Raw genomic sequence first — 230,686 nt, forward strand, 5'->3', positions numbered from 1 at the left:
TTCGAGCCGACTTTCGTACCGTCCTTCGTAATGCCCTGGCCGCCGGCTTCCAGATTGGCCGCGATCAGCAGCGGGATTGGGGCGGAAGACTGCAGCGTGGAAACCGCAGCCATCACGCTGTCCTTATCCATCGAACGGCACATCAGCCCGCCGACGCCGATTTCCCCGGCCAGTCTTTTTAAGAACGGCTCGTCCTGTTGATAACCAACCATAAAAAACAACTGACCGATTTTCTCATCCGTCGTCAACCCGGCTAAGGTTGATTTCACCCACTCCAAATCCTCATTACTCAGATGAAACGGCTTCTCTCTCAGCACATTGAAGTTCATCCTATATGTTTCTCCCCTCTCCCCAAGTTCGCTCTTCTATGCGCTCGCCTTGCTCCCGGCTTTGGCCCGGCCCAGGAATGACCGAATCCGTTCCTGATTTGTGGTAAAGGCCATGAATCCGACAATAAACACCCCGATCACGACGCTTTGCAGGGAACTGTTGATCCCCAGCACGACCATCCCATAGGACAGGGCATTCATCCCGAGCGCTCCGGCAAAGATGCCCAGGGACAAGTTCGTGAACTGCGCCAAATACAACCCCATCAACACAGGCGCCATGGAGGAAAACATCAAGGCGGTGGAGCTCAGATTGCCGGCAGGCGAGACCAACACGGTGGAAGCATTAAGAACGGCAGCGATGCCCAGGAGTACGCCGACCACCAAGTAGGTCAACAAGATATTTTTCTTCTCCTTCACGCCCATGTTCACCGCAAGTTTAGGATGGGCCGACAAGGATCTCGTATCGTAGCCGAATCGGGTATGGCTCAGCAAGAAGTAAAAGGCCACCATAATCAGCGCAAGCAAGATATAGATCAAAGGAGGTCTGGCGAAGATCGTCAGATTGGCATGCATGAACAACTGGGATCCCGAACCCCCGTAGACGAGGCCGGATACGGCCTCGTACATCATCACTACGCCGAGGGACACGATGAGGGTTGGCACCCGAATCCACAGATAGAGGAGCCCTTCCACCAGACTGAGCAGCACCGCTACACCGACGGTAATCGCCAGCAACATCACCGGCCCCAGACCCAGATCAATCGTCAAATTGCTGCCGATAATGCCGGCAAGCATGATGATAATGCCGGGGGCGAAATCCCATCTTCCGCCGGACAGGGGCAGCGCAATGGCATAGGCCGTAATTGTCGTCAGCACGCTGCCTCTCACAATCCGGTCGAAGGCGCCGGAAGAGACGCAACCCATTTTGCCCATGAGAAGCGTCACGATCAATATAACGACATACACCGCGATCGGAAAAATGAAGGTTTTCAGCAGGTTCACTGCTTGTTTCTTAATCATGACTTGCATAGTTTCACTCCATTATCCGCTTGCCCGTCAGACTTCTTCCCCAAGCAAGCATGGTTTAATTTCTGGCTGCCTTAATCTCGGCCAGCGTCCGGCTCGTCAGCTCCTGCAGCGAAGCCCAAGTGGCTTCGTCGTTGTACGTCAACATGACGTTCTTCAGCTCGTCGGCGGTCACCGGACCGTTTGCTTTATCCTCCGGAATGATATAGTTTTTGAAGTCTTGGGCCTCTTCGATCGACGTCAAGGTTACATAATTGACGTAACCGTTCGGTTTCCAATCCGCGTAGGTTTTGCCGTTCAGCCGATCGTAAATTTGCGCGAACGCATTGGCGATGACCTGACCGTAGTTGTTCGTCCCGGCCATCAAGACTTTGCCGCTTTCCAGCCCCTCTTCCGTCGTGTCGTTATAGCCAAGCGCCAACAGCGGCGTCCCCGGCTTGGTGCTGTTCAGGATCGCCGGATATACGTAATCCATGCCGGAACCCATCCCGAAAATCGCATCCACCTCGGGGTGATCGGATATCACCTTGGTAACGGCATCCACCGCATTTTCCGGAGCAAACGAGTGGAATTCGGTCGGGTAAACTGTAACCTCTCCCTGGGGATCGAGTTCTTTCATCTTATCGTTAAATCCCTTGATAATGGCAGGAGCATCAACGAAGGCGAATTCCAGGAACGACGTGATTCCGATATGTTTCGCGCCGGCAGCGTACGCCCGTTCCGCATACTTGGCCCCGAGCTCCTCCGGGTTCTCGCCGAATTGCTTGATGCCGCCCACAAAATAATCGCTGGATACCTGTTCATCAACCTCGGCAAGCGCAACCGCATAATATACGCCGGCTTCTTCGGCGAGGCTGACGCTCTGCTCCAGGGCGGTGTCATAGCCGCTGATCACAGCATCGACCCCCGAAGCGAGCAGGTTCTCCAGGCCGCTGATATGCCCTTCTTCGCTGGTTCCCACTGTGGCATAATTAAATTTGACATTGAAGTGGTTCTCCAGATAGGTGCAATAGGCTTTAATCTGCTGGCCTTGGAAATCCGTATAATTGTACAGCATGATTCCGATGGTATATTCCTTTTGGCTTCCGCCCTCATTCCCCTTGGCTCCGTTGCCGTTCGCTCCATTGCCCTTCCCCCCGCAGCCGGACAGAACGACGCCGACCAGCAGCATCATGGCGATCAATGCAAATCCCCACTTTTTGTAATTCATCGATTTTACCCCTTTTCTTTATTTGGATTGGTTTATCTGGGCATAACCTCGCCGGCGGGCCTCCGCAGAAGCAAAAACACAACGATGAGGAAAATCATCCCCTTAACCAGTGAAACTACTTCGGGCGGCACGCCCACCATAACCAAACCGTTATTCAACAGCACCAACGTAATGCTGCCGACAAACGCGGAACTCATTCGGGAACGGCTCCCTCCGTTTAACGCCATTCCCCCGAGAATGAGCGCGACGATGACGTCCATCTCCAGGCCCATCCCCGTATTCTCGCTGATAACCGCCGAGCGGGACAAGGAGAGAACCGAGGCGAGCCCGACCAGAACGCCCGCGAACAGATAGGCGATCACCTTGATCCGCTTCACCCGCACGCCGCTCTGCGAAGCGGCCAGCGGATTATCGCCGATCGCTTTGTTTTGTTTGCCGACAGGCGTCAAGTGAAACAGCACATAGCCGACCGCCCCCACCAGCACCATAATCGCAACGAGCAGCGGCACGTTCCTCCCCAACTCTCTTAAGGGGCCGGCGTCGGCCAAAGCAACTTTGGTCACCGAGGTCGACACCTGATAAGTCACGATCCCCCTGCCTGCGATCATCACCGCAAGCGAAGCGATCGCAGCCATCAGACCGAATTGGTTGGCGATCAGCACATTTAGCCCATAACAGACGACGGAGACCAAGATCGCCACAAGAATTCCAACCGCCAATGGGGCTCCCGCATTCATCGTGTAAATGGCGGCCATCGAGCTTAACGCGAGAACTGCCCCTACCGAAACGTCCATTCCGCCATGCGAGAAAATGAAGATGATGCCGACCGATATCGTGAACAAAATGACGAGCTGCTTAAGGATCGTGCGCAGGTTGAATTCGGACAACAAGGCACCGTCCGTCATCAACGCGAACACCAGCAGCACCAGCACCAGCCCGGCATATTGGATCAGCGCGCTCTGATGGTTCCTAATAAATGATTTCATTTCTTTCTCACCGCCTTGCCTAAATCATGTAGTCGATCAGCATGGATTCGCTCAAATTTTCTTCGCGCTGGAATTCCTTATTGATCTTTCCGTCTTTCATGATCAGAATCCGGTCGCTCATTCCGATCAATTCCGGGAGTTCCTCCGAAATGATCAAAATGGCGTATCCCTGCTGTTTGAGCGTATAGAGCAGCTGGTACATCGTCGTCTTCACGCCGACGTCGACGCCGCGGGTCGGACTGTCGAGGATCAGGATTTTAGAATCGTTTCCGATCCATTTTCCGAAGGAAACCTTCTGCTTGTTCCCTCCCGACAATTCCCCGACCCGTTGATTCATTCCGCTTGCCTTGATGTTCAATTCCTCGATTTGCTTCCGGGCGAATTTCTTCTCCGCTCCAGGCAAGACAAGACCGAACCGGGTCAGCTTGCCGAGGGCGGAGAGCACGAGATTCTCCTTGATCGAAGCTTCCATGATCAGCGTTTCCCGGTCCCGATCCTTGGATACGTAGCCAACCCGATGGGCGATCGCCGTTTGTACGTCTCTCACCGCATGCGGCAGAAAGATCCCGTCATCGTTCTCCCCATAGACGTTGACTTCCCCCTGCTCCGGCTTCATCTCGCCGAAGATCACCTTGCCTACCTCGTGCATCCCGCTGCCCGATAAACCGCCGATACCTAAGATTTCCCCTTGGTACAGCTCGAGACAGATGTCATGAAGCGTATCGGTATGGACGCCGTTCATGCGAACCATCACCTGCTCCCCGCGCGAGGAATCGGTATCACTTCGATAGTAGTTTCCTTCAATCACCCGGCCGACCATCGACTGTTTGATATGGTTTTCCTCGAAATCGGACCGCTCGATCGTCGTGATCAAATCGCCGTCCCGCATCACGGTCAACGCATCGCAAACCTCCATCAACTCGGGAAGATCATGAGAGATGAACAGAACCGCCTTATTCCGGTCGCGCAGCTTGCGCATCAAGCGATGGATCAGCATTCTTCCGTCATGCGACAATGCGGTTGTCGTCTCGTCGACAATGAACAACTCCGGGTCGTGATACAAGGCTCTGGCGATCTCGACCAGCTTCCGCTGCTCGAAGCTTAGCATTGATGCCGGCTGCGAGACGTCCACCTCGCCGAATTCGACAAGCGCGAGCGCTTTCTCCGCCTCCTGACGCATCCGCTTGCGATCGACGAACCCGTTCCGGACGAACCGGCTCTCGTCTCCCAGAAAAATATTTTCCGCAATCGACAACGGGCCGATGGTTCCGGTCTCCTGCACGATCATGGAGATCTTTCTGGCCCGGGCATCCAGCGGGTTTCTGGGAGCATACGGCTCCCCTTCGACATAAATGTTCCCCTCCGTCTTCGGAAGCAGACCGCTGATCATGGCGGAGATGGTTGATTTTCCCGAGCCGTTCTCACCGATCAGCCCGCGGATTTCGCCGCGATAAATTTTCATGCTGACCCGATTCACGGCAACGACCTCATTAAATCTCTTCACGATGTTTCTGGTTTCTAAATAAACGGGTTTGTCCATGTTTACCTTCCTTTAAGTGCGTGTTCAAAAGTGCATGTTAAAAAAGTCAACCTCTATTCCTTGATATCGCTTTCTTCCCGCAGCCCCAGTGTAACATGATTCAAGGATGGGCTATAACTGATCCATTTATCTTCATTAGGGCAAATATTTAACCAATCTTCTGCGCCAAACCTTCTGAATCAAAGCAGAAAGTTAAATAATCCACCTTGGAACAAGCCGTGAAAAACAAAAAAACACGGCGTAAAATCACGTTCATCTCGTTGCAGCCCGTGCCCCTCGCGTATTCGGGACAAATCATTTTAGCATAGAGAAGGACAAATAATAACTATAGTTTTTATCCTGAATAGAGCAAAATTTTAACCTAAACATTGATTTTCCAACATTTCACTCTTTAGTATTGTGGATTACATTAATATTTAGTACACTCTGGAAAAAGCAATAAATTAAAAAAACACCCATCAAGGAGTGCTTGACCTTGGAGTTCCGTCATGAAATCATCAACTTTCCCAAGAAACTGCCCATCAAATTTTTCCTGCACCGGATCGGCAACGTCAGCCGGCATTGGCATCAATCCTTGGAGCTGATCGTGGCCATGAAAGGCCAGGTCGACATTAATGTGGGCAACGCTGCTTATCGATTGGGCGCGGGTGACCTCATTCTCATCAATTCCAACGAGGTACATGAGCTGCACTCCGAAGACGCCACCATGGTCGCCCTGCAGATCAAGCTTGAGCTGTTGAAGGAAGTTGTCGTCGATATCAAAAAAATGTACTTCGACTGCAACACCGCCAACACAAATGACCCCGAAGCCTTCAAAAACATCAAACGGATCGTCGCCCAAATCTTGCAGCACAACATCAATGCTTCCGAGTTCGTTGATCTCAAGAACGCCTCTCTCGTGTATGAATTGATCTACGAACTCTGTGCCCATTTCAGCAGCGACGAACCGGAAGCGGCCCTCCAGCCGAAGGAAGGTCTGGACCGGCTGCGGCGGATTCTCGACTACGTCAACAGCCATTACGGGGAACCGATTTCCCTTCAGGAGGTGGCGAAGCAGGAGTTCCTGTCCGTACCTTACCTGTCCAAATATTTCAAGAAGAAATTGGGCCTGTCCTTCAGCGAATATCTAAAGGACCTCCGCCTGCATTACGCAGTGAACGATTTGCTGAACGAATCGCTGACGATCGACAAAATCGCCGCCAAAAACGGCTTCCCCAACGTGCGTTCGTTCGTGACGGCTTTCAGCGAGAAATACGGGGAGCTTCCCAGCGTGTGGCGCAAGAAACATGCGGAAGAGGTATCGGGCAGCATCGAGGCGACGAAGGAAAAGTCGGTCAACTACTATCAGGATGAGCCGCATTCCTATCACGAGGAGATCTCCCGGTTTATCGAATCCAATCTGGGGGAGCCTTCCGTCTATGCTCCGCGGGAGAGAATTTTGCGCAGTCTCACTTCAACGATTCAAATCGACTTGTCGGGCCCGGCCGACCGGCTGAACCATCATTTCAAGAATTTCATCGGGGTCAGCCGCGTCAAAGAAGTTCTCTATGCCGTTGTTCAGGAAGCACTGCGTACCGCGCAGCGGGAAATCGGATTTAAATACATCAAGATGCACGGCTTGCTGGACGACGATCTTATGGTTTACGACGAGGATGCGGAAGGAAAACCTCTGTTCAATTTCCGGCTGATCGATAAAGCGTTCGATTTCCTGCTTTCGGTCGGCCTGAAGCCGCTTGTGCAATTTTCGTTCATGCCGGCGAAGCTGGCGAGCGACTTGTCGAAAACTGTTTTCTACGCCAATATGAACACCAGCCCGCCCAAAGACATGGAGAAATGGAACCGGCTGGTCGAGGCGTTAACTCTGCACCTGATCGGCCGATACGGCACGGAAGAGGTGCGCAGCTGGCTGTTCTGCGTATGGAACGAACCCAGCTCGTCCAACCTGCTGTTTGGCTTCAAGCAGGACGAAACGTTCTTCTTGCTGTACCAAAACACGTACGAGACGGTAAAAAACATCGATCCCGCGCTCCCTTTCGGCGGCCCGGCCGCTTTCTCGACCTATAACAAAAGCGAGGATTGGCTGTTTTCGTTCCTTGCATTCAGTCAAAGCAGCGGCTGCCTGCCTGATTTTATCACGGTTCATTATTACGACATTGATCTGATCTCCCATGACAATCATCTCAGCATGGACAAGCAGCTCAATCTGAGTCCGGTCACCGATTCGTTCAAGCAGTTTATCGATCGGCTCCAGGATCGGCTGCGGGAAGCCAAATTGGCTGATTTGCCGGTGTATATGACCGAATGGAATTCGACGGTTTCGCACAAAGATTTGATGAGCGACACCTGTTTCAAGTCTTCTTACGTGATCAAGAATATTGCGGAAAATTACGACCGTTTGGACTCGTTCGGTTACTGGCTCCTGACCGATCTGCACGAAGAGAACCGGCTGCCCCGCCAAGTGTTTCATGGCGGCCTCGGATTGTTTACTTTCAACAACATCAAGAAACCCGCTTACCACGCCTTTTGCTTTTTGAATAAACTGGGGGATTTCCTTGTGGAGCGGGGAGACGGATACTTCGTAACGAAACAGGCGGACCGTTACCAGATACTCCTATACAACTATCATCATTACGACGATATTTACGCGAACGGGATCTCGATCAGCATCTCGCACAAGGAACGTTACGCGCATTTCCCGAACAAAACGAATCGCGAATTCCGGCTGGAGCTCTCCCCGCTGGCCGGCGATTTCGAAATCAAACATTCCGTTGTGAACCGCACTTACGGCAGCGCCTACGACAACGCCTTGAATCTCGGGCAAACGGAAGAACTCTCCCGCGACGACATCGAATACCTTCGGCGGATATCGATTCCGAAGATCGAGAAGGAGCGGATTTCCTGCTCGGAAGGACTGACGATTCACGCCGTGCTGGAGCCTTTTGAAATTCGGTTGATCGAAGTATCGAAAATCTATGAACCCGGCCGCAGCCGATCGTTGCAGCAGGCCAATTCGAACGTGGAGGAAATCAAATGATAAAATGGTTTAGAGATCTGAAAGTCATCGTCAAATTCATCGCCTTGTCTTCCGTTATCCTGGTGGCCGCCTTCTCGGTTCTGATCGGCTGGAACCTGAAGGTGCTCGAGAAAATAAGCCTCGATCGGGGGATGCTGGAGGCCGAGAGTACCGGACAAACCTATGCCGATGCAAACGCCAAACTGGTTCAGAAAACGGTGGCCTCGCTGGACTCGCTGCGCTCCATCTTTCTCGATGAGCTTTCGCAGGGAGACCTGGAACGCGGGCGGTTGATCCGCAATCTCGCGAACCTGCTGAACGACAACGCTTCCGCCAGCTCGATGTTTACGGTTTGGGAGCCGGATGCATACGGACGGGACGCCGATTATGCCAAGGATCCGCTCTTTGCCGAGAATGGAGGCCGGCTGGCGACCTTGGCCATCCGCTTCGACAACGGCCAAATCATGCCGGTGCCGTTTGGCGGCCTGGATACCTTCACCGCCTACGAACAGGCCAAAGCGAAGAAACGGGCGATCGTAATGGAACCTTACAATGCTTCGACCGATAACGGGGAGTCGGAACTGTTGACCATGATTTTGCTCCCGATCTTGGATCAGAACGAGCAATTTCTCGGGGTCATCGGCAGTGCGTTCCTCCTGGATACCTTTCAGCAGTCCGCTGAGAAGGAGCATCCGCTCGGCGGCAACGTCTCCCTGCTGTCCCAAGGCGGTTTATACATAGCTAACGGCGAGAATCCCGAGGAGATCGGCCATTCCTTTCTCGCTGACGATAGCCATCGGCGGGTGTTTGAAGAAGTGCAACAGGGCAAGCTGTCCCACGAAAGCGCGGATTCCGGCGGAGAAGCTGTCGTTCGCGCATTTAAGCCGATCCCGATTGTCGACGATGAGGTATGGTACGTACAGACGGTTATTCCGAAAAGCGAGATTTTCAAAACATATACGCAAAACCGCAACCAATCCCTGGTGATCGGGCTCGCCGCCCTGCTCCTTCTCGGCCTTGGCGTCTGGGTGTTGGCGCGCATGATCGTCATCAACAATATCGGCCGAATGGTCTCCTCCTTGCGGTTTATGGCGGACGGCGATCTAACCCGCTCCGCGCCGGTCCGGTCGAAGGACGAATTCGGGAAGATGACGGAACATCTGAATGAAACCGCGGCAAGTTTACGGGGAATGCTGCGGCATACCTCCGACATCGCCCTTACCGTCAGCGCCACTTCGGAGGAATTGAAGGCTAGCGCCGGGCAAACATCGCTGGCCGCACAATCGATTTCCGCCTCCGTGGAAAATGTGGCGGACGGTCTGAAGAAGCAGAATGCCGAAGCGGAAAAAGCCGCCGAGATGATGCGGGAAATGGCCGAAAGCGTCCGGCGCGTGGCCGCCTCGTCCGAAGCGGTGTCCGGATCGGCCGATGAGGTCATCGGGCAGACCCGGCAAGGGGATCGAGTCGTGCGGCAGGCAGTCGGTCAAATGAACGCGATCTCCGAGTCCATGAACGAATCAAACGAAGCGATCCTTCGGCTTAGCGAACGGTCCGGGGAGATCGGAAAACTGATCGGACTGATCTCCGGCATTTCGAATCAAACCAATATTTTGGCGCTGAACGCTTCCGTCGAGGCGGCCCGGGCCGGCGAACAGGGCAAGGGATTTGCCGTCGTTGCCTCAGAAATCCGCAAGCTGGCGGAGCAAACGAAGCATGCGGTAGACCAGGTGCAAGCCGGCATCGCGGAGATTGCTACGGACACCGAGCAGGCCGTACGACTGATCGGCAACACGGCGATCGAGGTGGATAAAGGCCTGGAAAGCGTGACGGAGAGCGGACAGTTGTTCGCATCGATTATGAAGGAAATGAGCGAGGTGGGGAACCGGGCGCAGGAAGTTTCGGCCGAGGTTCAGGAAATGGCTGAAGGGGCCGCCCGCGTCGCGGAAGCGGTCCGCCTCGTGTCGGGCATCACGTTGACTTCGACGGACGAAGCTGCGCAGGTGGCGGCCGCCACCGAAGAGCAATTGGCCACGATGCAGGAAATCGCGGCCGCAGCTAGCCACCTGAGCCGTCTCGTGCAGGAGCTCACGGATCAAATGGCTCATTTTAGAATTTGAGCCAACCTTGATGGATGTTCCCATTTACAAAGCCACATCCTAGAAGCACAAAAAGTTGGACGGAAAATGCAGCTTTTTCCATCCAACTTTTTTGTGTTCTGGGAGTTAATGCGCAAGCCTTTCCATTTCCCCATCTTATCGGCTTGGAACCCTTTATTCCGGGCTTTAGACCGCCTTATGACCCGCCGCATCGATTCTAACCTGCGAGGCATTCGAGCATTTCTTGCAGACTTTAAGCTGTTGTCCCGTGCTCGTGTTTTTGGTATACAGCAGCTTGATTCGCGTGCTCCCGCACACCGGACACGTCCCGCGGCCGCGCGAAGGCAGGTTCCAGATCGATTTTCCACGTTTATTTTTGGCCATAACCTATCACCTTCAACGATAGAATAAGTTCATTACAGGAATTAGAAGAACTTTTTATGCTCCCGATCCTCTTTCAGGATCTCCACCGCTTCGCGGAACCGCAAGCTGTGCACGATCTCCCGCTCGCGCAGGAACTTTAAGCTGTCCTGGATATCGACGTCGTCGGTCATGTCGATGAGCCACTGGTATGTAGCCCGCGCTTTTTCCTCGGCCGCGATGTCCTCGTACAGGTCGGCGATCGGATCGCCTTTGGCCTGGATGTACGTCGCCGTCCAAGGCACCCCTGCCGCGTTCTCGTAGAAGAGAGCCTTATCGTGGTTCACGTAATAAGGATCCATTCCGGCCGCCTTCAGCATCTCCGGCGTCGCGTCTTTGGTGAGCTTGTAGACCATCGTTGCAATCATTTCGAGATGTGCGAATTCCTCCGTCCCAATGTCGTTCAGGAGCCCGATCACCTTGTCGGGGATCGTATATCTCTGATTCAAATAACGCAGCGCCGCCGCCAGCTCGCCGTCCGCGCCGCCGTACTGCTCGATCAGCAGTTTGGCCATCCGCGGATCACATTTGCTGACGCGAACCGGGTATTGCAGCTTTTTCTCATACACCCACATATCGCCTGATTAACCTCCTTTAGCTTCCCATCACGGATTGAAGGCAGGTTGCTAAACCTGCCAAGGCCAAGGGCTTTTCGACCATTCCCAAGGGAATTTCGAATAGGCTCGCCCGAAGTTTTGCAGCGGGCCGTACAGCTGCTGAAAATGGTTTGCATGCTGCGTCCGTTCCTGGGTCAGCTGATTAAACTGCTGAATCGCCGCCAGATCATCCGGGTGCGTGTCGAGGTACAAATTCAGCTCCACCAGCGCAAAGTCCAGCGCCTGCAGCTTCTCAAGCTTTTCATAATACTCCTGGTCGAACGGTTGATTGTTGGGATTCGTATTCATGAGATCACCGTCCTTTTCCCCATTTGGATTCATAAGGACTGTACAACGCCGGCCATAATGTGCCGTGTTTCAGGGCATCCATCGGGCTAAACTGCGGCAAATTCGGGGGCTGAAAGTGGATAAACAGCTGCGGAGGGGTGCTGTAGGTTTTGTGCGTGATCGGCGGACATGGGTCGAATGGGCCTATAAAAGGGGTCCACACACGTTCCTGAGGATGGCTCAAAGAAACTTCCTCCTTCTTTAAACATGGTCATGCAGGCGCAATCGCCAAATTTTCCCTGCATCCTACCACTAACATATGACAATCGCCCAAATAATGAACCGGAGGAGCCGCAATTTCACAAAAAAATAACGCCGTACCCCCTTAGCTAGGAGGTGCGGCGTTATGTAACCGGACGGAGCTTGTCCGCCTTATTCCTCTTCGATTTCCTCATCCGGCTCCTCGACGACGAGGCGGATGACCTTCACGCACGTGATGCGCAATCGGCTGCCCTAAGACGGGGGACAATGGTCAAGACCAGAGAGTATACAGCCCTTTAATCTGAAACTCTTTCCCAAACTCCTCAAATGAAAATGATATGTACAATGACACCAATTTAACTAATTAGTGGAAAATATAATTATACCCAAAATAAAATAATTATCATATGAAATTCGTAATGTTTTTTTATTTTTTTAGTTTATTATCATTGGATTTGTAACAAATACCTTATCTTAGGAGATGATGAGCTATGAAAAAATCTTTTCGTCTATTCACGTTTGCATCAGCTGTAGTTTTATTATTTACTATTGCTTCTCCGGCTTATGCGGACGGTTTGGAGGAATCGACTAGTAGTATTCACGGGCATTTGAATACGATAGTACAGTTTGCTGATAGGACACCAGAAGTTGTTGAAAAGTTGTATGACCAAATCGGAATTGATTTGAATGAAGCAATAAACTCATCCATTGCTCAAATAAACAACAATACGGTAGAAATAATAACTAGCCTTCCAGAAACCACTTTACAGATTGATGGTAGTAATGTAAATCTATCTAATGGGGAATTTTACCTTGATGGATTGACATCTGGTCTCCATAAAATTAGTGTTTACAGCGTAAACAACTTAATTCATGAACAAGAAGTTATCCTTGATAATGGATTGAATCATATTCCAGTAGATGCAAGAATTAACTTTGGTGATTTGGTTGCCAGTTCGGAAAGTAAGATGGATCCTGATTTCTCCAAATCATCAGCAACTAATTCTTCTGAAATTACTCCTCTTTCAGATCCTGATTCATGGAATGGAATTGGTGTAGGAGCAATTTTAGGGGAAGGTAAAGGTAAGATGTTGTTACTAACTAATGAAGGACACGTAAGTTGTAATAAATCAGATTGGGATAATGGAGCTAACTTCCCTGCAAATAATTCTGATTGTGCATTAGCAATTGCTGGTGGAGTTATGTATAGTAGTAACCCATTATTATTCCAGGCATACGCCCAAGGTAGATATTGTTTACAAGAGAGTATGAATACAGTAGAGAGTCCGAGCACCGCCAATGTTTATTGTAATCAAAAACAAAAGGCGTCTGGATATTATACCGGATACCGGAACAAGGGGTACAATTGCTCAAGTTTTATTTTTTTAGGCGGTGATGAACGCCTTAATAAATATGACCTGTAAAATAAATTTCTTGGAGGGCCAAATCGGGTAAATGAAGAATAGAAAGATGGTCATTATTATTGGAATAGTCTTACTGTCTATTGTTATCTTTCTCTATTTTAGCACCAGTAAGATTATGGACTATCTAAATAGTAATACCAGAGGATCTAATAACTATGTAATTAGTATGGGTTATAATCTTAATGATGAAACTTTCACTTTCACTGATCGTAGTTCGGAATTCATTAACCGAAACGGAATAAAGATTCTCATTGAATTTCCAGAAATGAGCAAAGGTACCCATCACGGAAGGCTCCTTGTTAAGGAACTTGCAACATCGGATACTGTAATGGAACAACATGTTCACATTACCAAGGGCATGTCTGGGCAGGTAGTTCAATTAACTTCTGCGGGTTGGTCCACAGGTAAATATAAATGTATTTTTGAAATAGACAACAATCAGTTGGCTTCAAAAGAATTTATTTTAAAGTAATACATTAGGGCTATCTTTATGTCGACTTCAACGACCTAAAGGACCCCTTAATTCAATTTTCTATACGATAATCACTCACCATCCTTATTCTACTGGATTCATAAGAGCTGAATAACACATACGTTCCTCAGGATGGCTCAAAGAACCGGCCTCTTTCTTAAAAAATAACGCCGTACCCCCTTAGCTAGGAGGTGCGGCGTTATGTAACCGGACGGAGCTTGTCCGCCTTATTCCTCTTCGATTTCCTCATCCGGCTCCTCGACGACGAGGCGGATGACCTTCACGCGCGTGATGCGCAATCGGCTGGCTTCCTCAACCTCGAACAAGAAGCGGTCGACCTGCTTTCTTTTCCCTTTGGCCGGGGTACCTTCGAGTTCCTTAAACAACCAGCCGCCGATCGAATCGACTTCCTCGTCTTCGATTTCGCTGCCGACCAGGTCGTTCACCTCTTCGATCAGCAAACGGCCGTCCACCGAATAGACGTCATCCGACAACTTCTCGATGTCCGAGCGTTCGTCCTCGAATTCGTCATGCAGATCGCCGACGATCTCTTCGAGAATCTCCTCGGCGGTCAGAAGGCCCGCCGTTCCGCCATATTCGTCGACGACCAGCGTTACCTGGGAGTGCTTCTTCTGCATCAAGCGAAGCACCTGGCTGATTTCCATCGACTCCGGCACATTCAAGATCGGTCGAACCAATTCCTCCAGGTGGAGCGGCTTCTCCGGATCGGGCAGCAGCAGATCGGTAATATGAACGAACCCGATGATCTGATCCTTATCCTCGACGGCGACAGGGTAACGGGAGTGCTTCGTGCCCGCCACGATCTTCATGTTGTCCTCCCAGCTCAGGTTCGTATACAAACAGTCCATATCCGTCCGCGGCAGCATCACTTCCCGGGCCAGCATATCGGAGAAATCAAAAATATTGTCTACCAGCTTCATCTCGTCCTTATCGATGACGCCGCTTTTAGCGCTTTGATCCATCAGGATGCGGATCTCCTCTTCGGAATGCGCCGCCTCGCCTTCGCCCGCGGGTTCGATGCCGATAAGCCGGAGCGCGCTGTTCGCCGCCGTATTCAACAGCCAGATGACCGGAAGGAACAAACGGTAAAACATCAAAAGCGGCCATGACAGCCATAAGGACGCTTCCTCCGACTTTTGGATCGCCAGTGATTTCGGAGCCAGCTCCCCCATCACGATATGTAAAAAGGTAATGATCGCAAAGCCAACCGCCACCGAGATCGTTGAGATCAGCGTTGGATCCGTAGCCCCGATTTTATGCATCAGCGGTTCAATTAACAGCTCAGACACCGCCGGTTCCCCGACCCACCCGAGTCCCAGCGAAGCAAGGGTGATGCCCAGCTGCGTCGCCGACAGGTAGGTGTCCAGCCGCTTGTTGACCTTCAGCGCATAATTCGCCCGCCGGTTGCCTTCCCGCGCCAGTTGAGTAAGCCGGGATTGACGTACCTTGACGAGCGAAAACTCCGCAGCCACGAAGAACCCGTTTAAAAAGACGAGAATAAGGACGAGCAGCAGATTCCAAAATAGCTTGCCTATTTCAAATTCGGTATGACCATCGGGTGACACAGGCATGCAATACGCCTCTTTCCTATATTAGTTCTACCTTTATAAAGTAGCGGCTTTACGCGTTTTAAAATCCGTATCTCGGTAATACATGTCGGCGACCAGCAGATTCGGGCCGCAGCAGCCGGCAGCGTCGCAGTGGCAATTGACTTTCTGGTTCAATGGATGCTCCGTCAGCCAGCGGCCGAAAATATCGTCCAACCGGCCGTCCCGCACATTGCCGAAGGCCGGGATTGCGGCAAAATCCGTTACGTATACATCCCCGGTGAACATATTCACATTGACGCGATTGCGTCCGTCCGGGTCGTTGCGAACCGTCACATTCGGCTCCCTCCGCAAGCGGCGCAGGAGTTGCAAATCTTCCTCGTTCTCGTTGCAGGCGAAGAACGGCAGCGTTCCGAACAGCATCCAAACCGCCGGATCCCGTGTGTCCAGCAGCGAGTGGATCGCCGCCCGCATATCGCTTAGCGCCAACACCGGCAACCCTTCGGCAAAATCGGCCGCATACATCGGATGGACCTCATGCCTTTGGCAGCCCATCTCTACGATCATCCGGTGAATGTCCGCAAGCTTCCGGTGCGTGCGGTAATTAATCATCGACTCGGCGGAGATGAACATCCCCGCTTCGCTAAGCCTGCGCGTATTCTCGATCATCGTATCGTACATTTTGTAGGCGACCTCCGGCTTGACCGGATGCCCGCTGCGGGCAAATCCGATCTCATGGAAATCGCGCTCGCTCGTATAGTTGAACGAGATATGCATGACATCCAAATAAGGAAGCAGCTTCTCGTAACGTTCATAATCCAATGTCAGATTGGAATTGATTTGCGAGCGGATCCCCCGCGCCTTAGCATATTTCAGCAGCGGGATAATTTTCTCCTCTACGGTTTGGCGCCGAAACGTAGGTTCCCCGCCGGTAATACTGATCGTCTGCAGATGCTCGACTTCATCAAGCGCTTTTAAAATCAGCGGCAGCGGCAGTTGCTCAGGCTCCTTCAGCACAAGGCTGTCGCCAACCGCACAGTGCTCGCACCGCATATTGCACAGATTCGTTACCGTCAATTCCACGCTGGTTAACACGTGGCGACCGTATTCGCGAAGCGACCGAATCGGGTCCCAAGGATCATAGCTTGGGCTGATTGGACTTCCTACCCTATCCATCGTTTTGATCTGTTTCTTCATCATTCTCCTACCACCATTTCCATTCCGTCCACTTCCGCAATCACGATGGAAAGCTGGGTGGACAAATCTACTTCATAAGGCGACCGGATTTCCTCTCCCCGTGGGTCCTTCAAAATCCGAACAACCGGCCGCTGCGGCATATGACCGGGAATCCTCGATACCACGCCGGTTTCGCCAGAACTCAATTTAACCGTCATCCCGATTGGATAAATAGCAACCCGCTCGCGGAACAGCTCCAGCTTCGATTTCTCATACCAATGCCCGCAGCCGGTATACAGCACTTCCAACGCCAAATGCGGCAGCATCGCCTTGCGGTAAACCCGGTGAGTCGTCATGGCGTCGTAGGCATCCGTGATTGCGATCCAGCGGGCGTACTCGTGGATTTCGCTGCCGCGGATCCCGCGGGGATACCCGCTGCCATCCATTTTCTCATGATGCTGATAAGCACAGTGCGCCGATAACAACGGGATTCCCGGTTCATCCTTCAGCATTTTAAAGCCGAGGTCGGGATGCTGTTTAATCAATTCAAACTCCTCGTTCGTGAGCCGTGACGGCTTGGTCAGCATCTCCAGAGGGAGCTTCGTTTTGCCGATATCGTGCAGCAGGGCGCCTAATCCCAGCACGGTCAGCTCATCTTTCGTGTACCCATGGAGCTGGCCGAGCAGCAGTGTATACACGCAGACGTTCAACGAATGACGGTACAAGTAATGATCCATGCTGTTCATATTCATCATCATGATCATGGCGTCGTCGCGGGCACTAAGGTCGTCCAAGATCGATTCAATCAAGCCGGAGAAGGCTTTGCCCAAATAAGGATAAGTCACGTTCTTTACACTCGGCGTAGCCCATTTGCGGAAATTCGTCCGAATTTCCCCAAGCGCGCGGCGCCGCGTTTCTTCCTCTATCATTTCCGGAATCACCAAATCGTCCGTACGAGGATCAGCCACGTACAAGAAATCCAGGCCATGGGCCTGTAGCCTGCGGATGATCGCATCGGTCAATTCTGCATTTTCGGACAACAGAATGATCCCGTCCTCATTATAAATCTTTTTCCCTAATTTCATTCCAGCCTGCAGCGAGGCGACTGGGATTAACCGCATGACTTCCACTTCCGTCTCTGTTCAAGGTTTCTATATGTATCTGGAATCAGCGGTTGATACCGAACACCACTTCCCTTTGAAGCGGGTCAACGCATAATGAAGATCCAGAACAACGCAGCCAAAATAAACCGATAATACGCAAAATGGCGAAGCTGCACCCTTTGGATAAGCTTGAGAAACGCCAGGACGACCACATAGGCCACCACAAAAGCAACCACAAACCCAATCAGGAAATACCCGATCGTATCGGACGTCAAGTAGCGGTAAGAATCCAACATTTCATACCCCGAAACCGCACACATAATCGGGATGGCGATCAGGAACGAGAAATCGGCGGCCGCTTTATAGCTAGCCCCGCTGAGCATCCCTCCGGCAATCGTCGAACCGGATCGGGAAAATCCAGGCCAGAGCACGGAGATACATTGATATAAACCGATCAACAATGCCTGTTTATAGGTAAGCTGATCCATTTCCGGAGCGGTAATCGTCGCTTTCTTCTTATTAAACCATTCGGCGAAAATCATAAATATGCCGCCAACCACAAGTGCCCACAACACCGTTTGGGAACTGAACAGACTTTTGATAAAATCACGGAAGACATAACCGACGCCCAGCGCCGGGACAATCCCCAATAGAATATGAATCAGATTCAACCGGCCTTTGGGGGCATTACGGTCCACCACGGTCACTTTTTTGCTTAAGCCAAGCAAGTTTAGGATCCGTTCCCGGTACACCCAGGCCATAGCCAGGATCGCACCTAACTGAATGACGATTTCAAAGGTTTTCATTTCCGGCGACTGATCGTCGTATCCCATCAGCTTGGCCGTCAATATCATATGTCCCGTCGACGAAACCGGAATAAACTCCGTTAAACCTTCCACAATGGCTAAAATAATCGAGACAATAAGACTCATGTGTTCCTCCTGATCGAGTGTGACTTTGCGCTATAGCTATTCTACTTTTTTCCACCGGGATTGAAAACAACGATCCACCGCACCGGCGGTTTGCAGCTCAAGGCGCAGCAGGTCGCGTAGAAATTCAGGGAGCATATAGCGCTTCTCCGTTCCCTGCTTTAACCGCTCGTAACCAACGCCAAACGTGAACATGTCCAGCGTGCCGACAAGATAGGTTTGGTCTTCCCGAAGCGGTACGCCGGCCACGCTTGCCCGGATAATCCGCTCGTAGGGAGGCGCACCGGGGTCGTATTCGATTTCCAGGCCGTCGACGCAAATGCCGCCAAGCACCTTGCCCCGAAAACCAAACCCCATGATGGCCTTGCCCATCTTCTCCTCCAGCAGCGATTCTTCCAAGCTGGCCAAAATATCCTCGCCAGTTACCTGCATCGTGCAGGGGTTAATGGGCGAAGGGCAGCGTTCATGCAGCATGCCTTCGCTGATTTCGCCAGCTGGCAAGCCCGACAGCAGTTGGCCGCTGTTGACCAGAGAGAACTCGCTGCCGGTATGACGGCGAACCGCCTGAGCTAGCAGATTACCAAACGGTGATTCTGCTTCATACGACACCGGCAGCTCCCGTTCCGTCATGGCGACAGTCCGGTTCAAACGAAGCTTTGCAGCGTCCCGCTGCAAGGCGATGGCCGTCTCCACCTGCTCCAGCTTTGGCCCCTCCACAACAGGTAAACAAACCCCGTCCAGCATAAACCGTCCGGTATCGGAAATCTGACGAACGACGACCTTTCCCAAGAAGTTGCCGAATTTCCCCGCCGCCGTAACCATCGTCGATCCGATACGCAGCGGCTCCTCCAGCAAGTGATGCGTGTGACCGCCGATAATCAAGTCGATGCCCGGTACCGTCTCGGCCAACTGCCGATCCATCGGCAGCCCCAAATGGGACATCACGATGACGAGATCCACCTTGTCTCTCAGTTGTCCAACATCGCTTGCTATCGTGTCCAGCGGGTTTAAGGACTCCAGGCCCAACAGCTCATAGAACTCGGCGAATGCAGCCGTCGCCGCCACCAGCCCGATCTTGAGGCCAGCCTTGTGCACCACCTTCCGACGTTGCATCCAAGCCGGCGGTTGTCCGGTTTGCAGCTCTACAATATTGCCGCAAATCACCGTGCTATGCAAACCTGCGTAAGCCTGGCGCAGCATTTCCGGCGTAAAGGTTAGCCCTTCATTATTACCGATCGTGACGGCATCGTATCCCGTCAGGTTAAGCACGTCCACATTCGCCTGTCCTAAGGTGCCCTCGGTTTCGATCGCGGCCCGGTCCATATGGTCGCCGATATCGAGCAGGAGCGTGGAAGCCGGCGCCTCAGCCCGCAATTCATGAATCATCGCCGCAATGCGCCCCATCGTTTCGAAGTGGCTGTGAATATCGTTGGTGTATAAGATCGTTAACGTTTGCTGGTTCGTCTCCGGCATCAAGAACTGCCCCCTTGCTCTCTCAATCTATTCGGCCTATTCTAAATTTTAGAGTTCATTGTGTATTATATACCTTAAAATTGATCGTTGTCTTGTTATAATGTATATTACTTACAAACCATTCCGAGGAGACTTCTATGAATATACAAATTGCCCTTTTTGCGGGGTTGGCGGACCAAATAGGGACGTCCAGCCTCAGCTTTGCCTTCCCGCATCCGGGACGGCCGATCACTGCTGCCTCTTTAAAGGAAGCGTTGGCGGAAGCCTATCCTTCGGCAGCGAATCTAATTGCCGCTTCCTTTGTCGCTGTAAATCAGGAGTATGCCGCTGGCGATACGCCGATCACTGCGGAGGATGAGGTCGCGCTTATCCCGCCGGTATCCGGCGGGGAAGCAACCTCAGGCTTCCGATCGGACCTGACGGACGATGAACGGTTTATCATTACAGAGGAGCCGCTTTCTGTGGAGGAGATCACCGCCAAAGTGATCGCTCCCGACCACGGAGCGGCATTAACCTTTACCGGGACGACCCGGGAATGGACGCAGGGACAGCGAACCGTACATCTAGAGTACGAAGCCTACGTACCGATGGCTTTAGCTAAACTGCGCCAAATCGGTACCGAAATCGCCGAGCGTTGGCCGGGGACGCGCTGCGCCATCAGCCACCGGATCGGCCACGTGGATATCGCTGAAATCAGCGTTGTCATCGCTGTCTCCGCACCTCACCGGGCCGGATGCTACGATGCTAGCCGTTATGCGATCGAACGTCTGAAGCAAATCGTGCCGATTTGGAAGAAGGAGATCTGGGAAGACGGCTCCGAGTGGAAGGGCCATGGGCTTGGGCCATGGGACCCCCGCGTTCCGGGAGAACACCTCCTTTCGGGTGATTGACAAGCAACAAAATTCATTGTCAGTCCAATTATTTCCTGATATGATTAAGGAAAATTGGAAGATTATGAGGTGTCATCGTCCTTGAAAGTACATATTATGGAACTCAGTCCAGGCGACCGTCTCCAACACGACGTATTTAATCATTTCGGCGTTTTTGTTTTGCAGAAAGGCTGCGAGCTGAGCAGTGATGCCATTGTCAAATTGATGCAGCACGGCATCGACTATGTGGATATCGAGCCGCAAACCTTAGACGCCGAATTTCCTAAAGACCCTGCCTACCGGGCCAAGCCTTATATGAATGAGGCAGTGGACGGGTTTGAAGAGCTCTTTTTGGAAGCGCTAACCAGCGGCAGTATCGACGAAGCGAAAGTAGATCAGCTCCTCGAGCCCATGATCTCAGAATTGGATAACCAGAAGGATGTTGTCTCCCTGCTGCTGATGATCGGCGAAGAAGACAACTATACCTACCATCATTCCATGCAAGTTGGCATGCTTTGCTATTATATCGCTTCCTGGATGGGGTATACCAAAGAAGAAGCTTATAAGGCCGGGAAAGCGGGCTATTTGATCGATATCGGCAAATGCAAGGTCCCGCAGAGCATCCTGACCAAACCCGGCAAGCTGACGCCGGAAGAGTATGAGGAAGTGAAGCGCCACACCGAATACGGTCATGAGATCATCCTGAGTTCGACTGGGGACGAGCTTTCCGCACTGGTGGCGCTGCAGCATCACGAACGGGAAGACGGCAGCGGTTATCCGCATGGTTTGCGCGAGAAGGAAATCCATCCGTTTGCCAAAATCGCCGCCGTTGCGGACGTGTACTCGGCGATGACCTCGAACCGGGTATACCGCTCGAAACAAGAGCTGCTCTCGGTGCTGCGCGAGCTCAACAGCCTCAGCTTCGGCAAGCTGAGCCCGGAACCAACCCAAGTGCTGATCCGCCACCTACTGCCGAATTTTATCGGTAAGAAAGTGATGCTGAGCTCCGGCGAGATCGGTTCCATCGTGATGACCAACCAAGCGGATTTCTTCCGGCCGCTGGTCAAGACCGATACCCGTTTCGTTGACCTGTCCAAAGAACGTGAAATCTCGATCGAAGAGGTTTATCTATAATACGACATCATTCCCTCCGGGTCCGATCAGGCCCGGTTTTTTTATGCCGCTGATTTGCCCGTATCGTCTCAACATGAATCCTTTCGGCGTTCGCCCAACCAACTCATGCCTATTCGTCATACACTAGCAAAAACGACGGAGGTCAGCGCAAATTATGCCTAATTACCGCATCATCGTGGATTTATCGGATCGGATGCTGTATTTGCTGGACAATAACATCGTTGTCCGCGGATTTCCGGTAGGCATCGGAAAAATGCTCACGCAAACCCCCGAAGGAATGTTTACGATCGTCAACAAGGCCCCGAATCCCGGCGGGCCGTTTGGCGCCTATTGGATGGGTTTGTCCAAGCCGCACTACGGAATTCATGGGACCAATGATCCTTCATCGATCGGGAAGGAGGTATCCCACGGCTGCATCCGAATGTACAACCCGGATGTGATCGAACTAGCCCGCATCGTGCCGATCGGGACAAGCGTGACGATTCGGAAGTAAACCGGTTCTAAGTTATACGGAGAAGAGCTTTGGGAGAAGCTATATCCGGTGGTGATCCGAATGCTCATCAACTCTCTCCTTTTGTTTATTATTCCATGGATCTTTGGAGCTTACCTCTTCAATACAGATAGGGAGCTATTACTATCTATTGGACCTTTTTCATCTCTCATTGCCTTTATTTTTAATGAATGGGGAACCCATATAGGATGGTGGTCCTTTCAGCCTGAGCGGTTTGAATTCTTGTCGATCTTCCTTTCAAACCTCGGTATCTATTTAGTTGTCCCTTGCCTGATGGTACGTTTTATACGGAAAAGAGCATTAAATTCGATCGCAGCAGTAATCATCTTCTCGGGATTACTTACTCTTCTAGAGTTTATTATGTTCACCGCAGAAAGAATCAAATATGATTTGGGATGGAATATGGGCTGGACCGCTGTATCCTACCTCTTGAGCAACTCATTAATTACTGTTTATTTCTCGATTTGGAAAAAGGTACGAAAAACATAAAAGCTCGCCAACCCCAAGGGGTGGCGAGCTTTTGCAATGCATTGGAGTTCGATTGAAGGTTACCCAATACTGCCTTCCATCTCGAACTTAATCAACCGGTTCATCTCCACCGCGTATTCCATCGGCAGCTCTTTCGTGAACGGCTCGATAAAGCCCATGACGATCATCTGCGTTGCTTCTTCTTCGGTGAGACCGCGGCTCATCAGATAGAAGAGCTGCTCCTCCGACACCTTCGATACGGTCGCTTCATGCTCTAACGTGATGTTGTCGTTCATGATTTCGTTGTACGGAATCGTATCGGACGTGGACTCGTTATCGAGAATCAGCGTATCGCATTTGATGTTCGATTTCGCGCCTTCCGCCTGACGGCCGAAGGAAGCGAGACCCCGGTAGGTTACCTTACCGCCATGTTTGGAGATCGACTTCGACACGATCGTCGACGTCGTATCCGGCGCCAGGTGGATCATTTTCGCTCCGGCGTCTTGAAGCTGGCCTTTGCCGGCAACGGCGATGGACAACACGCTGCCTTTTGCGCCGCGGCCTTTCAGGATAACGGCCGGGTATTTCATCGTCAGCTTGGAGCCGATGTTGCCGTCCACCCATTCCATGTTGGCGTTCTCTTCGGCTACCGCACGTTTGGTTACCAGGTTATAGATGTTTGGAGCCCAGTTTTGGATCGTCGTGTAACGAACGCGAGCGTCCTTCTTCACGATGATTTCCACGACTGCACTATGCAGCGAGTTCGTGCTGTAGATCGGCGCCGTACAGCCTTCGGTGTAGTGCACGAAGCTGCCTTCGTCGGCGATGATCAGCGTACGTTCGAATTGCCCCATGTTCTCCGAGTTGATCCGGAAATAAGCCTGCAGCGGCACTTCGCACTTCACGCCTGGCGGCACGTAGATGAAGCTGCCCCCGGACCATACAGCGCTGTTCAGGGCCGCAAATTTGTTATCGGCCGCAGGAACCACCGTTCCGAAATACTCCTTAAACAGTTCCGGATATTCACGCAAAGCGGAATCCGTATCCATGAAGATAACGCCTTGATCCTCGAGGTCCTTCTGGATGCTGTGATATACGACCTCCGATTCGTATTGCGCGGAGACGCCGGCCAGGAACTTCTGCTCGGCTTCTGGAATCCCCAGCTTATCAAAGGTTTCCTTGATTTCCGCAGGGACTTCTTCCCACGTCTTACCTTGCTTCTCGGATGGTCTTACATAATATTGAATATCGTTAAAATCAAGCTCACTCAAGTCGCCGCCCCAACGCGGCATCGGCATTTTCTCGAACTGCTCGAGCGATTTCAGGCGGAACTCCAGCATCCATTCCGGCTCGCCTTTAATGCGGGAGATCTCCGTCACGATTTCACGTGTCAAACCTTTACCCGATTGAAAAATCGCCTTATGTTCATCCCGGAAGCCGTATTTGTACTCTTCCAATTCCGGTGCTTTTTTGGCCATGTTCGGCTACCTCCTTAGGGGATTAGTCTTCCGCTTGGATTCCTTTTTTTAGCGCGTTCCAAGCTAACGTAGCGCATTTGATACGGGCAGGAAATTTATTAACGCCAGATAAGGCCTCAAGATCTTCATAATCGTCAAAATCCACCGATTCCCCCATCATCTGACGGGAGAACCGTCCGGCGAGATCCATCGCTTCATCGAAGGTCCGACCCTTGACGGCCTCCGTCATCATCGAAGCCGATGACATGCTGATGGAGCAGCCTTCGCCGGTAAACCGGGCGTCCTTGACGATATCGTCTTCCACGATCAACTGCAAGGAAATGCGGTCGCCGCAGGTCGGGTTGTTCAGATCAACCGTCAAGGCACCTTCTTCAAACTTCCCGCGGTTCCGCGGGTTTTTATAATGATCCATAATGACACGGCGGTACAGATCGTCCAGTTGCATCACCCAAAATACTCCTTTGTTTGGATTAAAGCTTCCGCCAGTCGGTCGATATCCTGTTCCGTATTGTACAAATACAGGCTGGCTCTGGCCGTTGCGCTCGCTTCAAGCCAGCGCATGAGCGGTTGACAGCAATGATGTCCCGCCCGGATGGCGATGCCGGAAGCATCAAGCACGGTCGCTACATCATGCGGATGAACATCCTGCAGGTTGAAGGTGAGCAGGCCCACTTCGCGCTCGCGGGGTCCATACAAAGTCAGCCCTTCAATTTCCGCCAAGCGTTTCATCGCATAAGCGGCGAGTTTCGCCTCGTGCCGGTGAATCTCCTCAAGTCCGATGCCTTCCAGGAAATCGATGGCAGCAGCCAGCCCCACCGCACCCGCGATGATCGGCGTACCACCTTCAAATTTCCAAGGGAGCTCCTTCCAGTTTGATTCATACAGCCCGACGTCGTCGATCATCTCTCCGCCGTATTCGATCGGCTCCATGGATTCCAGCAGTTGCTTCTTCCCATATAGTACCCCAATTCCGGTTGGCGCGCACATCTTGTGGCCGGAAAAAGCATAAAAATCCGCGTCCAGCTCCTGTACGTTAACCTTCATATGCGGGGTGCTTTGAGCGCCGTCGACGACCATCACAGCCCCGTTGCGGTGGGCGATGGCCGCGAGCTCCTTCACAGGGTTCACAACGCCAAGGACGTTAGACACGTAGGCTGTTGCCACGATTTTCGTCTTGGCGGTGATCGTCTTCTCCGCATCCGCCAGATCGATATGGCCGTCCGGTTGAAGCGGAATGTACTTGAGCACGGCTTTCTTCTTCAAGGCCAATTGCTGCCAAGGAATCAGATTGCTGTGGTGTTCCATCGGAGTAATGACGATTTCGTCCCCTTCTCCGACATTCGCCGGTCCGTAAGAGGAAGCAACCAAATTCAGCGCCGTGGTGGTGCCTCGGGTAAAGATGATTTCCTCCCGGCGCGCCGCGCCGATAAAGCGGGCGACCTTCTCGCGAGCGTTCTCGTAAGCGTCGGTTGCCCGGCTGCCCAGCGTGTGGACACCGCGGTGTACATTCGCGTTGTCCCATTCGTAATAATGCTTTAACGCTTCTATAACAACGGCCGGCTTCTGCGAAGAAGCCGCGCTGTCGAGATAAACGAGCGGATGCCCGTTGATGTCTTGCTGTAATATCGGGAATTGTTTCTTGAGCTCTTCGGCGTGGATGCTCATTGCCCCAACTTCCTTTCCACCAGACCTTGCAATTGCTTCTGCAACGGCTCCAGCGGGATATCGGATACGACGGGCGCCAAGAAGCCGTAGATAACTAAGCGCTCCGCATCCGCACGGGTAATCCCGCGGGACATCAGGTAGTAGATTTGTTCCGGATTCACTTGCCCTACGGAAGCCGCGTGTCCTGCCGTAACGTCATCCTCGTCAATCAACAGAATTGGGTTCGCGTCCCCGCGAGCTTTCGGGCTCAGCATCAGCACCTTCTCGGTTTGCTGGCCGTCCGCTTTGGTGGCGCCCTTCTCAATCTTCGTAATCCCGTTGATGATCGCGGTCGCCTCTTCCCGCATGACCGCGCGGGTAATCATTTGGCTGGCCGAGCTCTTGCCGTAGTGGACGGCTTTCGTCGTATAGTTCAAGCGTTGTTTGCCGGCACCCACCGCGATCACCTTTGCATCGGAAGTCGAGCCGTTCCCTTTCAGAATCGACAGCGTTTCACTTGCCGAATCGCCGCTGTTCATTTCGCCGATGATCCACTCGATGCTGCCGTCGTTCTCAACTACGGCGCGGCGATACGTCAGATCCGTTGCTTGCTCCCCTAAATGGTGAACCGTAGCAAATTGAACTTTAGCACCTGGCTTAACGATGACTTCGGCTGCACCGTTATGCACGATATTGCCGTTTAAGTTAACCGAAATATAGTTATCAACGTAAGTGACTTGGCTGTTCGTCTCCGCCACAATCAAGACATGCGGTGCAAATGCGGATCCCGCATCGTCCAACAGGAAGATGCTTTGCAGCGGCGTATCGATCACGACATTCTTCGGAACATACAGGAAAACCCCGCCGTTCCACAAGGCTGCATGCAATGCGGACATTCGATTTTCGTCCGGTTTCACCACGCTGTGAAGATGGGCCTTCACGAGATCGCCATGCTCCCGCACCGCGGTTTCCAAATCGGTGAAGATGACGCCTTGGCTAGCCAGCTCCGGAGCCAGTCGGGTAAAGATCGTGTCAGCATTCCGCTGAACCAGCAAATTGCTTTGCTCAGTTAAATCAACCAGCGATTGAACGCTCTCGGGAAGCTGCTGCAGCTTCTCCGCGCGGGTTTCGCCAAGCGTTCCATAATTGTTGAGGTTCCAGCGATCCAAACGTGTTTTTTCCAATTTAGGCAGTTCCAGTTCTGCCGCCAGCTGCAGCGCCTTCGTCCGGCTGTCCGTCAGCCAGTCCGGTTCGCCGCGCTTCGCGGACAGTTGTTTCAGTTGCTCCGCTTCTACCGGAAGTACGGTTTGTGTCGTCATTCTCTACTCCTCCTTCCGATTAGGCTTCTTGACCAACCGTCTCGTCCACGATGCCCAGCTCTTCCTTGACCCAATCATAACCTTCGGCTTCCAGGCGTTCGGCCAGCTCAGGACCTCCGGATTTTACGATGCGGCCTTGCATCATCACGTGGACGAAGTCCGGTTTGATATAGTTTAACAGGCGTTGGTAGTGGGTAATAATCAAGAATCCACGGTCTTCGTTGCGCATGGAATTCACACCATTCGCCACGATCCGCAGGGCGTCGATGTCGAGGCCGGAGTCGATTTCGTCCAGGATCACGATCTTCGGATCAAGCAGCAGCATTTGCAGAATTTCGTTCCGCTTCTTCTCCCCGCCGGAGAAGCCTTCGTTCAGATAACGGTGCGCGAACTCCGGATTCATTTCCAGCACTTTCATTTGCTCTTCCATTTGACGAATGAATTTAATCAGGGAAATTTCGTTCCCTTCGCCACGGCGGGCATTGATGGCGCTGCGCAGGAAGTCCGAGTTGGTTACACCCGCGATTTCGCTAGGATATTGCATCGCCAGGAACAAACCGGCGCGAGCGCGCTCGTCAACGGCCATCTCCAACACGTCTTCGCCGTTCAGCGTCGCTTTGCCGTCCGTCACCTCATACTTCGGATGGCCCATCAACGCGGAAGCCAGCGTACTTTTCCCGGTCCCGTTAGGACCCATGATGGCGTGGATTTCCCCGCCTTTTATCTCAAGATTGATCCCTTTCAGGATCTCCTTCTCCTCGATTGTCGCTTTAAGTCCTTCAACTACAAAATGCGTTGCCATTTGACTGCTCCTTCCATCCAGAAAAATTAACGTTATTTGCCCAGGGACGCCGCCCTTGTTCTTGCCATTATATCATAACAATTATCACATTAGAATGATTCTAAGTGATTCTCACTGATTCTCACTTCATTCTAACCTACTTTATTAGCATAAGCAACGTATGCCTGCGGATATAAGCCTTGGTGCTATACCGTTTGTCACAGACAAGTCAGAATTTCCAGGTTCCCCCAAACAAAAGGACCCGGCCCTTGCTTGCGGCCAAGTCCTTCTAGTGTGCGATGCTTTATTTTTTTCCTTCGCATCCAATCAATCCAAAAAGGCCCGGAGCATCCACATGTGTTTCTCCAGACTTCCAACGTATCCGGTCAGCAGATCGCTGGTGGCAGGATCCTCCGCCTGATCGGCCAGTGTAATGCCTTCCTGATAAGCCTCGGTCAAGGTTGCCAAGTCCTCAAGCACGTGCTGTACCATTGCTTGCGGTTCTTCCTTCCCGACAGCTTCCTGAATGGTGGCCAGCTCCAAGTATTCCTTAAGCGTTGCCGACGGATTCCATTTCAGAGTCAGCATGCGCTCGGCGATGGCGTCCATTTGCTCAGAAACTTCATTATATAGCTCCTCAAATTTGACATGCAGCCGGAAGAAGTTACTTCCTTTCACATACCAGTGATAATTGTGCAGCTTCACATAAAGCACGTTCAAGTTGGCGACCTGTTCGTTCAACAGCTGCTCCAGGCTCGACTTCTTGGTTTTCCCCGTAGATTTCGCTTCCGAATTGGCCATCCTTATCCCCTGCTTTCTATAAAATAAGATGTCCATATCTTACCCCAATTCATGTGCCGTGAAACACAAAGTCGGGTCCGCACCAAGCTTCGTATTTTTTTCTTAAATTTAGACTATGATTGTTGTATTAGTGGTGCTATGATTATTTGGGTATTTTCAACAGAAAGGATCGCCTTCTCTGCCTTAACACGTTATTTTTGGGGGAATTATGGACAATCAGACTGGTCAACATCATGAGGAAGAATTGGGCTATTTGTTCAACGTCGAAATTCTGATCAAGGGCTCTACGAACCCGCTGGCTTTACAAGCGTTGCTGAAGCTGCTGAACGAAGGCCCAGACATCATAGATTACCGCATCAACTCCGGAATCGAATTGGGACGCATCATTGAGTCGACCCTGGCTTCCCGCAAGCAGTCCCGCATCGATAAAGCCAGAGCGGCCACGGCAAAGGACAGCACAAAAGAAACCGCAAAGGACAGCGGGAAGGAAGCCCCAAAACCTTCGGCTGCCGCCGAGAAGAAAAAGAGCGAACCCGCCGCTTCGGCCCCGGGGAACTTCAAGGATATTGCGGCGAGCGAGGAATTTCAGGCCTGGATCCAAAGCTACATTACCGCGAACAAGCTGGTCCGGCTCTACGTGAACCGAAACGGCAAGCGGACGAGTATTCCATGCCGGATTTTGAACTTCCTGCCGGAAACTTACGCGCTGAACGTGTACCACGTTGACGAGAAGCAAGTATACACGTTAAAACTGAGCGAGGTCATCGACTTTTTGGATACCTAAAAAGCGATGGCTCCATATCCGCATCATAGCAAAGGGCTGACGTTCCTGCTCATCAGGTTCGCCAGCCCTTCTTTATTTCCCAGCTCGTGCTGTGCTGTTCCAGGCTTCCAGCGCGAGCAGCAGCCAACCTCCCAGAAAAGCTACGCCCCCCAGCGGCGTCACCGGACCAAGCCATCGCCAGTCTAATGCGGCAAGTCCGTATAAGCTGCCCGAAAATAAAATCACGCCGATCAGGAACAGCCGTCCGCCCCACAACAGGCGACGGGATTCTCCCCATTTGCCCGCAAAGAGCGCGGCCAGCAGCATCGCGATGCCGTGGATCATTTGATAGTGAACCCCCGTCTCGAAAGTTCCGATCGCAGACTCCCCGATCTTCTCCTTCAGGATATGAGCGCCAAACGCGCCTAGCGCCACGGCCAGCAGCATCACGATGGCCCCGATTCCTGCATATTTTCGCTGCACGATATCTTTCGCCCCTCTCTCGTTTGTTCCACAAGCTTCACGTCCATCATACCGCAGGGCTTCTCTTGATTTCCACCGTAACTCCAGCCAAAAATATCCTTGCAATTTTCGGAAGGATATTTAAAGATGATCTTGAGTAGGTTTTTATACCAAGATTAAAGGAGTTTTAGGATGGATTATCGCCAATCGGAGCAAGACCCCGTTTCACCTTACCAGGCACCGTTTGAGCCTGCTTATCGGAAGAAATTCTCCGGACCCGGCATCGCTTCCTTCGTGCTGAGCTTGCTTGCCGTGATCGGCTATATCGCTTCGCTGACGCTGATTACGTCCACTGTACTGGACCTCGTGGACCAACCCGCGAACGTGATTGCCGAGGACTTGATGCAGCGAACCGGCGCTTTGCTTGGCATTTTGCTATTCCTCGTGTCCGGCTTGCTGGACTTGATCGCATTGATTCTGGGCATCATCGGCCTGGCGATCAAAAACAGACGCAAAGTATTTGCGATATTGGGTACGATTTTTTCGGCGTTGTCCCTGCTCCTGCTTGTGATGTTATTCATTATGGGCAGCCTTGTCGCCTCGTAACAAGCGGTGTGGGCGACTCTTGCGCCAACCGGGCTGCCCTTAGCGGGCAGCCGTCTCAAGCCCCAAGCCCTGCGGGTTTCGATGACGCAGTCTTGGGGCTTTTCCTTGTCTCATTGTTTTTGATAAAATAATGAGAAGTTGTTTTTTTCTATCATTTGATTATTTCGTATCAACTACCAAGGAGACTGCTTATGTCTAATGTGAAAATTTTCGCGGATAGTACCTCAGATCTTCCCGCCGACTGGATCGGGCGGCATGAGATTGGCCTGGTTCCGCTTTACGTCGTATTCGGTGATGAGACGTTCCGGGACGGCATCGACATTACCCCGCTCGACATCTATCGCCGGGTGGAGGCTGAGGGAAATCTGCCCAAGACAACGGCCCCGTCCCCGAAAGACTTTATGGATGCCTTTGACCCTTATATTAAACAAGGTCGGGATATCGTATATATCAGCTTGTCTTCCATGCTTTCGTCCACCTACCAGAACGCGCAAATCGCGGCTGCGGAATATCCAGAGGGCCGGGTCCATGTCGTGGATTCCTTGACCCTGTGCAGCGGCATCGGCTTACTCGTTATGAAAGCGGTGCATCTCGCCGAGCAAGGACTTAGTGCCGCCGATATTGCTGGACAAGTTGCCGCGATGCGCCCCCAGGTGGAGACGCAATTCGTCATTGATACGCTGGAATATTTGTATAAAGGCGGACGCTGTTCCGGTATGCAAAATTTTATCGGCAGCCTGCTGCAAATTCGGCCGGTGCTCAAGCTCGTGGACGGGAACATCATCCCGGCTTACAAGGTGCGAGGCCGCAAGGAGAAAGCCGTCCAGCAGATGCTGGACAACGCCATGGCCGACAAGGACAACATGGACCAGGACCTAGTCATCGTCGCGCATACGCTTGCAGAGGACGAGGCGAGGCGGCTCGCTGTCATTTTGCGGGAGCAGACCGGGGCGCGCAAAGTTGCCATAGCGGAAGCCGGCTGCGTGATTTCCAGTCACTGCGGCCCCCACACGGTCGCCATCATGTATACGAGAAAACAACCGGTCCTATAAGTCCCATAGATAACCAATGATCGTTTAGGAGGATTCATATGGGTTCCATCAAAATTTTTGCAGACAGCACTTGCGATCTCCCCACCGAGTGGATCGCACAGTATGACATCGGCATCGTGCCGCTGTACGTTACGTTTTCGGAACAAACTTACAAGGATGGCGTCGATCTGACAGTGCCCGAGCTATATCAAAAGGTTGACGAGACCGGCAAGCTGCCCAAGACGGCGGCGCCGTCACCGGCCGACTTTATTCAAGCGTTTACGCCCCATGTTCAAGAAGGACGGAAGATCCTATACATCAGCTTGTCCTCGGAGCTGTCCTCGACTTACCAGAACGCTTTGATTGCTGCGGATGAATTTGCCGAAGGTATGGTGACGGTGTTTGATTCCCTGAACCTGTCCACCGGCATCGGTCTCCAGGTGATGAAAGCTGTCGGCGCTGTCGCAGAGGGAAAAAGCGTAGAGGAAATCGTCGAGCTGCTGGCGGCCGTACGCGGGCAGGTGGAGACCGAATTCGTCATCGATTCGCTGGATTACCTTTATAAGGGGGGCCGCTGCTCCGGCATGCAAAACATCGTTGGCAGCCTGCTGAGAATTCGTCCCGTCATTAAGGTTGAGGACGGAAAGATGACCCCGGCATACAAGATCCGCGGCAGCCGCGAAAAAGCGCTCGACCAGTTGCTGAACAACGCGCTCAACCGTCTGCCCGACATGGATAACGATCTGATCTTCGTCACGCATTCCTTGGCGGACGAGGACGCAAAGATGTTAAAGGCCGCGCTGGAGACCAAGACAAACGCCCGTCTGGTAGCGGTATCCAATGCGGGCTGCGTCATTTCCAGCCACTGCGGCGCCAAAACGATCGGGATTTTGTACACGAAGAAACTCGCCTAGCGGACTTCATGGAAAAGGGAAGGCCTGGGAGATATCCCACTGGCCTTCCCTTTTTTTGTGATGCCCGGACAGATAGCCGCTGCCGTTATCGCATTATCTCCGCTTGTAACTCACCCGCGAACGGTACTGCTGCGGGGCGCGTGCCGGATAACGCACCGGCAGCGAAAACATATGCACCAGCTTCGTGAAGGGAATCGAAGCAAACAGCAGGAAGGCGGAGAGCACATGCAGTTGGAAGATCAACGGCACGGTATCCATCAGATGATAGTCCGGCCGGAATGCAAGCAAACTGCGGAACCAAGGGCCAATCGTTGTACGGTATTCATAAGCCACTACGGTCGTGTTGTAAACGATCGTCATATAGGTGCCATTGGCGGCAACGATCAGCAGCAGAATTACCGCGAAGTAATCGGCGAAGCCGGCATGAGCGCGAACGCGCCGATTCAGAAGCTTGCGGATGAGCAGCAGGACAAGCCCCAGCACAACCATAAGTCCCGCCAGGCCGCCGCCGACAATCGCGAAAAGATGATACGTTTCGTCGTGAACGCCGAGCGCGTGATAGAAACTCCGCGGGATCAGCATGCCCATCACATGGCCGATAAAAGCGAACACGATGCCGTAATGAAACACCGTTGATCCGACCTGCAGCCATTTTTTCTCGAAAATTTCCGTTGAGGGAGCCGCCCAGCTCGTCTGCCGGAAAGCAAAGCGGTACAGCAAGCCGAGAATCAACACCGTCAAGGCGATGTAGGGGTAGATGACCCACCAGAATAAACCGGTCATTGCGGTTTTCCTCCAATCGTTCAGTTGCACATTTTGAATTGAGCAGGATCGGTCCCCGTGCGGGCGGTTCCATCCATCCCGTATAGGATCGGGTAAGGAAGCTCGTCCAGGTCGGCTTGCTCCCGCTTCGCTTCCAATCGGCGGATATCCTCCTCCGACGGTTCGCCAAACACGTTCTCCATGAGGTACGCGAACAGCTCGCGGTAAGGGCTGTCCTCCGGCAAATGAGCGGCGACGCGTTTTGTCGCCACGGCCAGCCGCAGCTCAAGCGCCCGCACGTGAACATGGTCCGGACGGATCGCCAGCAGCTCGTACAACAGCGGCATATAGTCGGCTAGTTCGCCGGCCGCCGCCGCAAACCCGGCATCGCCGATGATGTGCTGCAGCAGGATCAATGCGGCTCCCCGATCCCGGCTGTCTCCGAGCTCATGCGCGGTCAGATAAAGGCCGGTTTTCTCCTTCCAATCGAAAGTCCAAACGTACTGCTCCCGCAGCTCCCGAAGAGGGAGGGACTGGAGCGGCCGAACCGCCGCTTCCAGCCGTTGCCTTAGCGCGTGGTCGTCCACAGCCGACACCCCCTCAGCCGTCTCCTTCAGCACCCCCGAGAAACCATCGTCAGGGTAACCGAGCAGCCGAGCGGCGACGGCCAGTCCGATGCGTTTTGCTTCCATCCCATCCACCATATCGATCTATTCCTCCTTGACAAAAAACTGCGACATAAAACCTTCCTCCGGCGCGATCCCTTCCAGGCTACAAGCGCCCTGGCGATAATGGAGGCCGGACTCCCCGATCATTTCCCGCCGCGCGGTCGGAATGACGAACCGCTCCTGATGTTTGGCGACGGCAAACAGCCGGACCATCTCCTCAATCTCCTCCACGGAGGTTCCCGCTTCCTCCAGCAGTCGGCTGCGTCTTAGCTCGTCCAGCCCGCCAACGGCACGGTCTCGCATCATCACGCGCATGGCCGACATTTTGAGCAGTACCTTGCGGATCACCTTCGTATCCCCCGCCGTCATCAGGGAAGCCAAATATTCCATCGGAATCCGCATTTGATCCACCGCCGGGATATACATGTCCGTCTGCAGCTCGTCCTCTTCAATGTGATTCATGATCGGGCTGAGCGGCGGTACGTACCATACCATCGGCAGCGTGCGGTATTCGGGATGCAGCGGCAGCGCGACCTTCCACTTCATCGCCATTTTGTAGATCGGCGAACGTTGGGCAGCGTCGATCCACGCATCGGTGATCCCCGTTCTTCTCGCTTCCTTAATCACCTCGGGATCGTTTGGATCGAGGAAAACACCAAGCTGCGCTTCATACAGCTCCTGCGGATCCTCTACGGACGCCGCGGCTTTCACCCGGTCCGCATCGTACATCACAACGCCGATGTAACGGATGCGCCCGACACAAGTCTCGGAGCAGATCGTCGAAAGTCCGGCCTCGGTGCGCGGATAGCAAAAATTGCATTTTTCCGCCTTATGCGTGTTCCAGTTGTAATACACCTTGTGGTAAGGGCAGCCGTTCATGCAGAACCGCCAGCCGCGGCAGGCTTCCTGGTCCACCAGCACGATGCCGTCCTCGTCCCGCTTGTATAGGGCGCCGGACGGGCAGGAAGCGACGCAAGACGGGTTGAGGCAATGCTCGCAGATCCGCGGCAGGTACATCATAAACGTCTTTTCATATTCCAAGGCGATGTGCTCCTGCAGCTTCTTGACGTTGGGATCCATCGGTACGATTTCACTGCCGCCAGCTAAATCATCGTCCCAGTTAGGGCCCCAGGTCGGCTTGTCCATGTATTCACCCGTTATCATCGACACCGGACGACCAACCGGCAGGTTCTTACGTTTCGGGCTGTGGAGCAGGCTGTCGTAATCGTAAGTCCAGGGCTCGTAGAAGCTGTCTAAATCGGCCATATCCGGGTTATAAAAAATATTCGCCAACTTCGCGATCGGCCCGCCAGCCCGCAGCGATAGCTTGCCGCCGCGCAGCACCCAGCCGCCCTTGTATTTGCGCTCGTCCTCCCACTCCTTCGGATACCCCGGTCCGGGCCGGGTCTCCACGTTGTTGTACCACATGTATTCCGTGCCCGGGCGGTTGGTCCAGGTGTTCTTACAGGTAACCGAGCAGGTGTGGCAGCCGATGCACTTGTCGAGATTCATCACCATAGCGACCTGCGTTTTAATCCTCAAGCCAATCTACCTCCTTCAGCGGGCGGATGATCGTCATCGTATCCCGTTGATTTCCCGTCGGGCCGTAATAATTAAATCCGTAGCTGAGCTGCGCATAGCCGCCGATCATGTGCGTTGGCTTGAGCGTAATGCGGGTCACGCTGTTATGCGTGCCGCCCCGCTGCTTGTTGATCGACGTGCCGGGCACGCCAAGCGTGCGGTCCTGGGCATGGTACATGTAGGCGATCCCCTCGGGAATCCGGTACGTCAGCACCGCCCGTGCCGCCACCACGCCGTTGCGGTTGTACACCTCGATCCAGTCGTTGTCCTTGATACCGATCGACGCCCCGTCCTTCTCGTTCAGCCACACGACCTGCCAGCCGCGGAACAACGTCGACATCTGGTTCGTGTCCGTAAACATCGTATGGATACCCCATTTTTGGTGCGGCGTCAAATATCGGATCGTCAGCGATTTCCCGTTGTTTGGCACCTCCCTTTCTCCTTTGAGAAAAGGAACATGCTGGAGCGGCGGCAAATACAGCGGTAACGCTTCGCCAAAATCGAGGATCATCTCATGGTCGAGATAGAAGCTCTGCCGCCCGGTCAACGTCCGCCAAGGGATGCTGTATTCCGTATTCAACGTAAACGGTGAATACCGGCGATTGTCCTTCTCCAGCCCGCTCCAGACGGGCGCGGATATCGCCTGGCGCGGCTGGGCGGTGATGTCGAACAACGTGAAGGCTTCCTCTTCGCGGGGCTTGGCGATTTCCGCCAGTTGCTTCCCGGTTTTCTTCTCCATATCATGCCAGCCTTCTACCGCACGTTCCCCGTTTGTCGCCCCCGACATTAACAGGATCGCTTCGATCGCCTGGCGATCATCGTACAGATCCGGTTGGCCTTTGCCGATGCCCTCCCGCTTGGAAAGGCCCAGCCGTTCCTTGAGCTGCTTGTACACCCGCTCGCCCGGGATTTTGACCGCTTTGGAGCCATACCCCTTCTCGATGTTCGGGCCCAGCGTAATCATCTTTCCGTATACGTTTGGATAGTCGCGTTTGACGATCAGGAAATGCGGCATGCTTTGGCCGGGGACGGCTTCCACCTCACCTTTGCGCCAATCCTTGATTTTCCCATGCACCTGGGCGACCTCGTCCGGGCTGTCGTGGCCCAGCGGCGTCATCATCACGTCCTCGCAGGCCGGAAGATGCTTCTCGGCCAGCTCCGAGAACGTCTTGGCGATTTCCCGGAACGCGTCCCAGTCGCTTTTGCTTTGCCAAGGCGGGGAGATCGCCGGGTTAAACGGATGGATAAACGGATGCATATCCGTGCTGCTGAGATCGTGCTTCTCATACCACGTAGCCGCTGGCAGCACGATGTCCGAGAACAGCCCGGAGCTGGTCATGCGGAAGTCCATGCTGACGAACAGATCGGTTTTGCCTTCCGGCGGCATGTCGTCGGTATGCACGTCCTTGGGCCGCCAGGATTGGGTTGGGTCGGTGAGGACCTGGTTATCCGCACCGATCAGATGCTTGGCGAAATACTCGTGGCCTTTGCCGCTGTCGCCAAGCAGGTTGGAGCGCCAGTTGAAGAACACGCGCGGGAAGTTACGCGGGTCGTTGGGATGCTCGATGGCAAAATCCAGCTCGCCGTCCTTCACCATCCGGGCAACCTCCTGAACCGCCTCCTTGTCGTCCGTGAGGCCTTTGTCGCGCAGCTCCTTCGCCACGTCCAGCGAGTTTTGGCTGAACTGCGGGAACGATGGTAACCAGCCCAGCCTTACGGACATCGCGTTAACATCGGCTGGATGCTGCTTGCTGTAACGACCGCCCCAGGGTGTCTCCTGCTCCTCGTTAACCGGAGCCTCGTAACGGAATTGCTCCGTGGCGAAATAGAAGAACGACGTGCCGTTCTGCAGCCGCGGCGGACGGATCCAATCACCGGCAAAAGCGACTTGCTGCCAGCCTTCCAACGGGCGTACTTTCTCCTGCCCGACGTAATGCGCCCAGCCGCCGCCGTTAACCCCCTGGGAACCGGTCAACAGCACCAGGTTCAGGATCGCGCGGTAGATCTGGTCGCTATGGTACCAGTGATTGGTTCCGCCGCCCATCGCGATCATCGAACGTCCGCCCGTCTTGGCGGCATTGTCTGCGAATTCGCGGGCCACCTGGATGCAATGCGACTTCTTCACCCCAGTGATCGCCTCCTGCCAGGCCGGCGTATACGGCTTCATATCGTCATAATCCACCGGATAGTCGCCGGGCAGCCCGCGCGGCACGCCGACATGGGCCATCATCAGGTCGTATACGGTCGCTACCTTCAGCGTCTCGCCGGACGGAGTCTGCAGATGTTTGACCGGTACACCGCGCTGGACGGTTTGCCCTTCTTGTTCCGCAAAATAAGGAAAATCCACGAGCGCCACCTCATCGGCGCCATCAAGAAAGCTTAGCTGCGGATCGATTCGCGTGCCGTCCGGCTTGTCCAGGTCCAGGTTCCACTGGCTGCCCTGATCCCAGCGGAAGCCCTGGCTGCCGTTCGGCACCTCCGGTTTTCCTGTGGCGGCGTCCCAGAGTACCGTTTTCCATTCGGCCAGCTCCTGCTCATCGCCCAGATCGGACGTACGAAGAAACCGGTCCGAGCGAAGGCTACCGTTCTCCTCTTTCATCATGACGAGGAACGGCAGGTCGGTAAACTTCTTCACATAATCTCGGAAATACGGGATTTCCTGATCCACGTAAAATTCCTTCAAGATGACATGCGTCATGGCCATGGCCAGCGCGGCGTCCGTGCCGACCCGGGCCGGCAGCCAGATGTCGGCGAACTTCTCGTATTCGGAGTAGTCTGGGCTCACACCCACCACCTTGGTCCCGTTATAGCGGGCTTCCACCATGAAATGAGCGTCAGGGGAGCGGGTTTGCGGGATATTGGTACCCCAAATGATAAAATACTTCGTATTGTACCAATCCCCGCTCTCCGGTACATCGGTCTGCTCGCCCCACACCTGCGGCGAAGCCGGCGGAAGATCGGCATACCAGTCGTAGAAGCTGAGAATCGTCCCGCCGATCAGCGAGAGGAAGCGGGTTCCCGCCGCGTAACTGACCATCGACATCGCCGGGATCGGGCTGAAGCCCACGACGCGGTCGGGCCCGTACTGGCGGATCGTATGGATTGTGGCGGCGGCAATCATTTGGCAGGCGGCATCCCAGTCGGCGCGAACGAAACCGCCTTTCCCCCGCGCTTTGACGTAACGGGCGCGTTTCTTCGGATCGTCCACGATGTTCTGCCAGGCAACGACCGGGTCCTTGACAGCCGCCATCTCTTCACGCCACATCTCGTAAAGATCCCCGCGGATATACGGATACTTCACCCGCAACGGGCTGTAGGTGTACCAGGAGAAGCTGGCGCCCCGCGGACAACCCCGCGGCTCGTATTCCGGGAAGTCCGCACCGGTTGTCGGGTAATCGGTCTTCTGCGTCTCCCACGTAATGATGCCGTCCTTCACGAACACGTTCCAGCTGCAGGAGCCAGTACAGTTCACGCCATGTGTGGAGCGGACGACCTTGTCGTGCTGCCAGCGGCCCCGATACAGGCTCTCCCAGTCCCGGCCGCGGGGACTCTCCTCGGTCCAGTCGTCGTTAATGCGTTCTCCGCGCCGCAAATATTTCAGCGATTCGAACAGCTTGTTCTGCTTATCACCCACTCTAGAAATCTCCCTTCTGGTTAGATCCCGCCGGCGATAGCGGGTTAAACCGTTCACCGGTCAGCTTGAACGCGCCACCGCCGGCTTGCAGCTCCTCGGCGAACACGCTCCAAGCAGGAGCGTTGCATGCTGCCAGGATCAAGCGCTGCAGCTCGTCCAGCTGATCGATCGATGCGATCCTCGCCTTCACGTCGTCGCCCAGTTCTCCAAACCGCATCTCCAGTACCGCAAGCAAATCCTCCCGGTCCTGCTTGGCGAACAGCTCAAGCTCATGTGCTTCCACTCCCATCAACCCCTCTTGTAATAGTCAGCGATTAACGCCTGCTTCGCCCGCTCGGCGGCTTCCCGCAGGAATCCCCCGATCCGTTCATCGTCATGCTCGATCCAATCCCAAGGGATCATGTGGCTTTCCAGCCGTTCGAACCGCTCGCCGTAACGCACGTGAACGGCAACGCCGCGTTCATGGACCTGTGCGCCCGCCTTCACGTCATAGGGGTGCAGCCCCAAGCGGGTGAGCTCGTCCGTCAATCGGGCATATAGCCGTGGTTCCGCCGCACGCAGTGGCTTATCCGGCAGCAAATCCGTCAGTTTCAGGGTTGGAAGATGCGTCATGACGTAGTGCCTCCATTTCTTTTTCCACCATGTCTTCTTCATACCGGTTGTGCAGCTGGTCGACCAAAATTAACGCCTGAAGGCGCTGCAGCACTCCCTCCCCCGTCTTGCCCTGTTCCAAACGATCCTTAATTTCCGCCACCAGTTCTCGCAGCAGTTGATGGTCCCGGGTCAAGGCTACAATCACATCCTTCAACTGCGGCTTGAGCTCCAGCGCCTCAACGTACAGCCCTTCCTCCTCGCTTTGCGCATGCTGCAAGGTCCGCGATTCCCAGTGTTCCACGGCGATCCAAGCGATCTCCAGCGCCTTCTCCTGTTCGCCCCGGCTCAGACAGCGCGCAAGCAGCTCCGTGAGTTCCTTGGCCTCCTCCAGCACCGCTTCATGAATTAAGGCATGGCTGTCTACGTTTCTTAAAGAGGGTCCCGATCTCATGCACACTCCTCCTTTTATTGGTTAATTTTTACTAGGGTTCACTCCGCATTTCCGATTTATTCCTTTACTGGGGCAAAAAAAGACCGGGATTCCCAGCAACTACGCTGGAAACCCCGGCAATCATCCTGCACTTATTTAGTTATAACAGCTTGCCTCCCACCGATTGCTGGAACTCCTCAATCGCCGGCAGCTGCGGTTCGACGCGACTGATCAGTCCAAACCTGGCGATCACCGATGCCAGCTCGTCCAGCAAGTTCGAATGACGGGCCACCAGCCGTGTCGGGATAACCCGATGCGTCTCAATCAGCGTCAGCAGCCCTTCCGCGAGGTTCTCGGTCGCTTCGGAACGTTGGGTTAGCCCGTAATGCAGGAGCTGCCCGGTCTCTTGATCCGCAATCACATTCATCGTTGGATAAAAGGGACGTTCTTCCTCAATCGGCATCGGAATAAAAAAGCTGTCTACCTCCCACACGCCCGCATCGCCGTTGACCGCACGCTGGGCTTTGAGCATCCGCAACTCATCCACCACCACCGCTCGCCCGGACGGCTCCAACGGTCGATCCGCCGGATCGGGCTGGAGCCATTCGCTGGTCCATTCGGTTCCCCCTGTTCCTTCTCCGGTGACCGGAATCCGCACGAGAAACCGTTCCCCGTTGCCTTCCAATAAAGCATCGGGATCCTGCCGATAAGAGAGGCTCACTTCGATCGCTTGGTTAATGATCTCCGTCAAGAAGACGATATCATCCCGGTTGGTCAGCGGCCAAGGGACATAACCCGGTTCATAGAGCCGAAAGGACGGCCAAGCGCGCTTGCCATTCAGGGATAAGTCAAGCTTTTTCACACGTTCGTATTCCTCCGGATACAGCTCGTCCCGGCTACCGAAAGACAGCATATAACAATGTTGAGCAAACAACGGATCGCCCGAGAATTCTCCGTTCAGCAGATCCAGCACCGTCTGCAAGCCCTCGGTCCCCAGATAGACGGCCAGACCATACACCTCTTTGCCGCTCCCCATCACGCAGCAATAGCCGGTGAGTTGATCCCAGGGGCAGCGGACCCCAAACAAATGGATGTTCGAAAGCCATTCCCATGGCTTCAGCTTTTGAAATTTCCCCGCCGCTTCATATAATTCCAGCCATTCCTGGCGCATTGGCTCCAAGTCGGCACCTCCTTCGCAAACCCAACTTTCCTCTATTCAGCTTAACGTTAGGCTCCGCCTTTTTCCAGCCTTATTGTTTCCAAACCGGCGCAAGCTCCCTCACATATCGCCCCTCCCCGTGAATATACTTTATTTACATCCACAAATATAGCGTTCCGGGAAATCCCGATATGGAGGTGTTCATCTATGCCAACGCCTGATCGATATAACTTTGTCGTCTCCAAAGAGGACTGGTCGCTGCATCGGAAAGGATACCAGGATCAACAGCGCCACCAGGAGAAAGTGCGGGAGGTCATCAAGCAGAATCTGCCTGACCTCGTCACCGAGGAAAATATCATTATGTCGGACGGCAAGCAAATCATTAAGGTTCCCCTCCGCAATTTGGAAGAGTACCGCTTCATCCATAACTACCAGAAACATAAACATGTCGGCCAAGGTGACGGAAGCAGCGAGGTGGGAGACGTGCTTGGCCAGGACAGTCCCAAGGATAGCGGAAAAGGCGGGAAAGGCGGGAAGGCCGGCGATCAGCCGGGCTACGACTACGTGGAGGCCGAGGTCAGCATCGAGGAGCTGGAGGATATGCTGTTCGAGGAGATGGAGCTGCCCTATATCCAGGAGAAAGACAAGGAAGAAATGGAAACCGAGTCGATTCGCTTCAACGATATCCGCAAAAAAGGTCTGATGTCCAACATCGATAAGAAACGCACCATTCTGGAGAACCTGCGCCGTAACGCCACCGCCGGCACCCCCGGCATCCACGGCATTTCGCCGGATGATCTTCGCTACAAAACGTGGGAGGAGATTGTTGTCCCCCGCTCTAATGCGGTCATCCTGGCGATGATGGATACGTCGGGTTCGATGGGCGCTTTCGAGAAATACTGCGCGCGCAGCTTTTTCTTCTGGATGACCCGATTCTTGCGTCGGCAGTATGAAAAGGTCGAGATCGTGTTTCTGGCCCATCATACCGAGGCGAAGGAGGTCAGCGAGGAGGAATTTTTCACCCGTGGGGAAAGCGGCGGCACCATCTGCTCTTCGGTGTATCAAAAAGCGCTGGAAATCATCGACTCCCGCTACCCTCCATCCAGCTACAACATCTATCCGTTCCACTTCTCTGACGGCGACAATCTGACCTCGGACAACGAGCGCTGCGTGAAGTTAATCGGCGAGCTGATGAAGCGCAGCAACCTGTTCGGGTACGGGGAGGTCAATCAGTACAACCGCGGCAGCACCCTGATGTCTGCCTATCGGACGATCAAGCAGGAGAAATTTATGTATTACGTCATTAAGGAGAAAGGCGAGGTTTACAACGCGTTAAAACGGTTCTTCCACAAGCGCGAAGGGGGTGCGGCAAGTTGAGCAGCGAAATGGAACAGCTTGAATACGCCATCGCGGAAATTATGGAAATCGCCGACTCGTTTGGGCTTGACTATTATCCGATGCGCTATGAAATTTGCCCTGCCGATATCATTTATACGTTTGGCGCCTACGGCATGCCCACCCGCTTCTCGCACTGGAGCTTCGGAAAAACCTTTAATAAGATGAAGATGCAATATGATTTTGGACTCAGCAAAATCTACGAGCTGGTCATCAACTCGAATCCGTGTTATGCCTTTTTGCTGGAGGGCAATTCACTGATCCAAAACAAACTGATCGTCGCTCACGTCCTGGCGCACTGCGATTTCTTCAAAAACAACGTGCGCTTCTCCGCCACCAACCGGGACATGGTGGAGAGCATGTCCGCCACCGCCGAGCGAATCAGCCGGTATGAGCTGGCTTACGGGGCGGAAACGGTGGAAAGCTTCATCGACGCCGTCCTTGCGATCCAGGAGCATGTCGACCCGCAGTTGATCAAGCCGATGCGGTACGACAAGCGCCGGCAAATGGAGGAGAAGCTGCGCCGGGCTAAGGAAGGGCGCTATGGTTCAGTGAAAGCGGGGGAATATGACGACCTGTGGACACTGGACGGAATCTCGGGAGGACGCGCCGCAGCGGAAGCCAGGGAGAACGCCATCCAATTTCCGCCTGAGCCGGAGAAGGACATCGTCTGGTTTATCCAGGAATACTCGGAGGCCCTGGAGGATTGGCAGCGGGACATCATGAGCATGCTGCGCGAGGAAATGCTGTATTTCTGGCCGCAGATGGAGACGAAGATCATGAACGAGGGATGGGCTTCCTACTGGCATCAACGCATCATCCGTGAGCTCGACCTCACCAGCGACGAAACGGTGGAATTCGCCAAGCTGAACGCCTCGGTTGTCCAGCCGTCGCGGCAAAGCTTGAACCCGTATTACCTCGGGCTCAAGATCTTCGAGGATATCGAGCGCCGCTGGGATCACCCCACCGAAGAGGAGCGCCGCCGCTTTGGCCGCGAGCCGGGGCAAGGCCGGGAGAAAATTTTTGAAGTCCGCGAGCTCGACTCCGATATTTCTTTCCTCCGCAGCTATTTGACCAAAGAGCTCGTCCGCGATCTGGACTTATACATCTTCGAGAAGCAAGGGCCGGAGTGGAAAATCACCGATAAAACCTGGGAGCACATCCGCGACCAACTGGTCGCCTCCCGCGTGAACGGAGGTTCCCCGTATATCGTTGTCCAGGACGGCGACTACCTGCGGTCCGGCGAGCTGCTGCTGAAGCACCAGTACGAGGGGATCGAGCTGGACTTAAAATACCTGGAGCACACGCTCCCCCACGTCTACAAGTTATGGGGCCGTCCCGTACACCTAGAGACAGTGGTGGAGGAGAAACGCGCCCTGTTCTCTTACGACGGGCAGAAGCATATCCGGAAGATGATTTGAGTATCACCGTAAGAAGAGCCGCCTGGGTCCAAGGATCCAGCGGCTCTTGTTCTGCCTGGAGAATCGGTCAATCAGGACAGCAAAGCGATGACCAGCAGCTCGTAGAGCACCAGCGTCAAAATCGTCTCATCGCTGGGACTAGGTCCCCAGAAGGGAGCGCCAAAGGCACGCTGGCCCCCGTATCGCGGAACCGCCAAATGCACCAGCCCGCCTTGGCAGCTCACAATCCGGCCAATGTGCACATGGCCTTCCATCGTTTCGATGCGTACTCTTTGATTCGCATGCTGCCGGCAGATGCCTTGCACCCGCTCGCGGATCGACCGCAAATGCTGGGCGGATTGCGGGTCCGCCTGATAAATAATACGTTGCTGAGGAACCCCCCAAGGTTGAACACTCATCTGTTAATCGCCTCCAAAGTTTCTTTCAAGTTCAAAATATCGTATGCGAATACCTAGAGGGCGGTGAGGCGGGAATGACACGGAATTAGAGGTGCTTTTTCCAGTTAAATTGCCGAAATGGCCCTTCCAACGTGAAATTAACGGTAGAAAATCCAGTTCGTTGGGCCGTTTTCGGCCCGGTAGTTACATGGAAATGTAAGCCCACCGGGCCGCCAACAGGTCGCAAAAAAAGGCGGAGGGCTTCCCCTCCACCTTATCCATCCCACTCGAGTTACCGGTTCAACAAACTCCCCACATAACGCAGCAGCTCGTTGGCGCACACCGGGCAGTAGCCGTGCTCGTCGATCAGCCGCTTGCTGACCTCGTTGATGCGTTTAAGCTGGTTTTCGTCCGGCGTTTTGGTCGAGGTCGTGATCTTCACGATGTCCTTGAGGTCGGCGAACAGCTTCTTCTCGATCGCTTCCCGCAGCCGGTCGTGGTGGTTATATTCGAATTTCCGCCCTTTGCGCGAATACGCGGAGATGCGGATGAGAATTTCCTCTCTAAACGCCTTCTTGGCGTTTTCCGAGATGCCGATTTGCTCTTCGATCGAGCGCATCAGCCGCTCGTCGGGATCCATCTCCTCATCGGTGAGCGGATCGCGGATTTTCGTCCAGTTGCAGAACGCCTCGATGTTGTCGAGGTAGTTCTCAAACAAGGTGCGTGCCGACTCCTCAAACGAGTAGACGAACGCTTTTTGCACTTCTTTTTTGGCGAGCTCGTCGTATTCCTTGCGGGCGATGCTGATGAAGTTCAGATACCGCTCGCGCTCCTCCTTCGTAATCGAAGCATGCTGGTCCAGGCCGTCCTTGATGGCCCGCAAAATATCCAAAGCCCCCATGCAATGCAAATCCTGCTTGATCAACGCGCTGGAAATCCGGTTGATGACATAACGCGGATCGACGCCGGACATGCCCTCCTCCAGGTACTCGTTTTGCAGCTCCTTCAAATCGGCGTCCTTGTAACCTTCAACTTCTTCGCCGTCGTAGAGGCGCATTTTTTTCACCAGATCAACGCCTTGCTTCTTCGTTTCCTTCAACCGGGTCAAGATGGAGAAGATCGCCGCCGACCTCAGGGCATGCGGAGCAATATGAATGTGGCTCATATCGCTTTGGCTGATCAGCTTACCGTAAATCTTCTCCTCCTGCGACACCTTGAGGTTATAAGGGATCGGCATCACGATCATCCGCGACTGCAACGCTTCATTTTTCTTATTAGCGATAAACGATTTGTACTCCGCCTCGTTCGTGTGCGCGATAATCAGCTCATCGGCCGAGATCAACGCGAACCGCCCTGCCTTGAAATTCCCCTCCTGTGTCAGAGACAGCAGGTTCCACAAAAACTTCTCATCGCATTTCAGCATTTCCTGGAACTCCATCAGGCCGCGGTTGGCCTTGTTTAGCTCGCCATCAAAACGGTAGGCCCGAGGATCGGATTCCGAGCCATACTCCGTGATCGTGGAAAAATCGATGCTGCCGGTCAAATCGGCGATATCCTGCGACTTCGGATCCGACGGACTAAACGTGCCGATACCGACGCGTTCATCCTCGGACAAGAGCACCCGCTCGACCTTTACGTTTTCGATGTCGCCGCCGTATTCCGTCTTTAGTCTCATCTGGCAGACGGGGCATAAGTTGCCCTCAATCCGGACGCCAAGCGATTTCTCCACTTCCGGCCGGAGTTCATGCGGAACGAGGTGAAGCGGGTCCTCATGCATCGGGCAACCGGCAATGGCGTACACGGCCCCTTTGTCTGTGCGGGAAAACTTCTCCAGCCCGCGCTTCAGCAGCGTGACGAGCGTCGATTTGCCCCCGCTGACAGGTCCCATAAGTAACAAAATCCGCTTGCGAACATCCAGCCGGCGAGCGGCGGAGTGAAAATACTCCTCCACCAGCTTTTCGATGGCCCGATCGAGCCCGAAGATTTCCTGCTCAAAAAATTTATACCTTTTCCGGCCGTCTTCCTCTTCGATGCCATAGGATCTAATCATTTCATAAACCCGGGCATGGGCGGTCATCGCCGGTGAAGGGTCTTGGGCCAACAGTTCGACATAATCTTTAAATGTGCCGCTCCACGACAAGGAGTCGCTTTCCGCCCGGTAAGCCGCTAAACGCTCAAAAATGTCCATGTTAGGTACCTCCTGTACTCCCGCTTTAGGGGTTCTCCCGCGTCCCCGATCTTTAGAACTTACGTGACCAGAATATGGAGCTTCCACGATAAAAAGTGTATTACATACCTATGCGCAGGGACGGGAGAAGTTGACCTTTTTTCCGATGAAAATATTCAGATGGAAAAAGTAGGAATTCAGCTTTGTGATATAATTTGGATCATGATCATGGGAAGGAAAAGGGGATCGTCATGGCAGTACAGCATGAGACGGAATTGTACGCTCCGCTGAAGGCTTTTTTTGAGGAGCGGGGGTATGAGATCAAAAGCGAGGTACGGCATTGCGACCTGGTTGGCGTTCGTCCCGGCAGCGACGAGCCGCTGATCGTGGAAATGAAAAAGACGTTTAATCTCCCTTTGCTGCTGCAGGGTTTGGAGCGCCAGCGCCTGAGCTCCGAGGTGTATCTCGCCGTAGAGCGGAACCGCGCCAAAAAAGGGGCGCATAACCAACGGTGGAGCGAAATTACGCTGCTTTGCCGCCGGCTGGGACTAGGGCTAATCGCAGTGACCCGATACAAGACAAAACCCGCGTTCGTGGAGATTCTGTGCTCGCCGGGGAACGAGGCCTTGTACATCCCGGGGCCGAAGGTGGTCAAACGCCGGGCGGAGAAGCTGCTGCACGAGTTCCATGAACGCAGCGGCGATTACAACGTGGGCGGCAGCACCGGCACCAAGCTGGTGACGGCCTACCGCGAACGGGCGCTGCGCATTGCGCTCGCCATCGAGGAGGGCGGCGGTGAGATGTCGCCGAAGGACGCGCGCGACCGCAGCGGTGTCGGCAGCGCCGCCGCAATTCTGCAGCGCGACTACTATGGGTGGTTCCGCCGCGTCGTCCGCGGGCGTTACGCCTTGACCCCGGCCGGTGCGGAGGGGCTGCGCCAGTACGCCCACGTCGTCGACGGATGGCGGCGAGCGGCGGCGACTGCGGAAAGGGAACCGGAAGGGCCCCTTTCTTAGTTGGGGGATCTGTAAATAAGCTCAGGCACATGGCCTGAGCTTATTTATTTTATGCTGGCTCGAGCGAGGACGGCAGACTTCTGGAGTCTTGAACAGCCTATTAAGATTTTAACTTTGATCTTTGTCGCTTGGCTCTTTGGGGTCCGGGATTTGGTTAAGTCCTCGCATGAACAACAGATACACATAGATGGCCAACCCTACGCCTGCAATCAAAAGAACGAATTTTCCAATTGCCCACAACGTCTCCATGGTTGATTCTCCTTTGGTCGGATTCGGGTAGCCCGGTTCTGGTCTAGTCCGCGGAGCGCACCGTAAATTCGGCGAGGGCGGCGGTAAGGCGCGCCAGCCCTTCGCGCAGCCGCGCGGGTTCGTGCGCGGCCACGGTCAGCCGGATGTAGCGATCATCCGGCTCTTTGGCGTAGCACAGCGTTCCCGGCAGGAACGCTGTGCCTTCCAGCAGCGAAGCGCGCAGCAGCGCTTCGCTGGAGACCCCGGCGGGCAGGCGGAGCCAGAGGAACAGCCCGCCGCCGGGGTCTTCCACGCAGGCGCCGCGCCAAGCGGGCGCCTGCAGCAGCTCCAGCGCAAGGGCGGCGCATCAGCTCCAGCGCCTCCGGCGCGGCCGGTGTCTCGACGAGCACCGTGCCGCCGCCGGGGACCAATACCCGCAGCAGCAGGTCAAGCGCCCCATCGGCGCTTTCCGCCAGCAGCCATTGCTGCGGGTCCGTCCTAATGCCTTCGGCTTCTTCGTATGCCGAAGCCAGCCAATCCCGCAGCGTGCCAGCCCCGCTGCGACCCGCCGGCTCTCCGGCTTGAGCGCCGCCGTCCGCGCCCGGGCGCACGTTGCTCCCATTCCCTTTCGGCCCTGCCAACGAAATCAGGTTGCCCTCGCGCACCCCCTCCTCAATTTCCCGGGCAAAAGCCGGCGGCAGCCGACGCTTCAGCAATTCCAAACCCGTATCCACCAAGTACACCCCGCTTCCATTCACCTGTATTTGTGATTGTACCGCAGGACAAATTTTCCAGACAACGGGGAGCCGACCCAACGCCATGGATGATTTTGGCGAATATTTACCAAATCTATCATTTTTGCGAACCTAGTGTCGACATGATAGAATGGGAACTGCATCAACCCTACTTACTAATAATTGTTTGAGGTGAAGTACCATGCCTTACTCTACGGAACCTGCAACCGTCACCGAAACGAGTCGCAGCACAAAGAAACGGCGGCCTTCCGTAGCCATAATTCTATTGATTTGGGTCCTATTGATCGGCGCCGGAGTCACCGCGGCCTACATGTATAGCAATCATTTGAAGCAGTCGATGATCGACCAACTGGACGCCAAATGGCAAAGTGAAGCCGTGCAAATGAAGGCGGATTATACCGCCCAGCTCACCGCTTTGTCCGGCGAGGTCAAGGATTTGCAAAGCAAAGTGGAAGCGTTCAACGAATTGCTCGAATTCACGAAGGACAACAGCAGCGAAAAAACGGATAACAGCAATAAATTGTATTCGCAATTGAGTGAGGTTAAGCAGCAGCTAGCCGCGCTCCAGAAGAAAATGGACTTGCTGAAATGATTACGCCGGTTAAACAAATCAACCGTTTTTTTCTGCTGACCACCGGGCCTTTAATTGGTATGCTTATCGCTCTATTTATCAGCGGGGCTGCCATCGAATGGAATCGGGCTCCTCACCCCATTACGCCGGAAGCCGATGTGTTCCAGACCACCGCAGCGATTTCGGAAGGATTAACCCAAGCGGAGAAGGATGCCAAAACCACCATCTCCTCCATCCGTCAAACGGCCGAGTTGTACCAGAAAACCACCCAAACGATGAGCACCATCGTCAAAACGGCACAAACCGCAGCCGCCCGGCCTGAGTCCATTTACAATCGGCGGATTACGTCGAAGTTAGGCGTCCCTTTCGAGACGATCCAAAGCGATCGCATTCGTATCGAATTGTACAAGATCAACCCCGGCACTTATCGCGGATATGCGATGAAGATTCGACTCAAGTCACCGGATGCCATGAAAATGACGCTCGGCAAGGATCGACTGGGGGGAGCAGAAACGACAAAGCAAGCGGTGCAGCGTTACGGTGCGGTTGCCGGCATCAACGCCGGCGGATTCGCCGATTCCCGCGGGGAACGTTATCCCTTAAGCACCACGATCTTAAATGGGCAATACCTGAACGGCTTTGAGCCTACGTATAAGGATTTATTTTTCGTCGGATTAAATAAGTCAGGACAGCTGATCGGCGGGAAGTTTCAAAATAAGGAAAGTCTGGACAAGCTACAGCCGAAGTTTGGCGCTTCCTTTGTTCCGATATTGCTGCAAAACGGCGTCAAACTCCCCATCCCGCAAAAGTGGAAAACGTCCCCGCTGCGCGCACCGCGTACGGTAATCGGGAACTATAAGGATGATCAGTTGCTTGTGCTGGTCGTGGACGGCGATAACGAGAAGGGCCGTTCCGGGGCTACGCTGGAGGAATTGCAGAACAAGCTGTCGAAAATGGGCGTACAGGACGCCTATAATTTGGATGGCGGAGGCTCCTCCTCCCTGGTCGTGAATGGCCGGGTCGTCAACAATCCGTCTGACGGCGCGCTTCGTCCGGTGCCAACACATTTCTTGTTTTTTAAATAATCAGCTGTTCACCTTCACTTGGCCACATTTCTCTGTCTATGAAATAATTCACATTTTGGATTTATTTTTAGGCGATCGCCGGGTATAATAGGGGTAGGAGTACAACGTGGAGGTGTTCGGCTTTGTCATTCTCTTTAACGTTCTGGATTATTACTATCGTTCTGGCTATGTTTTTGTGCGGGATTTTGACGGCATCCTATAACGACGATAAAACCAAAGGCCTTTAAGAGGTAAACTCCAAAAGGCGTCTTTCCATCACGTAGCAAACCAATGAAGAAGGCTCGGCTTTGAATCTTGCATTCAGCCGGGCCTTCGCTCGTTATCATCAAAATAACTGCAAAAATGCAGTTATTTTCTCATCTCCTCATCGTAAACAGCTCAATAGCTGCATAAGTGCAGTTATTTTCTGAGATATCCAAGAAATTCGGCCTTTTCCGCAGAAATAACTGCATTTTTGCAGCTATTTCCGGAAAAATCGAAGAATGGGCGAAAATAACTGCACTATTGCAGTTATTTTATTGTCTCTTGGTTGCCTTATCGCCTGGCCCCTCGCCCCCTCGGCGTCTCGTTCACTTATCCCCTCGTCTTCCCATCCCACACTCCCCTTCATCCATTCCTCCCCTCATTTTTTCATCCCCCCTTCATCCTTTCCTCCCCTCATTTTTTCATCCCCCCTTCATCCTTTCCTCCCCTCTTCTTCTCATCCCACACTCCCCTTTGACCTTTCATCCCCTCGTCTCGTCTTCCCTTCTCCTCATCCATCACTGGTCTCCTCGTCCACTCACCCACTCCAACCGTTACCACTCCCCCATCTCCCACTCCCCTCTCCCTCCGCCACCTCAGCCCAAGCACAACCTCCATCACCACACACACCCGCCTTGACAAAAACCAGCGCAAATCGACAAAATCATAACCACCCGTCCAACGGGTGGTTTGCTCTTGGGGTATAACCCCCTGTTACCAAACTGCGCCTAAAGACGCCAGCCTGACAACATGGTTGTTCAGGCTCAATGTAATTTGTCACCTTCACTCACCCGTTAAACGGGTTTATTTCTTTTTGCTGCTATTACTGCTAAACGGATCTTCGTATTCTTTTACACTCAATTTATCTATGGCTTGGTCGTGTGCTTCTTGTTCACGAATGTATTTGGCTACTGTGGCTTCATTTAGGCCTACTGTACTCACATAATAGCCCTCTGCCCAAAATTTTCGATTCCCATATTTGTACTTCAGTTGGGCATGCTTTTCAAAGACCATCAGCGAGCTTTTCCCCTTTAGGTATCCCATGAACGATGCTACCGATATCTTTGGTGGAATCGCGACCAGCATGTGCACATGATCTGGCATCATGTGACCTTCTAAAATTTCCACCCCCTTGTATTTACATAGACGTTTGAATATTTCGATCAAATCTTTTCTCACTTGATTGTAGATCTCTTTCCGTCTATACTTCGGGGTGAACACAATGTGGTATTTACACATCCACTTTGTGTGAGCTAGACTGTAATTCTTGTTTGCCATCTAAGACCATTCCTTTCATTTTGAGCCTGAACATCTCAATTTTATCGGAATGGTCTTGTTGGTCAAACCCTAGGTCCCTCCACCCGCATAGCGGGTGGTTTTTTGTTTCGCACGCTTCGCGAGCTCAACCGGCTAAAGCCGCAAATAAATAAGCTTCCCTCGCGGGAAGCTTATTTGGGGTTGTGTTTGTGCCCGGGTGCGGCTAAACCTATCAAACGTCCTATTTGGAAGTTAGGACAGTTGGCTCATTTCGACCAGGCATTGATTACAAATGGAGCGTTCCTTGAAATCGCTCACGCTTTCCATCGATCCACAGAAGACACATTTCGGCCGGTAACGCTCCAAAATGATGTGATCCCCTTGCACCAAAATCTCGACGGGATCCCCTTCGTTCATTTGATATCTCTTGCGAAGCGACTTCGGCAACACGATTCTCCCGAGTTGATCCACTTTACGGACCACACCAGCAGGTTTCATAAATTTGTACACCTCTCCTGAAAAAATAGTTATGTAAAAATAGAACCAAATACCTAATCTATTATATTTCGCTATTTTTTTCAGGATTCCTGCTAAGCTTCCACGTTTTTAATTATTTTCGCAGGATTGCCCCCAACGACGGCTCCTTTAGGCACATCCTTCGTCACTACCGCCCCGGCTGCAATAACCGCGTTATCGCCGATGGTTACGCCGGGAACGATCACCGCCCGGCCCCCAATCCACACGTTATTCCCGATGTTCACGGGTTTGCCATATTCCGCTCCCGAGTTGCGCGCAGCCGGATCCAGTGGATGCGTTGCCGTGTAGATGTGCACCCCTGGCGCCATAAAGCAATATTCCCCGATCCGCACTTCGCAGACATCCAGGATGACGCAGTCGAAGTTGGCATAAAAATGATTGCCTACATAAATGTTTGATCCATAATCGCAGCGGAACGTGGGTTCAATGTAAATATCGTCGCCGCAGACGCCTAGCAGCTCATGGAGTAAGGCCGTTCTTTGCTCCCGCTCATCCTCCCGGGTGGCGTTGTATTCCCGAGTCAGGCGGCGGGCTCGAAGCCGTGCGGCCACCAGTTCCGCATCCCCGGCGTTATACCATTCCCCGGCAAGCATTTTTTCCTTTTCCGTTTGTCCTGGATTCATGAAGTCATCTCGCTTTCTGCGCTTGAAAAATTACTCCATCCCCGGAAAGTCAAGCTGCCGCAGCGCCTCATACACAATAATCGCCGCAGAGTTCGACAAATTCAGGGAACGGACCTTGTCCGTCATCGGCATACGCATCACCGTATCGGGATGGGCGGCCAAAATTTCCGGCGGCAAGCCTTTCGTCTCCTTGCCAAAGACGAAGAAATCGCCGTCCTGGAACGTGAAATCCGTGTACCGTTTCTTAGCTTTGGTTGTAGCAAAGAAGAACCGGCTCCCCGCATACTTCTCCTCCACTTCCTGGAAAGAATCGTGATATTCGAGATTTACCGCATACCAATAATCTAAGCCAGCCCGCTTCAGCGTCGCATCATCCGTGCGAAAACCAAGCGGACGCACCAGGTGCAGATGGATGCCCGTTGCCGCGCATGTTCTGGCGATATTTCCTGTATTGGCCGGGATTTCCGGCTCTACTAGTACAATATGTAAGGCCATGATGATCGTACTCCTCGTCCTAAAAAATAAAATCGGCCCATTTCAGACCGTACTTGATCCATTATAACAAATTTTGTCCGCAAAAAACCTCCAACCCACCTAAGAACAGATGGATTGGAGGTTGCATCACAACGAGGCGTTCCGGCGGAAGCCCCGTCGCGAACTTATCCGTGCGTTTTTTGGAATTGGCTCATAAAATCAACAAGAGCCTGGATGCTGGCTTTAGGAACCGCATTGTAGATTGATGCGCGCAAACCGCCAACACTACGATGGCCTTTGAGCCCAACGAACCCTTCCTTCTCCGATTCCTTCACGAACAGCTTCTCCAGCTCCTCGTTTGCGAGACGGAACGTGACGTTCATCGTCGACCGGCTTTCCGGACGAACGCACCCATGGTAGAATCCGCCGCTGGCATCAATCGCTTGATACAGCAAGTTTGCTTTGTCCTGGTTCTTCTTCTCGATGCCCTCAAGCGCCCCCTGCTCTTCGATCCATTTCAGCACTTCGTTGACCATATAAATCGAGAAGGATGGCGGTGTATTATACAGCGAGTTATTCTCCGCATGCGTATCATAGCGGAACATCGTTGGCAGATGCTTCGGCGACTCGCGCAACAGCTCCTCGCGGGCAATCACCACGGTCACGCCGGACGGACCCAAGTTCTTCTGCGCGCCGGCATAAACCATGCCGAACTGGGTCAAGTCAAACGGACGGCACAAAATATCGCTGGACATGTCTGCGATCAACGGAACGCTGCCGGTATCCGGGAACTCGCGGAACTGCGTTCCTTCGATCGTTTCGTTGGAGGTCAGGTGCAGATACGCTGTGTTCTCCGGCAGGTTGAGGTTGCTGACGTCCGGAAGGGACATATATTTATCTTCCTCCGAGGATGCCGCAACAAACGTTTCGCCGATGAGCTTGGCTTCTTTTAACGCTTTTGTAGCCCAGCTGCCCGTCTTCACATAACCGGCCGTCTTGCCTTCCGTCAGCAGGTTCATCGGCAGCATGGCGAATTGAGTGGAGGCCCCGCCTTGCAGGAACAACACCTGGTAACCCGAAGGATTGCCCAGCAGCTTCAGCAGCCGGCTCGCCGCTTCGTTATGGACCGCTTCATAAACAGCCCCCCGGTGAGACATCTCCATAATCGACATGCCTGTCCCTTGAAAATCCACGAACTGGGCTTGGGCCCGTTCCAAGACCTCCAGCGGCAATGCAGCCGGGCCCGCGTTAAAGTTATAAGCTCTGTTACTCATTTCTCCCCATCCTTCCCTTTACAATCCATGTCTGGTTTCGAATATAATTAACGATTATCATAGCAACTATTCGATCTCCCAGCAAGCTGTTATTTCGCAAAAATTCACTATTTTGCAGAATTGACACATTAACGCTTCATCAAGGGAAAGGGATGGCGAATTTTATTCAGCGCTATTTTCATGAAACTTGTTAAATTCATAGCTCCGGGTCCAGCTTTGCTCTTCACCCGGCGCAATATGAACCGCTACGAACATTTCCGGGGAAATGACATGGCCGTGTCCCCAAACGGCGGCCGAGCTTAACGGTAGCTTGCTCACCTCGCGTACGGTCAGGCCGCTCGGGCGATGCCGCAGCTCCCATAACCAAGGGGTTTCCCGCCCGTCAAAGGCGTCCATCCGGAAATAGAAGTCTTTCTCCGGACGGCGCTCCCAAGTTACTTGATCCCCCTCGAATACCAAGCCCTCCAGCGTCGCTGGATCATCGCTCCAAGTCCTCGGAGCAAACGGCAGCTTCAGCACGTAATCCGGCCCCACCTCATCCCCGTCAAACCCGAGAAAATTATGACTGTATTCGTCGGTCGTAAGAATCCGGCTTCCGATATTCTCCACCGTATAGGTGACGGACAGCGTATTGCCCGAAATCTCAATGTTTTTTTGCACGCGCGCAGCATAACCCCGGCATTCCGCCGGCAGGGTCGTAAAACAAATCTGCTGCTCGCCCTTTTGCTCCACCCGCGTCTCAAACCGCTGGCAGGCATAATCCCTGTAAAATTGGTATTCCGCCTCATCCGGCCGAGTCAGTAAGCCAACGCCTAGCTTCGGAAAAAGCTCGCCAATCCGAGTGTCCTCATATCCGATCGCTTCCTTAATTCCAAATTCGCTGCAAATGCCGATCCCGCCAGTGCCGGCCCCCGGCGTCAAGCTTTCAGGCACGCAAAACTGATGTCGTCCGTTCAACTCGACACCGGTGATAAATCCGGCCCCATCGAACCGGGTCCCTTGGTACGCTTCACCGAGCTCGGCAATTTCAACGCGCAATTGCTCGTTTTTTAACTGATAAGCCATCGCTGCTTCCCTTCCTATCCGTTACGCATTTAGCGTAATTTCTATGCGGTGAACGGCTCCTTCCGGCAACGTCTCGATCGCCTGTCGCGGAATAAGGCAGCCCTCCTCATTAGAGGTGGGTTCCACCACAACGCCATTTAGGGTAACCTGACCAATTTGATACTTCCCGTAATCGGCACGCTGCAAGTTGCGATAAACGATCTGCAGCTTACGCCCGGCGAAGCTGGTGATTACGGACACTTCTCCCGCCGCATCAAATTGCTTTGCAGTCAGTTTCGGATCCAGATGCAGATCGCCGAAATTACCTTTTACCCCATAGACCTCCGTCAACAGCGTCAACAGCAGCCAGCTGGCCGATCCCGTTAAATAAGTATACATGCCGCGGCCCCGTTCGTTAATATATTCCGGAACCCCGGGATACATCCGGCTGCGTTCGAAATCAGCGGACAGCTGATAGACGGAATCCAGCACCTGCTTGCCGGCTTGGACAAACCCGCGTTTGTACAGGGCATTCGCGTACATCACCGTCATGTGGCTGAACATCGCTCCGTTTTCTTTATGGCCAAATGCAAATCCAAACGCCCGCCCCAGGTTCTGTTGAATTTCGCAAAACCGTGAATTAAGACGGTAACCGATTTGCTCATCCTTGAGGTACCGATCCACCGCTGCCGTAATTTTGCCGACCTGTTCCTCGGTCGCAATGCCGCCCATAATCGTAAACACTTGGCCGGTTAACGTCATGCGCACCCCGTTTGGATGATCCCCTTCCACCCGCACGGCATCGTTGTTGTAATATCCATTAAACCACTCGAACCCTTCCGCACTGCGAATCCATTCCTGCTTCCGTAAATGTTCAAACATCCAATTTGCTTTGCGCCGAAGATCCTCGGACACCTGCCGAACACTTAACTTCCGCTTCCGCCCGCTGACGGCCGGGACAACGGAATCGAAATAACGGGCCAACAGCTCCTGTTTGGCCGGGATGCTGTCATAGTTGAGCGGCGTGTCCAAGCTATCGAGCAGTACGGCGATTTCTTCAGCGATTTCAAGGGTATCCGTTCCGCCGTCTGCTTGCTCCAATCGGGTGATCAACTCGGAGAGCTCCAGCAAATTGCTGGCATAAAACGCCGTAAAAGCGACGCTCTCCCCGCGCCCCGGTGCCAAGTCCAATCCGTCGTTCCAGTCCGCACCTTCCAACTGAATATTGCCATTTTCCCCTACGTTAAAGAACGGCACGATATTTTGCAGCAAAATATGCTCCAATATCGTCCCCTCGTAAATGCGCCCGTCCTGCGACAACAGCTTGTTCCCCTGCTCCGGCGTCCAGGCCAGATCCCGTTCCTTGCATCGTTTGGTGAAAATATCGCGGAAATAGGTCTGCGGCTTCAGCAAAAATCCAAGATCCCCGCTTTGGTGGATATACAGCAGCGTTGTCAACAGCGGCCAAGCCCCATGGTCCATCCATACCCGCGGGATATTGTTGCGGTCGGCGATAAATTCACCCGGCTTCGCACCGATAATCGTTGCATTACTGCCGTCAATCCGAACACCGGCATAGTTATTGTAGAGCAAATGCCCCACCTCGTCCGGCTCCATCACCAGCAAAGCCAGGCAATCCTGCCATAAATCGCGCCAGCCCCGTCCGCCGCGCCCGTAGTCATGATACGGGAGGAACGAGTTGCCGTACATGCGGCGCAAAATCGGCTGCAGCGTAACCCATTTCATCCAGAGATCATGTTGCTCATCTCCAGAGTGAAAAGAGAGGGTATCCAGCTTCCCCTTCCAATAGGTTTGATTTTGCTCCAGCAGTTCATCGAATCGCGGTTCCGACAAATACTCGGCGGCAATGCGTTGGGTATCGATACGATCGTCGGATATAATCATCGCGATCACGTAGGACACCGAAGCTCCCGGCGCCAGCCCGAGCGTGGCGAACCGCAGCGCCCCAACCGCTTCGTATCCCTCTGCATCGGCATCCGCTTTGACGTCCGGCCGGTGGTTGGCAACCACGGCCTGCGGCCAGTCCAAGGCCCCGCCTTCGCCGATAAAGTCCTCGGTGACCGGGAAGAATCCAACGGGAGCCGTTCCGTCCTGCGCCGCCCCAAATACGCCGTAGGCCGTCTTGTTGACGCGATGCCCACGCTCGTCGAACGACAACGACGGTTGAACCTCCACGCCGTGGACGGAGGTATAAATCCGGTGGAGTAAGGACGTGACATGCCGGTGATCGCGCAGATCGTCGGCAGAACGCGCATACAGCGGAATCGCCGCGGTTGGCGTAATCGTTAGCTCCGTGTTCCCTGTATTGGTCAGGCGAATCTTCATCAGCTCGATTTTATCGTTTGTCATAGGAACAAAACTGGTCGTTTCCGCTCTCAGGTTCAAGCGGCCGTTTTCCCGGATGATCTTATGCCACAAAAAGCCTGCCTCCAACGTTGTCTTCTCCTTCTCCCCCGAAAACAACGCTGCATTTTGCCGCGCGGAATTCCCGGTCGCGGACCACGCCCCCTCCCCTTCGAGGTAGACCCAGAAGTTCCGCGATGCTTTGGAGTTGTGCAAGCTCTCCACCGAGATCGGCTCCAGCAAGAACGAGTTATGCCCAGCAGTTGATTGCCCATGCAGGTTTGGGGACACCGAGGACATCATTCCCGCTTCATTGACCAAAGGAAAATACAAATAACTGCTCAACTCGGGCTGCTCAAGCCGAAATATGCCCTCTTTGCCCTGAAATCTCCAACCTGTTATCGCCATTTCGCCTCTTCCTTTCCATGTTGGTGTAAGTTTTTTTCCGAAAATTTTTCGGAATTTCAACCCATTAAAGTGATCAAACCTCATTTCAGAACACAAGATCCGAAACCGGTTTCGGTAGTTCCATTATCCTTGCTATGATTCAGTTTGTAAAGGGTTTCAGCTCCTGGTTTTCAGCGAGTTCTTGACGATGCCGTGAAAGATCGGTATGCTGATTCTACGAAACTTTTTTCGGTAAAGCAAATGGAAGGCTGAAGCTTATGAATTTGAAAAAGATCGCGGAGTTAGCCGGTGTTTCCCTGGCTACCGTGTCCAAGGTCATCCACAATTACAGCGATATTTCAGAGGAAACTCGGACCAAGGTGCTTGAAGTCATGCGGCAAAACGGTTATGTTCCCGCCCATACGGCCAAGGCGCTGGTGCAGAAGCAATCGCCGATCATCGGGATCGTCTTTGCCGGCAAACGGCATGCGGACTTTGCCCATCCTTTTTTTGCCGAGGTATTAAACGCATTTCAGAAGCAGGTGGGGTTGTTGGGTTACGACTTGCTGTTTCTTAATCCCGACCATGAGAGCAACGGACAAGCCGATTATTTATCCCGTTGCCGCGAGCACCAAATTGCCGGATGCTTTATCGTTAGCGGGCAAGAGGTCGGCACCGAAATCCAGGCGCTGGATCAGAGCGAAATCCCCTGTATCGGCATCGATCTCCCGTTGTACGGACGGAGCTCCGGGTACCTGATGTCCGATCACGCCAGCATGTCAGCCAAGGCGGTTGAGCATTTCTACCTGCTAGGTTATCGAGAGCTGGGATATATCGGCAGTACGTTGGAGTCCGAAATCTCCAGCCAGCGCGAGCGGGGATATCGTAGTGCCCTGGAGAGTTACGGACTCCCCCTTCGGGAGGAATGGTTCATCAGCGGCGACAGTTTCTATGAAGCCAGCGGTTACGAGGCCATGATACAGTTGCTCCAGGCCGGCTCGTTGCCAAGGGCAATCTTCGCTGCCTCAGATTTGCTTGCCATCGGCGCGATGCGGGCGCTGAGGGAATACGGGCAACACGTCCCGGAGGAGGTTGCTATCATCGGCTGCGACGATATTGAAGCCTGTCGATACGTCAGTCCGCCCCTCACGACCCTTCGCCAAAATAAGGAGAAGCTGGGCCGTCTGGCCGCTTCCCTGCTCTTTGATTTGATTCATAATCAGTCCGAAGCCAGCTCCGTGGTTGTGGAGCCAGAGCTCGTTGTACGCGCTTCTTGCGGCAGCAGGGACGTATAAATAAAGTTAGAACCTAAAAACTCCCCATCCAAAGGATGGGGAGTTTGTCGTATGATGGCTCTTTCGGCTTACAGATCGTAATAAAGGCCAAATTCGTAAGGATGTACGCGAACCGCAACGGCTCTAGCTTCAGCGCGTTTCATTTCCACGAAGTTGTCGATGAAGGATTTCGTGAATACGCCGCCTTGAGTCAGGAACTCATAGTCGTTTTCCAGAGCGCTCAACGCTTCGTCCAGGGAACCCGGAACGCTGCGGATCGTCGCTTTCTCTTCATCGGACAGTTCATAGATGTTCTTGTCGAACGGTCCATAACCCAGTTTAACCGGATCGATTTTGTTCTTGATGCCGTCGAGGCCGGCCATCAGCATCGCGGAAAAGGCCAGGTATGGGTTCGCCGTGGAGTCCGGCGTACGGAACTCGATACGGCAGCCCTTCGGCGTTACGGCAGCCACCGGAATCCGGACAGCAGCCGAGCGGTTCCCCTTGGAGTAAACCAGGTTTACCGGAGCTTCAAAGCCAGGTACCAAGCGTTTAAACGAGTTGGTGCTTGGGTTCGTGAAGGCGATGATCGCCGGCGCATGATACAGAATACCGCCGATATAGTTCAGGGCCGTTTCACTCAGGTTCGCGTAGGCGCCCTTTTCGTAGAACAGCGGAGTATCGCCATTAAAGATCGATTGGTGGACGTGCATCCCGCTGCCGTTGTCGCCAAACAGCGGTTTTGGCATAAACGTCGCCGTTTTGCCGAACTGAGCGGCGGTGTTGTGCACGATGTATTTGTAAACCATCAGGTTATCGGCCGTTTTTAGCAGCGTGTCGAAACGGAAGTTGATTTCCGCTTGACCGGAAGTCGCTACTTCGTGGTGGTGACGTTCCACGCGAATGCCGGCTTCTTCAAGCAAACGGCACATTTCACTGCGGATGTCCTGCTGCTTGTCGGTTGGTGCAACCGGTACATAACCGCCTTTGACCGGCACTTTGTAACCCAGGTTGCCGCCTTCTTCTGTGCGGCCCGTGTTCCAGATCGCTTCCTCGGAATCTACCGAGTAGAACGTTTTATTCATCCCGCTCTCAAAGCGAACGTCGTCGAAAATAAAAAATTCGGATTCCGGTGCGAAGAATGCCGCCGTACCCACGCCGCTTTGCTTCAGGTATTCTTCCGCACGTACGGCTACGCTGCGCGGATCACGTTCATAACGGTCACCATCCGGCGTATAAATATCGCAAAATACGTTTAACGTCGGATGCGCGGTAAACGGATCAACAAATACGGATCCGTGGTCCGGCATCATGACCATGTCGGATTCTTCGATACCGCGGAACCCGGGGATTGAAGATCCGTCGAAAGCAACGCCGTTTACGAAAGTGTCCTCATTCACTTCTTTTGCTGGAAGTGTAATATGATGTGCCCGTCCCGATAGATCAACAAAGCGGAAATCTACCCATTCGATTTGTTTTTCCTTGATTGTTTTTAAAACGATCTCTGCTGACATACTCTTTCCTCCCCAAATCACGAACATTAAATCTAATTATTGCGATTAACGTTCATCTCTTAGTATGATTATGTCGTCATTATAGGACTACGGAGGCAAAGTCGTCAATACTTATGTAAGGTATTTTTACATCGGATATAAGGTATTATTACGCATAGTACAAATTAATCGACAAATAGTATAAAAGCCCACTCGCCGCATGGCGAATAGGCTTTGGAGATTTGTCAAATTTGTGAAAGCGCTACATATGTCGGCCTATCTCACACGTGAAGTCCGGCTTTTGGGGTGTCAAATCGTTTTCCTACCAATGGTGCCAATTTCTCTAAATCTTGCAGCAAAGCGGCAAATTGGTCCGGGAACAAGGACTGTACGCCGTCACCGGTCATCGAGTTATCCGGATCGGTGTGCATTTCGATGATCAGACCGTCCGCACCGGCCGCCACGGAGGCTTTCGTCATCGGCTCCACGAGTTCACGACGTCCCGTGCCATGGCTCGGGTCGGAAATCACCGGCAGATGGCTTAAGCCCTGCAGCACTGGAATGGCCGACAGGTCCAGCGTATTGCGGGTGTATGTCTCAAACGTACGGATCCCGCGTTCGCACAACATGACGTTCGGGTTCCCCCCTGCCAGGATGTATTCCGCTGCATTCAGGAACTCGTCATACGTGGCGCTAAAGCCGCGTTTGAGCAGCACTGGCTTGTTGCAGGTCCCCAGCTTGCGCAGCAAATCGAAGTTCTGCATGTTGCGCGTCCCTACCTGCAAAATATCCGCGTATTCGGCGCACACATCCACGTATTCCGGCGTCATGACCTCCGTAATGGTCAACAGGCCGTGCTTCTTGCCCGCCTCCGCCATCATGACGAGACCTTCCACGCCAACGCCCTGGAAGCTGTACGGACCGGTACGCGGCTTAAATGCACCGCCCCGCAACACTTGCCCGCCAGCCGCCTTCACCAAGCGGGCGATTTCGTCGATTTGCTCCGGCGATTCCACGGCACAAGGGCCGCCCATCACCACCAGCTCGCCGCCGCCAATCTTGACGTCGCCGATGGAAATGACCGTATCCTCCGGATGAAAATCCCGGCTGGCCAATTTGTAGGACTTCGAAATTTTGATGACATTCTCAACGTCCTTCATTTGGCGAAGATGCTCAGCAAGCTTTGGTTCGATCGAACCGATTAATCCGATGACGGTTCGATCCTTCCCGCGCGATACATGGGTCTGCAGTCCTTCCTTTTCAATCACGGCGATAATTTCCTGCACGCGTTCCTCAGGGGTTTGATTTGAAGTAATAACGATCATTCCGATCCATCCTTTCTTCATTGGGGGGCTAAAAACAATATTCGAACGTACAGGCACTATTTCGCTTGAACGCTTGTGTGCTTTTAAGCTTTTATCCACTAAAGTAACTATAGCCGAATTTGTCTCCCTCGTCAACCCCATGATCCTTAGGCAGGCGCGGAGTAAACTCATCCGTTGAGCCACCGCTTTATCCGATTATCCCGCTGAATCAGGCATCGGTTTTATCCCCTGTTCTCTGTTCCTGACCTGCCCCTAGGCCCCCTCTTTCTCCTGAACAAAGGGGATAATCCCGAAAAAGAGCGTCAAACACATAAAAAGCCGGAGAGCAAAACTCTCCGGCTTCCTTATAATCTACAAGTGCTTATCTTCCAACAAACTCTTGTGCCCAATACCCATTATAATAACCTACACCGATCAGGTTGTAGTTGGCGTTCAAAATATTGGCGCGATGCCCTTCACTGTTCATCCAAGCATTGACAACTTCAGCCGGCGTTTTTTGCCCCATGGCAATATTCTCACCCGCATAGCCGTATTTAATTCCGAACTTCGTCATCATATCAAACGGCGAGCCGTAAGTTGGGGACGTATGGCTAAAATAGTTATTATCGCTCATGTCCTTCGCTTTAGCCAAAGCCATATTGTTCAATGCCGCATCACCAGTGAGCGGCTTCAGGCCTTGTTTGGCACGTTCCTGGTTCACCAGCGTAATGACTTGGGTCGCAAATTGCGACTTGTCAGTTGTTGCGTTTTGCGTATTGCCGCTCTGCGTTGTTCCTTGCGTTGTACCCTGTGTCGTGCCTTGAGTAGTTCCTTGAGTAGTCCCCTGCGTTGTACCGGTTTGCGCTTGGCCGCCCTTCGTGCCTTGGTTGCCGCTTTGGACCGGTTTCGGTTGATAGTATTGATACCATGGAATCGTATAATAGTTCGTCCAGGTGTTTGTGCCGTACGTGGTGTAAGTTTTATATGTCGTATAAGTTTTATATGTCGTCGTGTTCGAAGCTGCGGAAGCCGATGCCGGTAAAATCACCGCTGCTGCCAACATGGCAGTTAGTCCACCTGTCACCAAACGTTTCAGTCGATTCGATTTCATCATGTCATCTCCTTGGTTGTAGTTTGATAGGTTAGTTACATTTTTGTAACCTTTCTACAACGAGTATAACATGAATCATCTACGAATGGACCCCATAAATGTTGGTAAATGAGCAAAAACCGCGGTGGGACGCGGTTTATCACTCTATCAATCTATGATCTTATTCCCCTTTACTCTTCGCTCCGACCTTTACCGGCGGTAACAACTTCGCTAGATTCACCGTACGGACGATTTCCCAAGTTGCCGGATCTTCCGGATCATATTGCTCTAAATAATGAATGACTTCTTTCGTAATCGGCGTTGGCGTTGATGCTCCCGAAGTCACAGCCACCTTATGAATGCCTTCCAGCCATTCGCGCTTCAGCTCCGTGACGTCGGCGATGCGGTATGCCGTCACTCCAGCGATCTCCTCGGATACCTGGGCAAGCCGGTTGGAGTTGTTGCTCCGAGGATCGCCTACAACGATCACAAGGTCCGCCTGGCTTGCCTGCTCCGCCACCGCCTGCTGGCGCAATTGGGTCGCTAGGCAGATTTCATTATGCACTTCGGCGCCCGGGTATTTCTCCAGCAGTTTTTTCATAATATGCTTGATATCCCATTGACTCATCGTCGTTTGGTTCGTAATTACGATTTTGTTGGCTGTAAGATTCAACTGGTCGATCTCTTCTTCCTTCTCGATCAAGTGAACCTTGTCCGGCGCCACGCCAACCGCGCCTTCCGGCTCGGGGTGCCCTTTCTTCCCGATGTAGATCACCTCATACCCCTCGGCGACCTTCTCTTCGATCAGCACATGGGTTTTAGTTACGTCAGGGCAGGTGGCATCCACCGTTGTAAGCCCTTTGTCGCGGGCTAGCTTGCGAACCTCAGGCGACACGCCATGGGCGGTAAAAATAACCGTCCCGCTCTCCACCTTACTCAAAATATCCAGGCGGTTAGGACCGTCCAGCGTAATAATTCCCTCATCCTCGAAGGAGTTCGTGACATGACTGTTATGCACAATCATGCCGAGTATATAAATCGGCCGCGGTAAATCGAGATTCTGAGCGGCCTGCCGGGCCAGAACCATCGCGTCCACGACACCGTAGCAATAGCCGCGCGGTGAAATTTTAATGACTTCCATGAGTTGTATCCCTGCTTTCTCGTCCCCCAGTTTTCCTGACGGAGGGGAGCCACTCTATTATAAACTATTCCGGGAGGGCGTTAAAGGCGGTAGGAAGCCAGATGATAAAAGTCGTTCCCTCCCCGCGCTTGGTCAACACTTCCACGGAGCCTTCATGCTCGTCGATAATCCATTTGGCGATAGATAACCCTAGTCCGGTCCCTTGGATGACCCCACGGGACGGATCGGCCCGATAAAAGCGCTCAAAGATATGCGGGACTTCGCTGCGATCCATCCCGATGCCCGTATCGGCGATCCGAATCCCGACCTGATCCCCCGACCGGACGGCATCGATGGTGACGCTGCCTTGCTGCGTATATTTGAACGCATTTTCAATGAAAATAAACAGCATCTGCTGGAGGTAATCCTTGCTGCCAATGACCGTCACATCGTCCAGCGCTTGCAAATCCCCCTGCACCCAATCCGCTTCCCTTGGCAGGAATTGCGCCCGGCGCACTACTTCCTCCACGACCGGCGCCAGGAGGATCGGCTCCTTCGTCAACGTTTGGCCCGCATCTGCCCGGGCCAGCGACAGCATGTCGTTGACCAGCCGGCTCATGCGTTCGGATTCGGCGGCAATGTCACTCACCGCTTCCAGCGAATAGTTGCGCACCCGCTCCTCCTCGCCCGGATCCCGTTGGGCTTCATCCTGGGTCCACATGCGCTTCAGCAAGTCGACGTTGCCGCGAATCGTCGTCAGCGGCGTCCGCAACTCGTGGGAGGCATCCGAGACGAACCGGCGCTGAGTGGAATAAGCTTCATCCAACTCTTTGTAAAAGCCTTCGGTTCGCGCCAGCATGTTGTTGACGGTGCCGATCAATTGCCCAATTTCATCATTAGGTCCTTGGTAATCGATCCTTACGCTCAGGTCGTTGCCGGTCTGAATCCCGTTCGCCGCCTCAATAACCTTGCCAATCGGCGCCATCGACTGGCGCGCCAAGAAGAGGCCAAGCGAGCTTGCCGCCAGAATCGTGATCATTGAGCCAAACAACAGAACGGTGCTCATACGGTTCATCAATTTGTCTTCGGCCCCGGTATAGGCCGCAAGTTGAATTAAACCGATCAAATTGTTATCCAGCGTGATGGGAAGCTGGTACAGTAAGAAGGATTGATTATACATCTGAACCTTCTTAAAACCCGCGATCTTGCTAACCGAATCCCCGTCGGGAACCGGAAATTTCATATTCCAATTCAACAGATTTTGCGAATACCGCGTATGGCCGTCCGTATAATTGTGGATCTGCACAAACAGTTGGGCGTCCTCCAGCCGATTGGCCTGCATCGGGTCCAGGTACAAGTCCAGTCCCTGGGTAATGCTGTAGCTTTGTGAGTTCTTAATCCGATTGGCCTGATCCTCCAACCGGTTTTTTACTTCCATATACGTATTGTATCGGACAAATGCATAGATCGATGCGCTGAACAGGATCAGCGTCACGGCCAGAATCCCGGTATACCATGCAGTCAGCCGCAGCCGAATCGACATGCTTAAGCCTCTCCTCTCAGGATGTAACCGGCCCCGCGGATCGTTTGAATCACGCGCTTGCCTCCGTGCTCCTCCGTCTTTTGCCGAAGCATGGCAATATAGACCTCCAGCACGTTGGACTCTCCGCTATAGTCGTAACCCCAAATTTTATCCATGATCAAATCGCGGGTTAGCAGCCGTTTCGGATTTTGCAGGAACAGATGGAGCAGCTCAAATTCCTTGGCCGTCAGCTCCAGGCGCTGCCCGCCTCGCGTAACCTCACGCGAATCGAGATCCATGACGATGTCTTCAAAAATCAGGCGTTGGCTGCCGGCTTCCCTCGCCGAATCCTTGCGTCGCAGCAACGCCCGCACCCGAGCTAACAGCTCCTCGAGGGCAAACGGCTTAACGAGGTAGTCATCCGCGCCGAGATCCAGGCCTTTCACCCGATTCTCGACCTCGTCCTTGGCGGTTAACATCAGGACCGGCACAGTGCTCCCGCCCTCCCGCAATCGCCGGCAGACCTCAAACCCGTCTACTTTGGGCATCATTACGTCTAAAATAATCAGATCCGGGTCAGCGCTCATCATCATCGACAGCCCTTCCGCCCCGTTCTGAGCCGTATAAACGTCATACCCCTCGAACGCCAGGCCGCGCCGCAGCATCGACGTAATTTTCTCATCATCATCTATGACCAATATCGCCGATCTCACGAAAATCTCTCCTTTGCCTTGCGCTTGCTTCAAGCAAGCTCTACTAACTCTATTGTACCAAAACGGAAGGTGAACCCGCATCCGGAAACCAAAAAGGCGGCAGGCTATTCCTGCCGCCTTTGCCGCCCTGGGAGCTTCCCGTGCGATTAGTTCACGTTGGAAAACTCATTTTTGTCGCCGATCGTTACCTCCAGATCGATATTCTTACCGTCACGCACGACATTTAACGTCACTTTCGTTCCGACCTGCTGTTTCTGAATGTATTCAATCAGCTTTTCCTTTGTCGCAAATTTCGTGCCGTTCGCTCCCGTAATGATGTCGTACGGACGAAGATCGGCGTTGTAAGCCGGCGATTTGAAGATGATGTCGGTGACAATCGAGCCTTCCTTCACGTCGGTTTGCATTTGCTTCGCAACTTCCTCGGTCATCGTCATCAAGGTCGCGCCGATAAACGGTACCGGTTTTTGCGGGATTTTCTCGTTGTTTTTCAGTTTGTCCAAAACTTCCGAGATCGTGCTGGTCGGAATCGCAAAGCCGATCCCCTGCGAATCCGAGCTCACGGCCACGTTAATCCCGATGACTTCGCCGTTCAGATTCAACAGCGGACCGCCGGAGTTCCCCGGGTTGATTGAAGCGTCGGTTTGCAGCAAATGCTCATACTCGCGGTCCTTCTCGCCGTTCTCCCCGGCGATCGTAATGTCGCGTTCCTTCGCGCTCAGCACCCCGGCCGTTACCGTATGGTCAAAACCCTGCGGGTTCCCGATCGCGACCATCCATTCCCCAACCTGCGTGTTGTCAGAGTTGCCCAGCGGAATCGATGGGAAGTTGCTGTCGCCATCGATTTTTAGCACGGCCAGGTCAAGCTCGTAGCTGGTGCCCAGCACCTTGGCTTCATACGGCTTCTCCGTACCTTGGACCGTTACCTGCACGACGTCCGCGTTATGCACGACATGTTCATTGGTCAGAATATAGCCTGTTTTGTCAAAAATAAATCCGGATCCAATCCCCGTCGGCACCAATTGGCTCGAACCGGAGGAGGAACCGCCGCTGCCGCCGCCATTGCCGTTGCCGCTGTTCCCGCCGAAGCCAAACGCATCATCGCCGAAGAAGTAGCGGTAGAACGGATCGCTGCTATACGGATTGCTGCTGCCTTGCTTGCTGGCGTCCGTCAGCGTTTCGATTTTGACTACGGCCGGTCCGGCCTGGTTGACGACTTTGGTCACTTCCCCCGAATCGGTGATCGGGTACAATGCGGTGGTCGCTTTGCCCGTCGATTCGGTGCCGCTGTTGCCCGATGTGTTGCTCGAAGCCGGTACAGAAGCGGAAGCCGCTTGATCCGACGTAAACAGGTTGGCGCGGTCTGCAAAGACCATGGCGCCCGTCATGATCAGCATCCCGGCCAATACGCCGGCGATAACGGAACGGACGGAGGATTTTCTCTGCGGCTTGCTGTTGTACTGCCAATTTGTGCTCTTGGCCGAAGGCAAGTTGCCACGTCCATCTCCATTCGATCCGCCCGAAGCGTCAACCGCGCTGCGGATCATATCGTAGGAGGAAGGCATCGGTTTCAGCGGCTGCGGTCTCGTCACTTCCACTTCTTCAGGTTCGCTGCGTTCGAAGCTAGCTCCTGGAGCCGGCTCCTCGTTGGTTTTGCCATAGGATTGAAAAGGTCCGTAAGAATAATAATAGGAAGAGCCCGACTCCGTAGATTCCTGACGCTTCGGTTCGTTTGCGTCATCTTCAAAGGGTTGGCCCGGTTTGTTCTTTTGATCGTCCATGGTATGATTGACCTCCTTCCCCTGCGTAATTCAGGGGTAACTTGTTTTCATGTTTTTATTCTGTACCAGAAACCTTAAACGTACATTAAAAACAATTAAAAAGGAGATAAAAGCTAGAGTTGCCGGTAGAGTTCTGTTCTAAGCGGCCTACCCAAAAAATAGCGCCCATAATTGGCGCTATTCCTTATGACCGCGACACCCAGCCTTGCCGATGCGCATAAATGGCCAGTTGCGTGCGGTCCTCCAGCTCGCATTTCATCAGCAGGTTGCTGACATGCGTTTTGACCGTTTTAATGCTGATATGCAGCTCTTCGGCGATATCCTTGTTGCTTTTTCCCTCGGCGATCAAGAGCAGCACTTCCTTCTCCCGCTCGGTCATCCCCGAGTCATCACCTTGCACCGTCCGCTGACGGAGGCCGCGCGTGAGCGCCTGGGCCACATCGCCTGTCATCACCGGCATCCCGCGATATGCCCCCTGCAGCGCGTAAATCAGCTCTTCGGCGGAAACCGTTTTGAGTACGTAACTAACCGCACCGGCTTCTACCGCCTGAACCACAAGCTCATCCTCCAAGAAGCTGGTCAAGATCACGATTTTCATTCCGGGAAACCGGCTTAACACTTCCTTCGTCGCTTCCGCTCCGTTCATGTTCGGCATCATTAAGTCCATCAGAATGATATCGGGCGGCCCATCCGGAAGCCCGCGCTCCAAGACTTCCACCGCTTCGCGCCCGTCACCGGCCTCACCGATCACTACAAACCCCGGGTCCAGCATCAAGTACGTTTTTAATCCCATCCGCACCATGTCATGGTCGTCGACGATCATCACCTTGATTTTGCTCATTCGCGGCCTCCCCCTTTTCCTTCCTCAAACTTAGGTATATGCACCCGGATCGTCGTTCCCGCTCCCGGTTTGCTGATGATTTCCGCGTTGCCGCCCAGCTTCTCCGCCCGCTCTTTCATGGTCGTTAGACCGTAGGAGCCTTGCTTCTGATACGTGCTGCTGAAGCCTTGTCCATCATCGCTGATGCTGAGCACGACCTGACGCGGGCCTTCCCGCAGCGACAAGCTAACCATGCTGGCTCCGGCATGCTTCACGATATTCGCCATCGCTTCCTGGATGATCAGGAACAGCTGATGCTCCTTCGCTTCCGACATATCCCCTTGGATGTCCAAGTCCTTGATCCCTTTCAGCCCGTTTTGCCGGCAATAATCAGGAAACCACTGATCCAGCGCCTCCGCCAACGATTTGCCGACCAGCTCCATCGGTCGCAATTGGGCGATCAAGGCCCGCATTTGCTTTTGGGCCGTATTCGACATTTGAATCAGCTGATTTAGCACTGTTTCCGCCTGAGCGGCGTTGTTCTCCAGCACCTTCGGCAAAGAGGAGGCCGCCATATGTATGGCGAACAGCTGCTGGCTGACGGTGTCATGCAGATCGCGGGCCAGCCGTCTGCGTTCTTCGAGCACCGCTTTTTCCGCCGCCTGCTCCTTCTCGACGACCTCTTGCTCGCCAAGCTGCTGCAGCAGCTGCATCTTTTTTTCCATCGCATCGATCATGTTGTTGAATTCCTGGTACAGCCCGTTAAAGGTCTGGTCCGCCGTTTCCGGCATGCGGACTGACAAATTGCCTTTGGCTACCTGCAGCATGTTCAGGTGGAGATGATCGATCTTCCCCTGAATGCGCCGACCGGCGATATAGCCGATAATCAGCGCCAAAACGACGATGCCCGCGATATCGTAAATCCACATCCAGGGATCGCTGACAACGATCACGCCGGTGGTGGTTCCGATATAGAAGGCAATCGCCGATAGGCTGCCGGTGAGCAGAAAGTACCCAAGCAACTCCCACTTCGTGTTTTTTAAAATCCGCTGCACGATCATGAGATCAACCTACCATGTTGACTTTGACGTCGCCGACAAACACGCTGACGATCAGCTTTACCCGTTTGCTGGCTTCACCGTAATACGGGGATTCGGCCGTGACGCTGCTCATGAATCCGCCTTGCTTTTGCGTCAGCACCTTCAAGTCGCCAATGAACGCGCTGGAGGTGGCCACGATGCCGATATCCATGTCTTCCGGGACAAATACTTTGACGTCGCCAATGAATGACGAGACGTTGATTTTCGTTTCCCCATAAGGAATTTGCGCTTTGGTCAAGTCGATAATCGTATCGCCGATAAAATGGGAGATATTCATCGGCTTCAGCTGAAAATAATCCTGACCCAGATGCACGTCGCCGATAAAGCCGGATTTTTGGATCACTGAGCCATGGTCTCCCGGAACGCTTCCCCCTTGGAAGTGCCCGAATTTCGGATGCTCAAAACGCGGTTTTTCCTGCTTTGGCCCCTGCTCCTTCTCCTTTTCCTTTTCCATCGAGCCAAAAATCGAATCGAGTGGTGACTCCATCTCCGGATGGAACGTTGGCGGAGGGGGCGGCGGATCCATCGGCGGCATTGGCGGAGGCGGAAAATCCTCATGCCGTCTGCGCCGGTGCGGATCACGCGGCTTAAACAATACGTACAACCCGCCGATGATCAGCATCATCGGGAAGAAGAACCGGAAAAACTCTCCAGGACTCAGATAGATCAAATCCAGATTACGGCCCAAGAAATAGCCGCCAATCAAAATCAATATCGCACTGCCGACAAAGTTGCCTCCCCGCCAGCCGCCGTTGCTAAGGTTCACTAAACCACCCAATATTAGAAATACGGGCCAATACGTCGAGAACATCTCGCCGATGCTGAAATCGGTCACCCCAAGCTGGTTCAGGAGAAAAACTCCCCCGATGCCGATCAACACCATCCCACCAATCAATCTGCCAAATAAGCCGTTTCTCATCTCGCTACCTCCAATGGACTGCCTCTTACTAATGACAGTTTACCTGAAGTGGAAGCCGGTGAACAGCGGCGCGGGATGGAATGCGAACTCCGTCCCGAGACCGAGCCGTCTGGGGATTAATGTAAAAAAGCGTCCCCGCAGGGACGCTCTTTGCTCTTTACGCGATCATTATTGTTGTTTGTTCACAGGAGTCGTTGCATTGCGGGAAGCTTTCGCTTTCTGAGCAACGGTTGCCGTGCTTTCCTCAGCAAATTCCTCGTTAAACTTCTCGTTAGGTGTTTTGTAACCTGGAGAAGCGGCTTTCTTTTGATTTGCCATGAATTTCACCTCCCTCTCGCATACGCCGAATCGTGAGACACCGGCGTTTTACGTGGCCCTCTCGTTGTTGACCACGTAGCTTATTATGCGAATTGGGGAGGCGAATTATGCGAATTGGGGAGGCGAATTATGCGAATTGGGGAGGCGAATTATGCGAAAGGAGAAGGCGAAGTTAGATCGCCTTCTCCCACAGGTTTTCAGGAATTTCTTTACTTACTTCCATCGCTTTGCCAAGCTCCTTCAGCATCGCTTCGGTCAGCTTGCCGTTCCCTTTACGAACGACTTGGACCTCAACCTCTTTTTTCCCCCATTCCTTATACACCTGCTTAGTGGTATCAAAATAAAGGTCGATTTTGTGGCCGCGGATGGCCGAGCCTTTGTCGGCGACAACCCCGTAGCCGTAGCCCGGAATGTAAAGGATGGTGCCTAGCGGAAAAATCTTCAAGTCCGCCGCGATCGTTGAGACGGTGTCTTTATCGCGCCGTACTTTCACGCCTGAATACGTAATGCCATATTGCGGATGATTGGGCTTTTTGCCGGTGGATTCGTAGCCGGCCGTATATCCGGTCGCCAGGACCTTGACCGTTTCCACCGTTTTTTTCTTGCGTTCAGGCTGGGCCTGTTTATGTTCCGGGTTCATCAAGATGACCCGCTGATCGTAGGTTTGCCGGGCCGCTCTTTCCACCCGCAGTTGCTGCGTTTGCTTCAGTTCCAACCATTCCGCGAAATTCCGGTATTGCCGGTCCGCGTTCAAGTTGGAAGGCTGAATTCCATTGGTCGGCAGATCCGCCGCCATCGTAAACACAAGCAAGGCTGCAAGCAAACAGCGTTTGCCGATCTTTTGCCAGAAATGAATTTGGCGCATGTTAAAACCTCCCCCTTATCCGAAAGGTTTTCCACATCCGCCCAATTCTATACATCCTGGCTTTCCTGCATGTAGCTTTACCGATAATTAACTGTAAAAGTGCAGTTATTTTTGCGAAAATCCCTTGCTGGGGATCCTCTAAATGTAATAATACAGTTCATTTCCGCCCAAAACCGCCGATTCAGCCAAAAACTCTCTCTGTGAACTGCGCTTTTACACTTCAAGTCCCTTTAAATCAGGATTTTGCTCATCACGTAATGCACTTTTGCAGTTAAAGCGTGTCTGTGCCTGGTTAAGTGATTCGGCTGAGTTAGCTGGGTCGGCAGGGGCATCCCCTACCACGGAAATGTTGTAAAATCTGCAACATTTTTGCGCCCGTTCGCCGTCCCAAGCCCAAAATGTTGCAAAAACTACAACATTATAGAGGACTTCCCGCAAAAAGAGGCTAAAATGTTGTACACAATACAACATTTTAGCCTCTATCCTCACAACACACCTCCAAAATGTTGCACTAAATGCAACATTTCCTCCGCTTCATCCGCCCGAGCGAACGGAAGCAGTCAAACACGCCCGAACTAAATCACGTGGTTACGGATTTGATCCTGCAGCTCGGCGATTACTTCGTCGACTGCTTTGGCGCCAAGATCGCCCTCGCCGCGCTTCCGCACAGAGACGGTGCCCGCACTCTGCTCGCTTTCGCCGACGACAAACATGTACGGCAACTTCTCCAACTGAGCTTCACGGATTTTGTAGCCCAGCTTCTCGTTGCGCAGATCGCTTTCGGCGCGGATGCCGGCAGCGCGCAGCTTGTCTTCTACTTGACGCGCATAAGCGTCGAAGTTGCCGGACACCGGAATCACCTTCGCTTGAACCGGTGCTAGCCACAGCGGCAGATTCCCTGCGAAGTTCTCGAGCAGGAAGGCGGTGAAGCGTTCCATCGTGCCCAGGATGCCACGGTGCAGAACAACCGGACGATGCTTCGCACCATCGTCGCCGACATATTCAAGCTCGAAACGCTCTGGCAGCAGGAAGTCGATTTGCACGGTCGACAGCGTTTCTTCTTTGCCCAGCGCCGTTTTGATCTGAACGTCAAGCTTGGGTCCGTAGAACGCCGCTTCGCCTTCCGCCTCGAAGAACGGCAAGCCGGCTTCCTCAACAACCTCGCGGAGCATGCGCTGCGCGGTATTCCACATCTCGTCGTTCTGGAAGTATTTCTCCGTATCCTGCGGATCGCGGTAAGACAAACGGAAGCGGTATTCATGGATCCCAAAATCGTTGTAAACCTGTTTAATCAGGTCGAGCACGCGTGTAAACTCATCCTTGATTTGATCTAGACGGCAGAAGATATGTGCATCATTTAACGTCATGGAACGTACGCGATGCAAGCCGGTCAAGGCACCGGACATTTCATAGCGATGTTGCAAGCCCAGCTCGGCAATCCGGATCGGCAGATCCCGATAGCTTCTCATGTCGCTCTTATACACCATCATATGGTGTGGGCAGTTCATCGGACGGAGTACAAATTCTTCCGTATCGATGGTCATTTTCGGGAACATGTCTTCCTGATAATGCTCCCAGTGTCCCGACGTTTTGTACAAATCCACGTTCCCAAGCGCCGGCGTGTACACATGCTGGTAACCCAAACGCTCCTCGATATCAACGATATAACGCTCCAGCGTCCGGCGAACCGTTGCGCCTTTTGGCAGCCAGATCGGCAAGCCTTGACCGACCAGATTGTTGAATGTAAAGATGTTCAATTCTTTGCCGAGCTTACGGTGGTCGCGTTTCTTCGCTTCCTCCAGCATATGCAGGTGCTGATCCAGCTCCGCTTTCTTCATAAATGCGGTGCCGTAAATGCGCTGCAGCATCTTGTTATTGCTGTTGCCGCGCCAGTACGCGCCGGCCACGCTCAGCAGTTTAAACACTTTGATTTTCCCAGTTGAAGGCACATGCGGTCCGCGGCACAGGTCAAAAAATTCGCCTTGATCGTAAATCGAGATGACGCTGTCCTCCGGCAGATCGCGAATCAGCTCCAGCTTATACGGATCGCCCAGCTCAGTGAAGATTGCCACCGCTTCCTCACGGCTTACTTCCCGGCGCGTAATCGGCAGATTTTCGCCGATGATGCGTTCCATTTCTTTTTCGATCTTTTGCAGATCCTCCGGGTTCAAAGGATGCTCCAAGTCCATGTCATAATAGAACCCGTCTTCAATAACCGGACCGATCCCCAGCTTCACTTCCTTGTTGCCAAACAGGCGTTTGACCGCTTGGGCCATCAAATGGGCGCTGCTGTGGCGCATGATTTCCAAACCGTCCTGGGAATCCCCCGTAATGATCTCCACTTTGGCGCCGTCCACCAGCTTCGTGTTCAAATCAACCGCCATGCCGTTGATCTTCCCAGCCAACGCATTTTTGCGTAAACCGCTGCTGATCGAAGCCGCTACATCCTCCAAACTGCTGCCTTCCGCATACTCCCGAACCGAACCGTCCGGCAAAATAACTGATACTGCCACTTTGTGTTCCTCCCTACTCAGAATGTTGTTGAATTTACCGGAGCGGACAAATCAAAAAACGCCCGTCCCCGGAAAGGGACGAGCGTTATATACCCGTGGTTCCACCCTCATTCGGCCTCCTCTGCGCAGCAGCACCAACAGTGCACTGCAATCGGATCTGGCCCTTAATTCGGCATTCGATAACGGCAATGAACCGGTATTCCTTACTTCAATTCAGGTTCGGGAATACAGCTACAAAGGGGTAAACCAAAAGCGAAACCGAAGGGAATTCCAGCCAAGTTCCCTCTCTCTGTACCGTTCAAGCCTTCTGGCTCATGTCTTTGTCAACGCTATTTAAGGTTGCTCAATAATCAGCTTTTGATCACGAAGCTCATCCTGATGCGAAATCAACTTCGAAGCTTGAATTCAGCCGGTCCCTCCGTTGCTCACGTAGTCTCCTACTACGCTTCGCTACTCACTCCCAAGCTTCATCCAACCTTCTCGGTGCTGAAAAGCCGCTTATTAAACCTCGATTTAAATAAATAAACTTGCAAGTTATTATAATGCTAACTTTCCGAGCCGTCAAGAAACCCTCCGCTTACCTCCTGGATCAAGAACGGCGAAATTCCTGATGGAATGGCTTGCAATGCGGACAAAGCAAGCATATTTCCACCCGGTCTCCAAAAATCCGCGAGATGGTTGTGATCACCAGCGCATCCGGGTCCTGCGTGTGGATCAGAATCTTATCCGGAGACAAGGAGATCAAGGTGCTGACGATCACGTCCTCCATCTGCATCTCCTGATCGGCAATCCGCGCCACAACCCCGCCGGAAGCCGGTACGTGAACTGGGGTAAACTGCTCGTTCAGGATCGCAAACTCATGACCGTGTTTATGCATCAAATGAACCAACGGCGTCAGGGGCTCCTGAAAATAAACGAAATACTGCAGCAACCCAATAAACTCCTCATACTGCTTATCCAGCAAAAACTCGTCCACGGCAAAATCGACAATCTCCCGCAGCTTGTCCTCATACGACTTTAGGCGAAACAAAGCGAATCCATCCAGATGCAGATCATTGGAGGTCTGCAGATACTCGCGTATCGCCTTTTGGACCAGCGTTTTGCGTTCCTCTCGCGACCCTCCAGTTTCGGTGCCTTCTTCAGCAAGCAAACGGTCCACCATTTGTTGAACCTGCTGCGCTTCCTCCCGGGATTCGAAGCTGTAGTCCCTTTTCATAACTCGAGTTGCAATCTCTGCTTCCTTCACATCTATGATGTACTCCGCAATTCCAAGCGTTAAAAGGTCGATCAGTTGTTCCGGGTGATCTTGTCCGCTGTTCGAGTCCGGTCGGCCTTCCACCACAGCCTCCAACATCCCGCCTTCAGACACTTGAAACCTAAGTTGAACCTTTCGGCGGTTATGTAAGCTGTTTACGGCATCCTGTATCAGGCTTTTGAACCGTTCCTCCGAATCGGCGGAACCGCATGTGACGCGTACGGTAAAAAAATCCATGAACCTGGCCCCCTTCCGCTTCCTTCTCCAAGTATATGGCGGGAAGGAAACGGATATACGGGAACCGTTCATGGAATGAAAGGCATTTCTGCCAGTAAATTGCCAGGGAAAGCCTAGGCTTGCAGATTAGTTTTGCATAATAAAATCGCGTTCGACCGTTGTTTCTTCGTCAAAGACACGCAAAATTTCGTATTTCGTGTTACGCTGGGCCGGGATTTTTCCGGCCGACCGAATAATGGACAGAATCGACTCAATATTCACTTTATGCGTGGCGCCGGCGGACGAGACGACGTTCTCCTCGATCATCGTACTGCCGAAGTCGTTGCAGCCGTATTGCAGTGACAGCTTGCCAACTTCCGGTCCCATCGTTACCCAAGAGGATTGCAGGTTCTTGATATTATCCAATACGATTCGGCTGATCGCCACCGTTTTCAAATAAGATTCCGGCGTTTGGCGTTCAGCCTTCAGGTTCGTATTATCCGGCTGGAACGTCCACGGAATGAAGGCCAGGAAACCTTCTGACGGATAGCCGTTCTGGATGTTTTCATCCTGGGCTTCACGAACGCGCAGCAGGTGCAGCGCCCGCTCCTCCATCGACTCGCCGAACCCGATGACCATCGTGGCCGTCGTGTTCATCCCGATTTTGTGCGCGGTTTGCATCACGTCCATCCAGTCTCTCCAGGAGCCTTTCAAACGGCTGATTTTGCGGCGCGTTCGGTCGTCCAGGATTTCAGCCCCGCCGCCCGGCAGCGAATCCAGGCCCGCCTCGTGGATGGCACGCACCACTTCCTCCAGCGAAAGACCGTCCGACACTTCCTTCATTTTCATAATCTCCGCAGGGGAGAACGAGTGCATCGTAATATCCGGGAACCGTTGCTTAATCGCTTTAAGTAAGTTCGTATAATAGCTAAATGGCAGATTCGGGTTGGTGCCGCCTTGCATCAGAATTTCCGTGCCGCCAACATCAATCGTTTCTTGAATTTTCTGAAAAATCAACTCATCGGGAAGCACATACCCTTCCTCGGAGCCAGGCCGGCGATAAAACGCACAAAACCGGCAATAAACGTCGCATACGTTCGTATAGTTGATGTTCCGCCCGATCACAAACGTGGTGATTGGTTCAGGATGCTTGCGCTCCATGAGGATGTTGGCGGTATGGCCCATTTTCTCGATTTCATCGGATTCGTACAGCCGAATCGTATCTTCCAGATCCAGACGCCCGCCTTGCAGCGCCTTGTTTAATATATCGTCGATTGCAGTCATGATCACTGCCTCCTTAGAACAATAAATAAATGCCCGGGAATACCTGAAAATTAAAATGATAAATTTATCGTAACACAGGTCCGCCCAGAAAAACAGCACCCGATGTTGGGTGCCAAACGCCAAAGGGCCGCAACTCGCGGCCCTGATTCATGTAAATCCTCTGGTTAACTATTCCGAAGCGCCTCGTCCAAATCGGCCAGCAAATCGTCGATATCCTCAAGCCCAACGGAGAAACGCAGCAAGCCGTCCGTAATGCCCCGCTCGGCGCGAACCTCCGGCGGCATCGAAGCGTGCGACATCATCGCCGGGTAGGAGAGAATGCTCTCGACCGCTCCCAGACTGACCGCAACAAGCGGCAGCTTCACCTGATTCAGCAGCCGCTTCGCGCGCTCGCCCGAGCCGACGTCGAAGGAGACAACCGCGCCATACCCGGTCGATTGCTTCTCCTGGATCTCGCGGCCGGGATGCTCCGGCAGGCCGGGATAGAACACCGCGTCGATATCGCCGCGGCGACTTAGCCAATCGGCCAGCTTGCGGGCGCTCACTTCACTGTGCGCCATCCGCGCACCCAGCGTTTTCATGCCGCGCATAAGCAGCCAGGAATCCTGCGCGCCAAGGACGGTACCTAGCCCGTTTTGTACGTATTTCAATTGACGGGCCAATTCCTCCGTCCGCGCCACCGCCAGCCCGGCCAACACATCGCTGTGCCCGCCGAGGAATTTGGTTGCGCTGTGCAGGACGATATCGGTCCCAAGCTCAATAGGCCGCTGGTAATACGGGGTCATAAACGTATTGTCCACGATGCTGAGCAGGCCTTTTTCCCGTGCCCAGGCGGAGATTTCCGCGATATCGGTGATTTTTAGCGTAGGGTTAGACGGCGTCTCTATATATACGGCTTTCGTGTTGGGCTTTATTGCGGCCTTCACCAGTTCTGGCTGCGTCATGTCCACAAACGTCGTTTCGATATTCATTCGGGTCAAAATATTCGATAGCAACCGGTAGGTCCCGCCGTACACATCCTCGGTCACGATGAGATGGTCGCCAGCCGAGAACAAAATCAGCGTCGTCGAAATCGCCGCCATCCCGCTGGCGAACGCGAAGCCCTGCACCCCGCCTTCCAGCACCGCAATATAATCCTCGAGCGCCTGCCGCGTCGGATTGCCGGAACGGCTGTAATCATGCTGCGGCGGATTAAAAATATCGCGATGATGGAACGTCGACGCCTGATAAATCGGTACGCTGGACGCGCCCGTCGCTTCGTCCACCTCGCTGCCGAAATGGATCAGCTTCGTTTCGAATTTGTTTTCCCGTTTCTCCTGCCCGCTCATGCGCCTTGTCCCCCTTCGACTTCCTGCCGTGCCGCCTCCAACGCTCCATTCAAATCGGCGATCAAATCATCGACATGCTCGATGCCAACGGAGAACCGCAGCAACCGATCATCTACGCCCACCGCATTGCGGATTTCCGCGGGAATATCTGCATGCGTCTGTACCGCCGGATACGTCATAAGCGATTCCACGCCGCCTAGGCTTTCGGCAAAGGCGATTAGGTTCAGATGGCGCAGCACTGGTTCTACATATCGGGCATCCGTCACTTTAAAAGAGAAGATCCCCGTATTGCCGCTCGACTGTTTCCGTTGCGTCGCGTACCCCGGATGATCCTCCAATCCCGGGTGGAACACCTCCCCCACCTGCGGATGCGACTGCAGGAATTTGGCGATGGCCAGCGCATTGCTCTCGTGCCGCTCCATCCGGAGCGCCAACGTCTTCATCCCGCGCATCAGCTGGTAGGAATCGGACGGGCTGAGCACCGCACCAATGGAGTTGTGCAGGATCGCCATCTCCTGGGACAGCTCCTCACCTTTGGTGACGATCAATCCGGCCAGAACATCGTTATGGCCGCCCAGGTATTTCGTCGCGCTATGTACGACGATATCCGCACCAAGCTCGATCGGCCGCTGGAAATACGGTGTCATCAGCGTATTGTCCACGATCGTAAGCAGGCCGTGGGACCGCGCCCAGGCCGATACCGCCTCCAGGTCCGTGATCATCATCAGCGGATTGGTTGGCGTTTCGATAATCACGGCTTTCGTGTTGTCCCGGCGTGTTTGTTCCAACGCCTCCAAATCATTGGTGTCCACATAAGAGGCCGTCACCCCATACTTGGACATAATTCGCTCCAATAAGCGGTACGTGCCCCCGTATAAATCCAACGACACGATCAGATGATCTCCTTGCGAAAATAACGTAAACACCGTCTGCAGCGCCGCCATTCCGGAGCTACAGGCAAATCCGGCATCCCCGGATTCCAAGGCCGCCGCCGCATCCTCCAGCACTTTGCGGGTAGGGCTCTTCGTGCGGATATAATCAAATCCCGTACTTTGACCAAGTTGCGGATGCCGAAATGCGGTGGACTGATAGATTGGATAGTTTACCGCCCCCGTCACGGGCTCCTCCATTGATCCGATTTGTGCGAGTCTGCTCTCGATGCGCCATTCCTTATTCTGCTCCCCCACCTGCAATCCCTCCACTTTAGATCTCATATACAAAATCGGCCGTTTGATCGATATCGTACGGCGTTTCTTGGTACACATAGTAGTTTAGCCAATTGGAAAATAATAAGTTAGCATGCGCACGCCACGAAGAACGCGGCGCACGGGTTGGATCGTTATTGGGGTAATAGTTTACCGGCAGCTCGATATCCAAGCCTTTGGCGACATCCCGGTCATATTCCCATTTCAGCGAGTCCGGGTCGTATTCCGAGTGCCCGGTAACGAAGATATGTTTACCGTCGTGGGTCGCCACCAGGTAGATCCCGGCTTCGTCCGATTCCGCCAGAATTTGCAGCTCCGATGCCCGCTCGATGTCGGACCGCTCCACATCGGTATGGCGGGAATGCGGCACCTGGAACACTTCATCAAACCCGCGCAGCAGCTTCACCTTCGGATCATTCACCGTGTGGGAGAAGACGCCAAAGCATTTTTTCGCCAGCGGAATTTTGCGAACGCCGTAGTGGTAATACAAGCCGGCCTGTGAGGCCCAACAGATATGCATGGTTGAGGTCACATGGGTTTTGGACCATTCGAAGATTTCCTTCAGCTCATCCCAGTAGTTGACCTCTTCGAAATCGAGTTGCTCCACCGGCGCTCCGGTCACGATCATGCCGTCAAAGCGGCGGTTGCGGATCTCGTCAAACGTTTTATAGAACATCTCCAAATGTTCCGCAGACGTATTTTTCGAGGTATGGGAGCTGGGATGCAGCAGGACGATTTCCACCTGAAGCGGTGTGTTGCCCAGCAAACGCAGAATTTGCGATTCCGTCGTTTCCTTGGTCGGCATCAGGTTCAGGATCGCAATCCGCAGCGGGCGAATATCCTGATGGTAGGCACGGCTTTCGTCCATGACAAAGATGTTCTCGCTCGCCAGCACATCCTTGGCCGGCAAATGGTCCGGTACTTTAATCGGCATAGGGTTTCACTCCTTTAATCGTAGTGTCAGAATCAAATCATCGTCCGTTTCGAGGGGCCAATTATGCAGAATGACCTCTCTCACGGGGAGAAAGGTCATTACGTATCCGGTATGCGCCTCTCTCATCTCTCAGAAGCCGTCACGCCTTCGAAGCTGACGGTTCTGCAAGAATTAGCACCGCTGCGATTACGAAGAATCGCCGGTTGCCGGGTATCATCGGGCTAGTCCCTCCACCTGCTCTTGATAAGATTTCGCTATATTTAGTTAAGTTATGGGCTGGGCTCGCGCCTGCTCCCTGACATTCACTTTAAAGGATGATACGGCATTCCGTCAAGAACCTGCGAGAAAAATCACACACGATGTTCATGGACCGCGGGGGTCCGGCTCACATAGTATACTTTTGGGTTGAAACATTTCATTCGCTGGCGTTATACTAGACAAGTGCCTTTGGGCCCAGTCGGGCCTAGGGGTTGACGAATGTTCATGTAACCTGAAAATAGCGAGGTGAAACCGAGAATGGAAGGCGACCCGAGTCCGCAGAGGACAACCCAGGAAAACCAATTGCATAGGAAACCGACCCGCTGGGTGCCTGCGGAACGCTTAGGGCACTTTCGTTTCCCGGTGTTTGCATAAACGCCTGTTTGATCGTTCCGGCCGGAGTGAACCCGCGGGAAGTCCCTTTCCTATGTCTCAACCAAGAGCAACCCAGGCCAGCGGGCCCGGGGAAAGGGAGTGAAAGCTTATGAAAATCCGTCATGTCCAAGCCGGCGTATTTACCCCCGTAGAGGACGTAGAACTGACGACTACCGCTCCGGAAGAAGGCTTCTATTGGATCGATGCCGATGTCGATGATCTAGCGCTGCTGCAGCCCTTGTTTTCGCTGCATGATTTGGCTGTAGAAGACTGCTTAAGCGAAGAAGAGCAACGGCCAAAGATCGAAACCTACGATAACCACTATTTTATCGTCGTCAACAGCATTCGCTATGATGATGAAGAGATTTTTCTGCGCGCGTTAAACATTTTCTTGGGACGGCATTATATCATTACGGTTACTAAACAGAAAATCAACGAACTTCGTGCGGTGAAGCCCATCCTGTGGGAGCAGGAGGTCAGCGAGCCCGACCGGTTCCTATACCTGCTGGTCGACTTGGTGGTCGACAATTACTTCACGGTCGGCGACCGAATTGAAGTGAAGATCGAGAAGCTCGAAGAAGATATCCTGATGCACACGAAACGCTCGCACCTGAACGAAATTATCGGGCTGCGAAGCGAGATTTTGTGGCTGAAGAAGGTGCTGGGTCCGCAGAAGGAAGTTATCAACATTTTGAATAAGAAAGACCTCCGCCTTATCGACGACCAACTGCAAAAATACTTCAGCGACATCTACGAAAACGCCGTGAAGATCTCCGAGAACTTCGATACGTTCCGCGAGCTCGTCGGCAACTTACGCGAGGCCTATCAGGCCGCTATCGCCAATCGCGCCAACGAAATCATGCGCGTGTTCACCGCGATTACAACGATTTTCATCCCGTTGACGCTGATCACCGGCATCTACGGCATGAACTTCGACAATATGCCAGAGCTGCATTCGCAGTACGGTTACTTTATCGTCCTCGGCATCATGGGCGTGCTGGGTCTCGGCATGTATTTCATCTTCCGGAAGAGAGATTGGATATAAAACAGTTAAGCCAACACGGTGTCCGTGTTGGCTTTTTTGGTTTATAACACAGTTTCAGGAGTTCAAGTTGCTCCTATGCGAGTTGCGAGTTGCGAGATGTGCGCGGGAGTGCGCGGGAGTGCGCGGGAGTGCGCGGGAGTGCGCGAGAGTGCACGTGGGGAATCATGTTGCACTTTTGGGGAGTCTAGTCGTAGTCGTGTGCGGGAGCTCATGTTGGCCCTTTTTCGAGCGGTGAGTCGTATTGGCGGCCATTTCGGCCGAGTGAACTGTACTTTTACAGTTTACCTGACCGGCGGTCCCCACAACACCGATGCTGAAATGCAAAAGTGCAGTTATTTTACTGGAAAATGCTCAAATTGAGCCCACCAACTGCAAAAGTGCAGTTGATTTCCGATAAAAAGTGTAGTTTTCGCAATACCCCCCCAAATGAACTGCACTTTTGCAGTTCATTTGCTTATTGGCGGCCATTTCGGCTGAGTGAACTGTACTTTTACAGTTTACCCGACCGGCGGTCCCCACAACTCCGATGCTGAAATGCAAAAGTGCAGTTATTTTACTGGAAAATGCTCAAATTGAGCCCACCAACTGCAAAAGTGCAGTTGATTCCCGATAAAAAATGTAGTTTTCGCAATAACCCCCCAAATGAACTGCACTTTTGCAGTTCATCTGCGTTTTGGCGGCCATTTCGGCCGGTTGAACTGCACTTTTACAGTTCAGTTCATCCGACCGGTGATCCGCACAACTCTGATGCTGAAATGCAAAAGTGCAGTTATTTTGCTGGAAAACGCTCAAATTGTGCCCACCAACTGCAAAAGTGCAGTTGATTTCCGATAAAAAGTGTAGTTTTCGCAATAACCCCCCAAATGAACTGCACTTTTGCAGTTCATCTGCATTTTGGCGGCCATTTCGGCCGAGTGAACTGCACTTTTACAGTTCAGTTCATCCGACCAGTGATCCGCACACTCGGAAGTTACATCGGAAGTTAGTACATTTGCAGTTGTGGTGGATTTGGAGGCAGTTACAGTTACATTTGCAGTTACGATGGTAGTGGAGGCAGTTACAGTTACATTTGCATTTCCAGTTGCTATTACGATGGAAATGGAGGCAGTTACGTTGCAAATTCAGTTCTAATACAGTTCAGATGTAGCTGCGATTACAGTTACTGTTGCGGTGAGGGTGCGATTGCAGTTCGATCCAGTTAAGATTGCGGTGGTGGTTTCTTTGATCGATGAAGTTGCTGTCTCTACCGCCCCTATGACCGCCGTATTACCGAACAGCACCGCATTTCCTGCCGTTGTTGCCTAATTACTTAGCCGTCTTTACCACACTTATCACACTTATCACACTTATCACACTTTCCGCACTTTCCACACTTTCCGCACTTACCACACCTACTGTACGACCCGCCATCCACATACTTGTTACACTTACCACACCCTACTGTACGTTCCCGCCACCCCACATACTTGTTACTCATACCACACCTACGCACTTGCCACACTCTTTCCACACTAGCCACATCTAACGTACATTTACATCATTTCAACACTTACCCCACTTACGCCATTGCCATATAAGCTGCTTTTGCTTCGGTCTGCCGCTCTATCCGACCCACCGCACCCTCCCACCATACCGCTCTAAACCACACCTACCGAATTTACCGCATTTACTGCACTTACCGCACTTACCACACTTACGCATTACCGCACTTGCTGCTTTTGCGCGGTTTGCAACCCATTCAATCCACCGCAAAATCCCGCCATTGCCAACTTACCGCACTTCAAACATTACCCAACTTTACTCCCTTTGCCCGCCTTATCCGGCGTGCCGGGCGCTCTCGCGGTTGCGGCGGTAGCGGATGCGGATCAGGCGCAGGCGCTCGTACAGCGTGTCGAGGCTGCCGCCTTCCGCCGCTTCCGTTCCGTATACCTTGTTGAGGACCGGCTTCAGGAGAGCGTCCCCCAGTTCCTCATAGGCCAGCCAAACCGCTTGTTGCTCGGCTTCCGGCATAGCCTCCAGCTCTGCGCTCACCAAATCGTCGGTGTTGTAGCCTTCCTTCTCCAAATTCTCCAGCAGCTCAACCGCTTCCCGCCGCTCGATCCCCGTCCGCGTGCATATATCCTCGACCTTCAGCCCTTCAGCAAGCGCCTCCAGCACAGCGCGCCGGACGCTGAATTTCTCCATCTCAGCCCGGTATTTCGCCTCCTTCTGCTTATACAGCCAGGAACGAAAACCCTCATCATCGATTTCCTGTTCCACCCAATCCAGCGGAAACGTCGTCTTCCGCTCCGCCGCCTTGGTGATCTCCAGTAACTCAGCACCGTATTCGCCGGCCTTATTCTCTCCGACTCCCGGTAACTGCAGCAGCTCTTCCGCCGTTTGCGGCAAAAACACGCTGATCATCCGCAGCAACCGATTGCTGGCGATCAAGTACGGCGCCTTGCGCTCCGCGGATGCTTTCTTCCGGCGCCATGCCGTCAATTCGTTGTAAACCGGCTCGTTGCCGTTTAATTCGCTGTAACAAAACAGCTTCTGCGCCGCCATTCCACGCCCGGTCAACGCATCCTTCTCATCCCAAATGCCTTCCATCACAGGGCGAAACCCCTCACCCAGCTTGGCCGCCAACCGATGGCGGTAGATGTGGAGCATCTCCGACCAAGAGGCCCCTTCGTACCACAGATCCTCCCGCTCGACGTCCCCACTCAGCTCGTTCCAGCCCATCCGCCATACGCCTTCCTCCTCCCCGATCCATACCTGGGCCCCCCGTATCATGGTGCCGCTGTCCTTCTTCTCCAGACTGTTCAAAAATACGATCCGCATCAATCATTCGCCTCCTTAAAATTTCAGCTACGAAGGAGTTCTGTAAATTCCGTAAATGAAGCACAACGCAAAAAAGCACCTCTTTCGCGAATTTTCGCAAAAGAGGTGCTTCCCCCAAACGTAACCTGTTATCCCTAATAATACCATAATCAGTCCAACTGTCAATGTGGATTTTTCATTGTCCCATCGCTTCCCGTTTTCCGGTATAATAGCTAGAGATATTTCCATTCAAGGAGGCTACCCAAATGAGCGACCCGCATCAAGAACTTGATTTCCTGTCTGACAGCACGGAGAGCACCTCGACCCGCTTCGTTACCTTTATCGGCGGATCGCTGAAGCGCTTTGACCTGGCGGTCACAACCACCAATCGTTTCTATGGCAAAAAATTGGTCACTGACCTGCATAACGGACGCACGGCCATTCTTGGCACCGACGACCTGGAGGAGGAAGGTTACCTTGAGCATATTTTCACCCTCAGCGAAGAGGAAGGTGTCGAGCTTCGCTCCTTCCTGTACCAGGTCTTAGGCGAGCCTTATTTCACCGATTAATCGATTAGACGACGCCCATCCAGGTGCTGACACTAGCCATTTCCAGTTCCTCGAACTTGGAGACCACCTGTGCCGGATTCAACTCAAGCCGGCAGGTCTCCACATCGCACTCCAACTCGATGTCGCAGCGGATCGTAGCTAGCTGCCGAGAGAGGTGCAGCATGTCGAGATCGGCTTCGATTTTGGCACGGACCGATTTAGACAGCTGATCCAAATTGGCCAGGATACCTTCGACTGAGCCGTGCTCCTGCACGAGTTTCAGGGCCGTTTTCTCACCGATGCCGCGCACGCCTGGGTAGTTGTCGCTGGTATCGCCCATCAAGCCCTTCAGATCCACGATCTGTCCGGGCGTCAATTGCTTCTCCTCCATCAAGGCCTCCGGCGTATACACCATGTAGTTGCCGTGGCCTTTCTTCATGATGATTACGCTCGTCCGCTCGCTGACCAGCTGCAGCATATCATGATCGCCCGTCAACACCAGCACGTCCATCTCCTGGCCAAAGCGGGAGGACAGCGTTCCGATGCAATCGTCCGCTTCAAAGCCCGGCGAGCTGACATTCGGAATGCCTAGGCTATCCATCACCTCGCGGATCATCGAAAACTGCGGGATGAGCTCGTCCGGCGCGTCCGACCGATTACCTTTGTAATCGGAGAATTGCTCCGTCCGGAACGTTTTACTGCCTAAATCCCAGCAGCAGGCGATATGCGTTGGCCCAAACTTCTGCACAGCGTCCCAAAAATAACGCATAAACCCATACACCGCATTGGTCGGAACACCTGCTTTCGTACGGCGGATATATCCCGTAGCCGCCGAAGCATAAAAAGCGCGGAACATCAGCGCCATTCCGTCCACCAGCAGAATCGTATCCTTACTGCTTTGCACTAAATTCAAGATTCACTCCTACCCCTTTCTTCTCAAGATTTATTTACTCCACACCTGTTCATAGGTTTCTTCCTTGTATCCAACGGTCACGTTCTTTCCGTCCGTCACGATCGGGCGTTTGATCAACATCCCGTTTGAGGACAGCAGCGTCAGCTGTTCTTCCCGCGACATCGCTGCCAGCTTGTCCTTCAATCCCAATTCCTTATAAACCTCACCGCTCGTATTAAAAAACTTCTTCAACTCCAGCCCGCTCAGCTTCACCAGCTTGTCCAATTCAACGTCACTCGGCGGCGTTTCCTTAATATGATGCAGCTCCAGCTCATGCCCTTTGGCCTGCAGCGATTTAATCGCACTGCGGCATGTCCCGCATTGCGGATAATGATAAACCTTCAGTTTGCTCATGTTCCTTCTTCCCCCTTACTACTTTCCAAAAAGCTCACACCGCGCAGCAGTTCCTCCAGCTTCCGCATATCGGCCGGCAGCTCGGACTTAAAGACCAGCGCCTCGCCGGTGAGCGGATGGCGGAAGCCCAGCTCCGAGGCATGCAGCGCCTGCCGCCCGATCGCGAGGTCCAACTGCGCGATGCGCTCGCGCGCAGACTCCGGCAACTCCGCGAGCCCCGGCAATCCGTAGAACTTGTCGCCGATCAGCGGATGGCCGATCGAGGTCATATGCACGCGGATCTGATGCGTCCGCCCCGTGCCGAGGCGCAGCTCAACCCGGGCTCCGTCGCCGTAAGCCTCCGCCACCTGATAATAGGTCAGCGAGGGGTAACCCGACGGCGTCACGATCCGGCGATGTGGCTCGGCGGGATCGCGGTCGATCGGACCGTCGATCATCCCTTCCCGCACCGCCGGACAGCCATGCACGAGCGCTGTATATTTTTTGCTCACCTCACCGGCGATCAACTGCTCGGAAATATGCTGGTGTACATAGGCATTTTTGGCGATTGCAAGTAGCCCGCTCGTCTCTTGGTCCAGTCGGTGAACCGGCCGAAAGCGGAACTTCTCGCCCATCTCCTGCCAATAATATACGACGCCGTTAGCCAGCGTCCCCGTGTAATGTCCATGCGTGGGGTGCACGATCACTCCCGCCGCTTTGTTGACGATCAGCAGCGCTTCATCCTCGTACACGATCTCAAACGGGATCGGCTCCGGCAGGATGTCGGTGGAGGTTTCCTTCTCCAAAGATACACTGACCGTATCCCCCGCTTTGACCGGAACGCTGATAAACACCCGCTCCCCGTTCAACATCACCCCGCGCTCGGTCAGCTTAATCCGCGACAGCAGCTTGCGGGAGATGCCCATCCGGCGCTGGAGCACGCTTTTGACCGTCCAGCCGTCTTCCGCTACGGGGACTCGATATTCAATCGGATCATAATACTCGGATCTCACTTGTTGCCAAACACCTTCCCGCTCCGCACGTATTCGATATCCGCCACTTGCCGGCGATGATTAGCGGCACGGGCTGCCGCAAAGAAATAGTCCGACAACCGGTTCAAATATTTCAACACCTCGGTATTGATCTCCTTAACCTGGCCCAGCGTAACGACGCGGCGTTCCGCGCGGCGACATACGGTCCGGCAGACGTGCAGCACCGCAGCCAGCGGGGTTCCCCCCGGCAAAATAAACTTCTCAAGCGGCGGATTCTCCGATTCATACCGGTCAATCCATGCCTCTATTTGCTCCGCTAGATCTGGCGTTACTTTATAGCGGCTTTCCGACAGCTTCACGTAGGCGAGATCGGAGCCGCAATCAAACAACTCCTGCTGAATTTGCAGCAGCTGCTCATGAAGGTCACCCAATTTCTCATCCTCCGACAAGCAAACCGCTTGTCCTACAAAACTGTTCAGCTCATCGATCGAACCGTAGGCTTCAACCTGCGCATCGTCTTTGTTCACTCTACCGCCGATCACCGAGGTCTGCCCTTGATCGCCGGAGCGCGTGTATAGCGACATCCTGTATTCCTCCCCGTAACATACTCTCGTATCATCTTACCATAAATCGCAGCCCGGCTGGTCATGCAACTGCTGGAACCGCAAAAAGGAGACCCGCAGGCGGATCTCCCTCATAGTGTGACAAGGTTATCGTTGATTTGATTTTGGATGGTTTTTCGTTTTCATGAACTCATTAATTTTCAAGTCCAATAAGCTGCTGATTTCAATCACAATATCCGATGTAAAGGATTTTTCCTGCATGAAGAGCCGTTCCATCTTGCTGCGCAGCAAGTGAATTTCGTCCTCCAGCGTTACGGCTTGCGGTGAATGCGGCCGATCTTCTTGATCCATCCATGGATGCATGTCACGGCCATCAGCGATTAGAGCATTATCGTATGGCAAGTTGTACTCACCGCGCAAAAGAAATCCCTCCCTGAGAAACTAAAACCTTCTTCCAAAATCAAATTATACCATGTCCACAAAACGTAAATCAATTAGAAAATGAAAGAATTGTTAATTAACTCCATCTCTTCAGGATTTCCAGGAGTTTGGTGAATGAATTAGCCTTGTTTCAGCTTGCGCACGAATTGCTCTATCCGGTTTAGGGCTTCGTTCAACTGGTTCACACCTGTCGCATAGGAACAGCGTAGAAAGCCTTCCCCGCCGGCGCCAAAGACGTTGCCCGGCACCGCCGCGACCTTCGCCTCCAGCAGAAGGCGTTGGGCAAACTCCTCCGAGCCTAGCCCCGTCGACGCGATGCTTGGAAAAGCGTAAAACGCCCCTTGCGGCTCGTGGCAATCCAGCCCGATATCACGCAAGCCCTGTACGATCAGCCGGCGGCGCTGGTTGTAGGATTCAACCATCTGGTCTTTCTCCCCAAGCCCGTTCTTCAGCGCCTCAAGTGCAGCCACCTGCCCCATTACCGGAGCGCACATCACTGTATACTGATGAATTTTCAACATCGCATAGATCAAATCGGGATGCCCGCAGGCGTATCCCATCCGCCAGCCGGTCATAGCGAACGCCTTCGAGAAGCCGTTGACGAGAATCGTCCGGTCCTTCATTCCAGGGATCGAAGCGAAGCTGACGTGCTGCTGCCCATAGGTCAGTTCCGCATAAATTTCGTCGGAAATCACGATCAGATCGTTCTCTTCCACGATTTTGGCGATCGGCAGCCAATCCTCATACGTCATGATCCCGCCCGTCGGATTGCTGGGATAATTTAAGATGAGAACCTTGGATTTTGGCGTGATTTTTGCTTTCAAGTCTTCCGCCTGCAGCTTAAATTCGTGACGGGCATACGTCTCGATCTCGACGGGAACCCCGCCCCCGATCGATGCGATCGGCGAATAGGAGATATAGCAAGGCACCGGCACGAGAATTTCATCACCCGGTTCGATCAGCGCGCGCAGTGCAAGATCAATGGCTTCGCTGCCGCCCACGGTCACAAGGATTTCGTCCTTGGGATCATATTTCACTTGATAACTGGTATACAAATATTCAGCGATCGCTTCCCGCAGCTCGGGGGTTCCCGCGTTTGACGTGTAGCTTGTATATCCGCGTTCCAACGAATATACGCAAGCCTCCCGCACATGCCAAGGCGTGATGAAGTCCGGTTCGCCCACGCCTAACGTGATAATATCCTTGCTCCCGCTAGCTAAATCGAAAAAGCGGCGGATGCCGGAAGGTTGAATCTCCCGGACCAGCGGGGCCAAATACGACGTCATCGTTTTATCCGATTGCTCAGCACGTTCTGATTGAATACTCATCACATAACTTCCTTTACGGAGATATCAACAAACGGCGATCTTCTTCGGGATCCTCGAAAATGATGCCGTCCTGCTTGTATTTTTTCAAAATAAAATGCGTTTTCGTCGACAACACCGACTCCAGGGTGGACAATTTGTCGGATACGAAGCCCGCCACTTCCTTCAGGTTGCGGCCTTCGACTTCGACCAGCAGATCGTACGCGCCGGACATCAGAAATACCGATTTGACTTGGGGAAACAGGTAAACCCGTTCCGCGATCGTGTCGAAGCCACGGCCCCGTTCGGGTGTAATTTGCACTTCGATCAATGCGGTTACCTTCTCGTCGTCCAGCTTGCTGGAATTCACCACGGTCGCATATTTAACGATCACATGATCTTCTTCCAATTCCCGGATCGCTTCCGCCACTTCCTCCGCAGAAACACCCACGAGTGTCGCCAGCAAGTTCGCATCCCGGCGGGCGTCCTCTTTGAGGAGGTCCAGCAGTTTGAGCTTCAATTCGCTTAGTTGTTTCATCCCTCATCCTCCAGCGATGCTTCCGCATGCCTCCCAAGTCACGAGCGGCCTGCAGAACAAATTTAATACTTATATTACATGAATTTCAGGCGTCTGCATAGAAAAACCGTCCACTCCAGGTGAGCTTTCGGAATGGACGGTTAAGCCGTTAGATCGAGTAAGGCGGCAACACATTGGGCGAATGCGCTTCAACATTCGCTTGATGAGCATGAGGTGTCCAACGGGAATTTCGCCGTTCGGTAAACTGGCGCAGCTCCTGTTGCGTTTTCTCCGCTTCCTGAAGCTTCTTGTCCAATAATTGACGCGGGGCCGGAGCCGGGGCTGTATAGATGCCTTGATGTTTCATCAGCTCATAGAGCGTTCCCTGCAACCGCAAAGTGCTGTTCGTCAACTCCGTAAACAACTGCCGGACGGCCGGGCAGGACGACTCGGTTGTGGCCGTTGTATATTCCCGGACGGTGCGCCGTAAATCGGCCAAAATAGATTTCAACAAATCGTTCTGGGGCAAGAGCTCTTGATGTTCCATCTGATTCATCGGGCTGTTCCTCCTAAAGGCGAATGATTAATGGTTCGGTGTCGGAGCCGTCATTTGGTGCTGCCGCAGCGAATCCGTCAAAAGATGCAGATGATGCTCATGCACGCGGATATGCTCCAGCATTGCCTGCTCGATTTCAAAGTTCTGCGATACGGCGGCCGCTGCCGCGCACAGCTTGCCAAGCATCTCCTCATTGGAGATGGAGTCGGCGATATAATCCAGCTCTTTCATCGACAACGGCTGCATTTGTGAGTACAACATCGGCATTCCCTCCTGGTGGATGATCCTTCTTTCGGTATTATGCCCCGCGCCTGCAAGGATAAGTCATCGTTTCCTAACGAAGCCAGGCGCCGTTTTTAGTCCTCAGCGGTTGGATATAATGATGGAATCCCCCACGTTCGAAAGGATGAACCGGCCTCGATGAAATACCATACCGGCAAGCTATATTGGCCTTCTACGCTGCCTAATGCCGCCCAATATCCCGCGCTGGATCGGGACCTGCACTGCGAGGTACTTATCGTGGGCGGGGGCGTTGGCGGCGCGCTCTGCGCCTATCTGCTAGCGGAGCGGGGAATCGATGCGGTGCTGGTGGAACGGGACCGGATCGCCGGTGGAAGCACGCTGGCCAGCACCGGACTGCTGCAATATGCCAGCGACAAAACACTAACCTCGATGATCCGAACCTTTGGCGAGGAACCTGCCGTTCATTTCTATCAACTCAGCCGCAAGGCGCTGGAGCGATTAAAGCAAATCGCGGAGGGACTGAACGGCGCCGCACGATTGACGGAACGCAGCAGCCTTTACTTGGCGAGCTCCGAACGGGACATGACATCGCTTCGTCAAGAGTGCGATACGCTGCAGCGTTTCGGGTTTTCGGCCCTCTGGTGGTCGGAGAGCGAGATTGCGGACAAATTCCCCTTCCGGTATCCAGGCGCCATTTATACGGAGGGGGATGCAGAGATGAATCCGTATGCTTTTGTTCATGGGGTGGTACGGGAGGCCGTACGGCAAGGGGGACGCATCTATGAGCGAAGCCCCATGCGCGGCAGCGAGCGTGACGAGAGCGGACGGATCCACTGCCGCTGCGGCGAAGGGAGAGTCACGGCCCGGCATATTATCTGGGCAACGGGCTACGAAGCCCAGCAATTCAAGAAGGAGCGCGGTGCTCATTTACGCGCCTCCTTCGTCACCGTCACCGAACCGGCAGCCTCCTTAAGCGGCTGGCACGAACAGTGCTTGATCTGGGAGACAGCAAGGCCTTATCTGTATATGAGAACTACGCCCGATAGGCGAATCATCGCCGGCGGGTTAGATGAGATCTTGCCCGGGGGCAAGCTCCCCGAGGGCCGGGAGATCCGGCAAAGCCATCGGCTGCTGGCGGAAATCCAACGGCGGTTTCCCGATCAGAACCACCTGACCGCCTCATATGCCTGGGGTGCCGTTTTTGGAGAATCCCGCGACGGTCTTCCCTATATTGGCCCGCATCCGAATTATCCGGGCTTTTATTTTCTGGAGGGCTACGGTGGAAATGGGACGGTCTGCAGTATGATCGCAGCGGAGATGATCGTGGATGAGCTGACGGGAAATCGCCGGGACGACCTGGCGATGTTTTCGCTGGAGCGGAGCTCCAAACCGGTGCCGCCCCAGGGGCTCTAGTCCAGAGCAAGTTAAGCGGCTTTGGCCGATCGTTTCAGCAACCGTCGCAACGCCAGCCAGCTTAACACCGGCGTCGCCCCCAAGGCAACCATCAGCCAGGTGATCGTCGGCATGCGCGGAATCATGGAATACACGGCGATAAACAGCAACGTTCCGCCCAACCGGCCGACGGTAATACTCAACTCGCGTAACACGATCAGCTCAACCCGTTGCTCGACGCTTTCCGGACTATTGCCGATCAAGTCGAATACCGAAGAAATCACCGGGATCAGATACAGCGGCAGGAAGAGTGACGTCCCGACTCCCATCACCATCAGGGTTGTGTAATTCACCTTCCACAGCAGCGGGAGGATCACGCAGGTGATCAGAAGTGCCCCAATCAGCATGCCGTAGTAACGCGCGCGGATTTTCAGCCATTTCCCCACCGCCCAGAAGCTGACCAGAGAAACCAGGGACGTAATCAGTGAAAACTGCCCGATCCGCCACTCCGCCGAAGTGCTGATAAAGATCAGCAGATTAATAAGAAACGAAAATACGCCCTCGCGCAAGCCATGAGCGGCCGAAGCCGGAGCAGCTTGTCTCCACGGGCTGCCCTTTTTCAACATTTGCACCGGTGCCAGCCAGTTGTACGGCTCGCCGGTTTTTCTTTTTTTCAGCCAAAAGCTAAGCAGGATCCCGGTCCCATACACAATGAGTGAAAGGGTAAAGATCAATCGGTAACCCGCTTCCCCGTGTTTCATGGAAATCAGCCAACCGGAAATCCACGGGCCAAAGATCCCGATCACCGAACCAAGTATTCCCACCCAGCCGTTGAAACGGTCCCGCGTCTCAACTTCGGTCACCTCGAAATATACGACGTTGAAGGCCAGCCAGAATAATCCCGAACCGGCCCCAAACAACAACCCAAGCGGCCATATGTAGTCCACCGTATGTTTCCCTGTCCACAGTACCAGCAAATAGAAGATACCCGAAACGATAATTCCGAGCCGTAAAAAGATCATTTTGTCGCGTTCCTTCACCCATTTCCCGGCTATCCAAAAGACCAACCCCAACGCCAGCTGCTGGCTGAACGTAAACCAGGCGATCAGATTAAACTCCGGTTTGACTTTCCAAATATAGACGTTCAGGAACGTGCCAGACAAGGCGCCGGCAAGCACGAACAAGCCGTTCACCGCCAGCAGAAGAATGGATTGGCTGTTCAGGTGTTTTCTCATGAATTCGCTCCCCCGCCAAACTTCAAGTTTCCCCTGTATGGGGTTGTTCAAAAAGTCATCCCTACCATGAACAAGCAGAGCCTGTAGGTAGTGGATTCGACGTCGAATCTTGCCTCCTCGGTCCTGAAAACCTGACTTTTTGAACTTGCAACTGTAAGATACCCAAAAATGGCCGAAGCATGAGACGTTTCCGAAGAACCTGGAGACCCTCTGGACGCCAAAAAGCCCCGTCCATCAAGGACAGGGCATCTCGTTGCCAATATTTTAGTTGTCTTCTTCGTCGGAAATGGCGCGGATCATCGCGATCCGGGACGATTCATCCAAAAACCGGCTGACGTGGAAGCAAGCGGAGCAGACGTATACGTTCAGCTCAGCCTCCTTCGGCAGAAGCGGACGGTCCCCACCGATTGAAACAGCCGCCAGAAGCCCGCCGTCCTGCGGAACCATCTTCTGCTTCCCAGCATAAACCATATACTCCCGGCAATGCGGGCATTCCGGCACCTCGTCCTGCCCGTCCAACAGCTTCTCCACGCCGGTTTCGTATTTCAGCAAATCCCCGCCCGATGCCGTAAACGCCTCGATTCGGCGGACAGCACCCAAATGCGCGTCTCCTTCATCCTCCCAGAACACATCGCCAACAGCTTCCTCATCGTCCTCGTCATCCTCCTGGGAATGCTTCCGATCCTGGAAGGGGTGGTCGCTCTCCTCGTCTTCGTACTCCTCTTCCGAGCCAAGCGTAATATTGATCGTCCGGTAGCCCTTCAACTCGTTGTGACAGTGGGGGCACTCCTCCTCCGGCCCTAGCTCTTCGTCCCAAACGATCTCCGTTTGACACCATGGGCAAATCGTCGTTTCCATACCCAAATTCGTCCTTTCGTTACCAAATTAAGCATTCCACAAATAAATAATGCCCGCGGCCAAAAACAGAATAGAGGCGATAAATAACACCTTGACCAGGTTTTTCACGTCATTCTACTCCTTCAACTTAAATCCCTAACCTATACATGCGCCGATCAAAAACGACATGGACACCGAAACGGCCATCGCGATAAAACCAACGCTTGCGTTCCCCGCGGCGATTTCTTCGTCGATGCGGAACACCGGCGTCAAGAACTCGAATAGCAAATATGCAGCAAACAGCAGCAAGGCCCCAACCGAGGACCAAATCATAAAGTCGTAGATAGACGGATGCTCCGCCGCGTAACGAATGATATTGGCCAGCCCGAAAATTTTCCCACCGGTGGCCAGAGACGCGGCCAAATTGCCACGCTTGATCTCCTGCCAGCAGCGGTACCTTGCAAACAGTTCGAAGCAGGAAAGAAACACGATCAATTCCAACACCGCTACGGAAAAATATCCGATCATCAGCCCCAGCGGTTGCTCTAAGAGCGGATCAATGCTTTCTTTCATAGCGCCCTCTCCCCTTATGCCATGAGGCTATTCGTTCTTACTTCAGCTCGGCTACCGTAACGCCGGTTCCACCTTCCCCGTAATTCCCCAAGCGGTAGCTCTTGATATGCTTATGCTTTCGAAGGTAGTCGGAGATCCCGGTCCGCAAGATCCCGGTCCCTTTCCCGTGGATGATGTAAATCTGACCCAAATTGCTTAAGTAGGCTTCGTCGATAAAGCGGTCGACCTCGATTAACGCTTCTTCCAGATTCGCACCGCGCAAATCCAGTTCGCTGCGAACGTTCTCGTCTCGCGTACGTTTGACGTTAGGCGCCGTCCGTTGAACCGGCTTGCTTGCCGGGGCGGATGCGATTAGCTCCATGTCGTCCAAGCTCACCTTCATCTTCATGATGCCGAGCTGTACGACCGCCTCCTTGCTGCCGGAGAGCTCAACGACGTGGCCTTTCTGATTCAAGCTGTACACCATCACCTCGTCGCCCGGTTCAATCTGACGCGGCGGTTTGGCCGCTTTACGGGCCGCCGCACTCTTCTTACGCTTCTGCGGTTCGGCTTCGTCCAGCTCCTTGCGGGCAGCGATCAGCTTGTGTTCCTTGACCGCGGCGCCTTCCTCCATCGCGAGGCGGCGCAGGTCGCTGATGATGCGCTCGGCCTCCTGCCGCGCCTTGGTGATAATCGCCGACGCTTCCTCCTCTGCTTTCTCCAGGCGCTTATCGCGCTGCTGCTCCAGCTTCTCCAGCTCGGAAGCGTGGCGTCTGCGCAGCTCTTCCATCTCGCGCCGCAACTGCTCGGCCGTTTCCCGCTCCTGCTCCGCCCCAAGGCGATTCTGTTCCAGCGAGGCGATCATGTTCTCGACACGCATGTCCTCTTCGGTCACTTCGCCACGGGCATACTCCAGGATCCGCTCCGGCAGTCCCAGCCGCTCGGCGATAGCAAACGCATTGCTTCGGCCGGGCACGCCTACCAGAAGGCGATACGTCGGACTTAATGTCGCGACGTCGAATTCCATGCTGGCGTTGATGACGCCCTTCCGTTCATAAGCGTACGCTTTCAGCTCGCTGAAGTGGGTCGTCGCGACCATCCGACAGCCCAACGCATGAATATGCTCCAGAATCGCGATGGCCAGCGCAGAACCTTCCGCCGGGTCGGTTCCCGCACCCAGCTCATCCAGCAAGACGAGGCTTTTCGGCGTCATCCGGCGCAGGATTGAAATAATGTTCGTCATATGGCTGGAGAAGGTACTCAAGCTCTGCTCAATGCTTTGCTCGTCGCCGATATCGGCATAAATCGCATCGAATACGCAAAGCTGGCTGCCGTCCTCAGCCGGCACAAACAACCCGGACATCGCCATCAAGCTGAGCAAGCCGATCGTTTTCAGCGTGACGGTTTTCCCCCCGGTGTTAGGGCCGGTGACGATAATCGTCGTGTACTGGTTCCCCAGCTCCACATCGATCGGCACCACTTGATCCGCCGGGATCAGCGGATGTCGGCCTTTCTTCAGCTTAAGGAACCCGCGATCGTTCATGCGCGGCAGCGTTCCCTTCAATTCCCGGGCCAGCCGGGCTTTAGCGAAGATGAAATCCAGTTGGCCCAGCACATCCCCGTCGTACAGCAACAGTTCGGCCTGCTCGCCAACCAGCGCGGTGAGCTTCTGCAGGATGACCTCAATTTCGCGTTCCTCACGCAGCCGCGTTTCGCGCAGCTTGTTGTTCATCGCCACGATCGATTCGGGCTCGATGAACAGCGTGGCCCCCGATCCGGACTGATCGTGTACAATCCCGCCGAAGTGGGCGCGGTATTCCGCTTTGACCGGGATAACGAAGCGGTCGCCGCGAATCGTAATCAGCTGATCCTGCAGCATCTTCGACACCGACGAGGAGCGGATCATGGCATCAAGCTTTTCCCGGATCCGCACCTCTCCACCCCGCAGCTCGCGGCGGATGCTGGCCAACTCGGAACTAGCCGAATCCAGCACTTCTGCGCTTTCGTCGATGCAGCGTTTAATCGCATCTTCCAAGGGCTTCTGTTCACTTAACAGATCGCTTAAATTAAACAGCAGCGGGACTTCATGCTCTTCATGCATCGTCGCAATATACCGTTTGATCCGGCGCGAGCCCTCCAACGTCGTTGCGATCCCCAGCAGCTCGTGGGGATTCAGCGTCCCGCCGATCCGGGCACGTTTGACCGCCGGAGTGATGTCCACGACCCCGCCAAATCCGGGTGCGCCCTTCAGCCGGTCCACCTTAAACGCTTCATCGGTGGCTTGCAGCATCCGCTTGACATCCTCCAAATCGATGGCGGGTCGCAGCGCTTCCGCCGTTCTTTTTCCAAGCGCCGTTTGGGAATAAGATGACAGCTGATCTATAATTTTTTGATATTCCATGGTTTTAAAAATTTTCTCGTCCAAGTACGTTCACAACTCCCCTCGGGCTATGATCCCATTATAACGAAACCATTCATTTTTCGCCATTTGCCCCAATGGACACATAAGAAAGCGAATCGCGGAACATGCTAATTGCGTATAGCCAAACGTACTTACTTCTAAAAGGAGGCTATGTACCATGCATTTTCTGGGACACGTCGTACGATTCATCGTATCCGCCCTGGTTCTGCTGGTTGTGGGTTGGCTTGTACCGCAATTCAGCATCGGCGGATTCGGCAGCGCCTTGCTGCTCGCCTTGGTCATTGCCCTGTTAGGCTGGGCGATTGAAGGCATTTTCGGAACGCGGGTTACCCCGTTCGGGCGCGGAATCGTTGGTTTTCTTACGAGTGCGCTTGTGATCTGGCTTGCCCAGTTCATTATCTCCGGCGTATCCGTCTCCATTATCGGCGCATTGCTTGCCGCATTGGTGATCGGGATCATCGATCTGTTCATCCCTGTGGCAACTCCCTTTGACGCAGGTAAAGACAAAGCCAACCGTTAATGGCGGTGCTCCAAGCGAAGAGGTCTTCCTCCGCAGGCAAGTAGTCTGCGGATGGAATGGCCTCTTTCTCTATATAAGCCCGAGTCACCGGCCTCACTTAGGGCTCTTAATCATATAACATCCAATCGCTCATCCCGGCGGTTTGCGCAGAAGTTCAACAATTCTTCAAACCTTACTCCCTCCACCGCCAGTAAAATACGTTATGATATTCTTAAAATTGTCACAAATACACTAAATCGCGAGGGATTAATGTGAAGAAAAGCATAGCTATCGTAGCGAGTTCTGTGTTGTTGTTACTTGTTACCGCTTGCAGCGGCGGCAACGCGGCCGACACCGGCGGATCTGCCGCCGAAAGTAATATCAAACCGGAAGCCGAGCTGGTGATCGAAGCCAGCAACTATCAATTTGATCAAGCTGAATACCATTTAAAGAAAGACGTACCGGTGAAGATCATTTTCAAGAACGCTTCCGGCAATCATGGTATTCTTGTGCCTGGTCTGAAGCTGCAGCTCGACCGCAAGAACGACTCCGCCGTGATCGTACCCACGGAAGCCGGCGAGTTCGAAGTGGCCTGCTCCGTGATGTGCGGCGCCGGCCACAGTGGCATGATCTCTAAAATTATTGTTGAATAGCCTTACGCAACAAGAGCCCGCGGCGCCATGCCGGGGCTCTTGTGCATTTAGGGCGATCTGGAGATCGCCGTTTAACCTTGATCCTGCTCAAGCAATTCGATCCATTCGTTATATTCCGATTGCAGCTTGGCGTAGTCATTCTTCAGGCGCTGGTATTCCTCTTCGCGTTCGACTTGCTGCTCCTGCTCCTTCTCCCGCTCAAGCTGCAAGAGCCGGAATTGATGCGAGATCAGCTCGTAACTGTCCGTGATCTCTTGGAGTTGCTCCGCCAGACGGCGCTTCTCGTCCTCCAGCGCCTGGAAGTCTCCTGCCATCGTTAAGGCGCGTTCGCTGCCGGCCGCGCTCTCCTGCTGCCATTCGTCCAGTTGCCGCTGCAACTCGGTTTCCTTCTCGCGCCAGGAGCCCAGCTCCCGTTCCGCCGAAGCCCATTGCTTGCGCCACTCCTGTTCCCGCTCCTCCGCTGCTTCGCGGTAGCTCTCCAGCTCGGCCTCCAGCGCCGCAACCGATTTGCGACCTTCCTCGAGCTCCAGCAATCGCAGGTTCAATTCATCCCGCTCTTGCTCCAGCTGTCGCTTCGCTTCCCCGGCCGTCTGCGCCGCCAGAAGCGCTTGCTCCCGCTCCTCGACGGCCCGTTCCAACCGGGAGCGCAGCGAATCCATCTCGGCGGCAACCGCACCGGCCTTGTCACGCTCCGCCTGCAGTTCCGCTCTTGCTTCCTCCAGCCGGCTGGCTTCGGCCGCCAGCTGCTCGTTCAGCTGTTCGCTCTTGTCGGCAGCTTCAAGCAAGCTGATTTCCAGGCGGCTGATTTCCTCGCTGCGCTTCTCGGCTAGCTTCTGCCACGACTTCTCGCTCTGCTGCGCCGACGATACCTCAGACCGAAGCTTGTCCTCGCGCTCCTTGCCTTCCTGCAGCCGCTGCTGCAGCTGCTTCGTTTCCGTTTGCGCGGTCTGGAGCGTGCCTTGGAGTTGCTTCGTCTGCTCCTGAAGCTTCCCGCTCTGCTGTTGCGCCCGTTGCTCGGCCGCTTTGGCCTCCTGCTCCCGGCGCTGCAGCTCGCTCACCTGCTTCTGCAACTTGGCCGCCTCCTCTTTCTCCTTCGCCGCGGCCTGCTCAGCCTGGCGCAGCTTAGCTTGAAGCTGCGAATTGCTGCCTCGCTGCTCGCTAAGCTGCCGTTCCTGCTCCTGCATCCGGCTGCGCAGCTTACGGGACTCCTCCTCCTGCCCCAGCAAGGAGGCTTCCAGCTTCTCCGCTTGTCCGGCAAGCTCACGCTTCTCGTTCTTGAGCTGTTGTTGCTCCTCCTGCAGCGCCTTATACATGTTCTCCTGCTTGGCGAGCAGATCTTGAAGGACGGAATTTTCCTGAAGCAGCACGGTTTTTTCCTGTTTCGCATTCTGCAATTCGTTCTGCAGCTGCTCCACCCGGATCGCTTCCTCGGCCATGCGCACGGCCGCCAGGACAGCCAGCCGCGGCGTGTCCAGGTGAGGATAGGCCAGAGAGATGCTGCGCATATGTTCATCCACGCGGCGCGCCACCTGCTTCATATATTCCGCGCTGCTGCCAACGATTTTATAAGAAGTTCCGTAGATTTCCACGTTTACGCTAATTCGGCCTTGATTGTTCAACGCTATGTGCCTCCTTCGGTCCTGTGTGTCGTCTCATAGATGCTATTAATTGCACGAAAGTCACATCGAATCGGTCGTCTTACAAATGATTCGATGTGACTTCGTCCAATTCCTGCTATTTTCGAAGCTCGGCCTCAAAAGTTTGCGACAGTCCCGCGACCACCCGGTCGTGAACCGCTGCGACTTCCTCGTCCGTCAGCGTCCGTTCCATGTGACGATACACCAGTGATAAAGCGACACTCATCTTCCCTTCGCCTAATTTGGCGCCGGTAAATACGTCGAAGACCTCCACCGATTCCAGGAGTTCTCCCGCCGTTTCACGGATCGTGCGGATCAAAGCGCCCGCTTCTACCTCCGTGCCGACAACCACGGCAATATCGCGCTGCATCGCCGGATACCGCGGCAGTTCTTGGTAGACATAAGCTTCACCGGCGTAACGGTATAACGGCTCCAGCCGTAATTCAGCCGCATACGTATCCTCCAGGTCCATCTCCCGCTGCAGTTCCGGGTGAAGCTGACCCAACGTCCCGATCCGCTCTTTGCCCGCGGTTCCGTTCAGGAAGACGGAAGCCGAACGGCCGGGATGGAAGCCTTGCGGCCGATCCGCTTCGTACGAAATCCGATCGGCGAGCCCCAGGTATTCAAATAGGCTTTCCAGCGCCCCTTTGAGATCAAAGAAATCCACCTTTTCCGCCGGCGCATTCCAGCGTTTCTCCGTCCGATCGCCCGTCAGCAGCAATCCGATCACCGGCAACTCGCTAGGCTGCTTGGTCAGCTTGGCTTCCTCCGTGCGGAAGATGCCGCCGATTTCGAACAACGCCAAATTGTCCTGCTTGCGGTTGCGGTTATAAACGGCGATGTCGATCATCCCCGGCAACAAGCTGCCGCGCAGTACGCTGCGATCCTCGCTCATCGGCATAGCCAAGCGGATCTCCCGATCCCCTTCGCCCAGCTGCGGGAACTTGGCGCTCACACCTTCCCGGATGAAGGAGTAGCCCATCACTTCCTGCCAGCCACCGTGCGTGAGCAGCGTGCGAATGGTGCGGCGCAGCGCCTGCGGTTTCGTGTAACCGCCCGCCGTCGTAATCCCTTCGATCATCGTCGTTGGAATGTTGTCGTAGCCGTAGAGCCGGGCTACTTCCTCGATCAAATCAACGTCACGCGTAATGTCGCCGCGGCGCGTGGGCACGCGGACCTCGATGACGTCCTCGGCACCGGCGCACTCAAAGCGCAAACGTCCCAGAATGGCCTTGGCCTCCAGTGAGGAGATGTCCGTACCCAGATAATCGTTCAGCTTCTGCAGCGACAAGGCGATCACCTTCTCTTCCGGCTCGCGGTGAACGATCTCCACGATCCCTTGGGCGACCTGACCTCCGGCATGGACGGCCATCAGCGCAGCCGCACGGTCCAGAGCCGGAATTACGGCCGCCGGATCCACCTCTTTCTCGAAGCGCTGCGAAGCTTCCGAGCGAAGTCCCAGCGTACGCGACGTTCTGCGGACGCTGCCGCCGGCGAATTTTGCGGATTCCAGCACGATGTTAACGGTTTGCTCCGTCACTTCCGTCTCCAATCCGCCCATCACGCCGGCTAATGCGACTGGACGATCCTCACCGTCCACGATCAGCAAGGTGCCGGCTTCCAGCTCGCGCTCCTGCCCGTCCAACGTCACCAGCTTCTCGCCGGCTTTCGCCTGGCGCACGCCCAGCGTACCGCCGGCAATCTTGTCGGCGTCAAACGCATGCAGCGGCTGCCCGTACTCGAGCATCACGTAGTTCGTGATATCGACGATGTTGCTGATCGGGCGAATCCCCGCCGCCATCAACCGGTTTTGCATCCACAGCGGCGAAGGGCCGATCTTGACACCGGCGATGTAGCGTACCGCGTACCGGCTGCACAGCTCAGACGCGTCGATCTTCACTTGAACCCGCTCCTTGGCGAGCACTCCGGTGTCGGCAAGCTCAGGCTGCGGCAGCTTCACGTCGCGGCTCAAAATCGCGCCCACCTCATAAGCAGCCCCGATCATGCTAAGGCAATCGGAACGGTTTGGCGTGAGATCGAAATCCAGCACCTTGTCGTCCAAGCCCAGCAGGCTTGTGATCGGCGTGCCGATCTCCACGTCCTCCGGCAGCACGAGAATGCCTTCCTGCTGCTCCTTCGGAAGCAGCTTATCGTTTAGGCCCAGCTCCTTCGCCGAGCAGATCATGCCTTGCGACAGAACGCCGCGCAGCTTCGCCTTCTTGATTTCCAGGCCGCCCGGCAGCTTGGCGCCTACGAGCGCAACCGGAACCTTCTGGCCTGCGGCAACGTTCTTCGCCCCGCACACGATCTGCAGCTCTTCCTCCTGACCAGCGTCAACAATACAAATGTTCAGCTTGTCGGCATCGGGATGTTTTTCTTTGCTTTTTACAAAACCAACCACGACGTTTGTGACGCCTTGATTGCGGTTTTCGATCGAATCGATTTCGATCCCGGACCGGGTAATTTGCTCCGCCAGCTCTTCAACGTTAACCCCATCCAGCGAAATATAGTCGGACAACCATTCGGTTGATACTTTCATTGTCAGTTCCCTTCCCTCTTTACGAAAAATTAAACTCTGGCAAACTGCTGCAGGAAACGCAGATCGTTATTATAGAAGTAGCGGATGTCGTCTACGCCGTACTTCAGCATGGCGATGCGTTCCACGCCCATCCCAAACGCGAAGCCGCTGTATTCCTCGGGATCGTAGCCGCTCATTTCCAGCACGCGCGGATGCACCATGCCGCTGCCGAGAATCTCCAACCAGCCGGACTGCTTACACACCCGGCAGCCGTCGCCTCCGCATTTCATGCACGTCACGTCAACCTCAACGCTAGGCTCGGTGAACGGGAAGAAGCTGGGGCGCAGACGAATTTGCGTGTTGGGTCCAAACATTTTGCGCGTGAACTCCAGCAGCGTACCTTTCAGGTCGCTCATGCGAATTCTTTTGCCGACAACCAGCCCTTCGATTTGATGGAACTGGAACGAGTGGGTCGCATCGTCGTCATCCCGCCGGAACACGCGTCCCGGGCAGATAATCTTCACCGGCACCTCGCCTTGCATCGCTTCCATCGTCCGCACCTGCACCGGGGACGTTTGCGTGCGCATCAACAGCTCCTCCGTCAGATAGAAGGAATCCTGCATATCGCGGGCCGGATGGTCCTTCGGCAGATTCAGCGCTTCGAAATTGTGGTAGTCCGTTTCGACCTCGGGGCCTTCCGCAACCCGGTAGCCCATCCCGATGAAAATATCCTCGATCTCCTGGATCACCTGGTTCAGCGGGTGAATGCTCCCCTGCTTAAGCGGACGGCCCGGCAGCGTCACGTCCACTTTCTCAGCAGCCAGCCGCGCTTCGGTTTCCTGGCGCTGGAAGTTCGCTTGCTTCTCTTCGATCACCGCTTCGATGGCGGCTCTGACCTCATTGCCAACCTGGCCGATCACCGGCCGCTCCTCCGCGCTTAGGGACCCCATCCCACGTAGGATTTCGGTTAACGCGCCCTTTTTGCCCAGATATTTGACCCGCAGGTCGTTCAAATGGCCGGCATCCACCGTTTCCGCCAGCTCTTTGAGCGCCTCCGCTTTTAATGCTTCAAGCCGTTCTTTCATGAATAGCTCCTCCTAAATGACTTTTTGCACCTCTGAAGACAACATAAAAAGGCCTTCTCTCCCGTAAGGGACGAAAAGACCGTGGTACCACCCTTGTTAGAGCACGCAGAACCCATACCATCTCATGGCTCGCAGGACGCGCATATGCTCTCACTCCAACGAAATAACGGCTCGTAACCGGTATCCCCTAATGTGCCGTGCTCTAGCAAATCGCCTTGCGGCGTTTATCCTCGCAGCGGCAGTTCAAGGAACTGCTCCGGAGCGAACTTCGACAGTCCCGTTTCCCTAGCGGCGCTCTCAATCTCCGGCGCCCCTTCCCTGTTGGTCGGTTCTGCTTACTCTTCTCCATCAACGCATTTCATGTCATAATTATCTGCTATTATATGCTAAACGGACGGCCGTTGGCAAGTCGACGGTTAATTATGGTATCTTAGAGAGGTTATTCAGAACGCCATCCCAACACACCTAGGAGGAACCTGCCCATGAACGGCAACGAACGCAAGAACATCACACCCGGCCTCACCGTGGACATCGTATTAAAAAAAGACCAGCCCACCGGGAAGCTAACCCGCGGCGTCGTTAAGGACATCCTGACCAACTCCGCAACTCATCCGCACGGCATCAAGGTCCGGCTGCAGGACGGTCAAGTGGGACGAGTGAAAGCGATTCTCCCCGGCAAAGCCGACTGAATCCCAGGGCACTTAGATCCGCTTAACCGGATGCCGCAGCACGGTTTTCATTTTCTCCGGCGCGGTTTTGCGCGGGTCCGACAGATAGATTTCGTGATGCTTCCGCAGGTCATCGAAATTCTCGGTGAGCCCGCTCGCCTCAAGGAACGCAGCCATCCGGGCCACCGATTCCGGTTCCGTCCGGTAAGGGCCGATGTGCAGGATTTGGACGCAAAGCCCCTCCTCGAAGAGGGATAATCTCACGTCGCTCAAATCGAGCTCCGGCTTCTTCTTCGCGGTCTGTTCCTTGACCCGATCCAGCAAGTCCTCCGTAACGAAGTCGGGCTGACGAATCATCGACGTCCAGATCCAATTGTTCCGGTTCAAGTCATATCCCACGGTTACGGAGTCCCAGAGACCCTCCAGCGGAGGCACAACATATTCGAAATAACCGTCCGGCTTGTCCTCGCCCATTTTGCTCATTTTAATCCCGTAAGACAAGGCGTACAGCTTCTGAACAGCAAGCTGGTAGCTTTCCCCATCGGGGTCTCCTTTGCCGTCCACCATCAGGTAGAGCATCGGCGGCACCTCGACGAGCATAGGCTCCGTTCCGGGCAGGTACAAGTCTTTGTATTTCTTTTTAAAATCCACTTTATCTCCCAAGTCTGCCCCTCCTTCTTAGTTGGGTTGCCACCGCTTTAACGTCGGAAACCAGGCCAACATCGCTTCCTTCGCCTTGGCTTTATCCGCAAACATGCCGGAATCGCCGCCGTACTTCAAGCATTGCTCAATCATTTCCTCCATCGTCACATCGCTCGTGAATTGGCCTGCCTTGTAGCAATAAACGCAATAATCCCGGTTTAGACTTCCATCCTCGTTAGTGCCCAGCACCTCATCGCTCGCCAGCGGCATCCCGCAGCTTTGGCAAAATACCTCATTCTCCACCTGATTCAGATTCATATTCATCTTCATACCAACCCTTCCTTCTTAAGATGCCCTCATTGTAGCAAGGTGAATTGGACATCTGTCTGTCATATTAAGAAGGGCCGGTATACAATTCGGCGATTTTTTGGGCTTTGTCCCGTAAAATATCCCGGATATGCGGCGGAGAAACAACCGTTACGTTCTCCCCAAAAGACAGCAGGTAACCGTACACCCAGTCGTCTTCCGGGTAGCTCGCTGTCACGAGATAATGGCCGTCCTCCCGCTGGCGAATGCGATTCCGCTCGAACTCGTCATAGATACGATACGCCATTTGCGGCGGAAACAAGAGCTCCAACTCGACATAAGCAAACGTGAAACGTTCAACCGGTGTTGCGGCATCCACTGGCGTAACCTCGATGTTCCGGCGTTCGAACCAAGTCCCGGTCACCTCCAGCTCTTCGATCCGGCTGATTTTAAACGTGCGTAACTCCTGGCTCCGCAAGCAATAACACTGCAAATACCAAGAACGGTTCTTAAACTGCAGCTTCATCGGCTCGACTTGACGCTCGGTTTTTTGCCCATACGAGCTATAATAAACAAATTTGACAATCCTCTGTTCCAGAATGGCTGTCCTCAACAACCCAAATTTGCTGCGCTCCCCGTCCCCGCTGTTCCAACCGGAGAAATCGACGTCAATCCAATGAATCTCCTCCTTGCGGAAAAGCGTGCTCAGCTTGGACAACACCTGACTCGTTTGCAAAGCGTTGGTGGCTTCCAGGCTCTGCAGGCCAAAGAGGATTTCCTTCTGCTCGTCCTCGGACAACAGCGATTTGTTCAGCACGAAGTCCGGCAGCAGTCCGATTCCTCCGCCCTTCCCTTTACTCGCGTATACGGGAATCCCCGCGCCGCTTAACGTATCGATATCGCGGTAAATCGTTCGCGTGGACACCTCGAATCGCTGCGCCAGCTCGGCGGCAGTCATCGTTTTGTGCCCCAACAGTAGATATACGATTTCAAACAGACGGTTCATCTGCACGCGTACCCTCTCCTTTTGAGATCAAGTATACCCTACGAATGAGACATTACAATGTCATATATTAATAAGAAAAAGAAGAGCCCTCTAATAAGAGAGCCCTTCTGCTTAGTTCCCATTCGTTACGCTGTGCGTTTGACGTTCAGCGGTTGTTTTGGCGCCGGGGTTTGCGTTCCGGCATCGTCTTTCTTGTGGAACAGCTTGCGAAGGTAAGGCATGACGTAGTAGTCGAGGCCGATTTTACCGGCGTTGGCTGCAGCGACGATGACCAGCACTTCCAGGATCAACATTTGCGCGTTGGTGCTCACCGTACCCGAGAAGAGGAACGCGGCGTTCATCACGAAGCCCATCAGTGCGGCGAAGGTGGTGAAGGTACCGAGGATGAGACCCAGGCCAACCAGGAATTCGCCGTAAGGTACCAGGACGTTAAAGAGGTCGACGTTCGGCAGGGCAAAGTGTTGCAGGAAGGTGGCCCACCAGCCTTGCACCGCCGGATGGTCGCCGGCGCTGTTTGCGATCGCTCCGTTCAAGAAGCCCGCGGCATCGAAGCCGCCGGTGAGTTTATGATAGCCGGCTTCGATCCATTGATAGCCGAGGTAAACGCGGATGACGGTCAAGAGCCACATTGCTACTTTGTTTGTTCTGAGGAAATTGTTAAACATAAGAACCACTCCTTTGATTTATCTTTGTTTTTGTTTTTGTTTTTGTTTTTTGGATGATCATCTTTGATGTCTTTATTATATGTGATATTTTTCACTTAATATGTGATTTAAATCACAATTATTAAAAATTGTGTATTTAAATTTTAAGAGATGACGGTGAAAATCCCCCGATAACACAAAAAAATCCTTACCGAAGTAAGGATTTCGCGATGACATAATGGAGCGGGTGATGGGAATCGAACCCACGCTACCAGCTTGGAAGGCTGGAGTTCTACCATTGAACTACACCCGCACGGTACCTGCAATCGTTTAAAAACAAGAAAAGATCGGGACGACACGATTCGAACATGCGACCCCCTGGTCCCAAACCAGGTGCTCTACCAAGCTGAGCTACGTCCCGATGTAAATGCAGGCCCTTTTTGGGAAGGCAAAAATTAATATACCACGTTTCAACAGGCGAAGCAAGTGGGAATTTCTGATAATTCAAGCTGGACCTGCTCAAAAAAAATCCTTAGCCGGCTAACCGGCTAAGGAACTCGCTTTCCAGCACGCCGGCAGGCACCGGCTTGCTAAACAGATATCCTTGTCCTTCATGGCAACGCTGGAGCTTCAGGAATTCCAGCTGCTCCTCGTTTTCCACCCCTTCGGCCGTCACCTTCAGCTTTAAGTGATGCGCCATTGTGGTGATGGTAGAGACAATCGCCGCGTCGTTCCCGTCGTACATCACCTCTTTGACGAAAGCGCGGTCGATCTTCAAACGGTCGATCGGCAGGCTTTTCAAATAATAAAGCGAACTATACCCCGTGCCGAAATCATCGATACTGATATGTATCCCCAAACGCTTCAGGCGGTGGAGTTGATCCAGCGCGGTTTCAATATCGTACGTCATGCTTTCCGTCACTTCGAGCTCCAGATAACGCGGCTCCAACCCCACTTCGCGCAGGATCGCATCCACGTGCTCCGCTAAATTATACTGGCGGAACTGACGCATCGATAAATTGACGGATACGCACACCGGCTCAAAACCGTCCATCTGCCATTTTTTGTTGTACAGGCAAGCCGTTTTAAGCACCCACTCGCCGAGGGGAACGATGAGCCCGCTTTCTTCGGCCAGCGGAATAAATTCACTGGGCGGCAGCAGCCCCCGCTTCGGATGGTTCCAGCGAACCAGGGCCTCCATCCCGACCATTTTTCCCGTATCCAAGCTGATCTGCGGTTGAAACTCCAGGAAAAATTCCTCCCGCTCCAGCGCCTTGCGCATATCGTTCTCCAGCTCCACCTTCGATTGGGTGCGCTGCTTCATTGCCGCATGATAGCGCATAAAGTCCACGCCATGCTCCTTGGCATGGTGAACCGCCATGTCTGCACATTGAATCATCTGGTTCACCGAGTCCCCATCATTCGGGAATATGGACAAGCCCATACTTAGGGAAATATGGTATTCCGTATCGTCGATCAGCACCGCCGGGTCCACGGAAGCCAGCAGTTGCTTCGCCCGCATCTCAGCCGCCGCTTCATCCGAAAGTTCCGAAAAAATCACGGCGAATTCATCATCCCCCATCCGGTACACCCGCTGCTGCGGCCCCCCTAACGCCGACAGACGGCTTCCCAGCTCCGTAAGCAGCTTGTCTCCCGCGCTATAGCCCAGAGAGTCATTGATCGCCTTAAACCGGTCGATATTGATCACCGCCACACCGGTGCTCGCCTGCGAAAATACCAGCAGCTCGCCCAACTGCTCTTTCATTTGCCGCAAATTCGGTAGCCCGGTCAGATCGTCATGATAAGCCATATGCTTCATTTGGGCTTCCGCCAGCTGCTTGCCTCGCATCGGCTCTTCTATCGTCAGCCGGTAAACGCCTTTTAATACGATATAATAGGAGATGCCCATATACCATTGGCCCACCACCTGCGCCAAATTCTCAGCATTCCCTGGAGAATACGTCATCAGCACATGCCCCATCGCCATAAACAACAGCGCTCGGGTCACCGTCATAATAGCCGGCGGCCGCTCCGTACGATGCCGATACAAGATCGCGATGGCTGCGAGGATGTACAATAGCGGAATGCCCACTCGTATAATCAACAGGCCCAGCTCCAGATCAAATAGCGACGGCAGGCTGCCTTGATAACGATTGAACACCAGCAGCCCCACTAGGGTCAACAGGCCAACGCCCGCAAACATGGCGATTTTTTGGTGTCCTAAGATCTGATGGTCCTGCGACGCGAAAATGCGCGGCATCCCTAAAGCCCCCAGCAAATGCGAGATCACCAAAAACCAAGACGCTAGCGTTCCGCCAGGTTCGAAGCCAAGCAGCTGGATATCACCGTGCGAAGCGGCGTACAGGATATCCAATATCCCGATCATTGCAAATAAAACGGCCGTATACAGCCGCTGCTTGGAAAGTTTGTCGATGAACAGAATCCATCCCTGTGCAAAGATTGCAAACGAAACGGCCAGGCACATTAACCCGGCCAGGAGATGCAGGGTTTGAAAGACTGCGTCCATCCCCGGAGGGAACCCGTTCCATGCCGACAGCCGGACCACCCCAACCATGGCCGCCAATCCGATTACCCCTTGGATGATAGTCGTTTGTTCCTCTGTCCTAATCCTCAATGCGTATCAACCTCCGGAGGTAAGTTCAGTCTTCGTCATGAAACTACTAATTCAACATATTCCGCTTATTTCCTGCCTTTTTCCCAAATTTGTCGAGGAAAAAAAGAAGCCCGGACGCAAGGCGCCGGGCGGGATAATCTTATTTTTTCGAGCGATGAACCGTCGTTTCCGGGGTCGTCAGTTTATCGTAAAAATCGACGACTTTATCCTTCTCCTCCGACGCCCGCAGAGCCATCGCGGACCGTGGATGCTCGTCAAGCGTCCCGGTAATCATGTAAGGAATCAGATACCCCCACTCCTCCTTCTCACGAAGCGGGATCAGCAGCTCCTCCAAGGCCTCCAAAACCGGGCGCAGCTTGTAATTTGTGCCCTTCAAATGGGTCACAAGCAGCTCGGTCGGGCAGTTGCCGGCTGCGCGTCCCATCCCGTACACGGAGGCATCCAGCAGTTCTACCCCATTGTCGGCAGCGACCAGCGTATTGGAGAACGCCAGCTGCATGTTGTTATGGGTGTGAACGCCCAGCCGTTTATTCGGCAAATGGGTTTTGAACTTATTGACCAGATACTCCATATCTTTATAATCGAGACTTCCGTACGAATCGACGATATACACAACGTCAACAACGCTCTCCTTGATCATCTCAAAGGCTTCCAACAGCTCGTTCTCCATCACGTTGGACAGCGCCATGATGTTCAGCGTCGTCTCGTAGCCGCGATCGTGGAACAATTGGACCAGCTGCAGGGCTTTGTCCACATCTTTAATGTAGCAAGCGACCCGAATCAAATCGAGCAAGCTTTCGCTGCGCGGCAAAATATCGTTTTCGTCCACCCGACCGATATCGACCAGTGCGGACAGCTTTGTCGTACCTTTTTGAGGAATCACCCGGCGCAGGAAATCGTCGTCCAGAAACCGCCAAGGACCGGCCTCATCGGCGCCTTTCAGCAGCTTCGGCGAGTTTTTGTAGCCGATTTCCATATAATCCACGCCCGCCTCATTTAGGCTCGCGTACAATTTTTGGACAAATTCTACGCTGAAGTCCCAGTTATTCACCAGTCCGCCATCACGGATGGTGCAATCGACGATTTTGCATTGGTTGGCTTTCATACCGGCATATTCCTCTCCATCTTTTCGTTTACTATCCATCTTACTAAAGGTTGTTCGAAAAGTCATCTTTGAATCGCGATGGATATCATATGAAGTTTCCACTTTGATATGAAGTTAATCACAGTATGGATCGACCGTGCATGATATATTACATTTAAATCCAATTGAGATTGATTCTCAATAGCAATAACAAGCATCCAACCTAAACCTAAACGCAGCCGATTCGGCTTGCCTACCCGATGATACAAGCTTCTCATTTTATTAAGGATAAGGAGAGGAAAACGTATGTCATCTTGCCAAAGCTGCCTGCTTGGATTAAAGCCCGGAACCTCTTGCGCCATAACGCAGATCGGAAATATGGACCCCATCCTGAAACGGCGCCTCGCTGATCTGGGAATTCGGGAGGGGACTCGCGTTGTTGTGAAGCGATACTGTCTGTGGGGCGGCCCGATCACGCTGGAATGTGCCGGACAACTGCTAGGTATTCGTCAGAAAGAAGCGGCGCATATCGAGGTGGCTGTCTCATGAACAATGCAGCCCTCATCGGCAACCCCAATACGGGAAAAACCTCGCTGTTTAATACCTTAACCAGCTCCTACGAGTATGTCGGCAACTGGGCCGGTGTGACGGTGGAGAAAAAAGTCGGGCGATTGCGGGGGAAAACCGGTCATTTGACCGACCTGCCCGGGATCTATACCCTTCATCCCCTATCCAGGGACGAAGGCATTGCGGCGGAATACCTGGCCACTGAATCTCCCTCGGTCCTAGTCAACATTGTAGACGCCTCAAATCTGGAGCGCAATTTGTATTTAACGTTGCAGCTGCTCGAATACGGAAAGCCGGTTATCGTTGGGCTCAATATGATCGATGTTGCCAAGGCAAGCGGGCTTCAGGTCGATCCGGAGAAGCTGGCGGCCCGGCTGGGCGTTCCCGTTCTTCCTCTCATTGCCCGCACCGGCAAAGGCAGCAAGGAGCTGCTGCGGTTGATCGAGCATCGGCAGTCGGATGCGGTGGAAGCACCTCACTTTACAATCTACTACGGCGAGGCGATTGAACGAGCTATCGACGACATCTCCCGAGAACTAGCTGCAGGCTGGGAGGAAGGGCGTCCGGCCTTACGCTGGCTTGCACTGCAGGTGTTGGAAGATAACCCGGCGGTTATCGCCTCGCTTCCGCCGCAGACCAACCAGTACAAGTTGCAGGATATCCGGGCGAGAGCGGAAGCAAAGCTGGCTGCGAACGGTGCGGCTTCCTCCGCGGAAGCGTATATCCGTTCCGTCCGCCTCGAGCGGATTCGGGAAATTTGCAATGAGGCCGTGGATGCCTCCCAGAAGAAACCTCATACGATGACCGAACACATCGACCGTATCGTCACGCATCCGATTCTCGGCATCCCGTTGTTTATGGCCTTTATGTTTTTAACCTTCCAGTTGACGTTCGACTGGCTGGGGAATCCGCTGTCGGACCTGCTCGACGGGTTCATGACCGGGCCGCTCACCAGCGGCGTGGAGAGCCTGCTGATCGGCATCGGGGCTTCAGGCTTCACGCATGCGCTGATCATCGACGGCATCATCGGCGGTGTTGGCGGCGTATTGGTGTTTATCCCGCAGATTTTCATCATGTTCCTGATCATTTCCTTCATTGAAGACTCCGGTTACATGGCACGGATTACCGTCATGATGGACAAATTGATGGAAATCGTTGGTTTAAACGGGAAGGCGTTAATCCCGTTTATCTTGGGCTTTGGCTGCAACGTGCCGGCGATCATGGCTTCCCGTAGCATCGAGCAGCCGAAGGAGCGGATGCTAACCATGCTGTTGATTCCGCTGATGTCCTGCTCCGCGCGGCTGCCGGTATACGCTTTGTTTGCCGGTATCTTTTTCGCTGAATCGCAAGGTCTAATCGTCTTTTCCCTTTATATGCTCGGCATCGTGCTGGCGCTTGGGTTGGCCAAAGTGTTCTCGCTGTTCCTGTTCAAAAACGAACGCTCCTTCTTTATGGTCGAGCTGCCGCCTTACCGGATGCCGCAAAGCGTCACTCTGTTCCGCAGCACCTGGGAGAAAGGCAAAGGCTTCTTGCGCAAAGCCGGTACCTTCATTCTCGGCGGTTCCGTGCTGATCTGGCTGCTTACCTACCTTGGTCCGGGCGGCGTGGCAGACAACATGGATGACAGCTTCCTCGCTGCAATTGGCGGCTTGTTCTCGTCGGTCCTGCAGCCGTTGGGGTTTGGCACCTGGCAATCCGGGGCGGCCCTCATCACCGGCTTTATGGCCAAGGAGGTCGTGGTGTCGACCATGAACATCATTTATCATGTGCCTGATATGGCCGGCCTGCAAGGTCAAATCGCCGCTTCCTTCACCGGGCTGCAGGCCTACAGCTTTATGGCCTTCGTCCTGCTCTACACCCCGTGCCTCGCAACGGTGGGGGTCCTTCGCAAGGAAACGGCCTCTTGGAAATGGACGTTCTTTTCGATCGCGTATTCGTTGTCGCTTGCTTACCTCGTATCCCTCTTGATATATCAAGTTGGGCTGCAACTTGGGTTTTAGCTTGGCTTAAAAGTTGAGTTCCGAACAACGAAAGGAGTCACCCGTTATGATCGAAATTTTTATCGTCACCGCCATTTTCGGTTACGCCGCCTTTGCGTTGTACCGCGGCTTCAAGAAAAGCAAAAAAGGCGCCTGCGCCTCCTGCTCACAGCAGAAATCCTGTTCTGCGGCTTGCGGAAGTTACGCGGCGTCCTCTTCGGTTCCTTCGGCCAAGGGCTCAAAAGAATAAACTATATGGCGAGCGGGAGCGAGATAACAAAAATCGTTCCCGCTCCTTTTAAGCTATCCACGGAAATATTCCCCCGGTGGTTCCGGATAATCCGGTAACTTACCGACAATCCCAATCCGGTTCCCTTCTCCTTTGTCGTAAAGAACGGGTCAAACAAGCGGCTTAGCAAACCTTTGTCCATCCCGCCGCCGTTATCCTGCACCGAAATGTTGACCGATTTGCCCTCCATCTCCGCACGGATATCGATAATTCCCTGATGATCGGTCCCTACCTCGGCGATGGCATCCATGGCGTTCTTAATGATATTCAACAGCACCTGCTTGATTTGCTTGACGTCGATCGAAACAAACAGCTCCTCCTTAGGCTCGTGAAGGATCATTTGACAGCCCTTCATCACCGCTTCGCTCTCCGTCAGCAAGACAACCTCCTTGAGCAAGGAAGAAACGCTGACCGTCGATTTCTGCGGGGCCGATGGCTTTGAGGAATTAAGAAACTCATGAATGATGTCGTTGGCCCGGTCGATTTCCGTCAAAATAATCCGGGCATACTCATCCTTGCCCAGTTGCAGCAAATGGGGCCGCAGCAATTGAATGAACCCGCGAATCGCTGTAAGCGGGTTACGAATTTCATGCGCGATCGCCGCAGAGATTTTCCCAAGCATCGCCAGCTTGTCATTCTGATAAGCCGTCTGTTCGATTCGTTTGAAATCGGATACATCTTTCACGCTAAGTAGAAAGTCCCCGTCCATCTGATCTCCATACGTGACCGTAATCAGCCAATGCCTGCCGTATTCGTCGATCAATTCATGGTATTTTTTACGATGAAAAATCGTCTCCCGGTAAATGCGCAGAATCTTGCGCTTCTTAAATTGGTTAAGATGTGGATGCCGCAGCATCTGCAGCAGATTACAGCCGATCAGGGATTGGCGCGGCATTTCGAGCAGCTTGGCCATCTGAACATTGATAAAGGTCAGAACCCCATCGCTGTCTAATAACATAATTCCGCTGTCAAGGTGTTGGAGTACATTCTCATACTTGTTTTTAACGAGTTGGGTTGATTGGTATGCTTTGACGGACTGGAGCAGTGTCTCCTGAAATTCACTCAACAAGTTTGGTTCCCCCTTATCTGAAATGATGTACTTGCCTAACAAGACAACATACGATCACTACCTTGAAGAACTTACCCTGACTCGGCACGCTTTACTCAGCTTTTTGTTACTATCTATGGCGGATTTCGCACAAAAGGCGAAACGATGCTTGTCCACAAAATCAAACAGATAAGCCCAAAGCCACCTGTTTCAATCATAGTCAAGTTTTCCAAATACCGTCAATCAGAGATACTGTCGAAAAAAGGTGGATGAGCGCAAAACGACTACCATAGTCCTAAAAAAGTGAAAATAGCCTCCCTTCTGGAAGACTATCTCTACGAATTTTAACTATTATTTGTGTTGAAGCCGGGCTCTACGCCGGCTCATAACCGCCAACCGTTTCTTGAGCTCCTCGCTCCATTTCTCATCGCCGATGTGCTTGGCTACAGACAGGAGGTCCAGCGAAATATCGATTTGACTCTGTACGATCGTTAAGGGATCTTCATCTTCCCGATTCACGCAGTTTCCGAAAATGGACTCATCGTCCTCCATTACGAAATCCTGAAAATCGATCTCCGAAACCCCGTCGCCATGGGCGTATTCCGCCAGAATTTCGTATTCGTTCTCCACCTTATAATGAACCTCAACCCGATGGCACACCGGGCAAAATAGCAGGGGCACATTATGTACCTGCGTACGATAATGCTTCAAAGTCCCCTTTGTTCCCAGCATGCTGGCTCCGCAGCAAAAACTCATTCCCCTTCACCCTTTCCCGCGTTCGGTTCATTACCGCTTCCCAGCCCTTCCAGACGGGGATTTCATATAATTTATTCGTGAAGCTTGCTTCAAATTCCTGCGAAGCAATTGTAAATCTTGGTAACCGGCCATTCCCTACAGACGTACCACGGGGCAAAAAACCCCCGATTTGAGCTGGGCTCAAACAGGGGGTCCATCTTCTTATCTTTTCACATGGTAACACCGGCCAATTTTAATGTCAATTCTCCGGTCTCCTGCAGATTATTTCTTCATTGCAGCAACGATCAAATCGCCCATTTCCTTCGTGCCAACCGCCTTACTCTTGTCGACGGCGATGTCTCCCGTGCGATGTCCGGCATTCAGCACGTCAGCGACAGCAGCTTCGATCGCGTCGGCAGCATCCGCATAGCCGAAGGTCATGCGGAACATCAGCGCAACGGACAAGATGGTAGCAATCGGGTTCGCCAGGTTCTGACCGGCGATATCCGGTGCCGAACCGTGTACGGGTTCATACAAACCAAAGCTGCCTTCGCCCAGGGAAGCCGAGGACAACATGCCGATCGATCCGGTCAGCATAGCCGCTTCGTCACTCAGAATGTCGCCGAACATATTCTCCGTCACGATCACGTCAAAGCTGGCAGGCCGGCGCAGCAGCTGCATCGCGCAGTTGTCGACCAGAACATGCTCCAGCTCAACGTCCGGATATTCCGGAGCGACCCGGTTAACGACTTCACGCCACAAACGCGAGGTCTCCAGCACGTTGGCCTTATCAACGGATGCCAGCTTCTTGCGGCGCTTCTGAGCAATCTCAAACGCCTGACGCACGATTCGCTCGACTTCGCTGACGTTATACGCGCAAGTATCAACGGCTTCTTGGCCGTGCTCTGTATCGCGGCGGTATTTCTCGCCGAAATAAATGCCGCCGGTCAGCTCACGTACGACGATGAGGTCGGTGCCTTCAAGCACTTCCGGTTTAAGCGTCGAAGCATCCTTTAAGCAGTCGAACACAACCGCCGGACGCAGATTCGAGAACAAGCCCAGCGCTTTGCGGATGCCCAGCAATCCGGTCTCCGGGCGCAGTTCCTTTGGATTGTTGTCCCATTTCGGACCGCCTACGGCCCCAAGCAATACGGCATCGGCCTTTTGGCACACCTCCAGCGTCTCCTGAGGCAGCGGCGTTCCTTTCCTGTCGATGGCGATCCCGCCAAACAACGCATGCTCCGTTTCAAATTGGTATCCAAACAGCTCTTCCGTCCGTTTCAGCACTTTCTCCGCTTCGGCCACCACTTCCGGTCCGATGCCGTCGCCCGCGATCACCGCGATTTTTTTGACTTCTGCCATAACTCCCAGCTCCCTTTCGTGAACATCCTCTTCTTCAGTTGTAACACACCGGGTTAGGATAAACAAAGATATAGAATCTATTAAGGTCATAGGTATTAGCTATAAGTCGGCAAAAAAACAACGGAGCTGTAAAATCAGCTCCGTTGTTGCCCCCACTCGCGGCTCGGTTACGCCCGAATCGTAGCGTTGGACTTTCTCTTCTCGATCAAGCGGTTGAGCGCATCCACATAGGCGCGGGCGCTCGCTTCCAGTATATCGGTGCTGACGCCGCGACCCTGCACGGACACCCCGTTTTGGGTCAGTACGACATGTACTTCCCCTTGAGCATCCTTGCCGTGGCTGACCGATTTGATCGAATAATCGGCCAGCTTGACCTCTTCGCCGGAAGCCAAGTCAATCGCGTTGTAGATCGCGTCAACCGACCCGTTGCCTTCGGCTTCCTTCTCGATGATGTCGCCGCCAAGGGTGACCAGCCGCACCTTTGCCGCCGGTGTTGCTTCGTTGCCGTAAGAAACAAAAATCGTTTCGAGGCGGAATTCCTCCGGCGTATCGACCAGTTTCTCCTCGACGATCGCCAGCAGGTCCTCGTCGGTGACTTCCTTCTTCTTGTCGGCAAGCGCCTTGAATTTGGCGAAAGCCTCGTTCAAACGCTCGTCATCCAGCGTGTATCCCATATCGACCAGCTTCTCGCGGAAAGCGTGGCGACCGGAGTGTTTCCCCAGTACCAATTTGCTCTCTTTGAGGCCAATCGTTTCCGGCGACATGATTTCGTAGGTGGTTTTCTCCTTCAGCATGCCGTCCTGGTGGATCCCCGACTCGTGGGCAAACGCGTTCGCGCCAACGATCGCCTTGTTCCCCGGTACAACCATGCCCGTCAAGCGGCTGACGAGCCGGCTCGTACGGGCGATTTCGGACAGCTCCAGCGAGGTCTTGGCACCAAAGAAATCAAACCGGGTTTCCAGCGCCAGCGCTACTTCTTCCAGCGCGGTGTTGCCGGCCCGTTCCCCGATCCCGTTGATCGTCCCTTCGATTTGGTCGGCACCGCCCAGGATCGCCGCTAACGAGTTCGCCGTAGCCAGGCCCAAATCATCATGGCAATGGGCGCTCAGCTGGATTTTCTCGATGCCGGGCACCTTCTCCTTCAGCGTGCGGAAGATATTACCGTATTCCTCAGGATACAAATACCCCACCGTATCCGGGATATTCACCACCGATGCGCCTTCGCGGATCGCCATCGCCGTCATCTCGCACAGGAAGTCCAGTTCGGTTCGGCCGGCATCCTCACAGGAGAATTCGATCTTTGAAAAATACTTGCTTGCATACCGCAGCGCGGCCTGCGCCGTCTCCAGCACCTGGTCTTTCTCCATCTTCAATTTATATTTCCGGTGGATTGGACTGGTGGCCAGGAACAAATGGATGCAAGGATCCTCCGCCCCTTGCAGCGCTTCGCGCACCGCATCAATATCCTGCGTGCGCGACCGCGACAAACCGATCACCGTCGACTTCTTGACTGCACGCGCTACAGCGTTGACGGCCGCCAAATCCCCCGGCGAAGCCGCAGGAAAGCCCGCTTCGATCCGGTCCACCCCCAGCTTCTCCAACTGATAGGCGATCTCCAGCTTTTCGCGAGTATTCAGGTTCACGCCAGGGGATTGCTCGCCATCCCGTAGCGTTGTATCGAAAATGTAGATTTTGCGCATGTCTTGCACCTCCTCCGAAAAGCTCCAATGCGGCTCACGCATAGGCACGGCCGCATTGGGTATTCAGGCTTTTACTAATCTTACGTTATCCCCTAACGAGGGTATACCGTTTATTTCTTGATCCAGTGCATCAAGCCGCGAAGCTCTCTGCCGACCACTTCGATCGGATGGTTCGCTTCGTTGCGGCGAGTAGCCGTAAGGAACGCGCGGTTCGATTGGTTCTCCAAGATGAAGTCGCGGGCGAATTTCCCTTGTTGGATATCGGAAAGCACTTCTTTCATCGCTTTCTTCGTTTCTTCGGTTACGATCCGAGGACCCGTTACATAGTCGCCGTATTCCGCCGTGTTGGAGATGGAGTCGCGCATCGTCGCCATGCCACCTTCATAGATCAAGTCGACGATCAGCTTCATTTCGTGCAAGCACTCGAAGTACGCCATTTCCGGAGCATAACCCGCTTCCACCAGCGTTTCGAAGCCGGCTTTGATCAGGGCGGTTACGCCGCCGCACAATACAGCTTGTTCGCCGAACAAATCGGTTTCGGTTTCTTCACGGAACGAAGTTTCGATTACCCCTGCGCGCGTACAGCCGATCCCTTTCGCATAGGCGAGACCGATCTCTTTGGCTTTACCGGTTGCATCCTGGTGGATGGCGATCAAGCCAGGGACGCCAAAGCCTTCCACATATGTGCGGCGAACCATGTGGCCCGGCGATTTCGGAGCGACGAGCAAGACGTCGTTGTCCGGGGAAGGAACGATTTGTCCGAAGTGCACGTTAAAGCCGTGAGCGAACAGCAAAGCGGCGCCCTTTTTCAGGTTAGGTGCGATTTCGCTGTTGTAGACGGCAGCTTGGGTTTCGTCCGGCATCAGGATTTGCACAACATCTGCACGTTTGGTCGCTTCCGCAACGGACAATACCTCAAAACCGTCTTCCTTCGCTTTGTTGAAGGATTTGCCTTCGCGCAGGCCGATGACGACATTCAGTCCGCTTTCACGCAGGTTTTGCGCATGGGCATGTCCTTGGCTGCCGTAACCGATGATCGCGATCGTTTTTCCTTTCAATACGCTGAGTTCTGCATCTTGTTCATAGTACAAAGTAACTGCCATTTCTTATGCCCTCCTAGGATTTGCGGGACAGTCAAGCTGTGCCCTTGATTAGTATAAGTATGGTTCCCTCCGCCTATGACGAGCGGGTGTTTCAACGGACCGCCGCCTTGATGCGATAAAGCAGGATCTTGGCTGAATCGATCCCCTCAAACACCCGCCCGGCGTCTGGCGGAGGGGTGAAGCCGCGGATCGCGGCAGAGTAACGGATTCGTTTGGTGCTTAGGCGTTTCCGCGAATCATGGCGGTGACGCCGGTACGGGAAAGCTCTCGGATGCCGTAGGGGCGGAGTAACTCGATCATCGCATCGATTTTCTCGGTATCGCCTACGACTTGAACCATCATGCTGTGCGTGCCGATATCGACAACCGCGGCGCGGAACGTTTCAACGACGCCCATGATTTCCGGGCGCTCCGCCGGTTCAGACTTCACTTTGATCAGAGCCAGCTCGCGTGCGACCATCGGTCTGGAGCTGAGATTTACGACTTTAATGACATCGATGAGTTTGTACAGCTGCTTTTCGATTTGCTCCAACGTTTTGTCATCGCCTTGCGTGACGATGATCATTCGGGACAAGCCCGCTTCCTCGGACTGCCCCACGGTGATGCTTTCGATATTGTAGCCGCGCCGGCCGAACAGGCCGGCCACGCGCTGCAGAACCCCCGGCTGGTCGTTCACTAATACGGAAATCGCATGGTTTTTCATCATCATTCACTGTCCCCCATCAACATTTGATCAATGGTGGAACCTTGGGTAACCATCGGATATACGTTTTCCTCTTTGCTGACCACGAATTCCACCAGAACCGGTCCCGGCGTATCGAGCGCTTCCTGCCATACGCGTCTCGCTTCTTCCTTGTTCGTTGCCCGCAGGCCTTTTACGCCGTAGGCTTCAGCCAGCTTGACGAAATCCGGACTGCCTTCGAGATTGATATGGCTGTAGCGGTTGTCATAGATCAATTCCTGCCATTGGCGTACCATGCCAAGCACCTGGTTGTTGATAACCACGACTTTGACCGGAATGTTGTTGATCGCGCAGATCGCCAGCTCCTGAGCACACATCTGCATACCGCCGTCGCCGTTAATCGAGATGACCAGCCGGTCGGGATGTCCCATTTGTGCGCCGATGGCCGATGGGAATCCGAAGCCCATCGTCCCGAGGCCACCGGAAGTAATCCAGGAACGAGGCTGGTTAAACTTGTAATACTGCGCCGTCCACATTTGATGCTGGCCAACGTCGGTCGTGATGATCGCATCGCCGCCCGTCGTGTCGTTCAGCAGCTCGATCACCCATTGCGGCTTCAGCACGGTCTCCGAATCGATGTACTTCAGTGGCTTTTCGACCTTGGAGCGTTGGATATGCGCTCTCCAGGCATCGGCTTTATCCGCGCGAGACACGATCGGGTTCAGCATCTCCAGCACCGTTTTGACGTCGCCTACGATCGGAATATCGGCGTGGACGTTCTTGCCGATTTCCGCCGGGTCAATGTCGATGTGCACGATTTTGGCTTGCGGTGCAAATCCGTCCAGCTTGCCGGTCACCCGGTCGTCAAACCGCGCTCCGATGTTGATCAGCAAATCGGATTGCTGGATCGACTGGTTGGCCGTGTACGTGCCGTGCATTCCCGGCATGCCCATCCACAGCTCGTGCCCGCTTGGGAAAGCGCCCAAGCCCAGCAACGTCGTCGTAATCGGGATTTGCGTCTTGTTCACGAATTCGAACAGCTGTTCATGGCCGCCGGAGTAAACCACGCCGCCTCCCGCAATGATGACTGGACGTTCGGCTTCTTCAATCGCCGCGGCCAACTTGTCAAGCTGCAACCGGTTTGGCACGACCGTCGGGTTGTAACCGCGCAGGTTGATGGTTTGGACCGGTTCGAACAAAGCCTTGTTTGCAGACACGTCCTTCGGAATATCGATCAGGACCGGTCCTTTCCGTCCGGTGTTCGCAATGTGGAACGCCTCGTGGATAATACGCGGCAAATCCTCAACGTTCCGGACGAGATAGCTGTGTTTTGTAATCGGCATCGTAATGCCGGTAATATCGGCTTCTTGGAACGCATCCGTGCCGATCAGGCTGGATACGACGTTCCCCGTAATAACAACAAGCGGCACGGAGTCCATAAACGCGGTAGCGATCCCCGTCACCGTGTTGGTTGCTCCTGGACCGGAGGTGGCGATACATACGCCGACTTTGCCGGTGGCCCGAGCGTACCCGTCCGCCGCATGGATGGCGCCCTGCTCATGTCGGGTCAGCAGGTGGTGGAAATCGGTAAATCCGTAAAGCGCGTCGTAGATGTACAACACAGCTCCACCCGGATAACCAAAGACGCACTCGACACCTTCCAAAAGCAAGCTGCGAAGCAGGATATCGGAACCTGTAATGACTTCCGGCTTCATCCATTTCTCTCGTAATTGTTCTGTAGACCGCACTTCTGGAGTTTGCGCGCTCATCAGTCATCCTCCTTATCGTAGGTTGTTTAAAAGTCAACTTTTGATCACGTTGTAGCTCATGAAGCGGATTCGGCATCGAATCTTGAATTCAGCCGGTCGCTCCGTTGCTCACGTAGCCTCCGGCTACGCTCCGCTACTCCCTCCCTAGCTTCATCCAACCTTCTCGGTGCTGAAAAGCCGACTTTTGAAACTCTTATTAAACAAAAAAACCTTCCGCCCGCCGGAACAGTTTCCTGTTCCGAGGGACGAAAGGTTTGATCCTCCGTGGTACCACCCATTTTTACCCAGCACCTCACAGTGCCAAGCCTTGACGAGTAAAAGCCTAAGCTGCCTTACTCGTGGTCCGTAACGCGGACCAGACGATTCCCCCTACTAAGCCTTGTATGCAAGCGCCACCGCGGATGGCTTGCAGCTTTTCAGGGAAACAGCTCCGAGGTGAGCTCGCAGTTAAGGGATTTTGGTGGTGGTCTCAGCAAATCCATCCACTCTCTGAGCAAAGAGCCCTTAAAGCTTCGTCCTCATCATTGCCGTTTGCAAGATATGTCTTAAAATGTTTAGAAACATTATATGATTAGTTTACACCACGAGTCAATACCCTAAAGAATTAAAGTTTCCATCAGGAACCCTTTCCCTCCTCCCTCTCATATGATAAAAGATAGCGCCCAAAATTATGCACGGTAAGGAGGAAATTCGCGCATGATTCGATACAGACGGCCCAAGCAGGACGATCCGGTCATCTACGAATTGATCCGCAAGGAGCTTGTCCCCTTCTCCCATATGCCTCCTCAGGACATCGATGCCGTCATCAAGGATCTCCCGGGTCGGCTGACGCGCGGCATCTCACTGGTCGCTTCGCCCACCTACGAAGCGGATCTCATCGCCTTTATTCACTTTCTTATTCACGGGGATTTGTTATATATTGACATGATGGCTGTATCCGCGGCACACCAGCGGCAGCGGCATGGCAAAACGCTGATGGCCCACGCTGAGAACTTTGCTGCCTCCCGGGGCTGTCAGCGGGCAAAAGTAATGGTGGACCGGGATAATACCCGAGCCCACCTATTTTACCGTAAATTGGGATACCGGACGCTGCGATACGTCCCGTTGTCCCAATGCTATGAGCTGGAAAAAAGGCTGCCCAGCCGCAGTTAAACCCGCTTACCAAAAATACGGGGAGGGAGGATAACCGCCGCCGTAGGGAACTCCACCGTAGGGAACGCCGCCATACGGAACTCCGCCGTAGGGAACCCCGCCAAAGGCGTAAGGTGCGGTGCCAATTGCCAACAGATCAAACAACACCAGCGGGATTAACGCTTTGGTTCTGACTTTTTTGCCGGGGGCTTGGCGAAGAATCAAGCGATTGCCGCTGATTTTTACCAGTTTGCCCGTGACCACCGTACCGTCTTTTTTATAAGCCGCGACCTGTTTGCCCAGCCATTTCTCGGCTTCTTTTCTCGTAACCGTTCTGCCCATCCGAATTCCTCCTGTCAGGTTAGATCCTATAGCCGCGAAAACCGCTCTGGCCGAACCGTTTGACTCGGCTATTTTGTGTTCACCCCTAACCTATTCACTCGTCCCCTCCCTTGCTTGCACCATCGCCTTGACTGCCGATAAAAACGGGCTCTTGCCCTCTTTCCGCAAAGCAAAAAAAGGATGCTGCCGATGGCAACATCCTTGTTTGCATGAATCTTAACGTTTCCCTGGATCGTATGGCGTCCCCAAAGCCGACGGTGCCGAGGAACGCCCCACCGCACCAACGAGGACGATAATCGTCAATACGTAAGGGATCATGAAAATAAACTCTTGCGGTATACTTCTCGACCAATCGAACAACTGCACGTAGTTCCGAATCGCCTGCGAGAACCCAAAGAACATCGCCGCGCCAAACGCGCCAAGCGGGTTCCATTTCCCGAAAATCATCGCTGCGATGGCAATAAAGCCCTGTCCAGAAATCGTATTATGGGCAAACGTACTGGTCGTCGTCAGCGTAATGGTTGCACCGCCGATTCCTCCAAGCACGCCGCTGAGGAGTACCCCGATGTACCGCATTTTTGTCACGTTCACACCCAGCGTGTCCGCCGCGCTTGGATGTTCGCCGACGGAACGCAGGCGCAAGCCAAATGGCGTCTTAAACAGCACGAAGTAGATGACTACGACGAGGATCAACGCCAGATAGGTTGTTGGATACGAGTTGAAGAAACCCTCCCCGATGATCGGAATATCACGCAGTACGGGGATTGGGACCTTATGAAACACATTGACAAGCGGCGTTTCGGCCGCCCCTTCGAACAACAGTTTAACGATGTATACCGTCAATCCGGCAGCCAGGAAGTTGATAACGATCCCGCTGATCGTCTGGTCCGCCTTAAACGTGATCGTAGCGACCGCGTGGATTAAAGCACCAATCGCCCCCATCACCATGGCAGCGATAACCCCAACCCATGGCGAGAAGGCCCCCATGCCTGCTTCTTGGGCATAATAAGTCCCTACGCCGGCAGCAAATGCACCAAAGATCATTAACCCTTCCAAGCCAATGTTGACGACGCCGGAACGTTCGGAGAAAATGCCGCCAAGCGCCGTGAAGATCAACGCCGTCGAAAATACGAGGGTGGAGTTCAGCAATTGACCAAGCAGTGTAAGTACGTCCATCTTACGACACCTTCTCTTTCTTGCGCTTCAGGTAAAAGGGCTTTAGCACGATTCTTACGATGCCCTGAGCGGCAATGAAGAATATGATCGAGCCGATTACGATCTTAATCAGCTCCGGAGGTACTCCGGCGCTGAAGCTCATCCCGGCCGAGCCGTATGTCAGCACGCCGTAAAGAATCGATCCCAGCACCACGCCAAACGGATGGTTCATCCCGAGCAGCGCGACGGCGATGCCGTCAAAGCCGTACCCCGGAGAAGCCGCAAAGACCGATTGGTAATGGAATACGCCCAGCACCTCGAAGGTCCCGGCCAGGCCGGCAAACACGCCGCTGATGAACATCGCTTTGACGATGTTGCGGCTTACGTTCATCCCGGCGTATTCCGCCGCATTGGGGTTCAAACCAACAGAACGCATTTCATAACCTTGTTTCGTTTTCCAGAGGTAAACAAAGAAGAATACCGCCGTCAGAAGCGCGATAACCGTTCCCCAGTGGATCCGGGCATTATTAAACACATCGTTCAGGAAGGTCATCGACGCAGATGCTGCGATGTCTTCCGAACGGTTTTGGCCTTTCAGCAGATAAAAATTACGGATAACGTAATTGGACAAATACAACGCCGTCCAGTTCAGCATGATCGTCGTAATAACTTCGTTGATGCCCCGTTTAGCCTTCAGGTAGCCAGCGACCCCCGCCCAAAGTCCGCCTCCGATCCCCCCGGCAATAACCGCCAGAGGAACCAGAATGCCGGACGGCAACCCTGAGAACGACAGCGATACCGCGGTTGCCGCCGTCATGCCAATCAGAACCTGTCCGTCCGCACCGATGTTAAACATCCCAGAACGGAAGGCAAAAGCCACAGCCAAACCTGTAAACATCAACGGCGTGACTTGGCGAATCGTTTCGCCGAAGTCATACGGGTTCCCTACGACGCGCTGCAGAAGCGCGCTGTAGGCCACAATCGGATTGTATCCCCCGATCAGCATGACAACCGCACCAACCAACAAGCCAAGCACGATAGCAACCAGCGGAAGAATGACGCTGTCTAATGTAAATATTTTTCGCAATTTATCCAACGCTTTGACCTCCCCGTTCCAGGCTGCCCGCCATCATTAGGCCAAGCTCTTGATCGTTGGTTTCCCGCGGCAGAACTTCCCCGACGATCCGTCCTTCGTAAATGACGGCAATCCGATCGGACACGTTCATAATTTCGTCCAGCTCAAAAGAAATCAGCAAAACCGCTTTGCCTTGGTCACGCTGCTCGATCAGCTGCTTATGAACGAACTCGATCGCCCCGACATCCAGCCCCCGCGTCGGTTGGGCCGCGATCAGCAGGTCCGGGTTCTTGTCTATTTCCCGCGCAATAATCGCCTTCTGCTGGTTCCCCCCGGACAAGGAACGCGCCGTTGTTTCCACGCTTGGCGTACGCACGTCAAACGCTTCAACCAATTGCTTGGCATGCTCGTCGATCGCCCGCTGGTTTAGCAGACCTCCCCTGCTGTATGGCGCTTGGTAGTATGTCTCCAGCACCATGTTTTCGCTGATGGAGAAATCCAGCACCAGTCCATGCTTGTGACGGTCCTCCGGAATATGGGACAACCCGCTTTCGATAATTTTCCGCGCCGGCAGATTGGTGATGTCCTTGCCCGACAGCCGGATCGACCCGGATTCAATTTTGCGCAGCCCGGTGATCGCTTCGATCAGCTCGCTCTGACCGTTGCCATCCACCCCGGCGATGCCAACGATTTCTCCGGCACGCACCTCGAGGTTCAGCCCGTTCAGCACATGGATGCCATGCTTGTCCTTTGCTTTCAAATCGTTTAGCTGCAAAACAGGTTGTCCAATTTGAGGTTCCGCTTTATCCACTTTGAAGGAGACGCCGCGGCCGACCATTTTCTCCGCCAATTCTTGCGGATTTGTCTGTGCGGTCTCTACGGTATCGATGACCTTGCCGCGACGGATAATCGTAACTCGATCCGAAATCTCCATAATTTCCTTCAGCTTGTGGGTAATCACAATGATGGATTTGCCTTCCTTCACCAACCGTCTCATGATCGCCATCAATTCCTCGATTTCCTGAGGCGTAAGCACCGCGGTCGGCTCGTCAAATATAAGGATATCCGCGCCGCGGAACAGAATCTTCATTATCTCGACCCGCTGTTGCATCCCGACGGAAATATCCTGGATTTTCGCATTAGGGTCAACTTGAAGGCCATACTGTTCCGACAGTTTCGCCACCTGGGCGGACGCTGATTTATAGTCGATTTTAAGTCCCTTTTTCGGTTCCATTCCAAGAATGATATTTTCGGTAACCGTAAAAGGATGTACCAATTTAAAATGCTGGTGCACCATCCCGATACCGAGTTTAATCGCCTTGTTGGGATTATCGATGGTCACCGGCTGGCCGTTCATCTCAATCGAGCCTTCATCCGGCTGATAGAGACCAAATAAAATGTTCATCAACGTTGATTTGCCCGCACCGTTCTCGCCGAGCAGGGCATGAATTTCGCCCTTGCGTAAGGTTAGGCTGATGGAGTCGTTGGCGACTACACCGGGAAAACGTTTTGTGATTTGCTTCAACTCGACTACGGGAGCTTCAGCGCTCATGAAACCACCCTCACCATTATGGGATTAACGCAAGCAACAAGGCCAGTTGATCCACTGGCCTTGCCTGCTTGAATGACTTTATTATATTCTACTGTCCCTACGGACGTAAATGCGTTTACTTGTGATATTACTCCGCAGGAACCGTAACTTCGCCGTTTACGATTTTTTGCTTGAATTCTTCAACCTTATCCAAGATTTCTTGGCTCAGGTTTGGATTTTCTTCCGGCAAGCCTACGCCGTCTTCTTTCAGCGTCAGGTTGGTTACTTGACCACCTTTGAACGTACCGTCAATCACTTGTTGGGTTACGTTCTTAACAGCAACGTCAACGCGTTTCATCATGGAAGTCAGCGTTACTTCATCACCAAATTCAAGCGATTGGTCTTTGTCGACGCCGATAACCCACAATTTGTTTGCGCCGCCAGCTTGGTTGCGAGCAGCTGCTTCGTTAAATACGCCGTTCCCCGTTTGACCAGCTGCAGGGAAAATGATGTCTGCGCCATCATTAAACAATTGAGTTGCCAGGGATTTACCGATATCCGGCTTGTCATAGGCACCTGCATAAGTAACTGTTACTTTCGCGTCCGGGTTCACCGCAGCGACGCCTGCTTGGAAACCTACTTCAAAACGTTTGATAACTGGGCTTTCGGCACCGCCGATAAAGCCGATTTTGTTTGTTTTTGTCGTCAGACCCGCTACGACGCCGACCAGGAAGGAACCTTCGTTTTCGGCAAACGTGACGGATTCTACGTTAGGTGCGTCAACGACGTTATCGATGATCGCCATTTTCGCGTTTGGATTCGCGTCAGCAACTTGTTTGGTTGCATCGCCAAGGTCAAAACCGATCGACCAAGTCAAGTCATAGCCACCTTGAACGAATTGGTTCAAGTTTGGAACATAGTCGGAGCTTTGAGCACTTTGCAGATATTTGTTTTGGATGCCTTGCTCTTCGTGCATCGCTTCGAGTGCTTCCCACGCGGATTGGTTGAAGGATTTGTCGTTTACGCCGCCTACGTCGGTTACGAGACCGATCTTAAACTTCGATGCATCGGTTGCTGCGTCTCCGCCGTTACCCGCTTGCGTGTTGTCTGCAGTGTTTCCAGCGTTGCCGGTATTGGCAGTTCCACCGTTGTTCGCTGCTTTGTTGTTGCCGCATCCCGCCAAAATCAGAGTAAATGCGAGCACCATGAGTAAAGATAGCTTGAAGGCTTTGTTCATTGCGGTTAATCCCCCTTAATATTTTGTGAGCCTTGTCTAAGTTGACCACACAGACCGATTATACCTGTAAAATATGCTAAAATCCATACTTTTAATAACCCTGGGTTAAATAATTTTCGCCTTTATTTTGAATAAAGCGCTTACTTTCGACATATTTATCATCCAATGTTCGCTTCATGTAAACTTCTTCCTAAAACACAGCCATTTCCGAACATTTGAAAGCGACTCTCACGAAAACATCAGGGTTTCCCCAGGGTCAGATAGATATCCGGACATGTGGTGCGGCTTACTTCTAGCATTCCTAATTTTCAACATTTCCATGCCTACCCTGCAGATCTTCTTGCCAAGCCAAATCAAAACGCTCGACAGAAGATCCACGAAATTCCAGCTCATTTGTAGTTAAAGCGTCCTTTGGCTGGGCTATCTCGGCTTTACCTATGTAGGCGGGGTGCCCTTGCATCCCCAAAAAAAGCGCCGTCCCGGTACAAACCGGAAACAGCGCCTTCATCGTTTGAACTTAAGCGTTGATTTTTTCTTTAGCTACAGCAGCCAAAGAATTAAAAGCATTCAGATCGTTAACAGCGAGATCTGCCAGCATTTTGCGGTTGATGTTCACTTCAGCCAATTTCAGACCATGCATCATTTTGCTGTAGGACAAACCGTTCATGCGAGCTGCTGCGTTAATACGCACGATCCACAATTTGCGGAAGTCGCGTTTTTTCGTGCGACGGTCACGGTATGCGTACAGCAAGGATTTCATCACTTGCTCGTTAGCGGTTTTGAAAATACGGTGTTTCGAACCAAAATAACCTTTAGCCAGTTTCAATACTTTTTTATGACGACGACGAACGACGAATCCGCCTTTTACTCTTGCCATTTAAAAAACCTCCCAATAAGTTGTGTGAATTGTTTCTCGGAAATTACTTCAGGTTTGCCAGTTGTTGCTTCATGCGGCTAACGTCACCTGCGTAAGCAACAGGGCTGTTGGCCAAAACACGTTTTGCACGTTTCGACTTATGGGACAGCAAGTGATTGCGGTTCGCTTTGTAACGTCTAACTTTACCGGATCCGGTAATTTTGAAGCGGCCTTTCAGGCTGCTGTGGGTTTTCATTTTAGGCATTGTACTTCCCCCTCAAAGTTTGTGAACGTATGCCTTCTCTTCCGAGTCATTCCGCTAACGGAACGATCATATATAGAAAACAAACGATTAGTTTTTCGGTGCTAGGATCATAATCATGCTGCGTCCTTCAAGCTTCGGAATGCGTTCCACAGATGAGATTTCTGCAACCTCTTCTTTGACGCGGTCGAGAATTTTCTTCCCGATGTCGGCATGGGTAATTTCCCGTCCACGGAAGCGAACCGAGCATTTTACCTTGTCGCCATCTTTCAAAAATTTGATCACATTGCGAAGCTTCGTTTGGAAGTCGTGTTCCTCGATATTCGCACGAAACCACACTTCCTTGATGTCCACAATCTTCTGATTCTTGCGGGCTTCCTTCTCTTTCTTCTGCTGTTCGTAACGGAATTTGCCATAGTCCATAATCCGGCATACCGGCGGCTTGGCAGTCGGCGCAACGTTCACCAGATCCAGATTCAGGTCGATCGCCATTTGCAGGGCTTCACGCAGCGGCTTAATGCCGATTTGTTCACCTTCAGCACCCACCAAACGGACTTCTTTCGCACGAATCTCATCATTGATCAAATGTTCCTTACTGATAATTCTCCACCTCCAAATGGTCTTAAGTAATGACTTGGGACCGGTACTACTCACACACATAAAAAGGATGCAGGTCCTCACCCGCATCCTCATTGATCATCGTTCTTCATGAACATTCATTCATAAATCAACGGATCAAAACCAGCCAACACGAACGTCGGTCAGGTGAGAAGCCGGGGCCTCTGCTTGCAATCCAAAAACTTCTTGCAACCTCAAATACTATATCATGTGCGATCCCCTAAGTCAAGGAACATCAAGAATAAATATGGTTGCTCTTGTCGGCAGCAGCTAAAATGAGCAAATTGGGAGCCAATAAAGCGATTTTATCACCTTATTTCTTCGGAAACGGAGCTTTACTCGGAAATAGAGTGATTCTTTCACCCTATTCTGCTGAAGTCGCTCCCTTTGGGTCCCTTTTATCGAAAATAAGGTGAATAAATCATCCTATTTTGATAAAAAGGCGGCTTTAGGTGGAAATAGCGTTAATTAATCACCTTATTCGCCCTCTCTGTTCACCCTCAACCCTCAGCAATCTGAGCACACAAAGGGCCCGGCTGAATCTAAGATTCGCTGCCGAGCCCGCCAGATTCATTAGCTATTCACTTCGTGACCAGCCGTCACGGTTGTTGAACTTCCTAAATTCGAGCCAAAAGCCGGTTTATTAGCTTACCTTGTTGCTTTGCACTTCTTCCAGGCGAACCACCCGCGTATGCTGCGTGTGACTCCATTGCTTATTGTTCTGCGTGAAGAACGCATAGAACGTAATCGGCCACCAGGAAATCAGGTAAATCGGGAACAGGATCAGGTAAGCGTACACTTTCTTCGACTTCACCTTCTCCAGGAACATCGCCATCAGGAAAATAAAGACGTTGGCGACAATCGCTACGTAGGACACCCACATCGGCAGGTAACCGTACAGCGTCTCAAAATGCGGTCCGCTCAGCAGCGATTGATCAACCCAGATCAAGGCCGTCAGCAGGAACGTCAGCAGCACGATATACACGTTCGCGCCATAGAGTGCCATATCCAGCTTTACCATGTTCCGCTCCTTAATGCTCTTCCACAGCAGCGGGAAGAAGTAGCGGCGAGCGACGGTGAAGTGCCCTTGCATCCAGCGCAAGCGCTGGCGGGCCGACGCTTTAAACGTCAACGGCTTCTCGTCGAACAGCTTGGCGTCGTAGTTGAATACCGGGTACACGCCGCGTTCGACACAACGCATGGTGAACTCCAGGTCTTCGACCAGGCTTGTTGCGCCCCAGCCGATTTCCTTCAGCAGCTCGGTTTCGAAGCACATCCCCGTGCCCCCAAGGAAGTTCGCCATCTTCAGATTGGTCCGGGACAGCTGCCACAGACGGTTGCAATACCAGTAGGAGATCCCATAAGAAGCGGTGATCCAGGAATCCTCCGGATTCTTCGTATCGATATAGCCTTGGATAACGCGGGCGCCGGAGCACAGGTCGTTGTTCATTTCGCGCAGAAAATCCGGATGAGCCAGGTTGTCGGCGTCGAACATCACCACCGCGTCGTATTGGCGCGGCATTTTCCACAATTGCTTCAGCATCCATTCAATCGCATAGCCTTTGCCCCGCAGATGCGGGTTGCTGCGCACGCATGCATTCATGCCGTGGTTGCGGACGATGCTTGCGGTATTATCGGTACAGTTATCGCAAATGACAAACACGTCGTATAATTCTTTCGGATAGTTGAGCTGCTTCAAATTCTCCATCAAAGCCCCAACGACTTTTTCCTCGTTATGCGCCGCGACCAGCACGGCAAAAGACTTGCTTGGTGCATGCTGCACTTTGTTCTTCTTCCTGTACATGCCAAATAAAGCCAAACCAAATTGATACACCCCTACCACTGCAAGCACGACCTGCAGCGAGATCAAGATGACATCGAACATGATTTCTTGCCCCCTTTTTTTCTCCGATCGGTTGATTTTCTTTATCTTTATCTCGGAGTATGTGTGTTGTTATGACCCTTTTGTTCTTTTTTGCTCTTTTTCTTTTTCTTTGAATGACCGGCTCTTTCTGTAAACCATTACGATTTTCCATGAGATGGCTGGTTTTGTCAAAACCCTTGTAGCCCCGCCGTCACGCATATACCTCTGAAGTCCGGCAATTTTGACATACGGGACCCCCGCATCCTGCTTTCAGGTACGGTTACATCTTATTTTCATCACTTTTGGCTTTTTTTATTTCTAATTTCTTCTTTTTTTTAACGACCGGCGGGCGACCCATTGACGATACATCTACATAGACGTGTTTACCCAGCAAAAAGTTTACAATTCTGCACCATTTTTTTTAAACTTATTTGCTATGATTTGAATCATTGTACAGGGGCGAAGAACGAAAAGTCAAAAAGAGCACGGCCAGCAACGCAAAAAACGTCCTTGAAAAGGCCATGAATTAAAAATATGATAAGTCTAACCTGAAAATGCCATGCTATTTAAGACGGGCGGCCCTTGGACGGGCAGTTTTCGGGCTGTAAGAACGCGGCCAAACATCGTGCGGAGGGATTTCATGACTCGCTTATTCCGAAAGCTTCAACAACTTGACCGGCAGATTTTTGTAGGAATCAACGGCCGCCTGCACCGCAGTTTCCTCAATTTTTGGCTGTACCATTTCACCCATTTGGGAGGAGCTTGGTTTACCATTCTCTCCTCTTTACTGATTTGGTTAGCTGCTCCGCAGCCATGGAGCAGAGTCGGCTTGCAATCCTGCGTCGCGCTTGCGATCAGCCATCTTCCGGTAGCTCTGGTCAAAAAAACCTATCCACGTCTTCGGCCCTATTTGACGCTGCCTGGCACGAACACGTTCCGGAACCCGTTGACGGACCACTCGTTCCCATCCGGGCATACGACGGCCATTTTTTCCGTCACCGTGCCGTTTATGGCGGCTGCTCCCGGGCTCATTCTGGTGCTTTTACCGGTGGCTCTGCTCGTCGCGGTTTCGCGTATTTATTTAGGTTTGCATTATCCTTCCGACACCCTGGCAGGGGCCGTCATCGGCTCCTCCGTAGCGCTTGGAACGGTTGCATTATGGGCCTAAAGGGGATATTGTAGACAGTAGGAAAACCTTGCAGGAAAAGGTGAAACTAAAGTGCAAAAACAGAGAGTCTTGCTTTTATCCGAGGGGTTTGGAGCCGGTCATACGCAAGCGGCCTATGCGCTCTCCAGCAGTTTACGAAAGATCGCGCCAAACGTGCAGACGAAAGTCCTGGAGCTTGGCAGTTTTTTAAACCCAAGAATGGCGCCAATCATCATCACCGCTTACAAAAAAACGGTGTCCTCGCAACCTCGGCTTGTCCGTATGATGTATCGCAGCAATTATAAAAAGTCTTTAAACCGATTGACGACGCTGGCTCTTCATCGGATTTTTTATACGCGTACGATTCAAATTATCCGTCAGCTTCACCCCGACGTCATCGTCTGCACCCATCCGATTCCGAGTGCCGTGATCTCGCGCTTGAAGCGGCTGGGTATGCTGGACGTCCCGCTCTGTACCGTCATCACCGATTACGACGTGCATGGAGCCTGGGTCAGCCGGGAGGTGAATTGCTACCTCGTCTCCACCGATCAAGTGCAAAGCAAACTGCTGGAACGGGGCGTCGACAAGAGCAAAATCCGGATCACCGGTATTCCAGTCCACCCAAATTTCTGGGAACGCCACGTCAAGGAGGATATCCGCCTGCAATTCCGCTTGAAGGATATGCCAACCGTGCTGGTGATGGGCGGGGGCTGGGGCTTTATGAAGGACGAAGCGGTGAATTCGCTGCTCGCCTTATATCGGGAGCAAATCCAGATCATTTTCTGCTTCGGCAGCAACGAGAAGTCGTTGGAGAAAATGAAAAAGGATCCCCGCTTCATTCATCCGAACATCCATCTGCTCGGGTTCACAAAGGAAATTGACAAGCTGATGGAGGTTTCCGATCTGCTGATCACCAAGCCGGGTGGCATGACCTGCTCCGAAGGGCTGGCCAAAGGCATCCCTATGCTGTTCCACAAGCCCCTTCCTGGCCAGGAAGAGGAGAATTCGCATTATTTCGCCCAGCAGGGATGGGGGACACCGATCAATTCGCTGGACGATATCACCGATTGGATCCAACGTTTGACCGAGCAATATGGCGAAGTTGTCCGCAAACGGGAAGAGGTTATGAACCATATCGCCCGTTTCCGGCCGATGCAAAGTGCTCAAGCTATCATCGATCTTCTTGGAAATACGAACTTCATCCGAAAATAAACGAAACCTAGGTGGCTCTATAAACGAGATCCCTAGGTTTCTTTTAGGTATTTTTCAATACAAGCACGAAACGATTGAACTATAAACTCATTTCTCCAACTGGGTGGACTTGGGTAACGACCACAATCGATCCGGGAAGAGCCTTTACGACTGAACATGCCTTTGGTTCCCAACTCGAGGGGAGATTGTTGTTATTCGAACATCTCCATCTTCCGTTCCTGGTAACGCCGAAGGGCGGCTTCGCCAACCATAACCTCGCAACGGTAGATCGGCATCCCTTGCCCAACGAATTTGCTCTCGTACTCCGTCATCACATGGGCTTCGTTGATCCCGCCCTCGTGCAGGCTAAGCGAAATATCGTTCATCTGCAGTCCAACCGCGGCAAAGGCATTCAGCGAAAACTCAAACAGCACGCGCGAGTCCGTCTTAAAATGAATCTCGCCGTTATCGTTCAACAGTTGGCGGTACTTCTCCAAAAACCGCGGATGGGTCAACCGCCGACGCCAATGCTTCTTCTTCGGCCACGGGTCACTGAAGTTCAAGTAAATGCGCTCCACTTCTCCCGGGGCAAAAAACTCCTCGATCATTTCGATGTTGCCCAGCGCCAAACGAACGGTGTGCGGCTCCAGCCCCCCTTGCTCGTCCCACTTCGCACGCACCTTCTCGCTTGCTCGCCGGATCAGCTCATCGTACATGTCCATGCCGATGAAATTCACATCCGGATATTTCACGCTCATGCCGCTGACAAACTGACCTTTCCCCATCCCAAGCTCGATATGGATCGGGCGGTCGTTGCCAAACACCTCAGCCCAGCGTCCTTTATATTCCCGGGGATTCAGCACAACGAGCTCCCGCTGCTGCTCCAGATTCTCCCGTATTCCTTTTCTGCCGCGTAAACGCATGATATTCCTCCGCTTTCATGTTATCCATTCCTTGCAATATTGTGCCGAAGATCGCCGCAAATGTAAAGCGCACAATGAAAAAGGAACCAGCCGTTCGCCGGGGAGACGAGACGAGTGATTCCCTTTTCAATATATTTTGGAATTGGGGTCCAACGAATTTGATATTTTCAAAATAACATATTCCGCAACCTGCCGCAAGGAATCAGGCAAGCACCCTTCCCCTTTTTACGCGAAATTTGATACAATGAATCCAGTGGAAGCGGCGTACGGACAGGGCTTTCGCCGTTGTATAAATATGCATAAATATTTTGTGACAATATGAAGGAGCCGCAATGAGTACACTGATAACGGACATCCCTACTTTGTGGGGAGACAAAAGATTTCATACCTGGAATACGGAGATGCGCCAGGAGTTCGGGGACAAGGTATTTAAAGTGATGCTGGATGCCGGATTCACTTGCCCGAACCGGGATGGTTCGATCGCCAAAGGCGGCTGCACGTTCTGCAGCGCCCGGGGATCAGGCGACTTTGCCGGAAGCCGCCGGGACGATCTGGTCACCCAGTTCGCCACGATCCGTGACCGGCAGCATCAGAAGTGGCCGCATGCCAAATACATCGGATATTTTCAGGCATATACGAATACTTATGCGCCGGTAGAGGTGCTGCGCGAATATTACGAAGCGATTCTCGAGCAGCCGGGCGTTGTGGGCTTATCCATCGCTACGCGGCCGGATTGCCTGCCGGACGACGTCGTCGATTATTTAGCAGAACTCAACGAGCGCACCTACCTTTGGGTAGAAATGGGCTTGCAAACGATCCACGAATCTACGTCCACGCTGATCAACCGGGCGCACGATACGCAGTGTTACCTTGAGGCCGTAGAGAAGCTGCGCAAACGGGGCATTCGCGTCTGCACTCATATCATATACGGCCTGCCGCAGGAAACGCATGAAATGATGCTGGAGACCGGACGTGCCGTGGCTAATATGGACGTGCAGGGCATCAAGATCCACCTGCTCCATTTGATGCGTAAGACGCCGATGGTCAAGCAGTATGAAGCCGGCTTGCTGCGTTTTCTGGAGCAGGACGAATACGTGAAGCTGATCGTAGATACGCTGGAATTTCTGCCGCCGGAAATGATCGTGCACCGGCTGACCGGGGACGCTCCGCGCGACCTGCTGATCGGGCCGATGTGGAGTCTGAAGAAGTGGGAAGTGCTGAACGCGATCGATGCAGAGCTCAAGCGGCGCGATTCCTGGCAGGGCAAATACTGGAGAGGACGCTGATATCCATGGGCTTCCTCTCGGTATTAAGCTTTGCCCATAAACTTGCGGGCGAGCGGCTGGTTCCCGGCGATGCCGCGGTGGATGCCACGGCAGGCACAGGCGCGGATACGCTGTTCCTTGCCAAGGCCTGCGGACCGAAGGGGCGAGTATTCGCCTTCGATATCCAACCGCAGGCGCTGGCGCTCACGCGAGCCCGGCTGGAGAAAGAGCCGGCGGATTCCATCGCCGGCGTCACCCTGCTCCAGGCGAGCCACGAGGACATGGCGGCCGCTCTGCCGGCGGACGTGCACGGGCGGCTGGGTGCCGTGATGTTCAACCTCGGCTATTTGCCCGCCGAGGGCGCCAGATGGGTATAAGAGACAAGGCTGGGGGACACCGATCAATTCCCTGGACGATATCACCGGTTGGATCCAACGTTTGACCGAGCCATATGGCGACGGTGTCCTCAAAAGAGAAGAGGTTATGAACCATACTTGGCCTGGGCGGCAGCGCTGCCCGCATCCGCCGGTCAGGCGATCATGTATCGGCAGCCGCAAAGATCGACGGCGCCGTATTTGATCGCGATGGAGAAGAAATAACCAAAGCATGCAAAATCATAAACAGTTGGGGGTCATCGCAATGGGGATTCGTAAAATCGAGCATATCGGAATTCGCGTTTCGGCGCTGGAGGATTCCATTGAGTTTTATGAACGCATAGTCGGCATGAAGCTGTTATCTACGATCGGTGAAGTGGGAGATCCGCTGCGGTTGGCCTTCCTGACCTTTCCGGGCCAAGAATCGGTTGAAGTCGAGCTGGTCAATATCCGCGACGGCGCGGAGCTGGCGAATGAAGGCAAAGTACATCACATCGCCTTTACAGCCAGCGAGATCGAGGAGGAATATGCCCGCATTTCCGCATTGGGCTTATCGGGGCTTGACCCGGAAATCCGCAGCTTGCCAAACGGGTGCCGGTTCTTCTTCTTCAACGGACCGGACGGCGAACGGATTGAATTCTTCCAGCCAGCGTTCCTGGCTTGATTTCCTCTCGTAAATTCAAGGAAAGGAGGGCTGCGCATGGAGGAGCATACGTTTACCTTCGTTAATGACACCAACCATGAAGTTTTCGTGTACCGCTGGAGCGCGGCCGATTCCAAGGAACCGCCGCGGGGCGTGCTGCAAATTGCCCACGGTATGGCCGAAACAGCCAAGCGTTACGAACGTTTGGCGCAGGTGCTGACCGCCCGCGGCTTCGTCGTGTACGCCAACGACCATCGCGGCCACGGCCGCACGGCCAGCCGTCCCGAGGAGCTGGGCTGGCCGGGCAAGCAAGGCTTTACCGGTATGGCGGAGGATATGATTCAGCTCTCGGAGATCATCCGCCAGGAGCACCCGGATTTGCCGCTGTTTCTACTCGGACATAGTATGGGCTCCTTCCTGACCCAGAAGATCATGTACCGGGCACCCGAGCCTTACGCCGGGTTCATTCTCTCGGGGACAAACGGACCAAGGGGCATGCTGGGCATCGGCCGCAGCCTGGCCCGCCTGCAAGCCCGGCTGCAAGGTGACAGCCATCCCAGCCTGCTGATGAACGCGTTGACCTTTGGCAGCTTTAACCGGAATTTCCTCCCGGCGCGGACGCCCTTCGATTGGCTCTCCCGAGACCAAGAGGAAGTTGATAAATACATCGCGGACCCGCACTGCGGATTCTTGTGCAGCGCCGGCTTCTTTTACGGCTTCTTCGGCCTGCTGCAGGAGATCCACCGCCCGGAGAAAATGCGCTCCATCCCAAAGGAGAAGCCGGTCTACATCTTTGGCGGCGATCTCGATCCGGTCGGTCGGAACGGCGCAGGCGTACAGCGGTTAGCCCAGCTATATGACAAGCTGGGTCTCCAAGATGTGAAGGTGAAGTTGTATCCCGGCGGCCGCCACGAAATGCTGAACGAAGTCAACCGCGACGAGGTGATGTCCGATGTGCTAGAGTGGCTGGAGAGCTGTCTGCCGTTGGAAGCAGCTGTCGCGGAATAAAGATAACGAGCCTGCGTACCCGCTCCTCACCTGGAGGAGACCGGTACACAGGCTCGTTTTTTCGTAACCCCTTACACCATAACCCGTTTGAGCTGCACCACATAACGCGAGCGCACCACAATATAGTACACCAGCTGAGCTGCCAGGAAGGCCCCGGAAGCCGTCAGCACCGGCAAGGTCACGTTCCCCAACTGGAATCGGGCCCCCAGCAGGGATAAGACCACCATCGTTTGAATGCCTGAAATCACCACCGGGATAAAGAACAGCAAGGCGATTTGCAAGCTGGAGGAAAAACGCATTTCCCGCTCGCCCAGCCCGATCTTCGACAACGAATGATACATGCGCCGGTCCTGATTCAGCTCGCTGTACAGCTTGAAATACAGGAAGCTGGCGGAGGATACCGAGAAAATAGCGGCGATAAAGATCCCCACAAAGCTTAACATCGAGAGCTGCTCCCGCGTTTCCGCAAACGTCCTGCCCCGTGAACTCATATAATTGCTCGTTTCGTCGTGATCCAGACGCTCCATCATCCCATGAAACAGTTGCTTCCCGATGACGATTTCGGGATCCTGGAGGCGAGGAGCTTCTTTGTGCTGCCAATCCGGAACATAGATCTCAATGTTTCGGTACAGACGATTCTGTTCCTCTTCCGTTAAGCCGTTCTTCAGCTTCGTAAAATCTGCATCGGACAACACGACTACCGAAATATTGCTGCTGATTCCGGTCAAAGGAACTTCGTTTGGCAGCAACTCCAGCTCCAGAGGCTGCTCCAGAAACGAGAGGGTTAACGGGAGCGTTGGCCCCTTCAATGCGTGCTCTGCCGCCGACCCTTCCATCGCATAAGCGATCGCTTGACCCGGGCCAATCTTCGGCAACCCCTGAAGGCCAAGCAACTCTGTGGCCTTGTTATAAACCGAGCGGGACAAGACATTTACATACAACTCCGATGAGCGAATATATCCAAAAAACGACTCTTGTTCCACCGTCTCATAACGGATCCCCCGCTCGGACAACTGCTGATCGATCCAGGCCATGTCCTTCTCGAAGAAGGCTTCATCATAGATGCCGTACGTAAAGGCAAATGGATTTGCCTTATACACCCGCTCATTCTGGGCATTGGCCGCCAGAATGACCCCCACGCTCATGCTGGCCAGCGAAATCGCTACGGTGACCATAAACAACATCCGTGCGTTATCTTTGATTTTATAAGCCATTTCCGATATCCAGAGCAACCGGGTTCCGCGCCATAACAAGCGGCGGTTGCGCTTCAGCAGCCGGATGATGGCGACCGTCACTTGAGTATAAAAAAAGTAGGTCCCCCAAATCCCCGTAGCGGCTGCCAGCATCACTTTGGAAAAGTCCAGACCATTGCCGCCTTTCAGAAGCAACACCGCACTGGCGAGCAGCGCCACGCCAAGGAGCGCCAGCACCCAGGACACGCGCGGCTCCGTCTTTGGCTTACTGCTGCCGCCTAGCAGCTCAATCACCTGATTCTTCCGAAAAAAGATCAGCGTAAATACCGACAGGACCACAAACAGGATCAGGAACGCCACTGCGGTAAACCCCATCGCCTTCCAAGGCACATAAAATGGCAGGGGATTCATCCCGGTCACCTTCACGCTCAGCAGCAGGAACAGCTTAGACAACAGGAGTCCCCCAGCCAAGCCCGCTGCGATGGATCCTACGCCAATGATGAGGTTCTCGAGGAACACAAGCCGGTTGATCGAGCCGGTGGTTGCTCCCAGCAGCGACAGCACGCCAAACTCCTTGCTGCGCGCCTTCAAAAAGCTGCCGATCGAGAACAACACAAACAAAATGGAAAATACGAAAATGATGTATTCCGCCACTTCCATTCCGATGCTCGTCATCCGTCCCATTTCACTCTCCGCGATGCCCGGATGGAAGATAAACATCGCATAGGTGAAGAAGATCATGACCATAAAGGCGCTGCTTAGAAAATAAGCGAAATAGGCCCGGGCGTTGCGTCTGACGTTGTTAAACGCGAATTGAAGAAAGTTCATGCGCATTCCCTCCCAAATACGACAGCATGTCGATGATCTTCTGGAAAAAGGCCTGCCTGCTGTCGCCCCGGTGGATTTCGTTCGTCAGTCTGCCATCCTTGATAAACACAACCCGATCGCAATAGCTGGCCGCTAGCGGATCATGACTGACCAGCATCATCGTGGTCCCTTCGGTACGGTTCAGCGTCTCCAGCAGCTCCATGACGTTGCGGGAGGCATTCGAATCCAGCGAACCCGTCGGCTCGTCCGCCAACAGCAGCGACGGCGAGGAGATCATCGCCCGTGCAATCGCGGCCCGCTGCCGCTGACCACCGGAGATTTCGTAGGTGCGTTTGCCAAGAATGTCCGTAATCCCCAGCCGGTTGGCGATCGACTGCAGCTTCCGCTCCATTTCCCGGAACGGACGGGAATCCAGCGTTAAAGGAAGGACGATATTTTCCGCTACGGTAAGCGTGTCCAGCAGATTAAAATCCTGGAACACGAACCCCAGCTCCCGGCGGCGAAAGGCGGCAAGTTCTCTCCGTTTTAACGCATGCGGATTCTTCCCGTTGATCCGCACCTCGCCCGAACTTGGCGTATCGATGGTTGAGACCAGGTTAAGCAACGTTGTTTTCCCGCTGCCGGACGGGCCCATAATGCCGACGAACTCCCCCTTCTCAATCGTCAACTCTATGTCCTGCAGCGCACGTGTCGCAACTTTTCCCGGGTAGACCTTATTTAGTCCTTGGACTTTGAGCATTTCCATTGGATCGCGCTCCCCTTTCTTCGAGCCTAACGGCCGGCGAATCAAACGCCGTTGCCACGGCCCGGATGGTTATGGTTATACTCTATCCCAAAGCCTGTAAGCCAGCCATCGATCTGACTTAACCGAATCTTAAAAGTTTGTAAGGTTATGTTCGGGCAAAAAAACGCAGCGGCTTCCGCCGATCCTTAGATTCCGATCCGCGATGCCCCTGCGTTCTATAGCGGCAGCTGCCGCTCAAACAGCAGCCTTACCGTCGTTCCTTGTCCCGGTGCCGACTCCAGCTCCACGTGGTGCCCCAAGCGGCTGCACACTTCGCGGACCAGGTACAGGCCCATGCCGGTCGATTCGCTGTACTGCCGCCCGCGCTGCCCTGTGTAATAAGGCTCAAAGACGCGGCGGATATCCTCCTTCAAAATGCCGATGCCGTAGTCGCGAACCTCAAGCACCGTTTTTTTGCCGCGCGCATACGCAACAAGTTCCACCTTGTCCCCTACCCCTGCGGAATAATTGACGGCGTTAGTAATTAGCTGGCCGAGCACAAACGTCAGCCACTTTTTATCGGAATAGACTTCCAGCTCCTCGCCGATTCGAATGTCCGGGTATACGCCTTTCCGGATAAACAGCTTGCGGTGATCAGCGACGGCCTCATTTACGGCGGCCAACAGCGGAACCGGAGCAACGTGAAAATCATGCTCGAACTGCTCCAGCCGGGAGGTATACAACGCCATCTCCAGCCCTTTGCGCAGCCGGTCCAGCTCCTCCTGAACGCTGTCGAGTACGGCTTCCGGGATCGTTTCTTTCTCCCGCTCATTCTCCAGGGTGAGCTGAATGACCGAAATCGGGGTCTTCATCTGGTGAACCCAGCGACCCGTAAACGCGGATTGATGCTCGCGCTGCTTGCCATAACGATACAGCTCCGCTTCGTACAGACGATATCCTTCTTCAAGAAGGTCATGCAACCCCAAAGCCAGCGGGGTTTCGCCCGCCGGCTGCAACAGCTCTTCCAGCGTCCGAGGCGGCTCCGTCAACTTCCGGTACACCTCCCGGTTGCTGAAGTACCGATAGATCAAGTAGAGCAGCAGCAGTGTAAAGCTAAGCAGGTAGGCGTATACGGCGATTTGGGTCTGCCGGCCGCCGGCCAGCCAAAACAAGAAAGGAACCAGCAGGATCTGCGGCACAAGAAACAGCAGCATTGGCAGCTGCTCCTTCCAGAATAGCCTCATTCCAGTGCCTCCCCAGTGGCGGGTTGTCCATGTGCATGGAGAAGGTACCCCGCCCCGCGAACGGTCTCCACCGCATCCTCCAGTCCAAGCTCCTTGAGCTTTTTGCGGATACGGGTCACATACACGTTTAACGTGTTGTCGTCGATGAAATGATGACCTTGCCACATGAGATCCAGCAGCTTCTCCCGGCTGACAACTCGGCCGGCTTTCTGCAGCAACGCTTCCAGCAGCAACACTTCTTTCTGCGTCAGCAGCACGGACGTCTCCCCCTTCGTCACGGTGAACCGCTCAGGGTACAACACCAATCCCGCCGCGCTGACGGTCCGCTCCTCCTGCCGGGCCGAATAATCACCGTAAGCCCGCCGCAGATGGCTGCGGATCTTCGCCATCACGACCTCATACGAAAATGGTTTGGTGATGTAGTCGTCAGCGCCATTGTCGAGCGCCATGACCTGATCCATCCCGCTGTCGCGCGCCGATAAGAACAGGATCGGGCAGGTGGACTCCCCGCGAATTTGCCGGCACCAATAGAAGCCGTCGAACTTCGGCAGGTTGACGTCCAGCAGCACCATATCGGCGGCGGATTCCCGAAACTCGTCCAGAACCCGGCCGAAGTCGTTCACCCGCACCGCACGGTATCCGTATTTCTCGATATGACCGGATAACATCCCGGCCATTTTGGCATCGTCCTCGACGATCAGGATCGTAAACATCCTTTGGTCAGCTCCTTACTTTGCCAGGCTGCGGTACAAGGGGGACCAGGCGCTTAAAGGGGCATGGAAAAATACCGGCTGCTCGTCCGCTTCCTGCTGATAGAGGACGACCAGCAGCGTGCCCTGCACCAACTCGCCTGGGGCCGACGGGCCAGAAGGCGTCCCCGCCTCTGCTTCTCCCGCTTGCAATCCCTCGCCCAGCGGGAAAGGCAATTCCTCGACGCAGGCATATTTTTGCAGGTCGCGTTCATCCAGGCCGTAGGCCGCAAACCGTTCAGACAAAGCGGCTGGGGCCTCTGCCAACGCCCGGAAGTATCCGCTGCGCCGGTCTTTGTCCATCCGGTCCTCCCACCAGATTTTCCGCGGCTTATACTTGTGTCCAAGCAGATAGTCTAGCTTCATCAGGCCAAGTACAACTTCCGGTTCCTTCAGGGAACGGCGGCTTAAAAATTCATGCAGTCGAGTAAACAAGTCCTCCAGTTGATGACCGATCCGCTGCCAGCCCTGTTCTTCCCAGTAATCGCCGAACTCCTGAAAGAAGTCGAATGGCGAATCGAACTCGCGAGTGACCAAGTATTCCAGCGTGTGATCCATGCGGTGTGCGTTCCAGTACTTTTCCAGCACATCCTCCAGCCGCTTCAGCCGAATCACGTCCTCAAACGGCAGCACGTCGTTACCTAGAATTTCATAAGGCGCGTGGTCCATAAAAACGTAGTTGTATTTGGCCGCGTCATTTCGCAGTCCGGTCCCGCGCAGCATCTTCAGGAAACCAAGCTGCAGCTCCTCGGGACGCATGGCGAACACGTCGTTAAACGTCTTGCGGAACGTGGCGTAGTCCTCTTCCGGCAGTCCGGCGATCAAATCGAGATGCTGATCGATTTTGCCGCTGTCCTTGATTTTGGTCACAGTACGGGTCAGCTTGGTAAAGTTCTGGCGACGTTTGACCAGCTCGTTAGTCGGATCGTTCGTCGACTGTACGCCGATTTCGAACCGGAAGATTCCCGGCGGTGCATTCTCCGCCAAATAGTCCAGTACCTCCGGCCGCATGATGTCCGCCGTGATTTCAAACTGAAATACGCAGCCCTGATGGTTGTTAATGAGGAATTCGAACATCTCCATCGCATAGCTGCGGTTGATATTAAACGTACGATCGAGGAATTTGATGATTTTCGCGCCGTTCTCGATCAGGTACAGGATATCCGCCTTCACCCGTTCGATATCGTAATAGCGGACCCCCACCTCGATGCTAGAGAGGCAAAACTGGCAGCTGAACGGGCAGCCGCGACTGGTTTCGAAGTAGACGATCCGCTTGCTCAGGTTCGGAATATCCTCGGGGAACCGATGCGGCGAAGGCAGCGTATTCAAATCGGATTTCGGCCGTCCCGGATTCAACACGACCTCTTCCCCTTTGCGGTAGGCTACGCCAAAGACGAAGTGGAACTTCCGCTCCCCGGACAGCTCCTGCAGCAGATGGTGAAACGTTTCCTCGCCGTCCCCCATCACGATAAAGTCAACCTCCGGGATGCGTTCCATCCAATATTTCGTATCGTAGCTGACTTCGGGCCCCCCCAGCACAATTTTCACTTCCGGCAGCACTTTCTTCAGCAAGGCGACCAGCTTAATCGTTTCTTCAATGTTCCAAATGTAGCAGGAGAAACCGATCACGTCGGGTTTTCGGCGAAACAGGTCCGATACGACGTTCATCACCGGGTCCTTGATCGTGTATTCCGCCAGTTCAATGTCAAACTCGTTGCCACTGTAGGCTTTAAGCAGCCGGATGGCCAGCGAGGTATGGATAAATTTTGCGTTTAGCGTCGCCAATATGACTTTCACAAGCTCACAACCCTACTCCATATTTTGAAAAAACTCCAGAAACGGCTTTCCGTATTTGCGATACTTCACTTCGCCAACGCCTTTGATTCTCAGCATGTCCGCTTCACGGGTCGGACAGACGACGCTCATTTCGCGTAAGGTCGCATCGTTGAAAATAATATAGGAAGGCACACGCTCCTTCTCGGCCAAATCGCGGCGGATCAAGCGCAGCTGCTCGAACACCGTCTCGTTGACGGCAGATGGCCCTTCGTCATATCCACGGCGCCGCGAGCTTGCCGAGGATTTGGAGGCAGCCGCGGGCTCCGGCGCGCGCAGCATGACTTGGTGGCGGCTTTTTAGCACCTCAACGGCCAGCGGCTGCAGGCGGACAACCGGGTATTGCCCTTCGGACAAAGCTAAATATCCTTCCGCGATAAACACGTTGATCAGCTCGGAGATTTCTTTCTCCGTACGGGTGCGCAGCATGCCGTAGGTCGGCAGTTGTTCAAAGCCGTACTGCAGCACCTTCTTGTTCTGCGAACCCTTCAGCACCGAAGCGACCAGCGATACGCCAAATCGCTCCCGCATCCGGTGGATGCAGGAGAAGACGATTTGCGCATCGCGCGTCATGTCGACAAGCTCCCGCTCGTCCCGGCAGGAGCTGCAAATCCCGCAAGGCTTGCGGTCATGCACTTCGCCGAAATAGTCCAGCATCGCCCAACGCAGACAGCTGGTCTGGTAACAATATTCGATCATCTGCTGCAGTTTGCGGTATTCGTTGCGCTTGCGGTCCCCTTCCTGCGGGTTCTGCTCAATCAGGAATTTCTGCGTCATGATGTCCTGCGGACTGAACAGCAGGATACATTCGCTCGGCTCGCCGTCCCGGCCTGCCCGGCCGGCTTCCTGAACGTAAGCTTCCATGTTCTTTGGCATATTGTAGTGGATCACATAACGGACGTTCGATTTGTCGATTCCCATCCCGAAGGCGTTGGTCGCCACCATGACGCGAATGTCGTCATAGAGAAAAGCCTCCTGGCTCTCCTCCCGCTCCTTGTCGGACAAGCCGGCATGGTAGCGGCCGGCAGGGATGCCGGCTTGACGCAGCCGCTCATACAGATCGTCGACCTCCTTGCGGGTCGCGGCATAGACGATGCCGGGCTGGTGGGCATGCGTATTCGCGTAATTCAGCACGAACTCACGCTTATTCTCGCCGCGCAGCACCGACATCGCCAGATTGTCCCGGCCGAGGCCGGTGACGAATACCGCCGGATCCGCAAGGCGCAGCAAGCGGACCATGTCGTCCATAACCTCCGGCGTTGCCGTCGCCGTGAAGGCAGCCAGGATCGGGCGCTGCGGCAACGATTCCACAAACGGGGAGACCGCCAGATAGCTTGTCCGGAAATCATGCCCCCACTGCGAGACGCAGTGGGCTTCGTCGACGGCAACGCAGGAGATCGTCAGCCCGCTCATTTCCTCGCGGAACCAGTCCAGCTCCAGCCGCTCGGGTGCGACATAGAGCAGTTTGATCTCGCCGCGGCGCGCCGCCCGGATGCGGTCGTTGACTTCCTTGCCCGACAGCGTGCTGTTGATATAGGCGGCGGAGACGCCCATCGTCGTAAGCGCGTCTACCTGATCCTTCATTAATGAGATCAGCGGGGACACAACCAGCGTTAGGCCGGGCAGCATCAAGGCCGGGATTTGATAGCAGATCGATTTCCCGCCGCCTGTCGGCATGATTCCCAGTGTATCCGCACCGGACAACACGCTCTCAACGATCCGCCGCTGTCCCTCGCGGAAATCGGGATAACCGTAATATTTCTGCAGCAACTGCTGCGCTTGTTCCATCGTACGTACTTCCGTGCTCATTTCGCCATATCTCCTAACTTCCCATCAGGCCGTCGTCCTCCCGGTTCCGGGACGGACCGGCTTTATGCACTCTTAAGTTTACCGGGGTTTGGGGAATTGGGCAACCGCTGCATCGGGTACATAAAGTTTTCCAAAAAGACCAACACTCTCTAATAATAAAATAAGAAAAACCGGGGGCGGCAGATATGCTGGATTGGAAAGCCAACTACGAAGCGTTTAAGAAGAAGCATCCTTCGCAACCATCCGAATCGCCTTCCGCCTCGGAAGGCAGCTCGGGCAGGGAGTCCAAGCCTCGGCAGCTTGTGGCAAGCCTGGAAGACAACCTGCAATCGTTTCAAAACCAAATGAGTAACGTTACGGACCTGGTTGTCCGCCGGTTAAAGATTATGGGCAAGCGCAGCTCCGCTTTGCTGTTCCTTACGTCCTTGACCGATCAAAGGTTGATTCAGGAAGGGATAGTAGCCCCGCTGCAAGCCCCTTTCGTCTCCCCAGAGCAAATGAAGGATGAGGATCTGCTTGATCGGGTGGACCTGTTTAACCTGGTGTGCCAAGAGCGGGTGCATGCCAACCTCGGACAGCGCAGTTCCGAGTGGAGTGTCCTGATGGATCTGCTGATGAAAGGGCAGACGCTGTTGCTGATTGACGGCTATGGCGAAGGGGTGAGCTTCGATACGCGGAAGGTCGAGAAGCGAGGGATCGAACAACCCCAAACGGAACAGGTGATTCGCGGCTCTCGAGACGGATTTATCGAACAGTTGGAAACGAACCTGTCGTTAATCCGGTATCGACTTCAGACCGCCGATCTGGTTATTGAAACTGGCGAACTAGGGGCCCGGACCAAATCGAAAACCGCCGTCTGTTACATAGACGGCATTGCGAATCCGGAACTTGTAAGCGAGGTCATGCGACGGTTGTCCATCATCGATATCGACGGGATCATCGACGCCGGGTATATTGAACAGTTCATCGAGGATCAGCCGATCTCACCGTTTCCGCAAATCCAAAACACGGAACGAGCGGATAAAACGGTTGCCTCCTTATTGGAAGGAAGAGTCGCCATTCTAGTGGACGGCTCCTCTTTTGCCCTGATTGTTCCGGCTCTATTCGACCAGTTTTTTCAAACCATCGACGATTATTCCGAACGGTTTCTGATCGCAAGCCTCCTGCGGTTCGTCAGGCTGATCGCTTTGTTGTTCTCCGTGTTTTTCCCGTCGTTGTATGTATCCGTCATCTCCTACAATCCCGAGCTGATGCCAACTGATTTTGCGGTGGCGATTGCAGGAGGACGCGCCGGAGTTCCCTTCCCCGCCATGCTGGAGGTGCTGATTATGGAAGCCTCGATGGAGATTCTGAGGGAAGCGACGATCCGTTTGCCGCAAATGATCGGCGGCGCGTTGTCCATCGTTGGCGTTCTGGTTATCGGACAAGCTGCCGTTTCCGCCGGTCTGTCGAGCCCAATTACCGTGGTGATCGTCGCTTTGACCACAATTGGCTCATTCGCAACCCCGGCCTATAATGCGGCGATTGCCATGCGAATGCTGCGCTTCCCACTGATTATCATGGCTGGCCTATTCGGCTTGTACGGCGTCGTGTTAGGAAGCCTTTTCATCATTAATCATATGTTGTACCTGGATTCGTTTGGCGTACCGTTCCTGCAGTCCATTTTGGCCAAGAAGCGAGCGGGGTTCATGGATACCCTGATTCGGGCTCCTCTGTGGTGGATGGGCAAACGTCCCAGCTACCTTCATACCCTAGATGATACACGGCGCGCCGAGGGTACTTTCTATGCCAATGTCGATAAGATTTACTATCAGGAGGACAACGCCGATGCAGAAAACACAGAAAATTAGCACAACTCAGCTCGCTATCGTCATCAGCAGCACGATTTTTGGTCCGTACGTTTTGAGCTTCCCCCAAATTATCGCCAAAGCTGCCGACAACGCCGCTCCGCTTATGACCATTGCGGGCACTTGCTGCGCGATTTTCAGTATGTTCGTGTTCACCCGAATCAGCCAAAGATTCAGCGATAAGACCCTTTTTAGCTACAGCCAGATCGTGATCGGAAGGCTCCCGGCTCTGGTTGCCAACCTGCTGGTGTTTGCCTGCTTCTTCATCACATCCGCGATGATGTTCCGCCAGTTTGGTGAAGTATTGTCCACGGTCGTCTTTCGAAGAACTCCCATCGAGATAAGTATCTTAATGATCTTGATCTTGGTCGCCTTATCTTGCCGGAGGGACACGGTTAAATTCACTTATGTACACCTGTTCTATTGGCCGTTCGTCATCCTGCCCTTCCTTTTTGTCATCATGATGTCCATGAAGGCCGTACATTTCTTAAACTGGCTGCCCCCTTTCGGAAATGAGACCCCCCATTGGCTGCCGGCCTTGTTATCCCCGGCCTCCCTTTATTTGGGTTCCTTTATTATCACCATCTTGCTTCCAATTACAGAGAAGCCGGCTCGTGCCATGAAGGCCGCGCTGTTTGGCATAGTTGTCAGCGCCAGCTTGTACCTGCTGTTAGTCTTGTCTACGATCGGGATATACGGCGTTCGGGAAACCCTTCAGTTGTTATATCCAACCTTGGAAATGGCGCGCTCCATTGCAATTGGCGGCGATGTCATTGAACGGATGGATGCGCTTTTTATTATTATGTGGGTGATTAATGTGTACACGACCATGTTTTCAACCTACTTTCTAACCTCGCTGTCCTTAAGCCATTTGCTCCAATTCAAGGATCACCGTCTAGTGACGACCTTGTTGATCCCTTTCATGTTTGGCGTGTCCCTGCTTCCCCAAGATCAATACCAATTGTACAAATTTTCTCGAATTGCCGACGGATCCGGTTATCTCTTCCTCACCGGTTACGCGTTGCTTCTATGGATCGTAGCCGTGGTCCGTCGAAAGGGAGTACGGCCCCATGGATAAAAAACCGTGGACTCGTTGGGCCCTCGGCTTGCAGAGCTTGGTTCTGGCATTCATTTTGACGGGATGCTGGGATCAGGTCGAAATTGAAAACCGTGCCCTGGTGCTTGGCCTAGCCATCGATGAGGCCTCTCCCAGTGCCGCAAAGCTGGAACCAACCGTCACTCATCAGAAGAACGAACCCCTGCCTAAGAAGATGCTCCGGGTGACCGCCCAAATCGCCGTTCCCGGTCGAGTTCCCCTTGGCCCAAGCAGCGGCGGCATGGGGAGCGGCGGCGATGGTGAAAGTCCGGTGTGGGTCGTTCAAGTATACGGGCATAGTCTAGATGAGGCATTAAACAATCTGCAGCAGCAAATTGCCGACCCCCGCTATCTCATTCATTTACGAGTAATTGTGATCAGCAAGGGAATCGCGCAGGACGGGCTGGACGAATTAAATGATTATTTACGCCGTAATCCAGAAGTCCGCCGCCGTACGTGGCTGCTCGTCTCGGACACCGAGGCGGCAAAGTTCATGAAGGTAGCCCCCCCGCTGGAGCGCGTGCCTACGCTATATCTCCAGGCTATGGTTGAGAAGTCCATCATGATGGGGAAATTTCCGCCCAATTACATTGGCGAGTTTTGGATCGAGGAATCGAACTGGGGGCAAGACGGATATCTGCCTTACGTCGCGATCGAAGGGGAGGAGAATATACTGATCAAGGGGTTGGCTTACTTCAGCGGAGGACGTCTTGCCGGTACCAGCACCGCTGTGGACATCGGGGCCTTTATGGCCGTTAAAGGTTACAATCCAGGTGGTTTTACTGCGTTGATCCCGGTTCCCGATCTCGGTTATGTGATGATCAAAATTACAGAGCGGCACGCAGAAACCGATATGCAGATCGTTGACGGAAAACCTCATGTCAATCTCAAGATTCATGTAGAAGGGATGCTGGACGAGCACTACGACTCCGGACGGACGATCAGCTCCGAAACGGATATCGACGCCATAGAAGAAGCGTTTGAACATGCTGCGACGAACTTAGTCCAAAAGTTCTGCACCCAAACGCAACGCCACCATTCCGATATTTTTGGCTTCGGCGAGTATGTGAGGGCCTTTTATCCCGACTTCTGGAAACGCAACATCCATAAAAAAAGCGACTGGGAACAGATGTATGCGGACATCCTGATATCTGTTCATCTCAACATTTCCATTCGTCGAACCGGCCTGAAAGCCAAATAGGAGGTGATGGTGATGAATCGTGCGCTCGCGTTTACCTCTGCCCTCTCCTTGTTTTCCGGTCTGGTCTCGCTTTTGGTGGACCGGATGGTTTATAAGATTCAGAAGAAAAAAAAGGAAGAGAAATATGCCAAAATCTTTGGATGGATCCAGCTCTCCCTGGCAGGCACCGGATTTCTGGTTGTCCTGCTGTTGCAGCTGCTGTAGTCTTCCTCGTTGGTTGATCATGGTATCCCTTGGTTTCCCATGGTATATTGGAGTTTAGTACAAACCTTATTAGGATGGAGAATCAGGATCCATGAAAGAACGCAACTATTCCGGCAACCGCCCGGGGAACAAAACGCAATCGCGGCCTAAGCCACCGGTCGCCAAGCGGGAGCAAGCCGATGAGGTGCGCACCGGCGACCGGATCGTCGTGACGATCAAGCGGCTTGGGATTAACGGCGAAGGTGTCGGCTATTACCGGCGGAAAGCGGTATTCGTCGAAGGCGGCATTCCCGGCGAAGTCATTAAAGCGGAAGTTACCCGCGTTGAAAATAAATATATCACCGCTGCGATTCGGGAGATCGAAAAGCGTTCTCCTCATCGGGTGGATGCTCCCTGCCCGGTGTTTGGCATCTGCGGGGGCTGCCAGATCCAGCATCTGTCCTACGAAGGGCAGTTGGCTGGCAAAGAGGAGATTATCCGCGAGGCTTTTGCGCGTTACGCCGGCCTGCAGGACGTGAGGCTGAAGCCGATGCTGGGCATGGATCACCCTTGGGGATACCGCAACAAGGCGCAGCTGCAGCTCGGTATGGCTCAGGAAGGGATGATCGCTGGCTTATATGCAGCCGACTCCCATAAGTTGGTCGACATTACCGGCTGCCCGATCCAGCACCCGAAGGTCAACGAAGTGGTGGACAAGGCGCGGAATGTGCTGCAACGACTGGGCATTCCGGTATACAAAGAGAAGGGCAATCAAGGGCTCGTCCGTACGATTGTCGTGCGTGTTGGTTTCCAGTCCGGACAAATCCAGGTCACGCTTGTAACCGCCAGCGATAAGCTGCCTCGCCGGGAAGAGCTGGTCAAGGAGTTGCGTCTGGCGATCCCCGAACTGACCAGTATTGCCATGAACGTGAATCCGAAGAACACTTCGCTGGTTTTCGGGAACCGAACGGAAATTTTATGGGGGGCTGACAGTATTGAGGAATCGCTTGGGGATCTGGAGTTCACGTTATCCCCTCGCGCTTTCTTCCAGCTCAACCCGCTGCAAACGGTCAAGCTGTATGAATCCGTTCGTGCGGCTGCCAGCTTAACGGGCAAGGAAACCGTCGTTGACGCCTACTGCGGCACCGGCACGATCGGCCTGTGGCTGGCGCCGTACGCGAAGGAGGTTCGCGGGATCGAATCGATCCCCGAAGCTGTAGAAGATGCCAAGGCTAATGCGGCCCGCAACGGCCGGGATAACGCTCAGTTTTACACCGGTTACGCCGAAGAGTTGCTTCCCCGCTGGGTGAAATCTGGCTTCGCACCGGACGTGATCATCGCGGACCCGCCCCGCACCGGGCTTGATCCCCGCTTCCTTGAAGCGGTGTTGAAGACGAAACCAAAGCGTTTCGTCTACGTCTCTTGCAACCCCTCCACCCTTGCGAAGGATTGCAAGGCGCTGCTGGACGGCGGGTATTCACTGGATTGGGTGCAGCCCGTGGATATGTTTCCGCAGTCGAGTCATGTGGAGTGCTGTTCACTGTTGGTCAGGAAAGATTAATAGTTGAGATGTATTAGTGTATACAGCAACGGAGCGGGAAAATTCCCGCTTCTTTTTTGACTATAAGTTCGATTTGGAGCGGCTATTGATAGTCGCCCTTTGTCGTCCCCCACCCAGTGCCTGATAAATGAGTCATTGCATCTGAGACGATGTTAAGGCTTGTCATTACCGCCTGAAATTTTTGCGAATATCACCTGTACGTATAAAGAAAGCCCCAACCATATCGGCGGGGCAAAATAAGGAGCATGATGATTCTATAATTAACATGAAGTATGCTAAAGATTTTTCTGTAAATGCTCAAAAGGCTTCTTGCCAGTATCTCTTCCGTACGAATCCCGGCATCAATATCCTTAACCAATCGTTCTCTTAATCGGTCTGGACTGCATATCAAGGAGATGAGATGCACCTTACAGCCTTTTTCATAGATTTGCTCTCGCGTTAAGACATGGTTGGGGTGATGCATGAGGAAAGACAAAATTTGAAACTCCTTCGTGGATAAATCGATCTTCTGACCATTCAGGAAGGCTTCAAACGTCTTATCGTTTAATAGGAGCGGGGAGTTTGATTTCTCATTCCCGGGCTGAAGCTCGCTCCATTCTTTAAAGAGCCGGTCCACTTTGCGGAAGTGAGCCTTGATTCTGGAGGTAAGCTCCTGAAACCCATTGTTGCGTTAGCCTGCTTCATCTTTCTGATTCAGATCCTCTATATTCATGTTAATATCGAAAAACCCATACAGATTCTTAACCGCCGGTTGGAGGAGCTGAATATCGTCCATCCTATGCCCCCGCTGGAGTTAAGGAATCAGGATGAAATCGGAGAACTGTATCAGCATTTCAATAAAATGGAGGAGCGCCTCCGGCTAGCGCGCAAAGAGCAAACCGATATGATTGCGGCGATGGCCCACGATTTAAATACTCCCTTAACCTCGATACTTGGTTTCGCCGAATTGCTGGCTTCGCATCCCGATCTAGCCGAAACGGAAAAGCAGGAATATTATGAGCTTATCCAAAAGAAGTCAAAACATATGGCCCAGCTCATTAACGACTTCAAGCGCTTTACCAAGGAGAAGCTGGAGCTAGAATCGATGATCACCAAACCTACGCTGGCCACCAAATTATTTGCAGATATCGCCCAGGAATATGAGCATGAACTTGCAGAACGGAATTGCGCGTTGACTTGCCGCCACGCTTTTACAGATACTACGCAGCTCCTGGTTTATGAACCCATGATCCGCCGGGTCTTTGGGAATTTGTTTAGCAATACCGTAAGGTATGGAGGAAAAAAGGAGCTTCACGTGTACCTGACCGGATACCTGCAAGGGCAATCCGCCTATTTTCAAATCGAGGATAATGGATTCGGCGTGCCGGATAAGGATCTATCTTCGCTGTTCCTTAAATTTTTTACGGTGGATCCATCCCGACAAATGCAAACGGGCGGGCTAGGGCTTGGCCTGGCCAGCTGCAAATCGATTATTGAATACCATGGAGGAGAAATCGAGGCTTTCCCTTCCCCATATGGAGGTTTGGGGATCCGATTTAGCCTTCCGCTTTTGACATAATGCTTGATCATCGTAAGCTAGGGCCGTTACCCGTTGAGGTAGCGGTCTTATTTGTCTTCCCGTGTTTATCCTTTTTCACTTCCTCTTTATAAACATTTATTTTCTTTTTAGGAGATATTTATTTCTTTTCTATAAAATTTACATGTATTCGAAAGATATCACCCATACACAGATAGGAGGGAAAAAATGAACAGATGGTAACCAAAAACAAGTATTTTCTGCTCTTTGTCCTTTTTCTTGGATGGTTGATCGCCAGCTTGGATCGGGCGGTCATGAGCTTTGCGATGATTCCAATCCAGAAGGAATTGGCGTTAGACTCCTCGTTAACGGGAGTTGTGTTAAGCGCATTTTTCCTAGGTTTTATCCTGATTCAGATTCCTGCCGGTTACCTGGCCGACAAGTGGGGGGCCCGTAAAGTCCTGCTGATCGCAGTTTTACTCTCCTCCCTCTTTACCGTTTCGACGGGAATCGCCTGGTCGGTGATGGCGCTTATCGCCATTCGCTTCTTGTTTGGTTTATTTGAAGGGCTCTTCCCTTCCGCCAGCTCGATCGCCATCGCGGGCAGCTTCCCCTTGAAGCAAAGGGCGAGGGCTAAGGTGGTCGTGCTGCTGGGGAGCGGTTTCGGGCAAATCGTTGCCGCCCTGGCCGGCGTCGCGGCGCTTGCGCTCATCGGTTGGCGCTGGTTGTTTGTCGTTCTTGGTGCACTTGGCGTGATCACCTTCCTTCTCTTCTGGTTTGGACTCGACCGAAAGAAGAAGCCAACCGAGGCAGCCGGAAAAAATGCCGCTCCTCGAGTTTCAATTCGAACAATGTTAAAGAACCCTTTGATCTGGAGCCTGACCCTCACCTCGTTGGGGATCAATATCGTAAATTGGGGAATTGCTTCCTGGATGCCGATCTATCTGGTGCAATCCCGCGGGTTATCGATGACGGAAATGGGTACGTTGGTGGCGATCAGCGGATTCGTCCTGCTGCTCAGCTCCTTCATCATCTCCTATTTCCTTGACAAGTTCACCGGGAAGGAAAGGTACTTCGCTTGTGGGGGTGCCGTTGCAGCCGCTATCTTTCTCTTTTTACTAGCCGCGGCCCCCTCCCCACTAATGGCCGTCGTCTATCAAACGTTAGCGCAAATCTGTTGCTCCATCGTGACCTTTACGGTGCTGACCCAGCCCTTAAAGAGGTTCCCTGAAGAAAGGATCGGGACAGCCAACGGGATCATCAATTTCGGGGGACAAATCGGTTCCTTCCTTTCGCCCATGGCGATGGGACTGATCGTTAGCGCTTCGGGCGGCTCTTATTTTGTAGCTTTTATTTTTCTTGCTGCGTGCGTCCTGATTGCGGCCATCGCAGGGTATAGAATTCCGGTTGTTCAAGCGCCTTAAGTATTCTCAATTCCAAATCCATCGAATAAAGAAAGGATGAGTTCAACATGCCAAAAGAAATTTTACCGGAGTGGTTCCAACGGTACGAGCCTTCCCGTTTTGAGGAGTATGCAGAGAAGTACAAGGATATCATGTTGATGACCCGGAAAGACGGCATCCTTGAGGTAAAAATGCACACCCATGGCGGCCCGTTAAAGTATGTCTGGAGCGTTCACGAAGCCTGGGGAAAGGCCTGGAGAGAAATCGGCGCGGATCATGAGAATGAGGTCATTATTATCACGGGTTCAGGCGATAAGTGGCTGGACGGCGATCCGGACGCTTGGAAAGTCCCGTTTATCCAGTGGCCTTCCGACGCGAAGTTAAAAATGCGGATGGAATCGCAGAAATTGATGGAAAACTTCGTGTTTGGGATCGACGTTCCGGTGATCGCCGCAGTCAACGGTCCCGGCGTGCATGTGGAATTCAGCGCATTAGCCGACATCACGCTGGTTACCGAGGACGTGGATTTCTGGGACCCGCATTTTCTGGCCGGAGTTGTCCCGGGGGATGGTATGGGCCTGGTGCTTCAAAGAACGATTGGCGTCAAAAGAGCCGCCTATTACGCCCTTACCGGGAAGCGGCTGGACGGAAAGACGGCCGTGGAACTCGGATTGGCGAATGAGGTCTTGGCTCGCGAAGACATTTTGAAGCGCGCATGGGAACTGGCGGAATATATGATGGATCGTCCGCGTGCGACGAGGGTGCTAACCCACGGGGTGCTGATGCGTCCTTGGAAACAAGCGCTTATAGAGGACCTCGCGATGCACGGGAACTCGATCACCTTGGGAATCTGTTTAGATGAAGTTGGCCCGCTGGAAAGGCTGAAGGAATTAAAGCAACAAGGGCGAATCTGAGGATACAAGATTCATGCTGCAAGAGGGTCGTCTATGGACGATCCTCTTTGCGCGTTAGGGTCTTTTTCATTTTTGCGTATCATGACAGTTGACGTGCAATTGTAGTACAATGCAAATATTGAATTTTTACAAAGGGGAATTATCTTGATTAAGAAAGAGATCGCCTACATTCGCAAGCAATTTAAGCTGGATCACGAAAGACTTAGTATCTACGACATCCTTAACGTCTATATTATGAAGGAAACAAACGAAATCTATCATTTTGAGCGTACACCGTTTGAGCTCTTGGATCGGGAGAAGCAGGAGCTGCATATGGGCAACTTCAAGAAGCTGCTGTCCGGGGAGCTGGATCAGAAGCTATTCGAGTTAAAGTTCCAGGAGCAGCCGGAAACGGACAAGCCCTCGCAGCCGTTGCTGCATCAAGCTCTTGTTACCGGTGATGCGGAGGAATGGCATGAATTGATGCTTTTGCTGGTAGAGAAAATGCTGGAAGATACGAAATATGAACGGGATACGGTAATTACTTTCGTTCGCGGCCAATATTACAAGCCAACCAAGGAACGTAACGAGGAAGCCGAGGAGAGCGAAACCGATGAGATGTTCGCGAATCCGTTTATTTTGTGCAGCATCAATTCCACGGAACCGCAGCGAAAAACGCTGATGTTCGACTATATCGAACGCGAGTTCAAATACAACGTAATTGTGGATCCGATCATCAAGCTGCGCTCGCCGGAGCAAGGCTTCTTCTACCCCAGCATCACGGACGGCTTCTCCGACGTCAATCGGGTGCTGTATTGCGCGGGCAAAGCCAACGATCCAAACCAGCATTTTATCGATCAGGTCTTAAATGGCGAGAAAACCGTAACCGCGCTGGAAGAGAGAGCGATCTTCGAGGACATCGTGAAGGAGATCGCCGGGGAGCAGCTCGACGCCTCCACAATCGCCAGCGTATACGAGGAAATCCAGCAGGTGATTGAAACCCACGAAGAGGAAGAACCGCCGAAGCTGGATTATAAGGATGTAGAACGCGTGCTGACGGCAAGCGGTGTGGAGAACGTCACCACGGAAAAGGTCGAACTGGCCTACCAATCGGTCATCGATGACAAAAACTATGAGATCAAAGCGAGCAGCGTGGTGCCGAAGTTTACTTCGAAATCGATTAAGATCGATACGAAGGTGGCGACGATTTCGGTCAGCCCCCAGGATTTGAGGTACGTGAAGCAAGTGAATTATCACGGCAAACGCTGCATCCTAATCGAGGTAGACGAGGATGCTGTCATTGAAGGATTTACGCTCAGCACGGAAGAATTGTAAGGGGGATACTTAAGAAACGTTGAGGTGGCTGCTCATGATGAACAAAGAAATCCAGGTCTTAGTCCCGGAACAAGGGGAAGCATTGCTCCAGGTTTTAAGCAAGCGTTTCGAGGCAAACATGAACCGCCACCCGGAGCTGGAATGGGCTCAAGTCCAGGCCAAGCTGGAAGCTCATCCGGAGAAGCTGTGGTCGCTCCATGAAATGGAACGAACCGGCGGCGAGCCGGATGTCGTTGCATTCGATGCGGAGCCGGGGGAGATTCTATTTGTGGACTGCGCTGCCGAATCGCCCAAAGGCCGCAGAAGCATCTGTTACGACCATGAAGCGCTGGAATCGAGAAAGCAGCATAAACCCGAAGACAGCGCGATGAATATGGCGGAAGCCATGGGCATTGAGCTGTTAACGGAAGGGCAATACCGGGAACTGCAGAAGCTGGGGAAATTTGATCTGAAGACCTCCAGCTGGGTGCAAACCCCTGCTCCGATCCGGAAGCTTGGCGGTGCCCTCTTCTGCGATCGCCGTTACGACACGATTTTTGTGTACCATAACGGGGCGGAATCCTATTATGGTGCCAGAGGATTCCGCGGGGCGTTGAAGGTTTAGGAATGGAACAAATCCGCCAGGACAATCACAAACTATTCGCGTTGCTAAGCAGCTATTTAAACCACGCCCCCGACCTTATCAGCGAGGCCGAGATCGGCGAGATCGTCCAAAGCGGCGTCTCGGTCGAATACGCCTTTAAGCTGCTGCTCGCGGCGAAGTTCGGGCTGGATATCCTCGAGAATCCCGGGGATAAGGAGCTGTTTCATCATTATTTTGACCCAATGATTCACCTGCTGGATCTGGGCGTATACGAGCAAAACCCGTATTATCGGAATATCCGAATCCCTTCCGTCCGGATCGGCAGCAGTGAATTGAAATACGAAGGGTATAAGCCGTACGAAGGGTTCGTATGTAATGATATCCTTCAAACGGCCGAAGGACGGCAGATTCCGCAAATCGGCTTCTTCCCGGCCGAATTTAAGTATCCGGCGGTGCTGGAACAGGGACGCATTTGGATGACGGTGACGCCAAACGAGATTGAAACGATGAAGGAACCCATTACCGACGCCTTTGGGCACGTCCTGACCTTTGGCCTTGGTCTCGGCTACTACGCGTATATGGTTTCGGAGAAGGACAACGTGGACCGCGTGACGATCGTGGAGATCAACGAAGACGTCATTCAATTGTTTCAAGAACATCTCTTGCCCCAATTTAAGCAAGCCAAGAAAATTCAGATCGTCCATGCGGATGCTTTCGAATATGCCCGCACCCATCTAGACCAAGACTCATATGATTATGTATTCACCGATCTGTGGCACGACGTGTCTGACGGGATCGACCTGTATCTTCAAATGAAGCAAATCGAACGGCAACATCCGGGAACCCGGTTCTCGTATTGGATCGAAAAGTCAATTCAGTGTTATATATAACAAGGAAGAGAGGTGCGGCTGCACCTCTCTTATTTTATCCATTCGCTAAGTTATACACTCACGGCTACCTTCTCCTGGACCGCATGCAGAACATCCTCGGAAGGGATGTTTAAGGCAATGGCCATTTCCTTAAACAAAATATTTTGAATTCCCAGCAACAGCTGGTTGTCCTGATTACCGAGTTTCTTATGATTCTGTTCGGCCCATAGTTTCTTGCGCATCAACGTTCTGGCGACTTCCGCAATTTCCTTCCGATTGCCTGTTCGAACGATCGCGGTATAACGGTGGTGCCGTTCGTGATTGTTATCGATCCATGGAATGCCCGGCGCCTGAAACGAATCGATTAACGTCTTGGCTTCCTTCGGACCCATCAATTTCTGCATCAGTACCGCCGCATTGTCGACCGGAGTGCTAATTTTCAAGGTCTCGTTGCTTAGCGGATGCAATTCATAATAAGACTTGGAAACACCAGCTAGCGATTTGACGCAAACCTCGTCGATGCGGCAAACGCCATGCACCGAATAAATGATCAAATCCCCCTCATGAAACATGGTCGTGATCCCGCCTCTCTATTTTGTCAACTTAGTTGACTATCTTCACTATACTCTTTCTTGACCAAAATGTCAACTAAATTGACAATATTCAGCGGTTTTTGTATAGTGTAGAAGAAATAGGAACAGGAACGGAATGGAGGGATAAGGTGCATCCCGGATTCGAGGATTTGGACCTGATCGATCTGCTCAGCGAACGGCATGTCCAGCTTCGCTCCATCTGCGAGCAGTTGTGGAACGACCGGCACGAAATGTATATTTCTAATTCGGAATGGTTTATTCTTTCCAGAATTTATAAACGGAATCCTACGATTTCGCAAGTGACCCGACAGGTGGATATCTCGCGGCAAGCGACCCACAAATTTATCAAAAGCTTGGAATCCAAGGGGCTGGTCGAGGTCACCCCGGCTCAGCATAACAAGAAGGAGAAAAGCTTGAGATTAACGCCTTTGGGCGAAAGCTGTTATGAAAAGAACGCCGCCATGAAGGCAACGCTGGAGCAAATCATCGCGAATGCCCTCGGAACCGAGCAGATCGAAAGGTTAAAACAGCTGCTAAAGGCTGATTGGGGAAATTTGAATGAGATCGTTGCAAAATAAAGAAGGAGGGGTGCCCCTCCTTCTTTATTTAGTTTACATCCCAATAAACACGTTGCGGCTAAAAGGACCCCAATTGGCTCCGCCGTACCCTGTCATTCCCTCCACGCTGACAAAACACGGAAGTACGATATGGGTCACTCCTGTCATTGGCCGTTCCCTAAATGTGATGATAAACCGGGTGTTCGTATTATCCGCGGCCGTAATCATCGCCGCTTCCGGCCGGATCGCGTTCGCTGCGGTCAGCGCCTCATCCATCCCCAAACTGGCCGCACCCCCCGCCCCCTTATTGCTGCGAATCCAATAGTTCGAAAGCCGCGTCGCCGATCCAAAATCGGCCCGTTGATCGTAGACGAGAAGGACTTGATTGGAGGCGATTTGTCTGACCTCTGTCACCACGGGATGAGGTACCATTTGTCGGGCTTCTTGATAAATGTACACGGATGATCCTCCCATTAGAAAAAATAGACTAACACCTAGTTCATCCTATGCAGGATCATGAGCGCGGGGACCTCACGAATATGGACTTTTTGGAAAAATGAAAAAAGGGATTAAATTCTACAGCATAAAACAAATTTCGACAAGAACTATTAATAATTTAACAATCCTTTTGAGCAAAACCTTAGATGAACAGTTTTCCTCGCTGGAAATGCTGGCCAACCAAGATTCGATCAAAGATCCTTCCATCCCGCTCGACGAGAAGCTTAAGGTGATCCGGGGCGAAAGCAAGCGAACCGGAGATATCGATATGAATATCGCCGATCGAGACGGAAACTACCTGGGGCCGGACGGTAAAATTTACAGCATGAAGGACGCCCCGTCTTTTCAAAAGGCGATAGGCGGTGAGCGTTTTGTAGACGACCCTGTCGAAGACATACTTCATCCCGGAACCGCCGTTATCACGTATTTTGTACCGATCAAGCATGAGGGCCAAGTCATCGGCGTATTATTTCGAGTGAAAGATGCCGCCAGCTTGATTGACATTACCAAACAGCTGTCCTTTGGCCGGGACGGGCAAGCTTTTATGATTAACGGCAGTGGCGTAAATATCGCTAACCAGGATATCAATGTTGTGCTGGCCAAGCAGAACCCGATCGAAATGGCCGCCGACAATCCGGAGATGCAATCGCTCGCCGACTATCAGAAGACCGTGATCCAGGAAAAAAGCGGAGTGTCTACGTTCACTTTTGGCGATAAAAAGATCTATGCCGGATTTGCACCCGTAGAGGGCACCAACTGGTTTCTTAACGTATCGCAGCCGCAGGCTGAAATCCTCACCGGCTTAAATCAACTGAAAACCTCGAGCCTTTGGATCGGTGCTCTTCTGCTGCTGTTAGGAGCGGTTCTTGTCTACTCCCTGCTTAGCCGGATCACCAAGCCAATCATTCAGGTCGCCGGGCATCTGACGACGATATCGGAAGGTGATTTCACCTCGGATATCCCGCAGAGGCTCGTCTCCCGTAAAGACGAGATCGGTACGCTGGCGAAGGCCGCCCATACGATATCCATCAACTTACGCGCCCTGCTGCGGAAAGTCACCGACACGGCCGGCGAAGTGGCGGCTGCGTCGCAGCAATTGACCGCAAGCGCAGAGCAGCAGGCATCCGCCACCAACCAGGTTGCGGACGCTATCACTGACGTGGCTTCGGGTGCCGAGAAACAATCCTCCGCCGTCGTTGAAGCTGCGATGACCATTGAACAGGTTAGCGCGAGTATCCAGGAGGTTTCCGCGGCAAGCCTCGAGGTTTCCGAAAAATCCGGAAGCACCTCGCAAGCGGCGCAAGACGGGCTGGAGTCCATTGATTTGGCCGTAGACCAAATGGACAAAATCGAAAGCATCACGCGGGATGCCCAGCAGGCGGTGGACGAGTTGGCCCTCAGCTCCCACAAGATCGGGGAGATTACGACGTTGATTTCCGGCATCGCCGCTCAAACGAATCTTCTCGCCTTAAATGCCGGTATTGAAGCCGCGCGGGCAGGAGAACATGGCAAAGGCTTTGCTGTCGTCGCTACCGAGGTTCGAAAACTGGCCGAGCAGTCCTCCAAGGCGGCCGATGAAATCTCCGAGCTGATTCATAACAACCAAGCCCATCTCGACGGCGTTGTGGGGGCCATTCAAGCTAATGTGGAAAACGTACAGACCGGTATCGACGTCGTCAAGCAGGCGGGCTCGACGTTTGCCGGCATCTCGGACGCCATCACCCAAATCGTCGATCAGGTACAAGAGGTCTCGCTGACCCTGGAAAGGATGGCGGAAGACAGCCAACATATGCTAAGCTCTATGCATCAAATCGAGGGCATCAGCAAGGACAATCTCGATCAGAGCCAAATGGTCTCCGCGGCAACGGAGGAACAAGCCGCTTCCGTCCAGCAGATCGCCGCGTCCAGCCAGAACCTGGCCAGCATGGCACAGGAACTGCATGCCTCCGTCTCCAAGTTTCGCGTCTAAGCTTTACGCAAGCAAAGCCGTTTTCCTGTGAGCCAGGAAGACGGCTTTGATCTTTTTCCGATGGTTATCGGAACTCCTCAATAAACTTCTGCGCTGCGCTGGTGAGCGGCAGGTTCCGCATATTCATGATCCCCACTTGCGACGGCGGCAACTCCACGTCCAGGCGGATTTCAAACAGCGAGCCCTCCTCCAGCTCCTTCGATACGAATTCCCGGGCAACGTAGGACACCCCCAACCCTTTGCGCGCCAATTCAATCAGCAGGTCAACGCTGCCAACCTCGATCTCCGGCTTGAGCTCATAACCGTAGTCCTGGAACAACTCCGTGATCGCCATGCGAGCCCGGCTATTGCGTGAGAACAGGATCAACGGATGCTCGAGCAGTTCATCCAGCGAAATGACTTTGTCCTTAAGATCTGCGTATGCGCAGCCGGCCACGAAGCAATCCTGCAATAGAATACCTTCCCGCACTTCGATATGAGGATCCACGATCGGCATCCGGGCGACGCCCAGGTCGATTTTCCCCTCCTTCAAGTAACCCATGATTTCCGGGGTTGTACCATGGAGCAGCTGAATCCCAACGTCCGGATAGCGACGGTGAAACTCCTCAATGTACGGGAGCAAGTAATGCTTAAACAACGAATCACTGCCGCCGATTCGCAGCACGCCGGTATCGAGGTTTTTCAGCTCGGCCATTTTCTTCTCTGCCAGGGAGATCAGGATCTGCGATTGCTCGATATAGGAGTACAGGACCGTGCCCTCCTGCGTCAGCGACACGCCCTTGGAGTTGCGATAAAACAGCGTGAGGCCAAAGCTTTCCTCCAACTGCTTGATGGCATGGCTGACGCTGGGTTGCGTCAAAAACAACGCATTAGCCGCTTGGGTTAAGCTGCCGGTTTTGGCCGCCCAATAAAATACTTTATATAGTTCATAATTGTTAGTCATAAACGTGGTCTATAGCTCCTGTCAAATATATTAATTTCACCTATGGCGATATTCGTATTATAGTGGAGTAAGTCAAAATAATCCATAGCTTAGAGATGGGATTTAGGCGTATACCCGCAATCGGCGGGGCCGCTCCCAAGACACACATAAATGAAAAGCTATGCCGAGAGGAGAGAACCTAGATGGATGCCAATACGTTCGTATTGTTTGGGGCAACCGGGGATTTGGCGAAACGCAAAATTTACCCTGCCCTGTTTAACTTGTTTTTAGATGGAAAGCTGCCGGATGAATTTTCCGTGATTGGCTTGGGCCGCAGAGAATGGTCCGATGAGACCTTTAAGGCAAACATCGAGCGGTCTCTGCACAGCTTTTCGCGACGGACAGCCGAGGATACGGAGGCCGTCAATCAATTCCTCGGCTTCTTCCGCTACCATGTGCTGAACGTCGACCGCAAGGAAGACTATCAAAGCCTGCTGAAGCTGGTTGAGGAACGCGAGCAAGCCTTAGGGGTTGCTCCTAACCGGCTCTTCTATTTGTCGGTGGGGCCGGAGCTGTTCGAAACGATCGCCGCCCATATTCAAGAAAGCGGGCTGGGTGAGACGACGGGCTGGAAACGCCTGGTGATCGAAAAGCCGTTTGGCCGCGATCTGCAATCCGCTCGCGATTTCAACGCGCAGCTTAGCAAAGCTTTTACCGAAGAGGAAATTTTCCGTATCGACCATTATCTTGGTAAGCCGATGGTGCAAAAGCTTCAACTGCTGCAGCAAACGAATCCGGTGCTCCAGGCTTCCTGGAATAACCGTTACATCGCGAACGTGCAAATTACGGCGAGCGAAACCGTCGGCGTCGAGGAAAGAGCCGGCTATTACGACCATTCCGGCGCCTTGCGCGACATGTTCCAGAATCATATGCTGCAATTGTTGATGATGCTGGCCGCACATCTGCCGAAGGGCGACGATTCCGAGAAGGTGCGTTCGAAGAAGAAACACGTGATGCAATCGCTGGAACCGCTGCTGCGCCAGGACGTGACGACCCAAGTGGTTCGCGGTCAATATGCGAGCGGGGCGATTCAAGGGAAGCCGGTGGTCGGCTATAAAGACGAAGCCGGAATCCCGCAGGATTCGCAGAACGATACGTTTATCGCCGCCAAGCTGCAGATCGAAGATGACTTCTGGCGGGGTATTCCGTTCTACATTCGCACCGGCAAACGCATGAAGGAGAAAGCCACACGTATCGTGATCGAGTTCCGCGAGCCAGTGAAGCAGGCGTCAGCGGCAAACAACGGCGGCGCACCGAACTTGCTTGTGTTCGAAATCAGCCCGAACGAAGGTATTTACCTGCGCCTGAACACCGAAGGCGAAGCGCAGCAGCAAGATCTCACGAAGGTATTAATCGGCTCCCACAAGATCGGCAGCGAAGTGCCCGAAGCTTACGAGAACCTGATTTATGACGCGCTTCGCGGCGACGCCTCCTTCTTCGCGCATTGGGACGAAGTGGAGTTGTCCTGGAAATGGGTACAGCCGATCCTCGACGCTTATGCCGCAAACGAAGTTCCTTTGCACGCTTATGCAGCGGGCAGCTTTGGTCCGCAAGCCGCCCACGAGCTGCTAGCGCAAGACGGCTTCGAGTGGTGGTTTGACCGGGAAAACGAAACGGCTGCCGATTCGAAAACCACCGGCACCCCGTCGTCCCAGGAGCCGCTGTCCATCAAATAACGGGGGATGACCCAGCTTTTCGCCCCGATATCTCAAATCTGTATTTTACAAATTGGAGGGATATGCGATGAAGTTTTTTATTGACACCGCGAATTTGGATGACATTAAAAAGGCTCACAAAATCGGCGTTTTGTCCGGGGTAACAACCAACCCTTCCTTGGTAGCCAAGGAAGGCGTCAAGTTCGAAGACCGTATCGCCGAAATCCTCCAGGCCGTCTCTGACGTCGAGTCCGTCTCGGCGGAAGTGACGCCGGATGCACTCACCGCAGAAGAGATGATCGCCCAGGCGAATGAACTCATCAAAATCAACAACAACGATCCGCGCATCACGATCAAACTGCCGATGACGCTGGCAGGCCTTGAAGCCACGAAGTACCTGGCGCAAAAAGGCGTGAAAACCAACGTCACCTTGATCTTCACCGTCAACCAGGCTTTACTGGCCGCCCGGGCAGGCGCCACTTACGTATCGCCGTTCCTCGGCCGACTGGACGACATCTCGGAAGACGGCGTGCAACTGGTAGCGAAGGTCGCAGAGCTGTTCCGGGTTCACGGCCTGGATACGCAAATCATCGCGGCTTCGGTTCGCCATCCGGACCATGTGACCCGCGTGGCTTTATCCGGGGCGCATATCGCCACCATTCCGTTTAGCGTCATCGAGCAGTTGGCCAAACATCCGCTGACCGACCAAGGGTTGGAGAAGTTTGCGGCCGACTGGAAGAAATCGGTGAAATAAGAGCTTTACCCAAATAGACTAGAGGATAGGTTTGGAGGTTATTTCATATGAAAAAACAACAAATCGGGGTTGTGGGCCTGGCGGTCATGGGCAAAAACCTCGCACTGAATATCGAAAGCAACGGCTTCTCCGTTGCCTTGTACAATCGCTCCGCTGAGAAAACCAAGGAGCTGCTGGAGGAGGCGCCTGGCAAAAATTTCGTTGGCACCTACAGCATCGAGGAATTCGTTCAGGCGCTGGAAACCCCGCGTAAAATTCTGATTATGGTGAAAGCCGGCAAGCCAACTGATGATACGATCCATCAGCTCGTCCCTTATTTGGAGAAGGGCGACATCCTGATCGACGGCGGTAACGCCCACTTCCCGGATACGCAGCGCCGCAACAAGGAGCTGGAAGCCCAAGGCTTCCGCTACATCGGTGCCGGCGTGTCCGGCGGCGAAGAAGGCGCGCTGAAAGGCCCGGCGATTATGCCGGGCGGACAACGCGACGCCTACGAGCTGGTCGAGCCGATCCTGACGGCGATTTCAGCTAAAGTGAACGGCGATCCCTGCTCGACGTACATCGGTCCGGACGGCGCCGGCCATTATGTGAAGATGGTCCACAACGGCATCGAATACGGCGACATGCAGCTGATCGGCGAAGCTTACCAACTGCTCAAGGATGTGCTTGGGCTTGGCGTAGAGGAACTGCACGATATTTTCACCGAATGGAACAACGGCGAGTTGGACAGCTATCTGATCGAAATCACCGCCGATATCTTCGGTAAAAAAGATCCGGCCACCGGCAAACCGATGGTCGACGTGATCCTGGATGCCGCTGGCCAAAAAGGCACCGGCAAATGGACCAGCCAAAGCGCCCTCGATCTCGGTGTCCCGCTGTCCATCATCACCGAGTCGGTGTTTGCGCGCTTCATCTCCGCGATGAAGGTCGAACGCGTTGCCGCCAGCAAACGGCTGAGCGGTCCGGCGACCCAGCCGTATGAAGGCGACAAGCAAGCGTTTATCGAAGCGGTTCGCAAGGCGCTTTACGCCAGCAAAATCGCCTCGTACGCACAGGGCTTCGCGCAGATGCGTCTTGCTTCCGAGGAATACGGCTGGGATCTGAATTACGGCGCGATCGCGATGATTTTCCGCGGCGGCTGCATCATTCGCGCCCGCTTCCTGCAGAACATCAAGGACGCGTACGACCGCGATCCAGGGCTCAAAAACCTGCTGCTCGACGATTACTTCAAAGACGTCGTGGAGAACTACCAAGACGCCTGGAGACAGGTCATCGCCACCGCCGTGACCCGCGGCATTCCGGTACCGGCCTTCTCCTCCGCTCTAGCCTACTACGACAGCTACCGTTCCGAGCGGCTGCCGGCCAACCTGCTGCAAGCGCAGCGCGACTACTTCGGCGCCCATACGTTTGAACGCGTCGACCAGGAAGGCAGCTTCCATTTTCAATGGCTGGATAAATAATGGATGAACCCAAGCCGCGAGGGAGAACCCCCGCGGCTTTTTTATGCGCTCTTCTTCTTATGGGTGAGGAACAACCCCGGGATAAAAATAAGGACAAGAACGAGGGCCGAGACGAGAAATCCGGCGTTGGAAAAACCCGTATAAGCGTCACTCGTTAAGGGAAGATTGATTCCCCTACGCTGGTTCCCCGAACAAACAGGACGAGGGAAATCCAAACCATGTTCCAGGATCACCTGTTCCTGCTTGTTCATTGCCTGTCCTCCCGCCGGTTGGTGCATTACCTCTATTATATTGAATTCTAGCATCGCCAATCCGACACCCCGTGCATGCGTAAGGAGGAACTCCGCCCGCCGATGTCGAACCCTATTCCAGTAGACTAGAACTCCGAGGTGACTTTCACTTGACGATCCTTAAAAATGATTGGGCCCCGTATCTGGAGCCCGAATTCGAGAAACCGTACTATTTGCAGTTGCGCCAGTTCATGGCGAACGAATATCGCACCCAAACGATTTATCCCGATATGTATGACATTTTCAACGCGCTGCATTATACCTCCTTCGCCGACACCAAAGTGGTAATTCTCGGCCAGGATCCTTACCACGGCCCGGGACAGGCGCATGGCCTGAGTTTCTCCGTCAAACCGGGCGTCAAAGCCCCGCCTTCCCTGCAGAACATGTTTAAGGAACTGCGGGACGACCTGGGTTGCCGCATCCCCAACAACGGCTATTTGGTTCCGTGGGCGAAGCAAGGCGTGCTGCTGCTCAACACCGTGCTTACCGTGCAGGCCGATACTCCCAATTCCCATAAGGACAAGGGCTGGGAATCGTTCACCGACAAGGTGATTGAGACGTTAAACGAGAAGCGGGAACCGGTTGTGTTCCTGTTATGGGGCAGCCATGCCCAGAAAAAAGCGGCCCTGATCACCAACCGCGAACATCATTTGATCAAGTCGCCTCACCCCAGCCCATTGTCAGCCCATCGGGGATTCCTAGGCAGCAAGCCGTTTTCGCGCGCCAATCAATTTTTGCGCTCCAAAGGACTAGCGGAAATCGATTGGCAAATTCCCGATCTAGCGAAGAGTTAAAATGAAGCATTTAGCCAATGGCCTGACCCTAAGCCGCATGGTCTTGTCCTGCATCTTATTATTCACCCTGAACCAGCCTGCTCTATTTATCTTCATCTATACCATAGCGGGGATTACCGATGTGCTGGACGGAAGCATTGCTCGCCGAACGAATACCGTTAGCGTGACAGGGGCCAAGCTGGATTCCGTAGCCGACCTGTTGATGTTTGGGGTAGTGACCCTCGCGATGGCCCGATGGGCAGGCGAGGAGATGAGGATCATCTGGCCGTTTCTGGCCGGAGCCATCGCCATTCGCTTGGCATCTGCGGTTTATGCGGCCTGCAAATTTCGCATGTTAGCCATGATTCATACCTGGGGGAACAAAATCACCGGGTTACTCGTTTTTGTCACCCCCTGGATCATGTTTGTGGCGGGTAACCATCCGTGGGTGCTTATCGGGGTGTGTATCGTCTCAGCGGCGAGCGCTGCCGAAGAGCTACTGATTCACCTGACTTCGAAGGAGCTTGACCTGAATCGAAGAAGCTGGCTATAAGCGGTGGCACGGATCAAGAGTTATTTCGTCGATTCCATTTCAACTGCTAGCGAAATCAGCTTGTTTACCGTGTTCCAGTTCCGCACCGTGGCATAAGCGTCTAATCTCTGCAGGTTTGCCGTCAGCTTGGAATTTCGGACGCTCTCCGTAAACAGTAAGTAGACCTCCCTGCCCGAGACGCGAAACAACTCTTTATCGTTTGCATAGGCCGCAAAGCGCTCCAGCGCTTCGGCGGTGGGCTCCCTCCGTAAGAAAGCCACATACAGGCATTCTCCTGTTGATGACGCTTCCGCCGCAGCGATTTCTTCTGCGGTAAACGGGCAGTTCTTCGCCGTCGCCTGCAGCTCTGCCGCCGTGCGCAGTACCACCGGGATGTCCAGGTGAAATTCGCGGCGGATCACCTCCTCCATCCGCAAGCCCAGCATTCCTTCCTCCTCTTCCGAAGCAAACAGGATATTGCCGCTTTGGATATACGTTTGAACCTCCTTAAACCCCTGCTCGGTCAACGCTCGTTTGAGCTCCGCCATTTTAATCTTATTTTTACCGCCGACGTTAATGCCTCGCAGCAGCGCGATTCGGATGGTCATCCCCATCGCCTCCTATTTATGAATTTGCCGTCACCGTGTCCCCGCGTCGCTTCCGTCTCATCAACCTGACGCTATACAAGCAACCGATCAGCGACAGCCCGGTCATGATCCCGTACAGGACACGGCCGCCCCAATGCTCGAAAATCAAACCGCCGGCAAACGAGGCCACAATCCCCGAGACCCCGAAAAACACAATGGCCAGAATCGTTTGCCCGGTAGCGCGCCAGGCCTCCGGCACGATCGCATACAAATGCTGCATCGCCGCGCTATAGAAAAACACAAAGGTCACCCCTTGAAGCAACTGCAGCACGACGATCATCCCCGCTTGATCCGCAACGGCGGTTAACCCGAAGCGCAGTACGTAGAACACGCCGGCCCAAGCGATCAGCTTCAGCTCGTTCCCCCGCTTCAAAAACCGATGCACCACGGCGAAACATAGAAACTCCACCATCGTCATGACAAACCAAGTTGTTCCCACCATCGAGAAGCTCCCGCCCATCTCCCGGATATAGATGCCGATATAGGTGTCGTTGGTGCGGTGCGGCAGTGCTAATAGGAAAATCAACAGCAGGAAGGATACCGTTGATTTCTGCCCCAGAAACGCTTTAAGCTCAGCCAACTTCAACGGTTTGGCGCTCGCCTCCACATCCTCCTGCGCAAATCCGATCAGCCAGGTTGCGATGCCGTACCCGAGAAATACCCAGGCAAAGCCGGCGGGGCCCGTCCAATCCGTCAAATACCCGATGGCAAACGAGGCGGTTGCGTACCCCAGCGCCCCGAACATTTTGATCGAACCGTAGTTTACTTTCCGCCTTACCGCCGATTGAAAGTTCAAGCTCTCCACCAGCGAGTCGGTCGGCATAAAGAAGAAATACATCAACCCAACCAATAGAACCAAAGCCCAGGGAGAGGCCGCCCGAAACAATACGAATCCGATCACGGTTGAGACCGCTAGTGTAAGCAGGAGGATCCGGGTGATTGATTTTCGCCGGTCGCTGACCACGCCCCAAAACGGTTGGGAGAACAACCCGATGAAACCGCCTGTCCCGATCATTAGCCCGATTTCCGTCTCAGGCAGTCCGAGGTTGGAGAGGTATACCGGGAGGAAGGACAGAAAGATGGCAAAAAGCGAAAAATAACTAAAATTAAACACACGTAGTTTGAACATGGATCTTTCTCCGTTCCTTTCTGTACCGAGAAGCCGCATGGATCGTAAAGCAGCCGCTCTATTTACTATACACCAAGCGAATGGCTTAAACCTAGGTCCGCCCCCAAGCGGAGATTCCGGTAACCGACGCCTCGTTAACGCATACGGTATAGGAAAACCGCCTAAACGAAAGGGGAACGTTCCATTGTTTAACTATGATTATCGGCAGTGCCCCGCTGAGCACTATCCTTACACGGTTCAGCCGGGAGACACGCTAAACCTGATCGCTTTTCGACTGGAATCGAGCATCATGCGAATCTTCGCAGCCAACCCGGGCCTCGACCCGAACAACCTGCAGATCGGCCAGGTCCTCTGTATCCCCTCCTGTCCCCCAAACCATGTCTCCCGCATCATCGAGCGCGGAGATACGCTGTATCAGATCGCGCAGGATTACGGCGTCAGCGTCGCCAGCATCCTGGAAGCGAACCCGGGGATCGATCCGAACTCGCTGCGGGTGGGACAGCGGCTTTGCATTCCGCAGTTCGGCGGCGCTCCCGACGTGGCCGGCTTGCGGGAGACGATCACCGCGATGCAAAGCGACATCAACATGCTAAAAGCGGATAACAGCGTACAGCAAACGCATGAAAGCAACTACGGCAACTCGACGCAGACGACCCGCGTCCTAAGCGTGACCCCTCGAGAAATCCGGTTCGAAGTGGTGCCGATGACGTTTGCCGGCGCATTCCGCGGTCATTTTACCGCCAGTCGGCGTTACCCGTACTATGTGGATGCTTCCATGGGAGGCCGACGCACGATCAATGTCAAGGATAACTTTGGAGTATGGCATTCCTTCAATTATAGGGAGCAAACGCCGCAGTCCTGATCGATGACAGCACGAATGGAGACAAAAAAACCGGCGGAGCCCGGATGTACATCCAGGTTCCGCCGGCATCATCATTGCACTTGTGTTACCCTTCCCGGTTTAACGTCCGCTTCAGAAACTCTTTCGTCCGCTCCTGTTTCGGTTCATTAAAGATCTGCTCCGGCGACCCTTCTTCGGCAATGACGCCCTGGTCCATAAACACGACCCGGTCCGATACCTCCCGGGCAAACTCCATCTCATGGGTGACCACGATCATCGTCAGTCCGGAGTAGGCCAGCTCCTTCATAACCTTCAACACCTCGCCCACCATCTCGGGATCCAACGCCGAGGTGGGCTCGTCGAACAGCAGCACATCCGGATCCATGGATAGGGCGCGGGCGATGGCCACCCGTTGCTTTTGTCCGCCAGAGAGCTGCTTGGGTTTGGCATGAATATATTGTTCCATCCCGACGTCCCGCAAATATTTCATCGCGATCTCGGTCGCCTCTTCCTTGGAGCGCTTCAGCACCTTGACTTGTCCCACGACACAGTTGTTTAGCGCGTCATGATTGTTGAACAGGTTAAACTGCTGAAACACCATCCCCAAATGCCGACGGTACAACGATACCTTATGCGTATCCCCCAGGATGTTGTTACCGTTGTAAATAATCTCCCCGCCGCTGGGCTTCTCCAGCAGATTGATGCACCGGAGCAGCGTCGACTTGCCGGAGCCGGAGGAGCCGATGATGCTGACAACTTCCCCTTTGCTAACCGACAGGTTGATATCCTTCAGCACCTCATGCGTTCCGAAAAATTTGCTTAAATGCCGAATTTCGATTACCTTTTCCATCCTCACTCCTGCTTTCTGCTAGCGCTGCAGCGTATAGCTTTCCGGGCCGTCCAGCCTTTTCTCGATACGCTGTAAAATCTTCGTTACGGTCAACGTCATGACCAGATACAGCACGCTGGCCACAAAGAATGATTCGAAATACCGGAAGTTGTTCCCGGCGATCGACTTGGTCATAAAGTACAGCTCCGATACGGAAATGACGTTCAGGACCGAGGTATCCTTGATGTTGATAATAAATTGATTGCCCGTCGCCGGCAAAATATGGCGGATCACCTGCGGCAACACGACGTTGCGCATCGTTTGCCAATGGGTCATCCCGATCGCATGAGCTGCCTCGAATTGCCCTTTGTCCACCGAATAAACGCCGCCGCGCACGATCTCAGCCATATAAGCTCCCGTATTGATAGAGACGATGAATATCGCCGCAAACGTCCGGTCCATATCGTAGTTGAACAGCAGGGACGATCCGTAAAAAATCGCCATCGCCTGAACGATCATCGGCGTGCCGCGGAAGCATTCGATGTACACGGTCAACAGACCGTTAACGATCTTGAGCAGCCAACGCTTCATCCCGCGTTCCGGCAGCGGAATCGTGCGGACGACGCCGGCCAGCAGACCGATGACCGCGCCGATAATCGTGCCGATCAGCGAGATATATAAGGTGACCGCCGCCCCGCGCAGGAACATTGGCCAGTTATCGGTGATAATTTGGATAATCCACTCGTAAGTCATTTGTTTTCCTCCCGCACCGCATAAAACCGACTGCAGTCCCGCTGCAGCCGGCTTCCGACAGATGCATTCAATTAATTCGCTGCAGGTTGGTTCTTGATGGCGTCGTTCATGATCGTAAGTCGCTCTTCTTCCGAGATGCCCGCCAGAATCTCATTGATTTTCTCCGTCAGCTCACTGCCTTTCTCCAAGCCAACCGCAATGGCGGTGTCGTCGTCCGAAGTGGTGAAGCCTTCCGTGAATTCGACGTAAGCGAAATTCTCGTTGGCCGTTGCGGCGCTGATGCCTTCCGGCAGCTCCGAGACATAACCGTCGATTGCACCCGATTCTAAGGCCACGCGCATCGCCGGGAAGTTGTCCATGGCCGGTTGCTTATTCACGCCGTTAATTTGGTCGATGACCGAGTAATGGAACGTATTCAGCTGGGCCGTAATTTTAGCGCCGCTGAAATCCTGGATCGAGGTAGCTCCTTCATAAGAGCTTCCTTTCTTCACCACCATCACGAGGTTCGATTTATAGTAGTTGTCCGAGAAATCGATCGTCTTCTTGCGCTCTTCCGTTGGGGACATGCCCGCGATGATAGCGTCGATCTTGCCGGACGTCAGCGCCGGAACCAGACCATCCCATTCGGTCTTCACGATCACCAGCTTCTTGCCAAGGCCGTCGGCGATTTTCTTGGCGATCTCCACGTCGTAGCCACCTGCGAATTCGGCGCTGCCGTCAATCGGAACCCCACCGTTCGCTTCCCCGCTTTGCGTCCAGTTAAACGGGGCGTACCCCGCCTCGAGACCCACTTTAAACGTAGTTTCGTCTTTGCTGCCGGAACTGCAGCCCGCCAGAACAAGCATCGCCGACAGCAGCATCAAGATAGATAAGGACCAGGTTTTTCTCATTTTCTTCACTCTCCATACAGATTAATAGATGAATAACAGAAACAAAAAAACGGCTTCGGGTATACTCCGAGGCCGTTTGTTGGGTTCATTTCCGTTCCGACACCCACAGTCCCCTCGACGAGATAGCGCAACTTGATAGATCGGGTCATCTACCAAGACAGTCCTGCAGCTCTTAACTGCAGACCCAGCAGCGTACAGTGAGCCTGTACCCCGCTTCGGCGACATTTCCTTCTCCCCGGCCTCTTCACCTGCTCAAGCTCCGCCGGAAACTGTTAAATATCGCGCCTCTACCCCACCCTGAAGAACGTGAGGTCTGATTCAATTGTGTTTGTAGGATACAATATCAACTCTATTCTGTCAAACTAACATAGGGTGGGAATGATAGGAAAGGAGTCCCGGATTGACAGTCCGAGAGCCATCGTATATCATCTAATTAAATATTTATCTAATTAGATGATAAACTAATTTACAGTTGATAAGGAGGTACCCCTATGACCACCCCACGTACGCCTTTACCGGAGAACGTTCTGCGTAATTTTTTCACAAAAGAAGGCACACTAAAACACCTGCCCGCCCAGCTCAAGAAGAAGCTGATCGTCCTGGAGTATTTGGCCGCCGGCCTTGAGCCCGGACGGAGTTATGCGGAAGCCGAGATCAACGCGTATATTAAGCGCTTTGACGAGGATTACGCCACCATCCGCCGCGAATGGATCATCCATCGGTTCATGCACAGGGAACAGGACATCTATACCTTGAACCCGCCGGAGCAGTGGACAAGATGGGATGAGCTGCAGTAGCGGGACGTTTTTTTTCCAGAAGAAAAGGGAATAACCAATAGGGTACACCTATGCTAAGGGGGATTCCCTGATGAAGTTGACGCCGGAGCAGCGCATTCAGCTGCATGAGTTCAACAATCTGACCAAAACGTTAAGCTTCAATATGTACGATGTGTGCTACACCCGTACCAAAGAGGAACGCGAAGCCTATATCGCTTATATCGACGACCAGTACAATTCCGACCGCCTGACAAAAATCCTCAGCACCGTTTCCGAAATTATCGGCGCTCATATTTTGAATATCGCGAACCAAGATTACGTTCCGCAAGGGGCCAGCGTGACCATGCTGATTTCCGAGGGGCCTGTGGTAGAGGTGCCCACCGAGTCGTTTGACGAATCGCCGGGTCCGCTGCCGGACTCCGTCGTGATGCAGCTCGATAAAAGCCATATCACCGTCCACACGTATCCCGAATACGATCCCAACGAGAGCATCAGCACGTTCCGGGCCGACATCGATGTATCCACCTGCGGGGAGATTTCGCCACTGAAGGCGCTGAATTATCTGATTCATTCCTTTGAGGCGGACATTATGACGATCGATTATCGCGTTCGCGGATTCACCCGGGACATTAACGGCCACAAGCTGTTCATCGACCACGATATCAGCTCCATCCAGAACTACATTCCCGACGATGTGATCGAGCAATATCAGATGATCGACGTCAATGTGTATCCGGAGCATATTTTCCATACGAAATGCAAGCTGAAGCAGTTTGACCTGAACAACTATCTGTTTGGGTATACGAAGGACGAGCTTACGCCAGAGGAGCAAAAACAGATTACGGCGATGCTCGTCACCGAAATGGATGAGATTTTCTACGGCAAAAATATCGCCTCCGGATCGCTGGAGGACAGCTAGGCTAGGCGAAATTAATACAGCCCTGAGCCGGGTACGGCTTAGGGCTGCTTTTGTTTTATTCGCTTAATGCGGCTTTCAAGGCTTCCAGGTTTTGGCGCATCAGCGACAAATAATCTTCGCCCGCCGCTTCGTCTTCGGCCGTCAACCCTTCGATCGGGTTCAGCACCGCCGTCTTCGCTCCGATTTCCCGGGCAATCGTCTCGGCGACTTTGGAGGAGACCAGCGTTTCGAAGAAGATGGTCTTCACCTGATGCTCCTCGGCGAACTTCACGATCTCCGTCATCTGCGCCGCCGACGGCTCCTGGTCAGGGGACAACCCGGCGATCGGCACTTGGATCAGCCCATACTCTTGGGCCAGGTAGCCAAATGCGGCGTGCTGCGTAATAAAGTCCTTCCGTTTGGCATTCGCCAATCCCTCGGTGAAATCCTGATCCAGCTGCTCCAGCTTGGCCGCGTAGGCGTCGGCGTTTTGTTTGTATTGGTCGGCATGCTCCGGGTCGGCCTTCGCCAATGCGGCTTCAATGTTGCGCACCTCTTGAACTGCCAGCGTCGGCGACAACCAAACGTGCGGGTCCAGCCCGCCGTGATCGTGGTTATGTTCATGATCGTGAGCGGCTTCTTCTGCGTTGGCTTCATGATCCGCGGCATGCTCTTCCTCGTTGGCATGATTAGCGTCGTCAGCATGCTCTTCCGCTTCATGCCCGTGTTCCTCTTCTTCTCCGCCCTCCATCAACGTAATCCCTTCGCTGGCCTCCACGATCTCCGGCTTGCTGTTCGCGGCAGACGCCTCCACCTGTTCCAGCCAGCTTTCCATCCCGGCGCCGTTTACGATCAACAGATCGGATTCGGTCAGCTTCCGAATATCCTGGGGGCTTGGTTCCCAGTCATGTGGCTCCATGCCGCCGGGAACCAACAGCTCGACCGTCGCCAAATCGCCGGCAACCTGCTTCGTAAACTCGTAAATCGGGTAAAAGCTTGTTTGAATCCGCAAGGTTGGTTCCCCATCATTCGTTCCACCGCTATTTGCCGTATTCCCAGCGGCATTCGCCGACTTGGCCGCATTCCCTTCGGGCTGTCCGCCCCCGCCACAACCGGCGATCAACAACACCAAGCTCAGGCCAACCGCAGCGGCGCCCCGTTTTGCAAATCCCATCTTCATCCTCGTTTCTCTCCCTTACTCCATCGATAATGTCTCGCCGTCTTTAGTTGGCAAGGTTATGAAATCTTCTTTGTCCCGCGCCGCACGCTTCACGCGGCGACCGTTCCTTTGAGCCATCCGGCCCCGGAGCTTCTGCCCTGCGATACCGGTCAATAGAAACAACAGCAAGATCAACGCGATCGTCCCGCCGGGCGGCATATCCAGATAATAAGAAGCGGTTAACCCGCTGAAGATCCCCGTTAAGCCAGCGGCCACCGCGATCATGATCGCAGCGGCAAACCCGCGGGCCAACCGCAGCGCAAGCGAGGCCGGCAACACGATCAGCGAGGACACCAGCAGTACGCCAACGACCGGAATCGCCGCCGCTACCGCCATTCCGGTAAACACCGCGAAGGAGAACGACAGCCACTTCACCGAAATCCCGCTGATTCGAGCGGTTTCTTCGTCAAAGGTCAAGCTGTACAGCGGTCTGCGCAGCACGGTGAAATACACGGCGCCCACCAGGGCAACGCCGGCCATCAACGCCAGTTGCGTGTCGCTCACCGCAACGATTGAGCCGAACAGGTACGCGCTGAAGCTTTGGCTCAAGCTGCTTCGCAAGTTCATCAACACCACGGCGAGCGCCAGCCCCGACGTCATGACGATCGCGACCGGCATTTCGCTGTAGGCCCGGTAGCTCCGGCGGAGCTGCTCAATCAGCAGCCCGCCAAGGATGGCGGCGACGAAGCCGGCCACCGCCGGGCTCCAGCCCAGCACGGCCCCCAGCGCTACACCGGCGAGCGAGACGTGGGACAACGTATCGGCCATTAGCGCCTGACGTCGCAGCATCAAATAAACGCCGATAACCGGGGCGATACTTCCGATCAATGCGCCGGCCCAAAATGCACGCTGCATGAACGCGTAGTCAAACATTGCCATTCCTCGCTTTCCTCTTGCTCCAGGGAAATCAGGCGGTCCAGATACGCCTCCGCCTCCTCCGGGCCGTGGGTCACCATGATGACCGTTAGGCCGTGCTGGTCGGCCATGTGCCGCAGCAGCCGGTAAAATCCTTGGCGGCTTTGCCGGTCCATCCCCGTTGTGGGTTCATCCAGAACCAGCACCCGGGGCTGTCCGGCTAAAGCCCGGGCAATGCAGATGCGCTGCTTCTGTCCGCCTGACAGCTCCCCAATCTTCCGGTAGCGGTGCTCCCACATCCCTACCTGCTTCAAGCTGCGTTCGACGATTTCACGCTCCTCCGCACCAAATCGCCGAAACAAGCCCAACCGGGGATAACACCCCGACTTCACCAGCTCCAGCACCCGGCTGGGAAACCCGCTGTTAAACGCAGCGACCTGCTGCGGGACATATCCCACGTTCAGCCGGCCATCAACCCGCGCCGCTTCGTTGATTCTCACGCTCCCGCTCCAAGGCTTGAGCAGACCCAGCAGCAGCTTCAGCAGCGTTGTCTTGGCCGCACCGTTCGGACCGGTGATACCAACGAACTCGCCAACGCCGATTTCGAGGGACACCCCGTCGATAACCGGTTTGTCCCCATAACCAAACACGACGTTCTCCATCGTGGATAAAATCATGGTACCCCTTCTTCTCAAAGCGTAATTATTACGATTAGCAAAAGCGACAAATCGCCCTCTACCGTACCTAAATTCGTAAGCCCTTCTTAACGCGTCTCCCGATGGATTGTATATTTGCGCAGCCGCGGCGAATACTTCCGCAGCTCCAGCCGCTCGGGGTGCGTCTTTTTATTTTTTGTTGTCGTATAGTTGCGATCTCCGCACTCCGTGCAAGCCAACGTAACCACTACTCGCATGTTTTTCCCTCCTTGATCTAAATATTTATCCGGCGTTAATCGACTCTTCCGGCGTAATCCATGGCAGCGGATTCGGGAAGGCCGTCCAGTCCATCTGCATTTCCTCGTCGCTTAGCAGGCAGGCGTCAAGCTCCTGTTCGATCCCGGCGCGATCCATCCCGATGCCGATAAACACCAGTTCGGTGATCCGGTCGCCCCAAGTCTCGTCCCATCTGTGCCGCAGCTCAGGCTCCTCGGCAAACATCTCCTCCCGTTGCCCATCCGACAGCGAGGCCAACCAATAGCCGGCCGGTCCAAATTGGATTGACGGTCCCGCCTGACTCAAGTTGGCCGCCACATCCGCCTCCGTGGCGATCCAAGCCAGCCCTTTGGCCCGCACCACTTCCTCCGGCCATTCGCTCATAAATTGCGCGAGCCGCTCCGGATAAAACGGTCGTCTCCGCCGGTAGACAAACGAACCAATGCCGTATTCCTCCGTTTCCGGCGTATGGCTCTCCTGCTGCAGCTCCTGAATCCAGCCGGCCGATTGGCTGGCTTGCTCGAAGTCGAACAACCCCGTGTTCAGGATTTCCTGCGGTTCCACACGCCCCAGGGTTGAGCGGATCAGCTTGGCGGTTGGCTGCAGCTTGCGCAGAACCCCCTCCAGCTCCTTCAGCTCTTCCTCATCCACCAGGTCGCATTTGTTCAAAATCAGGATGTCGCAGGTCTCGATTTGATCGATCAGCAGATCCACGACGTCGCGGGTATCCCCTTCTCCCGCCTGTTGTCCACGTTCCAGCAGCGTTTCGCCGGAGGAGAAATCATGCCAGAACCGGTAAGCGTCCACCACCGTCACCAGGCAGTCCAGCTTGGCGATCCCCGTCAAATCAATCCCCGTCTCTTCGTCCGCATAAGTAAAGGTTTGGGCGATCGGCACCGGTTCGCTGATGCCCGTCGACTCGATTAGGATGTAATCAAACCGCCCCTCCGCCGCCAGCTTCTGAACCTCTCTCAGCAAATCATCACGAAGCGTACAGCAGATGCAGCCGTTCGACAGCTCCACCAGCTTCTCTTCCGTCCGGGACAGGCTCCCGCCAGCGCTAATCAACTCCGCGTCAATGTTAATCTCGCTCATGTCGTTTACGATTACCGCCACCTTCAAGCCTTGGCGATTGCTTAGGATATGGTTGAGCAGCGTTGTTTTGCCCGAACCCAAATATCCGCACAGCACCGTCACGGGAATCGGGCGCGTTGGTTGTTCATTCAATTCGATTCGTCCCCTTCCTAATCAAGGCCGATTACCTCATCCTTCAGGTTTTCGACTTATTCGTAATTATTACGATTAATAATCCATACTATATCGTCCTTCCCTGGGCTTTGTCAACTCTTGATACCGCCGTATGAACTAATCTATCAACCCAGTTCTGAATCGTCTTGGAAAATAATAGATATGATACTGCACGGGATGCCGACTTTGTCCAAAAGGAGTACGCCATGAATAAACAAGCCATCACCCGAATGCTGCCGATTCTAGTGCCGGCCGCTTTCGCGCTTGCCTGCCTGACGGTTATGTACCCGTCCCTGATTCGGCAGGTTCCGCTCGACGAGCTGCAAACGTTCAAAACCAGCTTTCTCGGCATCTTGCTGGAGGCTCTGCCCTTCGTGCTGATCGGGGCGCTGCTCTCCTCGCTCCTGCACCTGTTCGTCTCCGAGAACACGCTGCGCCGCTTCATGCCGAAGCATCCCGTTCCGGGCATTTTGTTCGCCTGTCTGCTCGGCCTGATCTTCCCGGTGTGCGAATGCGGAATGATTCCGCTTATCCGCCGGATGATTCAGAAAGGGATGCCCGTATACATCGCCGTCGTTTTCATTTTGTCCGGACCGATCTTGAATCCGGTCGTGTTTGGCGCTACCTACATGGCTTTTCGCCTCTATCCCGAAATGGTGTACGCCCGGATGGGACTGGCCTTTGCCGTAGCAGCCGCAATCGGAACGATCGTTTACCTGACTTGGAAGGATCCTCCCTTGAAACATGCCCTCTCCGCCAGCGCGGATACGGGAGGTGAGCCCCACTCTCCTGCGCATGGCGGGAGCAAGCTGACCGCCGTGTTCGTTCACGCTGCGGACGAGGTATTTGAAATGGGAAAATACTTGTTGATCGGCTGCATCCTGACCGCAGGCATTCAATCGTTTGTTGCCCATGAACAGCTTGCGGACATCGGCGGCGGCTCCGTCACCAGCTACTTGTTTATGATGGGCTTCGCGTTCCTTCTGTCGCTGTGTTCGACGTCCGACGCGTTTGTGGCCTCGGCTTTTTTGCCAACTTTCTCCGGCGGTTCGCTGCTTGCTTTTCTCGTCTTCGGGCCGATGCTCGATTTCAAAAACCTGCTGATGCTGCTGTCCGTGTTCCGCACAAAATTTGTCCTGTACCTGTCCTTCCTGATCTGTACGCTCGTGTTTACGGGGGCGGCGTTAACCGGCACGCTCTGGCTAAATCCGTAACCCGGGACAAGAATTCGATCCTGCTTGAAAGGAGGCTGCGAAAACCGCATGAACCATCCCCGAGTCATTCGTCGGCATTATTTGGCAAGATCGCTGATCTTGCTTGGTTTCGCCCTTTTTATCGCCCACCTGACCCGGTCGGGCGCCATGCATTACTACATCGGCCCCCGCATGGAGCCGTTGCTTCGATTCTGTCCGTTTCCGCTCGCCGTCATGGCAGTTTGTCTGGCCTACCAGGCGCTATTTCAACAATCCGCCGCCCTTTGCGATTGCGAGCGCCCGCTCTCCGTGTCCAGGTGGAAGAACGGGACTGTGTACGGCTTATTTTTGCTCCCGCTATTGCTCGGCACCCTACTTCCCGATCAGGCGCTCGGCAGCTCGGCCGCAGCCAAAAAAGGGATGAGCCTAAGCTCCCCCCTGCTCGCCTCCGAACGGCTGGAGGAACTTTTTCGGGCACCGGATCCTTATAATAACGAATTTGCCGAGTTAGCCAAACGGCTCTATCCACAGGACGTGGTTGAGGTCAAGCCGGAAATCTTCTCGGAAACGATTGGGGCCATGGAGCTATTTGCGGATCAATTCCGCGGGAAAAGGGTCAAGCTGAGCGGATTTGTCTATCAGGAGCCGGGGAGCCAAGGTAAGGAGAACGAGCTGATCCTTGGACGATTCCTCGTCCTCTGCTGTACCGCGGATTCCGCCCCGTTTGGGCTTGTGGTCACCGCCGATCAGCCGCTTGTCGGGCTGACCCAAGATAGCTGGCTTGAAGTGGAAGGTACCATCGAGCCGCAAACCCGGGAGGGCAAGGCAATTCTTACCGTCAAAGCAGAGCGCATCCGGGAAATTCCCAGACCGAAAACGCCCTATGTCTACCCTAGCGAAGATTCGGTGAAAGCGTGGGATAATCTGTCGGGGCCGGAAGACTAGCGGATATAGGCGTCTACACCGTTATCATCCGGGTCTGAGGCGCCGCTGCGGACGACCTCCACGTACACGCGGTTCGGAACGCAGATAATCGTTTCGCCGGGCCGGGAGATGAATCCCATTTGCATGGAGATTTTTTTCGGGCAGTCGGCGTAGACCATTTGGATCCCCCCGTCAAAAACCTTTAAGGTATTGTTCCCGTATTTCGTGTGGATGTCGATGGTCTCCTCCCCGCTGCCCAAGGGGACGCTGCGGTAGGATTCACCGTCCACCTGGATCTCGGCGCGAAGCGTTGCCGGATCCACCGTCTCCCGGCTCTCCATCCCCTGGCGCAGGAAGAGCCACGCCGAACCCAACAAGACCAGAACAACGATCAGCAGGACGTCGCCCCGTTTCATTTTAAGCATATTCATCCATCCTATCCCAGGTATTAAACGTAAATTTTACGAATAAACATATCTTAGAAACTAGCATCTTCTTTGTCAATGATCGATTTCGAAAGCGGAAAGGAGACACTTGTCCGATGAATATGGCGATGAAAATCCCGGTGATCGTTCTCACCGGTTTTCTAGGCAGCGGCAAAACGACCCTGCTGATCAAGCTGCTGGAGGAAGTGGCCGTACGGGGGTTAAAGCCGGGCGTGCTGATGAACGAGCTGGGCAAACGGGATATCGACGGCGAGCGAATCGCCCGCTCCTCCTTAGGCCGCTTTCCACTGGAAAAACTGCTGGACGGATGTATCTGCTGCACGAAAAAAGACGAAATTCAGGCCGCCTTGACCAGCCTGCTCCATCAGGATCCCGACCTGCTGCTGCTGGAGCTCACCGGGGTAGCGAATCCGGAGGAAATCGTCGAACAGTTGGCCGAGCCCGGTCTCCTGTCCAAGATGTATCTGCATCGCGTGTTCACCCTGATCGATGCCGAGCATGCGCTCGAATACAACAGCATCTTCGCCTCGGACAAACAGCTCGTCCGCACGTTGCGTTGTCAGCTGTCCGCTGCCGACGACCTGATCATCAACAAAACCGATCTCGTTCCGCCGCCCCACACGAGAAAAGTCACCGAAATGGTCCGCAAATACAATGCCGAGGGGCGGATTCATTACGCCGTCAACGCCAACATTCCGGTTACGGCCCTTTTTACGACGATTCAACCGATACCGCGCAGTACCCCGTTAGCCGCCGTCTCCACAGGTTCCTCTCATCGGTCAACCCGTTCTCCGTTCCAGGTCGTCCAGCCGCATCGGCATCATCCCCCGGCGGATCCGACATCCGCCGAGCAGACTTACACCTCATTCAGCCGCATCAACACCCTCAGTTTGCCGATCCGTGAACCTTTGCACCTCCCCGCTTCCAGGCTGGAGCGATTCATTAAGAAATGGAACCCCAGCCTGCTTCGGGCCAAAGGGTATGTCCGTTTCTCCCCACCGGAGAAATCAGCTTACCTCATGCAATATTCCGGTAAACGGTTCAACTGGGAGGCGGTAGATTACGACGGGCCGCTGTATCTCGTGTTGATTGGCTATGGCCTTCCCGAGCGCAGGATCGCTGAAGAATGGGCATTACTCCAATAAGTAGGTCAACTTCCTATGATCGATGTCGCATCATCGCCTAATCATTTCCAGTTACAATACAAATGAACTCGAAATCGGTCGAAAATAGGGAGGGTACGTTATGAGCACCTTAATCGTTTATGCAGGAAAATACGGCACAACGGAAAAGTGCGTCAAAACCTTGGCAACCAAGATCAACGACCCGGTGGAAATCCTTAATCTGCGGCAGGAAGCCGTCCCCGATCTGGCGGAATACGACAGTATCATCGTTGGGGGATCGATCTACTTTGGCCAGTTTCAGCAGGCCTGCCGGCAATTTTGCCGCGAACATTCCGCCGAGTTGATGCGGAAGAAGCTGGGTTTATTTATTTGCTGCGGCACCTTCGAGAAATCCGATGAATTTCTGAAGGCCGCCTACCCGGCGGAGCTGCTGGAGCATGCCACAGCCAAAGCCGGATTCGGCGGAGAACTTGATCTCAAATCGATGAGCCTGTTCGATCGGTTCGTCGCCCGGATGGTCTCTCGCTCGGCCCGCAAGGAAGGGCGCTCGCTCCCGTCGATCCGCTGGGACGAGGTCGAGCAATTCTCGGCCGCCATCAACCGGCAGGTCGTGTAAGCCGGCTTGCTTGTTTGCCGGCGATCGCCAGACACGAAAAGGCCGTTCTCCGCGTCGGCAAACGACGCAGGGAACGGCCTTTTTGGGTTGTTTGGTTATTTTTGATTTTGGCTAACGACGAGATCCACGAGAATATCGATCTGTTTCTCCAGATTCAATCCGTCCACCATCCAGAACTCTTTATTATCAAGCAAATAGACGTGGTTGTTTTGAACCGCGGGGATACTTTTCCACACCGGTCCATTCATAACTTCCTCTGCGCGTTCCTTCCCGCCGTCCGGCTCATACACTGTCAGGAACATGTGGTCCGCAGCATACTCCGGTACGACCTCCAAGGAAATATCCGCGCCTGTCGTCGGGAATACCTCTTTCTCGATCTTCTCCTGCGGCTTCAAGCCGAACATTTCATACAGGTTGTAGCCGGCATCCCGGGTTTTCGGCCATACCCAGAAGTTTTTCGCCCAAATCGAATAGGTGCCGACGGTTTCGTCCGGTCCGATCACCTCGCTGAGTTTCGCTTTCGCGTCTTCGGCTTTTTGCTTATAGCGGGTAATGAACTCTTCCGCTTGCTGTTCGCGGCCCAGCATTTCGCCGACCGTTTTCACTTCCTCCAGCGGATCGATTCCTTCCCATCCGGCAGTGGCCAGCGTGACAACCGGAGCGATTTTCTTTAATTGCTCCACGATGTCGGCCGGCGTATACGTAGGCACGATGATCAGGTCCGGTTGCAGCTCCAGCACCTTCTCGACGGAGATATCGCCGACATTTTCTACGCCTTCCAGCTCCTTGCTCAGCAGCACCGAGTTTTCCAGCGCGAGCGAGCCCGCACCAATCGGCTTCACACCTAGAGCCAGCAGGTCACCCAAGTGCGTAACCGATACGACCCGCTGCGGATCCGTTGGAATTTCCACCTCTTGTCCGGTGAAGTCCTTATAGATCTTCGTTGAAGCTTGTCCTTCAGCCGTATCATTCGCTTCGTTGCCGGATTGCGCGTTGCCCGCTGTGCCGTTATTCGCCGCCGCGTCGTTCGCTGTATTACCGCCGTTTTGGCCGCAGGCCGCAAGGACGACCGTCAACAGCAAAACCGTCGCCAAGCTAAGAAAGCGGTGTTTGAAAACCTTCATCTGTTTAGTTCCCCCAATTTCTATTGATAATGATTATCATTATACAGAGACCGGGATAAATAATCAATGTTCGCCCCTAAAAATAAAGGATCTCCCCAAGCCATCACCCGGATGACTTGGGAAGATCCCGTATTTCACGTTTTAAGATCGTACTGCTTACTCTCTTGTGATGGTAATCCAGCCCTCAGCATCAAAGTCCACAGATGCGCCAAGCGCCTCTGCCAAGAATCGGAGCGGTACGTAAGTCAAACCGTCCTTATGCACAAAGGCTGGCTGGCTCAGTGTCACCGCCTTGCCATCCACGGTCGCTTGCTTCGAGCCGACTTTGAGGACGGTTTCCTTACCGGTCAGGTCATCAATGACAACGATCTGGCCAGATCCCGGCGTCCATTTCACTTCGGCATCAAACTGCTCAGCCAAGTAACGCAACTGCACAAAGGAGGTGCCGTTCTTCGTGATCACGCCATAGTAGTCGCTTTGGGTATCGAGCATAAACTGTCTATGGGACAAATTCAGGTCTTCTTTGAGCAATTTATACAATGGAGCGGAACCTTGGAAATTACGCAAAATCTGTCCTGGAGTCAACTCCGCTTCCGTCACGTCGATAAAACCTGCACTTGTATCCACTTGATCCGCAGTGACGGTTCCGCCGATATTCCACATTTCACTGTCGCTGCGCACTTTAATCGCAGAGATCGGAAGATCCTCGGAAGCCGGGAGCGCAATGTTCAATTCCATCGTCTGCTTGCGGATGTTCAGCTTGCCGTCAAAATAAAGGTCCAGCTTTAACACCGTATCCTTGCCGAATACCGTCGCCAGCTCCGGCGTCTCCTCGAACAATCCGGCTACCGCTTCGTCGTAAGAGGCCAGCAGCTCTTCAGCGCCTTGCTGAAGCTCTGTGTACAGTTCCTCCACGGCTTGTTTCTTCGTTTCCTCCGCCTGCTCCGGCGTGATTTCGGCATTCTCCTCCGAGAGGTCTCCCGTCGTGTTCAGCAACGGCATCAGCAGATCGTAATACCCCCCGATCAGGTCCTTAAGCCCCTGCTCATCCTTTACTGCGCTGGCGAGAAACGGCTTAATCAGCCCAAACAGCTCGTCACCACGCACTTCCGCATGCAGATTCGTTAAGCTCAGCGTTTCCCCGTTCACCTGAGAGGAGGTTTGCTTCACCGTCAACACCGAAGGATTCGGGAAATGCTTCAGTACGAATTTCGCCAGTTTGGAGGTAAGCTCCTGTGCCCCGGCTTCCAAAGCGCTCGTGTCCGGCAGCGCCACGCCCCCCATGGACATGGGTATGTACAACGGCTGCTTCGCCCCTTCAACCTGGAGCCCCATGCCTTTGTCGTCCATCGAGAAAAGGAACGGAATCTTCTCTCCTTTCAAACCGACGGAGCCTTTCATGGAAAGATGTTTGGTGTCTTGCACTTTCGCGCTGTCGATATTGAGAGAGAAAGAATTAATCAGTTCAATTGCTTTTTGGTCTTCCGCTGTCAGCTTGGCCGATTCAGCCGGAACAACCTCGACGGTCACCGTCTGTTTCGATTCGCTGCTTGTCGTCTTTGCGCTGTTGGCCAGCGCTTTGGCCACGTCAAACCCACCAACCGCCTGGCATCCCGTAAGCGCGACCAGCAGCAGCGCCAGTGGAATGGCCAGCCATTTGATTTTTCGCATGATATCCCCTCCATTAGTTAATCTCTTCCATTATCGGTGAGTTTCGCTCGTTTGTGAACCGATTTTCCCATTATTTCGTTAAAAATAATTACTTTCCCCCTCCCCTTCCTCTCTTCCCCTGTGCGCGAAATATGCTATAATGGGGTTTGTGCCTAGGGCCTAGTTCCCTTTCGAGGCACTTTAATTAAAGAAGAAGTCCATGCCCCGTCCCCTATGGCGGAACGCATGGGAGAGGTTCGAGAACTCCCTCTATAAAAAACTATAAACGCCCGGCCTGGTTTAGGCGGGTTCTTTCGCGCTTGCACGCTCGTTTGCTTCTTGCATTGGGTTGCCCGCGCCAAGGATGCCCGGCCTGTCGAATGGGCTTGTTTTTTTGTGACCAGTTCAAGAACTCTCTTTCTTCTAAACCTGAACCGAGGAACAACGTTTCTCGCTTCGCAATCCAAGAAGACGGAGGGTTTTTTTATGCTTAAAAACGAAAAAGCGGTCGTCGTGTTCAGCGGCGGCCAAGACAGCACCACCTGCCTGTTCTGGGCGATTCAGCAGTTTGGCGAGGTCGAAGCCGTCACGTTTGATTACGGTCAACGCCACAAGCTGGAAATCGATTGTGCCAAATCCATCACCGCAGAGCTTGGCATCAAGCACACCGTGCTGGATATGAGCCTGCTTGGGCAATTAACGGCCAACGCTTTGACGCGCGGCGATATCGCCATCGAGCACCAGGAAGGCGAGCTGCCGAGCACGTTTGTGGACGGACGCAACCATCTTTTTCTGAGCTTTGCCGCCGTGCTTGCCAAAGGCGTTGGCGCCAAGCATATCGTCACCGGCGTCTGCGAGACCGATTTCAGCGGATATCCCGATTGTCGCGACGTGTTCGTCAAATCGCTGAACGTCACGTTGAATTTGGCCATGGATTACGAGTTTGTGATCCATACCCCGCTCATGTGGATCGACAAGGCCGAGACCTGGAAGCTGGCCGATGAGTTGGGGGCCTTCGAGTTTGTCCGCGAGCGGACGCTCACTTGCTACAACGGCATCATCGGCGACGGCTGCGGCGAATGCCCGGCCTGCAAGCTGAGAAAAGCCGGACTGGACAAATACTTGCTGGAACGCCAGGAGGCGAATTCACGATGAACCGGACCCCGGGAGAATTTCGCATCGTCGAAGCGCTGCAGAAGCTGGGCCAGGACATCGGGCATGACCAGCTGCGCTACCATCGCCGCCGGGTGCTGGTGAGCAAGGAGTTTACCTTCGATGCCGCCCACCATCTGCATGCCTATGACGGCAAATGCAAAAACCTGCACGGCCATACGTACAAAGTGGTGTTTGGCATCAGCGGCCGGCCGGATGAGATCGGCATGACCCTCGATTTTGGCACGATCAAAGAGATTTGGAAGAACGAAATCGAGGTGTACCTGGATCATCGTTATATTAATGAAACGCTGCCACCGATGAACACAACCGCCGAGAATATGGTAGTGTGGCTGTTCGAGAAAATGGAAGAGGCGCTACAATCCGAAGCTTATCGGAATCCGGTGCTGGAGGCTCGGACGGAGTTCGTCCGTCTCTACGAGACGCCAACCAGCTACGCTGAAGCCAGACGGGAGTGGATGCGGGATGAGTAAGGAAGCGACCACACAAGAACAGCGTGAGCTGTTGATCCCCGTCATGGAGATCTTCGGCCCTACCGTTCAAGGTGAAGGTATGGTGATCGGGCAGAAGACGATGTTCGTCCGCACCGCCGGCTGCGACTATCGCTGCTCCTGGTGCGATTCCGCCTTCACCTGGGACGGCAGCGCAAAGGAGATGATCCGCCGCCTGACCCCGGCGGAAGTCTTCGACGAGCTGCGCGACATCGGCGGCAACCGCTTCGCCCACGTCACCTTGTCCGGCGGCAACCCGGCCCTTCTGCCGCAGCTGGCCGCCCTGGTCGAGCTGCTCCATGCCGAAGGGATCGCCGTCGCGGTGGAAACCCAAGGCTCGCGCTGGCAGGACTGGCTGGCTGAGGTCGACCAGGTGACCTTGTCGCCGAAGCCACCCAGCTCGGGCATGGACACCAACTGGGACGTGCTGGATGGCATCGTCGCCAGGTTGGCGGCCCGGCCCCACCCACTCGCCGTCAGCCTGAAGGTCGTCGTGTTCGACGACGACGACCTGGCCTACGCCAAGCGGGTGCACGCCCGCTACCCCGACGTGCCGATGTACGTGCAGGTCGGCAACCCGGACGTCAAGCGGATGGATATCGCGGAGCACGCGTCCGATCTGCTGCGCCGCTACGAGGCGCTGATCGATCAAGTGGTCGCCACGCCGGACCTGAACAACGTCCGGGTGTTGCCGCAGCTGCACGCCCTCGTCTGGGGCAACAAACGCGGCGTGTAAGCGGAAGTTCTTAACGGACTCCAGTTAAGCTAGCCCCTTCCTCCGGCTAACGGACTCCAGAGACGTTATTCGATGTTCCGCGAGGGCTTTCCGATTCTAACGGACTCAGGAGACCTTATTTCGGGGAAATGCGGCGAGTCGGCGGCAAGTTGGGCTAAATAAGGTCGCTGGAGTCCGTTACATCGGGAAATGGCCGGGAAATCGGCAAATAAGGTCCGTACGGTCCGTTAGGACACTTTGCTTACTAAGCAAAGTCCCCTTCCTCCGGCTAACGGACTCCAGTTAAGCTAGCCCCCTTCCTCCGGCTAACGGACTCCAGAGGCGTTATTTGACGCTCCGCGAGGGTTTTCCGATTCTAACGGACTCAGGAGACCTTATTTCGAGGAAATGCGGCGAGTCGGCAGCAAGTTGGGCTAAATAAGGTCGCTGGAGTCCGTTACATCGGGAAATGGCCGGGAAATCGGCAAATAAGGGCTGTACGGTCCGTTAGACACTTGGCTTATTAAGCCTAGTCCCCCTTCCTCCGGCTAACGGACTCCAGAGACGTTATTTGACGCTCCGTGAGGGCTTTCCGATTCTAACGGACTCAGGAGACCTTATTTCGGGGAAATGCGGCGAGTCGGCGGCGAGTTGGGCCAAATAAGGTCACTGGAGTCCGTTACATCAGGAAATAGCCGGGAAATCGGCAAATAAGGGCTGTACGGTCCGTTAGACACTTGGCTTATTAAGCCTAGTCCCCCTTCCTCCGGCTAACGGACTCCAGAGGCGTTATTCGTTGTTCCGTGAGGGCTTTCCGGTTCTAACGGACTCAGGAGACCTTATTTCGGGGAAATACGGCGAGTCGGCGGCGAGTTGGGCCAAATAAGGTCACTGGAGTCCGTTACATCAGGAAATAGCCGGGAAATCGGCAAATAAGGGCTGTACGGTCCGTTAGACACTTGGCTTATTAAGCCTAGCCCCCTTCCGCCGGCTAACGGACTCCAGAGACGTTATTTGACGCTCCGTGAGGGCTTTCCGATTCTAACGGACTCAGGAGACCTTATTTCGGGGAAATGCGGCGAGTCGGCGGCGAGTTGGGCCAAATAAGGTCACTGGAGTCCGTTACATCAGGAAATAGCCGGGAAATCGGCAAATAAGGGCTGTACGGTCCGTTAGATTGCGCTAAGCTCAAGATTCTGCTAAGCCCGCCCAACACCCACTGCTACCGTTACACCCGTTTCACCAGGCACATTAGCCACATTAGCCACATTAGACACACCAGGCACACCTGAGTCGCACCAGTCGCACCAGTCGCACCAGTCTCACCAGTCACATTAGTCACACTAGTCACCCTAGTCGCACCATTCGCACCAGTCACACACTAGTCACCCTAGTCGCACCATTCGCACCAGTCACACTAGTTACACCAGTTACCAGTCGCACCAGTCACACCAGTCACATGATACGTTGTCACCTTCACGTCCTTTCACGCATCGCCAATAACAAAATTTGAATATACTAAAAGGAGGGCCTCCCATGGCCGGAAGAAAACCCGAAGAAATGCAGGATGTCACGCTGCTGGGCAACCAAGGCGTGAAATATCCTTTTGATTACGCGCCCGAGGTGCTGGAGAGCTTCGATAATAAGCATCCGTACCGCGATTATTTTGTTAAGTTCAACTGCCCGGAATTCACCAGCCTTTGCCCGATCACGGGACAGCCGGACTTTGCCACCATCTACATCAGCTACATCCCTGACATCAAAATGGTGGAAAGCAAGTCGCTAAAACTGTACCTGTTCAGCTTCCGCAATCACGGCGACTTCCACGAGGACTGCGTAAACATCATCATGAACGACCTGATCAAGCTGATGGATCCGAAGTATATTGAGGTTTGGGGCAAATTTACGCCGCGCGGCGGCATTTCCATCGACCCTTACACCAATTACGGCCGCCCCGGCACCAAATACGAAGCGATGGCCGAACATCGCCTGCTCAATCACGACATGTATCCGGAGAAAATCGACAACCGCTAAGCTCCTGCGCTTGGAGCGGACAGATTGGGACCTTGCCATTCGAGAGAGGAGAACCTCATGAAACCAAAAGTGTTTATTTCCCGGCCGATTCCCCCGGAAGTGGAAAACTACCTGGCCGAGCATTGCGAAATCAGCAAATGGGACGGCGACGGTCCGATTAGCCGAGCTCAGCTGCTGGCCAGCCTGAGCGATGTCGAAGGCCTGTTGACCGCGGACCGCAGCATCAATCAGGAGTTGCTGGATCACGCGCCTAAGTTGAAAGTGGTCAGCAATATCAGCGTCGGCTACAACAACTTTGATCTGGAAGCAATGAAGGCCCGCGGTGTGCTGGGCACTAACACTTCGTCCGTCCTGAACGACACGGTCGCCGACCTGATCTTCGCGCTGATGCTGGACGTGGCCCGCCGCGTATCGGAGCTGGACAAATACGTGAAGGCCGGGCAATGGAAACGCGGCGACGGGCAAAATCTGTTTGGCCTAGACGTTCACCACAAGAAGCTTGGGATCATCGGGATGGGCGAAATCGGCGAAGCCGTTGCCCACCGGGGGCAATTTGGCTTCGGGATGGATGTGCTGTACCACAACCGAAGCCGCAAGCCTGATGCCGAAGTCAAGCTGGGCGCTGTTTATCGCTCCTTGGACGAATTGCTCCAGGAAGCGGATTTTATCGTGCTGATCACGCCGCTCACACCGGAAACGCGGGGGCTGATTGGTGCGCGTGAATTTGCCTTAATGAAGCCGACGGCTGTGTTCATCAATGCCTCCAGAGGGGCAACCGTCGACGAGCAGGCGATGACCGCCGCTTTGCAAAACCGGCAAATTTACGGCGCCGGACTCGACGTCTTCGAGAAGGAGCCGATCGATCCAGACCATCCGCTGCTGAAGCTGTCCAACGTCGTCACCTTACCGCATATCGGTTCGGCTACGGATCAAACACGCCGGCAAATGGCCATGCGAGCCGCCGAAAATCTGGTCGCCGCGCTGGAAGGTCGGACGCCGCCAAGCCTGGTCAAAGAGCTGCGGCCGGACTGACCCCGATGTTGACCATGACCATGACCATGATCATGATCATGGTCTAAGCCAGCCTTAGCAGGCATAAGCAGCAGGCAGCAACAGATCCCTACCCACTCCCACTCCTCGAGGCCGGTTCATAAACCACAAACCAAAAACTCCCCGGGCTCCGTTAGCGTAAGCAACGGTGCCCGGGGAGTTTCTTATTCGTTGAGCAAATCGGCCGGATCACGGTCGCCCAGTCGGCCGGCCACGGCATCTTCGTATAACCGGCGCAGCCAGGAGAGCTCGGTTCGCGCATGCTCGTAACGGCCGGCCATCAGATGCAACACGCTCCGCGGCACGATCCCCCGATGCTCCTCGTAGACCTGGTAACTCAAATTTACCTGATGCTCCGCTTCCCGGATGCGGTCCTGCAGCATAGCGGCCACTTTGTCGCGGTCGCCATGCCTTGCGAACACCAGAGCCACATGCAGCGGATGATAACCGGAGGCTTCCTCCTGAAACCGGTCGATCAGCAGCTTCTGAAAATACTCCCGGCCCTTGTCCGTAATCCGGTATACCGTCTTATCCGGGCGTCCCTCGGTTTGGATCGTTTCCACAGCCTCGATGTATGCGGCCTTCGCCAACTGGTCGACCGCGTAATATAACGAGCCGATTTTGAAATTGCCATGCTGGTCGAGGAAGCGGTCCCGGATGCGAATCAGCATCTCGTAGGGATGCTGATCCTCCTCCAGCAACAGCCCCAGGATGCAGAGCCGAATCGCCAAAGCCTTCATCGTCCGCTAACCCTGCTGATTCGAAGGCTTGGCCGCCACGCGCTCGATCCGGTCCTTCGGCATCGCGATCACAACCAACACCGCGCAGACGGCAGGAACAAGAGCCCACAGAAAGGTATGGGCGATCGAAGAGGACATGGCCTCCGTGATTTTATCCAAAATCTCTGGCGGAATCAGGGCTCTTTTCTCCGGACTCAGCGCCTCCCGAGTATCGCCGAAATTCGCCCCGCCTTGTCCCATACCAGCGAACGCATCGGTCATCGCTCCCGACATCAGGTTGCGCTGCACGATGCCAAAAATCGTAATCCCCAGCGTCATCCCAAGCGAACGCAGGAACGAGTTGGTTGACGTCGCCGCTCCGCGCTGCCGCATGTCGAAGTGATGCACGGACGCCATGCTGAGCACCGAGAAGGAGAAGCCCACGCCAAACCCGGTCAGGATGCTGTAAGCCGTAAGCAGCAAACGGGAGGTGTCGTTTGTCAGCGTGCTGAGCGCAAAAATCCCGCCGACGAAGCAAACCACCGACAAAGCCATAACCGTGCGGTAAGGGATGCGGGAAGCGAGCATCCCGCCCAGCATGCTGCCGATGACCGAACCGATCATCATCGGCATCAGAATAATGCCGGAGTTGGTCGCCGAGCCGCCGTATACGCCTTGCACGAAGATCGGAATGTACACCGTAGCAACGATAAAGACGCTCCCGTAAAATAAAGCCAGCAAACAGCTTGTCGCGTAAAGCCGGTTTTTGAACATGTCAAACGAAATGATCGGCTCTTGCGCTTTCGTCTCGAGCAGCAGGAACGCGGCAAATAACACGGCAAATCCGGCAAACAAGCCTAGAATCACACCGGAATTCCATGCGTATTTCTCACCGCCCAGCTCCAGCGCAAACATCAGACACACTACGGCGCCAACCAAGGTAAACGCCCCGCCCCAGTCGATCTGCTGCTTCGCGTGGGACAGCGACTCTTTATAGTAGGCGATAATCAACACCAACGACACGATGCCGATGGGTACGTTAATGTAAAATACCCAATGCCAGCTAAGCGAGTCGGTGATGAACGCACCCAGCAGCGGACCAAAAATGCTCGACGTGCCAAAGACGGCGCCCATCAGCCCGGTCATTTTCCCGCGTTTCTCCACCGGGAAGATATCATAAATAATCGTAAACGCAATCGGCATCAACGCGCCCCCGCCGATCCCTTGAATCGCCCGGAAGATGCTAAGCTGCACGATGCTGCCGGCAAGTCCGCACAAGACGGAGCCCAACAGAAACATCACAATGCCAAACAGGAAAAAGCGTTTCCGCCCGTACATATCCGACAGCTTGCCAAAGATCGGCGTCCCCGCCATAACGGTGACCATGTAAGCCGAAGTCACCCAAACAAACTGCTCCAGCCCGCCAAGGTCGGCAACAATCGTTCCCATCGCGGTCGTCACAATCGTATTGTCCATCGCCGACATCAGGATCGCCAGCATCAAACCGACCAGGATCAGCCGGGTAGGATCTTTCTTTTCAGTAGCCAACATCTTCTCCCCTTTGTTTCTTATTCAAATTTGAATACATAACCTCTTCCTATTTTATTGAAAATATTTAAAAAGTAAACCTTTTGATTCAACCTATCGCTTCTCACAGCCCACCCTGCCGATAACTATCGTTCTCGCGCGCTTTGCCCTATAATGGAACAAGAGATCGAACGAAAGGAAGTTTTTTCAAAATGAATGAAAAATGGAGCGAATTAGAACGCAAAATGCGCGAATCCGGGGTCAGCACACTGCTGATCACCGATCCGAAGCATGTGTATTACCTTACCGGCTTCCTGAGCAATCCGCATGAACGCTTTCTCGGCGCCGTCCTCCAAGCCGGAAGCGAACCTTTCCTGGTCGTTCCTGCGCTGGATGAGGAAACGGCCCGCAAAGCCACGGACCTTGCCGAGATCCTCACCCACGGCGATACGGACGATCCTTATACCCTGCTGAAACAGCGCCTGGCCGGCACGATTGGCACACTTGGCCTTGAGAAGGAGCAGGTCTCCGTGGCCAATTTCGAGCGAATGCAGGAGAAGCTCGCATTTTCTAGATATATGGATGCAGGACCTTGGCTACGGGATATGCGGGTGCGCAAAAGCGCGGAAGAGGTCGGCAAAATTAAGCATGCCGTAGGTTTAATCGAGCAGGTGCTCAGCGAATCGCTGAAAAAAGTCAAGGAAGACGTAAGCGAAAGCGAGCTTGTAGCGGAAGTCGAATACCAGATTCGTAAGCTTGGCGCGGACGGCCCTTCCTTCGATTCCATGGTGTTGTCCGGTGAGAAAACGGCTCTGCCGCACGGAGTTCCCGGCGACCGGCGAATCCGTCGCGGAGACCTCCTCATGTTCGACATCGGCGTTTATGCGGACGGCTACGCGTCCGATATCACCCGTACCTTCGGAGTTGGCGAACTCTCCGAGGAATTGGTTCGGATCTACGATACCGTGCTTGCCGCCAACGAAGCGGCGATTGCCGCCATTCGGCCGGGCGTTACGTTCGCTTCCATCGACCGCGCCGCCCGCGAGGTGATCGAAGCGGCTGGCTACGGCCCTTATTTTGTCCATCGCCTGGGTCATGGGCTGGGAATCGACGTGCACGAGTTCCCTTCCGTTCATGGGGAGAACGAGTTTCTCCTGGCGGAAGGCCACGTATTTACCGTTGAACCGGGCGTCTATGTGCCGGGAGTCGGCGGAGTGCGTATCGAAGACGATGTGCTGGTGACATCAAACGGCGTGGAAGTCTTAACGTCCTACCCCAAACAGTTAACTTATATCTAACACGAGATGTTAGTATCGATTTCGAATCAAGCCTTGGGCTCCGAAACGAGCCAAAAGGCTCTTTTTTTCGTCTTTTTCCGATAGATTTAGGTATATTTAGTTGAAAGTTCTTACGAAAACCAAAAAAAGTACGACTTTTTCATTTTCAAAGGACGTTTTTTCCTATAAAATGATTCTTATGAACCACTGGTTAAAAAGAGATAACGCTGGTTCGACCCATGCATCGATAAAAATCCATTATTTAAGGGGAACGGAGAGGATTTTCGTGTTTAAGGTCATTAATCGCTCCATAAGCCGCAGACTGATGAGTACCTATGCGGTGATCATTGTCGTATCATCACTTTTATTTAGCGTCAGCTTTTATAACATCTCGATGGGGATCATTGACCAAAATGTACTGCCGCAGTTCGACAAAGTGCTGCAAACCAGTACCCAGGACATCTTCAAACGGCTGGATACGACGCAATCTCTGCAATTGCTCAGCGGGAAAGATAATTCACGTTTTACGGTGGAGACGTATCTAACGAAAAGCGCCAAGGATTTTAACTTGAGTACCGCTTATCTGCTCCATATTCAAGAAGATGGCGCTACCGTGTTGGCGACCAACGAAAATTCCGGGATGAAACCCGGCGATAAGGTGGAGCTCCAGCCGGCCATGACCGAGGCGGCCAGTGGCGGGGTACATATCAGCGATCTGTATACCAACCAATTCGGTTCGCAAAAAACCGCCTTCATCGCGATCCCCGGCAGCAAAGCCATGCTCGCCGTTGGCCTTGACGCCACTTTTATCGATGAGAAGAAGGATCAGATTTTATACATATGTATCGGGATCACCCTGCTCGTCATTGTTGTTGGGATGGCGGCCGCTTATTTTGTCAGCACGCGCATCACAAAGCCGATCAAGAAGCTGGTGGCCGTTACGGAAAAAATGGCCGGCGGCGACTTCCGCCAAACGGTCGAAGTAAAGGGACATGACGAGGTTGCCCAATTGGCCGGCAGCTTCCGGACGATGACCAATCAGCTTAAGGACATGTTTGCGGCCGTTATGCAAACGTCCCACGCGGTCGTTGGCGGCTCGGAAGACTTGTCCCGATCGGTAACGACGTTTGAGGATTTAATCTCCCGGTCCAATGCGGCTACCCGGGAAATCGAAGCCGGCAGCATGACGATTGCCTCGGCCGCGGCTGAGAACGCCCGGGCGATGGAGGAAATTTCGCAGGGCGTACAGCACATCGCCTCTTCGTCCGCCGAAGTGACCGAGCGGATCGGACAAGCCGCCGATGAAGCCGGCACCGGCAACACATTAGCCCAAACGGCTGTTACGCAAATGCAACACGTGGAAGATGCGGCAAACCGAACGCTGGAGCATATTCGTACGTTAAACGATCGCTCGGAGTCCATTTCCAACGTGGTTGGGACGATTACGGAAATTACGAAACAGATTAATATTTTGGCGCTGAACGCTGCAATCGAGGCCGCACGGGCCGGCGAGCACGGCAAAGGCTTCGCCGTCGTCGCCGAGGAAGTCCGCAAGCTAGCCGAACAATCCCGCTTGGCGATGGAGGAAATCGGCGAGAACCTGCACAGCATCCGGGAGGAATCGGAAAATTCCGTCAGCGCGATGCAACGGGCCAGCGAGGAAATCGTCTCCGGTACGGAACGCGTAAAGCAGGCCGGACAAGCGTTCGAGCAATTGACGGAGCTCATCCAAAACGTCAATTTGACGATTCAATCCGTCTCGGCTTCGACGCAAGAGGTATCCGCCGGGACCGAGGAAGTGACCGCTTCCGTCGAGGAGTCGGCCAACATTACGGCCAAGTCACTGGCCAATATGGAGCAAATCGCCAGCTACTCGCAGCAGCAGCTCGATGAAATGGATCACCACGCACGGACGGTTCGTTCGCTACACGAGCAGGCCTTGTCGCTTCAGGAATCCATTGCGAAATTCCGGATTTAAACCGGCAATGCCAAGATAAAAAAAAGCACCCTGACCCTCCCCAGAATAGCGGGGCTTACGGTCAGGGTATTTTTTATCCGGTATAGGACATTTCGTCTACGGAAGCAACCTCGCGATGCACCTTCTCCGGCTTCTTCCAATAGGCCTCATTGCCTGGCAGATCATCAAACCATGCAGCATCGTCTGGGCAAGGCAGGATCATAAATTTGCCGTACTCATTGTCCCGGGACTGATGATATTTGAGATATGCCTGGCCGTTTTCGATCGCCAGGATTTCAATTTTGCCCGATGAGTGGCTCATCGACAGGCGCACGCGTTTGCCGAGTCCCGAAGTACGGGCTTTGGCTTCCTCAACCAGCTGATACGCCCGTTTCAGCGGAAGAACAAAATCGGCATTCCCAGCAACCGGCCGGTTGATAAAGAAATAATACGGGGTGACCCCGGCCCAGGATAACCGATCCAGCAATTCGCCAAGCACAGCCGCATCGTCGTTGATGCCTTTGAGAATCGGCGTTTGATTAACCACGATCGCCCCTGCGTCGTGCAGCGCCTGAAAGCCTCTTTTCGCCTCCGGGGTAATTTCGCGCGGATGATTGATGTGTGCCATGACATAAATCCGTTGGTCTACCGTGGAGAATTCTCGAATCAACTCCAGCAGCTCCGGATCTTCATAGATACGCATCGGATTAAAAACAGGGATCTTAGAGCCAAGCCGGATGATCTTGACATGCTCAATGGCCCGAAGCTGTTCGAGAATCGAACGCAGCTTACGGGTGGCCAGAATCAGGCTGTCGCCGCCGGTCAGCAACACGTTGTTGATTTCGGGATGCTGAGCGATGTACTCAATGCCGGGCGTCACATCCGACATCGCCTCTTTTACATCGTTGCGGAACAGCCTTTTGCGGAAGCAATAGCGGCAGTAGGAACCACAAACCTCGGAAACGATCAACAGCGCAGTTGTCCGGTACTTGTGCTGGCAGCCGGGAACTGCATAGTTGGTCGCCTCGTCGGAGGCGTCCCACCGCCCGTATTCCTTGAGTTCTCCCGTATTGGGGATCACCAGCTTGCGGATCGGGTCATTTGGATCATTCCAGTCGATTAAATTCAAATAGTAATCATTTACCCGAAAGACGAATTTATCCGTAATCGGTTTCAATTCCTGCCGCTCCTGTTCGGACAATTCGCTCACCTTGGCGATGTCGGTGATATACTTCGGTTGCGCCATGCTCATCTCCTCCTTTAATGGGATCGATGGGTAAAGAAGAAGCCGGAAACCTAGCAGTGAATGCGAGTACTCCGCCGAATGCTCGGGTCAAGGTTCTTAAAGAACACAAAAAGACCCCGCACAAAATCACAGGGTCATTGGTTGATGACTGAAATTATATAAATGAATGACCCATCCACTGCAAACGAGGTTAGCTGACGGGCTCGGGAAAGATGGTTCCCTACGTTAAAACATGCAACGATTCGCCCCAAAAAATGGTTCCCCCGCTTTTCGACTTTACTCATCGAAAATTAAGCGTACTTTTATGCTACCTTATCATTGCCCCATTTGTCAAAGCTTACCTTACTCGGCTTCGTTCGGCTTCGTTCGGCTTGGGACGGATTCCGGCGATTTCGTAAATCAGGTCCATCCGCAAATGGCTGCGGACCTGCTCGGCTAGCCGGTCGAAAGCTTCCGCTTTCCGCGAGGAGGAGCTATAGGTGACGCCCAATGGCTCCAGCCCTTTGCTTGCCCGCAATCCGTCCAACCAGGCGCGCCGCCAGGCATCGTTATGGAATAACCCGTGCAGATACGTCCCGAACACCCTCCCATCGGGACGGGCCGCCCCTTCCGGATGCGGAGCAGCCGCAGCGGCTTCCGGTTCCGGCACAGCGGCTTGCAGGGTAAACAAGGGACGAATGTCCTGAAGCTGCCGAGTAGAGCCGGAGTGGATTTCATACCCTTCAATCGACATTGGGCGGTCTGAAGGGTTCAGCGGTACCGGCTGTCCGGCGATCGTTTGGCCCTGCACGCGTACCGTCTTTTTGCCGGGGAGAAAGGTCGTAGACAGAGGCAGCAAACCCAATCCCATCGCCGACCTCGGTTCACCGGATTCTACCGCCTCAGGGTCATGCAGCTGCTCCCCCAGCATTTGATATCCGCCGCAGATGCCGATAAGCTGGACATGCGTTTCCCCCTCGATCAGATCGAGAACGCCCTCCTCGAGCTCCTGCTTCCGTAGGTACTCCAAATCCCCAATCGTATCCTTGGTCCCCGGCAAGATCACGGCATCCGGATGTCCCAGCTCCGACAGCTTGCTTACGTAACGAAGCGATACGTCCGTTTCGGCGGCTAAGGGATCAAAATCGGTGAAATTGGAAATCCGCGGATAACGAATGACCGCGATGTCGAGCTCCTTGCCGGCCGCCTTCTCTGAGCCGGTTGCATAGCTGTCCAAGACAACGGAATCCTCGGCTTCAATCTCCAGATCCGTTAGGAACGGGAGCACGCCTAAAACGGGAATGCCAGTCCGTTCCTCCAGCCAATCCAGCCCGGGCTGCAGCAAGGACAAGTCGCCGCGGAACTTGTTGATGATAAAGCCTTTGATTCGGGCGCGTTCCTGCGGTTCCAGCAACTCCAGCGTGCCGACGAGAAAAGCGAATACGCCGCCGCGATCGATGTCGCCGACCAGAATTACCGGAGCGTCGGCCCAGCCGGCCAGATTCATATTGACGATATCGCGCTGCTTCAGGTTGATTTCCGCCGGACTCCCGGCCCCTTCCATGACGATGATGCCGTGTTTCGCGCGGAGCCTGCCGAGCGCCTCCATCACCAGCGGCTTCGCCTGAGGCAGGAAATTCTCGCGATAGCTGGACGCACTGAGATGCTGGTAAGGGCGCCCGTGAACGACGATTTGCGAATGCATGTCCCCGGTCGGCTTAATCAGCACCGGATTCATGTCCGTGGTGGCGGCGATGCCGCAAGCCTCCGCCTGGATGCCCTGCGCCCGGCCGATTTCCCGGCCGTCCGGTGTAACATAGGAGTTCAAGGCCATATTTTGTGACTTGAACGGGGCGGGGTGGTGCCCATCCTGCGCAAAGATGCGGCAGAGCGCCGTTACGATGACGCTTTTGCCCACGTCCGATGCGGTGCCTTGAACCATCAGCACGGCGCCCAAATCGCTGTTGTCTCGATCTCTCGCGGGAAGTTCCTTCTGCTTTTCATCCATCCCGTTGACACTCCTTTTCCGAATCGTGTGCGAATGAGGGGGAGCGAGGGGGCTCTGCCGACTCTTTTGCACGATTATCCCGTTTAGTAAGGCAAGGTAGTGCCGCCCCAACGGATCCCTCTTCCCCATCCTGAACTAACGGGATAATGGTCAAAGCGGTTGCCACAAGGAGGCCTCGCCTCGGACGCCAAAACGTTTCAATCATCGCAATATCAGCACGGCCAGCAGCAGCAAAACAGCTTCCAGCCCTTCGCCAAGCGCCCCGTACGTATCTCCGGTCAAACCGCCCAGTTTGGCGCTGATTCGCCGTGCAGCCCAGGTTCCCGCCGCCCAGGCCAGCAAAGGCGATAACCCGATAAACCATAACGAGCGCAACAGGGTAAATTCGTTCCCTCCCCCAAGCGACAGGAGCAGGGCAAACAACAGCACCACGACGGTTAAAGTTACGGCCATAAGAGTACTCCCCCAGGCATCGCGTTCGACAAACCCTTGGAACTGGGCGGCTAATCCTTCGCCTCGCCGGGCTTTGGGCCATCGAACCATCGCCCGGGTCATAAACCAGCGGCTCCATAAAGGAGCCATCAGCAGCACAAGCCCCGTTGTTGGCATATCTTCTTGGAAGAGGGAGGCCAAGAGCGAGGCTTTCAGCAAGAGTAAAAGAAAGCAGGCCATGACGCCCATAGCGCCAACCCGACTGTCCTTCATGATTTCTAGCATTTTCTCGCGTGGACGGTAGCTGAGCAATCCGTCGGCCGTATCCATCCAGCCGTCCAAATGCAGTCCTCCGGTGAGCCAAACCCAGAGGATTAAGGCAAGGACAGCGGCCGGAAGCGGCGGAAGCAGCCAAACACCAAGCCAGCCTCCCGCCCATACGGCGGCACCAATAGCCGCTCCAACCAGCGGATAATAAGTAATGCTGCGCCTCAGCAAGTCCGGCGTAAAATCCAGCTCGCCCCGGACCGGGAAACGGGACAAAAACTGAAAAGCGGCCATGACCGGTTGCAGGGCGCTCGTTTTCGATTGATTCATAAGCGGTACTCCCGGCTTTTCAGCTCGATGGGGATCCCGGCGGTAACCAGAAAGACTTGGTCCGCGATCGAAGCCATCGTCCGATTCAACAGCCCGGCCCAATCCCGGTATTGCCGACCTAACGGATATTCGGGTACAATGCCGCTGCCTACCTCGTTCGTCACCATCACCAGCGTGCCCGAAAAAGCCTCGACGGCGGCGACCAGCCGCTCGACCTCCCACGCCAGGACAGCATCAGTGGTGTCCGGGCCCTCCCCCGCGCCGAGCAGCACGTTCGACAGCCACAGAGTCAGGCAATCGACCAGCACAATGGGGTGGGCGACCTCCGATATCGAGCGCTGCCCCGTCCTCATGGGCTGCTCCCCCAGCTCCTGCAGCAGTTCGGCTAAACCAAGTGGTGCCTCGTGCGTAGTCCAGGCATACCCGCTTTGTTCCCGCTGGAGACGGTGCAGGTTGATCCGAGCCTTCATCTCGTCGTCAAATGCTTGCGCTGTCGCAACATAACAGGCTGCGTCTCCCTGTTTCATCACCCAGCGTTCGGCAAACGTGCTTTTGCCGCTGCGGGCGCCGCCGGTCACCAGGATCTTCATTGCGACGTCTCCCCGTCATTCTCGTCATTCTCGCCGTTCCCGCCGTCCGCGACCCCGGCGCTTTCAAACGTCGCCATCTCGGCTACGATACGGCAAGCCGCATCGATCAAATGCAACGCCAACACACCGCCCGTGCCTTCGCCCAACCGCATGTCCAGCTCCAGCATCGGGTTCAGGCCCAGCTCCTGCAGCAGGGCCCGGTGGCCTTGCTCGTGGGAGACATGCGAAGCAATCAGATAGTCGGCAGTTTCCGGCTTAAGGCGGACGGCGAGCAACGCGGCAACGGTCGAAATAAAGCCGTCGATCACAACCGGACAGCGCCGGGCAGCGGCCCCCAGGATGACGCCGGTCAATCCGGCGATCTCAAGCCCGCCTACCTTAGCCAACACATCCAACGGGTCGTTGGCATCCGGACGGTTTACGTCCAGCGCCTGCGCTACGACGGCGACTTTATGCCGCAACCGCTCGTCGTTCACCCCGGTGCCTCGGCCAACGCTCTGCTGCGGCGCAATCCCTGTCAAGCTGCTCATGATCGCCGCGCTGGCCGTGGTGTTGCCGATGCCCATCTCCCCGGTGACGAACAGCCGTACACCTTGGGCTACCGCTTCATCAACTACGTCAGCCCCAACACGGATCGCCGCTTCGGCTTCCTCCCGGCTCATCGCCGGTCCTTTGACCATGTTCCCTGTCCCATAACGCAATTTTCGCTGGACAAGCCCTGGATGCGACAGCTCCGCGTTCACTCCGATATCCACGCAAACGACGTCAGCCGAAGCCTGACGCGCCAGTACATTCACCGCTGCGCCGCCGGCCAGGAAGTTAAGCACCATCTGCGGCGTCACCTCCGCCGGAAACGCGCTGACCCCTTCCTCACAGACGCCGTGATCCGCCGCCATGACGATCACCACGCGTTTCGGAAAAGCCGGCTTGGCCTCACCCGTGATTCCGGCCAGCTTGACGGCTAATCCCTCCAATTTGCCGAGGCTTCCCGGCGGCTTCGTCAATCGGTCAATATGAACCCGGGCCGCCTCCATGGCCGCTTCGTCCAACGACACGATCGCTTGTGTCAACTGCTCTACCGAATCGTATCCCATAAATACCCCTTTCCATAATTACAGCAATTACAGCGCGTTAGATTAGAGCAGCCGTTCCCGACGCAGCAACAGCTGCGGAACGTCTGCATCCGGATGAGGCACTTGATGCGTCTGAACCCCAAACACCTGAGCGACCAACTCGGTGGATAAAATGTCCTCCGGCGCCCCTTGCGCAACGACGCGCCCGCCGCTCATCACCAGGAGCTGGCTGCAATACAACGCCGCCAAATTCAGATCATGCATCACCGAAACGACCGTAAGCCCGGCTTCCTGCTGCCAATCGGCCACCAACTCCATAAACTGCATCTGGTAACGCAGGTCCAGATAGGTCGTAGGTTCATCCAGCAGCACGAGCTCAGGCTGCTGGGCCATCACTTTCCCAAGCGCCACCCGCTGCCGTTGCCCTCCGCTCAGCACGCCCAGCGGACGATGCTCCAGCTCCTTCAAGTCCAGGCGCTCCATGATCCCATCGACCAAGCGGCGTCCAGCCTCCGGCCCTCCGATCTCCTTGCCGCGCCAATCCTGATGGGCGAACCGTCCCATCTCCACGACCTCGCGGACCGTAAACGCCACGGACGGCAGCCCGTCCTGCTGGAGCACGGCGACCTTGCGCGACAGCTCCTTGCGCGAGTAGGCCGCTAGCGGACGACCGTCTAACGCGATCGCGCCGCCATCCGGTTGCTCCACGCCCGAAATCAGGTTGATCAGCGTGGTTTTGCCGCTGCCGTTTGGTCCGATCAACCCCCAGGATTCGCCGGGGCTAACCCGCCAATCGATATCTCTAAGCACCTCTTGCCGGCCAAACGCCTTCGAAACTCCCGACGCCTCGATCAACGCAGCTCCTCCTCCCTCTGCTTTTTCTTCCGATACAGCAGATACCCAAAGAAAGGCGCTCCCACGAATGCCGTGACGATGCCGAGCGGAATTTCCGTCGGAGCCAGCAGCGAGCGGGCTGCCAGGTCGCTCCACATCATAAAGATCCCCCCGCCCAGCGCCGACAGCGGAATGATCAGGCGGTAATCCGGTCCGGTGATCAAGCGGATCATGTGCGGTACGACCAGACCCACGAAGCCAATCACTCCCGACACCGACACCGCGGCAGCCGTCATCAATGTGGCGACGAGCAGCACGGCCAGCTTGGTCCGCTCCACAGCCATCCCGGAGTGGGAAGCCTGCCGTTCGCCAAGGGTCAGCAGGTTCAAATGCTTGGCCCGGCTCCACAGGAACAGGGCCCCGATCAGTAAATACGGCAAAAGGATGGCCGTATACGACCATCCGCGCAAGCTTAAACTGCCCATCGTCCAATAATAGATTTCATTAATCGTCTTCTTGGACATCGCCGTCAAAAAGGATACCACCGCGCCGAGAAACGACTGCATGACGACGCCGGACAAAACTAGGCTTTCGATCGGCAGTTTCCCGTTCTCGCGAGCCAGCCAGATGACGATCCATAACGTCACGGCCCCCGTCACGAAGGCGACCATCGGCAATGTAAAGATGCCCAGCAGGGAAAACTGCCATCCGAAAAAAATCAGCACGGCCGCGCCGATCGCCGAGCCCGACGATACGCCCAGCGTAAACGGATCCGCCAGAGGGTTGCGCAGCACGCCTTGAAATCCGGCACCCGCTACGGCGAGGGAAGCGCCGACCAGCATCCCAAGCAGCACGCGCGGCAAGCGAACTTGCACGACGATTTGCTCTGCCGCCGTAGTCCAATCCGGCGTGATCAGACGGCTTAGGCCCGGGATGCGATGCAGCAGAATTGCCGCGATATCCCCGGCCGGCACATAAACGGAGCCGATGCCGATACAGAACAGCAGTGTAACGGCCAGCAGGATCAGCCCGGCTGCACCGTATCCCGCTAATCTTCCGCGCGTCATGGCTGGATCAAATCCGGGTGAATCGCCTTGGCGACTTCGATCAGCCCTTGCGTTACGCGAGGGCCGGTCCGGCTGAGCAGATTATCGTCCAATGCGATAATCCGATTCTCCTTCACAGCCGTAATTTGGTCCCAGCCTGAACGGCCTTTGATGATTTCGGCCAGCGTCTTGTTATTCTCGTCAACTACGCTTTTGGCGTACAAAATGACGTCCGGGTTCGCCTGGATGATCTGCTCCTCATTGATCTCGGACCATCCCTCAACATCCGTAGCGACGTTGATACCGCCGGATAACGTGATCATTTCATCCATGAATTCGCCTTTTCCGACCGTCCAGCCCGGGGAAAATTCGATGTACACCTTTTTCTTCTGATCCTCGCTCAACGAACCTACCGCATCGGTAACGGTTTGGACTTCCTGCTTCATCTTCCCGACGATCTCGGCCGCTTCGGTCTGGTGGTTCGTGATTTCGCCGATCGTTTGGATATGCTTCATGACCGCATCGATCGTCTTCGGATTGGACTGGAACACGGTAAGTCCCATATCCGTCAAGCTTTTGACCGTCGCCGCGTCGATCAGGCTGGCTGCCAGTACCAAATCCGGCTGCGCCGCCACAATCGCTTCTACGTTCACCTGGAACCCGCCCATCCGCGGTTTGTCCTTCACCGCTTCCGGATAGTCGTCCAGATCGGATACGCCCGCAACTTGCTCATCGAGCCCAAGCGCAAACAACACTTCTGTCTCCGACGGTGCCAGCGATACGATTCGTTCCGGCGCCGCGTCAAACGTAAACTCCTTCCCGGTGGAATCCGTCACGGTATACGGATAAGTCGTCTCCTGTGCAGCCGGTTGTTCCGCTGTTGCGTTCGTTCCGGCGTTTTGCGTTTGCTGCGCTGCCTCGGCAGCGTTCCCCGTCCCTTGGTTGACCGCGTTATTGTTACCGCAGGCAGCCAACACCAACATCAGTGCCAGCAGCCCTAGGCTCCCGATTCGTTTCCAGTTCTTCATCTCCAAATCTCCCCTTTTTTTATTCCAGTAAGTAAAGAATCGCCTCATGCTCCAGCGGTACGTCGTGCAGCGGGATCACAAGCCCAGCTGAACTCCATTCCTCCCGGCAACAAAGAAAAAACCCCAATCCTGGGCGGATGGGGTTACGTCTACAAAGTCATGCCGTGCGCCTGCAAAAGTGGAGCCGTCCACCCTTCGGCGCCAAGCGATGATACTCTTGGCAGAACGTTATCCTTTCCTCGAAGGACCGTCTTGAATTCCCGTGGCAGGTCTCCTGACTTCCAGGTATCGACGAAAGCTCGCCTTCCCATCTCCCTTCGCGGGCGACAGTGGCATCGTGAGCTCGTCCCTGTTTACAGTGGCGGGACCGTGCCGGATTTGCACCGGCTTCCCTTTTAACCCGAAGCGGCACGGTTTGCTTTACCGCTGCTTCAGGACCTACGGGCACAATATGTACGCTTGTCTTAAGGCTTTCTTCTCTATTGGATTATAGGGGAAAAGCGGGAAACTGACAATATCCTATCCTTCCCGCCATCATTTCGACATTACTCCAGAGACAAATCCGCTCACCACCCATACCTTCCGAACGAAATGGCCTTTGCTGACCGTGCCGTGATCCATCACCACCAAACCAACCTCAGCAAAATCTCGCTCCAGCGGCTCGGTGGAGACGAGAACCGCCCTTGGCGCGATTCGCCTTACGCTATCCAGCATCCGCCGCCGCTCCTCGACAAGCAGCACCGAGCACAGATTGTAGGGAAGGTCGACGATCGCCGCATCATACGTCCCGTCCAGCTCGTTAATATCGCCGATCCCCACGATGTCCGTATCATCATAACCGAAGTGGCGCAAATTGCTTCTGGCACCGCGAACCGCTACCGGATTGATGTCGCGGCCCACGATGTCGATGCCCATCGACAACGCTTCGATCAGCACATTCCCCATCCCGCAGCAGGGGTCGATCGCTCGCTGACCTTCCGGCTGAGGAACGGCGATATTGGCGAGCGCCCGGGCTACCACCGTCGACAAACCGGTGGAGTAGTTGTTTGGCTTCTCCTTGTGGGCAAGCCAGACCGGTTCGGCGCTGCGGCATATGCCCAGCACCCAGTCTTCCTCCCGCGCCAGCAAACCTAAGGTCACATTGGGGGCGCGCATGTCCGCGATGCCGTGAATTCTAGCGCCGATCCGGCGTTCCGCCTCCCGCTCCCCTTCATACGTTTGCCGTCGCCCGCTTTTGAGATAACGGACCTTGAAGGTCTGCCCCTCCAACTCCAGCCGCGATGCCAGCTCACCCAACTCGACCAAGGTCGGCGCGCCAAACAATACATCCAGTCGCAGCTGCACAAACGGGCTGCGGTTCGGCGGCAGCCGTAGCGGGCTTACCAGATAGGCCGCATCCTCCGCAACCTGCCCAAACAAAGCGCGTTGCTCCATCAGGCAAAGCTCCCGCTCGTTCTCATGGCAGGCAAAAGGATAGATATACGTGATAGGGGATGAATTCAAGCGGTAACTCAGGTTCAATCGGTGACATCCTCTCTGATGGCTTGTCTCCCCATTGTACCAGAACCTTCACTCCTCCCGCATTTCCGTCAGCTGCGCCCAGTAACGCTTAGGCATATGCGACATTTGCGCCCGCGGATTCAACCGTTCCCGGATCGCCACCGTATCGTAAAACTGCTTCCATAACCGACGGTACATCAGCTCCTGCTCCCCCGCCTCCGGCAGGACAAGCTCATCGAGCTCCACGATCTCCGTCCGCTCCGGGGTCGCCTCCTTCGGACGATGGATCAGCGCCTGGCGGTGGGTTTGATCATAGATGAGAAACGCCTCTTGCCGATAGCGATTGCTAAAATGCGGAGCCAGAATCGGCAGCACGCGGTTTTTCGGTTCGATGACCGAAACCAACACCTCGCCATAAACCGAAAAGCGAACGAACCCCATCAAAGCGTGACTTTCCGTATTCAGATGCCTCACGGCTTTGCGTAGCCGGTGTACCGTTGAATCGGTCAACATGTCCATGGCTGCCCGCCCATGCCGGAACCCCAGCCGCAGGAACCGGTAGATCAGCAGATCCTTCTGCGGCTCGCAGGTCAGGAACCCGCGACGAACCAGCTCTTGGGCCTCCGGTGAGATGCTTCGTCCGATGGCATGGTAGACCCGGGACGCTCGCTCCGGTGAGGTCTCCACCCACCTCGACTCAAATAACGTTACCTGCGGGTCGTCATCGGCGCGGAGATCCACCAGTTCTTCCTTCCGTTCATAGCTTTCGAACACACAGCTCAGCAGACCGTCAAAGCTGCCGTCGTAGGCGTAAGCCGCCTCCTTCAACCAAGCAGCCATGCGCCGATCTCCCTCCCCGCCGTTCCGGCCAGCTCCTCGTCGGAGAACAGCGACAGCTGCTCCACCTTCGGCTGCGGCAGGTACATGTCGATCTCCTTGCGGGACAGCAAGGATCTCAGAATCGTGCTTTCGTTCACCTTCAGCCCTTCCAACCGGTGACCTGAACAAGTAAGGAAGTATTGCGCCCGCTTCAGCACAACCCCCAGCTTCTTTAGGCCGTGAAAATCAAGCCGTCCCGTTCGCCGCGCCGCCACGATCCGCTTCGCGCTGCGAACGCCGATCCCAGGGACACGCAGCAGCGTTTCGTAAGGGGCCGTGTTCACCTCCACCGGAAAGTATTCGATATGCTGGAGCGCCCAATGGCATTTCGGGTCCATAAACAGATTAAAATTCGGCGTGCGTTCATCCAGCAGCTCCTGGGCTTCGAAGCCGTAAAAACGCAGCAGCCAATCCGCCTGGTACAACCGGTGTTCCCGTAGCAGCGGCGGCTTAGTGTCGAGCGATGGCAGCAGCGCATGCTCCGCCACCGGCGTATAGGCGGAATAATACACCCGCTTCAGCTCATATTTGCGGTATAGCGCCTCCGTCAGGTTCAGGATGCTCAAATCGCTGTCCGGCGTAGCGCCGATGATGAGCTGGGTGCTTTGCCCGCCGGGGACGAACCGGGGAGCGTTCCGGTATTTCACCAGATCGGCGCCGTTCTCGCGGATGCCCTGCCGAATGGCGCGCATCGGCTTCAGGATCGCCTCCTTGTTCTTGTCCGGCGCCAACTGATGCAAGCTGTCCTGGGAAGGCAGCTCAATATTTACGCTCATCCGGTCGGCTAGCAGCCCCAGCCGGGCAATCAGCGCCGGGTCGGCACCGGGGATCGCCTTCACATGGACATACCCGCCAAAGCCGTAATGATTCCGCAGCAGCTCCAGCGTCCGGATCAGCTGCTCTGTTGTATAATCCGGGCTGCGCATAATCCCGGAGCTGAGAAACAAGCCCTCGACATAGTTCCGGCGGTAAAAATGCATCGTCAGCTCCGCCAGCTCCTCCGGCGTAAACGCGGCGCGCCGCGTATCGTTGGAGCGGCGGTTCACGCAGTATTTGCAGTCATAGATGCAGGCGTTCGACATCAGCAGCTTGAGCAGCGAGATACAGCGGCCATCGGCGGCAAAGCTGTGGCAGATCCCGCAGGCGGCGGTATTTCCTACCGTCCGACTGTCGCCGCTCTCCCCGCTTCCCCGCTCCACGCCGCTGGATGAACACGACACATCGTATTTGGCCGATTCGGTCAATATGGTCAGCTTATCGTATAGATTCATTCCTGCAGCCTCCCTTTTGGCTGCATTATATTACGAACGTATGTTCCTGTCAATGAACTGCCTCTCACGGCTAACATGAAGAAAAGCCTGCAATTGTGCAGGCTTTTTCTCCAGGACAGTCCCGGCAATCCCGTTTGTCACTTCACTTGCGACTCCTTCGATCCGCCGCTGGCCAGCAAAATATTGATATTTTGCTGTTGCCGATATTCGTTGGGCGTCACCTGGTATTTCTTGCGGAACATCTGCGTAAAATGGCGCATGTCCTGATAACCGATGTATTCAGCGATCTCCGCGACCTTGAGCTTGGGGTTCAGCAGCAGCTGCTTCGCCTGCTCCAGACGGAGCGAGGTGACGTATTCCTTGTAGCCGAGCCCCACCTTCTGCTTAAACAGCTGGCTGAAGTAGGCCGGGTTCAAGAAGACGATGGAAGCGATCTTTTCCAAGGAAAGATCCTCATTGTAGTGCTCTTTGATGTATTGCAAGGCGACGTCGATCGCTTTCTCCCCGCTGCCCTTGGGCGGATCCAGCAAGGTAACCGGCGAATCGGAAGCCTGCTTCATGCGCATGACCACCTGCGGAACCGCCTTGAAATCGTTGTTCAGGCCAGAGTGAACAATCTGAAAAGGTACCTTCAAATAGTGCTTCATATGCTCCTTCACTTCTTCCTGGAACCGCTCGATCCGCTCCGGCTCCCGCGGCGTGATCAAACCCAGCAGACTTTGGCGGTCATAGCTGACGACAAATCCCCGGCCATGCCGCTCGATCAGCTCGGACAGCACATTCTCCACGATGAAATGCTCCAGCCGCACGCTTTTGTCCCCGGCATCCATCTGCACCATCATCAAATAGAAGCTGAGATAGTCCTCCATAAACGGAGTCAGGTCCAGATTGCCGATATCCAGACCCGAAGCCAGCCGCTGAAACACGCCTTCGCGCAAATATTTCAAATTCGCCTTCAGCAGCTCCTCTTCCTTGGTCATCTCGCTTTCCTCGCGGACTTCCATCGCCAGGGTTTCGATGATTTCCTGCAGGCGAGTTTTCCCAATCGGCTTAAGTAAGTAATCGCGGGCCCCCAGCCGCACCGCTTCCTGAGCGTAGGCGAATTCACTATGCGCGGAAATAACCACCCATTTGACGTGGGGAAACTTGCGTTTGGAGATGCGCATAAATTCCAGACCGTTCATCCCCGGCATCAAAATATCGGTCAGCACGATGTCGAATCGCTTCTCGGCCATCAGCTTCACCGCATCCTCCGCCCCTTCCGCCAAATCCACCGTATATTCCGGATAGATCCGTTGAATCGTCCGCTTGATCCCCTCGCGGATCGCCCGTTCGTCGTCGGCAATCAGAATATTCACTTTGAAACGTCTCCTTCCATCGGAAGCGGCAGCAGCACGGCCACCTGGGTTCCTTTATCGGGAATGCTGTCGATCTCCAGACCGTAACGTTCACCAAACATATGCTGCAGGCGGCGATGCAGGTTTTGCAGCCCAATACCGCTGCTGCCGGTATCGGATTCCTTTGAGGTTTGCCGGTTGATCGACTGCTTCAGCCAAGCCAGCCGCTCGGCATCGATGCCGTTGCCGTTATCCTCCACAACGATCTTTAACACATCCCCAACCTCCTGCGTATACAGCTTCAGCACGCCTTGGCGTTTCAGGGATTCGAGCCCGTATTTCACGGCGTTTTCGATGATCGGCTGTAAGGTCATCTTCGGCAGCCGGATATCCAGCCAGCGCTCGTCGACAGCCGTTTCCACCCGGAGCCGGCCCTCCAGCCGGATAAGGATAATCGTCAGATAGTGGTGAATCTGCTCCAGCTCCTCGCGCAGCGTGACGCTCGCCCCATCCTTCCACTCACTGCTGTAGCGGAACATCGAAGACAGCGACAAGACGAGCTCGCCTAGCCGATCGTTCTCCTTCTCATCCAGCATCCAGTAGATCATATCCAGCGTGTTATACAAAAAATGCGGATTGACCTGCGACTGCAGCGCTTGCAGCTCGGCGTTTTTTTCGCTGACCGAGGAAATTTTCACCCGTTCGATCAGCTCCTCAATGCGGCTGACCATTCGGTTAAAGGACGCGACGAGAATGTTGATCTCCTGGTAGGAGGAGACGTTCACCATCCCGCGAAAATTCCCGATCTCCACCTGTTTCATCTCGCGGATCAACTGCTTCAGCGGTTTCGAGAACGTCCGGGACACCAGACTTGCGACGACGGCGGATACGATGATCAGGATCGAGATCACAATAAGCAAATAGCGTTTGGTCTCCACCAATTCAACGTTCAAATCTTGACGGGGGGTAACGCTTACAACCGACCAGTCGGAAAAAGGCAGACGGGACGCCACCGTGATCCCTGAACCGGTTTGTTCTACGACCGAGTTGTTGGCCGCATCCAGCTTCGGAAAGTCCGGCAGCACCGGTGCCGGATCGGTCAGCGAAGAGACGACTTGGCCCTGCTGATTGATCAGATAAACCTCGCTATGCTCCCCCAGCTTGAGGTTATCCAAAGCGTCCAGCACCGGCCCCGGGTTCACCTCGTAGAGAACAATGCCAATCGGTTTATGCTCGTTCAAATCGTAAATTTGCCGACCAAAGGCAAACACCGGGCTGTCCTCAGCCAAATCGATCAGCGAGTGAGCGTAGACGCCCAACCACACCAGCCTCCCCGAGGAGTTGCGGAGTTGCTGATACCAGTCCTCCTGGGGATATGCCGGATCCAGCACATTCATCGAGTTCCCGTAATTGTAGATTTTCCCCCGGTTTGTGATAACGTGAATGCCAACCAGATCGTCGCGTGAATAAAAAATCGCCCCGATAATGTTCGTAATCGATTGCTCATTGATATAGGCCACCGCTGGCTCATCGGTTTTCTCGTTCAGCAGGCGGATCATTTCAAAATTGTTTGTGATCGACTTGGACAAGCTGTCGTACCCTTCGTACAGCAGGCTGAACAGCCCGGCGGTCTGGGCCACGTTTTTCTGCGATAAATCGCTGAGCTTCTCGTGATATTGCTCCGTGGTCCGGTTATAGTATAGCAGGCTGACGATCAGCAAGATGCCTGACATACAAAAAAGAAACAGCAAAAACAACCGATGGTTAATGGAATGAAAGCCGTTTCGCAACTGTTTTCTCCCTCCCATCCTCGTGTCCTGCTGCTCCTTCATTATAATTCGGCAACCCTATTTTGCAAGATGCTCTCTTTATCCTTTGACGGCTCCCGCTACCATCCCTTTCGTAATTTGGTTCGACAGGAAGAAATAGATCAGAATGACCGGCAGTGCACCCATGACCAGGAAGGCGCCGATCGCTCCATAGTTCACGGAATATTGGCTGACGAACGTGTATACCCCAAACGGCAACGTCTTTAACCGCTCGGACGAAATGAAGGTCGCAGCCAAAATGTACTCGTTCCAAATCGTGATAAAGGTCAAAATACAAACCGTCATCATCGGCGGTACGGACACCGGCAAAATAATGCTGCGGAAGATCCGGTATATGCTCGCCCCGTCGATAAAGGCCGACTCCTCGATCTCCGCCGGGATGCTCTTCATAAACCCGCTGAGGATAAAGACGGCAATCGGAGTGGAAAAAGCGATATACGGCAATATCAGCGAAAGATGCGTATTCAGGATGTCGACGTTTTTGAAGATGACCATGAGCGGCAGCAGTGTGGCCTGCATCGGGATCATCATCCCCATCAGAAAGACGGTCATCACCAAGCCGCCGTATTTCCAGCGGAACCGTGAAATCGCGTACGCCACCATCGAGCTGAGGATGATCACGCAGATCATCGTGATCGCGGTGACCATCACGCTGTTCGATAAATATTTCAAATAGCTGCCGGACTCGTAGGCATCTTTGTAGTTGTGCCACTGCAGCGCCTTCGGCAAGGCGAAGAAGCTTCCGCCCATGATCTCCTCATTCGTCTTCAACGAATACAGCAGCAGCCACAACAGCGGGTACAACTGAGTTACGACCGGAATCGCAAAGAGCAGGTACACGATTCCTTTTTTGATTTTGCGCATGGACCTCGCCTCCTTGCTAGCTGTATTTTTTCTCAAGCTTGTTGAAGATGGAATTGATGATCGCCGTGCATACGAGGCACAACAGGACCAGGAACGTGGCAATCGCGCTACCGTACCCGTATTTCAGGGACAGGAATGAACTGTTGTACATATGCGTGGAGATGACGTCGGTGGCATGGGCCGGCCCGCCGGCCGTCATGACCATCACGAGGTCAAACGCCTGCAGAGAACCGATAAACGCCAGGACGATCGATATTTTAAAAATCGGGACGATCAGGGGCATCGTGATATAACGATCTGCTTTAAAGCCTTCCGCCCCGTCGATTTTCGCGGCTTCATAAATCTCGTCCGGAATGTTCTGCACCCCGGTGTATTGAATCAGCAAATGGTAGCCGAAATACTGCCACAGCGACACGAAATACAAGCTGAACATGGCGATCTTCGGCTCGGTCAGCCAGTTATGCGTCCAGCTGTCCAGCCCGAGAGCGATCAGCACGCCGTTCAGCATCCCGCCCATCGAGGTCGGGTTATAGATCGTTTTCCAGAGTTGTCCGATAATGACGACCGATAAAATAACCGGCGTAAAATAGATCGACGCCAGCGTGTTTCCTTTTCGCAAATAACGGCTGAGCAAAATCGCAAAAAACAAGCAAAGCGGGATCTCCAGCATGGAGGCTACCGCATACAGCAGCGTTCTCCGAACCGACGGCCAGAAGACCGGATCGTTCCAAAACATGTCGCGGAAGTTGGACAACCCCGTAAATTTTGCGGTGGTGATCCCGTCCCAATTCAATAAGCTGGTTCCAAATGAAACGAGTATCGGAACGAATACCAGGCACACATACAACAACAGACAAGGCAATACGAAGACGGCTATTGTGCGTGCAGGCACTTTCAGTACTTTCATCTCTCCGCCCCCCAATAGAAATGCGATGCGAAGAAGCGCTCTAGCACGAATGCTCCAAAGGCTACTTCGCATCGATGGAAAGGTAACTTTTTAGGATAACAGGTATGGTTCTTGTTTATTGGCTTTGGGTTGGTTTAGGGCTTACTGCTTGTTGGCTTCAAAGGCGGTTTGATGCTCCTTCGCCACTTGAGCGGAATCCACTTTCTGCACGAACAGGTTCTGGATGCTGCTCAGGTGGACCTGCGCGGTTGCCGGGTTCATCGTATTATCAAACGCCAGGTCGCCGCCTTTCACTTGGTTGAACAGTTCAGCCACGTTGATGGCGAGGTCGGAGTAACCGGCCGCTTTCAGGTCGCCGTCGACTTTTTGGCCGAGACCTACGGCGTTTTTGTTTTCAAATTGCTTTTTCGGGAAGTTCAGCGTAAAGAAGTTCAGGAAGTCTTTCGTTTCCTGCAAATGCTCGCTGTTCGCCGATACCGCAAACGCGCTCCCCGGTGCGAGCATGAACTCGTTTGGATCGCCTTTGCCGTTCACCGTTGGGAATTGGAACGCTCCCACTTTGCCAGCTACAGACGAAGCGTCGATGGCGCCTGTCTCCCAGGAGCCGATCACCCACATCGCCGCTTGGCCGGATTTGAAGATGTTGCCGCCTGCCGTTGCATCAATGGACGTTGCGCCGTCCGGGAACGCGCCGGCTTGCACGAGCTCTTGGAACTTGTCGACCGCTTCAACGAAGGCCGGGTCCTCGAACGTTTTCTTGCCATCCATCACGTCTTGCAGGAAGCCTGGGCCCTCGTTCGTGCGAAGCAGGATGTTCATGAACAGGAACGAACCGGTCCAGGAGTCCTTCTCCCCGATCGCCAGCGGCGTGATGCCTTTTTCTTTAAAAATCTTGACGTCAGCCAGGAATTCGTCAAACGTTTCCGGCGTTTTGGTGATACCGGCTTGCTCGAACAGCTCCTTGTTGTAGTACACGACCTCGATGTTGTTGCCGTCCGGCAGGGCATACACGTTACCGTCAAAGCTGTAATAATCCAGCAGGCCTTCTTGGTACGTGTCTTTCAGGCCATTTTGGTCCAGCATATCGTTCAGCGGTGCCAGCAGGCCGGCGTCCACGAACGGTTTCATTTGCGCCGCCGGGTTCACGATCGTGATGTCCGGAACTTCTTTGGAAGCGGCTTGGGTTTTGAGTTTGATCTTTTGTTGGTCGGTATTCAGCGTATCCAGCTCGATATGAATGTTGGGATGTGCCGCTTCATACTCTTCGACCAGCGCATGGATCGTTTTATAGGACGGCGTAGCCGGGTCCGGGTAAATATTTTGGAACGTGATGGTGATCTTCTCCCCACTGCTCCCGCTCTTTGCCCCGTTTCCGGCCGGCTCGTTCGCCGCCGCATTATTCTTCGCCGCGCCGCCTCCGCAAGCCGACAAGCTCAGCGCCAGCATGGCGGTTAAAGCGATTGCCGAAGTTCTCTTCCATAGCTTCTTATTGACCATTGATTCATGCCCCCTGTGTTTAGGATAAACCCATTATTAAGCCTTTAAGCGCTTTCAACAAGGCATGAACTTTAGGGATCCGGTTGATTTTTTTTAGGTATGTAGAAATTCCCCTGTTTCCTTGGAATTGGGAATGGAGATTCGGCGCTGCGCAGAGATGTGGAGGGGCGAGATGCGTTGAAGATGCTATCTGTCTGATATACGACTCATAAACCAAAAACGGGCTGTGGAGACGCGAGATACGTGGGAAGGTGTGGACGTTCGGATGCGGAGGCCCCAGGGCGTGGAGGCCCAGGGCGTGGAGACCCAGGGCGTGGAGACCCAGGGCGTGGAGACCCAGGACGTGGAGATCAAGACATGTCCAATGGTGCGAGGTGTTTGGGATCTGAGACGTGGGTGGTGCGGGTATGCGGTGCGGGGAGCGTGGTGTGGTGCGGGGAGCGTGGTGCGAGTAGCGTGGTGCGAGTAGCGTGGTGCGAGTAGCGTGGTGCGGGTAGCGTGGTGCGGGTTGCGTGGTGCGGGGAGCGTGGTGCGCGTTGCGTGGTGCGGGTTGCGTGGTGCGCGTTGCGTGGTGCGTGGTGCGTGTCGTGAAGTTACTTAAATTAGGTGAATAGGTTGGATGGGTCACGTTGATGCGTCCGGTTTGATTTGGGTGCGTAGGGTGGAATTTGTGTGTTTTGGTGGGTTGAGTGGGTTGAGTGCGTTGGGTGTGTTGGGTGTGTTGGGTGTGTTGGGCGTGTTGAGTGTGTTTGGTGAGTTTGCTGTGTTTGCTGTGTCTGCTGTGTCTGCTGTGTCTTCTGTGCCTTCTGTGTCTTCTGTGTTTGGTGCGTTTGGTGAGTTTGGTGAGTTTGGTGAGTTTGGTGTGTTCCGGTACGCGAGTGCGTGAGTTGCGTTAGATCGGCGTTAATCCATTGGATGTCTCAGGTGCTGACTTAAAATGTTGCATTTTCTACAACATTTTAGGCTGGGGTGGAGTTAATGACCTCAAAATGTTGTAGTTTGTACAACATTTCACGGTAAAATGGGCCACTTGCCGTAAAAATGCTGCACTTTCTACAACATTTTGGTCAGAATGCCCATTTACCGGGGGAAAATGTTGTACTATTTGCAACATTTCAGCCGCACGGCTCAGCCAGAAGTCGATAGGAATGCAGCCGCTCCTCATAATCAGGAATCGGCGTGACGATCAAAAACTCGTCATTCTCGCACTTGTGCTGCAGGTCGCTCAACTGTTCGCGGACTTGGCGAGCTGTCCCAACGAATCCTTGAAAAGGCGAACCCCCTCGGTCGCGGAACCCTTCCGCCGCCTTCTCCGCTAAGGCCTCAGCCTGCGCTTCGGTCTCCGCGCAAATGACGCTGACAGCCAGCATGGCTACCGGCTTGGCATGGTGAACGGAGGGGCGAAACGCTTCGCGGTAGGCCCGCAGGATCTCGGCTCCGTCGCTGTCGCTCATAAATTGGCCAAAAACGTAGCCCGTTCCAAGTTCGGCTGCGTAGCCGGCGCTTTTGACATTGGTCCCGAGCATCCACAGTTCCAGCGGAAGCTCGGGGATCGGCCGGGCGGTGACGGGATGTTCCTCGTAGAGGTAACGGTCCGCAAGCAGGTCGGTGAGATCCTTGGCCAACTGCGGATAGCGCCCTACCCGTTCCAGGAAATTGCCGCTCAAAGCCATCGCCGCATGCGCTTCCCCGCCGGGAGCTCGGCCGATCCCGAGGTCGACGCGCCCCGGGTACAGCGCCGACAACAACCTGAAGTTTTCTGCAACCTTCAGCGGACTGTAATGCGGCAGCAAAACAGCACCCGACCCCAGACGAATCCGGCGGGTGGCCGCTCCAATCGCGGATAACAGCACCTCCGGCGCCGAGCTGGCCAGCCCCTCCATATCGTGGTGCTCCGCCGTCCAGTAGCGTTGATATCCCAGCTCTTCTGCCCGCCGAGCCAACCGGATCGCTTGTTCCAGTGCTGCTTCGGCTGTAGTCCCCGGGAGCTTTGGAACGAGATCCAGCACGCTAAGCTTTAACCTCATCTCAGGTTCAGTCATTGTCCCCCTCCTTCTCCTCCTCAGATTCTCCTTACCCTTGAATAAACAAACGTTGAATGCCGCCCGGCCCAACCCGAGTGTCCCAGAACCCCAGACCAGGCTGCAGCAACGAGCTGAGCATCGAAATTACTCCGCCGTGGGTGATGATGAGCAAACGCGTGACCTCGTGGGGCTGGGGGTGTGACGGGAACAGCGGCGAAGACGGTCGCAGTGGTGAAGACGGTGACAGCGGTGAAGACGGTGGCAGCGGTGAAAACAGCGGTTCCCCCCCAGTTGGCGGAAGGGACGTACGCGCCTCAGCGTTTAACTGGCTGCGGGGTTCGAGACCCGCTCCTTCCTCCAGAGTACCAGTTAAGGACAGCAGCTCTCGACACACCTCCCCTACGCGCGACCGAAAAGCCTCCCACGATTCGCCGTCCGGAGGAGTCACCGCCTGCGGATCGTCAATCCATGCACGGTATCGCTCATTATCCTTAAGCATTTCGTACGTCTGACCTTCCCACAAGCCAAAGTCCATTTCCCGCAAGCGCGGGTCATACTGAACGTTGTTCAGCAAATCCGGACGAGCCCACGCCAGCGTTTCCCGGCAACGCCGCAAATCGCTGGCAAACACCGCCGCGAAATTCACCCCTTCCAGCTCCCGGTGTAGATCGGTTAAACCCGATGCCTCCCCCGGCAGCAACGAGGGGTCGCTATGGCCTTGATATCGACGTTCGGCGTTCCAGGCCGTGAGGCCGTGACGAACCAGCCACCATTCCACGTTCATTCTCGTTCACCTCCAAAGCCAACTAAATCCAAGTCCAATGGCCCGTGATCGCGATCCATACCGCCGTTCCCGCAATCACCGTCACATTGGCAGTCCAGAACATCAGCTTTGCTGTGCGAGTTACGTCATCGGGCACCAACTCGCGGGTTTTGTCGCCCATATAGGCGCGGAACGAAACGACGCCGTGATAGGATTTTTCCCCGCCAAGCCGAACCCCAAGCGCCCCGGCTACCGTTGCTTCCGGGTAGCCGCTGTTCGGGCTCGGATGCTTGGCGGCATCGCGGCGCACCGTCCGCTTATAAACATCTAGAGGGGTATAAACACAAGCGGTAATGCGGAAGAAAAACAGAACCCGTCGACGCCCCCGCCGTCGCGCAGCAAAAGACGGCGAAATCCTCGCCGCGTTCCTCCGCCACCGCGGCATAACGCATCGGCACCGCCGTCAGCAGCCCGGCCGTCGCCTCCGAGGGGTACCCCCATTGCCCTAACAAGTCGGCAATGTCCCGCGCCGGGTCGTCGCAGCGGTACTGGCGGTCTACATAGATGTTGACCATGCGGCGCAGCTTCCCAAACCCGCCGCCATACACCGCGCTGCTTAAGCCGTCCATCTCCTGCGGCGCCTCCAGCATCAAATGCCGTTCCCCATACTTCAGCTTTAACCCCGGCCAGGCTTCGGATGCATAAACCGCCGCACCCGGCCGCGCCTCCATAAAAGGCATCTCTATCGTCATTTTTTCCATCCTCCCAGCACCACATCTCGCTCCAATCAGGCTTGCTTCATCCAAATCTAATTCGCAGGAAGTCACATGGAACGGTTCCTCCTCCTCTTCCTTAGGAATCTTTCTTTAACAACTCTCTTCCTTCAACGAGTCCCCCAACACCGCATTCAGCTCCCGCAGCAGCTTATCGCAGGCCGGCTCCTCCTTCACGGCCACCCGGATATCCCGCTTCGTCAGCCCCGGATACATCGCGCAGCTGCGCACCAGCACACCGCGCCGTCCGAGTGCGGTCTGCATCGTCTCAGCCGTCCACGGCTCCGGTACCCGAACGAGCAGGAAGTTCGCTTCGCCCGGCCAAGTTTGGCAGCCCAGCCGCGTCAACTCGCCCACCAGCTTTTCGCGTTGCTCCTTCACCAGCTCCAAAGTCGCCCGCTCATAAGAAACGTCTGCCCTCAAGCAAAACTCCCCCGCTCGCAGCGCCAACGCGTTAACGCTCCAGGTGACCTGCTTGTCCCGCATACGCCGGGCCGTCTCAGGGTGCGCAATCGCATAACCTAGCCTGAGGCCCGGAATGGCATAAAATTTCGTCATCGACCGGACCAAAATGAGATGCGGGTAATCCAGAAGCTCCGGCAGCAGCGTCCGCCGCTCCGGTTCCGGAATAAAGTCGATAAACGCTTCATCAATCACCACATACGTGCCGTATCGTTCTCCGGCCGCAGCGAATCGCCGCAGCTCGTCCAAGCCGTATTGTACCCCGTTGGGGTTGTTGGGCTGGCCGATAAACGCCAAATCCGTCTCGCGGATCAAGCCCTCCACTTCCTCCGGCGTGGCCCTAAACGCCCTTTCCTCCGTCCCGAACACCGACAACACCCGGGCGCCAAACTGCTCCGCAAGCGTACGGTATTCGGAAAAACAAGGCTCCACCACCCCAACCTTCCCCGGGGCGAGTCCCAGCAGCGCCAGCGCCATATTTTCCGCCGCTCCGTTCCCAACCACCAGCGCTCCCTCTTCCACTTGAAGGCGGGCAGCCAGCAGCGTCACCAGCGCGCGATGCCCTGGATCCGGGTAACGCACAATGTCCGGCAGCGCCTCCCGCAAAACCTCCAGCAGCCCTGGCGGAGGCCCCAGCGGATTGATATTCGCACTAAAATCCGTCCATTCCCCCGCGGCCACGCCGTACCGGGCCGAAGCCGTCACCAGGTCGCCGCCGTGACCGTATACTTCCAACACCATAAAGCGATTCCTCTTTTCTCTCCAAAAAGTTCAGGTGTCCCCATTATCGGTTTCCCGCCTTCTTCCGTCAACAGGGAAGGGCCCGGCATTCTTTTTCGGCAAAAAGCGCTGCTCCCCCTTTGGTTTCGACACCAATTGGTTTACAATAAAATCATATGCGTGTACGACTACATACCGGGGCCTGACCATCAGGCAACCGGCCGCAAATAGGAGGATGGAGAACCATGCTGTTTATCGATAACGAAGGCATTACCGATGCGTCCGTCAATTTGGCCATCGAAGAGTTTGCCTTAAGACATTTGCCGCTGGAGGACGACAGCTATTTGCTGTTTTATATCAACGCCCCTTCCATCATTATCGGCAAGCATCAGAACACGATCGAAGAGATCAATCAGGAATATGTCAAGGAGAACGGCGTGCAAGTCGTCCGGCGGCTGTCCGGCGGCGGCGCGGTTTACCACGATTTGGGGAACCTGAACTTCAGCTTCATCACCAAGGATGACGGCCAATCGTTCCACAACTTCCGCAAGTTTACGGAGCCGGTGGTGCAGGCGCTGAAATCGCTGGGCGTCAACGCGGAAATGACCGGACGCAACGACCTTCAAGTCGGGGAGCAAAAGATTTCCGGCAACGCCCAATTCGCCACACGCGGGCGGATGTTCAGCCACGGGACACTGATGTTTAATCTGAATCTCGACAACGTGCAGGCATCGCTCAAAGCCAATCCGGAGAAATTCAAATCGAAGAGCACCAAATCCGTGCGCAGCCGGGTGGCTAATATCATCGACTTCCTGGACCGCAAAATGACGATCGTGGAATTCCGCGCCGAGCTGCTGCGGCATATTTTTGGCATGGAACCCAACGCCGTACCTCAATATAAACTGACGGAAGCGGATTGGGCGAAAATCCACGAGATTTCCGCGCAACGCTATAAGAACTGGGATTGGAACTACGGTTTGTCGCCGGAGAGCAATGTGAAGCACGCGAAGAAATTCCCGGTCGGCATCATCGATCTGCGCATGAACATCAAAGACGGGCATATTCAGGACATCAAGATTTACGGCGACTTTTTTGGCGTCGGCGACGTGGCGGATATCGAGGACAAGCTGAGAGGCGTTAAATATGAGGATTCGGCCGTACGGGAAGCGCTCGCCGGCACGGATGTGAAGCATTACTTCGGTAATCTGGAGCTGGAGGATTTCATCGGACTGGTTTTCCTTGAGGAATAACGAGCCCCCCTCCCCTTTGCAAAAGCCCGCCCTTAACCGGACCCGTTTGGCCGATCTGGGGCTGTTGTTCGTCGCGTTGATGTGGGGCTGCACCTTCCTGATCGTTCAGCATGCGGTACGGGTGCTCCCGCCCCTCGCTTTTAACGGCATCCGCTTTATCGGGGCAGCGCTGCTGCTCGCTTTAATCATCGCCGTGTTTTATCGGCAGGAGTGGAAGCAAATGTCCTGGCGGATGGCGGGGCACGCGGCGCTGCTGGGGGGTCTGCTGTTTCTGGGCTACACGTTCCAAACGGTCGGGCTGTTATATACTTCAACCTCGAATGCCGGCTTCATTACGGGGTTATCGGTTGTGATCGTGCCCTTTTTATCGTTTTGGTTGCTGAAGCACCGCATTTCCCGGTTTACCTGGATCAGCGCGTTCCTGGCCGCCGCCGGACTTTATCTGTTGGCGTTCGCCGGTACCCAGGGCTTATCCTGGAACCGCGGCGATGCGCTGGTGTTTTTGTGCGCCATCGCGTTTGGGCTGCACGTCGCCTACACCGGCGTGTTTGCTCCCCGCTACCCGGCATTGCCCCTGGCCTCGCTGCAGATGGCGGTCGTTGGCCTCTTGAGTACAGCCGGTTCACTGCTATTCGAACGCACGGCGTCCTGGAACGAAACGGCCGGCCAACTCATGCAGCCGGAAGTATGGCTTGCGCTGCTCGTCTCAATTGGACCCACCAGCGCATTTGCTTTTTGGATCCAGACGGTGGCTCAGAAGTTCACCAGCCCCTCCCGTGTGGCGGTAATCTTCGCGATGGAGCCGGTGTTTGCTGCGGTAACCGGCGTGCTTTTTGGCGGCGAACGGCTTGGCTTGGCGGCAGGGATGGGCTGTCTATGCATCCTGGGCGGCATGCTGTTGGCGGAATTGAAATCCGCCGGATAGAGAGAGACATTTTCTAAAGAGGAGAGAAACCATGTATAAACTGATTGCCATCGATATTGACGACACTTTGATTAATGATGACAAAGAAGTGACCCCCGCAACGCAGCAGGCGCTGGAGCAAGCTGTAGCCCAAGGCGTTGTCGTCACCCTGGCGACCGGCCGCGCCTACGCATCGGCCCAAGCGATCGCCCGTCAGACGGGACTCAACGTGCCGATCATTACGTACCAAGGCGCGCTGGTGAAGAACCTGATGGACGAAAAGGTGCTCTACGAGCGTTACGTCCCGATGGAAGCCGCACGCAAGCTGTTTGAATACTGCATCGAGCGCAACCTGCACCTGCAAACGTATATCGACGATAAACTGTACGCCCGCGAGGAGAACCAGAAGCTGATCGACTATACCACGCTGAACCGGACGCGGTATTATGTGGAGCCGGATTTTGCCAAGCTGGTCGCCCAGCCGACGCCTAAAATGCTAATCATCGACGAGCCCGACTACCTGGACCAAATCGCTCCGGAGCTGCGCGAGTTGCTTGGGGATGGCGTTCATATCACCAAGTCCAAGCCGAACTTCCTGGAGATCATGCAAGCGGAAGGCACCAAAGGCCATGCCCTGCGTTTCCTGGCGGCCCACTTCGACTGCGACTTGTCGCAAACGATCGCCATCGGCGATTCGTGGAACGACCATGAGATGCTCGAAGCCGCCGGTCTCGGCGTGGCGATGGGCAATGCGATTCCCGCATTAAAGGAGATCGCCGACTTCGTGACCTTAAGCAACAATGAGGACGGCGTAAAGCACGTGATCGAGAAGTTTGTGCTAAATGCAAAAAACTAACTGGGTTCCTCCAGTTAGTTTTTTTAATATAGCTGAAATTTCGCATCCAATTTGCCGCTGGACGCGGTAAAAAGCGAAATCTATTCGGTTTTTCATATAGATTTGGGGTATTTGCGTCCGATTGGGGCGAATAAGCATGAAATTTCATATACATTTGGCCTAGGTGACTGGACGTGGATGAAATGTATTCGATATTTCGCATACATTCGGCAAAAGTACCACTAATGGGCAAATTGTACTCGATTTTTCGCATACATGATCCTCATACCCGCCATCATTCCCCCAACTGCAGCGGTACCCTCATCCCCGTAGCGGCAAACTCCACGCCTTCCGGTAATCCATAATCGCGGCGAAGGTCGATATCGTGCGACAGATGCGTAAACACCGTCCGCGCCGGGCGGACCTCGTTCAAGAGCTCCAGCGCCTCCCTTACGTCATACACCGATCGGGTCGAAAATTCCGCCGTTTCATGGTAGAAGCTGGTACCTAACACCAGCAGATCAAGGCCAAACAACGGTTGTTTTTGCTCCTCCGGCAAAGCGATCGAATCGGAGCAATAAGCCCAGGCGAAGCCATCTTTCTCTAATCGATAGGCATACGAAAAGCCGTTTTTGCCGTGGAATACCTTCCACGCATGGATTTGCCACCCGGCCAGCCGAGTCCCCTCTCCGCCGACGGCATGCAGATCCAAATGGCCGCCCAGCCACGGGTATTGCCGAAGGATCGTATCCAGCACCTCTTGCGGCGCGTACAGCTGTCCTCGTCTGCCCAACCAGCGGCAAGCGTCCGCCCATTCGGGCAACCCGCCAATATGATCGAAATGGGCATGCGTGACCAGAATCTGCTCCGCAAAACGCTGCCCCCTTCGCTCCATACCGGTCCGCCAATCCGGTCCGCAATCAATCAGGAAGCCGCCTTCGTCCCCTTCGACTGCGACCAGTGCGCGGTATCTCCGGTTTACGCCGGAGCTCCGCGCCTCCCCGCACACTTCGCAATCACAATACACGCGAGGAACCCCCATCGCGTCCCCGGTACCGATAAACTCAAGTTGATCCATATCGAAACGTCTCCCTCCTGACAAGTCACTTGTTCCTATTTTTCGAGAAATCCACGCTGTCCCATACAGCAACTTGCTTGATCTGGAGGGTTGACAGACAGAAGCTCATCGCCCCAACAAATCCAACGAAATTGAATTCGGAATCGGAGCCTCCTGGACTTCCGGCGTGCCATAAGCGGGTTCGATCGTTAGCTCCAGGCTGTCGCCGTTGCCCAGCGTTTTGTCCTTAACATACAGATGAGCCCGGTTCGCATGGTATTGCAGCAGCCCTAGGCTGTCGCGCGCCCCTTCCTTCACGATCCAGACACGAATGGTCTGCCCTCTGTCCGGGACAAGGCCGCCGACCAGCATCAGCATTTCCCGGGTGGCCTCGTTGTACCACACCCTGCCGTTTTCCGGCTCTAAACGGCCCATAGCGATCGGATAAGAGATCGTATCCGGCTTGGACAAGACCGGCAGCGCATCCGGCTCGTAGGTTTGGACATAACGATCCCAACTGGCCTCGGGTTGGTTCAGGTTATCGAGGGCGAACCCGAGGCCGATCAGCACCATCAGAGCTGCCGCCAGCGAGATCGTCCACTTCCAGCGAATCGTCAGCAGCTGTACTGCCCGACGCCGCCAGCCGATCCTTCTCACTCGGCCCCGCAGGCTACGACGAATCCGCTCGGAAGGAACAGCATCCGCCCATGGATCTAGTCGCTCCCCGGTAGAAGCCTCGGCCTGCTTCTGACGGTTTGCTCCCATCCCCCGTGCGACAGGCATCGCCGGGTCGGGCTGTCCAACAGCCGACACCCTCGGCAGATCCGACATGCCCTGCACGTCCGGCACGTCCTGCATCCCCTGCCTTTCTTGCATGCCCGATATCCCCTGCACCAAGGCACCCTCGCCGCCGATCCCCAGGACGTCCTGCCAGTACATCTTCTGCTCCAGGCAGACCGTACAGGTATCCAGGTGCTTCGCCATTTCGGAGCACTTCGCCTCCCCCAGCGTTCCCAGCAGCCAATCGATCCACTCCTGCTCGGTGTACATCCGAACGCATAGGTCTAGCAATTTCGGCCCACCAAGCTTGCGATCCTTATCCTTAGGGTCGGCTTGCCCGTTCATGCTCGTTCCCTCCTTCCAGCGGTTCTCCCCAGCCTTGCTTCTCCAGCTGTTTACGCAAATTGTTGATTCCGTACCGCACCCAGGATTTCACGGTTCCGATCGGCACGCTCCAGGCCTCCGCCATTTCGCGTTGGGTCTGGAGGGCGAAATAGGAGCCCATAATCGCCTTCTTCTGCGGCTCCGGCAGCTTGTAGATCGCCGTGCGGAGCGCCTCCCGCTCCAGCCGCGACAAGGCTTCGTCCTCGCCGGAGCCGTCTTTGTCCACCGCCTCCCGGCGCAGCGCCTCATCGCCCGGATACTGCAGACGCGCTTTGCGCCGCAAGCGATCCAAGCTGCGGCTGCGGGTCATCACCGCCAGCCAGGCCTTAATCGAGCCGCGCGACGGATCGTAGTCTTGTCCGCGCCGCAGCACCTCCAAAAATACCTCATGGCAAATATCCTCGGCCTCCATCCGCTCCCCGATCAGACGGCCAGCCACCTGCATGACAAAAGGAGAATAACAGGCGTAAAACGCATCAAATGCCGACACCGAACCGTCGCACATTTCACGAAGCCGCCTCGTCATCTCTTCATTTTGCAGGTCCATGTTTGTCCCTCCCGCAAAATTTCTCCTCTTCTTACCTCCCGTTTTATCAAAAATGGATTCGCTTGAAAACCCCAAAAAAAATTTTGGAGTGGAATAAATCCAAGAACGCGTTTCGTGCGTACCCTTGATGAACCATCATTTTTTTCATAGGGGGAACTAGAGATGCTTCAAACCTATCGAAAAGCAGCCTGTATGCTGCTCATTCTGGTCACGGCCCTGGGCGGCGCTTTATCCGGGGTTGGCAAGGCCTCGGCGGCAGGCTCGCTGGAGCTCTTCACACCTTACTTAGAATGGTCCGCCGCGCCGGGCGAATCCGTGTCTTATACGATCGATCTGGTCAACCATGGCAGCAGCACCGCTTCCGCTAACCTTACCTTAGAGACGCAAAGCAAGGATTGGAAATACGAATTAACTGCGGGCGGGCGCGAGATTTCGCGGCTGGCGGTAAAGGCCGGGGAAACGCAAACCTTTAACCTGGACCTCGACGTGCCGCTGCAGATCAACAAAGGCCGGTACGTGTTTAACCTCAAAGCGGATAACGCTACCTTACCGCTGATCGTCAACGTTTCGGAGCAGGGCACCTTCAAAACCGAGCTGACGCTGGACCAAGCCAACATGGAAGGCCATTCGGACTCCACGTTCACGTACAGCGCTGTGCTGCACAACCGGACCACGCAAAAGCAAACCTACGCCTTTAACGCCCAAGCGGAACAAGGCTGGGATGTCCGCTTTAAAGCCGACGGCAACAGCGTAACCTCGGTCGAAGTCGAACCCAACGCCGAAAAGACGATTACGATTGAGGTGAAGCCGCCGGAGCAAATCAAAGCCGGCACGTATGAAATCCCGATTGCGGCAACAAGCGGCGATACCACGGCCAACGCCAAAATTGAAGCGGTTGTGACGGGATCGTATGACATGA

The 230,686-nt window shown here is 54.0% G+C and carries 218 protein-coding genes, 2 tRNA genes, 3 pseudogenes and 5 riboswitches (2 of these 228 running past the window's edge); of the genes and pseudogenes, 71 read left to right on the forward strand and 152 right to left on the reverse strand.

The genetic code is table 11. From position 1 onward, the window contains the following. The 5 genes in view from BN3277_RS21310 to BN3277_RS21330 are tightly spaced (at most 55 nt apart) and all read right to left on the reverse strand, a layout consistent with a single transcriptional unit that may run on beyond the window. A protein-coding gene (locus BN3277_RS21310) for a glycoside hydrolase family 3 protein (RefSeq protein ID WP_059046190.1) crosses the window boundary here: on the reverse strand, positions 1-329 show its beginning. It extends 1,375 nt beyond the left edge of the window; 329 of the gene's 1,704 nt are visible here — the first part of the coding sequence; it begins with the start codon at positions 327-329; the stop codon falls past the left edge of the window. Positions 330-365: 36 nt separating this feature from the next. Continuing rightward, positions 366-1,358, reverse strand: a complete 993-nt coding sequence (locus BN3277_RS21315) for an ABC transporter permease (protein ID WP_059046192.1) — start codon at positions 1,356-1,358, stop codon at positions 366-368. A gap of 55 nt (positions 1,359-1,413) precedes the next feature. Then, complete coding sequence (locus BN3277_RS21320; RefSeq protein WP_059046194.1) at positions 1,414-2,565, reverse strand: sugar ABC transporter substrate-binding protein; 1,152 nt, start codon at positions 2,563-2,565, stop codon at positions 1,414-1,416. Positions 2,566-2,597: 32 nt separating this feature from the next. After that, the gene (locus tag BN3277_RS21325; protein ID WP_059046195.1) at positions 2,598-3,551 is read right to left on the reverse strand and encodes an ABC transporter permease; all 954 of its coding nucleotides are present in this window, start codon (positions 3,549-3,551) and stop codon (positions 2,598-2,600) included. Between the two features lie 19 nt (positions 3,552-3,570). Further along, positions 3,571-5,091, reverse strand: coding sequence for a sugar ABC transporter ATP-binding protein (locus BN3277_RS21330; RefSeq protein WP_059046197.1), 1,521 nt, complete (start codon positions 5,089-5,091; stop codon positions 3,571-3,573). A gap of 475 nt (positions 5,092-5,566) precedes the next feature. Here BN3277_RS21330 and BN3277_RS21335 point away from each other — a divergent pair, with 475 nt between their 5' ends. Then, positions 5,567-8,125 (forward strand): GH39 family glycosyl hydrolase, encoded by a 2,559-nt coding sequence (locus BN3277_RS21335; protein ID WP_059046199.1) that lies wholly within the window; start codon positions 5,567-5,569, stop codon positions 8,123-8,125. Continuing rightward, positions 8,122-10,221 (forward strand): methyl-accepting chemotaxis protein, encoded by a 2,100-nt coding sequence (locus BN3277_RS21340; RefSeq protein ID WP_059046201.1) that lies wholly within the window; start codon positions 8,122-8,124, stop codon positions 10,219-10,221. The genes BN3277_RS21335 and BN3277_RS21340 overlap by 4 nt, the downstream gene beginning before the upstream one ends. 165 nt (positions 10,222-10,386) lie before the next feature. Here the strand turns inward: BN3277_RS21340 and BN3277_RS21345 are convergent, their stop codons facing one another. The 4 genes from BN3277_RS21345 to BN3277_RS21360 are packed head-to-tail and all read right to left on the reverse strand — an operon-like array spanning position 10,387 to position 11,748. Then, positions 10,387-10,584, reverse strand: coding sequence for a hypothetical protein (locus BN3277_RS21345; RefSeq protein ID WP_059046203.1), 198 nt, complete (start codon positions 10,582-10,584; stop codon positions 10,387-10,389). Positions 10,585-10,625: 41 nt separating this feature from the next. Then, positions 10,626-11,195 (reverse strand): manganese catalase family protein, encoded by a 570-nt coding sequence (locus tag BN3277_RS21350; RefSeq protein WP_059046205.1) that lies wholly within the window; start codon positions 11,193-11,195, stop codon positions 10,626-10,628. Positions 11,196-11,246: 51 nt separating this feature from the next. Then, a complete protein-coding gene (locus BN3277_RS21355; protein ID WP_059046206.1) occupies positions 11,247-11,525 on the reverse strand; it encodes a spore coat protein CotJB in 279 nt (92 codons plus the stop codon). 4 nt (positions 11,526-11,529) lie between these two features. Further along, positions 11,530-11,748 (reverse strand): spore coat associated protein CotJA, encoded by a 219-nt coding sequence (locus BN3277_RS21360; protein WP_059046208.1) that lies wholly within the window; start codon positions 11,746-11,748, stop codon positions 11,530-11,532. Between the two features lie 508 nt (positions 11,749-12,256). Between BN3277_RS21360 and BN3277_RS21365 the strand changes: the two genes are divergently transcribed. Together BN3277_RS21365 and BN3277_RS21370 are read left to right on the forward strand one after the other, a co-directional pair. Beyond that, positions 12,257-13,189: a hypothetical protein gene (locus BN3277_RS21365; RefSeq protein WP_059046210.1), complete on the forward strand. Its 933-nt coding sequence runs from the start codon at positions 12,257-12,259 to the stop codon at positions 13,187-13,189. 31 nt (positions 13,190-13,220) lie between these two features. Then, the gene (locus tag BN3277_RS21370) at positions 13,221-13,661 is read left to right on the forward strand and encodes a hypothetical protein (RefSeq protein WP_059046211.1); all 441 of its coding nucleotides are present in this window, start codon (positions 13,221-13,223) and stop codon (positions 13,659-13,661) included. A gap of 227 nt (positions 13,662-13,888) precedes the next feature. Here the strand turns inward: BN3277_RS21370 and BN3277_RS21375 are convergent, their stop codons facing one another. From BN3277_RS21375 to BN3277_RS21395, 5 genes are all read right to left on the reverse strand, one after another. Further along, positions 13,889-15,253 carry a hemolysin family protein gene (locus tag BN3277_RS21375; protein WP_059046213.1) on the reverse strand — a complete coding sequence of 455 codons (1,365 nt, stop codon included), beginning with the start codon at positions 15,251-15,253 and terminating at the stop codon, positions 13,889-13,891. Between the two features lie 33 nt (positions 15,254-15,286). Next, positions 15,287-16,426, reverse strand: coding sequence for a radical SAM/CxCxxxxC motif protein YfkAB (yfkAB, locus tag BN3277_RS21380; RefSeq protein WP_059046215.1), 1,140 nt, complete (start codon positions 16,424-16,426; stop codon positions 15,287-15,289). Next, positions 16,426-17,526 (reverse strand): HD-GYP domain-containing protein, encoded by a 1,101-nt coding sequence (locus tag BN3277_RS21385; RefSeq protein WP_059046217.1) that lies wholly within the window; start codon positions 17,524-17,526, stop codon positions 16,426-16,428. Before BN3277_RS21385 ends, yfkAB begins: the two co-directional genes overlap by 1 nt. 86 nt (positions 17,527-17,612) lie before the next feature. Then, positions 17,613-18,440: an undecaprenyl-diphosphate phosphatase gene (locus BN3277_RS21390; protein ID WP_059046218.1), complete on the reverse strand. Its 828-nt coding sequence runs from the start codon at positions 18,438-18,440 to the stop codon at positions 17,613-17,615. 36 nt (positions 18,441-18,476) lie between these two features. After that, on the reverse strand, positions 18,477-19,910 hold the full coding sequence (locus tag BN3277_RS21395) for a bifunctional metallophosphatase/5'-nucleotidase (RefSeq protein ID WP_059046220.1): 1,434 nt from the start codon (positions 19,908-19,910) through the stop codon (positions 18,477-18,479). Positions 19,911-20,047: 137 nt separating this feature from the next. Between BN3277_RS21395 and BN3277_RS21400 the strand changes: the two genes are divergently transcribed. From BN3277_RS21400 to BN3277_RS21415, 4 genes are all read left to right on the forward strand, one after another. Continuing rightward, a complete protein-coding gene (locus BN3277_RS21400) occupies positions 20,048-20,800 on the forward strand; it encodes a molybdenum cofactor biosynthesis protein (RefSeq protein ID WP_059046222.1) in 753 nt (250 codons plus the stop codon). Positions 20,801-20,881: 81 nt separating this feature from the next. Next, complete coding sequence (locus tag BN3277_RS21405) at positions 20,882-21,913, forward strand: HD-GYP domain-containing protein (RefSeq protein ID WP_059046224.1); 1,032 nt, start codon at positions 20,882-20,884, stop codon at positions 21,911-21,913. Positions 21,914-22,067: 154 nt separating this feature from the next. After that, on the forward strand, positions 22,068-22,406 hold the full coding sequence (locus BN3277_RS21410) for a L,D-transpeptidase (RefSeq protein WP_059046227.1): 339 nt from the start codon (positions 22,068-22,070) through the stop codon (positions 22,404-22,406). 48 nt (positions 22,407-22,454) lie between these two features. After that, positions 22,455-22,913 carry a CBO0543 family protein gene (locus BN3277_RS21415; protein ID WP_059046229.1) on the forward strand — a complete coding sequence of 153 codons (459 nt, stop codon included), beginning with the start codon at positions 22,455-22,457 and terminating at the stop codon, positions 22,911-22,913. A 59-nt stretch (positions 22,914-22,972) separates the two neighbouring features. On the opposite strand, the gene sufB is transcribed toward BN3277_RS21415, so the two are convergent. The 6 genes from sufB to BN3277_RS21445 all read right to left on the reverse strand — a co-directional run bounded on the left by sufB (position 22,973) and on the right by BN3277_RS21445 (position 28,915). After that, positions 22,973-24,370, reverse strand: coding sequence for a Fe-S cluster assembly protein SufB (sufB, locus tag BN3277_RS21420; RefSeq protein ID WP_059046231.1), 1,398 nt, complete (start codon positions 24,368-24,370; stop codon positions 22,973-22,975). A gap of 22 nt (positions 24,371-24,392) precedes the next feature. Continuing rightward, complete coding sequence (gene sufU / locus BN3277_RS21425) at positions 24,393-24,815, reverse strand: Fe-S cluster assembly sulfur transfer protein SufU (protein ID WP_059046233.1); 423 nt, start codon at positions 24,813-24,815, stop codon at positions 24,393-24,395. Beyond that, the gene (locus BN3277_RS21430) at positions 24,815-26,035 is read right to left on the reverse strand and encodes a cysteine desulfurase (RefSeq protein WP_059046235.1); all 1,221 of its coding nucleotides are present in this window, start codon (positions 26,033-26,035) and stop codon (positions 24,815-24,817) included. The genes sufU and BN3277_RS21430 overlap by 1 nt, the downstream gene beginning before the upstream one ends. Further along, positions 26,032-27,333 carry a Fe-S cluster assembly protein SufD gene (gene sufD, locus BN3277_RS21435; protein ID WP_059046237.1) on the reverse strand — a complete coding sequence of 434 codons (1,302 nt, stop codon included), beginning with the start codon at positions 27,331-27,333 and terminating at the stop codon, positions 26,032-26,034. Before sufD ends, BN3277_RS21430 begins: the two co-directional genes overlap by 4 nt. A 19-nt stretch (positions 27,334-27,352) precedes the next feature. Continuing rightward, positions 27,353-28,135: a Fe-S cluster assembly ATPase SufC gene (sufC, locus tag BN3277_RS21440; RefSeq protein WP_059046239.1), complete on the reverse strand. Its 783-nt coding sequence runs from the start codon at positions 28,133-28,135 to the stop codon at positions 27,353-27,355. A 306-nt stretch (positions 28,136-28,441) separates the two neighbouring features. Then, complete coding sequence (locus BN3277_RS21445) at positions 28,442-28,915, reverse strand: Dps family protein (protein WP_059046241.1); 474 nt, start codon at positions 28,913-28,915, stop codon at positions 28,442-28,444. A gap of 208 nt (positions 28,916-29,123) precedes the next feature. Between BN3277_RS21445 and BN3277_RS21450 the strand changes: the two genes are divergently transcribed. Continuing rightward, positions 29,124-29,699, forward strand: a complete 576-nt coding sequence (locus tag BN3277_RS21450) for a hypothetical protein (RefSeq protein ID WP_059046243.1) — start codon at positions 29,124-29,126, stop codon at positions 29,697-29,699. Between the two features lie 72 nt (positions 29,700-29,771). Here the strand turns inward: BN3277_RS21450 and BN3277_RS21455 are convergent, their stop codons facing one another. Next, a complete protein-coding gene (locus tag BN3277_RS21455) occupies positions 29,772-30,161 on the reverse strand; it encodes a DUF423 domain-containing protein (RefSeq protein ID WP_059046244.1) in 390 nt (129 codons plus the stop codon). 171 nt (positions 30,162-30,332) lie between these two features. Between BN3277_RS21455 and BN3277_RS21460 the strand changes: the two genes are divergently transcribed. From BN3277_RS21460 to BN3277_RS21470, 3 genes are all read left to right on the forward strand, one after another. Then, positions 30,333-30,746 (forward strand): hypothetical protein, encoded by a 414-nt coding sequence (locus BN3277_RS21460; protein WP_059046246.1) that lies wholly within the window; start codon positions 30,333-30,335, stop codon positions 30,744-30,746. A gap of 191 nt (positions 30,747-30,937) precedes the next feature. Further along, positions 30,938-31,798, forward strand: a complete 861-nt coding sequence (locus BN3277_RS21465) for a DegV family protein (RefSeq protein ID WP_059046248.1) — start codon at positions 30,938-30,940, stop codon at positions 31,796-31,798. A 38-nt stretch (positions 31,799-31,836) separates the two neighbouring features. After that, positions 31,837-32,691 (forward strand): DegV family protein, encoded by an 855-nt coding sequence (locus tag BN3277_RS21470; protein ID WP_059046249.1) that lies wholly within the window; start codon positions 31,837-31,839, stop codon positions 32,689-32,691. A 93-nt stretch (positions 32,692-32,784) separates the two neighbouring features. On the opposite strand, the gene narI is transcribed toward BN3277_RS21470, so the two are convergent. The 8 genes from narI to BN3277_RS21510 all read right to left on the reverse strand — a co-directional run bounded on the left by narI (position 32,785) and on the right by BN3277_RS21510 (position 41,531). Continuing rightward, positions 32,785-33,474 (reverse strand): respiratory nitrate reductase subunit gamma, encoded by a 690-nt coding sequence (gene narI, locus BN3277_RS21475; RefSeq protein WP_059046251.1) that lies wholly within the window; start codon positions 33,472-33,474, stop codon positions 32,785-32,787. A 20-nt stretch (positions 33,475-33,494) separates the two neighbouring features. After that, the gene (gene narJ / locus BN3277_RS21480; protein ID WP_232436486.1) at positions 33,495-34,157 is read right to left on the reverse strand and encodes a nitrate reductase molybdenum cofactor assembly chaperone; all 663 of its coding nucleotides are present in this window, start codon (positions 34,155-34,157) and stop codon (positions 33,495-33,497) included. Between the two features lie 6 nt (positions 34,158-34,163). Continuing rightward, positions 34,164-35,663, reverse strand: a complete 1,500-nt coding sequence (gene narH, locus BN3277_RS21485) for a nitrate reductase subunit beta (protein WP_059046252.1) — start codon at positions 35,661-35,663, stop codon at positions 34,164-34,166. Beyond that, positions 35,653-39,336 carry a nitrate reductase subunit alpha gene (locus BN3277_RS21490; RefSeq protein ID WP_059046254.1) on the reverse strand — a complete coding sequence of 1,228 codons (3,684 nt, stop codon included), beginning with the start codon at positions 39,334-39,336 and terminating at the stop codon, positions 35,653-35,655. Before BN3277_RS21490 ends, narH begins: the two co-directional genes overlap by 11 nt. A 1-nt stretch (position 39,337) precedes the next feature. Beyond that, a complete protein-coding gene (locus BN3277_RS21495; RefSeq protein WP_059046256.1) occupies positions 39,338-39,625 on the reverse strand; it encodes a hypothetical protein in 288 nt (95 codons plus the stop codon). After that, positions 39,625-39,948: a hypothetical protein gene (locus BN3277_RS21500; protein WP_059046258.1), complete on the reverse strand. Its 324-nt coding sequence runs from the start codon at positions 39,946-39,948 to the stop codon at positions 39,625-39,627. Before BN3277_RS21500 ends, BN3277_RS21495 begins: the two co-directional genes overlap by 1 nt. Further along, positions 39,902-40,381: a hemerythrin domain-containing protein gene (locus BN3277_RS21505; protein ID WP_059046259.1), complete on the reverse strand. Its 480-nt coding sequence runs from the start codon at positions 40,379-40,381 to the stop codon at positions 39,902-39,904. Before BN3277_RS21505 ends, BN3277_RS21500 begins: the two co-directional genes overlap by 47 nt. A 139-nt stretch (positions 40,382-40,520) precedes the next feature. After that, positions 40,521-41,531 (reverse strand): DUF7309 domain-containing protein, encoded by a 1,011-nt coding sequence (locus BN3277_RS21510; RefSeq protein WP_392396657.1) that lies wholly within the window; start codon positions 41,529-41,531, stop codon positions 40,521-40,523. Between the two features lie 195 nt (positions 41,532-41,726). Between BN3277_RS21510 and yhbH the strand changes: the two genes are divergently transcribed. Continuing rightward, complete coding sequence (gene yhbH, locus BN3277_RS21515) at positions 41,727-42,896, forward strand: sporulation protein YhbH (RefSeq protein WP_059046263.1); 1,170 nt, start codon at positions 41,727-41,729, stop codon at positions 42,894-42,896. 8 nt (positions 42,897-42,904) lie between these two features. Further along, the gene (locus BN3277_RS21520) at positions 42,905-44,335 is read left to right on the forward strand and encodes a SpoVR family protein (RefSeq protein ID WP_187380125.1); all 1,431 of its coding nucleotides are present in this window, start codon (positions 42,905-42,907) and stop codon (positions 44,333-44,335) included. Positions 44,336-44,406: 71 nt separating this feature from the next. Here BN3277_RS21520 and BN3277_RS21525 read toward each other — a convergent pair whose 3' ends face one another. Further along, complete coding sequence (locus BN3277_RS21525; protein ID WP_059046268.1) at positions 44,407-44,733, reverse strand: hypothetical protein; 327 nt, start codon at positions 44,731-44,733, stop codon at positions 44,407-44,409. A gap of 271 nt (positions 44,734-45,004) precedes the next feature. Next, positions 45,005-46,900 (reverse strand): PrkA family serine protein kinase, encoded by a 1,896-nt coding sequence (locus BN3277_RS21530; RefSeq protein WP_059046270.1) that lies wholly within the window; start codon positions 46,898-46,900, stop codon positions 45,005-45,007. Positions 46,901-47,130: 230 nt separating this feature from the next. On the opposite strand from BN3277_RS21530, the gene BN3277_RS21535 reads away from it, so the two are divergent. Then, positions 47,131-47,895, forward strand: a complete 765-nt coding sequence (locus BN3277_RS21535; protein ID WP_059046271.1) for a DUF2161 family putative PD-(D/E)XK-type phosphodiesterase — start codon at positions 47,131-47,133, stop codon at positions 47,893-47,895. 108 nt (positions 47,896-48,003) lie between these two features. On the opposite strand, the gene BN3277_RS25625 is transcribed toward BN3277_RS21535, so the two are convergent. Both BN3277_RS25625 and BN3277_RS21540 read right to left on the reverse strand, forming a co-directional pair. Further along, a complete protein-coding gene (locus tag BN3277_RS25625; RefSeq protein ID WP_157688751.1) occupies positions 48,004-48,144 on the reverse strand; it encodes a hypothetical protein in 141 nt (46 codons plus the stop codon). Positions 48,145-48,296: 152 nt separating this feature from the next. After that, positions 48,297-48,857: a hypothetical protein gene (locus BN3277_RS21540; protein WP_148501101.1), complete on the reverse strand. Its 561-nt coding sequence runs from the start codon at positions 48,855-48,857 to the stop codon at positions 48,297-48,299. Between the two features lie 202 nt (positions 48,858-49,059). On the opposite strand from BN3277_RS21540, the gene BN3277_RS21545 reads away from it, so the two are divergent. Both BN3277_RS21545 and BN3277_RS21550 read left to right on the forward strand, forming a co-directional pair. Then, positions 49,060-49,470, forward strand: coding sequence for a hypothetical protein (locus BN3277_RS21545; protein ID WP_059046275.1), 411 nt, complete (start codon positions 49,060-49,062; stop codon positions 49,468-49,470). Continuing rightward, positions 49,467-50,534 (forward strand): phosphodiester glycosidase family protein, encoded by a 1,068-nt coding sequence (locus tag BN3277_RS21550; RefSeq protein WP_059046278.1) that lies wholly within the window; start codon positions 49,467-49,469, stop codon positions 50,532-50,534. Before BN3277_RS21545 ends, BN3277_RS21550 begins: the two co-directional genes overlap by 4 nt. Positions 50,535-51,191: 657 nt before the next feature. On the opposite strand, the gene BN3277_RS21555 is transcribed toward BN3277_RS21550, so the two are convergent. The 8 genes from BN3277_RS21555 to BN3277_RS21590 all read right to left on the reverse strand — a co-directional run bounded on the left by BN3277_RS21555 (position 51,192) and on the right by BN3277_RS21590 (position 58,758). Then, positions 51,192-51,398, reverse strand: a complete 207-nt coding sequence (locus BN3277_RS21555) for a hypothetical protein (protein ID WP_148501103.1) — start codon at positions 51,396-51,398, stop codon at positions 51,192-51,194. A gap of 183 nt (positions 51,399-51,581) precedes the next feature. Next, a complete protein-coding gene (gene tnpA, locus BN3277_RS21560) occupies positions 51,582-52,055 on the reverse strand; it encodes an IS200/IS605 family transposase (RefSeq protein ID WP_059040449.1) in 474 nt (157 codons plus the stop codon). Between the two features lie 231 nt (positions 52,056-52,286). Beyond that, entirely contained in the window at positions 52,287-52,532 is a 246-nt protein-coding gene (locus BN3277_RS21565) for an AbrB/MazE/SpoVT family DNA-binding domain-containing protein (protein WP_009227013.1), read from the reverse strand. A gap of 92 nt (positions 52,533-52,624) precedes the next feature. Then, a complete protein-coding gene (locus tag BN3277_RS21570) occupies positions 52,625-53,194 on the reverse strand; it encodes a maltose acetyltransferase domain-containing protein (RefSeq protein ID WP_059046282.1) in 570 nt (189 codons plus the stop codon). Positions 53,195-53,224: 30 nt separating this feature from the next. Continuing rightward, positions 53,225-53,689: a tRNA (uridine(34)/cytosine(34)/5-carboxymethylaminomethyluridine(34)-2'-O)-methyltransferase TrmL gene (trmL, locus tag BN3277_RS21575; protein ID WP_059046283.1), complete on the reverse strand. Its 465-nt coding sequence runs from the start codon at positions 53,687-53,689 to the stop codon at positions 53,225-53,227. Positions 53,690-53,853: 164 nt separating this feature from the next. Further along, positions 53,854-54,942, reverse strand: coding sequence for a 3-phosphoserine/phosphohydroxythreonine transaminase (gene serC / locus BN3277_RS21580; RefSeq protein ID WP_059046284.1), 1,089 nt, complete (start codon positions 54,940-54,942; stop codon positions 53,854-53,856). Positions 54,943-55,104: 162 nt separating this feature from the next. Further along, positions 55,105-56,007 (reverse strand): hypothetical protein, encoded by a 903-nt coding sequence (locus tag BN3277_RS21585; RefSeq protein ID WP_059046286.1) that lies wholly within the window; start codon positions 56,005-56,007, stop codon positions 55,105-55,107. Between the two features lie 21 nt (positions 56,008-56,028). Next, on the reverse strand, positions 56,029-58,758 hold the full coding sequence (locus tag BN3277_RS21590; RefSeq protein WP_059046288.1) for a GH36-type glycosyl hydrolase domain-containing protein: 2,730 nt from the start codon (positions 58,756-58,758) through the stop codon (positions 56,029-56,031). A gap of 257 nt (positions 58,759-59,015) precedes the next feature. Between BN3277_RS21590 and BN3277_RS21595 the strand changes: the two genes are divergently transcribed. After that, entirely contained in the window at positions 59,016-60,032 is a 1,017-nt protein-coding gene (locus BN3277_RS21595) for a LacI family DNA-binding transcriptional regulator (RefSeq protein ID WP_059046290.1), read from the forward strand. A gap of 68 nt (positions 60,033-60,100) precedes the next feature. On the opposite strand, the gene glnA is transcribed toward BN3277_RS21595, so the two are convergent. The 19 genes from glnA to metA all read right to left on the reverse strand — a co-directional run bounded on the left by glnA (position 60,101) and on the right by metA (position 81,788). Continuing rightward, positions 60,101-61,525 carry a type I glutamate--ammonia ligase gene (gene glnA / locus BN3277_RS21600; protein ID WP_059046293.1) on the reverse strand — a complete coding sequence of 475 codons (1,425 nt, stop codon included), beginning with the start codon at positions 61,523-61,525 and terminating at the stop codon, positions 60,101-60,103. Positions 61,526-61,785: 260 nt separating this feature from the next. Then, the gene (gene aroF, locus BN3277_RS21605; protein WP_059046295.1) at positions 61,786-62,829 is read right to left on the reverse strand and encodes a 3-deoxy-7-phosphoheptulonate synthase; all 1,044 of its coding nucleotides are present in this window, start codon (positions 62,827-62,829) and stop codon (positions 61,786-61,788) included. 361 nt (positions 62,830-63,190) lie between these two features. Further along, on the reverse strand, positions 63,191-63,919 hold the full coding sequence (locus BN3277_RS21610) for a CAP domain-containing protein (RefSeq protein WP_059046297.1): 729 nt from the start codon (positions 63,917-63,919) through the stop codon (positions 63,191-63,193). A gap of 160 nt (positions 63,920-64,079) precedes the next feature. Next, a complete protein-coding gene (locus tag BN3277_RS21615; RefSeq protein WP_059046299.1) occupies positions 64,080-65,039 on the reverse strand; it encodes a 4-hydroxy-3-methylbut-2-enyl diphosphate reductase in 960 nt (319 codons plus the stop codon). Between the two features lie 64 nt (positions 65,040-65,103). Then, a complete protein-coding gene (locus BN3277_RS21620; protein ID WP_059046301.1) occupies positions 65,104-66,561 on the reverse strand; it encodes a sensor histidine kinase in 1,458 nt (485 codons plus the stop codon). Between the two features lie 2 nt (positions 66,562-66,563). Further along, entirely contained in the window at positions 66,564-67,253 is a 690-nt protein-coding gene (locus BN3277_RS21625) for a response regulator transcription factor (protein ID WP_059046303.1), read from the reverse strand. Between the two features lie 146 nt (positions 67,254-67,399). Continuing rightward, the gene (locus tag BN3277_RS21630; protein ID WP_059046307.1) at positions 67,400-69,031 is read right to left on the reverse strand and encodes a S1C family serine protease; all 1,632 of its coding nucleotides are present in this window, start codon (positions 69,029-69,031) and stop codon (positions 67,400-67,402) included. A 184-nt stretch (positions 69,032-69,215) separates the two neighbouring features. Beyond that, positions 69,216-69,872: a response regulator gene (locus BN3277_RS21635; RefSeq protein WP_059046310.1), complete on the reverse strand. Its 657-nt coding sequence runs from the start codon at positions 69,870-69,872 to the stop codon at positions 69,216-69,218. Next, positions 69,869-70,912, reverse strand: a complete 1,044-nt coding sequence (locus BN3277_RS21640) for a HAMP domain-containing sensor histidine kinase (RefSeq protein ID WP_059046312.1) — start codon at positions 70,910-70,912, stop codon at positions 69,869-69,871. Before BN3277_RS21640 ends, BN3277_RS21635 begins: the two co-directional genes overlap by 4 nt. A gap of 4 nt (positions 70,913-70,916) precedes the next feature. Further along, on the reverse strand, positions 70,917-71,870 hold the full coding sequence (gene liaF, locus BN3277_RS21645; RefSeq protein WP_059046314.1) for a cell wall-active antibiotics response protein LiaF: 954 nt from the start codon (positions 71,868-71,870) through the stop codon (positions 70,917-70,919). A 168-nt stretch (positions 71,871-72,038) separates the two neighbouring features. Then, positions 72,039-72,188: a hypothetical protein gene (locus BN3277_RS25850; protein ID WP_016312938.1), complete on the reverse strand. Its 150-nt coding sequence runs from the start codon at positions 72,186-72,188 to the stop codon at positions 72,039-72,041. Positions 72,189-72,360: 172 nt separating this feature from the next. Further along, positions 72,361-73,053: a 3D domain-containing protein gene (locus BN3277_RS21650; RefSeq protein WP_059046316.1), complete on the reverse strand. Its 693-nt coding sequence runs from the start codon at positions 73,051-73,053 to the stop codon at positions 72,361-72,363. Positions 73,054-73,266: 213 nt separating this feature from the next. Further along, on the reverse strand, positions 73,267-73,542 hold the full coding sequence (locus tag BN3277_RS21655) for a hypothetical protein (protein WP_059046318.1): 276 nt from the start codon (positions 73,540-73,542) through the stop codon (positions 73,267-73,269). A gap of 86 nt (positions 73,543-73,628) precedes the next feature. Further along, positions 73,629-75,566: a threonine--tRNA ligase gene (thrS, locus tag BN3277_RS21660; RefSeq protein ID WP_059046321.1), complete on the reverse strand. Its 1,938-nt coding sequence runs from the start codon at positions 75,564-75,566 to the stop codon at positions 73,629-73,631. Positions 75,567-76,155: 589 nt separating this feature from the next. Beyond that, on the reverse strand, positions 76,156-77,058 hold the full coding sequence (locus BN3277_RS21665) for a putative sporulation protein YtxC (protein ID WP_059046322.1): 903 nt from the start codon (positions 77,056-77,058) through the stop codon (positions 76,156-76,158). 126 nt (positions 77,059-77,184) lie between these two features. Continuing rightward, on the reverse strand, positions 77,185-78,321 hold the full coding sequence (mqnC, locus tag BN3277_RS21670; RefSeq protein WP_059046324.1) for a cyclic dehypoxanthinyl futalosine synthase: 1,137 nt from the start codon (positions 78,319-78,321) through the stop codon (positions 77,185-77,187). A 164-nt stretch (positions 78,322-78,485) separates the two neighbouring features. Further along, positions 78,486-79,649, reverse strand: a complete 1,164-nt coding sequence (locus tag BN3277_RS21675; RefSeq protein ID WP_059046326.1) for a trans-sulfuration enzyme family protein — start codon at positions 79,647-79,649, stop codon at positions 78,486-78,488. After that, positions 79,646-80,836, reverse strand: coding sequence for an aminotransferase class I/II-fold pyridoxal phosphate-dependent enzyme (locus BN3277_RS21680; protein ID WP_262362898.1), 1,191 nt, complete (start codon positions 80,834-80,836; stop codon positions 79,646-79,648). The genes BN3277_RS21675 and BN3277_RS21680 overlap by 4 nt, the downstream gene beginning before the upstream one ends. A 16-nt stretch (positions 80,837-80,852) precedes the next feature. Further along, on the reverse strand, positions 80,853-81,788 hold the full coding sequence (gene metA / locus BN3277_RS21685; protein WP_059046327.1) for a homoserine O-acetyltransferase MetA: 936 nt from the start codon (positions 81,786-81,788) through the stop codon (positions 80,853-80,855). Between the two features lie 119 nt (positions 81,789-81,907). Beyond that, positions 81,908-82,038: riboswitch (SAM riboswitch) on the reverse strand. Positions 82,039-82,530: 492 nt separating this feature from the next. Between metA and corA the strand changes: the two genes are divergently transcribed. Further along, complete coding sequence (gene corA / locus BN3277_RS21690; protein ID WP_059046329.1) at positions 82,531-83,466, forward strand: magnesium/cobalt transporter CorA; 936 nt, start codon at positions 82,531-82,533, stop codon at positions 83,464-83,466. Positions 83,467-85,281: 1,815 nt separating this feature from the next. Here corA and BN3277_RS21695 read toward each other — a convergent pair. Continuing rightward, positions 85,282-86,286 carry an HRDC domain-containing protein gene (locus tag BN3277_RS21695; RefSeq protein ID WP_059046330.1) on the reverse strand — a complete coding sequence of 335 codons (1,005 nt, stop codon included), beginning with the start codon at positions 86,284-86,286 and terminating at the stop codon, positions 85,282-85,284. A 245-nt stretch (positions 86,287-86,531) separates the two neighbouring features. Here BN3277_RS21695 and BN3277_RS21700 point away from each other — a divergent pair, with 245 nt between their 5' ends. After that, a complete protein-coding gene (locus tag BN3277_RS21700; RefSeq protein ID WP_059046332.1) occupies positions 86,532-86,834 on the forward strand; it encodes a DUF3055 domain-containing protein in 303 nt (100 codons plus the stop codon). Between the two features lie 4 nt (positions 86,835-86,838). Here the strand turns inward: BN3277_RS21700 and BN3277_RS21705 are convergent, their stop codons facing one another. From BN3277_RS21705 to BN3277_RS21745, 9 genes are all read right to left on the reverse strand, one after another. Further along, on the reverse strand, positions 86,839-87,726 hold the full coding sequence (locus BN3277_RS21705; RefSeq protein ID WP_082691550.1) for a 5'-3' exonuclease: 888 nt from the start codon (positions 87,724-87,726) through the stop codon (positions 86,839-86,841). 30 nt (positions 87,727-87,756) lie between these two features. Then, positions 87,757-88,119, reverse strand: a complete 363-nt coding sequence (locus BN3277_RS21710) for an arsenate reductase family protein (protein WP_059046334.1) — start codon at positions 88,117-88,119, stop codon at positions 87,757-87,759. After that, positions 88,116-89,111, reverse strand: a complete 996-nt coding sequence (locus tag BN3277_RS21715; RefSeq protein ID WP_059046336.1) for an RluA family pseudouridine synthase — start codon at positions 89,109-89,111, stop codon at positions 88,116-88,118. Before BN3277_RS21715 ends, BN3277_RS21710 begins: the two co-directional genes overlap by 4 nt. Then, the gene (locus tag BN3277_RS21720; RefSeq protein ID WP_059046338.1) at positions 89,108-89,674 is read right to left on the reverse strand and encodes a cob(I)yrinic acid a,c-diamide adenosyltransferase; all 567 of its coding nucleotides are present in this window, start codon (positions 89,672-89,674) and stop codon (positions 89,108-89,110) included. Before BN3277_RS21720 ends, BN3277_RS21715 begins: the two co-directional genes overlap by 4 nt. Positions 89,675-89,800: 126 nt before the next feature. After that, on the reverse strand, positions 89,801-90,016 hold the full coding sequence (locus tag BN3277_RS21725; protein WP_059047395.1) for an aspartyl-phosphate phosphatase Spo0E family protein: 216 nt from the start codon (positions 90,014-90,016) through the stop codon (positions 89,801-89,803). Positions 90,017-90,213: 197 nt separating this feature from the next. Continuing rightward, a complete protein-coding gene (locus tag BN3277_RS21730) occupies positions 90,214-91,422 on the reverse strand; it encodes an aminotransferase class I/II-fold pyridoxal phosphate-dependent enzyme (RefSeq protein ID WP_059046340.1) in 1,209 nt (402 codons plus the stop codon). A gap of 13 nt (positions 91,423-91,435) precedes the next feature. After that, on the reverse strand, positions 91,436-91,936 hold the full coding sequence (locus tag BN3277_RS21735) for an Lrp/AsnC family transcriptional regulator (protein WP_059046342.1): 501 nt from the start codon (positions 91,934-91,936) through the stop codon (positions 91,436-91,438). A gap of 148 nt (positions 91,937-92,084) precedes the next feature. After that, positions 92,085-92,471, reverse strand: coding sequence for a spore coat protein (locus BN3277_RS21740; protein WP_059046344.1), 387 nt, complete (start codon positions 92,469-92,471; stop codon positions 92,085-92,087). 27 nt (positions 92,472-92,498) lie between these two features. Continuing rightward, positions 92,499-92,732 (reverse strand): hypothetical protein, encoded by a 234-nt coding sequence (locus BN3277_RS21745; RefSeq protein WP_059046346.1) that lies wholly within the window; start codon positions 92,730-92,732, stop codon positions 92,499-92,501. Between the two features lie 159 nt (positions 92,733-92,891). Here BN3277_RS21745 and BN3277_RS21750 point away from each other — a divergent pair, with 159 nt between their 5' ends. Then, complete coding sequence (locus BN3277_RS21750) at positions 92,892-94,127, forward strand: NAD(P)/FAD-dependent oxidoreductase (protein WP_059046348.1); 1,236 nt, start codon at positions 92,892-92,894, stop codon at positions 94,125-94,127. 11 nt (positions 94,128-94,138) lie between these two features. On the opposite strand, the gene BN3277_RS21755 is transcribed toward BN3277_RS21750, so the two are convergent. From BN3277_RS21755 to BN3277_RS21770, 4 genes are all read right to left on the reverse strand, one after another. Continuing rightward, positions 94,139-95,341: an MFS transporter gene (locus BN3277_RS21755; protein WP_059046349.1), complete on the reverse strand. Its 1,203-nt coding sequence runs from the start codon at positions 95,339-95,341 to the stop codon at positions 94,139-94,141. Between the two features lie 264 nt (positions 95,342-95,605). After that, positions 95,606-96,199 carry a hypothetical protein gene (locus BN3277_RS21760; RefSeq protein WP_059046350.1) on the reverse strand — a complete coding sequence of 198 codons (594 nt, stop codon included), beginning with the start codon at positions 96,197-96,199 and terminating at the stop codon, positions 95,606-95,608. Positions 96,200-96,334: 135 nt separating this feature from the next. Beyond that, positions 96,335-96,751, reverse strand: coding sequence for a DUF350 domain-containing protein (locus BN3277_RS21765; protein WP_059046351.1), 417 nt, complete (start codon positions 96,749-96,751; stop codon positions 96,335-96,337). 37 nt (positions 96,752-96,788) lie between these two features. Continuing rightward, positions 96,789-99,155: an endonuclease MutS2 gene (locus tag BN3277_RS21770; protein ID WP_059046352.1), complete on the reverse strand. Its 2,367-nt coding sequence runs from the start codon at positions 99,153-99,155 to the stop codon at positions 96,789-96,791. A gap of 154 nt (positions 99,156-99,309) precedes the next feature. Here BN3277_RS21770 and BN3277_RS21775 point away from each other — a divergent pair, with 154 nt between their 5' ends. Further along, positions 99,310-99,672 (forward strand): phage holin family protein, encoded by a 363-nt coding sequence (locus BN3277_RS21775; RefSeq protein WP_059046353.1) that lies wholly within the window; start codon positions 99,310-99,312, stop codon positions 99,670-99,672. 251 nt (positions 99,673-99,923) lie between these two features. After that, positions 99,924-100,304 carry a cupredoxin domain-containing protein gene (locus BN3277_RS21780; RefSeq protein ID WP_059046354.1) on the forward strand — a complete coding sequence of 127 codons (381 nt, stop codon included), beginning with the start codon at positions 99,924-99,926 and terminating at the stop codon, positions 100,302-100,304. Positions 100,305-100,375: 71 nt separating this feature from the next. On the opposite strand, the gene BN3277_RS21785 is transcribed toward BN3277_RS21780, so the two are convergent. From BN3277_RS21785 to pheS, 3 genes are all read right to left on the reverse strand, one after another. Next, positions 100,376-101,923: a hypothetical protein gene (locus BN3277_RS21785; RefSeq protein ID WP_059046355.1), complete on the reverse strand. Its 1,548-nt coding sequence runs from the start codon at positions 101,921-101,923 to the stop codon at positions 100,376-100,378. 115 nt (positions 101,924-102,038) lie between these two features. Then, positions 102,039-104,480, reverse strand: a complete 2,442-nt coding sequence (gene pheT, locus BN3277_RS21790; protein ID WP_059046356.1) for a phenylalanine--tRNA ligase subunit beta — start codon at positions 104,478-104,480, stop codon at positions 102,039-102,041. Positions 104,481-104,509: 29 nt separating this feature from the next. Beyond that, complete coding sequence (gene pheS / locus BN3277_RS21795) at positions 104,510-105,544, reverse strand: phenylalanine--tRNA ligase subunit alpha (protein WP_059046357.1); 1,035 nt, start codon at positions 105,542-105,544, stop codon at positions 104,510-104,512. Between the two features lie 482 nt (positions 105,545-106,026). Between pheS and BN3277_RS21800 the strand changes: the two genes are divergently transcribed. Then, complete coding sequence (locus BN3277_RS21800; RefSeq protein WP_059046358.1) at positions 106,027-106,233, forward strand: YwbE family protein; 207 nt, start codon at positions 106,027-106,029, stop codon at positions 106,231-106,233. A gap of 12 nt (positions 106,234-106,245) precedes the next feature. Here the strand turns inward: BN3277_RS21800 and BN3277_RS21805 are convergent, their stop codons facing one another. From BN3277_RS21805 to BN3277_RS21840, 8 genes are all read right to left on the reverse strand, one after another. Beyond that, the gene (locus tag BN3277_RS21805; RefSeq protein ID WP_059046359.1) at positions 106,246-106,875 is read right to left on the reverse strand and encodes a GyrI-like domain-containing protein; all 630 of its coding nucleotides are present in this window, start codon (positions 106,873-106,875) and stop codon (positions 106,246-106,248) included. 15 nt (positions 106,876-106,890) lie between these two features. Beyond that, positions 106,891-107,184 (reverse strand): zinc ribbon domain-containing protein, encoded by a 294-nt coding sequence (locus tag BN3277_RS21810; protein ID WP_232436487.1) that lies wholly within the window; start codon positions 107,182-107,184, stop codon positions 106,891-106,893. A 64-nt stretch (positions 107,185-107,248) separates the two neighbouring features. After that, positions 107,249-108,166, reverse strand: coding sequence for a helix-turn-helix transcriptional regulator (locus BN3277_RS21815; protein WP_232436522.1), 918 nt, complete (start codon positions 108,164-108,166; stop codon positions 107,249-107,251). Positions 108,167-108,291: 125 nt separating this feature from the next. Next, the gene (locus BN3277_RS21820; protein WP_059046361.1) at positions 108,292-108,831 is read right to left on the reverse strand and encodes a DoxX family protein; all 540 of its coding nucleotides are present in this window, start codon (positions 108,829-108,831) and stop codon (positions 108,292-108,294) included. A gap of 218 nt (positions 108,832-109,049) precedes the next feature. Next, a tRNA-Gly gene (locus BN3277_RS21825) sits at positions 109,050-109,123 on the reverse strand. 34 nt (positions 109,124-109,157) lie between these two features. Next, a tRNA-Pro gene (locus BN3277_RS21830) sits at positions 109,158-109,231 on the reverse strand. A gap of 111 nt (positions 109,232-109,342) precedes the next feature. Further along, positions 109,343-111,445: a putative bifunctional diguanylate cyclase/phosphodiesterase gene (locus tag BN3277_RS21835; protein WP_082691551.1), complete on the reverse strand. Its 2,103-nt coding sequence runs from the start codon at positions 111,443-111,445 to the stop codon at positions 109,343-109,345. A gap of 139 nt (positions 111,446-111,584) precedes the next feature. Beyond that, positions 111,585-112,550 (reverse strand): aldolase catalytic domain-containing protein, encoded by a 966-nt coding sequence (locus BN3277_RS21840; protein WP_059046362.1) that lies wholly within the window; start codon positions 112,548-112,550, stop codon positions 111,585-111,587. Positions 112,551-112,835: 285 nt separating this feature from the next. On the opposite strand from BN3277_RS21840, the gene BN3277_RS21845 reads away from it, so the two are divergent. From BN3277_RS21845 to BN3277_RS21855, 3 genes are read left to right on the forward strand one after another with little or no spacing between them, the layout of a single operon-like run. Next, positions 112,836-113,078: a FeoA family protein gene (locus tag BN3277_RS21845; protein ID WP_059046363.1), complete on the forward strand. Its 243-nt coding sequence runs from the start codon at positions 112,836-112,838 to the stop codon at positions 113,076-113,078. Beyond that, on the forward strand, positions 113,075-115,096 hold the full coding sequence (gene feoB, locus BN3277_RS21850) for a ferrous iron transport protein B (protein ID WP_059046364.1): 2,022 nt from the start codon (positions 113,075-113,077) through the stop codon (positions 115,094-115,096). Before BN3277_RS21845 ends, feoB begins: the two co-directional genes overlap by 4 nt. A 46-nt stretch (positions 115,097-115,142) precedes the next feature. Continuing rightward, on the forward strand, positions 115,143-115,325 hold the full coding sequence (locus tag BN3277_RS21855) for a FeoB-associated Cys-rich membrane protein (RefSeq protein ID WP_059046365.1): 183 nt from the start codon (positions 115,143-115,145) through the stop codon (positions 115,323-115,325). Between the two features lies 1 nt (position 115,326). Here BN3277_RS21855 and BN3277_RS21860 read toward each other — a convergent pair whose 3' ends face one another. The 7 genes from BN3277_RS21860 to ilvB all read right to left on the reverse strand — a co-directional run bounded on the left by BN3277_RS21860 (position 115,327) and on the right by ilvB (position 123,762). Continuing rightward, complete coding sequence (locus tag BN3277_RS21860) at positions 115,327-116,433, reverse strand: ATP-binding protein (protein WP_059046366.1); 1,107 nt, start codon at positions 116,431-116,433, stop codon at positions 115,327-115,329. Positions 116,434-116,763: 330 nt separating this feature from the next. Continuing rightward, positions 116,764-117,168 (reverse strand): hypothetical protein, encoded by a 405-nt coding sequence (locus tag BN3277_RS21865; protein WP_059046367.1) that lies wholly within the window; start codon positions 117,166-117,168, stop codon positions 116,764-116,766. Between the two features lie 261 nt (positions 117,169-117,429). Further along, a complete protein-coding gene (leuB, locus tag BN3277_RS21870; RefSeq protein WP_059046369.1) occupies positions 117,430-118,509 on the reverse strand; it encodes a 3-isopropylmalate dehydrogenase in 1,080 nt (359 codons plus the stop codon). Positions 118,510-118,676: 167 nt separating this feature from the next. Further along, a complete protein-coding gene (locus BN3277_RS21875) occupies positions 118,677-120,209 on the reverse strand; it encodes a 2-isopropylmalate synthase (protein WP_059046371.1) in 1,533 nt (510 codons plus the stop codon). A gap of 110 nt (positions 120,210-120,319) precedes the next feature. Further along, positions 120,320-121,312, reverse strand: a complete 993-nt coding sequence (ilvC, locus tag BN3277_RS21880) for a ketol-acid reductoisomerase (protein WP_059046372.1) — start codon at positions 121,310-121,312, stop codon at positions 120,320-120,322. Between the two features lie 219 nt (positions 121,313-121,531). Next, on the reverse strand, positions 121,532-122,020 hold the full coding sequence (gene ilvN, locus BN3277_RS21885) for an acetolactate synthase small subunit (RefSeq protein WP_187380111.1): 489 nt from the start codon (positions 122,018-122,020) through the stop codon (positions 121,532-121,534). Further along, a complete protein-coding gene (gene ilvB, locus BN3277_RS21890) occupies positions 122,017-123,762 on the reverse strand; it encodes a biosynthetic-type acetolactate synthase large subunit (protein ID WP_059046374.1) in 1,746 nt (581 codons plus the stop codon). Before ilvB ends, ilvN begins: the two co-directional genes overlap by 4 nt. A 696-nt stretch (positions 123,763-124,458) precedes the next feature. Here ilvB and BN3277_RS21895 point away from each other — a divergent pair. Then, on the forward strand, positions 124,459-124,914 hold the full coding sequence (locus tag BN3277_RS21895) for a GNAT family N-acetyltransferase (protein ID WP_059046376.1): 456 nt from the start codon (positions 124,459-124,461) through the stop codon (positions 124,912-124,914). Positions 124,915-124,920: 6 nt separating this feature from the next. Here the strand turns inward: BN3277_RS21895 and BN3277_RS21900 are convergent, their stop codons facing one another. From BN3277_RS21900 to BN3277_RS21940, 9 genes are all read right to left on the reverse strand, one after another. Then, entirely contained in the window at positions 124,921-125,235 is a 315-nt protein-coding gene (locus BN3277_RS21900) for a hypothetical protein (protein ID WP_059046377.1), read from the reverse strand. 216 nt (positions 125,236-125,451) lie between these two features. Beyond that, the gene (locus BN3277_RS21905; RefSeq protein WP_059046380.1) at positions 125,452-126,411 is read right to left on the reverse strand and encodes an ABC transporter permease; all 960 of its coding nucleotides are present in this window, start codon (positions 126,409-126,411) and stop codon (positions 125,452-125,454) included. Between the two features lies 1 nt (position 126,412). Continuing rightward, a complete protein-coding gene (locus BN3277_RS21910) occupies positions 126,413-127,486 on the reverse strand; it encodes an ABC transporter permease (protein ID WP_059046382.1) in 1,074 nt (357 codons plus the stop codon). Further along, complete coding sequence (locus tag BN3277_RS21915; protein ID WP_059046384.1) at positions 127,479-129,017, reverse strand: ABC transporter ATP-binding protein; 1,539 nt, start codon at positions 129,015-129,017, stop codon at positions 127,479-127,481. Before BN3277_RS21915 ends, BN3277_RS21910 begins: the two co-directional genes overlap by 8 nt. A gap of 127 nt (positions 129,018-129,144) precedes the next feature. Further along, entirely contained in the window at positions 129,145-130,233 is a 1,089-nt protein-coding gene (locus BN3277_RS21920) for a BMP family lipoprotein (protein ID WP_059046386.1), read from the reverse strand. Positions 130,234-130,750: 517 nt separating this feature from the next. Further along, a complete protein-coding gene (rplT, locus tag BN3277_RS21925) occupies positions 130,751-131,110 on the reverse strand; it encodes a 50S ribosomal protein L20 (RefSeq protein ID WP_059046387.1) in 360 nt (119 codons plus the stop codon). A gap of 43 nt (positions 131,111-131,153) precedes the next feature. Next, positions 131,154-131,354 (reverse strand): 50S ribosomal protein L35, encoded by a 201-nt coding sequence (gene rpmI / locus BN3277_RS21930; protein ID WP_059046389.1) that lies wholly within the window; start codon positions 131,352-131,354, stop codon positions 131,154-131,156. A gap of 87 nt (positions 131,355-131,441) precedes the next feature. After that, entirely contained in the window at positions 131,442-131,936 is a 495-nt protein-coding gene (infC, locus tag BN3277_RS21935; protein ID WP_059046391.1) for a translation initiation factor IF-3, read from the reverse strand. A 676-nt stretch (positions 131,937-132,612) separates the two neighbouring features. Continuing rightward, on the reverse strand, positions 132,613-133,854 hold the full coding sequence (locus tag BN3277_RS21940) for a glycosyltransferase family 2 protein (RefSeq protein WP_059046392.1): 1,242 nt from the start codon (positions 133,852-133,854) through the stop codon (positions 132,613-132,615). Positions 133,855-134,473: 619 nt separating this feature from the next. On the opposite strand from BN3277_RS21940, the gene BN3277_RS21945 reads away from it, so the two are divergent. Beyond that, positions 134,474-135,001 (forward strand): phosphatase PAP2 family protein, encoded by a 528-nt coding sequence (locus BN3277_RS21945; protein ID WP_059046394.1) that lies wholly within the window; start codon positions 134,474-134,476, stop codon positions 134,999-135,001. Between the two features lie 51 nt (positions 135,002-135,052). Beyond that, positions 135,053-136,192, forward strand: a complete 1,140-nt coding sequence (locus BN3277_RS21950; protein ID WP_059046395.1) for an MGDG synthase family glycosyltransferase — start codon at positions 135,053-135,055, stop codon at positions 136,190-136,192. 191 nt (positions 136,193-136,383) lie between these two features. Here BN3277_RS21950 and trmB read toward each other — a convergent pair whose 3' ends face one another. Beyond that, positions 136,384-137,094: a tRNA (guanosine(46)-N7)-methyltransferase TrmB gene (gene trmB / locus BN3277_RS21955; protein ID WP_059046396.1), complete on the reverse strand. Its 711-nt coding sequence runs from the start codon at positions 137,092-137,094 to the stop codon at positions 136,384-136,386. Positions 137,095-137,426: 332 nt separating this feature from the next. Here trmB and BN3277_RS21960 point away from each other — a divergent pair, with 332 nt between their 5' ends. The 4 genes and pseudogenes from BN3277_RS21960 to BN3277_RS21975 all read left to right on the forward strand — a co-directional run bounded on the left by BN3277_RS21960 (position 137,427) and on the right by BN3277_RS21975 (position 140,384). Beyond that, on the forward strand, positions 137,427-138,380 hold the full coding sequence (locus tag BN3277_RS21960) for a tRNA modification radical SAM protein MnmL/YtqA (RefSeq protein WP_059046398.1): 954 nt from the start codon (positions 137,427-137,429) through the stop codon (positions 138,378-138,380). Between the two features lie 5 nt (positions 138,381-138,385). Next, positions 138,386-138,958 (forward strand): annotated as a pseudogene (locus tag BN3277_RS21965) (class I SAM-dependent methyltransferase). A 40-nt stretch (positions 138,959-138,998) separates the two neighbouring features. Next, positions 138,999-139,397: a VOC family protein gene (locus BN3277_RS21970; protein WP_059046401.1), complete on the forward strand. Its 399-nt coding sequence runs from the start codon at positions 138,999-139,001 to the stop codon at positions 139,395-139,397. 36 nt (positions 139,398-139,433) lie between these two features. Further along, positions 139,434-140,384, forward strand: a complete 951-nt coding sequence (locus tag BN3277_RS21975; protein WP_059046403.1) for an alpha/beta hydrolase — start codon at positions 139,434-139,436, stop codon at positions 140,382-140,384. Between the two features lie 71 nt (positions 140,385-140,455). On the opposite strand, the gene BN3277_RS21980 is transcribed toward BN3277_RS21975, so the two are convergent. From BN3277_RS21980 to recQ, 6 genes are all read right to left on the reverse strand, one after another. Continuing rightward, entirely contained in the window at positions 140,456-142,405 is a 1,950-nt protein-coding gene (locus tag BN3277_RS21980) for an FtsX-like permease family protein (protein WP_059046404.1), read from the reverse strand. Next, complete coding sequence (locus BN3277_RS21985; protein ID WP_059046406.1) at positions 142,380-143,150, reverse strand: ABC transporter ATP-binding protein; 771 nt, start codon at positions 143,148-143,150, stop codon at positions 142,380-142,382. The genes BN3277_RS21980 and BN3277_RS21985 overlap by 26 nt, the downstream gene beginning before the upstream one ends. Before the next feature lie 215 nt (positions 143,151-143,365). Then, positions 143,366-144,373: a sensor histidine kinase gene (locus BN3277_RS21990; protein WP_059046408.1), complete on the reverse strand. Its 1,008-nt coding sequence runs from the start codon at positions 144,371-144,373 to the stop codon at positions 143,366-143,368. Further along, positions 144,370-145,086 (reverse strand): response regulator transcription factor, encoded by a 717-nt coding sequence (locus tag BN3277_RS21995; RefSeq protein WP_059046410.1) that lies wholly within the window; start codon positions 145,084-145,086, stop codon positions 144,370-144,372. The genes BN3277_RS21990 and BN3277_RS21995 overlap by 4 nt, the downstream gene beginning before the upstream one ends. 15 nt (positions 145,087-145,101) lie before the next feature. Then, positions 145,102-146,919: a B12-binding domain-containing radical SAM protein gene (locus tag BN3277_RS22000; protein ID WP_059046412.1), complete on the reverse strand. Its 1,818-nt coding sequence runs from the start codon at positions 146,917-146,919 to the stop codon at positions 145,102-145,104. 12 nt (positions 146,920-146,931) lie between these two features. Beyond that, positions 146,932-148,764 carry a DNA helicase RecQ gene (gene recQ / locus BN3277_RS22005; protein WP_059046413.1) on the reverse strand — a complete coding sequence of 611 codons (1,833 nt, stop codon included), beginning with the start codon at positions 148,762-148,764 and terminating at the stop codon, positions 146,932-146,934. Positions 148,765-148,949: 185 nt separating this feature from the next. On the opposite strand from recQ, the gene BN3277_RS22010 reads away from it, so the two are divergent. The 5 genes from BN3277_RS22010 to rlmD all read left to right on the forward strand — a co-directional run bounded on the left by BN3277_RS22010 (position 148,950) and on the right by rlmD (position 154,652). Beyond that, positions 148,950-150,614, forward strand: coding sequence for a spore germination protein (locus BN3277_RS22010; protein WP_082691553.1), 1,665 nt, complete (start codon positions 148,950-148,952; stop codon positions 150,612-150,614). Continuing rightward, a complete protein-coding gene (locus BN3277_RS22015) occupies positions 150,592-151,689 on the forward strand; it encodes a GerAB/ArcD/ProY family transporter (protein WP_059046415.1) in 1,098 nt (365 codons plus the stop codon). The genes BN3277_RS22010 and BN3277_RS22015 overlap by 23 nt, the downstream gene beginning before the upstream one ends. Beyond that, on the forward strand, positions 151,682-152,908 hold the full coding sequence (locus BN3277_RS22020; RefSeq protein WP_059046417.1) for a Ger(x)C family spore germination protein: 1,227 nt from the start codon (positions 151,682-151,684) through the stop codon (positions 152,906-152,908). Before BN3277_RS22015 ends, BN3277_RS22020 begins: the two co-directional genes overlap by 8 nt. Before the next feature lie 12 nt (positions 152,909-152,920). Further along, complete coding sequence (locus BN3277_RS22025; RefSeq protein ID WP_059046418.1) at positions 152,921-153,112, forward strand: CLC_0170 family protein; 192 nt, start codon at positions 152,921-152,923, stop codon at positions 153,110-153,112. A gap of 91 nt (positions 153,113-153,203) precedes the next feature. Next, positions 153,204-154,652, forward strand: a complete 1,449-nt coding sequence (rlmD, locus tag BN3277_RS22030; protein WP_059046420.1) for a 23S rRNA (uracil(1939)-C(5))-methyltransferase RlmD — start codon at positions 153,204-153,206, stop codon at positions 154,650-154,652. Between the two features lie 418 nt (positions 154,653-155,070). Here the strand turns inward: rlmD and BN3277_RS26335 are convergent. Next, positions 155,071-155,307 (reverse strand): annotated as a pseudogene (locus tag BN3277_RS26335) (response regulator transcription factor); the annotation flags it as partial. 96 nt (positions 155,308-155,403) lie between these two features. On the opposite strand from BN3277_RS26335, the gene BN3277_RS22040 reads away from it, so the two are divergent. The 6 genes from BN3277_RS22040 to BN3277_RS22065 all read left to right on the forward strand — a co-directional run bounded on the left by BN3277_RS22040 (position 155,404) and on the right by BN3277_RS22065 (position 161,272). Beyond that, complete coding sequence (locus BN3277_RS22040; protein WP_232436488.1) at positions 155,404-156,210, forward strand: HAMP domain-containing sensor histidine kinase; 807 nt, start codon at positions 155,404-155,406, stop codon at positions 156,208-156,210. Positions 156,211-156,404: 194 nt separating this feature from the next. After that, positions 156,405-157,592: an MFS transporter gene (locus BN3277_RS22045; RefSeq protein ID WP_059046424.1), complete on the forward strand. Its 1,188-nt coding sequence runs from the start codon at positions 156,405-156,407 to the stop codon at positions 157,590-157,592. A 47-nt stretch (positions 157,593-157,639) separates the two neighbouring features. After that, entirely contained in the window at positions 157,640-158,485 is an 846-nt protein-coding gene (locus tag BN3277_RS22050; RefSeq protein ID WP_059046426.1) for an enoyl-CoA hydratase/isomerase family protein, read from the forward strand. A 144-nt stretch (positions 158,486-158,629) separates the two neighbouring features. After that, complete coding sequence (locus BN3277_RS22055) at positions 158,630-159,799, forward strand: DUF4317 domain-containing protein (protein WP_059046428.1); 1,170 nt, start codon at positions 158,630-158,632, stop codon at positions 159,797-159,799. Positions 159,800-159,833: 34 nt separating this feature from the next. Further along, positions 159,834-160,403 (forward strand): DUF4256 domain-containing protein, encoded by a 570-nt coding sequence (locus tag BN3277_RS22060; protein WP_187380112.1) that lies wholly within the window; start codon positions 159,834-159,836, stop codon positions 160,401-160,403. A 2-nt stretch (positions 160,404-160,405) separates the two neighbouring features. After that, positions 160,406-161,272: a spermine/spermidine synthase domain-containing protein gene (locus BN3277_RS22065; protein WP_059046430.1), complete on the forward strand. Its 867-nt coding sequence runs from the start codon at positions 160,406-160,408 to the stop codon at positions 161,270-161,272. 50 nt (positions 161,273-161,322) lie between these two features. On the opposite strand, the gene BN3277_RS22070 is transcribed toward BN3277_RS22065, so the two are convergent. After that, positions 161,323-161,823, reverse strand: a complete 501-nt coding sequence (locus BN3277_RS22070) for a CarD family transcriptional regulator (protein WP_059046432.1) — start codon at positions 161,821-161,823, stop codon at positions 161,323-161,325. A gap of 149 nt (positions 161,824-161,972) precedes the next feature. On the opposite strand from BN3277_RS22070, the gene BN3277_RS22075 reads away from it, so the two are divergent. Beyond that, entirely contained in the window at positions 161,973-162,422 is a 450-nt protein-coding gene (locus BN3277_RS22075) for a MarR family winged helix-turn-helix transcriptional regulator (RefSeq protein ID WP_059046434.1), read from the forward strand. Positions 162,423-162,455: 33 nt separating this feature from the next. On the opposite strand, the gene BN3277_RS22080 is transcribed toward BN3277_RS22075, so the two are convergent. Continuing rightward, the gene (locus BN3277_RS22080) at positions 162,456-162,860 is read right to left on the reverse strand and encodes a hypothetical protein (RefSeq protein ID WP_232436489.1); all 405 of its coding nucleotides are present in this window, start codon (positions 162,858-162,860) and stop codon (positions 162,456-162,458) included. Between the two features lie 169 nt (positions 162,861-163,029). Here BN3277_RS22080 and BN3277_RS22085 point away from each other — a divergent pair, with 169 nt between their 5' ends. Beyond that, positions 163,030-164,868 carry a methyl-accepting chemotaxis protein gene (locus tag BN3277_RS22085; RefSeq protein WP_187380113.1) on the forward strand — a complete coding sequence of 613 codons (1,839 nt, stop codon included), beginning with the start codon at positions 163,030-163,032 and terminating at the stop codon, positions 164,866-164,868. 64 nt (positions 164,869-164,932) lie between these two features. Here the strand turns inward: BN3277_RS22085 and BN3277_RS22090 are convergent, their stop codons facing one another. Beyond that, complete coding sequence (locus BN3277_RS22090; RefSeq protein ID WP_059046439.1) at positions 164,933-165,811, reverse strand: LysR family transcriptional regulator; 879 nt, start codon at positions 165,809-165,811, stop codon at positions 164,933-164,935. Between the two features lie 182 nt (positions 165,812-165,993). On the opposite strand from BN3277_RS22090, the gene zwf reads away from it, so the two are divergent. From zwf to gndA, 3 genes are all read left to right on the forward strand, one after another. Continuing rightward, on the forward strand, positions 165,994-167,526 hold the full coding sequence (zwf, locus tag BN3277_RS22095; RefSeq protein ID WP_059046441.1) for a glucose-6-phosphate dehydrogenase: 1,533 nt from the start codon (positions 165,994-165,996) through the stop codon (positions 167,524-167,526). 67 nt (positions 167,527-167,593) lie between these two features. After that, entirely contained in the window at positions 167,594-168,259 is a 666-nt protein-coding gene (fsa, locus tag BN3277_RS22100) for a fructose-6-phosphate aldolase (RefSeq protein WP_059046442.1), read from the forward strand. 47 nt (positions 168,260-168,306) lie between these two features. Continuing rightward, positions 168,307-169,719 (forward strand): NADP-dependent phosphogluconate dehydrogenase, encoded by a 1,413-nt coding sequence (gene gndA / locus BN3277_RS22105; protein ID WP_059046444.1) that lies wholly within the window; start codon positions 168,307-168,309, stop codon positions 169,717-169,719. A gap of 41 nt (positions 169,720-169,760) precedes the next feature. Here the strand turns inward: gndA and BN3277_RS22110 are convergent. Beyond that, positions 169,761-169,942 (reverse strand): annotated as a pseudogene (locus tag BN3277_RS22110) (MFS transporter); the annotation flags it as partial. Positions 169,943-170,119: 177 nt separating this feature from the next. Between BN3277_RS22110 and BN3277_RS22115 the strand changes: the two are divergent. Then, on the forward strand, positions 170,120-170,803 hold the full coding sequence (locus BN3277_RS22115; RefSeq protein ID WP_059046447.1) for a uracil-DNA glycosylase: 684 nt from the start codon (positions 170,120-170,122) through the stop codon (positions 170,801-170,803). Between the two features lies 1 nt (position 170,804). Continuing rightward, positions 170,805-171,335 carry a CDP-alcohol phosphatidyltransferase family protein gene (locus tag BN3277_RS22120; protein ID WP_059046448.1) on the forward strand — a complete coding sequence of 177 codons (531 nt, stop codon included), beginning with the start codon at positions 170,805-170,807 and terminating at the stop codon, positions 171,333-171,335. Positions 171,336-171,355: 20 nt separating this feature from the next. On the opposite strand, the gene BN3277_RS22125 is transcribed toward BN3277_RS22120, so the two are convergent. Together BN3277_RS22125 and BN3277_RS22130 are read right to left on the reverse strand one after the other, a co-directional pair. Beyond that, the gene (locus BN3277_RS22125; RefSeq protein WP_059046450.1) at positions 171,356-171,922 is read right to left on the reverse strand and encodes a DUF1697 domain-containing protein; all 567 of its coding nucleotides are present in this window, start codon (positions 171,920-171,922) and stop codon (positions 171,356-171,358) included. A 16-nt stretch (positions 171,923-171,938) separates the two neighbouring features. Next, a complete protein-coding gene (locus BN3277_RS22130; protein WP_059046452.1) occupies positions 171,939-173,090 on the reverse strand; it encodes an MFS transporter in 1,152 nt (383 codons plus the stop codon). 184 nt (positions 173,091-173,274) lie between these two features. Between BN3277_RS22130 and BN3277_RS22135 the strand changes: the two genes are divergently transcribed. Continuing rightward, on the forward strand, positions 173,275-173,952 hold the full coding sequence (locus tag BN3277_RS22135; RefSeq protein WP_059046454.1) for a LysM peptidoglycan-binding domain-containing protein: 678 nt from the start codon (positions 173,275-173,277) through the stop codon (positions 173,950-173,952). 85 nt (positions 173,953-174,037) lie between these two features. Here BN3277_RS22135 and BN3277_RS22140 read toward each other — a convergent pair whose 3' ends face one another. The 3 genes from BN3277_RS22140 to BN3277_RS22150 form a co-directional block, all read right to left on the reverse strand. Continuing rightward, positions 174,038-174,781, reverse strand: coding sequence for an amino acid ABC transporter ATP-binding protein (locus BN3277_RS22140; RefSeq protein WP_059046456.1), 744 nt, complete (start codon positions 174,779-174,781; stop codon positions 174,038-174,040). Between the two features lie 18 nt (positions 174,782-174,799). Next, positions 174,800-175,513 carry an amino acid ABC transporter permease gene (locus BN3277_RS22145; protein ID WP_059046457.1) on the reverse strand — a complete coding sequence of 238 codons (714 nt, stop codon included), beginning with the start codon at positions 175,511-175,513 and terminating at the stop codon, positions 174,800-174,802. Between the two features lie 71 nt (positions 175,514-175,584). Further along, on the reverse strand, positions 175,585-176,403 hold the full coding sequence (locus tag BN3277_RS22150) for a transporter substrate-binding domain-containing protein (protein ID WP_059046460.1): 819 nt from the start codon (positions 176,401-176,403) through the stop codon (positions 175,585-175,587). A 115-nt stretch (positions 176,404-176,518) separates the two neighbouring features. After that, positions 176,519-176,701, reverse strand: a riboswitch (Lysine riboswitch). Between the two features lie 193 nt (positions 176,702-176,894). Here BN3277_RS22150 and BN3277_RS22155 point away from each other — a divergent pair. After that, positions 176,895-177,200 carry a DUF2087 domain-containing protein gene (locus BN3277_RS22155; protein WP_059046461.1) on the forward strand — a complete coding sequence of 102 codons (306 nt, stop codon included), beginning with the start codon at positions 176,895-176,897 and terminating at the stop codon, positions 177,198-177,200. A 70-nt stretch (positions 177,201-177,270) separates the two neighbouring features. Beyond that, positions 177,271-178,098: an adenosylmethionine decarboxylase gene (gene speD / locus BN3277_RS22160; RefSeq protein ID WP_059046463.1), complete on the forward strand. Its 828-nt coding sequence runs from the start codon at positions 177,271-177,273 to the stop codon at positions 178,096-178,098. Positions 178,099-178,153: 55 nt separating this feature from the next. Here the strand turns inward: speD and BN3277_RS22165 are convergent, their stop codons facing one another. From BN3277_RS22165 to BN3277_RS22185, 5 genes are all read right to left on the reverse strand, one after another. Continuing rightward, positions 178,154-179,251 carry a metal ABC transporter substrate-binding protein gene (locus BN3277_RS22165; protein WP_059047404.1) on the reverse strand — a complete coding sequence of 366 codons (1,098 nt, stop codon included), beginning with the start codon at positions 179,249-179,251 and terminating at the stop codon, positions 178,154-178,156. Between the two features lie 21 nt (positions 179,252-179,272). Beyond that, positions 179,273-180,175, reverse strand: coding sequence for a metal ABC transporter permease (locus BN3277_RS22170; protein WP_059046465.1), 903 nt, complete (start codon positions 180,173-180,175; stop codon positions 179,273-179,275). After that, positions 180,121-180,828, reverse strand: coding sequence for a metal ABC transporter ATP-binding protein (locus tag BN3277_RS22175; protein WP_059046467.1), 708 nt, complete (start codon positions 180,826-180,828; stop codon positions 180,121-180,123). Before BN3277_RS22175 ends, BN3277_RS22170 begins: the two co-directional genes overlap by 55 nt. Positions 180,829-180,914: 86 nt before the next feature. Further along, positions 180,915-181,064: a 50S ribosomal protein L33 gene (gene rpmG / locus BN3277_RS22180; protein WP_059046469.1), complete on the reverse strand. Its 150-nt coding sequence runs from the start codon at positions 181,062-181,064 to the stop codon at positions 180,915-180,917. Positions 181,065-181,089: 25 nt separating this feature from the next. Continuing rightward, positions 181,090-182,310, reverse strand: coding sequence for a GTP-binding protein (locus tag BN3277_RS22185; RefSeq protein ID WP_059046470.1), 1,221 nt, complete (start codon positions 182,308-182,310; stop codon positions 181,090-181,092). Between the two features lie 227 nt (positions 182,311-182,537). Between BN3277_RS22185 and BN3277_RS22190 the strand changes: the two genes are divergently transcribed. Both BN3277_RS22190 and BN3277_RS22195 read left to right on the forward strand, forming a co-directional pair. After that, the gene (locus BN3277_RS22190; RefSeq protein WP_059046472.1) at positions 182,538-183,545 is read left to right on the forward strand and encodes a permease; all 1,008 of its coding nucleotides are present in this window, start codon (positions 182,538-182,540) and stop codon (positions 183,543-183,545) included. A 48-nt stretch (positions 183,546-183,593) separates the two neighbouring features. Next, on the forward strand, positions 183,594-184,469 hold the full coding sequence (locus tag BN3277_RS22195) for a TIGR03943 family putative permease subunit (RefSeq protein WP_059046474.1): 876 nt from the start codon (positions 183,594-183,596) through the stop codon (positions 184,467-184,469). Here the strand turns inward: BN3277_RS22195 and BN3277_RS22200 are convergent. Further along, positions 184,466-184,873 carry a NusG domain II-containing protein gene (locus BN3277_RS22200; RefSeq protein WP_059046476.1) on the reverse strand — a complete coding sequence of 136 codons (408 nt, stop codon included), beginning with the start codon at positions 184,871-184,873 and terminating at the stop codon, positions 184,466-184,468. The two genes, BN3277_RS22195 and BN3277_RS22200, sit on opposite strands and share 4 nt — an antisense overlap. A 116-nt stretch (positions 184,874-184,989) precedes the next feature. Here BN3277_RS22200 and BN3277_RS22205 point away from each other — a divergent pair, with 116 nt between their 5' ends. Both BN3277_RS22205 and BN3277_RS22210 read left to right on the forward strand, forming a co-directional pair. Further along, positions 184,990-186,039 (forward strand): CobW family GTP-binding protein, encoded by a 1,050-nt coding sequence (locus BN3277_RS22205; protein WP_082691558.1) that lies wholly within the window; start codon positions 184,990-184,992, stop codon positions 186,037-186,039. Positions 186,040-186,139: 100 nt separating this feature from the next. Then, positions 186,140-186,634, forward strand: coding sequence for a flavodoxin domain-containing protein (locus BN3277_RS22210; RefSeq protein WP_059046477.1), 495 nt, complete (start codon positions 186,140-186,142; stop codon positions 186,632-186,634). A 95-nt stretch (positions 186,635-186,729) separates the two neighbouring features. Here the strand turns inward: BN3277_RS22210 and BN3277_RS22215 are convergent, their stop codons facing one another. Continuing rightward, positions 186,730-187,758 carry an ABC transporter substrate-binding protein gene (locus BN3277_RS22215; protein ID WP_059046479.1) on the reverse strand — a complete coding sequence of 343 codons (1,029 nt, stop codon included), beginning with the start codon at positions 187,756-187,758 and terminating at the stop codon, positions 186,730-186,732. Between the two features lie 156 nt (positions 187,759-187,914). Continuing rightward, positions 187,915-189,429 (reverse strand): copper amine oxidase N-terminal domain-containing protein, encoded by a 1,515-nt coding sequence (locus BN3277_RS22220; RefSeq protein ID WP_059046480.1) that lies wholly within the window; start codon positions 189,427-189,429, stop codon positions 187,915-187,917. A 225-nt stretch (positions 189,430-189,654) separates the two neighbouring features. Next, a riboswitch (PreQ1 riboswitch) is annotated at positions 189,655-189,698 on the forward strand. A 196-nt stretch (positions 189,699-189,894) separates the two neighbouring features. Between BN3277_RS22220 and queC the strand changes: the two genes are divergently transcribed. From queC to BN3277_RS22245, 5 genes are all read left to right on the forward strand, one after another. After that, a complete protein-coding gene (queC, locus tag BN3277_RS22225) occupies positions 189,895-190,563 on the forward strand; it encodes a 7-cyano-7-deazaguanine synthase QueC (RefSeq protein WP_059046482.1) in 669 nt (222 codons plus the stop codon). Continuing rightward, on the forward strand, positions 190,560-191,054 hold the full coding sequence (gene queD / locus BN3277_RS22230; protein WP_059046483.1) for a 6-carboxytetrahydropterin synthase QueD: 495 nt from the start codon (positions 190,560-190,562) through the stop codon (positions 191,052-191,054). Before queC ends, queD begins: the two co-directional genes overlap by 4 nt. Beyond that, positions 191,047-191,808 carry a 7-carboxy-7-deazaguanine synthase QueE gene (gene queE, locus BN3277_RS22235; RefSeq protein WP_059046485.1) on the forward strand — a complete coding sequence of 254 codons (762 nt, stop codon included), beginning with the start codon at positions 191,047-191,049 and terminating at the stop codon, positions 191,806-191,808. The genes queD and queE overlap by 8 nt, the downstream gene beginning before the upstream one ends. Before the next feature lie 1,515 nt (positions 191,809-193,323). Next, the gene (queF, locus tag BN3277_RS22240; protein WP_059046487.1) at positions 193,324-193,821 is read left to right on the forward strand and encodes a preQ(1) synthase; all 498 of its coding nucleotides are present in this window, start codon (positions 193,324-193,326) and stop codon (positions 193,819-193,821) included. Between the two features lie 57 nt (positions 193,822-193,878). Then, the gene (locus BN3277_RS22245; RefSeq protein ID WP_059046489.1) at positions 193,879-194,853 is read left to right on the forward strand and encodes a 2-hydroxyacid dehydrogenase; all 975 of its coding nucleotides are present in this window, start codon (positions 193,879-193,881) and stop codon (positions 194,851-194,853) included. 182 nt (positions 194,854-195,035) lie between these two features. Here the strand turns inward: BN3277_RS22245 and BN3277_RS22250 are convergent, their stop codons facing one another. Together BN3277_RS22250 and BN3277_RS22255 are read right to left on the reverse strand one after the other, a co-directional pair. Then, positions 195,036-195,611: a PadR family transcriptional regulator gene (locus BN3277_RS22250; protein WP_082691559.1), complete on the reverse strand. Its 576-nt coding sequence runs from the start codon at positions 195,609-195,611 to the stop codon at positions 195,036-195,038. 6 nt (positions 195,612-195,617) lie between these two features. Then, positions 195,618-197,141 (reverse strand): MDR family MFS transporter, encoded by a 1,524-nt coding sequence (locus BN3277_RS22255; RefSeq protein ID WP_059046491.1) that lies wholly within the window; start codon positions 197,139-197,141, stop codon positions 195,618-195,620. Positions 197,142-197,329: 188 nt separating this feature from the next. Here BN3277_RS22255 and BN3277_RS22260 point away from each other — a divergent pair, with 188 nt between their 5' ends. Both BN3277_RS22260 and BN3277_RS22265 read left to right on the forward strand, forming a co-directional pair. Then, the gene (locus BN3277_RS22260) at positions 197,330-198,415 is read left to right on the forward strand and encodes a M24 family metallopeptidase (RefSeq protein ID WP_059046493.1); all 1,086 of its coding nucleotides are present in this window, start codon (positions 197,330-197,332) and stop codon (positions 198,413-198,415) included. 265 nt (positions 198,416-198,680) lie between these two features. Further along, positions 198,681-200,372, forward strand: coding sequence for a methyl-accepting chemotaxis protein (locus tag BN3277_RS22265; RefSeq protein WP_059046495.1), 1,692 nt, complete (start codon positions 198,681-198,683; stop codon positions 200,370-200,372). A 73-nt stretch (positions 200,373-200,445) separates the two neighbouring features. Here BN3277_RS22265 and BN3277_RS22270 read toward each other — a convergent pair whose 3' ends face one another. The 16 genes from BN3277_RS22270 to BN3277_RS22345 form a co-directional block, all read right to left on the reverse strand. Further along, on the reverse strand, positions 200,446-201,597 hold the full coding sequence (locus BN3277_RS22270) for a KamA family radical SAM protein (protein ID WP_059046497.1): 1,152 nt from the start codon (positions 201,595-201,597) through the stop codon (positions 200,446-200,448). Positions 201,598-201,761: 164 nt separating this feature from the next. After that, a riboswitch (cyclic di-AMP (ydaO/yuaA leader) is annotated at positions 201,762-201,904 on the reverse strand. Positions 201,905-201,934: 30 nt separating this feature from the next. Then, positions 201,935-203,584: a cobyric acid synthase gene (locus BN3277_RS22275; RefSeq protein ID WP_059046498.1), complete on the reverse strand. Its 1,650-nt coding sequence runs from the start codon at positions 203,582-203,584 to the stop codon at positions 201,935-201,937. A gap of 201 nt (positions 203,585-203,785) precedes the next feature. Next, complete coding sequence (cobS, locus tag BN3277_RS22280; protein ID WP_059046500.1) at positions 203,786-204,613, reverse strand: adenosylcobinamide-GDP ribazoletransferase; 828 nt, start codon at positions 204,611-204,613, stop codon at positions 203,786-203,788. Next, positions 204,610-205,203 (reverse strand): bifunctional adenosylcobinamide kinase/adenosylcobinamide-phosphate guanylyltransferase, encoded by a 594-nt coding sequence (gene cobU / locus BN3277_RS22285; protein WP_059046502.1) that lies wholly within the window; start codon positions 205,201-205,203, stop codon positions 204,610-204,612. The genes cobS and cobU overlap by 4 nt, the downstream gene beginning before the upstream one ends. Next, on the reverse strand, positions 205,200-206,297 hold the full coding sequence (gene cobT, locus BN3277_RS22290; protein WP_059046504.1) for a nicotinate-nucleotide--dimethylbenzimidazole phosphoribosyltransferase: 1,098 nt from the start codon (positions 206,295-206,297) through the stop codon (positions 205,200-205,202). The genes cobU and cobT overlap by 4 nt, the downstream gene beginning before the upstream one ends. A 42-nt stretch (positions 206,298-206,339) precedes the next feature. Continuing rightward, complete coding sequence (locus BN3277_RS22295; protein ID WP_059046505.1) at positions 206,340-207,131, reverse strand: ABC transporter ATP-binding protein; 792 nt, start codon at positions 207,129-207,131, stop codon at positions 206,340-206,342. Further along, positions 207,128-208,177: a FecCD family ABC transporter permease gene (locus tag BN3277_RS22300; RefSeq protein WP_059046507.1), complete on the reverse strand. Its 1,050-nt coding sequence runs from the start codon at positions 208,175-208,177 to the stop codon at positions 207,128-207,130. Before BN3277_RS22300 ends, BN3277_RS22295 begins: the two co-directional genes overlap by 4 nt. Continuing rightward, on the reverse strand, positions 208,174-209,184 hold the full coding sequence (locus BN3277_RS22305; protein ID WP_059046508.1) for an ABC transporter substrate-binding protein: 1,011 nt from the start codon (positions 209,182-209,184) through the stop codon (positions 208,174-208,176). The genes BN3277_RS22300 and BN3277_RS22305 overlap by 4 nt, the downstream gene beginning before the upstream one ends. 247 nt (positions 209,185-209,431) lie before the next feature. Next, positions 209,432-209,642: riboswitch (cobalamin riboswitch) on the reverse strand. Between the two features lie 76 nt (positions 209,643-209,718). Beyond that, positions 209,719-210,618 (reverse strand): TRM11 family SAM-dependent methyltransferase, encoded by a 900-nt coding sequence (locus BN3277_RS22310; protein WP_089153398.1) that lies wholly within the window; start codon positions 210,616-210,618, stop codon positions 209,719-209,721. Between the two features lie 135 nt (positions 210,619-210,753). Next, complete coding sequence (locus BN3277_RS22315) at positions 210,754-211,524, reverse strand: TIGR03915 family putative DNA repair protein (protein ID WP_059046510.1); 771 nt, start codon at positions 211,522-211,524, stop codon at positions 210,754-210,756. Continuing rightward, entirely contained in the window at positions 211,509-212,834 is a 1,326-nt protein-coding gene (locus BN3277_RS22320) for a putative DNA modification/repair radical SAM protein (RefSeq protein ID WP_059046512.1), read from the reverse strand. Before BN3277_RS22320 ends, BN3277_RS22315 begins: the two co-directional genes overlap by 16 nt. Before the next feature lie 137 nt (positions 212,835-212,971). Continuing rightward, on the reverse strand, positions 212,972-214,192 hold the full coding sequence (locus BN3277_RS22325; RefSeq protein WP_059046514.1) for a response regulator: 1,221 nt from the start codon (positions 214,190-214,192) through the stop codon (positions 212,972-212,974). Further along, positions 214,189-215,961 (reverse strand): cache domain-containing sensor histidine kinase, encoded by a 1,773-nt coding sequence (locus tag BN3277_RS22330; RefSeq protein ID WP_059046515.1) that lies wholly within the window; start codon positions 215,959-215,961, stop codon positions 214,189-214,191. Before BN3277_RS22330 ends, BN3277_RS22325 begins: the two co-directional genes overlap by 4 nt. A gap of 78 nt (positions 215,962-216,039) precedes the next feature. After that, positions 216,040-216,864, reverse strand: a complete 825-nt coding sequence (locus BN3277_RS22335; RefSeq protein ID WP_059046517.1) for a carbohydrate ABC transporter permease — start codon at positions 216,862-216,864, stop codon at positions 216,040-216,042. 16 nt (positions 216,865-216,880) lie between these two features. Continuing rightward, positions 216,881-217,771 carry a carbohydrate ABC transporter permease gene (locus tag BN3277_RS22340; RefSeq protein WP_059046519.1) on the reverse strand — a complete coding sequence of 297 codons (891 nt, stop codon included), beginning with the start codon at positions 217,769-217,771 and terminating at the stop codon, positions 216,881-216,883. A 141-nt stretch (positions 217,772-217,912) separates the two neighbouring features. Then, positions 217,913-219,268, reverse strand: a complete 1,356-nt coding sequence (locus BN3277_RS22345) for an extracellular solute-binding protein (RefSeq protein WP_059046521.1) — start codon at positions 219,266-219,268, stop codon at positions 217,913-217,915. 619 nt (positions 219,269-219,887) lie between these two features. On the opposite strand from BN3277_RS22345, the gene BN3277_RS25630 reads away from it, so the two are divergent. Beyond that, the gene (locus tag BN3277_RS25630) at positions 219,888-220,154 is read left to right on the forward strand and encodes a hypothetical protein (protein WP_059046524.1); all 267 of its coding nucleotides are present in this window, start codon (positions 219,888-219,890) and stop codon (positions 220,152-220,154) included. Between the two features lie 229 nt (positions 220,155-220,383). Here the strand turns inward: BN3277_RS25630 and BN3277_RS22360 are convergent, their stop codons facing one another. The 5 genes from BN3277_RS22360 to cobD all read right to left on the reverse strand — a co-directional run bounded on the left by BN3277_RS22360 (position 220,384) and on the right by cobD (position 224,031). After that, complete coding sequence (locus BN3277_RS22360; protein WP_059046526.1) at positions 220,384-221,310, reverse strand: MsnO8 family LLM class oxidoreductase; 927 nt, start codon at positions 221,308-221,310, stop codon at positions 220,384-220,386. 31 nt (positions 221,311-221,341) lie between these two features. Further along, a complete protein-coding gene (locus BN3277_RS22365) occupies positions 221,342-222,076 on the reverse strand; it encodes a histidine phosphatase family protein (protein WP_059046527.1) in 735 nt (244 codons plus the stop codon). Positions 222,077-222,098: 22 nt separating this feature from the next. Next, positions 222,099-222,365 carry a cobalamin biosynthesis protein gene (locus tag BN3277_RS22370; protein ID WP_059046529.1) on the reverse strand — a complete coding sequence of 89 codons (267 nt, stop codon included), beginning with the start codon at positions 222,363-222,365 and terminating at the stop codon, positions 222,099-222,101. Positions 222,366-222,372: 7 nt separating this feature from the next. Beyond that, on the reverse strand, positions 222,373-222,807 hold the full coding sequence (locus BN3277_RS22375) for an adenosylcobinamide amidohydrolase (RefSeq protein WP_232436492.1): 435 nt from the start codon (positions 222,805-222,807) through the stop codon (positions 222,373-222,375). 114 nt (positions 222,808-222,921) lie between these two features. Further along, complete coding sequence (gene cobD, locus BN3277_RS22380; protein ID WP_059046530.1) at positions 222,922-224,031, reverse strand: threonine-phosphate decarboxylase CobD; 1,110 nt, start codon at positions 224,029-224,031, stop codon at positions 222,922-222,924. Between the two features lie 224 nt (positions 224,032-224,255). On the opposite strand from cobD, the gene BN3277_RS22385 reads away from it, so the two are divergent. The 3 genes from BN3277_RS22385 to BN3277_RS22395 all read left to right on the forward strand — a co-directional run bounded on the left by BN3277_RS22385 (position 224,256) and on the right by BN3277_RS22395 (position 227,020). Further along, positions 224,256-225,260: a lipoate--protein ligase gene (locus BN3277_RS22385; protein WP_059046532.1), complete on the forward strand. Its 1,005-nt coding sequence runs from the start codon at positions 224,256-224,258 to the stop codon at positions 225,258-225,260. Positions 225,261-225,339: 79 nt separating this feature from the next. Next, on the forward strand, positions 225,340-226,185 hold the full coding sequence (locus tag BN3277_RS22390) for a DMT family transporter (RefSeq protein ID WP_059047412.1): 846 nt from the start codon (positions 225,340-225,342) through the stop codon (positions 226,183-226,185). 31 nt (positions 226,186-226,216) lie between these two features. After that, positions 226,217-227,020 (forward strand): Cof-type HAD-IIB family hydrolase, encoded by an 804-nt coding sequence (locus BN3277_RS22395; protein WP_059046534.1) that lies wholly within the window; start codon positions 226,217-226,219, stop codon positions 227,018-227,020. A gap of 274 nt (positions 227,021-227,294) precedes the next feature. Here the strand turns inward: BN3277_RS22395 and BN3277_RS22400 are convergent, their stop codons facing one another. The 3 genes from BN3277_RS22400 to BN3277_RS22410 all read right to left on the reverse strand — a co-directional run bounded on the left by BN3277_RS22400 (position 227,295) and on the right by BN3277_RS22410 (position 229,767). After that, the gene (locus BN3277_RS22400; protein WP_059046536.1) at positions 227,295-228,077 is read right to left on the reverse strand and encodes an MBL fold metallo-hydrolase; all 783 of its coding nucleotides are present in this window, start codon (positions 228,075-228,077) and stop codon (positions 227,295-227,297) included. 105 nt (positions 228,078-228,182) lie between these two features. After that, positions 228,183-229,181, reverse strand: a complete 999-nt coding sequence (locus tag BN3277_RS22405) for an anti-sigma factor (protein ID WP_059046538.1) — start codon at positions 229,179-229,181, stop codon at positions 228,183-228,185. Beyond that, on the reverse strand, positions 229,159-229,767 hold the full coding sequence (locus BN3277_RS22410) for an RNA polymerase sigma factor (protein WP_059046540.1): 609 nt from the start codon (positions 229,765-229,767) through the stop codon (positions 229,159-229,161). The genes BN3277_RS22405 and BN3277_RS22410 overlap by 23 nt, the downstream gene beginning before the upstream one ends. A 162-nt stretch (positions 229,768-229,929) precedes the next feature. Between BN3277_RS22410 and BN3277_RS22415 the strand changes: the two genes are divergently transcribed. Further along, positions 229,930-230,686, forward strand: partial view of a COG1470 family protein gene (locus BN3277_RS22415; protein ID WP_059046543.1) — the 5' portion only. Its footprint extends 401 nt past the window's final position; the window shows 757 of its 1,158 coding nt (coding positions 1-757); its start codon is at positions 229,930-229,932; its stop codon lies off the right edge, out of view.

This window comes from Paenibacillus rubinfantis, assembly GCF_001486505.1.
Taxonomy (GTDB): domain Bacteria; phylum Bacillota; class Bacilli; order Paenibacillales; family Paenibacillaceae; genus Fontibacillus; species Fontibacillus rubinfantis.

What these genes read in the sequence shown, in the direction of transcription:
- BN3277_RS21315 (WP_059046192.1), bottom strand. Translation starts at nt 1,358, where the DNA reads ATGCAAGTCATGATTAAGAAACAAGCAGTGAACCTGCTGAAAACCTTC.
- BN3277_RS21320 (WP_059046194.1), bottom strand. Translation starts at nt 2,565, where the DNA reads ATGAATTACAAAAAGTGGGGATTTGCATTGATCGCCATGATGCTGCTG.
- BN3277_RS21325 (WP_059046195.1), bottom strand. Translation starts at nt 3,551, where the DNA reads ATGAAATCATTTATTAGGAACCATCAGAGCGCGCTGATCCAATATGCC.
- BN3277_RS21330 (WP_059046197.1), bottom strand. Translation starts at nt 5,091, where the DNA reads ATGGACAAACCCGTTTATTTAGAAACCAGAAACATCGTGAAGAGATTT.
- BN3277_RS21340 (WP_059046201.1), top strand. Translation starts at nt 8,122, where the DNA reads ATGATAAAATGGTTTAGAGATCTGAAAGTCATCGTCAAATTCATCGCC.
- BN3277_RS21345 (WP_059046203.1), bottom strand. Translation starts at nt 10,584, where the DNA reads ATGGCCAAAAATAAACGTGGAAAATCGATCTGGAACCTGCCTTCGCGC.
- BN3277_RS21350 (WP_059046205.1), bottom strand. Translation starts at nt 11,195, where the DNA reads ATGTGGGTGTATGAGAAAAAGCTGCAATACCCGGTTCGCGTCAGCAAA.
- BN3277_RS21355 (WP_059046206.1), bottom strand. Translation starts at nt 11,525, where the DNA reads ATGAATACGAATCCCAACAATCAACCGTTCGACCAGGAGTATTATGAA.
- BN3277_RS21365 (WP_059046210.1), top strand. Translation starts at nt 12,257, where the DNA reads ATGAAAAAATCTTTTCGTCTATTCACGTTTGCATCAGCTGTAGTTTTA.
- BN3277_RS21370 (WP_059046211.1), top strand. Translation starts at nt 13,221, where the DNA reads ATGAAGAATAGAAAGATGGTCATTATTATTGGAATAGTCTTACTGTCT.
- BN3277_RS21375 (WP_059046213.1), bottom strand. Translation starts at nt 15,253, where the DNA reads ATGCCTGTGTCACCCGATGGTCATACCGAATTTGAAATAGGCAAGCTA.
- yfkAB (WP_059046215.1), bottom strand. Translation starts at nt 16,426, where the DNA reads ATGAAGAAACAGATCAAAACGATGGATAGGGTAGGAAGTCCAATCAGC.
- BN3277_RS21385 (WP_059046217.1), bottom strand. Translation starts at nt 17,526, where the DNA reads ATGCGGTTAATCCCAGTCGCCTCGCTGCAGGCTGGAATGAAATTAGGG.
- BN3277_RS21390 (WP_059046218.1), bottom strand. Translation starts at nt 18,440, where the DNA reads ATGAGTCTTATTGTCTCGATTATTTTAGCCATTGTGGAAGGTTTAACG.
- BN3277_RS21395 (WP_059046220.1), bottom strand. Translation starts at nt 19,910, where the DNA reads ATGCCGGAGACGAACCAGCAAACGTTAACGATCTTATACACCAACGAT.
- BN3277_RS21400 (WP_059046222.1), top strand. Translation starts at nt 20,048, where the DNA reads ATGAATATACAAATTGCCCTTTTTGCGGGGTTGGCGGACCAAATAGGG.
- BN3277_RS21410 (WP_059046227.1), top strand. Translation starts at nt 22,068, where the DNA reads ATGCCTAATTACCGCATCATCGTGGATTTATCGGATCGGATGCTGTAT.
- sufB (WP_059046231.1), bottom strand. Translation starts at nt 24,370, where the DNA reads ATGGCCAAAAAAGCACCGGAATTGGAAGAGTACAAATACGGCTTCCGG.
- sufU (WP_059046233.1), bottom strand. Translation starts at nt 24,815, where the DNA reads ATGCAACTGGACGATCTGTACCGCCGTGTCATTATGGATCATTATAAA.
- BN3277_RS21430 (WP_059046235.1), bottom strand. Translation starts at nt 26,035, where the DNA reads ATGAGCATCCACGCCGAAGAGCTCAAGAAACAATTCCCGATATTACAG.
- sufD (WP_059046237.1), bottom strand. Translation starts at nt 27,333, where the DNA reads ATGACGACACAAACCGTACTTCCGGTAGAAGCGGAGCAACTGAAACAA.
- sufC (WP_059046239.1), bottom strand. Translation starts at nt 28,135, where the DNA reads ATGGCAACGCATTTTGTAGTTGAAGGACTTAAAGCGACAATCGAGGAG.
- BN3277_RS21445 (WP_059046241.1), bottom strand. Translation starts at nt 28,915, where the DNA reads ATGGCCAATTCGGAAGCGAAATCTACGGGGAAAACCAAGAAGTCGAGC.
- BN3277_RS21450 (WP_059046243.1), top strand. Translation starts at nt 29,124, where the DNA reads ATGGACAATCAGACTGGTCAACATCATGAGGAAGAATTGGGCTATTTG.
- BN3277_RS21460 (WP_059046246.1), top strand. Translation starts at nt 30,333, where the DNA reads ATGGATTATCGCCAATCGGAGCAAGACCCCGTTTCACCTTACCAGGCA.
- BN3277_RS21465 (WP_059046248.1), top strand. Translation starts at nt 30,938, where the DNA reads ATGTCTAATGTGAAAATTTTCGCGGATAGTACCTCAGATCTTCCCGCC.
- BN3277_RS21470 (WP_059046249.1), top strand. Translation starts at nt 31,837, where the DNA reads ATGGGTTCCATCAAAATTTTTGCAGACAGCACTTGCGATCTCCCCACC.
- narI (WP_059046251.1), bottom strand. Translation starts at nt 33,474, where the DNA reads ATGACCGGTTTATTCTGGTGGGTCATCTACCCCTACATCGCCTTGACG.
- narJ (WP_232436486.1), bottom strand. Translation starts at nt 34,157, where the DNA reads ATGGTGGATGGGATGGAAGCAAAACGCATCGGACTGGCCGTCGCCGCT.
- BN3277_RS21495 (WP_059046256.1), bottom strand. Translation starts at nt 39,625, where the DNA reads ATGGGAGTGGAAGCACATGAGCTTGAGCTGTTCGCCAAGCAGGACCGG.
- BN3277_RS21500 (WP_059046258.1), bottom strand. Translation starts at nt 39,948, where the DNA reads ATGACGCATCTTCCAACCCTGAAACTGACGGATTTGCTGCCGGATAAG.
- BN3277_RS21505 (WP_059046259.1), bottom strand. Translation starts at nt 40,381, where the DNA reads ATGAGATCGGGACCCTCTTTAAGAAACGTAGACAGCCATGCCTTAATT.
- BN3277_RS21510 (WP_392396657.1), bottom strand. Translation starts at nt 41,531, where the DNA reads ATGCGCCAGGAATGGCTGGAATTATATGAAGCGGCGGGGAAATTTCAA.
- yhbH (WP_059046263.1), top strand. Translation starts at nt 41,727, where the DNA reads ATGCCAACGCCTGATCGATATAACTTTGTCGTCTCCAAAGAGGACTGG.
- BN3277_RS21520 (WP_187380125.1), top strand. Translation starts at nt 42,905, where the DNA reads ATGGAACAGCTTGAATACGCCATCGCGGAAATTATGGAAATCGCCGAC.
- BN3277_RS21525 (WP_059046268.1), bottom strand. Translation starts at nt 44,733, where the DNA reads ATGAGTGTTCAACCTTGGGGGGTTCCTCAGCAACGTATTATTTATCAG.
- BN3277_RS21530 (WP_059046270.1), bottom strand. Translation starts at nt 46,900, where the DNA reads ATGGACATTTTTGAGCGTTTAGCGGCTTACCGGGCGGAAAGCGACTCC.
- BN3277_RS21535 (WP_059046271.1), top strand. Translation starts at nt 47,131, where the DNA reads ATGGCAGTACAGCATGAGACGGAATTGTACGCTCCGCTGAAGGCTTTT.
- BN3277_RS25625 (WP_157688751.1), bottom strand. Translation starts at nt 48,144, where the DNA reads ATGGAGACGTTGTGGGCAATTGGAAAATTCGTTCTTTTGATTGCAGGC.
- BN3277_RS21545 (WP_059046275.1), top strand. Translation starts at nt 49,060, where the DNA reads ATGCCTTACTCTACGGAACCTGCAACCGTCACCGAAACGAGTCGCAGC.
- BN3277_RS21550 (WP_059046278.1), top strand. Translation starts at nt 49,467, where the DNA reads ATGATTACGCCGGTTAAACAAATCAACCGTTTTTTTCTGCTGACCACC.
- tnpA (WP_059040449.1), bottom strand. Translation starts at nt 52,055, where the DNA reads ATGGCAAACAAGAATTACAGTCTAGCTCACACAAAGTGGATGTGTAAA.
- BN3277_RS21565 (WP_009227013.1), bottom strand. Translation starts at nt 52,532, where the DNA reads ATGAAACCTGCTGGTGTGGTCCGTAAAGTGGATCAACTCGGGAGAATC.
- BN3277_RS21570 (WP_059046282.1), bottom strand. Translation starts at nt 53,194, where the DNA reads ATGAATCCAGGACAAACGGAAAAGGAAAAAATGCTTGCCGGGGAATGG.
- trmL (WP_059046283.1), bottom strand. Translation starts at nt 53,689, where the DNA reads ATGGCCTTACATATTGTACTAGTAGAGCCGGAAATCCCGGCCAATACA.
- serC (WP_059046284.1), bottom strand. Translation starts at nt 54,942, where the DNA reads ATGAGTAACAGAGCTTATAACTTTAACGCGGGCCCGGCTGCATTGCCG.
- BN3277_RS21585 (WP_059046286.1), bottom strand. Translation starts at nt 56,007, where the DNA reads ATGGCTTATCAGTTAAAAAACGAGCAATTGCGCGTTGAAATTGCCGAG.
- BN3277_RS21590 (WP_059046288.1), bottom strand. Translation starts at nt 58,758, where the DNA reads ATGGCGATAACAGGTTGGAGATTTCAGGGCAAAGAGGGCATATTTCGG.
- BN3277_RS21595 (WP_059046290.1), top strand. Translation starts at nt 59,016, where the DNA reads ATGAATTTGAAAAAGATCGCGGAGTTAGCCGGTGTTTCCCTGGCTACC.
- glnA (WP_059046293.1), bottom strand. Translation starts at nt 61,525, where the DNA reads ATGTCAGCAGAGATCGTTTTAAAAACAATCAAGGAAAAACAAATCGAA.
- aroF (WP_059046295.1), bottom strand. Translation starts at nt 62,829, where the DNA reads ATGATCGTTATTACTTCAAATCAAACCCCTGAGGAACGCGTGCAGGAA.
- BN3277_RS21610 (WP_059046297.1), bottom strand. Translation starts at nt 63,919, where the DNA reads ATGAAATCGAATCGACTGAAACGTTTGGTGACAGGTGGACTAACTGCC.
- BN3277_RS21615 (WP_059046299.1), bottom strand. Translation starts at nt 65,039, where the DNA reads ATGGAAGTCATTAAAATTTCACCGCGCGGCTATTGCTACGGTGTCGTG.
- BN3277_RS21620 (WP_059046301.1), bottom strand. Translation starts at nt 66,561, where the DNA reads ATGTCGATTCGGCTGCGGCTGACTGCATGGTATACCGGGATTCTGGCC.
- BN3277_RS21630 (WP_059046307.1), bottom strand. Translation starts at nt 69,031, where the DNA reads ATGGACGATCAAAAGAACAAACCGGGCCAACCCTTTGAAGATGACGCA.
- BN3277_RS21635 (WP_059046310.1), bottom strand. Translation starts at nt 69,872, where the DNA reads ATGAGCAAAATCAAGGTGATGATCGTCGACGACCATGACATGGTGCGG.
- BN3277_RS21640 (WP_059046312.1), bottom strand. Translation starts at nt 70,912, where the DNA reads ATGATCGTGCAGCGGATTTTAAAAAACACGAAGTGGGAGTTGCTTGGG.
- liaF (WP_059046314.1), bottom strand. Translation starts at nt 71,870, where the DNA reads ATGAGAAACGGCTTATTTGGCAGATTGATTGGTGGGATGGTGTTGATC.
- BN3277_RS25850 (WP_016312938.1), bottom strand. Translation starts at nt 72,188, where the DNA reads ATGGCAAATCAAAAGAAAGCCGCTTCTCCAGGTTACAAAACACCTAAC.
- BN3277_RS21650 (WP_059046316.1), bottom strand. Translation starts at nt 73,053, where the DNA reads ATGCGCCAAATTCATTTCTGGCAAAAGATCGGCAAACGCTGTTTGCTT.
- BN3277_RS21665 (WP_059046322.1), bottom strand. Translation starts at nt 77,058, where the DNA reads ATGGATTTTTTTACCGTACGCGTCACATGCGGTTCCGCCGATTCGGAG.
- mqnC (WP_059046324.1), bottom strand. Translation starts at nt 78,321, where the DNA reads ATGACTGCAATCGACGATATATTAAACAAGGCGCTGCAAGGCGGGCGT.
- BN3277_RS21675 (WP_059046326.1), bottom strand. Translation starts at nt 79,649, where the DNA reads ATGAGCGGGCAGGAGAAACGGGAAAACAAATTCGAAACGAAGCTGATC.
- metA (WP_059046327.1), bottom strand. Translation starts at nt 81,788, where the DNA reads ATGCCGATTAAAGTACCGGACCATTTGCCGGCCAAGGATGTGCTGGCG.
- corA (WP_059046329.1), top strand. Translation starts at nt 82,531, where the DNA reads ATGAAAATCCGTCATGTCCAAGCCGGCGTATTTACCCCCGTAGAGGAC.
- BN3277_RS21695 (WP_059046330.1), bottom strand. Translation starts at nt 86,286, where the DNA reads ATGCGGATCGTATTTTTGAACAGTCTGGAGAAGAAGGACAGCGGCACC.
- BN3277_RS21700 (WP_059046332.1), top strand. Translation starts at nt 86,532, where the DNA reads ATGAGCGACCCGCATCAAGAACTTGATTTCCTGTCTGACAGCACGGAG.
- BN3277_RS21710 (WP_059046334.1), bottom strand. Translation starts at nt 88,119, where the DNA reads ATGAGCAAACTGAAGGTTTATCATTATCCGCAATGCGGGACATGCCGC.
- BN3277_RS21720 (WP_059046338.1), bottom strand. Translation starts at nt 89,674, where the DNA reads ATGTCGCTATACACGCGCTCCGGCGATCAAGGGCAGACCTCGGTGATC.
- BN3277_RS21725 (WP_059047395.1), bottom strand. Translation starts at nt 90,016, where the DNA reads ATGCATCCATGGATGGATCAAGAAGATCGGCCGCATTCACCGCAAGCC.
- BN3277_RS21730 (WP_059046340.1), bottom strand. Translation starts at nt 91,422, where the DNA reads ATGAGTATTCAATCAGAACGTGCTGAGCAATCGGATAAAACGATGACG.
- BN3277_RS21735 (WP_059046342.1), bottom strand. Translation starts at nt 91,936, where the DNA reads ATGAAACAACTAAGCGAATTGAAGCTCAAACTGCTGGACCTCCTCAAA.
- BN3277_RS21740 (WP_059046344.1), bottom strand. Translation starts at nt 92,471, where the DNA reads ATGAATCAGATGGAACATCAAGAGCTCTTGCCCCAGAACGATTTGTTG.
- BN3277_RS21745 (WP_059046346.1), bottom strand. Translation starts at nt 92,732, where the DNA reads ATGTTGTACTCACAAATGCAGCCGTTGTCGATGAAAGAGCTGGATTAT.
- BN3277_RS21750 (WP_059046348.1), top strand. Translation starts at nt 92,892, where the DNA reads ATGAAATACCATACCGGCAAGCTATATTGGCCTTCTACGCTGCCTAAT.
- BN3277_RS21755 (WP_059046349.1), bottom strand. Translation starts at nt 95,341, where the DNA reads ATGAGAAAACACCTGAACAGCCAATCCATTCTTCTGCTGGCGGTGAAC.
- BN3277_RS21760 (WP_059046350.1), bottom strand. Translation starts at nt 96,199, where the DNA reads ATGGAAACGACGATTTGCCCATGGTGTCAAACGGAGATCGTTTGGGAC.
- BN3277_RS21765 (WP_059046351.1), bottom strand. Translation starts at nt 96,751, where the DNA reads ATGAAAGAAAGCATTGATCCGCTCTTAGAGCAACCGCTGGGGCTGATG.
- BN3277_RS21775 (WP_059046353.1), top strand. Translation starts at nt 99,310, where the DNA reads ATGCATTTTCTGGGACACGTCGTACGATTCATCGTATCCGCCCTGGTT.
- pheT (WP_059046356.1), bottom strand. Translation starts at nt 104,480, where the DNA reads ATGAAAGTATCAACCGAATGGTTGTCCGACTATATTTCGCTGGATGGG.
- pheS (WP_059046357.1), bottom strand. Translation starts at nt 105,544, where the DNA reads ATGAAAGAACGGCTTGAAGCATTAAAAGCGGAGGCGCTCAAAGAGCTG.
- BN3277_RS21800 (WP_059046358.1), top strand. Translation starts at nt 106,027, where the DNA reads ATGAACGGCAACGAACGCAAGAACATCACACCCGGCCTCACCGTGGAC.
- BN3277_RS21810 (WP_232436487.1), bottom strand. Translation starts at nt 107,184, where the DNA reads ATGAAGATGAATATGAATCTGAATCAGGTGGAGAATGAGGTATTTTGC.
- BN3277_RS21815 (WP_232436522.1), bottom strand. Translation starts at nt 108,166, where the DNA reads ATGAACCGTCTGTTTGAAATCGTATATCTACTGTTGGGGCACAAAACG.
- BN3277_RS21820 (WP_059046361.1), bottom strand. Translation starts at nt 108,831, where the DNA reads ATGTTTAACAATTTCCTCAGAACAAACAAAGTAGCAATGTGGCTCTTG.
- BN3277_RS21840 (WP_059046362.1), bottom strand. Translation starts at nt 112,550, where the DNA reads ATGAAAGCCAACCAATGCAAAATCGTCGATTGCACCATCCGTGATGGC.
- BN3277_RS21845 (WP_059046363.1), top strand. Translation starts at nt 112,836, where the DNA reads ATGTCATCTTGCCAAAGCTGCCTGCTTGGATTAAAGCCCGGAACCTCT.
- feoB (WP_059046364.1), top strand. Translation starts at nt 113,075, where the DNA reads ATGAACAATGCAGCCCTCATCGGCAACCCCAATACGGGAAAAACCTCG.
- BN3277_RS21855 (WP_059046365.1), top strand. Translation starts at nt 115,143, where the DNA reads ATGATCGAAATTTTTATCGTCACCGCCATTTTCGGTTACGCCGCCTTT.
- BN3277_RS21865 (WP_059046367.1), bottom strand. Translation starts at nt 117,168, where the DNA reads ATGAGTTTTTGCTGCGGAGCCAGCATGCTGGGAACAAAGGGGACTTTG.
- leuB (WP_059046369.1), bottom strand. Translation starts at nt 118,509, where the DNA reads ATGGCAGAAGTCAAAAAAATCGCGGTGATCGCGGGCGACGGCATCGGA.
- BN3277_RS21875 (WP_059046371.1), bottom strand. Translation starts at nt 120,209, where the DNA reads ATGCGCAAAATCTACATTTTCGATACAACGCTACGGGATGGCGAGCAA.
- ilvC (WP_059046372.1), bottom strand. Translation starts at nt 121,312, where the DNA reads ATGGCAGTTACTTTGTACTATGAACAAGATGCAGAACTCAGCGTATTG.
- ilvN (WP_187380111.1), bottom strand. Translation starts at nt 122,020, where the DNA reads ATGATGATGAAAAACCATGCGATTTCCGTATTAGTGAACGACCAGCCG.
- ilvB (WP_059046374.1), bottom strand. Translation starts at nt 123,762, where the DNA reads ATGAGCGCGCAAACTCCAGAAGTGCGGTCTACAGAACAATTACGAGAG.
- BN3277_RS21895 (WP_059046376.1), top strand. Translation starts at nt 124,459, where the DNA reads ATGATTCGATACAGACGGCCCAAGCAGGACGATCCGGTCATCTACGAA.
- BN3277_RS21900 (WP_059046377.1), bottom strand. Translation starts at nt 125,235, where the DNA reads ATGGGCAGAACGGTTACGAGAAAAGAAGCCGAGAAATGGCTGGGCAAA.
- BN3277_RS21905 (WP_059046380.1), bottom strand. Translation starts at nt 126,411, where the DNA reads ATGGACGTACTTACACTGCTTGGTCAATTGCTGAACTCCACCCTCGTA.
- BN3277_RS21915 (WP_059046384.1), bottom strand. Translation starts at nt 129,017, where the DNA reads ATGAGCGCTGAAGCTCCCGTAGTCGAGTTGAAGCAAATCACAAAACGT.
- BN3277_RS21920 (WP_059046386.1), bottom strand. Translation starts at nt 130,233, where the DNA reads ATGAACAAAGCCTTCAAGCTATCTTTACTCATGGTGCTCGCATTTACT.
- rplT (WP_059046387.1), bottom strand. Translation starts at nt 131,110, where the DNA reads ATGGCAAGAGTAAAAGGCGGATTCGTCGTTCGTCGTCGTCATAAAAAA.
- rpmI (WP_059046389.1), bottom strand. Translation starts at nt 131,354, where the DNA reads ATGCCTAAAATGAAAACCCACAGCAGCCTGAAAGGCCGCTTCAAAATT.
- BN3277_RS21940 (WP_059046392.1), bottom strand. Translation starts at nt 133,854, where the DNA reads ATGTTCGATGTCATCTTGATCTCGCTGCAGGTCGTGCTTGCAGTGGTA.
- BN3277_RS21945 (WP_059046394.1), top strand. Translation starts at nt 134,474, where the DNA reads ATGACTCGCTTATTCCGAAAGCTTCAACAACTTGACCGGCAGATTTTT.
- trmB (WP_059046396.1), bottom strand. Translation starts at nt 137,094, where the DNA reads ATGCGTTTACGCGGCAGAAAAGGAATACGGGAGAATCTGGAGCAGCAG.
- BN3277_RS21960 (WP_059046398.1), top strand. Translation starts at nt 137,427, where the DNA reads ATGAGTACACTGATAACGGACATCCCTACTTTGTGGGGAGACAAAAGA.
- BN3277_RS21970 (WP_059046401.1), top strand. Translation starts at nt 138,999, where the DNA reads ATGGGGATTCGTAAAATCGAGCATATCGGAATTCGCGTTTCGGCGCTG.
- BN3277_RS21975 (WP_059046403.1), top strand. Translation starts at nt 139,434, where the DNA reads ATGGAGGAGCATACGTTTACCTTCGTTAATGACACCAACCATGAAGTT.
- BN3277_RS21980 (WP_059046404.1), bottom strand. Translation starts at nt 142,405, where the DNA reads ATGAACTTTCTTCAATTCGCGTTTAACAACGTCAGACGCAACGCCCGG.
- BN3277_RS21985 (WP_059046406.1), bottom strand. Translation starts at nt 143,150, where the DNA reads ATGGAAATGCTCAAAGTCCAAGGACTAAATAAGGTCTACCCGGGAAAA.
- BN3277_RS21990 (WP_059046408.1), bottom strand. Translation starts at nt 144,373, where the DNA reads ATGAGGCTATTCTGGAAGGAGCAGCTGCCAATGCTGCTGTTTCTTGTG.
- BN3277_RS21995 (WP_059046410.1), bottom strand. Translation starts at nt 145,086, where the DNA reads ATGTTTACGATCCTGATCGTCGAGGACGATGCCAAAATGGCCGGGATG.
- recQ (WP_059046413.1), bottom strand. Translation starts at nt 148,764, where the DNA reads ATGAGCACGGAAGTACGTACGATGGAACAAGCGCAGCAGTTGCTGCAG.
- BN3277_RS22010 (WP_082691553.1), top strand. Translation starts at nt 148,950, where the DNA reads ATGCTGGATTGGAAAGCCAACTACGAAGCGTTTAAGAAGAAGCATCCT.
- BN3277_RS22015 (WP_059046415.1), top strand. Translation starts at nt 150,592, where the DNA reads ATGCAGAAAACACAGAAAATTAGCACAACTCAGCTCGCTATCGTCATC.
- BN3277_RS22020 (WP_059046417.1), top strand. Translation starts at nt 151,682, where the DNA reads ATGGATAAAAAACCGTGGACTCGTTGGGCCCTCGGCTTGCAGAGCTTG.
- BN3277_RS22025 (WP_059046418.1), top strand. Translation starts at nt 152,921, where the DNA reads ATGAATCGTGCGCTCGCGTTTACCTCTGCCCTCTCCTTGTTTTCCGGT.
- rlmD (WP_059046420.1), top strand. Translation starts at nt 153,204, where the DNA reads ATGAAAGAACGCAACTATTCCGGCAACCGCCCGGGGAACAAAACGCAA.
- BN3277_RS22045 (WP_059046424.1), top strand. Translation starts at nt 156,405, where the DNA reads ATGGTAACCAAAAACAAGTATTTTCTGCTCTTTGTCCTTTTTCTTGGA.
- BN3277_RS22050 (WP_059046426.1), top strand. Translation starts at nt 157,640, where the DNA reads ATGCCAAAAGAAATTTTACCGGAGTGGTTCCAACGGTACGAGCCTTCC.
- BN3277_RS22060 (WP_187380112.1), top strand. Translation starts at nt 159,834, where the DNA reads ATGATGAACAAAGAAATCCAGGTCTTAGTCCCGGAACAAGGGGAAGCA.
- BN3277_RS22065 (WP_059046430.1), top strand. Translation starts at nt 160,406, where the DNA reads ATGGAACAAATCCGCCAGGACAATCACAAACTATTCGCGTTGCTAAGC.
- BN3277_RS22070 (WP_059046432.1), bottom strand. Translation starts at nt 161,823, where the DNA reads ATGTTTCATGAGGGGGATTTGATCATTTATTCGGTGCATGGCGTTTGC.
- BN3277_RS22090 (WP_059046439.1), bottom strand. Translation starts at nt 165,811, where the DNA reads ATGACTAACAATTATGAACTATATAAAGTATTTTATTGGGCGGCCAAA.
- zwf (WP_059046441.1), top strand. Translation starts at nt 165,994, where the DNA reads ATGGATGCCAATACGTTCGTATTGTTTGGGGCAACCGGGGATTTGGCG.
- fsa (WP_059046442.1), top strand. Translation starts at nt 167,594, where the DNA reads ATGAAGTTTTTTATTGACACCGCGAATTTGGATGACATTAAAAAGGCT.
- gndA (WP_059046444.1), top strand. Translation starts at nt 168,307, where the DNA reads ATGAAAAAACAACAAATCGGGGTTGTGGGCCTGGCGGTCATGGGCAAA.
- BN3277_RS22120 (WP_059046448.1), top strand. Translation starts at nt 170,805, where the DNA reads ATGAAGCATTTAGCCAATGGCCTGACCCTAAGCCGCATGGTCTTGTCC.
- BN3277_RS22125 (WP_059046450.1), bottom strand. Translation starts at nt 171,922, where the DNA reads ATGACCATCCGAATCGCGCTGCTGCGAGGCATTAACGTCGGCGGTAAA.
- BN3277_RS22130 (WP_059046452.1), bottom strand. Translation starts at nt 173,090, where the DNA reads ATGTTCAAACTACGTGTGTTTAATTTTAGTTATTTTTCGCTTTTTGCC.
- BN3277_RS22140 (WP_059046456.1), bottom strand. Translation starts at nt 174,781, where the DNA reads ATGGAAAAGGTAATCGAAATTCGGCATTTAAGCAAATTTTTCGGAACG.
- BN3277_RS22145 (WP_059046457.1), bottom strand. Translation starts at nt 175,513, where the DNA reads ATGACTTACGAGTGGATTATCCAAATTATCACCGATAACTGGCCAATG.
- BN3277_RS22150 (WP_059046460.1), bottom strand. Translation starts at nt 176,403, where the DNA reads ATGAGAAAAACCTGGTCCTTATCTATCTTGATGCTGCTGTCGGCGATG.
- BN3277_RS22155 (WP_059046461.1), top strand. Translation starts at nt 176,895, where the DNA reads ATGACCACCCCACGTACGCCTTTACCGGAGAACGTTCTGCGTAATTTT.
- speD (WP_059046463.1), top strand. Translation starts at nt 177,271, where the DNA reads ATGAAGTTGACGCCGGAGCAGCGCATTCAGCTGCATGAGTTCAACAAT.
- BN3277_RS22165 (WP_059047404.1), bottom strand. Translation starts at nt 179,251, where the DNA reads ATGGGATTTGCAAAACGGGGCGCCGCTGCGGTTGGCCTGAGCTTGGTG.
- BN3277_RS22170 (WP_059046465.1), bottom strand. Translation starts at nt 180,175, where the DNA reads ATGGCAATGTTTGACTACGCGTTCATGCAGCGTGCATTTTGGGCCGGC.
- BN3277_RS22175 (WP_059046467.1), bottom strand. Translation starts at nt 180,828, where the DNA reads ATGATTTTATCCACGATGGAGAACGTCGTGTTTGGTTATGGGGACAAA.
- rpmG (WP_059046469.1), bottom strand. Translation starts at nt 181,064, where the DNA reads ATGCGAGTAGTGGTTACGTTGGCTTGCACGGAGTGCGGAGATCGCAAC.
- BN3277_RS22190 (WP_059046472.1), top strand. Translation starts at nt 182,538, where the DNA reads ATGAATAAACAAGCCATCACCCGAATGCTGCCGATTCTAGTGCCGGCC.
- BN3277_RS22195 (WP_059046474.1), top strand. Translation starts at nt 183,594, where the DNA reads ATGAACCATCCCCGAGTCATTCGTCGGCATTATTTGGCAAGATCGCTG.
- BN3277_RS22200 (WP_059046476.1), bottom strand. Translation starts at nt 184,873, where the DNA reads ATGCTTAAAATGAAACGGGGCGACGTCCTGCTGATCGTTGTTCTGGTC.
- BN3277_RS22205 (WP_082691558.1), top strand. Translation starts at nt 184,990, where the DNA reads ATGAATATGGCGATGAAAATCCCGGTGATCGTTCTCACCGGTTTTCTA.
- BN3277_RS22210 (WP_059046477.1), top strand. Translation starts at nt 186,140, where the DNA reads ATGAGCACCTTAATCGTTTATGCAGGAAAATACGGCACAACGGAAAAG.
- BN3277_RS22215 (WP_059046479.1), bottom strand. Translation starts at nt 187,758, where the DNA reads ATGAAGGTTTTCAAACACCGCTTTCTTAGCTTGGCGACGGTTTTGCTG.
- BN3277_RS22220 (WP_059046480.1), bottom strand. Translation starts at nt 189,429, where the DNA reads ATGCGAAAAATCAAATGGCTGGCCATTCCACTGGCGCTGCTGCTGGTC.
- queC (WP_059046482.1), top strand. Translation starts at nt 189,895, where the DNA reads ATGCTTAAAAACGAAAAAGCGGTCGTCGTGTTCAGCGGCGGCCAAGAC.
- queD (WP_059046483.1), top strand. Translation starts at nt 190,560, where the DNA reads ATGAACCGGACCCCGGGAGAATTTCGCATCGTCGAAGCGCTGCAGAAG.
- queE (WP_059046485.1), top strand. Translation starts at nt 191,047, where the DNA reads ATGAGTAAGGAAGCGACCACACAAGAACAGCGTGAGCTGTTGATCCCC.
- queF (WP_059046487.1), top strand. Translation starts at nt 193,324, where the DNA reads ATGGCCGGAAGAAAACCCGAAGAAATGCAGGATGTCACGCTGCTGGGC.
- BN3277_RS22245 (WP_059046489.1), top strand. Translation starts at nt 193,879, where the DNA reads ATGAAACCAAAAGTGTTTATTTCCCGGCCGATTCCCCCGGAAGTGGAA.
- BN3277_RS22250 (WP_082691559.1), bottom strand. Translation starts at nt 195,611, where the DNA reads ATGAAGGCTTTGGCGATTCGGCTCTGCATCCTGGGGCTGTTGCTGGAG.
- BN3277_RS22255 (WP_059046491.1), bottom strand. Translation starts at nt 197,141, where the DNA reads ATGTTGGCTACTGAAAAGAAAGATCCTACCCGGCTGATCCTGGTCGGT.
- BN3277_RS22260 (WP_059046493.1), top strand. Translation starts at nt 197,330, where the DNA reads ATGAATGAAAAATGGAGCGAATTAGAACGCAAAATGCGCGAATCCGGG.
- BN3277_RS22270 (WP_059046497.1), bottom strand. Translation starts at nt 201,597, where the DNA reads ATGGCGCAACCGAAGTATATCACCGACATCGCCAAGGTGAGCGAATTG.
- BN3277_RS22275 (WP_059046498.1), bottom strand. Translation starts at nt 203,584, where the DNA reads ATGGATGAAAAGCAGAAGGAACTTCCCGCGAGAGATCGAGACAACAGC.
- cobS (WP_059046500.1), bottom strand. Translation starts at nt 204,613, where the DNA reads ATGAATCAATCGAAAACGAGCGCCCTGCAACCGGTCATGGCCGCTTTT.
- cobU (WP_059046502.1), bottom strand. Translation starts at nt 205,203, where the DNA reads ATGAAGATCCTGGTGACCGGCGGCGCCCGCAGCGGCAAAAGCACGTTT.
- cobT (WP_059046504.1), bottom strand. Translation starts at nt 206,297, where the DNA reads ATGGGATACGATTCGGTAGAGCAGTTGACACAAGCGATCGTGTCGTTG.
- BN3277_RS22300 (WP_059046507.1), bottom strand. Translation starts at nt 208,177, where the DNA reads ATGACGCGCGGAAGATTAGCGGGATACGGTGCAGCCGGGCTGATCCTG.
- BN3277_RS22305 (WP_059046508.1), bottom strand. Translation starts at nt 209,184, where the DNA reads ATGAAGAACTGGAAACGAATCGGGAGCCTAGGGCTGCTGGCACTGATG.
- BN3277_RS22310 (WP_089153398.1), bottom strand. Translation starts at nt 210,618, where the DNA reads ATGGAGCAACGCGCTTTGTTTGGGCAGGTTGCGGAGGATGCGGCCTAT.
- BN3277_RS22315 (WP_059046510.1), bottom strand. Translation starts at nt 211,524, where the DNA reads ATGGCTGCTTGGTTGAAGGAGGCGGCTTACGCCTACGACGGCAGCTTT.
- BN3277_RS22320 (WP_059046512.1), bottom strand. Translation starts at nt 212,834, where the DNA reads ATGAATCTATACGATAAGCTGACCATATTGACCGAATCGGCCAAATAC.
- BN3277_RS22335 (WP_059046517.1), bottom strand. Translation starts at nt 216,864, where the DNA reads ATGCGCAAAATCAAAAAAGGAATCGTGTACCTGCTCTTTGCGATTCCG.
- BN3277_RS22340 (WP_059046519.1), bottom strand. Translation starts at nt 217,771, where the DNA reads ATGAAAGTACTGAAAGTGCCTGCACGCACAATAGCCGTCTTCGTATTG.
- BN3277_RS22345 (WP_059046521.1), bottom strand. Translation starts at nt 219,268, where the DNA reads ATGGTCAATAAGAAGCTATGGAAGAGAACTTCGGCAATCGCTTTAACC.
- BN3277_RS25630 (WP_059046524.1), top strand. Translation starts at nt 219,888, where the DNA reads ATGGGTCACGTTGATGCGTCCGGTTTGATTTGGGTGCGTAGGGTGGAA.
- BN3277_RS22360 (WP_059046526.1), bottom strand. Translation starts at nt 221,310, where the DNA reads ATGACTGAACCTGAGATGAGGTTAAAGCTTAGCGTGCTGGATCTCGTT.
- BN3277_RS22365 (WP_059046527.1), bottom strand. Translation starts at nt 222,076, where the DNA reads ATGAACGTGGAATGGTGGCTGGTTCGTCACGGCCTCACGGCCTGGAAC.
- BN3277_RS22375 (WP_232436492.1), bottom strand. Translation starts at nt 222,807, where the DNA reads ATGACGATAGAGATGCCTTTTATGGAGGCGCGGCCGGGTGCGGCGGTT.
- cobD (WP_059046530.1), bottom strand. Translation starts at nt 224,031, where the DNA reads ATGGTGTTGGAAGTATACGGTCACGGCGGCGACCTGGTGACGGCTTCG.
- BN3277_RS22385 (WP_059046532.1), top strand. Translation starts at nt 224,256, where the DNA reads ATGCTGTTTATCGATAACGAAGGCATTACCGATGCGTCCGTCAATTTG.
- BN3277_RS22390 (WP_059047412.1), top strand. Translation starts at nt 225,340, where the DNA reads ATGTGGGGCTGCACCTTCCTGATCGTTCAGCATGCGGTACGGGTGCTC.
- BN3277_RS22395 (WP_059046534.1), top strand. Translation starts at nt 226,217, where the DNA reads ATGTATAAACTGATTGCCATCGATATTGACGACACTTTGATTAATGAT.
- BN3277_RS22400 (WP_059046536.1), bottom strand. Translation starts at nt 228,077, where the DNA reads ATGGATCAACTTGAGTTTATCGGTACCGGGGACGCGATGGGGGTTCCT.
- BN3277_RS22405 (WP_059046538.1), bottom strand. Translation starts at nt 229,181, where the DNA reads ATGAACGGGCAAGCCGACCCTAAGGATAAGGATCGCAAGCTTGGTGGG.
- BN3277_RS22410 (WP_059046540.1), bottom strand. Translation starts at nt 229,767, where the DNA reads ATGGACCTGCAAAATGAAGAGATGACGAGGCGGCTTCGTGAAATGTGC.